This window comes from Paraburkholderia sp. WC7.3g (genome assembly GCF_050436345.1).
Taxonomy (GTDB): domain Bacteria; phylum Pseudomonadota; class Gammaproteobacteria; order Burkholderiales; family Burkholderiaceae; genus Paraburkholderia; species Paraburkholderia podalyriae.
Window position 1 is genome coordinate 2061737 of sequence record NZ_JBNDMA010000002.1, and the last position, 230686, is coordinate 2292422.

Annotated in this window: 201 protein-coding genes, 4 tRNA genes and 14 pseudogenes (2 of these 219 cut by a window edge); 144 read left to right on the plus strand and 75 right to left on the minus strand. The window is 62.0% G+C overall.

Translation table 11 applies throughout. From position 1 onward, the window contains the following. Positions 1–75 carry the start of an MFS transporter gene (locus tag OKW43_RS20885; protein ID WP_429449530.1) on the minus strand. 1563 nt of this gene lie to the left of the window's left edge, so 75 of the gene's 1638 nt are visible here — the first part of the coding sequence; the start codon lies at positions 73–75; the stop codon falls past the left edge of the window. Positions 76–136: 61 nt separating this feature from the next. After that, positions 137–1549: a DHA2 family efflux MFS transporter permease subunit gene (locus OKW43_RS20890; protein ID WP_429449532.1), complete on the minus strand. Its 1413-nt coding sequence runs from the start codon at positions 1547–1549 to the stop codon at positions 137–139. A gap of 528 nt (positions 1550–2077) precedes the next feature. Between OKW43_RS20890 and OKW43_RS20895 the strand changes: the two genes are divergently transcribed. The 4 genes from OKW43_RS20895 (at position 2078) to OKW43_RS20910 (ending at position 5125) form a co-directional block, all read left to right on the plus strand. Further along, positions 2078–2767 carry a molybdopterin cofactor-binding domain-containing protein gene (locus OKW43_RS20895; protein ID WP_429449534.1) on the plus strand — a complete coding sequence of 230 codons (690 nt, stop codon included), beginning with the start codon at positions 2078–2080 and terminating at the stop codon, positions 2765–2767. A 14-nt stretch (positions 2768–2781) separates the two neighbouring features. Further along, a complete protein-coding gene (locus tag OKW43_RS20900) occupies positions 2782–3663 on the plus strand; it encodes an NAD(P)-dependent oxidoreductase (protein WP_429449536.1) in 882 nt (293 codons plus the stop codon). 39 nt (positions 3664–3702) lie between these two features. Continuing rightward, positions 3703–4161 carry an SRPBCC domain-containing protein gene (locus tag OKW43_RS20905; protein WP_429451743.1) on the plus strand — a complete coding sequence of 153 codons (459 nt, stop codon included), beginning with the start codon at positions 3703–3705 and terminating at the stop codon, positions 4159–4161. A gap of 85 nt (positions 4162–4246) precedes the next feature. Then, a complete protein-coding gene (locus OKW43_RS20910; RefSeq protein ID WP_429449539.1) occupies positions 4247–5125 on the plus strand; it encodes an SDR family NAD(P)-dependent oxidoreductase in 879 nt (292 codons plus the stop codon). Positions 5126–5415: 290 nt separating this feature from the next. Here OKW43_RS20910 and OKW43_RS20915 read toward each other — a convergent pair whose 3' ends face one another. The 4 genes from OKW43_RS20915 to OKW43_RS20930 form a co-directional block, all read right to left on the minus strand. Further along, complete coding sequence (locus tag OKW43_RS20915; protein WP_429449541.1) at positions 5416–6885, minus strand: efflux transporter outer membrane subunit; 1470 nt, start codon at positions 6883–6885, stop codon at positions 5416–5418. After that, the gene (locus tag OKW43_RS20920) at positions 6878–8065 is read right to left on the minus strand and encodes an efflux RND transporter periplasmic adaptor subunit (RefSeq protein WP_429449543.1); all 1188 of its coding nucleotides are present in this window, start codon (positions 8063–8065) and stop codon (positions 6878–6880) included. The genes OKW43_RS20915 and OKW43_RS20920 overlap by 8 nt, the downstream gene beginning before the upstream one ends. Beyond that, positions 8055–11246, minus strand: a complete 3192-nt coding sequence (locus OKW43_RS20925) for an efflux RND transporter permease subunit (protein ID WP_429449546.1) — start codon at positions 11244–11246, stop codon at positions 8055–8057. The genes OKW43_RS20920 and OKW43_RS20925 overlap by 11 nt, the downstream gene beginning before the upstream one ends. A 568-nt stretch (positions 11247–11814) precedes the next feature. Further along, positions 11815–12135 (minus strand): DUF4148 domain-containing protein, encoded by a 321-nt coding sequence (locus tag OKW43_RS20930; RefSeq protein ID WP_429449548.1) that lies wholly within the window; start codon positions 12133–12135, stop codon positions 11815–11817. Positions 12136–12307: 172 nt separating this feature from the next. On the opposite strand from OKW43_RS20930, the gene OKW43_RS20935 reads away from it, so the two are divergent. Both OKW43_RS20935 and OKW43_RS20940 read left to right on the plus strand, forming a co-directional pair. Continuing rightward, entirely contained in the window at positions 12308–12658 is a 351-nt protein-coding gene (locus tag OKW43_RS20935; protein WP_429449550.1) for a putative quinol monooxygenase, read from the plus strand. A gap of 25 nt (positions 12659–12683) precedes the next feature. Further along, positions 12684–13475 (plus strand): TetR/AcrR family transcriptional regulator, encoded by a 792-nt coding sequence (locus tag OKW43_RS20940; RefSeq protein WP_429449552.1) that lies wholly within the window; start codon positions 12684–12686, stop codon positions 13473–13475. A gap of 311 nt (positions 13476–13786) precedes the next feature. Here OKW43_RS20940 and OKW43_RS20945 read toward each other — a convergent pair whose 3' ends face one another. Beyond that, on the minus strand, positions 13787–14065 hold the full coding sequence (locus OKW43_RS20945; protein ID WP_246529952.1) for a hypothetical protein: 279 nt from the start codon (positions 14063–14065) through the stop codon (positions 13787–13789). Here OKW43_RS20945 and OKW43_RS20950 point away from each other — a divergent pair. The 17 genes from OKW43_RS20950 (at position 13952) to OKW43_RS21030 (ending at position 37634) form a co-directional block, all read left to right on the plus strand. Continuing rightward, on the plus strand, positions 13952–15535 hold the full coding sequence (locus tag OKW43_RS20950; protein ID WP_246529940.1) for a methyl-accepting chemotaxis protein: 1584 nt from the start codon (positions 13952–13954) through the stop codon (positions 15533–15535). The two genes, OKW43_RS20945 and OKW43_RS20950, sit on opposite strands and share 114 nt — an antisense overlap. 87 nt (positions 15536–15622) lie before the next feature. Then, positions 15623–16630 (plus strand): low-specificity L-threonine aldolase, encoded by a 1008-nt coding sequence (gene ltaE / locus OKW43_RS20955; protein ID WP_429449554.1) that lies wholly within the window; start codon positions 15623–15625, stop codon positions 16628–16630. A 98-nt stretch (positions 16631–16728) separates the two neighbouring features. Next, the gene (locus OKW43_RS20960) at positions 16729–17475 is read left to right on the plus strand and encodes a GntR family transcriptional regulator (RefSeq protein ID WP_429449556.1); all 747 of its coding nucleotides are present in this window, start codon (positions 16729–16731) and stop codon (positions 17473–17475) included. A 167-nt stretch (positions 17476–17642) separates the two neighbouring features. After that, complete coding sequence (locus OKW43_RS20965; RefSeq protein ID WP_429449558.1) at positions 17643–19211, plus strand: gamma-glutamyltransferase family protein; 1569 nt, start codon at positions 17643–17645, stop codon at positions 19209–19211. A gap of 110 nt (positions 19212–19321) precedes the next feature. Continuing rightward, positions 19322–20611, plus strand: coding sequence for an oxalate/formate MFS antiporter (oxlT, locus tag OKW43_RS20970; RefSeq protein ID WP_429449560.1), 1290 nt, complete (start codon positions 19322–19324; stop codon positions 20609–20611). A gap of 344 nt (positions 20612–20955) precedes the next feature. After that, complete coding sequence (locus OKW43_RS20975) at positions 20956–21924, plus strand: oxidoreductase (protein ID WP_429449562.1); 969 nt, start codon at positions 20956–20958, stop codon at positions 21922–21924. 65 nt (positions 21925–21989) lie between these two features. Beyond that, positions 21990–22661 carry a heavy metal response regulator transcription factor gene (locus OKW43_RS20980; protein ID WP_429449565.1) on the plus strand — a complete coding sequence of 224 codons (672 nt, stop codon included), beginning with the start codon at positions 21990–21992 and terminating at the stop codon, positions 22659–22661. Beyond that, complete coding sequence (locus OKW43_RS20985) at positions 22658–24046, plus strand: heavy metal sensor histidine kinase (protein WP_429449567.1); 1389 nt, start codon at positions 22658–22660, stop codon at positions 24044–24046. The genes OKW43_RS20980 and OKW43_RS20985 overlap by 4 nt, the downstream gene beginning before the upstream one ends. A gap of 188 nt (positions 24047–24234) precedes the next feature. Further along, positions 24235–25518 carry an efflux RND transporter periplasmic adaptor subunit gene (locus OKW43_RS20990; protein ID WP_429449569.1) on the plus strand — a complete coding sequence of 428 codons (1284 nt, stop codon included), beginning with the start codon at positions 24235–24237 and terminating at the stop codon, positions 25516–25518. A gap of 16 nt (positions 25519–25534) precedes the next feature. Next, positions 25535–28630, plus strand: coding sequence for an efflux RND transporter permease subunit (locus OKW43_RS20995; protein WP_429449571.1), 3096 nt, complete (start codon positions 25535–25537; stop codon positions 28628–28630). A 17-nt stretch (positions 28631–28647) separates the two neighbouring features. Next, entirely contained in the window at positions 28648–30144 is a 1497-nt protein-coding gene (locus tag OKW43_RS21000) for an efflux transporter outer membrane subunit (RefSeq protein WP_429449573.1), read from the plus strand. Positions 30145–30168: 24 nt separating this feature from the next. Beyond that, on the plus strand, positions 30169–30405 hold the full coding sequence (locus OKW43_RS21005; RefSeq protein ID WP_429449575.1) for a hypothetical protein: 237 nt from the start codon (positions 30169–30171) through the stop codon (positions 30403–30405). Between the two features lie 240 nt (positions 30406–30645). Then, a complete protein-coding gene (locus OKW43_RS21010; RefSeq protein WP_429449577.1) occupies positions 30646–31572 on the plus strand; it encodes an ABC transporter substrate-binding protein in 927 nt (308 codons plus the stop codon). Continuing rightward, the gene (locus OKW43_RS21015) at positions 31572–33182 is read left to right on the plus strand and encodes an amino acid ABC transporter permease/ATP-binding protein (RefSeq protein ID WP_429449579.1); all 1611 of its coding nucleotides are present in this window, start codon (positions 31572–31574) and stop codon (positions 33180–33182) included. The genes OKW43_RS21010 and OKW43_RS21015 overlap by 1 nt, the downstream gene beginning before the upstream one ends. Positions 33183–33246: 64 nt before the next feature. Next, entirely contained in the window at positions 33247–34497 is a 1251-nt protein-coding gene (locus tag OKW43_RS21020) for an acetamidase/formamidase family protein (RefSeq protein WP_184022577.1), read from the plus strand. Between the two features lie 271 nt (positions 34498–34768). Next, entirely contained in the window at positions 34769–37150 is a 2382-nt protein-coding gene (locus OKW43_RS21025) for an acetamidase/formamidase family protein (RefSeq protein WP_429449581.1), read from the plus strand. A gap of 82 nt (positions 37151–37232) precedes the next feature. Next, positions 37233–37634 (plus strand): RidA family protein, encoded by a 402-nt coding sequence (locus tag OKW43_RS21030; RefSeq protein ID WP_429449583.1) that lies wholly within the window; start codon positions 37233–37235, stop codon positions 37632–37634. 47 nt (positions 37635–37681) lie between these two features. On the opposite strand, the gene OKW43_RS21035 is transcribed toward OKW43_RS21030, so the two are convergent. Continuing rightward, positions 37682–38446 carry a DeoR/GlpR family DNA-binding transcription regulator gene (locus OKW43_RS21035; RefSeq protein WP_429449585.1) on the minus strand — a complete coding sequence of 255 codons (765 nt, stop codon included), beginning with the start codon at positions 38444–38446 and terminating at the stop codon, positions 37682–37684. A gap of 334 nt (positions 38447–38780) precedes the next feature. Here OKW43_RS21035 and OKW43_RS21040 point away from each other — a divergent pair, with 334 nt between their 5' ends. From OKW43_RS21040 to OKW43_RS21075, 8 genes and pseudogenes are all read left to right on the plus strand, one after another. Continuing rightward, positions 38781–39773, plus strand: a complete 993-nt coding sequence (locus OKW43_RS21040) for a 2-keto-3-deoxygluconate permease (protein ID WP_026226515.1) — start codon at positions 38781–38783, stop codon at positions 39771–39773. Between the two features lie 2 nt (positions 39774–39775). Continuing rightward, complete coding sequence (locus OKW43_RS21045; RefSeq protein ID WP_429449587.1) at positions 39776–41113, plus strand: four-carbon acid sugar kinase family protein; 1338 nt, start codon at positions 39776–39778, stop codon at positions 41111–41113. Next, entirely contained in the window at positions 41110–42111 is a 1002-nt protein-coding gene (gene pdxA / locus OKW43_RS21050) for a 4-hydroxythreonine-4-phosphate dehydrogenase PdxA (protein WP_429449589.1), read from the plus strand. The genes OKW43_RS21045 and pdxA overlap by 4 nt, the downstream gene beginning before the upstream one ends. A 21-nt stretch (positions 42112–42132) precedes the next feature. Beyond that, the gene (locus tag OKW43_RS21055; RefSeq protein WP_429449591.1) at positions 42133–42729 is read left to right on the plus strand and encodes a TetR/AcrR family transcriptional regulator; all 597 of its coding nucleotides are present in this window, start codon (positions 42133–42135) and stop codon (positions 42727–42729) included. Between the two features lie 106 nt (positions 42730–42835). After that, positions 42836–43990 carry an alcohol dehydrogenase gene (yqhD, locus tag OKW43_RS21060; RefSeq protein WP_429449593.1) on the plus strand — a complete coding sequence of 385 codons (1155 nt, stop codon included), beginning with the start codon at positions 42836–42838 and terminating at the stop codon, positions 43988–43990. A 41-nt stretch (positions 43991–44031) separates the two neighbouring features. After that, entirely contained in the window at positions 44032–44937 is a 906-nt protein-coding gene (locus OKW43_RS21065) for an NAD(P)-dependent oxidoreductase (RefSeq protein WP_187632703.1), read from the plus strand. Positions 44938–45191: 254 nt separating this feature from the next. Next, a pseudogene (locus OKW43_RS21070) lies at positions 45192–45323 on the plus strand (TetR/AcrR family transcriptional regulator); the annotation flags it as partial. Positions 45324–45426: 103 nt separating this feature from the next. Continuing rightward, on the plus strand, positions 45427–45525 hold the full coding sequence (locus tag OKW43_RS21075) for a hypothetical protein (RefSeq protein WP_429449596.1): 99 nt from the start codon (positions 45427–45429) through the stop codon (positions 45523–45525). 12 nt (positions 45526–45537) lie between these two features. Here OKW43_RS21075 and OKW43_RS21080 read toward each other — a convergent pair whose 3' ends face one another. The 4 genes from OKW43_RS21080 to OKW43_RS21095 form a co-directional block, all read right to left on the minus strand. Then, entirely contained in the window at positions 45538–45924 is a 387-nt protein-coding gene (locus OKW43_RS21080; protein WP_429449598.1) for a nuclear transport factor 2 family protein, read from the minus strand. Positions 45925–46035: 111 nt separating this feature from the next. Beyond that, positions 46036–47382 (minus strand): MFS transporter, encoded by a 1347-nt coding sequence (locus OKW43_RS21085; protein WP_429449600.1) that lies wholly within the window; start codon positions 47380–47382, stop codon positions 46036–46038. Between the two features lie 96 nt (positions 47383–47478). Continuing rightward, positions 47479–49002, minus strand: coding sequence for a bifunctional 3-(3-hydroxy-phenyl)propionate/3-hydroxycinnamic acid hydroxylase (locus OKW43_RS21090; protein WP_429449602.1), 1524 nt, complete (start codon positions 49000–49002; stop codon positions 47479–47481). Between the two features lie 58 nt (positions 49003–49060). After that, positions 49061–49909 carry a fumarylacetoacetate hydrolase family protein gene (locus OKW43_RS21095; protein WP_187632700.1) on the minus strand — a complete coding sequence of 283 codons (849 nt, stop codon included), beginning with the start codon at positions 49907–49909 and terminating at the stop codon, positions 49061–49063. A 146-nt stretch (positions 49910–50055) separates the two neighbouring features. On the opposite strand from OKW43_RS21095, the gene OKW43_RS21100 reads away from it, so the two are divergent. Together OKW43_RS21100 and OKW43_RS21105 are read left to right on the plus strand one after the other, a co-directional pair. After that, entirely contained in the window at positions 50056–50622 is a 567-nt protein-coding gene (locus OKW43_RS21100) for a VOC family protein (RefSeq protein ID WP_187632699.1), read from the plus strand. A 43-nt stretch (positions 50623–50665) separates the two neighbouring features. Then, positions 50666–51478, plus strand: a complete 813-nt coding sequence (locus OKW43_RS21105) for an IclR family transcriptional regulator (RefSeq protein WP_187632698.1) — start codon at positions 50666–50668, stop codon at positions 51476–51478. Between the two features lie 21 nt (positions 51479–51499). Here the strand turns inward: OKW43_RS21105 and OKW43_RS21110 are convergent, their stop codons facing one another. Next, entirely contained in the window at positions 51500–52432 is a 933-nt protein-coding gene (locus OKW43_RS21110; RefSeq protein ID WP_429449605.1) for a helix-turn-helix domain-containing protein, read from the minus strand. 95 nt (positions 52433–52527) lie between these two features. Here OKW43_RS21110 and OKW43_RS21115 point away from each other — a divergent pair, with 95 nt between their 5' ends. After that, positions 52528–53775 (plus strand): DUF1479 domain-containing protein, encoded by a 1248-nt coding sequence (locus tag OKW43_RS21115; protein WP_429449606.1) that lies wholly within the window; start codon positions 52528–52530, stop codon positions 53773–53775. A 137-nt stretch (positions 53776–53912) separates the two neighbouring features. Here OKW43_RS21115 and OKW43_RS21120 read toward each other — a convergent pair whose 3' ends face one another. Beyond that, the gene (locus tag OKW43_RS21120) at positions 53913–54998 is read right to left on the minus strand and encodes a LacI family DNA-binding transcriptional regulator (RefSeq protein WP_429449608.1); all 1086 of its coding nucleotides are present in this window, start codon (positions 54996–54998) and stop codon (positions 53913–53915) included. Between the two features lie 117 nt (positions 54999–55115). Between OKW43_RS21120 and OKW43_RS21125 the strand changes: the two genes are divergently transcribed. The 17 genes from OKW43_RS21125 to OKW43_RS21205 all read left to right on the plus strand — a co-directional run bounded on the left by OKW43_RS21125 (position 55116) and on the right by OKW43_RS21205 (position 74958). Continuing rightward, positions 55116–56135, plus strand: coding sequence for a Gfo/Idh/MocA family protein (locus OKW43_RS21125; protein WP_429449611.1), 1020 nt, complete (start codon positions 55116–55118; stop codon positions 56133–56135). 45 nt (positions 56136–56180) lie between these two features. Continuing rightward, entirely contained in the window at positions 56181–57752 is a 1572-nt protein-coding gene (locus OKW43_RS21130; RefSeq protein ID WP_429451745.1) for an acyl CoA:acetate/3-ketoacid CoA transferase, read from the plus strand. Then, positions 57745–58527 carry an enoyl-CoA hydratase/isomerase family protein gene (locus OKW43_RS21135; RefSeq protein WP_187632693.1) on the plus strand — a complete coding sequence of 261 codons (783 nt, stop codon included), beginning with the start codon at positions 57745–57747 and terminating at the stop codon, positions 58525–58527. Before OKW43_RS21130 ends, OKW43_RS21135 begins: the two co-directional genes overlap by 8 nt. A gap of 16 nt (positions 58528–58543) precedes the next feature. Further along, positions 58544–60070 (plus strand): aldehyde dehydrogenase family protein, encoded by a 1527-nt coding sequence (locus OKW43_RS21140; protein ID WP_429451747.1) that lies wholly within the window; start codon positions 58544–58546, stop codon positions 60068–60070. A gap of 92 nt (positions 60071–60162) precedes the next feature. Next, a complete protein-coding gene (locus OKW43_RS21145) occupies positions 60163–61335 on the plus strand; it encodes an ABC transporter substrate-binding protein (protein WP_429449613.1) in 1173 nt (390 codons plus the stop codon). Positions 61336–61503: 168 nt separating this feature from the next. Next, positions 61504–62472: a carbohydrate ABC transporter permease gene (locus tag OKW43_RS21150; protein ID WP_187632690.1), complete on the plus strand. Its 969-nt coding sequence runs from the start codon at positions 61504–61506 to the stop codon at positions 62470–62472. 54 nt (positions 62473–62526) lie between these two features. Beyond that, positions 62527–63384, plus strand: a complete 858-nt coding sequence (locus OKW43_RS21155) for a carbohydrate ABC transporter permease (protein WP_376776311.1) — start codon at positions 62527–62529, stop codon at positions 63382–63384. Positions 63385–63388: 4 nt separating this feature from the next. Next, the gene (locus OKW43_RS21160) at positions 63389–64495 is read left to right on the plus strand and encodes an ABC transporter ATP-binding protein (RefSeq protein ID WP_429449616.1); all 1107 of its coding nucleotides are present in this window, start codon (positions 63389–63391) and stop codon (positions 64493–64495) included. Next, on the plus strand, positions 64495–66048 hold the full coding sequence (locus OKW43_RS21165; protein WP_187632687.1) for an FAD-dependent oxidoreductase: 1554 nt from the start codon (positions 64495–64497) through the stop codon (positions 66046–66048). Before OKW43_RS21160 ends, OKW43_RS21165 begins: the two co-directional genes overlap by 1 nt. After that, complete coding sequence (locus OKW43_RS21170) at positions 66041–66820, plus strand: 3-ketoacyl-ACP reductase (RefSeq protein WP_187632686.1); 780 nt, start codon at positions 66041–66043, stop codon at positions 66818–66820. The genes OKW43_RS21165 and OKW43_RS21170 overlap by 8 nt, the downstream gene beginning before the upstream one ends. An 11-nt stretch (positions 66821–66831) precedes the next feature. After that, positions 66832–68514: a GMC family oxidoreductase gene (locus OKW43_RS21175; protein ID WP_429449618.1), complete on the plus strand. Its 1683-nt coding sequence runs from the start codon at positions 66832–66834 to the stop codon at positions 68512–68514. Between the two features lie 9 nt (positions 68515–68523). Continuing rightward, positions 68524–69696, plus strand: coding sequence for a dihydrodipicolinate synthase family protein (locus OKW43_RS21180; protein WP_429449620.1), 1173 nt, complete (start codon positions 68524–68526; stop codon positions 69694–69696). Positions 69697–69743: 47 nt separating this feature from the next. Continuing rightward, positions 69744–70271 (plus strand): heme-degrading domain-containing protein, encoded by a 528-nt coding sequence (locus tag OKW43_RS21185; RefSeq protein ID WP_429449622.1) that lies wholly within the window; start codon positions 69744–69746, stop codon positions 70269–70271. A gap of 50 nt (positions 70272–70321) precedes the next feature. Continuing rightward, positions 70322–71653, plus strand: a complete 1332-nt coding sequence (locus OKW43_RS21190; RefSeq protein WP_187632682.1) for an MFS transporter — start codon at positions 70322–70324, stop codon at positions 71651–71653. Positions 71654–73025: 1372 nt separating this feature from the next. After that, positions 73026–73490, plus strand: a complete 465-nt coding sequence (locus OKW43_RS21195; RefSeq protein WP_429444526.1) for a hypothetical protein — start codon at positions 73026–73028, stop codon at positions 73488–73490. Positions 73491–73499: 9 nt separating this feature from the next. Then, positions 73500–74192 carry a protein mobD gene (locus OKW43_RS21200; RefSeq protein WP_429444524.1) on the plus strand — a complete coding sequence of 231 codons (693 nt, stop codon included), beginning with the start codon at positions 73500–73502 and terminating at the stop codon, positions 74190–74192. Next, the gene (locus tag OKW43_RS21205) at positions 74185–74958 is read left to right on the plus strand and encodes a hypothetical protein (protein WP_429444522.1); all 774 of its coding nucleotides are present in this window, start codon (positions 74185–74187) and stop codon (positions 74956–74958) included. The genes OKW43_RS21200 and OKW43_RS21205 overlap by 8 nt, the downstream gene beginning before the upstream one ends. Here the strand turns inward: OKW43_RS21205 and OKW43_RS21210 are convergent. The 3 genes from OKW43_RS21210 to OKW43_RS21220 all read right to left on the minus strand — a co-directional run bounded on the left by OKW43_RS21210 (position 74859) and on the right by OKW43_RS21220 (position 77903). Beyond that, on the minus strand, positions 74859–75104 hold the full coding sequence (locus tag OKW43_RS21210; RefSeq protein WP_429449624.1) for a hypothetical protein: 246 nt from the start codon (positions 75102–75104) through the stop codon (positions 74859–74861). The genes OKW43_RS21205 and OKW43_RS21210 overlap by 100 nt on opposite strands. An 85-nt stretch (positions 75105–75189) precedes the next feature. Then, positions 75190–77100: a chromosome partitioning protein ParB gene (locus OKW43_RS21215; RefSeq protein WP_429449626.1), complete on the minus strand. Its 1911-nt coding sequence runs from the start codon at positions 77098–77100 to the stop codon at positions 75190–75192. Continuing rightward, on the minus strand, positions 77037–77903 hold the full coding sequence (locus tag OKW43_RS21220; protein WP_187632676.1) for a DUF932 domain-containing protein: 867 nt from the start codon (positions 77901–77903) through the stop codon (positions 77037–77039). The genes OKW43_RS21215 and OKW43_RS21220 overlap by 64 nt, the downstream gene beginning before the upstream one ends. 508 nt (positions 77904–78411) lie before the next feature. Between OKW43_RS21220 and OKW43_RS21225 the strand changes: the two are divergent. The 8 genes and pseudogenes from OKW43_RS21225 to OKW43_RS21260 all read left to right on the plus strand — a co-directional run. Then, positions 78412–78722 (plus strand): annotated as a pseudogene (locus OKW43_RS21225) (IS66 family transposase); the annotation flags it as partial. Positions 78723–79008: 286 nt separating this feature from the next. Then, positions 79009–79917 carry a transcriptional regulator GcvA gene (gcvA, locus tag OKW43_RS21230; RefSeq protein WP_429449628.1) on the plus strand — a complete coding sequence of 303 codons (909 nt, stop codon included), beginning with the start codon at positions 79009–79011 and terminating at the stop codon, positions 79915–79917. 287 nt (positions 79918–80204) lie between these two features. Next, positions 80205–82703, plus strand: coding sequence for a CoA transferase (locus OKW43_RS21235; protein ID WP_429449630.1), 2499 nt, complete (start codon positions 80205–80207; stop codon positions 82701–82703). Positions 82704–83080: 377 nt separating this feature from the next. Continuing rightward, positions 83081–84172, plus strand: coding sequence for an ABC transporter ATP-binding protein (locus OKW43_RS21240; protein WP_187632674.1), 1092 nt, complete (start codon positions 83081–83083; stop codon positions 84170–84172). 39 nt (positions 84173–84211) lie between these two features. Further along, positions 84212–85249, plus strand: a complete 1038-nt coding sequence (locus OKW43_RS21245) for a polyamine ABC transporter substrate-binding protein (protein ID WP_429449632.1) — start codon at positions 84212–84214, stop codon at positions 85247–85249. A 52-nt stretch (positions 85250–85301) separates the two neighbouring features. Beyond that, positions 85302–86564 (plus strand): ABC transporter permease, encoded by a 1263-nt coding sequence (locus tag OKW43_RS21250; protein ID WP_429449634.1) that lies wholly within the window; start codon positions 85302–85304, stop codon positions 86562–86564. A 4-nt stretch (positions 86565–86568) separates the two neighbouring features. Continuing rightward, positions 86569–87408, plus strand: a complete 840-nt coding sequence (locus OKW43_RS21255; protein WP_184040168.1) for an ABC transporter permease — start codon at positions 86569–86571, stop codon at positions 87406–87408. Between the two features lie 212 nt (positions 87409–87620). Next, positions 87621–88562 carry an MDR family oxidoreductase gene (locus OKW43_RS21260; protein WP_281393909.1) on the plus strand — a complete coding sequence of 314 codons (942 nt, stop codon included), beginning with the start codon at positions 87621–87623 and terminating at the stop codon, positions 88560–88562. Between the two features lie 113 nt (positions 88563–88675). On the opposite strand, the gene OKW43_RS21265 is transcribed toward OKW43_RS21260, so the two are convergent. The 3 genes and pseudogenes from OKW43_RS21265 to OKW43_RS21275 form a co-directional block, all read right to left on the minus strand. Next, positions 88676–90187, minus strand: coding sequence for a CoA-acylating methylmalonate-semialdehyde dehydrogenase (locus OKW43_RS21265; RefSeq protein WP_187632933.1), 1512 nt, complete (start codon positions 90185–90187; stop codon positions 88676–88678). Positions 90188–90342: 155 nt separating this feature from the next. Beyond that, positions 90343–91500, minus strand: coding sequence for an iron-containing alcohol dehydrogenase (locus OKW43_RS21270; protein WP_429449637.1), 1158 nt, complete (start codon positions 91498–91500; stop codon positions 90343–90345). A gap of 872 nt (positions 91501–92372) precedes the next feature. Then, a pseudogene (locus OKW43_RS21275) lies at positions 92373–92663 on the minus strand (IS1634 family transposase); the annotation flags it as partial. A gap of 61 nt (positions 92664–92724) precedes the next feature. Between OKW43_RS21275 and OKW43_RS21280 the strand changes: the two are divergent. Both OKW43_RS21280 and OKW43_RS21285 read left to right on the plus strand, forming a co-directional pair. Continuing rightward, a pseudogene (locus OKW43_RS21280) lies at positions 92725–93103 on the plus strand (transposase); the annotation flags it as partial. Between the two features lie 572 nt (positions 93104–93675). After that, positions 93676–94548: a tyrosine-type recombinase/integrase gene (locus OKW43_RS21285; protein ID WP_429449639.1), complete on the plus strand. Its 873-nt coding sequence runs from the start codon at positions 93676–93678 to the stop codon at positions 94546–94548. Between the two features lie 83 nt (positions 94549–94631). Here OKW43_RS21285 and OKW43_RS21290 read toward each other — a convergent pair. Together OKW43_RS21290 and OKW43_RS21295 are read right to left on the minus strand one after the other, a co-directional pair. Next, a pseudogene (locus OKW43_RS21290) lies at positions 94632–95171 on the minus strand (tyrosine-type recombinase/integrase); the annotation flags it as partial. A gap of 155 nt (positions 95172–95326) precedes the next feature. Further along, a tRNA-Leu gene (locus OKW43_RS21295) sits at positions 95327–95413 on the minus strand. 910 nt (positions 95414–96323) lie between these two features. Here OKW43_RS21295 and OKW43_RS21300 point away from each other — a divergent pair. After that, positions 96324–97097, plus strand: a complete 774-nt coding sequence (locus OKW43_RS21300; protein ID WP_429449641.1) for an MFS transporter — start codon at positions 96324–96326, stop codon at positions 97095–97097. A 151-nt stretch (positions 97098–97248) separates the two neighbouring features. On the opposite strand, the pseudogene OKW43_RS21305 reads toward OKW43_RS21300, so the two are convergent. From OKW43_RS21305 to OKW43_RS21315, 3 genes and pseudogenes are all read right to left on the minus strand, one after another. Next, a pseudogene (locus OKW43_RS21305) lies at positions 97249–97687 on the minus strand (prephenate dehydrogenase); the annotation flags it as partial. 49 nt (positions 97688–97736) lie between these two features. After that, entirely contained in the window at positions 97737–98876 is a 1140-nt protein-coding gene (locus tag OKW43_RS21310) for an acyl-CoA dehydrogenase family protein (RefSeq protein ID WP_429449643.1), read from the minus strand. Between the two features lie 47 nt (positions 98877–98923). After that, positions 98924–100051, minus strand: a complete 1128-nt coding sequence (locus OKW43_RS21315) for an acyl-CoA dehydrogenase family protein (RefSeq protein ID WP_281394093.1) — start codon at positions 100049–100051, stop codon at positions 98924–98926. Positions 100052–100224: 173 nt separating this feature from the next. Here OKW43_RS21315 and OKW43_RS21320 point away from each other — a divergent pair, with 173 nt between their 5' ends. The 8 genes from OKW43_RS21320 (at position 100225) to OKW43_RS21355 (ending at position 110374) form a co-directional block, all read left to right on the plus strand. Then, positions 100225–101025 carry an IclR family transcriptional regulator gene (locus OKW43_RS21320; RefSeq protein ID WP_187639218.1) on the plus strand — a complete coding sequence of 267 codons (801 nt, stop codon included), beginning with the start codon at positions 100225–100227 and terminating at the stop codon, positions 101023–101025. 172 nt (positions 101026–101197) lie between these two features. Beyond that, positions 101198–101977: an enoyl-CoA hydratase/isomerase family protein gene (locus OKW43_RS21325; RefSeq protein ID WP_187639219.1), complete on the plus strand. Its 780-nt coding sequence runs from the start codon at positions 101198–101200 to the stop codon at positions 101975–101977. A 2-nt stretch (positions 101978–101979) separates the two neighbouring features. After that, positions 101980–104115 carry an acetate--CoA ligase family protein gene (locus OKW43_RS21330; RefSeq protein WP_429449646.1) on the plus strand — a complete coding sequence of 712 codons (2136 nt, stop codon included), beginning with the start codon at positions 101980–101982 and terminating at the stop codon, positions 104113–104115. Positions 104116–104292: 177 nt separating this feature from the next. Continuing rightward, entirely contained in the window at positions 104293–105732 is a 1440-nt protein-coding gene (locus tag OKW43_RS21335) for an NAD-dependent succinate-semialdehyde dehydrogenase (RefSeq protein ID WP_429449648.1), read from the plus strand. 11 nt (positions 105733–105743) lie between these two features. After that, positions 105744–106601 (plus strand): oxidoreductase, encoded by an 858-nt coding sequence (locus OKW43_RS21340; RefSeq protein WP_187639222.1) that lies wholly within the window; start codon positions 105744–105746, stop codon positions 106599–106601. A gap of 82 nt (positions 106602–106683) precedes the next feature. Further along, entirely contained in the window at positions 106684–108030 is a 1347-nt protein-coding gene (locus tag OKW43_RS21345; RefSeq protein WP_429449651.1) for a hypothetical protein, read from the plus strand. A gap of 3 nt (positions 108031–108033) precedes the next feature. Further along, positions 108034–109404 carry an acyl-CoA reductase gene (locus OKW43_RS21350; protein WP_429449653.1) on the plus strand — a complete coding sequence of 457 codons (1371 nt, stop codon included), beginning with the start codon at positions 108034–108036 and terminating at the stop codon, positions 109402–109404. A 151-nt stretch (positions 109405–109555) separates the two neighbouring features. Next, complete coding sequence (locus tag OKW43_RS21355) at positions 109556–110374, plus strand: enoyl-CoA hydratase-related protein (protein ID WP_222945891.1); 819 nt, start codon at positions 109556–109558, stop codon at positions 110372–110374. A gap of 87 nt (positions 110375–110461) precedes the next feature. Here the strand turns inward: OKW43_RS21355 and OKW43_RS21360 are convergent. The 3 genes and pseudogenes from OKW43_RS21360 to OKW43_RS21370 form a co-directional block, all read right to left on the minus strand. Continuing rightward, positions 110462–110608 (minus strand): annotated as a pseudogene (locus tag OKW43_RS21360) (IS6 family transposase); the annotation flags it as partial. Positions 110609–110748: 140 nt separating this feature from the next. After that, positions 110749–111006: a hypothetical protein gene (locus OKW43_RS21365; RefSeq protein WP_429449655.1), complete on the minus strand. Its 258-nt coding sequence runs from the start codon at positions 111004–111006 to the stop codon at positions 110749–110751. Positions 111007–111052: 46 nt separating this feature from the next. Further along, complete coding sequence (locus OKW43_RS21370; RefSeq protein ID WP_246530484.1) at positions 111053–111322, minus strand: hypothetical protein; 270 nt, start codon at positions 111320–111322, stop codon at positions 111053–111055. Positions 111323–111781: 459 nt separating this feature from the next. Between OKW43_RS21370 and OKW43_RS21375 the strand changes: the two genes are divergently transcribed. The 5 genes and pseudogenes from OKW43_RS21375 (at position 111782) to OKW43_RS21395 (ending at position 116064) form a co-directional block, all read left to right on the plus strand. Next, positions 111782–112888 (plus strand): phosphotransferase family protein, encoded by a 1107-nt coding sequence (locus OKW43_RS21375; protein ID WP_429449657.1) that lies wholly within the window; start codon positions 111782–111784, stop codon positions 112886–112888. Positions 112889–112957: 69 nt separating this feature from the next. Next, positions 112958–114055 carry a phosphotransferase gene (locus tag OKW43_RS21380; RefSeq protein ID WP_429449659.1) on the plus strand — a complete coding sequence of 366 codons (1098 nt, stop codon included), beginning with the start codon at positions 112958–112960 and terminating at the stop codon, positions 114053–114055. 109 nt (positions 114056–114164) lie between these two features. Next, the gene (locus OKW43_RS21385; RefSeq protein ID WP_429449661.1) at positions 114165–114509 is read left to right on the plus strand and encodes a hypothetical protein; all 345 of its coding nucleotides are present in this window, start codon (positions 114165–114167) and stop codon (positions 114507–114509) included. An 11-nt stretch (positions 114510–114520) separates the two neighbouring features. Further along, positions 114521–115276, plus strand: coding sequence for a tyrosine-protein phosphatase (locus OKW43_RS21390; protein ID WP_429449664.1), 756 nt, complete (start codon positions 114521–114523; stop codon positions 115274–115276). A 149-nt stretch (positions 115277–115425) separates the two neighbouring features. After that, a pseudogene (locus OKW43_RS21395) lies at positions 115426–116064 on the plus strand (IS6 family transposase). Between the two features lie 253 nt (positions 116065–116317). Here OKW43_RS21395 and OKW43_RS21400 read toward each other — a convergent pair. Continuing rightward, positions 116318–117541, minus strand: a complete 1224-nt coding sequence (locus OKW43_RS21400) for an ISL3 family transposase (RefSeq protein ID WP_133665288.1) — start codon at positions 117539–117541, stop codon at positions 116318–116320. Between the two features lie 155 nt (positions 117542–117696). Between OKW43_RS21400 and OKW43_RS21405 the strand changes: the two are divergent. Both OKW43_RS21405 and OKW43_RS21410 read left to right on the plus strand, forming a co-directional pair. Beyond that, a pseudogene (locus OKW43_RS21405) lies at positions 117697–117965 on the plus strand (DDE-type integrase/transposase/recombinase); the annotation flags it as partial. A 223-nt stretch (positions 117966–118188) separates the two neighbouring features. Further along, positions 118189–119166: an NAD(P)H-dependent flavin oxidoreductase gene (locus tag OKW43_RS21410; protein WP_187639321.1), complete on the plus strand. Its 978-nt coding sequence runs from the start codon at positions 118189–118191 to the stop codon at positions 119164–119166. Positions 119167–119243: 77 nt separating this feature from the next. Here the strand turns inward: OKW43_RS21410 and OKW43_RS21415 are convergent. The 5 genes and pseudogenes from OKW43_RS21415 to OKW43_RS21435 all read right to left on the minus strand — a co-directional run bounded on the left by OKW43_RS21415 (position 119244) and on the right by OKW43_RS21435 (position 125397). Then, positions 119244–120772: pseudogene (locus tag OKW43_RS21415) on the minus strand (MBL fold metallo-hydrolase). 27 nt (positions 120773–120799) lie between these two features. Next, complete coding sequence (locus tag OKW43_RS21420; protein WP_429449667.1) at positions 120800–121150, minus strand: hypothetical protein; 351 nt, start codon at positions 121148–121150, stop codon at positions 120800–120802. Further along, positions 121063–121630 (minus strand): annotated as a pseudogene (locus tag OKW43_RS21425) (hypothetical protein). Before OKW43_RS21425 ends, OKW43_RS21420 begins: the two are co-directional and overlap by 88 nt. A 187-nt stretch (positions 121631–121817) precedes the next feature. Continuing rightward, positions 121818–122855 carry a spirocyclase AveC family protein gene (locus OKW43_RS21430; RefSeq protein WP_187639320.1) on the minus strand — a complete coding sequence of 346 codons (1038 nt, stop codon included), beginning with the start codon at positions 122853–122855 and terminating at the stop codon, positions 121818–121820. A 157-nt stretch (positions 122856–123012) separates the two neighbouring features. Continuing rightward, positions 123013–125397: a 2Fe-2S iron-sulfur cluster-binding protein gene (locus OKW43_RS21435; protein WP_429449669.1), complete on the minus strand. Its 2385-nt coding sequence runs from the start codon at positions 125395–125397 to the stop codon at positions 123013–123015. A 268-nt stretch (positions 125398–125665) separates the two neighbouring features. On the opposite strand from OKW43_RS21435, the gene OKW43_RS21440 reads away from it, so the two are divergent. Next, positions 125666–126316, plus strand: coding sequence for a TetR/AcrR family transcriptional regulator (locus tag OKW43_RS21440; RefSeq protein ID WP_429449671.1), 651 nt, complete (start codon positions 125666–125668; stop codon positions 126314–126316). 161 nt (positions 126317–126477) lie between these two features. Here OKW43_RS21440 and OKW43_RS21445 read toward each other — a convergent pair. Continuing rightward, a pseudogene (locus tag OKW43_RS21445) lies at positions 126478–126909 on the minus strand (SDR family oxidoreductase); the annotation flags it as partial. 57 nt (positions 126910–126966) lie between these two features. On the opposite strand from OKW43_RS21445, the gene OKW43_RS21450 reads away from it, so the two are divergent. The 4 genes from OKW43_RS21450 to OKW43_RS21465 all read left to right on the plus strand — a co-directional run bounded on the left by OKW43_RS21450 (position 126967) and on the right by OKW43_RS21465 (position 130225). Beyond that, entirely contained in the window at positions 126967–127269 is a 303-nt protein-coding gene (locus OKW43_RS21450; protein WP_429449673.1) for a UTRA domain-containing protein, read from the plus strand. Positions 127270–128391: 1122 nt separating this feature from the next. After that, positions 128392–128856, plus strand: coding sequence for a hypothetical protein (locus OKW43_RS21455; protein WP_429449675.1), 465 nt, complete (start codon positions 128392–128394; stop codon positions 128854–128856). 9 nt (positions 128857–128865) lie between these two features. After that, complete coding sequence (locus OKW43_RS21460; RefSeq protein WP_429449677.1) at positions 128866–129558, plus strand: protein mobD; 693 nt, start codon at positions 128866–128868, stop codon at positions 129556–129558. Next, complete coding sequence (locus OKW43_RS21465) at positions 129551–130225, plus strand: hypothetical protein (RefSeq protein ID WP_429449679.1); 675 nt, start codon at positions 129551–129553, stop codon at positions 130223–130225. Before OKW43_RS21460 ends, OKW43_RS21465 begins: the two co-directional genes overlap by 8 nt. 44 nt (positions 130226–130269) lie before the next feature. Here OKW43_RS21465 and OKW43_RS21470 read toward each other — a convergent pair whose 3' ends face one another. Both OKW43_RS21470 and OKW43_RS21475 read right to left on the minus strand, forming a co-directional pair. After that, positions 130270–132417, minus strand: a complete 2148-nt coding sequence (locus tag OKW43_RS21470; protein WP_429449681.1) for a ParB/RepB/Spo0J family partition protein — start codon at positions 132415–132417, stop codon at positions 130270–130272. Positions 132418–132543: 126 nt separating this feature from the next. Beyond that, positions 132544–133377 (minus strand): DUF932 domain-containing protein, encoded by an 834-nt coding sequence (locus OKW43_RS21475; protein WP_429451750.1) that lies wholly within the window; start codon positions 133375–133377, stop codon positions 132544–132546. 575 nt (positions 133378–133952) lie between these two features. Here OKW43_RS21475 and OKW43_RS21480 point away from each other — a divergent pair. Further along, a complete protein-coding gene (locus OKW43_RS21480) occupies positions 133953–134123 on the plus strand; it encodes a hypothetical protein (RefSeq protein WP_429449683.1) in 171 nt (56 codons plus the stop codon). Between the two features lie 176 nt (positions 134124–134299). Here the strand turns inward: OKW43_RS21480 and istB are convergent, their stop codons facing one another. Both istB and istA read right to left on the minus strand, forming a co-directional pair. Beyond that, positions 134300–135100 carry an IS21-like element helper ATPase IstB gene (gene istB, locus OKW43_RS21485; protein WP_429449685.1) on the minus strand — a complete coding sequence of 267 codons (801 nt, stop codon included), beginning with the start codon at positions 135098–135100 and terminating at the stop codon, positions 134300–134302. Continuing rightward, complete coding sequence (istA, locus tag OKW43_RS21490; RefSeq protein WP_187639264.1) at positions 135093–136616, minus strand: IS21 family transposase; 1524 nt, start codon at positions 136614–136616, stop codon at positions 135093–135095. Before istA ends, istB begins: the two co-directional genes overlap by 8 nt. A gap of 368 nt (positions 136617–136984) precedes the next feature. On the opposite strand from istA, the gene OKW43_RS21495 reads away from it, so the two are divergent. Beyond that, positions 136985–137305 carry a hypothetical protein gene (locus tag OKW43_RS21495; protein WP_429449687.1) on the plus strand — a complete coding sequence of 107 codons (321 nt, stop codon included), beginning with the start codon at positions 136985–136987 and terminating at the stop codon, positions 137303–137305. A 1047-nt stretch (positions 137306–138352) separates the two neighbouring features. On the opposite strand, the gene OKW43_RS21500 is transcribed toward OKW43_RS21495, so the two are convergent. Then, positions 138353–138952: a lytic transglycosylase domain-containing protein gene (locus OKW43_RS21500; protein WP_429449689.1), complete on the minus strand. Its 600-nt coding sequence runs from the start codon at positions 138950–138952 to the stop codon at positions 138353–138355. Between the two features lie 1173 nt (positions 138953–140125). Between OKW43_RS21500 and OKW43_RS21505 the strand changes: the two genes are divergently transcribed. The 33 genes and pseudogenes from OKW43_RS21505 (at position 140126) to OKW43_RS21665 (ending at position 174260) form a co-directional block, all read left to right on the plus strand. Next, positions 140126–140323, plus strand: coding sequence for a hypothetical protein (locus tag OKW43_RS21505; RefSeq protein ID WP_429449691.1), 198 nt, complete (start codon positions 140126–140128; stop codon positions 140321–140323). 78 nt (positions 140324–140401) lie between these two features. Beyond that, complete coding sequence (locus OKW43_RS21510; RefSeq protein ID WP_429449693.1) at positions 140402–141235, plus strand: phytanoyl-CoA dioxygenase family protein; 834 nt, start codon at positions 140402–140404, stop codon at positions 141233–141235. A 17-nt stretch (positions 141236–141252) separates the two neighbouring features. Beyond that, positions 141253–141666, plus strand: a complete 414-nt coding sequence (locus OKW43_RS21515) for a RidA family protein (RefSeq protein ID WP_429449695.1) — start codon at positions 141253–141255, stop codon at positions 141664–141666. 76 nt (positions 141667–141742) lie between these two features. Then, on the plus strand, positions 141743–143107 hold the full coding sequence (locus tag OKW43_RS21520) for a DUF1329 domain-containing protein (RefSeq protein ID WP_429451752.1): 1365 nt from the start codon (positions 141743–141745) through the stop codon (positions 143105–143107). Positions 143108–143185: 78 nt separating this feature from the next. Next, positions 143186–145018 (plus strand): DUF1302 domain-containing protein, encoded by a 1833-nt coding sequence (locus OKW43_RS21525; RefSeq protein ID WP_429449697.1) that lies wholly within the window; start codon positions 143186–143188, stop codon positions 145016–145018. Between the two features lie 64 nt (positions 145019–145082). Further along, positions 145083–147443, plus strand: coding sequence for an efflux RND transporter permease subunit (locus OKW43_RS21530; RefSeq protein ID WP_429449699.1), 2361 nt, complete (start codon positions 145083–145085; stop codon positions 147441–147443). A 17-nt stretch (positions 147444–147460) separates the two neighbouring features. Next, positions 147461–148426, plus strand: coding sequence for a WD40/YVTN/BNR-like repeat-containing protein (locus OKW43_RS21535; RefSeq protein ID WP_429449701.1), 966 nt, complete (start codon positions 147461–147463; stop codon positions 148424–148426). An 88-nt stretch (positions 148427–148514) separates the two neighbouring features. Further along, entirely contained in the window at positions 148515–149993 is a 1479-nt protein-coding gene (locus tag OKW43_RS21540; protein WP_429449703.1) for a flavin monoamine oxidase family protein, read from the plus strand. Further along, complete coding sequence (locus tag OKW43_RS21545) at positions 149994–150674, plus strand: c-type cytochrome (protein ID WP_429449705.1); 681 nt, start codon at positions 149994–149996, stop codon at positions 150672–150674. Positions 150675–150860: 186 nt separating this feature from the next. Continuing rightward, entirely contained in the window at positions 150861–151994 is a 1134-nt protein-coding gene (locus tag OKW43_RS21550) for a saccharopine dehydrogenase family protein (protein ID WP_429449707.1), read from the plus strand. Positions 151995–152039: 45 nt separating this feature from the next. Next, the gene (locus OKW43_RS21555; RefSeq protein WP_429449709.1) at positions 152040–153593 is read left to right on the plus strand and encodes a class I adenylate-forming enzyme family protein; all 1554 of its coding nucleotides are present in this window, start codon (positions 152040–152042) and stop codon (positions 153591–153593) included. 25 nt (positions 153594–153618) lie between these two features. Next, a complete protein-coding gene (locus tag OKW43_RS21560; RefSeq protein ID WP_429449711.1) occupies positions 153619–154860 on the plus strand; it encodes a thiolase family protein in 1242 nt (413 codons plus the stop codon). A gap of 178 nt (positions 154861–155038) precedes the next feature. Next, a complete protein-coding gene (locus OKW43_RS21565; RefSeq protein WP_429451753.1) occupies positions 155039–156382 on the plus strand; it encodes an NAD(P)/FAD-dependent oxidoreductase in 1344 nt (447 codons plus the stop codon). A gap of 257 nt (positions 156383–156639) precedes the next feature. Further along, positions 156640–157326: a TetR/AcrR family transcriptional regulator gene (locus OKW43_RS21570; RefSeq protein ID WP_429451755.1), complete on the plus strand. Its 687-nt coding sequence runs from the start codon at positions 156640–156642 to the stop codon at positions 157324–157326. 197 nt (positions 157327–157523) lie between these two features. After that, a complete protein-coding gene (locus tag OKW43_RS21575) occupies positions 157524–158813 on the plus strand; it encodes an acyl-CoA dehydrogenase family protein (RefSeq protein ID WP_429449713.1) in 1290 nt (429 codons plus the stop codon). 277 nt (positions 158814–159090) lie between these two features. Beyond that, positions 159091–160575 (plus strand): FAD-dependent oxidoreductase, encoded by a 1485-nt coding sequence (locus OKW43_RS21580; RefSeq protein ID WP_429449716.1) that lies wholly within the window; start codon positions 159091–159093, stop codon positions 160573–160575. 10 nt (positions 160576–160585) lie between these two features. Then, the gene (locus tag OKW43_RS21585; protein ID WP_187637574.1) at positions 160586–161242 is read left to right on the plus strand and encodes a c-type cytochrome; all 657 of its coding nucleotides are present in this window, start codon (positions 160586–160588) and stop codon (positions 161240–161242) included. Positions 161243–161276: 34 nt separating this feature from the next. After that, on the plus strand, positions 161277–161954 hold the full coding sequence (locus tag OKW43_RS21590; protein ID WP_429449718.1) for a hypothetical protein: 678 nt from the start codon (positions 161277–161279) through the stop codon (positions 161952–161954). Between the two features lie 84 nt (positions 161955–162038). After that, positions 162039–162770 (plus strand): hypothetical protein, encoded by a 732-nt coding sequence (locus tag OKW43_RS21595; RefSeq protein ID WP_429449720.1) that lies wholly within the window; start codon positions 162039–162041, stop codon positions 162768–162770. A 36-nt stretch (positions 162771–162806) separates the two neighbouring features. After that, the gene (locus OKW43_RS21600; RefSeq protein WP_187637577.1) at positions 162807–163103 is read left to right on the plus strand and encodes an EthD family reductase; all 297 of its coding nucleotides are present in this window, start codon (positions 162807–162809) and stop codon (positions 163101–163103) included. 138 nt (positions 163104–163241) lie between these two features. Then, positions 163242–164837, plus strand: coding sequence for a Re/Si-specific NAD(P)(+) transhydrogenase subunit alpha (locus OKW43_RS21605; protein ID WP_429449723.1), 1596 nt, complete (start codon positions 163242–163244; stop codon positions 164835–164837). A gap of 13 nt (positions 164838–164850) precedes the next feature. Beyond that, positions 164851–166262 (plus strand): annotated as a pseudogene (gene pntB, locus OKW43_RS21610) (Re/Si-specific NAD(P)(+) transhydrogenase subunit beta). Between the two features lie 110 nt (positions 166263–166372). Beyond that, a pseudogene (locus OKW43_RS21615) lies at positions 166373–166670 on the plus strand (high-potential iron-sulfur protein). A 200-nt stretch (positions 166671–166870) separates the two neighbouring features. After that, positions 166871–167215 (plus strand): MCP four helix bundle domain-containing protein, encoded by a 345-nt coding sequence (locus OKW43_RS21620; protein WP_281394055.1) that lies wholly within the window; start codon positions 166871–166873, stop codon positions 167213–167215. Positions 167216–167498: 283 nt separating this feature from the next. Further along, complete coding sequence (locus tag OKW43_RS21625) at positions 167499–167900, plus strand: HAMP domain-containing protein (protein ID WP_429451757.1); 402 nt, start codon at positions 167499–167501, stop codon at positions 167898–167900. Next, complete coding sequence (locus OKW43_RS21630; RefSeq protein ID WP_429449725.1) at positions 167825–168439, plus strand: methyl-accepting chemotaxis protein; 615 nt, start codon at positions 167825–167827, stop codon at positions 168437–168439. The genes OKW43_RS21625 and OKW43_RS21630 overlap by 76 nt, the downstream gene beginning before the upstream one ends. A gap of 93 nt (positions 168440–168532) precedes the next feature. Then, a complete protein-coding gene (locus tag OKW43_RS21635) occupies positions 168533–169474 on the plus strand; it encodes a LysR family transcriptional regulator (RefSeq protein WP_429449727.1) in 942 nt (313 codons plus the stop codon). Between the two features lie 57 nt (positions 169475–169531). After that, positions 169532–170206, plus strand: a complete 675-nt coding sequence (locus tag OKW43_RS21640) for a histidine phosphatase family protein (RefSeq protein WP_429449729.1) — start codon at positions 169532–169534, stop codon at positions 170204–170206. A gap of 22 nt (positions 170207–170228) precedes the next feature. After that, complete coding sequence (locus tag OKW43_RS21645) at positions 170229–171248, plus strand: phosphotransferase (protein ID WP_429449731.1); 1020 nt, start codon at positions 170229–170231, stop codon at positions 171246–171248. 46 nt (positions 171249–171294) lie between these two features. Beyond that, a complete protein-coding gene (locus tag OKW43_RS21650) occupies positions 171295–172059 on the plus strand; it encodes an SDR family oxidoreductase (RefSeq protein ID WP_187637587.1) in 765 nt (254 codons plus the stop codon). A 67-nt stretch (positions 172060–172126) separates the two neighbouring features. Further along, positions 172127–173371, plus strand: a complete 1245-nt coding sequence (locus tag OKW43_RS21655) for an acyl-CoA dehydrogenase family protein (protein ID WP_429449733.1) — start codon at positions 172127–172129, stop codon at positions 173369–173371. 86 nt (positions 173372–173457) lie between these two features. Next, positions 173458–173916 (plus strand): hypothetical protein, encoded by a 459-nt coding sequence (locus OKW43_RS21660; RefSeq protein WP_429449735.1) that lies wholly within the window; start codon positions 173458–173460, stop codon positions 173914–173916. Next, positions 173874–174260, plus strand: coding sequence for a hypothetical protein (locus tag OKW43_RS21665; RefSeq protein ID WP_429449737.1), 387 nt, complete (start codon positions 173874–173876; stop codon positions 174258–174260). Before OKW43_RS21660 ends, OKW43_RS21665 begins: the two co-directional genes overlap by 43 nt. 571 nt (positions 174261–174831) lie before the next feature. Here the strand turns inward: OKW43_RS21665 and OKW43_RS21670 are convergent. Both OKW43_RS21670 and OKW43_RS21675 read right to left on the minus strand, forming a co-directional pair. After that, a complete protein-coding gene (locus OKW43_RS21670; RefSeq protein WP_429449739.1) occupies positions 174832–176058 on the minus strand; it encodes a tyrosine-type recombinase/integrase in 1227 nt (408 codons plus the stop codon). A gap of 155 nt (positions 176059–176213) precedes the next feature. Further along, positions 176214–176300, minus strand: a tRNA-Leu gene (locus OKW43_RS21675). A gap of 405 nt (positions 176301–176705) precedes the next feature. Here OKW43_RS21675 and rnr point away from each other — a divergent pair. From rnr to OKW43_RS21700, 5 genes are all read left to right on the plus strand, one after another. Beyond that, positions 176706–179198, plus strand: coding sequence for a ribonuclease R (gene rnr / locus OKW43_RS21680; protein ID WP_429449741.1), 2493 nt, complete (start codon positions 176706–176708; stop codon positions 179196–179198). A gap of 132 nt (positions 179199–179330) precedes the next feature. Continuing rightward, positions 179331–180083, plus strand: coding sequence for a 23S rRNA (guanosine(2251)-2'-O)-methyltransferase RlmB (gene rlmB / locus OKW43_RS21685; protein WP_187636317.1), 753 nt, complete (start codon positions 179331–179333; stop codon positions 180081–180083). Positions 180084–180272: 189 nt separating this feature from the next. After that, positions 180273–180968: a ribose-5-phosphate isomerase RpiA gene (gene rpiA, locus OKW43_RS21690; protein WP_187636318.1), complete on the plus strand. Its 696-nt coding sequence runs from the start codon at positions 180273–180275 to the stop codon at positions 180966–180968. A gap of 351 nt (positions 180969–181319) precedes the next feature. Beyond that, positions 181320–182549, plus strand: a complete 1230-nt coding sequence (locus OKW43_RS21695; RefSeq protein ID WP_187636319.1) for a glycosyltransferase family 4 protein — start codon at positions 181320–181322, stop codon at positions 182547–182549. A 496-nt stretch (positions 182550–183045) separates the two neighbouring features. Next, a complete protein-coding gene (locus OKW43_RS21700; RefSeq protein ID WP_187636320.1) occupies positions 183046–183468 on the plus strand; it encodes a helix-turn-helix domain-containing protein in 423 nt (140 codons plus the stop codon). Between the two features lie 166 nt (positions 183469–183634). Here OKW43_RS21700 and OKW43_RS21705 read toward each other — a convergent pair whose 3' ends face one another. Both OKW43_RS21705 and OKW43_RS21710 read right to left on the minus strand, forming a co-directional pair. Further along, positions 183635–185020 carry an undecaprenyl-phosphate glucose phosphotransferase gene (locus OKW43_RS21705; RefSeq protein WP_429449745.1) on the minus strand — a complete coding sequence of 462 codons (1386 nt, stop codon included), beginning with the start codon at positions 185018–185020 and terminating at the stop codon, positions 183635–183637. Between the two features lie 36 nt (positions 185021–185056). Beyond that, complete coding sequence (locus tag OKW43_RS21710) at positions 185057–185791, minus strand: Crp/Fnr family transcriptional regulator (RefSeq protein WP_187636322.1); 735 nt, start codon at positions 185789–185791, stop codon at positions 185057–185059. A 226-nt stretch (positions 185792–186017) separates the two neighbouring features. Here OKW43_RS21710 and OKW43_RS21715 point away from each other — a divergent pair, with 226 nt between their 5' ends. Next, the gene (locus OKW43_RS21715) at positions 186018–186254 is read left to right on the plus strand and encodes a hypothetical protein (protein ID WP_429449747.1); all 237 of its coding nucleotides are present in this window, start codon (positions 186018–186020) and stop codon (positions 186252–186254) included. Between the two features lie 164 nt (positions 186255–186418). On the opposite strand, the gene OKW43_RS21720 is transcribed toward OKW43_RS21715, so the two are convergent. Genes OKW43_RS21720 through OKW43_RS21740 form a run of 5 tightly spaced genes read right to left on the minus strand, consistent with a single transcriptional unit; the run spans position 186419 to position 192823 of the window. Further along, positions 186419–189073: a glycosyl hydrolase 2 galactose-binding domain-containing protein gene (locus tag OKW43_RS21720; protein WP_429449749.1), complete on the minus strand. Its 2655-nt coding sequence runs from the start codon at positions 189071–189073 to the stop codon at positions 186419–186421. A gap of 50 nt (positions 189074–189123) precedes the next feature. After that, a complete protein-coding gene (locus tag OKW43_RS21725) occupies positions 189124–190197 on the minus strand; it encodes a DUF1839 family protein (RefSeq protein ID WP_187636324.1) in 1074 nt (357 codons plus the stop codon). Further along, positions 190194–191267 carry an amino acid--[acyl-carrier-protein] ligase gene (locus tag OKW43_RS21730; RefSeq protein ID WP_187636325.1) on the minus strand — a complete coding sequence of 358 codons (1074 nt, stop codon included), beginning with the start codon at positions 191265–191267 and terminating at the stop codon, positions 190194–190196. The genes OKW43_RS21725 and OKW43_RS21730 overlap by 4 nt, the downstream gene beginning before the upstream one ends. Next, positions 191268–192575: an acyl-CoA dehydrogenase family protein gene (locus OKW43_RS21735; RefSeq protein WP_429449752.1), complete on the minus strand. Its 1308-nt coding sequence runs from the start codon at positions 192573–192575 to the stop codon at positions 191268–191270. Further along, positions 192572–192823 carry an acyl carrier protein gene (locus tag OKW43_RS21740; protein ID WP_187636327.1) on the minus strand — a complete coding sequence of 84 codons (252 nt, stop codon included), beginning with the start codon at positions 192821–192823 and terminating at the stop codon, positions 192572–192574. Before OKW43_RS21740 ends, OKW43_RS21735 begins: the two co-directional genes overlap by 4 nt. Before the next feature lie 373 nt (positions 192824–193196). On the opposite strand from OKW43_RS21740, the gene OKW43_RS21745 reads away from it, so the two are divergent. Then, positions 193197–193730 (plus strand): GNAT family N-acetyltransferase, encoded by a 534-nt coding sequence (locus OKW43_RS21745; protein WP_187636328.1) that lies wholly within the window; start codon positions 193197–193199, stop codon positions 193728–193730. An 18-nt stretch (positions 193731–193748) separates the two neighbouring features. On the opposite strand, the gene OKW43_RS21750 is transcribed toward OKW43_RS21745, so the two are convergent. After that, on the minus strand, positions 193749–195218 hold the full coding sequence (locus OKW43_RS21750; RefSeq protein WP_429449755.1) for an oligosaccharide flippase family protein: 1470 nt from the start codon (positions 195216–195218) through the stop codon (positions 193749–193751). A 319-nt stretch (positions 195219–195537) separates the two neighbouring features. Between OKW43_RS21750 and OKW43_RS21755 the strand changes: the two genes are divergently transcribed. The 4 genes from OKW43_RS21755 to OKW43_RS21770 all read left to right on the plus strand — a co-directional run bounded on the left by OKW43_RS21755 (position 195538) and on the right by OKW43_RS21770 (position 200709). Next, positions 195538–197397, plus strand: a complete 1860-nt coding sequence (locus OKW43_RS21755; protein ID WP_429449757.1) for an alpha/beta fold hydrolase — start codon at positions 195538–195540, stop codon at positions 197395–197397. A 14-nt stretch (positions 197398–197411) separates the two neighbouring features. Then, the gene (locus tag OKW43_RS21760; RefSeq protein WP_429449759.1) at positions 197412–198548 is read left to right on the plus strand and encodes a sugar phosphate nucleotidyltransferase; all 1137 of its coding nucleotides are present in this window, start codon (positions 197412–197414) and stop codon (positions 198546–198548) included. 292 nt (positions 198549–198840) lie between these two features. Then, positions 198841–199560 carry a FadR/GntR family transcriptional regulator gene (locus OKW43_RS21765; RefSeq protein ID WP_187636332.1) on the plus strand — a complete coding sequence of 240 codons (720 nt, stop codon included), beginning with the start codon at positions 198841–198843 and terminating at the stop codon, positions 199558–199560. A 102-nt stretch (positions 199561–199662) separates the two neighbouring features. Beyond that, positions 199663–200709, plus strand: coding sequence for a Gfo/Idh/MocA family protein (locus OKW43_RS21770; RefSeq protein ID WP_222945678.1), 1047 nt, complete (start codon positions 199663–199665; stop codon positions 200707–200709). Positions 200710–200743: 34 nt separating this feature from the next. Here OKW43_RS21770 and OKW43_RS21775 read toward each other — a convergent pair whose 3' ends face one another. The 7 genes from OKW43_RS21775 to OKW43_RS21805 form a co-directional block, all read right to left on the minus strand. Continuing rightward, entirely contained in the window at positions 200744–201403 is a 660-nt protein-coding gene (locus OKW43_RS21775) for an amino acid ABC transporter permease (RefSeq protein ID WP_429449762.1), read from the minus strand. A gap of 184 nt (positions 201404–201587) precedes the next feature. After that, positions 201588–202382 carry a cystine ABC transporter substrate-binding protein gene (locus tag OKW43_RS21780; protein WP_187636334.1) on the minus strand — a complete coding sequence of 265 codons (795 nt, stop codon included), beginning with the start codon at positions 202380–202382 and terminating at the stop codon, positions 201588–201590. A gap of 111 nt (positions 202383–202493) precedes the next feature. Next, complete coding sequence (locus OKW43_RS21785) at positions 202494–203516, minus strand: quinone-dependent dihydroorotate dehydrogenase (protein ID WP_187636335.1); 1023 nt, start codon at positions 203514–203516, stop codon at positions 202494–202496. Positions 203517–203627: 111 nt separating this feature from the next. Beyond that, positions 203628–204464 (minus strand): arginyltransferase, encoded by an 837-nt coding sequence (locus OKW43_RS21790; RefSeq protein WP_187636336.1) that lies wholly within the window; start codon positions 204462–204464, stop codon positions 203628–203630. Positions 204465–204565: 101 nt separating this feature from the next. Continuing rightward, positions 204566–205303 carry a leucyl/phenylalanyl-tRNA--protein transferase gene (gene aat / locus OKW43_RS21795; protein ID WP_187636337.1) on the minus strand — a complete coding sequence of 246 codons (738 nt, stop codon included), beginning with the start codon at positions 205301–205303 and terminating at the stop codon, positions 204566–204568. 9 nt (positions 205304–205312) lie between these two features. Beyond that, positions 205313–205858: an NUDIX hydrolase gene (locus OKW43_RS21800; protein WP_035494591.1), complete on the minus strand. Its 546-nt coding sequence runs from the start codon at positions 205856–205858 to the stop codon at positions 205313–205315. Positions 205859–206044: 186 nt separating this feature from the next. Continuing rightward, positions 206045–206121, minus strand: a tRNA-Met gene (locus OKW43_RS21805). Positions 206122–206358: 237 nt separating this feature from the next. Between OKW43_RS21805 and OKW43_RS21810 the strand changes: the two genes are divergently transcribed. Further along, complete coding sequence (locus OKW43_RS21810) at positions 206359–206856, plus strand: heme-degrading domain-containing protein (RefSeq protein ID WP_187636338.1); 498 nt, start codon at positions 206359–206361, stop codon at positions 206854–206856. Positions 206857–206914: 58 nt separating this feature from the next. Here OKW43_RS21810 and OKW43_RS21815 read toward each other — a convergent pair whose 3' ends face one another. Further along, entirely contained in the window at positions 206915–207295 is a 381-nt protein-coding gene (locus tag OKW43_RS21815) for a hypothetical protein (RefSeq protein ID WP_187636339.1), read from the minus strand. 95 nt (positions 207296–207390) lie between these two features. Next, positions 207391–207582, minus strand: coding sequence for a hypothetical protein (locus OKW43_RS21820; RefSeq protein WP_429449766.1), 192 nt, complete (start codon positions 207580–207582; stop codon positions 207391–207393). Positions 207583–207866: 284 nt separating this feature from the next. Between OKW43_RS21820 and OKW43_RS21825 the strand changes: the two genes are divergently transcribed. Together OKW43_RS21825 and OKW43_RS21830 are read left to right on the plus strand one after the other, a co-directional pair. Beyond that, positions 207867–208154, plus strand: coding sequence for a hypothetical protein (locus tag OKW43_RS21825; protein WP_429449768.1), 288 nt, complete (start codon positions 207867–207869; stop codon positions 208152–208154). Between the two features lie 198 nt (positions 208155–208352). After that, complete coding sequence (locus OKW43_RS21830) at positions 208353–208637, plus strand: DUF1488 domain-containing protein (RefSeq protein ID WP_187636342.1); 285 nt, start codon at positions 208353–208355, stop codon at positions 208635–208637. Between the two features lie 34 nt (positions 208638–208671). Here the strand turns inward: OKW43_RS21830 and OKW43_RS21835 are convergent, their stop codons facing one another. Continuing rightward, a complete protein-coding gene (locus OKW43_RS21835) occupies positions 208672–209646 on the minus strand; it encodes an NAD-dependent epimerase/dehydratase family protein (protein WP_429449770.1) in 975 nt (324 codons plus the stop codon). Between the two features lie 146 nt (positions 209647–209792). Here OKW43_RS21835 and OKW43_RS21840 point away from each other — a divergent pair, with 146 nt between their 5' ends. After that, positions 209793–210554: a TetR/AcrR family transcriptional regulator gene (locus OKW43_RS21840; protein WP_187636344.1), complete on the plus strand. Its 762-nt coding sequence runs from the start codon at positions 209793–209795 to the stop codon at positions 210552–210554. Positions 210555–210598: 44 nt separating this feature from the next. Continuing rightward, the gene (locus OKW43_RS21845; RefSeq protein ID WP_187636345.1) at positions 210599–211747 is read left to right on the plus strand and encodes an enoyl-CoA hydratase/isomerase family protein; all 1149 of its coding nucleotides are present in this window, start codon (positions 210599–210601) and stop codon (positions 211745–211747) included. A 62-nt stretch (positions 211748–211809) separates the two neighbouring features. Here OKW43_RS21845 and OKW43_RS21850 read toward each other — a convergent pair whose 3' ends face one another. Beyond that, on the minus strand, positions 211810–212235 hold the full coding sequence (locus OKW43_RS21850; RefSeq protein WP_429449773.1) for a hypothetical protein: 426 nt from the start codon (positions 212233–212235) through the stop codon (positions 211810–211812). A 411-nt stretch (positions 212236–212646) separates the two neighbouring features. Between OKW43_RS21850 and ssuD the strand changes: the two genes are divergently transcribed. From ssuD to OKW43_RS21870, 4 genes are all read left to right on the plus strand, one after another. Then, positions 212647–213807 (plus strand): FMNH2-dependent alkanesulfonate monooxygenase, encoded by a 1161-nt coding sequence (gene ssuD, locus OKW43_RS21855; RefSeq protein WP_429449775.1) that lies wholly within the window; start codon positions 212647–212649, stop codon positions 213805–213807. A 65-nt stretch (positions 213808–213872) separates the two neighbouring features. Beyond that, entirely contained in the window at positions 213873–214721 is an 849-nt protein-coding gene (gene ssuC, locus OKW43_RS21860) for an aliphatic sulfonate ABC transporter permease SsuC (protein WP_429449777.1), read from the plus strand. Further along, positions 214718–215737, plus strand: a complete 1020-nt coding sequence (locus OKW43_RS21865) for an ATP-binding cassette domain-containing protein (RefSeq protein WP_429449779.1) — start codon at positions 214718–214720, stop codon at positions 215735–215737. The genes ssuC and OKW43_RS21865 overlap by 4 nt, the downstream gene beginning before the upstream one ends. A 50-nt stretch (positions 215738–215787) precedes the next feature. Continuing rightward, on the plus strand, positions 215788–216003 hold the full coding sequence (locus OKW43_RS21870) for a TOBE domain-containing protein (RefSeq protein ID WP_008922916.1): 216 nt from the start codon (positions 215788–215790) through the stop codon (positions 216001–216003). A gap of 35 nt (positions 216004–216038) precedes the next feature. On the opposite strand, the gene OKW43_RS21875 is transcribed toward OKW43_RS21870, so the two are convergent. After that, positions 216039–216299 (minus strand): hypothetical protein, encoded by a 261-nt coding sequence (locus tag OKW43_RS21875; RefSeq protein WP_187636349.1) that lies wholly within the window; start codon positions 216297–216299, stop codon positions 216039–216041. A gap of 253 nt (positions 216300–216552) precedes the next feature. Here OKW43_RS21875 and OKW43_RS21880 point away from each other — a divergent pair, with 253 nt between their 5' ends. Both OKW43_RS21880 and OKW43_RS21885 read left to right on the plus strand, forming a co-directional pair. Further along, complete coding sequence (locus OKW43_RS21880) at positions 216553–216750, plus strand: hypothetical protein (protein WP_013089281.1); 198 nt, start codon at positions 216553–216555, stop codon at positions 216748–216750. A gap of 147 nt (positions 216751–216897) precedes the next feature. Then, positions 216898–217140: a DUF6566 family protein gene (locus OKW43_RS21885; protein WP_187636350.1), complete on the plus strand. Its 243-nt coding sequence runs from the start codon at positions 216898–216900 to the stop codon at positions 217138–217140. A gap of 223 nt (positions 217141–217363) precedes the next feature. Here OKW43_RS21885 and OKW43_RS21890 read toward each other — a convergent pair whose 3' ends face one another. The 5 genes from OKW43_RS21890 to OKW43_RS21910 form a co-directional block, all read right to left on the minus strand. Next, entirely contained in the window at positions 217364–217633 is a 270-nt protein-coding gene (locus OKW43_RS21890; RefSeq protein WP_187636351.1) for a hypothetical protein, read from the minus strand. Between the two features lie 349 nt (positions 217634–217982). Further along, positions 217983–218058: transfer RNA gene (locus OKW43_RS21895), tRNA-His, on the minus strand. A gap of 89 nt (positions 218059–218147) precedes the next feature. Beyond that, complete coding sequence (gene dusA, locus OKW43_RS21900) at positions 218148–219149, minus strand: tRNA dihydrouridine(20/20a) synthase DusA (RefSeq protein WP_429449782.1); 1002 nt, start codon at positions 219147–219149, stop codon at positions 218148–218150. Positions 219150–219266: 117 nt separating this feature from the next. After that, positions 219267–219659 (minus strand): hypothetical protein, encoded by a 393-nt coding sequence (locus tag OKW43_RS21905; protein ID WP_429449784.1) that lies wholly within the window; start codon positions 219657–219659, stop codon positions 219267–219269. Positions 219660–220030: 371 nt separating this feature from the next. Further along, entirely contained in the window at positions 220031–220294 is a 264-nt protein-coding gene (locus tag OKW43_RS21910) for a hypothetical protein (RefSeq protein ID WP_429449786.1), read from the minus strand. Between the two features lie 37 nt (positions 220295–220331). Between OKW43_RS21910 and OKW43_RS21915 the strand changes: the two genes are divergently transcribed. Continuing rightward, positions 220332–221093, plus strand: coding sequence for a sulfotransferase family protein (locus OKW43_RS21915; protein ID WP_429451759.1), 762 nt, complete (start codon positions 220332–220334; stop codon positions 221091–221093). Here the strand turns inward: OKW43_RS21915 and OKW43_RS21920 are convergent. Together OKW43_RS21920 and OKW43_RS21925 are read right to left on the minus strand one after the other, a co-directional pair. Then, complete coding sequence (locus tag OKW43_RS21920; protein ID WP_187636355.1) at positions 221069–221314, minus strand: hypothetical protein; 246 nt, start codon at positions 221312–221314, stop codon at positions 221069–221071. The genes OKW43_RS21915 and OKW43_RS21920 overlap by 25 nt on opposite strands. A 247-nt stretch (positions 221315–221561) precedes the next feature. After that, the gene (locus tag OKW43_RS21925) at positions 221562–221789 is read right to left on the minus strand and encodes a DUF3820 family protein (protein WP_429449788.1); all 228 of its coding nucleotides are present in this window, start codon (positions 221787–221789) and stop codon (positions 221562–221564) included. 154 nt (positions 221790–221943) lie between these two features. On the opposite strand from OKW43_RS21925, the gene OKW43_RS21930 reads away from it, so the two are divergent. Continuing rightward, entirely contained in the window at positions 221944–222996 is a 1053-nt protein-coding gene (locus OKW43_RS21930) for an NADP(H)-dependent aldo-keto reductase (protein ID WP_429449790.1), read from the plus strand. A gap of 97 nt (positions 222997–223093) precedes the next feature. Here OKW43_RS21930 and OKW43_RS21935 read toward each other — a convergent pair whose 3' ends face one another. After that, positions 223094–224515 (minus strand): M20 family metallopeptidase, encoded by a 1422-nt coding sequence (locus OKW43_RS21935; protein WP_187636358.1) that lies wholly within the window; start codon positions 224513–224515, stop codon positions 223094–223096. A 251-nt stretch (positions 224516–224766) separates the two neighbouring features. Between OKW43_RS21935 and OKW43_RS21940 the strand changes: the two genes are divergently transcribed. After that, entirely contained in the window at positions 224767–225750 is a 984-nt protein-coding gene (locus tag OKW43_RS21940; RefSeq protein WP_429449793.1) for a LysR family transcriptional regulator, read from the plus strand. A 299-nt stretch (positions 225751–226049) separates the two neighbouring features. Beyond that, a complete protein-coding gene (locus OKW43_RS21945) occupies positions 226050–226472 on the plus strand; it encodes a hypothetical protein (RefSeq protein ID WP_013089291.1) in 423 nt (140 codons plus the stop codon). Positions 226473–226567: 95 nt separating this feature from the next. Here the strand turns inward: OKW43_RS21945 and OKW43_RS21950 are convergent, their stop codons facing one another. Both OKW43_RS21950 and nodI read right to left on the minus strand, forming a co-directional pair. After that, on the minus strand, positions 226568–227395 hold the full coding sequence (locus OKW43_RS21950) for an ABC transporter permease (RefSeq protein WP_187636360.1): 828 nt from the start codon (positions 227393–227395) through the stop codon (positions 226568–226570). A gap of 19 nt (positions 227396–227414) precedes the next feature. Beyond that, a complete protein-coding gene (gene nodI / locus OKW43_RS21955) occupies positions 227415–228329 on the minus strand; it encodes a nodulation factor ABC transporter ATP-binding protein NodI (protein ID WP_187636361.1) in 915 nt (304 codons plus the stop codon). Positions 228330–228762: 433 nt separating this feature from the next. On the opposite strand from nodI, the gene OKW43_RS21960 reads away from it, so the two are divergent. Beyond that, positions 228763–229230: a universal stress protein gene (locus OKW43_RS21960; RefSeq protein ID WP_187636362.1), complete on the plus strand. Its 468-nt coding sequence runs from the start codon at positions 228763–228765 to the stop codon at positions 229228–229230. Between the two features lie 117 nt (positions 229231–229347). Here OKW43_RS21960 and OKW43_RS21965 read toward each other — a convergent pair whose 3' ends face one another. The 3 genes from OKW43_RS21965 to lexA form a co-directional block, all read right to left on the minus strand. Beyond that, entirely contained in the window at positions 229348–229965 is a 618-nt protein-coding gene (locus OKW43_RS21965; protein ID WP_429449796.1) for a DUF2939 domain-containing protein, read from the minus strand. 119 nt (positions 229966–230084) lie between these two features. Further along, complete coding sequence (locus tag OKW43_RS21970; RefSeq protein WP_187636364.1) at positions 230085–230429, minus strand: hypothetical protein; 345 nt, start codon at positions 230427–230429, stop codon at positions 230085–230087. A gap of 102 nt (positions 230430–230531) precedes the next feature. Next, positions 230532–230686, minus strand: partial view of a transcriptional repressor LexA gene (lexA, locus tag OKW43_RS21975; protein ID WP_429449798.1) — the 3' portion only. 496 nt of this gene lie beyond the right edge of the window; 155 of the gene's 651 nt are visible here — the last part of the coding sequence; its start codon lies beyond the right edge, outside the window; the stop codon is at positions 230532–230534.

Sequence of the window (230686 nt, forward strand, 5' to 3'; positions counted from 1 at the left end):
GCTGTCCGCAACTGGCGCCGCGTGGGGCGAGGCGGCTTGTGAACTCGTAACTGGCGTACCCGGGTTATTCTGCACGGACTCTCTCTCTGTTTAATTTGGGCCAGTCGCCATTAACGCGCTCGATACAATTTCCGCACTACCGCGATGCGGCTCCCGTATGGCCGCTCACCTCGCAGCCGGCATCCGGTTCGAGGCCGATAAAGTACAGCACGGAGATCAGTACCAGCACCGCGACAAGCAGAAACGCGACCCGGAAATCAGCAAGCGTCAACTGCGCGTGGCCGCCATGTATCAGGACTGCAGCATGCAGCGCGATCGCACCGAATGCGATGCCGAGACCGATGGTCATCTGCTGGACCATGCTGAAAAACGTGCTCGCCGAACTCATCCGCGCCGGCGGCACGTCCGCGAATGCGAGCGTGTTGATGCTGGTGAACTGCATCGATCGGCATAGCCCGCCGACCAGCAGCACCAGCATGATCAGCGCGCGCGGCGTGTCCGGCGAGAGCAGGGCGCACAGCGCGATGGTGGCGGCGGTGAGCAGGCCATTGACGATCATTACCTTGCGAAAACCAAAGCGCTTGAGGATGGGCGTGGTGACGGTCTTCATGGCCAGATTGCCGGCCGCGTAAGCGAGCACCAGCAAGCCGGCGGCGAACGCGTTGAGTCCGAAACCGAGCTGGAAGAACAGCGGCAACAGGAAGGGCGAAACGCTGACCGAGACCACATACAACGAACCGCCATCGAGGGTTGCGCGAAACGTCGGGATTCGCCACGGCGCGAGATCGATCAGCGGGTGTTCGGCACGCCGGAAATGCCGTACCGCGAAGGCTGCGGCGAGCACGCCACCGGTCAGCGCCGCGGCCGCGATGTGCCAGTCGCCATGCAGTTGCCCGACGAGTTCCATGCCGTACATGAGGCAGGTTAGCGCGACTCCGCTAAGCACGAATCCGGGCACATCGAACGGACGACGGCTGGATTCGCGGTGGTTCGGAATGAACGTGGCGGTCAGCGCCAGGCCCAGCAGGCCGATCGGTACGTTCAGCAGAAAGATCCAGCGCCAGCTGAAATAGGTCGAGATAAAGCCGCCCAACGCTGGACCCAACACCGGTGCGGCCAACCCGGGCCAGGTAATGTAGGCGATCGAGCGCATCAGGTGACGCTTGTCCGTGCTGCGCAGCACGGCGAGCCGGCCGACCGGCACCATCATTGCACCGCCGAGTCCCTGCAGGATCCGCGCGACCGTGAATTCGACGAGACCGTTGCTGAGCCCGCAAAGTATCGACGCGCCGGTGAACACGACGATGGCGCTACCGAACACGGAGCGTTGCCCAAAGCGATCCGCCACCCAGCCGCTGATCGGGATGAAGACCGCGAGCGCGAGCAGATAGGCGGTCATGCCGATACTCAGCCTCACTGGCGTGACGCCGAACGTGGCGGCCATGTGGGGCAGCGCTGTCGCAATCACCGTAGCGTCCAGGTTCTCCATGAAATAGGCGCTGGCGACGATCAACGCGATGATGACCGATTGACGGCTTGACAAGGACATGAGCGGAGAACCGAAACGGGTTGAGTGAAAGACCCGCAAACGCCCTGGCGCGGGGAGTGCCAATGCCGGCAGTCATAGATGAGGCGCTCGCTTCGCGATGGCACTGAGATAGTGCACGGCTAAAACCGGGAGCATGGCGACACCGGTTCATGCCGGCGGACGATGTACTCTATCAAATCGTAAGTCGTCATGTGAAGACATATTTTAAAAAACAACAAAACATCATAGTGGCACCTTCATATACACGGCCTGCGCATTAGACCGACAATGATCCTCTCAATTGGAGGTGTAGTCGTCAATTGACGAGTTAATTTGTCGGCGATATCCTCGTTTCCGAGGCGATGGCTGAAGCGGTAGCTATCCCGCCGGGTGAACAGCGCCGCGCACGCGGCTGGAGCGAATCATGAGCAGCGTCAAGCGAATCGGCAATGGCCGTCGTCGAGTGCCTCGGTTATCGGCGGGCGGGGGCTGTCGCGGGTTGCCTGTCATCGCCCGGAATCGCAGCCCGAGTGCGCACGCGCAACGCGCATGAAACCCACCGCATTTTCGTATCACCGGCCGAGCACGCTTGACGACGCGCTGTCGCTTCTTGCTCTTCACGGTTTTGACGCCAAGCTGATCGCCGGAGGACAAAGCCTCGCGCCGATGATGAATATGCGCTTCGCGCAACCGGCCCGCCGTGCGTATCTGGATCCCACCGCGTTGCCGCAAGGTTTGACGCCGGGCCTCGAATTTCACCTGACTTACGATCCGCCGGCCATGACTTATTCGAATGCGGCTCATGGATGCGAGATCAAGGTGGACGTCTTGACCGGCGCATTCCGCATCGCGCGTTACGTCATCGCCGAAGACTGCGGCACGCTGCTCAATTCCACCGTGGTGGAAGGGCAGCAGCATGGCGCCGTGGCGATGGGACTGTCGGGCGCGCTGTTCGAGCACATGCGTTACGACGACTCAGGACAGAACGTGACCGGATCACTCGCCGACTACCTGATCGCCACTTCGACTGAATTGCCCAACCTCGAGATCATCCCGCTGCATACGTCTGGCAAGTCGACGGCGGCCGGCATCAAGGGGATGGCCGAAGGCGGGGTGATGGGAGCGATCGGCGCATTGACCAACGCGGTCAACGACGCGCTTGCGCCATTTGGCGTCGTTGCCGGCCGTCATCCACTGACTCCCATGCTATTGCGCGACTTGCTGCGCGACAAACTCTGAACGGACCAACCATCATGAATCAATCTACAGGCAAACCCGCGATTGGCTTTATCGGCCTTGGCATCATGGGTTTCTCTATGGCCTCGCGGCTCGCCGCCGCCGGCTATCCGCTGCATGTCTATAACCGTACGCGTGCGAAGGCTGAGCCGCTCATCGAAGCCGGCGCGAACTGGCAAGCGACCCCGCGGGCGCTCGCCGAAGTATCGGACGTCGTGTTCACGATTGTCGGCACACCCGAGGACGTCCGCGCACTCTATCTCGACGACGACGGTCTGATCGCGCATGCCCGGCGCGATGCGGTGCTGGTCGACATGACGACGTCGAGTCCAAAACTGGCCGAAGAGTTGGCCGCGCACGCCGCTCAGCGCGGGGTGCACATGCTGGATGCGCCGGTATCGGGCGGCGACATCGGTGCGCGCGAAGGGCGCCTGTCGATCATGGTCGGCGGCGCAAGCGCTGTGCTCGCACGCGTGGAACCGATGTTGCGCTGCCTCGGCACCAACATCGTCCTGCAAGGCGGCCCGGGTGCGGGTCAGCACACGAAGCTGTGCAATCAGATCGTCATTGCGTCGACGATGATGGGCGTGTGCGAAGGGCTCGCCTATGCGCACAGCGCCGGGCTGGATGCCGACACCGTATTGAGCGCGATTGGCGGGGGCGCGGCGGGTGGATTCCAGCTGAACAACCTGGGGCCGCGCATTGCCAAGGGCGATTTTGCACCCGGTTTCTTCATCGAGCATTTCATCAAGGACCTGCGGATTGCGCACGAGGAAGCAGGAAGCATGGGACGTGAATTGCCGGGTCTGGAACTGGTGCGCGTGATGTATCACGAGATGGCCGAGCGGGGCTACGCGCGCAACGGCACGCAGGCGCTGTTCAAACTCTACGAGCGCTGAGCGGCGGAGATGAAACTGACAGATCGAACCATCCTGCCCATGCCCCCTGAAGCCGCATGGCGTGCATTGAACGACCCCGTCGTACTCGAAGCATGTCTGCCCGGTTGCAAAGCGCTGAAGAGGCTCGACGACCTGCATTTCGAATCGACCGTGCAGATTCGCGTCGGCCCGATGTCGGCGACGCGTTCTGACGGCGCCGTGCTGTGGCAGAGTACCGATCGAAACAGAGGGAATCATGCTGGTAGAAATGCGTACGTATCAGATAACGGCAGGAAAGGCAGGCGAGTTCCTGGACATCTACGAGCGCGAAGGGCTCGGAATCATCAGTCAGTACGCCCGCCTCAAGGGTTGCTGGACGGAGGACTCAGGCGGGCCGCGCAGCGCGCGAAACTCGCAGCCGATCCACGCTGGCAAGCTTTCACGCCGCGCATCCTGCCGTATCTCGTCCATCAGGAGTCGGTGTTTCTGTCGCCAGTGCCGTTTTGCCCGATGGACTGAGGTGGGTGACGAATTTCCCGGCCGCGCGACCTGTCGAGCACGTGCGGTTTGGCGGTCCGCTTGTGAGGTGGCGGGCTGACTTTTTATGACGAATCAGAAAGGACTATCGATGACACACTTTACTTTCACTCCCGGAGCCGTCGCCGTCGTGACAGGCGGCGCTGCCGGCATTGGACTCGCTGCTGCGAAGCGGTTCGCGCAGCTTGGGCTTCGCGTGTGCATTGCGGATCTGGGTGAGGACCGCCTTGCGCACGCGAAGCAGGCGATTGCCAGCGTGGCTGCTGAAGGCGCGAAGGATGTACTGGCCGTCGAGACGGACGTCAGCCGCCTTGAAGACCTGATCCGCCTCGAAGCAGCGGTTCGGGATCGCTTCGGCGGCACGGATATCCTCATGAACAATGCGGGGATTCAACCGGGTAGCTCCATGTTCGGGGCGGCCGCTAACTGGGAGCGGGTGCTTGACGTCAACCTATGGGGTGTCATCCGTGGCACTCAGACCTTCGTGCCCGCGATGATCGCGCGCGCACGCCCGGGCCTCGTCATTAACACCGGTTCGAAGCAGGGCATCACGACACCGCCCGGCGACCCGGCTTATAACGTCTCCAAGGCCGGCCTGAAGGCGTTTACCGAAGCACTGCAGCACGAGTTGCGCAATACGCCAGGCTGCCGGATCAGCGCGCATTTGCTGATCCCAGGCTTTGTGTTCACGGAGCTTGCCGCTCGAGGTCGTACCGAGAAGCCGGCCGCCGCCTGGACGCCCGAGCAGACTGTCGATTTCATGCTTGAGCGACTGGATGCGGGCGATTTCTACATTCTGTGCCCCGACAACGATGTGCCTCGCTCCCTCGACGAGCGACGCATCCTTTGGGCTGCGGGAGACATTGTGGAGAATCGCCCGGCGCTGTCGCGCTGGCATCCGGATTACGCGCAGGCGTTCGCAGCGTATATCCGGAAGAACGACTGACGGCCGCCCCGGCGAAAGAGAGATCGTCGCCGGCGACATCGCCAATCCGAACGGCCTTTGTTTCTCGCCGGATGAAAGCCGCCTCTATATTGTCGAGTCCGGATCCGCGCCAACCCGCATCCGGGTGTACGACGACGAAAAGGCGGCCGGTACGCGCTCTCTGGGCCGGCGGGAAACGCCGCTGAAACACCAGCGTCGCTTTCTGCCGTGCGTCGTCACGCGGGACGAGAAATTTACGGGAACAGCGTGCGCAACCGGGTCACCCCCCCGGTTGCGCCCTGTGCAGGCCTTCAATTTGCGCCGTGTGCCATCGTTGTCGCGACCAGTGCCGGCGTGGCAGTCACTTGGGCGAGTTCATCGCTCGACCATCCGCCGCCCAGTGCATGCAGCAGTTGCACGTTGGCATTTAGCTGGCGTGTCTGGATATCGAGCACGCTGCGCCGTGCTTCGAGTGCGACGGTCTGCGCCTGCACGACATCGAGATAACCTACAGTACCTTGGCGATATTGGCGCAGCGCCAGATCTACCGAGTATTGCGCGGCATTCGCGGCATCCTTTTGCTCGCCAAGCGCGGTGCCGAGATACGACAGCAGCGAAAGGTTGTCCTCGACCTGCTGGAATGCCGACAGAACCACGCTGCGGTAGCGGTCTCCGGCTTCCTCGGTTGCCGCCTTCGCGCCGTCGAGCTGCGCACGACGGTAACCGCCGTCGAAGACGTATTGCACGAGCTGCGGGCCAATCGCCCAGAACAGATTGGGCGCGCTAACCAGTCCAGCATAGGCGGCGCTTTGCACACCACCCTGTAAGCTCAGCGTGATGTCCGGGAAATAGGCCGCGCGCGCGACACCAATCTTTGCGTTGGCCTCGGCAACCCGGCGTTCCGCTGCTGCGACGTCGGGGCGACGTTGCAGCAGCGTCGAGGGCAGGCCGGTCGGAATCGCCGGCAACGCGATGGCGGCGGTCTGCTGCGGCAGGCTAAATTCGGACGCGGACGTGCCCACCAGCACGGCAATCGCGTGTTCGATGAGCGCTCGTTGCGCGAGATTCTGCGACAACTGGGACTTCGCCGACGACAATTGCGTTTGAGCCCGCGAAACGTCGAGGCCCGCCACGATGCCGCTGTCATGCAGCGTCTGCGTGAGTTGCAGCGCTTTCGCATACGCCATGACCGTCTCGTTCAGCAGCTCGGTCTGCCGGTCGAGGCCCCGCAAACCGATGTAATTGTCCGCGAGTGCCACTTGCAGGCTGAGTTTCACGGAAGCCAGATCGGCTTTGGTCGCCTGAGCCTCATCCTTGCCGGCCACCACGGAGTCACGCACGCGGCCCCACAGGTCGAGGTCGTAATTGACTTCGGCGCCGAGCGTGACGGAGTTGTAGTCGTTCGGGCCGCCCACGCGCAACGGCCGGTTGTCGGACTGGCGAACGCGCTGCGGCACCGCGCTTGCGCTGATGGTCGGATACAGTCCCGACGCGACCTGCGCGACGAAAGCCTGCGCTTGCGCATAGTGCGCGTAGGCGGCGTGCAGATCGGTGTTGTTGGCCAGCAGACGCGCTTCGAGATCGTCGAGTTGCGCGTCGCCATATATTTTCCACCAGCCGTTACGGTCTATGCGGTCGGCGGGCTGAGCGGCCGTCCAGGGACCAACGGTTTTGTATTGTGCCGCTACCGGCGCCGAAGGCACCTGATATTGCGGTGCGAGCGAGCAGGCGGAGAGCGCCAGAACGCCCGTTAAAAGCGCGACCCGTCCAGGCTTAACCATGTGCGGCCGCCTTCCTGTCAGTGGCCGGCGCAACCTGCACGCTGTCGCCGTCGGCGAGTCCGTCGGGCGGCGTATCGATCACGCGATCGCTGGCGGCGAGTCCCGAGCCGATCTCCACCGAATCGCCCAGATCACGGTCGATCTTCACCTGCTTGAACAGCACGTGACCGTTCGCACCGAGCGTGGCGACCACGACGCCGCGGCTATCGAACACGAGCGCGCTAGCCGGCACTCGAAGTGAATCGGCCGACTCGGGCAACGTGAATTTCAGGCTGGCGAAACCGCCCGGCAGCAGCTTGCCGTTGGCATTGTCGACCAGCAATTGCACGAGCGTCGTCCCCGAACTCGAATTGACGGAGTCTGCCGCTGCAATCACGCGCGCGGTGAACTGCTGGTCGGCGTACTCGGGAACGGTCAAGGTCGCGGTCGTGCCATCGTGGATCGCCGGAGCGTAGTTCTGCGGTACCTGAACATAAACACGCAACTGCTTAACCTCGGACACCGCGAACAGCTCCTGGCCGACGCCGCCGCTACCGGCGTTCACCAGCGCGCCAACGTCGGTGTCGCGCGCGGTCACCACGCCGTCGAACGGCGCGACGATCCGCGCGAAGGCCTTTGTCGCGACGAGGCGATCGACGTTGGCCTTCGCGGCCGCCACGATCGCCTCCTTCGCGGTGTAATCAGCCGTGCGTTGGTCGACGTCCTGCTGGGCGACGGAATCGGTGCCTCTTAGCGCCTCCCAGCGCTTCGCCGTCGTACCCGCTACGACGGCATTCGCCTGCGCACTCTGCAGATCGGCGCGTGCCTGAAGGAGCTGCTGATCAAGCTCGGGTGTTTCGATTTCGGCGAGCACCTGACCCGCCTTGACCGGCGCGCCAATATCGACGTTCCATGATTTCAGGTAGCCGCTGACCTGCGCGAAAATTGGCGCCCGTGTAAACGCTTCGAGCCGGCCGGGCAGTTGCAGTGAAGGGCCGTTGGGATCGCGCATGGGCTGGATCAGATTGACTGTCGGTACGGCCTGAGCCTCCGTCCAGGTTTTCAGCTTGCGGGCGTCGACAGCCCGCAGCGCGACACCGCCAACGACGATGCCTAAGGCGATCAGCAGGCCGATCACGCCCGCGATCCGGAGCGGACGGCGCGGCGGCGTGTGAGTGGGAAAAGTGGATTCAGACGACATAGGCAGGACCTTCCGGGGCGGATGCTGGGGTCGCCGCGCGCCCGGGGCGCGCGTGAACGATACAGAAGATGACGGGGACCAGGAACAGCGAAGCCGTGGTGGCAAACATCAAACCGCCGATCACCGCGCGGCCGAGCGGCGCGTTTTGCTCACCGCCTTCGCCGAGGGCGAGCGCCATCGGCGCCATGCCGATGATCATCGATAGCGCGGTCATGAGCACCGGGCGAAAGCGCGTAAAGCCCGCTTCGAGTGCCGCCTTGAACGGATCGCCATGGACGGCAAGACGTTCGCGGCAGAAGCTGACGACCAGAATCGAATTGGCGGTCGCCACCCCCATGCACATGATCGCGCCAGTGAGTGCGGGTACGGAGAGCGTCGTGTGCGTCGCGAACAGCATCCAGACGATGCCCGCCAACGCCGCCGGCAATGCGCTCACAATCACGAACGGATCGGCCCACGACTGGAAATTGACGACGATCAGCAGATAGATCAGCACCACTGCGCCAAGCAGGCCGAACAACATGCCGGCAAAGGCGCTGTTCATCGTCTGCACCTGACCCAGCAGCGCGACGCTCGAGCCCTTCGGCAAGGTGCTGGCGTTCTGGTGCATGATGCGCTGGATATCGGCCGACACCGCGCCGAGATCGCGGTCCTGGGTGGTCGCGAAGATCTCGACCATGGGCTGGATGTTGTATTGGCTGACGACTTCGTTGCTGGTGGAGCGCTCGACCGTTGCCAGACCGCCGAGGATCTGGGCGGTGCCTCCGCCGCTGGCGGTGATCGGCAGATTTTGCAATGCTGCCAGTGAATCGAGACGGTATTGCGGCGTTTGCATCACGATCGGATACGACACGCCGTTCGCATTGTTCAGCCAGTACGTGGGCGCCACCTGGCTCGAACCCGCGAGGTTCACCACCATGCTGTTGGTCACGTCGCGCTCGGTGATGCCGAGCAACTGTGCACGCGTGCGGTCGACATCGACGTTGAAGGTGGGATTGCCGTGCGACTGCGCGATCCGTGCATCGACCACGCCGGGCACGTCGCGGACCGCGCGCAGCAGACGGTCTGCATACGCGTAGTTGGCGTTCAGGTTGTTGCCGCGGATCTGCAGGTCGATCGGCGCCGGCGAGCCGAAGTTAAGGATCTGGCCGATGATATCCGCCGGTGGGAAAGAGAACGTGACCCCCGGGAATTCCCGCGGCAATCTTTCACGCATCATGCGGACATACCCGTCGGTCGGACGATGCCCTTCGTTCAGTGCAATCTGGATGTCGCCGTCCTGCGAACCGACCGTCCCGGTGTTGTTGTAAGCGGTATTGATGCCGCTGACCGGCAGCCCCATATTGTCGACCACCGTGCCGAGGTCGGACGGCGGGATGATCCGGCGGATCGCGCCTTCGACATTCGCGAATATCTGCGCGGTCTTTTCGACGCGCACCCCGACTGGTGCGCGCACATGCATCAGGATCTGCCCGGCATCGACCGCCGGGAAGAAGTCGCGGCCGAGCAAGGGCGCGAGGGCGAACGAGAGCGCGACGAAGCCGAGGAAGCAACTGACGAACGGACGCCGATGGTTCAGCGCGAGTTCGAGTAACCCGCGATACACGCCACGCACCTTTTCAAAGCGTGCTTCGAAGCCGCGCTGGAAGCGTCCGAGCGGACCCGGACGGCGCGTCTCATCGGCGTGCTCACCCTGCGCATGCGGTTTCAGCAGGTATTTGGCCATTGTCGGCACGAGGGTTCTCGACAGGATGAACGACGAGATCATCGCGAAAATGACGGCCTCCGCCATCGGCACGAACAGGAAGCGCGCCACGCCGTTCAGGAAGAACATCGGCACGAACACGATGCAGATGCACAGCAGGGAAACGAACGCGGGCGTGACGATCTGCGCGGCGCCATCGAGGATAGCGGTCTCCACCTCCTTGCCGTGCTCGAGGTGCCAGTTGATGTTCTCGATCGTCACGGTCGCATCGTCGACAAGAATCCCCACCGCTAACGCGAGACCGCCGAGCGTCATGATGTTCAAGGTTTCGCCTAATGCGGAGAGCGTGGCGATCGAGCCGAGGATGGCCAGTGGGATCGAGGTTGCGATGATGATCGTCGAACGCCAGCTGCCGAGGAACAGCAGAATCATCAGGCTGGTGAGCACGGCCGCGATCACGCCTTCACGTGCCACACCGGTGATGGCTGCGCGCACGAAGATCGACTGGTCGCCGATCGGTTCGACATTCAGGTTATCGGGCCACGACGCCTTCCCGTTGGCGATTTGCTGTTTGATGCCGGAGATGATCCCGAGCGTCGAAACCGAGCCGTTCTTGAGTACCGACATCAGCACCGAGCGCCGGCCGTTCACATGGACGATATTGGTTTGCGGCGGACTGCCGTCGCGAACATTCGCAATGTCACGAATAGTGACCGTCGTGCCATTGGCGGCCTTGACCGGTAGATCGCCCAGGGCCTTGATCTCCGAGGGCGCATTGTTCAGTTGCAGCGTGTATTCGTAGTCGCCGATCTTTTCCGTGCCGACCGGCGTGATCAGGTTCTGACCCGCCAGCGCATTGGCGACGTCCTGCGCGGATAAACCGCGCGCCTGCAGTGCCGCAGGATCAATGTCGATCTGCACCTGGCGCGTCTTGCCGCCGAACGGGTAGGGAACCGACGCACCGGCGACAGTCGTGAGCATGGGACGCACCGCATTCAGACCGAGGTCGCCCAGCCTCTGCTCGGACAGTCCCTTGCCCGATAGCGCCAACTGGATGATTGGCACGGTCGACGCGTTGTAATTGAGGATCAGCGGCGGCGTAGTGCCCGCGGGCAACTGCCGCAACTGAGTTTGCGCGACCGCGGTCACTTGCGCGTTCGCCGTGCTGATATTCACGCCCGGCTGGAAGAAGATCTTGACGATCCCGAAACCAGCGACCGATTCTGCCTCGATGTGTTCGACATCGTTCACGGTGGTAGTCAGCGTGCGTTCGAACGGCGACGTGATCCGGCCGACCATCTGGTCGGGCGGCAGCCCCGTGTATTGCCACACCACGCTGATTACCGGGATTCTGATATCGGGGAAAATGTCGGTGGGCGTCTTCATCGCCGACAGTGGCCCGATGATGAGAATGAAGATTGCCAGAACGACGAAAGTGTAGGGTCGTCGGAGCGCGATACGAACTAGACCGAGCATGAAAATTCCAGGGCTTGGGGGAAACGCAAGAGCACCTTGCAAAGATCTGGCGCAAGAAGATGTTGGCAACGAGGATGATTGCTTTGTGACCTATGTCGGGTGTTCCCAAACGCAACCAAAGTGCGAATGTACACAACGCTCTGGATTCCTGCAGACGGAGAAATAGCATCCCGGCAACGTTTGAATGCCAGGCGAGTCAATTTCTTTCTGCCTGCGCATATCGGGAAAACCTTGTCGATGCTGGATGGAATGATGCTCGGCAAGATTCAGACGGAGGCGAACTAGCGTAATTTCCAGCGAAGACTAAAGCGTTAGAGATTTTTATTACCAATTGTTTGAGAGGCCATCAAGGGTCCTCGTCACGAATGACATGCGAAGGTGTGAAGAGGAATGCTGACAGCGTGCCTTCAAAGCGTTGAGCCGCGGCAACGCGGGGTTCAAATCGGGCTTCGCCAGGGCGGTGACAAAACAGACGAGCGCGGTGCGTCCAACGACCGGCGGCAGCCGTTGCGCAAGTCACGCGATGCGGCCCCGGACCCGGGGCCGGATTCAGTGCAGATCGACACCATCAGTGACCAAAGTAGATCGAGTGAGTCCCTGTGGTCGTCGACGGCGCACCCGACTGCGAGGAGCCGTTCATCGACACTCCGCCGACCGCCGTGCTGCTCGGCGTCGTGGCATCCTGCGCATGAATACGTGCCTCCGCAGCCTGAACATCGGTGGGATAGTGCAAATCCTTGAGGCCCGGGCGATACCCCGCCTGTTCCATTTGCACCAGGTCGGCGTGCACTTCGGCACGCGTCAGCGGGGCAGTGGAGTCCTGTGCAAAAGAGATCGCGGGGACGACGAGTGCGTTGGCAACCAACGCTGCATAGATCAGAGTCTTCATGGTGAATTACCTGTAAAGTTAAATATAGTCAGTTTCACACGCGATGAACGGAGCCTCGGGTGTCGCCGCGCCACCGCTGCAAGGGTGAGTAAACCTGTATTGTCCGCAGATGGCGTGACGCGAGGCTGACCTCTGCATTACGCCGCTGTCATGTTCAGATAGGCAGGAGCGCATGCGGCGATCGGCGCCAAAACAGGAAAGGAGAAATACCCAGATGATCCATGTCATTGCCACAATCACCGCCCAGCCCGGTCGACGCGAAGCCGTGTTGGCACTTTTCAACCAGAACCGTCCAGCGGTGTTGGCCGAAGAGGGGTGCATCAGCTACGAGGCCGTCATCGACGTACCGGAGTTCGGGACGCCTCAGACACCGCTCGGCAAAGATACGTTCGCTGTCATCGAGCGCTGGCAGAGCGCTGAAGCGTTGAGGGCGCATGGGGCCTCGACGCATATGGCCGAATATGGACGCAATACGCGCCCGTTGCTCGTGAGCCGCGTCATCAACGTGCTTCAGGCTTGCTAAAGAGAGCGTTCCTGGCGGACCGCCATTGGCAGCGGGACTGCCGCCCACGCCCGGGTGTATACTTTTATCAAAACGTAAATCGTCAGTTGATGACATCAGCGATAATCCGACAGCGCAGGGAGTTATGAAGAACAAAGGGACTATCGAGAAGCCGAACCGTGGAACCGGCGCCGAGCGCGTCGCGCTCAAGCGGCCGATGAAAAAAGCGCCACAGCGTTTGCCGCGCGCAGAGCGTCAGGCGCGCGTGCTGGAGAAGGCCGCGGAGTATTTCGCGGAGCATGGTCTGGGCGCGCAGACCCGCGCCATCGCGGAAGCCTGCGGCGTATCGCAACGCTTGTTATATAGCCTGTTCCCGAGCAAGGCCGCTTTGATTGACGAAGTCTACAAGCGGGAAGTCGTCGGAATCTTCGACGCAATCTGGTTTGTTCAGTTGCAAGACCGAAGTGTGCCGATTGAAAGCCGACTCAACCGCTTCTATCGAGAATACTATGACACACTCCTGACGCGCCGCTGGCTGAGGCTTTTCCTTTACTCGTCGCTCGAGGGCCTGCAGACGGCGCCGGCCTATACGAACGCGATCGTCAGCCATGCGCTCGAAATCATCGTCACTGAGACCGCGCATGAACTGGGTCTACGCATGCCTGTCGACCCGGCCCAACTGGGCGAAGTGGGTTGGCTGTTGCATGGCGCCGTGTCTCATCTGGCGATTCGCCGCCGCATCTATTCGAACGAAAACAGCACGCCCGCCGAAGCGGTGATTGCCATGCACGTGCGCGCCTTCCTGACGAGCCTGCCGAGCCTGCTGCCTGCGCTATAACGCATTGCGAGTCGGCGCAGGGCGGTTCGCCGGTGTTATCGCTGCGACCGTCTGCGTCGTCTTCAGCGCAAATCGTCAAGCGACGATATAATCCTGAGAAATTGGGCGTATTGCCGCGCAGGCGCTCTAGGGTTGCTCATTGTGTCCGCGCCGTCTCCCGTTCGAGCTGTGTTTGGCTTGCGCATGGCGGCTGCGTCATAACTGTTCGCAATCGTCGCCATGAGGCAAACCAATTTCCCGAACGGCCTGCGCCTCGGCACAATGCCATCGCGCATCCTGGTGGCGTTTCGGTCGATATGTCAGGCCGCGAGTCATTGCGCGCTGTCCGCGGCCGCCGTCTTTGAAACAGCCGAGACACGCGCAACAAATAATGCATCTCTGACGAAAAAGGTGAATCCATGAGGACTACGGCGGGTTTGCGTGTCCACACCCAGTTGGTTGCCGGCTTCGGCATTGTCCTCGTCGCTCTCGTTGCGCTGACGGTCATCGCCATCACGCGCGTCGAGTCGGTGCGGCAACGACTCGATCAGATCATCGACGTGAACGGCGTCAAAGAACGGTACGCCATCAACTTTCGCGGTAGCGTCCATGACCGGTCAATCGCCGTGCGCGATGTCACTCTCGTATCGCATGATGAGCTGCCGGCCGTCGTCGCGCATATCCGGCAACTCGCGGCGGATTATGACGAGGCGGCAAAGCCGCTTGCCGCCGTCTACGCGCAGCGCACCGACATCAGCCCAGCCGAGCGCGTTATCTATTCGCGCGTGATCGATGCGGGCAACAAGGCCACGCCGTTTATCGACGAGGTGATTGCACGGCAAACCTCCGGCGACACCGAAGGGGCGCGCACCCTGCTGCTCCAGCAAGCGCGCCCCGCGCTGGTCGAGTGGCTCGCGGCAATCAACCAGTTGATCGACTTTCAGGAAGTGCTGAACCGGCAGGGCGGTGCCGAAGCACGTCAGATAAGCGTCGATTTCCGCTGGATGATGCTTGCGCTAACCGGACTTGCGTGCGTGATCGGTGTTGGCGTTGCGGTGCTTGTCGTGCGCAACATCGGCCGCTCGCTCGGCGCGGAGCCGCGTGAGCTGATCGCGTTCGCCGATGCGATCCGGCGCGGCGATCTTTCCCAGCGCGCCGGGTTGCGCACCGGCGATACGGGTAGCGTGATGGCGACTGTGGTGCGGATGAGAGAAGCGCTCGCGGACATCGTGGGACAGGTGCGCGTTGGCGCCGATGCAGTCGCCGGCATGAGCCACGCGATTGCCGCCGGCAATGCCGATCTTGGCGCGCGCACCGAGCTCCAGGCCAGCGCGCTCGAGCAGGCCACCGGCGCGCTCAAGGAGTTCGATGCTAGCGTGGCCACCAACACGGCGAACGCGGGACACGCGGACGAGCTTGCCAGGCACGCCTCGGAAACGGCTGGGCAAGGCGGCATGGCGGTCGGCCGGGTGGTGGAGACGATGCATGGGATAAGAGCGTCGTCGGCGCGCATCGCGGAGATCATCTCGGTCATCGACGGGATCGCGTTCCAGACCAACATCCTCGCGCTGAATGCGGCGGTCGAGGCCGCGCGTGCCGGTAGCCAGGGACGCGGTTTTGCCGTGGTGGCCGGCGAGGTCAGGCTGCTCGCGCAACGTAGCGCAGAAGCGGCGAAGGAGGTCCGGCAACTGATCGTGGCGAGCGACGCTCGCGTGAAAGACGGCGCCACTCAGGTCGATGACGCGGGCTCGACCATCTCCGCGGTCGTTGATTCGTCGGCGCGCGTCACGGGCATCATGAGCGAAATCCACGACGCGTGTCAGCAACAGACGCTTCATATCGGCGAAGTCCGGGAGATGATCGCGAGCCTGGAGCATGGCACGCAACAGAATGTTGCGCTGGTCCAGCAATCGGGTGCTGCCGCGGACGCTTTGAACAGGCAAGCGCAGACTCTGCTTGGCGCGGTCAATCTCTTTTCCGTCGACGTCGAACGCGATCCGGAGCTGAAATCGGCGGGCCCACAGCAGCGCGATGCAACTGCGCGCAACCCGGCGCTTTCGCTCACCAGCAGCTACTCGTGAGCGCAGGGCTGCATAGCACGATTTTCAATTCAATCCAGGTCGTCCGCGCTGCAGGCGCGATGCGCCCGCCACTCTGAGGAGCAGCACATGATCGATTTGCGCAGCGATACCGTGACCCGTCCGGACCAGCCGATGCTCGCCGCGATGTCAACCGCCGAGCTGGGCGACGATGTGTGGGGCGACGATCCGACTGTCCTGCGTCTGCAGGCCGTGCTCGCCGAACGCGCCGGCAAGGAAGCCGGCCTGTTCTTTCCGACTGGAACGCAATGCAATCTTGCGGCCTTGATGGCGCATTGCGCGCGTGGCGACGAATACATCGTCGGCCAACTGGCGCACACCTATAAATACGAAGGCGGCGGCGCGGCGGTGCTCGGCAGCATTCAGCCGCAGCCGCTGGAAAATGCCGTGGACGGCACCTTGCCGCTCGATAAGGTTGCGGCCGCCATCAAGCCGATCGATGATCATTTCGCACGCACGCGTCTGTTCGCGCTAGAGAACACGATTGGAGGCAAAGTGCTGCCCGCGGACTATGTGGCGCGTGCGGTCGAATTGGTTCGTCAGCGCGGGCTTGCGACGCACCTCGACGGGGCACGCCTGTTCAACGCCGCGGTGGCTTCGGGCCAATCGCTGGCGGCGCTGTGCGCGCCCTTCGATTCGGTGTCGATCTGCTTCTCCAAAGGACTGGGCGCGCCGGTCGGCTCGGTGCTGCTCGGCAGCCAGGCGCTGATCGGCGCCGCGCATCGCTGGCGCAAAGTGCTCGGCGGCGGCATGCGGCAATCGGGCGTGCTGGCGGCGGCGTGTCTGTACGCGCTGGATCACAACGTCGAGCGGCTCGCGGACGATCACGCCAACGCCCAGCTTCTTGCCGACGGTCTCGCGCAGATCGATCAGGTGACGGTGCAGTCACACGCGACCAACATGGTGTTCGCGCAGTTTCCGCAGCAACATTGCGCTCCGCTCGAAGCGTGGCTCAAGGAACGGGGCATTCTCACGCAGATGCTGTACGCGTCGCGTTTTGCGACACATAAGGACGTCTCGCGCGCGGACATCGATACGTTTCTGTCGGCTGTAAAGGCGTATTTCGCTCGCGGCTGATGTCCGCGCGATGCCGGTTTTTTCATTGCGTGTTGACACGGCGCGTTGGGGTCGGACAATAATCTCAGCCCCGACACTAGCCAACTCAGGTTCCAAGCGTGAACGACATCACCGGCATTTCCCCTTCGCGGGCTGATCATGTCTATGTCAGCGTACGCGAGGATATCTTCGATATGCGCCTGCTGCCCGGCGACCGCGTGACCGAAGGCAGCATCGCCGAGCGCTTCGGCGTGTCCCGCACGCCCGCGCGCGAGGCCTTGCAGCGCCTGCAAAGCGACGGCCTGATGCGCGGTTATGTGCGCGGCGGCTGGGAAGTCGTGCCGGTCGATTTCAAGCGCTTCGAAGACCTCTACGAAATGCGCAAGCTGATCGAAACCTTTGCGGTCGCGAAGCTTGCGGGTGCCGAAGGAGAGCTCTGCGAACGCGTCGCACGGATGCTCGGTCGGCTCGAACAAATCTGGAAGATTCCACCTGCTCATCGTCAGCGTGACGGCCGCGAGATGGTCGCGCTCGACGAAGCATTTCATCACGCCCTCGTGCAGGCGGCCGATAACGCCGAGCTGACCAATGCGATGCAGCGCGTGACCGATCGCATCCGGGTCGTGCGGCGGCTCGATCTCGTGTATGGCGACTGCATCGACGAAACCTACGACGAACATGGGGCGATCCTCGATGCGATCCGTGGTCGCGAAACGGATCGTAGCGTTGCGTTGATCGCACGCCATATCGAGGGTAGCCGCGCTGAAGTGCGCACCTTGACGGAGGAGCGCCTGCAACGCGCACGCACTGCAATGGGGCCGAATGCGATCCCTTATGCACCACCCAGGTTGCGCGGCACCAAGTAGCGGCATCGCCGTGAGCACCGAGTCGCGCAAAACCCTGCTCTGGCGCGCATGAACCGTCGGCTCGCGTGCTGGCATGCTTCTCGCATAAGTGACGGGTATGTATACAAGCAAAAGCCCCGTCAAATATGTCATCTAGTTTTTTGAATCCCACGCGCGGCGCGCGCGGTATGGCCGTCGCGCCTAACGCACTCGCGGCGCAGAGCGCGTTGGCCATCCTGCGGGACGGCGGCAACGCCGTCGAAGCCATGATTGCCGCTGCCGCGACAATCGCAGTCGTCTATCCGCATATGAACAGCATTGGCGGCGACGGCTTCTGGCTCATCTCGCGCCCCGGCGCGGAGCCGGTGGGCATCGAGGCCTGCGGCGCGGCCGCGCTCGCTGCGACGATCGACGCATACCGCTCCCGCGGATATACGACGATTCCGACGCGCGGCCCGCTGGCCGCGAACACTGTCGCGGGCACCGTGTCCGGGTGGCAGCTCGCGCACCGCTGGTCGAGGGACGCGCTCGGCGGCAAGCTGCCCGTCAAGCGTCTTCTCGAAGACGCCATTCACTACGCGAAGTCCGGCGTGCCGGTCACGCGCAGCCAGGCTCAATGTGTCGACAGCCGGCGCGCCGAACTGAGCGCGATCGCCGGTTTCGCGGACACCTTTCTGCATGACGGCCGCGCGCCGGCAGCGGGCGAACGCTTCGTCGCGCCACGTCTCGCCGCAACCTTGGAGCGCCTCGCCGAAGCAGGTCTCGACGACTTCTATCGCGGCGATCTCGCGCGCGGCATCGCGAGCGATCTTCAGTCCGCCGGCTCGCTGCTTGCGCTTGCCGATCTCGAACGGCACGAGGCGCGCTTACGCAAGCCGCTCGCACTGCAGCACTCGCTGGGCACGATCTACAACATGCCGCCGCCGACACAGGGTCTCGTGTCGCTGCTTATTCTCGGTATTCTCGACCGCGTGCTGACGAAAGACATGGACCCGCTCGGGCCCGAGTTCGTCCACGCGTGCGTCGAGGCAACCAAGCTGGCTTTCGCGATTCGCGACGCGCACGTCACCGATCCCGATCACATGTCGGTCGATCCCGCCACGCTGCTCGAACCGGCCGCACTCGACGCGATGGCCGCGCGCGTCTCGCCGACGCGAGCCGCGCCCTGGCCGGCCGGTCGCGGACCGGGCGACACCGTATGGCTAGGCGTGACGGATAGCGAGGGGGTGGCGGTCAGCTTCATCCAGAGCATTTATCACGAGTTCGGCAGCGGCATCGTCCTGCCGGGCTCCGGCATCAACTGGCAGAACCGCGGCTGCAGTTTTTCGCTCGACGAGCACGCGCTCAATCCGCTGATGCCGCGGCGCAGACCATTTCATACACTCAATCCGGCGCTGGCGCGCTTTGCCGACGGCCGCACGATGGTGTACGGCAACATGGGCGGAGACGGACAACCCCAATCGCAAAGCGCCGTGTTTTCACGCATCGCGAATTTCGGCTGGAATCCGCAGGCGGCGATCGACGCGCCTCGCTGGCTGCTCGGCCGTACATGGGGCCAATCGACCGACACGCTCAAGCTCGAACCACGCTTCGCCGCGCACACGGCGGCCGCGCTCAGCGCGTTCGGGCACGAGGTCGAGATGATGGCGCCTTACGACGAAGCGATGGGGCATGCCGGCGCAATCGTCCGGCATCCTGATGGATTAATCGAAGCGGGCTACGATCCGCGCAGTGACGGGGTCGCTGCGGGCTGGTAGACACCGCGCGCTTTTACCCAAACGACTTGCAGTTCCGGCCGTTCAGGCCCGGAGGACTGCGCACGTCTCGCGCATGCCGGCTGGCATGCGCTCAGGAATCGGAGAACACCATGAGTACACGCTTGCAACCGATGTCGCCGCACATCGAGAATGTCTCGACGCTCGCCACGCATACCCGCTGGGTTCAACTTGGGCTGGGTCTCGTCTGCATGATGGCGATCTCGAGTCCACAATACGTCTGGACGTTGATGACCAAACCGCTCGCCGCGAAACTGGGCATCGCATTGCCTGAACTGCAGGTGACGTTCTCGCTGCTGATCATTTTGCAGACGTTCTTTTCGCCGTTTCAAGGCAAGCTGATCGACCGCTTCGGTCCGCGCGCGCTGATTTCGGTCGGCACGGCGATGTCCGGCCTGAGCTGGGTGTTCGCATCGCAGGTCCAGAGTGCGCCGATGCTCTATCTGACCTATGGCGTGATCGGCGGCCTTGGCACGGGCATCGTGTATGTCGGCGTTGTCGGGCTGATGGTGCGCTGGTTCCCCGCGCAGCGCGGCTTCGCGGCGGGCGCCGTCGCCGCCGGCTATGGCATGGGCGCGATCGTCACGACGTTTCCGATCGCGGCGTCGTTGCAGGCGCGCGGTGTCGACGCGACGCTGTGGATGTTCGGCATCGCGTTCGCGGTGGTAGGGCTGCTCGCATCGCAGGGCTTGCGTGTGCCGCCCGCGCATGATGCCGCCGGCGCGAATGTGAATGAGGCCGGTTCGCCGGTGGCGAATCTGCGCCCGTCACAGACGCTCAGGACGCCGATCTTCTGGCTGATGTTCGCCATGATGACGATGATGTCGACCTCCGGTCTAATGGTCACGTCGCAAATGGCCACCTTCGCCGCCGATTTCGGCGTGACCAAAGTGCTCGTGTTCGGCATGGCGGCGCTTCCGCTTGCGTTGACGATCGACCGCTTCACGAACGGGCTCACGCGGCCGCTGTTCGGCTGGGTGTCCGACAAAGTCGGCCGCGAAAACACGATGTTCTTTGCGTTCGCCCTGGAAGGCGTCGCTATGGCGCTGTGGCTGTTCACGCGCGATAACGCGGTGCTGTTCGTGTTGCTCTCGGGCGTGGTGTTCTTCGGCTGGGGCGAAATCTTCTCGCTGTTCCCGGCGACGCTGACCGACACATTCGGCACGCGGCATGCCACGGAAAACTATGGCTGGCTCTACATTTCGCAGGGCATCGGCTCGATCCTGGGCGGCCCGCTGGCGGCGTTGATGCACCAGCACGCGGGTAGCTGGCTGCCGGTGTTCGGCGCGGCGATCACGCTTGACATCGTTACCGCATTGCTCGCGATTGCAGTGCTCAAGCCGATGCGCCGCCGTTTTCTTGCCGCACCACGCGGCGTTTGACGGCAACTGGCCGCTCGTTCGTTGTACGGCTAATTGCCAGGTGGCGCGCCTCTTTCATGGGCGCGCCGCGCGATTGGCCGCTCCGAAATGACTGAAACGTCATCCAGCAGCCATGTCGTGTTAACGACCGAATTCCGATAATGACAACCGGGATCATTCCAGTAAACTCGAGACTGACTGGGCGAGCGAACAGCAATCGATGCAGTACGCGAAGAGCAATTGATGTTGGCTCGAGTCTCTCCGCTGGGCGGCTCGCGGCATGATTGCCGCCGGATACGCTCCCGGATCGCCGCCGTGATAGTCTCGACCCCACGTATTCAATCTTCACGCCGCCCCGGACCAACATGCACACACGGTGGACCACCGACGACATTGCGCCGCAGACCGGCAAGCGAGTGCTCATCACGGGAGCGAATAGCGGTATCGGCTATCACGCCGCGCTGACGCTGATGCGCAAAGGGGCACGGGTCATCCTGGCATGCCGCGATAAACGACGCGCAGAAAAAGCTCTCGCCCGCCTGAAAGCCGAAGTTCCCGGAGCAAACGCGGAACTGGCGATTCTCGACCTCGCTTCCCTCGCGTCCGTCCGCTCGTTCGCGCAGAAAGAACTCGCGGAGCAACGCCGCATTGATATTCTGGTGAACAATGCAGGCGTCATGGCGCCGCCGAAACGTCTTGAGACCAACGACGGCTTCGAGCTGCAGTTCGGCACCAATATGCTTGGCCATTACGCACTCACGGCGCTGCTCATGCCCGCTCTCGAACTTGCCGCGGCTGAATCGCCTGACCGGCCGCGCATCGTGACGATCGCTTCCATCGCGCACAAGCAGGGGAGAATTGATTTCGACGATCTGCAGTCGGAGAAGCACTATTCGCCGATGCAGTCATATCGCCAGTCGAAGCTGGCGAACTTGATGTTCGCCTTCGAGCTCGACCGTCGACTGCGCGCGGCGAATTCCCGAGTCATGTCTGTAGCCGCCCACCCCGGGGTCGCGAACACCAATCTGTTTCGTTCCGGCGATCGTTCCGCGCTGTCACGTGCTGCTCGCAGCCTCGCTGGCCGGGTTATCGGCGTCGCGCTGAACAGCGAATCCGCCGGCGCGCTGCCGACGCTCTACGCGGCGACATCGCCCGACGTCGATGACGGCGGCTATTACGGTCCGCAAGGTTTCCTCGAGGCACGCGGGCGCAGAATCGGCGAAGCGAGTGTCGCGAAGCAGGCCATGGATGAATTGACCGCCCAGCGTTTGTGGCAGGTATGCGAATCGCTCACGCAGATTCGCTTTCATCTGCAGTCCGAGCGGACCGCGTGAGTTGGACGCAGGATGCCGCCGGATCTTTTTCGAATCGCGCTAATTGAACGACAGGTTGCAGCACCATGCGAATACTCATTATCGAGGACGAGCCGAAAATGGCCTCCTATCTCCGCAAGGGGCTCATGGAAGCGAGCTTCCAGGCGGATACCGCCCTTGATGGCAAAGAGGGCCTCTTCCTTGCGCTTAGTGAAGACTACGATCTGATTCTGCTTGACGTGATGCTGCCCGAACTCGACGGGCTCGAAGTCCTCAAGCGCATACGGGAGAAAAAACATACGCCGGTACAGTTGTTGACGGCTCGCGACACGGTCCAGGACAAAGTCGTCGGGCTCGAGTCCGGTGCGGACGACTACCTGTCCAAACCGTTCGCCTACGCCGAATTGCTGGCCCGGGTCCGTGCGCTGCTGCGAAGGCCGGCGCAGTCGTCGGTCACTGTTCTGTGTGTCTCCGACATGGAGATCGATCTGGTCAGGCGGCGCGTGCGGCGCGGCAATGTGCGCATCGAATTGACGGCTCAGGAGTTTGCACTATTGAAGTTGCTCACCGAGCGCCAGGGCGAAGTGCTGACCCGGGCTTTCGTGACTTCTCACGTGTGGGATATCAACTTCGACAGCGACACCAATATCGTGGACGTCGCGATCAAGCGTCTGCGAACGAAGATCGACAGCCCGTTCGAAAACAAGCTGCTGCATACGGTTCGCGGCATGGGCTACGTGCTGGAGGACAGGGCATGATTGGGGCCGGCGCGCCGTATTCACTGCTGAAGCGGCTCGCGCTCGCGTTTTCGATTCTTGCCATCCTGGTCCTTTCGCTCGCCGGCGGCCTTCTCTACCATACGCTCTCGCTGGAACTGCGACGCCGCGACGACAGCGAAATTGCCGAGAAGCTTCAGGAGTTCATGGAGCAGGCTCGCACATTGGGCAGCGCGGTATCGGTCGCGCAAAACGGTGCGGTATTTCAGGAGGCGCTGCTTTCACATCCCGCGGTGTCTTTCGCGATATCCGGCGGGGGTGGTGAACTGTTGGTGTACACGGGGGGGCGCGGGCAGCGTCTGGCATCCGGGCTCGGCAAAGACGCCGGGTCTGGTCCGTTCACCTGCAATCCGCCGATCGTCGGGCCTGCCCGCTGCGTTGTGGGGCGAGAAAAGCTGTCGTCCGGAGACACCATCCAGATCGTTCTCGCGCACGCGGCTCAAGAACGCCGCTCGGTGTTGCGCGCTTTTCAGGAGAACCTATTGCTCGTGCTCGTCGGCGGCTCACTGCTGATGGGCTCACTCGGTTATGCGATCGCGAAACGGGGTCTCGCGCCTGTGAAAACGATCGGTGCTCGCATTTCCAGCATCGAGGCACACAATCTGGACAATCGTCTGCAGATCGGCGGCGGCCCCGTCGAGCTTCACGACATTGCTGTCCCGGTCAATCGCATGCTCGACCGGCTCGAGCGCGCCTTCACGCGCCTTTCGCAGTTCTCGTCGGATTTGGCGCACGACATGCGCACGCCGCTCGCGAATATCATCAGTTCCTCGCAGATCACGCTGTCCAGGCCGCGCACGATCGAAGAGTACGAGACGCTCATCGATTCGAATATCGAGGAGTGCGAGCGACTGCAGCGCATGATCGAAACCATGCTGTTTCTCGCGAGGGCGGATCATGCCAGACAGCAACTCAAGCTAGGGTCGCTCGATTGTCAAAGCGAATTCGCCAAACTCACCGCATTTTTCGATGCCGTCGCGGAGAATAAGAGCGTTCGGTTCTTGATCGATGGGCCCGTGCAAGTGCGAGCCGATCCGACGCTGTTCAGGCGCGCCGTCAGCAACCTGCTATCCAATGCGTTGGAGCATGCCGGGACCGCGTCCGAAGTCGCGCTACGAGCGTTCCGCTCGGGAGAGTATGTGGCCGTGCAGGTCATGAATAACGGCGACAGCATTCCGCCCGAACATATCGATAAAATCTTCGAACGCTTTTATCGCGTCAATGCTGCCCGTGAGGGATCGGCGAAGAATACCGGCCTCGGTCTTGCGATCGTCAAAGCGATCATGGAATCGCACCGAGGCAAGGTCGAAGTGCTGAGCCGCGCAGGCAGCACGGTGTTTACGCTGTATTTTCCGGCTCTCGTCTAAAGCGCGGCGCGCCGCAGCCCGTTCTCCTCTTCTACCTCGCGCACGTCCCCAGCCTCAATGTCAAAAATGACATTTGGCCGCCATGTGTGTATCAGCCGCAGATTTCGATAATCGACACCAGGCGATCGAGGACATGAAGTCCTCGCTCTTCGAGCGTGTCAGATCAATTCGATTCTGCGAGGGACTCATTGAAAACCAAGTACCAGAGACGCCTGTATGCGTCCGTCGCCGGGGCCGGCTTGATCGTTCTGTGCGGCGCCTTCGCGATTCATTCGCGGACCACGCGGGCAACGGCCGAACCCGTAGCGGCTGAATCTGCCACGTCAGCGGCAGCGAGCAGTACGCCTACGGTTTCCAGCGCCGTCGACCTGGCGCCCGAGGCGCTTTCGAACCTGCATCTGCAGATCGCCGACGCGGCGCTTCGCCCAGGCGTGCGGATCATCACCGCGCCGGGCGTGATCGCCTTCAACGGCAAACAGCTGGCACAACTGAGTTCCCCATCCAGAGGTCGGATCGAGGCCGTCGACGTCGCGGTTGGCGACCACGTGCGTGCGGGGCAGCGACTTGCCGTGCTCGACGAGTTCGACCTCTCCGATGTGCGCAGCCAGCTCGCCAGCGCGCAAGCCGCGCTCGCCGATGCGACGGCCGCAGCCGACGCGGCACACGCCGCGCTCGCGCGCGGCACTGAGTTGGTCGACGCCGGCGGCATTGCGCAAAGCGAACTCGAGCGCCGTCGCGCGATGGCGGCCAATGCCGATGCCACGCTGCGCTCACGGCAAGCGGATCTGCAGAAATGGCGCGGCATGACACAACGATTGATGCCGATCGATGCCGCCGCGAAGGCAAACGGCGACCTGCGCACCTTTGCCGCATTGAGTCCGCGCGACTCGCTCGGCGCCGTGGTCGCGCCGTTCGACGGTGTCGTCACGGCGGTGAGTACGGCCGCCGGCAACATCGTCGATACGTCGCAGTCGCTCGTCACGGTGACGGATCTGTCGACCGTGTGGCTGCAAGTCAGCGTGCCGGAACACGACGCCGCTGCCGTGCACGCGGGTCAGACAGTCGCGGTGAACGTCGATGCCTATCCGAACCAGCCGTTCAACGGACGCGTCATCGACGTCGCCGATCAGGCCGATCCGAATACGGGCACGGTCACGGTGCGTTGCCAAGTGCCCAACCCCGGCGGGCTGCTGCGCGCCAACCTGTTCGCCACGGCAAATATCGCGGCGCCGCTCGGCCACGATTCCGTGCTGGTGCCCGATTCCGCATTACAGGACGTGAACGGGCAGACGGTCGTGTTCGTGCCTGCGGGGCAGGGGCACTTCCTCCCGCGCACGGTCCATACCGGCGTGGCCGAGAGCGGCATGACCGAGATCGTGAGCGGGGTCACGGCCGGAACGCCGGTGGTCGCCGACGGCAGCTACTGGCTGAAGGCTGCGCTGATGCAAACCACCATTCCCGACGAAGGCTGAACCGCGAGCGCAGGTCATGATTACGAAGATTGTCGATGCGGCGCTGAAGAATCGCGCCATGGTACTGATCCTGGTCGCCGTACTGATCGCCTTTGGGCTCGTCAGCATGCAGCGGCTGCCATTTGATGCGCAGCCCGATATCTCGCCAGTCCAGGTGCTCGTGACGACGCAAGCGCCGGGGCTCGCTCCGGTCGATATCGAACGCTCGATTACCGCGCCCGTGGAACTCGCCCTGCAAGGATTGCCCGGCATGCAGGCGCTGCGCTCCATTTCCCGTTATGGCCTGTCGGTCATCTACGTGCGCTTTGCCGACGGCTCGAACATCTATCAGGATCGCAATCTGATCGGCGAACGCCTGCAGACGGTGCAGCTTCCGCCCGGAACAAATCCGCCTCAGATGGGACCGCTGTCGGATGGCCTGAGCGAGATCTATCAATTTCAGGTGCGTGGCCACGGGCAATCGCTGATGACGCTGCGAACGCTGCTCGACTGGCAGATCGCGCCGAAATTCCGCGAAGTGGCGGGCGTGGTCGACGTCAACGTCAACGGCGGCGAACTGAAGACCTACGAAGTGCAGGTGGCGGACGACGCGCTCACGCGTTACGGCCTTTCGACCGCCGACATCTTCAATGCCGTGCAGATGAACAACGGCGCGGCCGGCGGCGCGACCATCGAGCACAACGGCGGGGAGGCCATCATTCGCGGCGAGGGGCTGCTTCGCAACGCGACGGACATCGGCAACATCGTGTTGCGCACCGAGCCGGATGGCACGCCGCTTTATGTTCGCAATGTTGCGCGCGTCGTCGAGGCGCCGATGCCCCGGCTTGGCGCGGTCACGCGCGACGGCCAAGGCGAAGCCGTTGTCGGCGTCGTTCTGATGGGACTCGGGCAGAACACGCGTGTCGTCGCGCAGCGGGTTCAGGACGCCGTCAAGGAAATCAACAAGACACTGCCGCCCGGCGTCGAAATCGCACCGTACTACAACCGCGCCGACCTGATGAACCGCGTGCTGCATACGGTTGCTCACAACATGGTCGAAGGCGCCGTGCTCGTGCTTGCCGTGCTGCTGCTGTTGCTCGGCAATGTGCGCGCCGGCCTGATCGTCGCGCTGGCGATTCCTTTGTCGATGCTGGCCGCGGCGATCGCCATGTACAGCGCGGGCATGTCCGGCAATCTCATGAGCCTGGGCGCCATCGATTTCGGCCTGCTCGTCGACGGCGCGGTGGTCATGATCGAGAACATCGTACGGCGGCGCGCGGAAGCACCGGCGCGGCCCATGCAGGCGGTCGTGCTCGAGGCATCCCGGGAAGTGGCGCGGCCCGTCACGTTTGCGGTCCTGATCATTACCGCCGTCTATCTGCCGATTCTCAGCCTCCAGGGCGTCGAGGGAAAGATGTTCCGCCCGATGGCGTTGACGGTCGTGTTCGCGCTCCTTGCGTCGCTCGTGATCACGTTGACCGTGATGCCCGTTCTCGCGAGCTTTCTGCTGCGCGGCAAGGTGGCCGAACACGAGAGCCGCATCATCCATTGGATGCGGCGGCGCTACGAGCCGGTGCTCACACGCGCGGCGCATCGTCCCGCGTTGACTATCGGGCTTGCCGTGATGCTGCTCGCGCTCGCGGGCGTTCTCGGCTCGCGCCTTGGTGCGGAATTCCTGCCACGTCTGGAAGAAGGGGCGCTCACGGTCACGACCACGAAGCTGCCCGGCATTTCCGTGCCGTCGGCGGTCGAGTCACAGACGATGGTCGAGCGAACGCTGATGCGCTTTCCCGAAGTTCAGTCGGCGGTCACGCTCGGGGGCAGTTCCGAGATTCCCACCGATCCGATGGGTGTCGAGCAAAGCGACACCTTCATCATGCTCAAGCCGAAATCGGAGTGGAAGACCGCGCAGACTCAGGAGGGACTGGTCGAAGCGTATTCGGATGCACTCAATCGCGCGGTTCCCGGCCTCACGCTCGATTGGGCCCAGCCGATCCAGATGCGCATGGACGACATGCTGGCGGGCGTGCAGGCGGATGTAGCCGTGATGATTCACGGCAACGACCTCGGCGCGTTGCACGATACCGCGCAGCGTATCGCGAGCGTGATCGCTCGCGTGCCGGGAGCCGCCGACGTGCAGGCGCAACAGACGGTCGGCCAGCCGTACTTGCGCATCATCGTGAACCGGGATGCGGTGGCGCGCTATGGCCTCAATGCGAGCCAGGTGCTCGACGTGGTGCAGGCGCTCGGAGGCCGCACCGTTGGCTCGATTTCGAATAACGATGGCCGCTTCGACATACGCGTTCGTCTGACGCCGCAAGACCGCACGGATGTGGCGCGAATCGGCGCGCTACGCGTAAGCAACGGCGTGGGCAAGGCCGTGCCGCTCGCCGAAGTCGCCGACATCCGGATGGAGCCCGGTCCTTCGACGATCGAGCGCGAACAGGGGCAGCGCGTGATCATGGTGCAGGCCAACGTGCGCGGCCGCGATCTCGCCGGGTTCGTGCTCGCTGCGCAACATGCCGTGGCCACGCAGGTCAAGCTTCCGCCCGGGTACAGCCTGTCCTGGAACGGCAGCTTCAAGAATCTGCAGGAAGCGATGTCGCGGCTGTATGTGGTCGTGCCCGTCGCCCTGGCGGTGATCTTCGTCCTGCTTTATCTGATGTTCGACAGCGTGAGCCTGGCGGCACTCATCTTCTTCAACGTGCCGTTTGCGGCAATCGGCGGGATCCTGGCGCTCTGGACACGCGGCCTGCCGTTCAGCATTTCGGCCGCCGTCGGCTTCATCGCGCTGTTCGGCATTGCGGTGTTGAACGGGGTCGTGCTGGTCAGCTACATCGTCGAGAAGCGGGCGAGCGGCCTTGGCGCTGTCGAGGCTGCGCGGCAGGCTGCCTTGACACGGCTGCGTCCCGTGCTGATGACGGCGACTGTCGCGAGCCTCGGCTTCCTGCCTATGGCCTTTTCCACGAGTTCCGGCGCGGAAGTGCAACGGCCGCTCGCCACGGTGGTGATCGGTGGACTGGTATCGGCCACGCTGCTGACCTTGCTGGTGCTGCCGTCCCTGTACCCGTGGTTCGACCGCCGCAAGCGCACGGTGCCGCAAGAGCAGACCGTACCGGAATACGCAGAATGACACATGGCGTTACTCACATGATCACCTTCAAACGTTCGACCAGCCTGTTGATACCGTTGCTGCTCGCGGGTTGCGCGGTCGGTCCCAACTTCACGCGGCCTGCCGCACCGGCTGGAGCCGGCTATACGCAAGCGCCGTTGCCTTCGAGGACCGCGGCGACGGCCGGCGCGGATGGGCCGGCGCAGGACTTCGTCGCCGGCGGCGATATACCCGGGCAATGGTGGACGCTGTTCCAATCCCCGCAGTTGAACCAGTTGATCGATCGCGCGTTCAGGCGTAGCCCGACGATCGACGCCGCACACGCCGCGCTCACCGGCGCGCGCGAAAACATGCTGGCGCAGGAGGGGGCGTTTTTCCCCAGCATCGGTCTCGATGCGTCGGGCAGCAGGAACGGGACCCCGACTGCGAGCCTCGCACCGGTCGCGGCGAACAATCAGCGCATCTATTCGCTCTACACGGGCGAGCTGACCGTTTCATATTCGCTCGACGCTTTTGGCCTGAACCGCCGGACCGTCGAATCGGCGGCCGCGCAAGCCGAGAATCAGCGCTTCGAACTCGAAGCGGCCTATCTGACGTTGAGCAGCAACGTGGTGCTCGCGGCGATCGACGAAGCGGCCTTGCGCGGTCAGCTTGCCGCGCAAGAAGAGATGATCAAGGCCGACACCGAACTCGCGGACATCGTCCGCCGCGAATACTCGCTCGGCGAGGCCGCACAGGCCGATCTGTTGCAACAGCAGGCCGTGCTCGCCCAGGCGCAAGCTGCATTGCCGCCGCTCGAAAAGCAACGGGCGCTGCAGCGCGATGCGCTGACTGCTCTGGTGGGAGGCTTTCCGAATGAAGACCTGGCGGTGCACTTCGATCTGGCGGACTTGCACCTGCCTGACAATCTTCCGGTGAGCTTGCCGTCCAGGCTCGTCGAGCAACGCCCGGATATTCGCGCCGCTGCCGCTGCTCTGCACGCGGCCTCCGCGCAAGTCGGCGTCGCCATCGCCAACCGGCTGCCGCAGATCTCACTGAGCGCCGCACTGGGCACCTCACCGAATGCTCTCGCCAACGCGTTCACACCGTACAACCAGTTCTTCAACGTGGTCGGCAAGGTCGCGCAGCCCATCTTTCAGGGCGGGGCGCTGCTGCACCGCCAGCGCGCCGCCCAGGCGGTCTACGAGCAGGCCGGGGCGCAGTACCGTCTGACGGTCATCAACGCGTTCCAGAACGTTGCCGATGTCTTGCAGAGTGTTCAAGCCGATGCAAAGACGCTGGAAGCGTCCGCGGCCGCCGAAGAGGCTGCATCGCGCAGCCTCGATATCGCTCGCCGGAAGCTGCAGACGGGGGAGATCGCTTACCTGTCCGTGCTGACGGCACAGCAAAGCTACGAAACGGCGCACGTCGCCGCGATCCAGGCGAGAGCTGCGAGGCTCGCGGACACGGCGGCGCTCTTTCAGGCCGTCGGCGGCGGCTGGTGGAACAGGCCGGACGCGCTGGTCTCGAGCGCGGCGCTAAAAGAAGCTCATTGAGTTGGACCACGCGACACATTCCTCATGATACGAACTCTCATTGGCCTGATCTTCGTCGCTCTGCTGAACGGCTGCGCCTATTCGTCGGAACAGGCTCACCGTGCGCCGCTTGCGCAGACTGCGACAACCCGGACCGTCGACTATGCGGGCCTGCCCTGCGGGAATCAGTATGTGCACGTCAAATCGCCGGCGTGCTACTTCCCGCGCGAAGCGCAAATACCTGCCGCCACGCTGCGGGCGGGGACGGTGTCATCGCATTGAGTACGACGCATTGCGCCCGGCAGTCGAAGCGTCTAGCTTGCCGGGTGCGCTGCCAACTCGACTGGCCGTGCGACAGCATCGACCCGCTCGCGGCGCTGATGAACTGCTTCGCGCCCGTGCAAGCATTTGGGCGCGCTGGAACAAGTCCACGGAATTTCGTTCACCTACCCTTGGTCTCGTGCGATGCAACGAGGCGTACATAGGGTGGGCCTTTGACATCTGCCGTTCAGGAGTATGGGGATGAACACAAATATTGTCGGTCATGGACGTGGCATGCCGCGCGCAGGCGGTTTTGGCCGCCGCTGGCGCGAGCTGCTTCTCGGCGCTGCCAGTCTGCTGGCGCTGCTGATGTCGGGTCACGCTCAAGCCGCCGCGCCGGTGCCCGCCGAGTGCGCCGCGTTGCAGGCGAAATACCCGCAATTCAAGGGCAAGACGCTGATCAACGCGATCAACCCGCACACGCCGGGTTACGAAGCGCTGGACCCGAACGATCCGACGAAATACATCGGCTTCGACATCGATCTCGGCGAGGCGATCGGCAATTGCCTCGGCTTCAAGATGGCGTACAAGCCTGTCGCGTTCTCGGCGCTGCTGGCGACGCTGCAAAGCGGTCAGGCTGACATTGTGATCTCCGATATCTATGCGACCGAGGAGCGCGCGAAGGCGGCGGACTTCATCACCTATTCGAAAGTGTTCGACGGCGTGCTGGTTGCGAAGGGCAATCCGAAGAAAATCAGCGGCATCAATCAGACGATGTGCGGCACGACTGCTGCGGAGAACACCGGTTACGTCGAAGTGCCGCTGATCCAGAAGCTCGCACCGGCTTGCAAGGCGGCGAACAAGCCGGAAGCCGCCGTGCAGCTGTACGACAACAACGCGAACGCAATCCAGGCGATTCTCTCGGGCCGCGCCGATACGTACATCAATGACGTCAATACGGTGGACCAGGCGGTCAAGGCGTATCCGGGCCAGCTCGAAAAGGCCAATGCGGTGACACTGCCGTATTCGATCGGTATCGGCGTACCTAAAACGAATCCGGCAATGCGCGCGGCGGTAATGGCGGCGCTCGTCGCGATCCAGAAGTCCGGCACCCAGACCGAGCTGCTGAACAAGTGGTCGCTTGGTGCTGAAAATCTCGAAACTCCCAAGCTGATTGCCTCGAACTGATGAATTTGTTTCTGCACTATGTCGGCCTGCCGTATCTGTTAAGCGGCATCGGCTTCACCATCGCAGTCACGCTCCTCGGGCTGGCAGGCGGTCTGATCGTAGGACTGGTGCTCGCGAGCATGCAACTGAGCAAGGTGGGGCCGCTTGCCGCCATCGCACGTGGCTACACGGTGATTTTTCGCGGAACGCCGCTGATCCTGCAACTCGTGTTCGCATACGACGCGCTGCCGCACATCGGTTTGAAGTTGAGCGCGATGGGCGCCGCGGGTCTCGCGCTTGCGGCGAACGAGGGGCCGTTCATCGCGGAAATCCTGCGCTCCGGCGTGCTCGGCGTCGAGCGTGGGCAAGTTCTTGCGGCGCAGGCGCTCGGCATGACGCCGACCGTGTTGCTGCGCCGTGTGATCGCGCCGCAGGCGATCCGCACCATGGTGCCGGCGCTCGGCAACGAATCGGTCAGCGCGTTGAAGAACTCGTCTCTGGCCTCCGTGATCGCGGTCGACGAACTGACCTTGCGCAGCACGCAACTCGCGTCGTCGACGTTTGATTTCTTCTCGATCTTCTTTGCGTCCGGGCTGATGTATCTCGTGCTGACCGGCTTGATTGCCGCGATCCAGCTATTCGCCGAAACCGCGCTCGATCTCGATCGCAGTCCGTCCGGACGCTTTGCGCGACTGCTGCCGTGGCGCCGGGCCGCGCTCGCCGCGGAGCCCTCCGCCGCAAGCGCGACGCTATCCGTCGGTGCGCAGCTCGACGCCGCGCCCGTGCCGGTTGCGCGCAAGGCCCATGTGGAGCGCGCAAGCCGCTACGAGCTATTGCAGACGCAGAAAGCGGCGGTGCAGGTGAAAGGGCTGAGCAAGCGTTACGGCAAGCAGACGGTACTCGACGGCTTCGACCTCACGGTCCGCTTCGGCGAGGTCATTGCGCTGCTCGGGCCGAGCGGATCAGGCAAAAGCACGCTGCTGCGCTGTATCAATCACCTGGAGCAGTGGGATGCCGGCGAAATCCGTATCGGCGGCAAGCGCATCGGTTTTCGGGTCGACGGTCAGCCAATGACACAAGGCGACCTCGCCAACGAGCGAGCGAGTGCCGGCGTCGGCATGGTGTTCCAGCATTTCAATCTATTCAGCCATCTGACGGCATGCGAGAACATCGCCGGGCCGCTGCACTGGGTACACGGAATGCCACCGGCCGACGCCGAGCGCCGCGCGCGCGAACTGCTCGAACGCGTCGGCCTCAGTCATCGCGCGGATGCGTTGCCGCGACATCTGTCGGGCGGCCAGCAGCAGCGCGTCGCGATTGCCCGCGCGCTGGCGCCGAATCCTCGCGTGCTGCTGCTCGACGAACCGACCTCCGCGCTCGACCCCGAACTCGTCGGCGAGGTACTCGACGTGATTCAGCGGCTCGTGGACGAAGGCGGCCTGACCATGATCATCTCCACGCACCAGTTGCGCTTTGCCGATCAGGTCGCCGATCGCGTCGTGTTCATGAGCGGCGGCGCGGTGGTCGAACAGGGACCCACGCATGAAGTGCTCACCCAGCCGCGCCATCCGTTGACAGCTCGATTCCTGAGCGTGATGGGCGCGGACGACCGGCTCGAAGTCGCGTCTTGACGGCGCACGCCATTCAGCTTCGCCCGGCCGTTCGTGCCGGGCGTCTTACGAGGTTCGAACAGATATGAAGCACCATACACTCCCGGTTTCGCCTGAAACGGTTCACTGGGGTTACTTCAGCAAACAGGTCGCGCCCGCGTTGACGCTGCGTTCCGGCGACCGCGTCACCATCGAGACGCTGACCCACCATGCGAACGACGACCACGAACGGATGGTCGCGGGCGACCCCGGCGCCGAAAGCATCTTTCAGTGGACCCGCGAGCACAAGGCCATGCCGCGCCGGGGCGCGGGGCCAACCGATGGACCGTTTACGCTCGGCTCGGGCGAAGGTGTCGGCGTGCATCTGCTGACCGGGCCGGTCGCGATCGAAGGGGCCGAGCCGGGCGACGTGCTCGAAGTGCGAATCCTCGACGTGCGCCCGCGGCCGAGCTGCAATGCGTGCTATCGCGGCCGTTGTTTCGGTTCGAATGTCGCCGCATCGTGGGGCTTTCATTACCACGATCTCATCGAGGAGCCGAAGCCCCGTGAAGTCGTGACGATCTTCGAGCTCGATACCTCGGGCGAGCCATTTGCGCGTGCGGTCTACAACTACGTGTGGACGCCGCAAACCGACCCGGACGGCGTGGTCCACGCGATGATCGATTACCCGGGCGTCAAGGTCGACCCTACGCTGGTGAACAAACGCGAGAACATCCTGCCGAACGTGAAGGTGCCGGCCAGGCTGCATTTCGGCACGATGGGGCTCGCGCCGGCGGAGCTCGACTATGTCAGTTCGATTCCGCCCAGCTACACCGGCGGCAATATCGACGATTGGCGCGTCGGAAAAGGTGCGCGGATGTATTACCCGGTCGCGGTCGAAGGCGCATTCTTTTCTGTCGGCGATCCTCATGCGGCGCAGGGTGACAGTGAACTTGGCGGTACGGCGATCGAAACCTCGCTCACCGGCGACTTCGAGTTCGTGCTGCACAAGAAGAATGACCTCGGCGGCACGATTCTCGAAGGCCTCACGCACCCGATGCTGGAAACCGACGACCAATGGTCGGTGTACGGATTCACTTTCGCCAACTACCTGGCGGAACTCGGCCCGGCCGGACAGACCGAGGTGGCACAGCACGCGAGCCTCGACAAGGCAATGCGCGACGCGTTCCGCAAGCTGCGCCGTTTCCTGATGACCGTGCACAGGCTAAGCGAGGATGAGGCCATTGCGCTGATGTCGGTCGCCGCGGATTTCGGCGTCACACAAGTGGTCGACGGCAATTGGGGTGTGCATGGATCAATTCGCAAGAACGTCTTTGTCGGCGGCGCCGGCCGCTGAGAGGTCCCGCTCGGGCCGCAGGCGATTCGTCGCGCGCGTGCGCGGACGTCCCGTATGCGTCAGATCGGTGCATAGGGGCGTTGCTGGTGCCTGCGCGCGCAATCATCGTGGTCGGGCGTGCACCGGCGCTCGGGGCGCCACGCCCTCGCGATGCACCCGACCCGCGTTGGTGCGGTTATTGCTTTTTTGGGCGGCCCGTACCGCTCGTCGAATCTGTCCTCGGGTAGCGGGCGTTGCGCTCGTGCGACGGGCGTCTGTTCTGGAGTCAACGTTGGAGTTGCTGCGCTTTACTACCGAGTCCTATTCGGAGGCCGAACGGCTTCGCGCGTGGGTTAAAGCGCTTGACACGATGGGGTGGCGTAGCGGTGCGATTGCTTCTGTGCGGGCGTTGCGTGGCACGATCGTCGCGCAGCGGTCGCCCGGCGGTTTCGATCTGGGCCTGCTGGCGTCGGTGGCGCAGACGCTCGAACCGAATGCTGCCGGTGGCGACGGCGTGCTGATTGTGCTGCACCTTGACGGTGTGGCGACGCTGCAGGCCAACAGCGGACGTCAGCCTCTGGCAGTGAACGACCTCATCTTTCTGCCGTCGGGCGAAGGCGCCTCGCTGCTCTTCGCGACCGATTTCCGCGCATTTGTCGCGCGTGTACCGCGCTCGGCGATCAGGGGGCGGCTGTTTGCATCGTCGATGAACGCCGGCCGGATCGCCGGAGATGCCGGTGTCGGGCATGTGTTTTCCGGTTTTCTTGCGTCGCTTGCGGAAGGCGTGGAGACGTTGTCCGCCAACGACCTGCGTCCGCTTGAGCTCGCACTGGTCGAGTTTCTGGTGGCGATTCTGTCCGTGCAACAGCGCGAAACGCCGATTAGCGGACTGACATCGTCACAGGCGGCCATCTTCTCGCGCGTGTGCCGCAGTATCGATGCGCAACTGGGCGACCCCAACATCAGTCTCACGCGTCTCGCCGCAGAGGAGCGCGTCTCGCAGCGCTACCTGCAAAAGCTGTTCGAAACTGCCGGCCAGAGCTTCTCCACGTATTTGCGGCTCAGCCGCCTTGAACGTTGCAGGGCTGAACTCGTCGATCCGCTCCACGAAAAGACGTCGATTTCGGATATCTGTTTTCGTTGGGGCTTCAACGATCCCGCGCATTTCAGCCGTGCGTTTCGCGAGCAGTACAAGACGTCGCCGCGCGCCTTCCGTCATGAAGCGAGCCTCGATCTGGCCCGGCAAGTGGTGCAGCGCATTTCGCGCGGATTGCCGCTCAACACGGATGCGCTGCTGGTTCCCGCGAAAGCGTCGTCGCGCGAAGCAACGCTCGACTCTGCCGGTGCGATCGTGGCCAGTCGCCCCGTCGACTCGCGAACCGGCTCGAGGCAGGCAATCGGCAGCCGGTCCGGCCGGCCGCGCCACCATCTGTTGCGTGCAACGGCCAACACGGTACATTGGGGCTATTTCTCACACGACCTGAAGCCGGTGCTCGAAGTCGACAGCGGCGATAGCGTGACGATCGAGACACTGACGCAGCATGCGTCGGACGACTGGGCACGTATGGTGGCCGGCGATCCAGGCGCTGAAAGCGTGTTCCACTGGACCGCCGAGCGCAAAAACGTGAACCGGCGCGGCGCCGGACCGATCGACGCATCGATCTACGGTCGAGGCGCAGGCGAAGGGTTTGGGGTGCATATCTGCACCGGCCCGATTGCGGTACGTGGCGCCGAGCCGGGCGACATACTGGAAGTCAGGATCCTCGAGGTGCATCCGCGGCGCTGCGCGAATCCGCAATTCAGCGGGCGGGCGTTCGGCAGCAATGCGGCCGCGTGGTGGGGTTTCCATTACCGTGAATTGTTGACCGAGCCTAAACCGCGCGAAGTCGTCACGATTTATGAACTCGACGCGGAGCCCCGGCCGGACCAGGGCACGCCCTTTGCGCGCGCGGTCTACAACTACCGCTGGACGCCGCAACGCGATCCGTTCGGCGTCGTGCATCCGACCATCGACTATCCGGGCGTTCCGGTCGATCATTCCACCGTTGAGGAAAATTATGGAATTCTCAAGGGCGTCAAGATTCCGGTGCGCCCGCATTTCGGTCTGATCGCGGTCGCGCCGCAACAGGACGGTCTCATCGACTCGATTCCGCCGTCCGCGTTCGGCGGCAACCTGGACAACTGGCGCGTCGCGCAGGGGGCGAGCGTCTATCTGCCAGTGGGTGTTCCCGGCGCATTGCTGTCGGTCGGGGATCCGCACGCATCGCAGGGCGATTCCGAGCTATGTGGGACGGCGATCGAATGCTCGCTGACCGGCGAGTTCCAACTGGTGTTGCACAAGAGAGCAACTCTGGCCGGCCAACCGTATGCGGATCTCACGTATCCGCTCGTCGAAACCGCCGACGAGTGGGTGCTGCATGGATTCAGTCATGCTAACTATCTGGCTGAATTCGGCACGCACGCGCAGAGCAAGGTCTACGAGAAGTCGACGCTGGATCTCGCGATGCGTGACGCGTTCATCAAGACGCGCCGCTTTCTGATGACGACCAAGGGCCTTACCGAAGACGAAGCAATCTCGTTGATGTCGGTCGCAGTCGACTTTGGTGTGACACAGGTTGTCGACGGCAACTGGGGTGTGCACGCGATCATCCGCAAAGCCTTGTTCGCGGAATAAATCATCTTGTCGTGCGTGCGCGATCGGTTTGCCGAAGCGGTGCCCGCACGATGCTTTCCTTGTTTCCACGGAGTTGTCGCAGATGGATGTATCTACAAAATTCTGGATGGTCGAGGGCGGCCCGACACCGGTAGGCCCTTTCTCACATGCAACCGAGCACGACGGCTGGGTGTTTCTCACAGGCCAGATGCCAACGTCGCCGCAGGACGACAACGCACCGCTTCCCGAAGGCGTGGCCGCCCAGACGACACGAGTGATGGACAATCTGATACTGGTGTTGAAAGGGATGGGTCTGGGCCTTGAACATGTCCTTTCGGCGCGGATTTTCCTGACCGAATTCAAACGGGATTACGCGACGATGAACGCGGTCTATGCAGCTTATGTTCCGACCGGGAGATTGCCGGCGCGGACCTGTATCGGCGTAACCGGATTGGCGCGTGACGCGCTCGTCGAAATTGACTTCATTGCTCGCAGGCCGAGTTGAACAGCGACTCGATGCAGCCGTTATACCTGGCAGTCAATGTGCCCATGCTACCGCGCCGTCTCGACGGTCACCTCGCCGTGCAACAGGAATGAGGTCATCTCAGGTGCGTCGCGACGGGCATCGGTCACGAGCGTCCACTCGCGTTCGAGCGGTGTCCAGTGTTGCTGGCTTGCGCGGTCCAGCTTGTGCGAGGTGACCAGCACGAAAAGTTGGGCAGCCTGCCTGATGACGCATTCCTTCAGGTAGGCCTGCTCCGCTGACGCCTCGCAGAGGCCTCGGTCAGCCACCACGCCGTCCGCGCCGAGAAATGCCTTGTCGACCGACAGGCGGCTCAGGGCAAGCTGCGCAAGCGGGCCGAGCGTGCTCATGCTGGTGGGACGCAGATCGCCGCCGATCAGCGTGACGGGCACTTCGCTCGCAGCGAGCGTGTTGACGGCCAACAGATTGTTGGTCACAACGTGAACCTCGCGACGGCCGGCGAGCAAACGTGCCATTGCCGCGGTGGTGGTGCCGCCGTCGAGAAAGATGGCGTCGCCATCCTGCACATGGCTGACGGCCACGCGCGCGATGGCCTCCTTTTGCTCGCGAAAACTCTCGCGGCGGCTATCGAGCGATTCCTCGGGTTCGTGAGTACCGAGCGAAGCGGCCGCGCCTCCGTAGGTGCGCACGATGCGCCGTTCGTCGGCGAGCGCGCGCAGGTCGCGGCGAACCGTCGCCTCGGACATGCCGAAGTGCTCGCACAACGCGCTGACAGCCGTCATGCCGGAGAGGACGGCCTGCAGCATTGCCTCGCGGCGGTTCGTAACTTTCATGGTGATGGTTTGCCTGGGTGGTGCGCCGTGTAAAGGCGTCGAATCGCGTAAGTGTAATCAAACGGGCTGGCGGGGCAATGGGGCGGGCAGGCAGGTGTGCGGCCGCGCGAATGTGCCCGCCTGCGGCTGCAGGCCTGCTGCGTTAAATTGACTGAATTGATTGAATCGATCAATTCAGGCGGGAAGCCCATCGCCCCAAAATTTTCAAAATGTCGGCTATAAAAAGGGTTATTCCAGAAATATTTGCGCGAAGCGGAGGGCGGGCGTACACTCATAAATGATTGAATCGATCATTAAGGTGATCATATCGATCACAAACAACCTTGAGACAACTATGGCCCAACTACCCATCAAGCGCGCAATCGAACGCGTACCCGGCGGAATGATGATCGTCCCGCTCCTGCTCGGCGCAGTCATCGCCACCTTTCTGCCGGGCATGCCGAAATTCTTCGGTTCCTTCACGAATGCGCTGTTTACGGGTGCGTTGCCTATCCTTGCTGTGTTCTACGTGTGCATGGGCTCGTCCATCGATATCAAGGCGACGCCCTATCTGCTGAAAAAGGGCGGCGCGCTGTTTGCCGCGAAGGTGGGGACGGCGATTGTCGTCGGTTTCGTGCTGGGCCATTTTCTTGGCGAGATGCCCGTCTCCTCCGGACTGTTCGCCGGAATGTCGACGCTCGCGGTGGTCGCCGCGATGAACGACACCAACGGCGGCCTCTACATGGCGTTGATGGGGCAATATGGCAAATCTGAAGACGTCGGCGCGTACACGATCATGTCGCTCGAATCCGGCCCGTTCCTCACCATGGTCACGCTCGGCGTGGCCGGGCTTTCGGCGTTTCCCTGGCAGACGCTGGTCGGCAGCGTCCTGCCGCTGGCGGCCGGCATGCTGCTGGGCAATCTCGACCGGGAAATGCGCGCCTTTCTTGGCCGCGCCGTGCCGGTCATGATTCCGTTCTTCGCGTTGGCGCTCGGTGCGAGCCTCGACCTGCACAAGGTATGGCAAGCGGGCCTGCTGGGCATCGGCCTCGGCATTGCCGTGGTGATCGTCACGGGCATTCCCCTTTACCTGACCGATCGGCTGACGGGCGGCACGGGTGTCGCTGGGGTGGCGGCCGCCAACACGGCGGGCAACGGCGCGGCGGTGCCGGCGCTGATCGCCGCGGCCAATCCGGTCTACGCTGAAGCCGCCAAAAGTGCGACGCTGCTGGTTGCCGCGTGCGTGGTCGTGACGGCCATCGTCTCGCCCATACTCACCGCGGCTGTCGCAAAGCGTGTCGCCACGCGCACGGAAGCGAGAGACTCGACCGTCGGAGCGACACGTTGAGCATGACTAAACTTGTGATCGTCGCCGACGACCTGTCCGGCGCCGCCGATTGCGCGATTGCCTTCGCCGCTGCTGGTCTGCGCACGGCGGTGAGCCTCACGGCGGCGCAGGCGACGCTGCACTCCGAAGTGATCGCGGTGGATACTGACACGCGCCGTATGTCGCCCGCTGACGCGGCACGTTGCACGGGCGCGGCGTGGCAGGTATACGGCGCGCCGGCCTGCCGGTTGTACAAAAAAATCGATTCCACCTTGCGCGGCAACTGGGCCGCCGAAGTCGCCGGCTTGCAGCCGCTCGCGGGGCTTGCCATTGTCGCGCCGGCTTACCCGGCAACCGGGCGTACTGTGTGTGACGGCCGGGTCTTCGTGCACGGCATTCCGCTCGAAGAGACCGAAACCTGGCAGCTCGAACACGCTGAACGTTCTGCCGATCTCGCGACGATGCTGGAGTCCGCGGGCCTCAACACGGCGCTGCTGAGGGTCGCGGCGCTGCGCGGCGATCGGCAGGCATTGCGCGAGACGATCGGCACAATGATGCGCGGCGGCATGCAGGCGCTGGTCGTCGATGCGCAAACCGATGCGGACCTCAGGGCGCTCGCCGAGGCCACGGCGTCGCTCGACGGCGCGTTCTTCTGGGTCGGCTCCGGCGGACTGGCTCGCGAGGTGGCTTTGGTGAGCGGCCAGTCCTCGCCCGCGCCGGACCAAAACGCGGCGCCGTCGCAGATGTACCGGCAGGACGGCGCGGTGCTGATTCTGGTCGGCAGCCTCTCGGCGGTCTCGGAGCAGCAATGCGCGATGCTGCGCGAGCGTGCGGGCATCGCCGAGATCGTGGTGCCGCCCGCCTTGCTGCGAGACGCCGAGCGGCATCCGCAATGGCCGGTCTGGCAGGCCCGCGTCGCCGCTCACCTTGGCGAACGCACCGATCTGCTGCTGCGAATCGGGCGCGACGAAGCGTTCAATCCGGCCGAAGGTGCGCATCTGTCGAAGGCGCTGGCGGCGCTCGTTGCGCCATCGTTTGCGCATCTCAGCGGACTGATCGCCACCGGCGGCGAAACTGCGCGCGCGATGCTGAGCGCGGTCGGTATCGCCAGTTTGCAATTGCTGTCGGAGATCGAGCCGGGCGTCGCGGTAGCGCGTCCGCATGGCCGCGAGCACCTCAGGATTGTCACCAAGGCCGGCGCATTCGGCAGCGCGCATGCGCTGTACGGCGCTTACCTTCATCTGAGGAGCGCGAGGACCGACTCCGCGCGCGGCGGGCCGGAAGTCAGCAGCCCGGCCGGCCCCTCCACACCCTCAACGGCTAGCAACACGAGCCCACGGAATTCAGCCAAAACACTATGAGCAACTACCTTCCTGTCATCGGCATCACGATGGGCGACGCAGCCGGCGTGGGTCCCGAGATCGTGGTCAAGAGCCTGACGCACGAGTCGGTCTATCAGCAGTGCCGCCCGCTTGTCATCGGCGATGCGGCACGCCTCGAACGCGCGAATGAGATTCTCGGCGGTAGCGCCACGGTGCGTCGAATCGAGAACGCGTCGGAGGCCCGCTATGAGTCGGGGACCATCGAGTGTATCGACCTCGCGCTGATTCCCGTCGACCTGCCATTTGGCAAGCTGTCGGCACTCGCGGGCGACGCCGCCTACCGTTACATTGCGCGCGCGGTCGAGCTGGCAAAAGCCGGCGAGATCGACGCGATCTGCACGGCGCCCTTGAACAAGGAGGCGCTTCACGCAGGCGGTCACAAGTATCCTGGCCACACCGAGATGCTCGCATATCTCACCGGCATCGACGAAGTCTCGATGATGCTCGTCGCGCCTAAATTGCGCGTGATTCACGTGACCACGCACATCGGCATCGTCGATGCGATTCGCAAGATCGAGCCGGGCCTCGTGCAGCGCACGATCGAACGCGGTCATGCGACGCTCGTGAAGGCCGGCATCGCGAATCCGCGCATCGCCGTGTGCGGCATCAATCCGCATGCGGGCGAGAACGGCCTGTTCGGTTACGGCGAGGAAGAAGAAAAGATCGTTCCCGCGGTGCAGCGTCTTCGCGAGCGAGGCTGGGACATTGAAGGTCCGTTGCCTGCCGACACGCTTTTCTTCCGCGCCGGACGCGGCGATTTCGACCTGGTGGTCGCGATGTATCACGATCAGGGTCACGGTCCGGTCAAAGTTCTTGGGCTGGAGGCGGGCGTCAATGTGACGGTCGGTCTGGATGTGATCCGCACCTCGGTCGATCACGGCACGGCGTTCGACATCGCCGGCAAGGGCATTGCCGATGAGCGCAGTCTCCTCGAAGCCTTGCGTCAGGGCGCCGAGCTCGCCACGCGGCGAGCCTGAGACGCGGCGATGGGAGCACCTGTGCGCAGAACCGCGGACTTTCACCAGAAGCTGCTGGAGGCCGGCGTCGCGCTGTTTGCCGAAACCGGCTATCACGGCACCGGCGTGAAGGACATCGTTGCGCGCGCCGGCGTGCCGAAGGGTTCGTTCTACAACTACTTCGACAGCAAGGAAGCGTTTGGCGCGGCGATCCTGCGTCACTACGCGGAGGAGCAGGCGGCAGAGTGGCAGCAGTATTCGATCGAAGTGGATGCGCCTGATCCGCTGCTCGCGCTACGCGGCATCTACGAGCGCATGGTGGCCGACTACGAGGCTTGTGAAGATCGTTGCGGATGCCTGTTAGGCAACTTTGCCGGCGAGATCGCGCAGTCGAGCGATCTGTGCCGTCGTGCGGCGCGCCTGACGGTCGACGAATGGCGCATGCGTTGTGCGGAGTACCTGCGCCGAGGACAGGAGTTCGGTTCGGTGCGCCGCGATCTTCCGGCTGAAGCAATGGCAGACCTTTTCTGGAACATGTGGGAAGGCAGCCTGTTGCGGATGAAGCTGCAGGACTCGGTCGAACCTTTGAAGGCCTGTGTGCATTCGATGTTCGATCTGTTTTTCAAGTCCCGGCAATAACAGTAAGCGAGGTCGGCGCGCCGGGCGGCGCGCAGTCGCTCTGCGGTGCGCGGTTTGTCCGCAGTTGAGACGACCGGTCATATCAATGCAGGAAAGCAAGGTCCCCATGCAAAACTTCATCTTCCACAATCCAACTCGCATTCTGTTCGGCGAAGGCCAGATCGCCGCACTCGACACCGAGGTCCCGACCAACGCGCGCGTGATGATCACGTGCGGCGGCGGCAGCATCAAGAGCAATGGCGTGCTCGCGCAAGTACAGGCAGCGCTCGGCGAGCGCTCCTATTTCGTGTTCAGCGGCATCGAGCCCAATCCCACCTACGAAACCTTGATGCAGGCGGTCGAGTTGGCACGTGAGCGCGACCTCGACTTTCTGCTCGCAGTCGGCGGCGGCTCGGTGATCGACGGCACGAAGTTCATCGCGGCCGCACTGAAGTTCGACGGCGAGCCGTGGGACATCCTCGCGAAACAGGTCGAAGTGCGCGACGCGATGCCGTTCGGCAGTGTGTTGACGTTGCCGGCCACGGGTTCCGAAATGAACAACGGCGGCGTGATCAGCCATCGCGCGAAAGGCGACAAGCTGCCGTTTCGCAGCGATGCAACCTATCCGCGATTTTCCGTGCTCGATCCGGTCACGACCTACTCGCTGCCGCCGCGGCAGATCGCCAACGGCGTCGTCGACGCATTCGTTCATGTCGTCGAGCAGTACCTGACCTATCCGGTCGATGCGAAAGTGCAGGACCGCTTTGCTGAAGGGCTGTTGATCACGTTGACCGAAGTGGGCCCGCAGGCGCTTGCCGAGCCGCACAACTATGCGGTGCGCGCCAACCTCATGTGGACCGCGACGCTCGCGCTCAACGGCCTGATCGGCGCAGGCGTGCCGCAGGACTGGGCGACTCACATGCTCGGCCACGAAATCACCGCGCTGCACGGGCTCGATCATGCGCAGACGCTCGCGATCGTGCTGCCGGCCATGCTGAGCGTGCGACGGCAACAGAAGCACGCCAAGCTGCTGCAATACGCGGAGCGCGTCTGGAACATTACCGAGGGTAGCGAGGACGAGCGCATCAGCGCGGCGATCACGGCAACCCGCGTGTTCTTCGAGCGCATGTCGCTCGGGACCCGGTTGCGCGACTATCAGATTGGCGGCAGCTCCATCGGCACGCTGATCAACAAGCTCGAAGAGCACGGGATGACGGCGTTGGGCGAGCACGGCGACGTGACGCTCGAAGTCAGCCGCCAGGTCTATCAACTTGCAGTCTGAGCGATCCCGTGTCCGCTTGACTGTTCTCCTGGATTATCACCATGAAGATTGGATTCGTAGGTCTTGGCTCGATGGGCGCCGCAATTGCGATGAACCTGGTCGAGTCGGGGCATGAGGTGCATGTTTTCAACCGCACGGCCGCGAGGGCGGAGCCTTTGCGCGCCGCTGGCGCACGGGTCGCCGCAAGCCCGGCGCACGCCGCGGAGTCGGCTGATGTCGTTTTCACGATGGTCGCCGACGATGCCGCGCATGCCGCCGTCACGTTCGGCGAGGCCGGTATTGCTAACGCGCTGCGACCGGGCGCGCTGCATATCTCGATGAGCACGATTAGCGTGGCGGCCGCGCAGGATCACGCGGCGCGCTACCGCGAAGCGGAACTCCCTTTCGTGTCCGCGCCGGTATTCGGACGGCCCGACGCCGCTGCGGCGCGCAAGCTCTTCATCATGGCCGCGGGCGAGGACACGCATCTCACCGTCGCGGTCCCGCTTCTCGAGCAACTCGGACAGTCGGTCGGCATCGTCGGCACGGATCCTTCGCAGGCGAACCTTGTGAAGCTGATCGGCAATTTCATGCTGTCCGCGATCATCGAGACTTTGGGCGAGGCCTGTGCGGTGGCCGGCAAGGCGGGCATCGACCCGATGCGCCTCGTCGAATTGCTGACGAGCGCGAACTTCAACGCGCCGCCGTACAAGATCTACGGCCCATTGATCGCGTCCCAGCAGTTCCAGCCGCCGGGTTTTTCGTTGCCGCTCGGCCAGAAGGACAACCGTCTGATGCTGGCGGCCGCCGAGGCGCTGGGTGTGCCGTTGCCGCTGGCGAGCCTCGTGCGCGACCGCTTCCTGACCTTGCGTTCGCAAGGGATGGGCGCCGCGCACGACTGGTCGGCGGTAGCGTTGTGTGCGTTGTCCGATGCGGGCATGAGCAAGCCGATCCACTTCCCGACCTAGCCGCCTCGCGACTGATTCGGCGGTCTTCACGCTGAGCCACACGATGACGAGCGCTGCCGCGGCCAGCCGCGGCCGCAGTAAGCCGTCCAGGGGCTACCATCCGAATCTTTGCCGGAGACTGTCTGCACTGAACGAGGATGTGAGGCCCACGGCGAAGATTGTCATGTCATCGGTGGCCTCAGCATGGCAATTTTCAGACGCCTCTCGGAAACGCGCCACAGCTGATCAGCTTCGGCAAGCACTACCTGACCGCGGTGCTCAAGCCGCAGCTGCTCGCGGTACGCCGTCTGTCCAATCATGAAGGCGGCCGCTCGCATGTGGGAGCGTTGTTTTACGAACGTGGACTGAAGGTCGGCTGGCAAATGGTGACTGAGTTCCTGCAGCAGTCCTGCGAGGCCGGCCAGTTGCGCAAGTGTGACCCGACCGTCGCGGCATCGCATTCTTCGGGCGCTGTGCCAGGCGGAGCTGGTGGAGCTTTGCCTTCTGGGCGTGCCAGCGGACACGACGCCGCGCAACGTCACGAAAGCCGTTCAAAGAGCGGTTGACGTGTTCCTGGCCGCGTATGGATGCGCACAGTCGCCGGGCTGATAGCGATTCGCGTCAGTCCGGCAAGCGCCCCGAATGGACGTGCCACAGCTTCCAGACAGCTTCGCGTTTGATCCAGATCTGCGTGACGAGCGCGCGAATCTCGACCTCGGATCCATCCACCCTGCGCACCAGTGACTGCTCAAGACGACCCGTCGTGATCACCATGTCTCGCAGAAACCTGTACGCGAGCGGCTGCGGACGCTTAATCTGCCGTGTCTCGATCTTCTCGGTGAGGAAAGTCAGATACTCCGACTTGCCATGAACGTAGCCGGATGAGTGAACGAACATCAACTCGTCGTCGAGAAGCGAGGCCAATGTCAGCATGTCCCCTGACACAGTGGCGTCGGAGCGTTGTTTTTCCGCTGCGTCGACGGCGGTTTGAGCGAACGCATGCTTCATCGTGATTCTCCTGCGGCTGTGGCATGCGCGTGGCCCGTCAGGAACGGCACCGGCTGCCTGTTGAGTTGTGTGTTCGCGGGCATCTTCCGCGCGGCGAATCGTTCGCCGCGGTCAACGCAATAATTCGCCGCTCAGTCGATTTCCCTGCGACATGGGTTCGGCCGCGAACCTTCCCATCGGCAATGCATAGCTTGCAAGCAGCGCGACCGCGGATGCGCCCATAACGTAGTAGGCTGGCGCTGCGAGGGAACCGGTCTGGCGAATCAGTAGAGTCGCCAGCAACGGCGCAAAGCCGCTGAAGACGACGACCGACAGGTTGTATGCAAGCGCGATTCCACTGAATCTGACCTGGACAGGAAATTGATCGGCGAGTACCGACGCCCAAGTCCCGCTTGCCAGTGAGAAAACCACGCCGGCGAGGACAAATAGCACGACCGGATCGACGGTATGGTTGACGAGCGCTTGATAGAACGGGTAGCTCAACACGATCAGTAGCGCCGCGGACGTGCGCAGGAGATACCGGCGCGGGATCTTGTCGCCGAGCCAGCCCGCAGCGAGCAGGCCGAAAGAGCTGACGATCAGATAAGCGTTCTGGGCAATCGCCGCAGTCCGGGGTGCGTAATGCAACTGCTGCACGAGATAAGCGGGCATATGGCCGTAGAGTATGCCGTTGACGCCGGCCATCACCGCGATCGTGAGCGCGCCCGCCGCAACGGCCTTGCCATGACGTCGCAGCGTCTCGCGAAACGGTTGTTTGACGACGGCTCCATGCATCTCCTTGAACTCGGGAGACTCATCCAGATTGCGGCGCATCCAGTAGGAGACGATTCCGCAAACCCCGCCGAACAGAAACGCGATCCGCCAGCCATACGCCGCCGCATCCGCAGCGGAGAGGTAAGTCTGGATGCCGAGGTTGACGAACGTAGCCAGCAACACACCCACGTTGACCGCGCAGATGATGATGCCTGCGGCAAGGCCCGCGCGATGCGGCGCCGCTTCCACCGCATAGGTGATGGCGCCGGGCATTTCTCCGCCGACGCAAAAACCCTGCAGCATGCGAAGCATGATCAACAGGATCGACGCGGTCATGCCCCAGCTCTGGTAGTTGGGCAGCAGCCCCAGACAGATGGTCGCGGTCGTAACCACAATGATCGAGCCAAGGAATACCGGACGCCGGCCATAACGGTCGCCCCAGCTACTGAGCACAATCCCGCCGAGCGGCCGGATCACGTACCCGATCGCAAGCACGGAGAAAGTCGCGAGCATGCTGATCAGCGACGACGCATTCGGGAAAAACTGGGCCGCGATGTTATGCGCAAAGAAGCCGTAGACGATGAAATCGTAAAACTCCAGCGAGCCGCCAAGGCTCGCGATGAGAATCATCTTCCACTGCGACCATGTCAGGCCGGGGGGCTGCGGGTGGTCGGCGCCGCCGACCGGATTACGGGTTGTCTCCATGACTCCTCCAGTGATTGTTGGCTTCTTTGTCCAATGATGGGTGTGCGTTGGTAACGATGTCTCTCGCGCTTCAACGCGTTTTGCGGGCTTACCAGGTCATGCGCTCTCTGTCTGCAGGCCAGGTAATGCGTGTTCAAGCAGACAGCACAAGGATTCCGCCTCCTGAGCGACGCCATACACATACCGGTCGGGACGTATAAGCACAGCTGAAGCGCCGGTTGAAGCTAACCACTCACGGACGGCAGCCCCTTCGCTGGCGACGATCTCGACGTCAGCCTGCGCGGCGCGACTAGAAATGTCGCTACATTCAGCGAGCAACTCCGGTAGCACGACGAGTGCAAAGCGATAGCCGACCACGTCGTCCAGCAGGCGTCCGTCCGCCAGACGGGGTTGGGGTGCGATTTGTCCAACAACGCCTGATGGTTCATCGAGACAGGCTCCCGGGCCGAGCTTCGGTTGCGGGGTGACGAAATTGCGAATCGCTGCGCTCATTTCGCTGTCGCGGCTGCTGGCAAGTTCCGGACGGGTCGTCCGAATCACGGACCCGAGCTGTACCGCTGTTTCGATAAATTCGCGCACGTGCGGCGAGCGCTCGGATTCGTAGGTATCGAGCAGGGTATCAGGCGCCTCTGCGCGGATGACGGCACCCAGCTTCCATGCGAGATTCGAAGCGTCGCGGATACCGGCCGCCATTCCCTGGCCCATGAAGGGCGGCGTCTGATGCGCTGCATCTCCGGCAAGCAGAAGTCGTCCACGGCGCCAGCCGTTGGCCACCACCGAGTGAAAGGTGTAGATGGCGGAACGTTCGAGGCGTGCGTCGGCCGGCGAAATCCAGCGAGCGAGCTTGCCCCACAGCCACTCATGAGAACCGAGTTGTGCCGCATCATCGCCGGGCATCACCATGATCTCCCAGCGGCGGCGATTGCCGGGGCCGCGCGTGTAGGTGGTCGGGCGCGCCGGGTCGCAGTATTGAATCGAGTAATCGCCGAGGTCGGGCCGAGGGGCGTCAAGCAATACGTCGACGACCACCCAACGTTCATGCGATTTCAGATCGGTGAGTTCAGTGCCCATGAAGCGCCGCGCAATCGAGCGCGCGCCGTCGCAGCCGACGACGTAACGGGCCGTGGCATGGCCGAGCCTGCCGCAACTCGTGTCTTCGAAGCGGAGCCGCACACCATTGCTCGTCTCGTCTAGCGCGAACACTTCGTGACGCAGGCGCACATCGACATTCGGCTGGCCGGCCAGGCGTTCACGTAACGCGTTCTCGAGATCGGGCTGATGAAACTTGTAACTCGCGCACCAGCCATGCGGCCCGATGCAAGTGGGGCGCTGCCAGTCGATCAGCAACGTGCCCTCGGCGTTCACGAATTTCATGCCGGGACCGACAAACAGCTTGGGAAGCAGTGAGTCCGCGATGCCGACGGTCTGGAACACGCGCATGCATTCGCCATCGAAGTGCACTGCGCGGGGTAGCGCGAAAATGTCCTTGTCTCGCTCCAGCACCAGCACCCGCAAGCCTTCGATTGCGAGCAGGTTGGCCAGCGTCGCTCCGGTGGGCCCGAGGCCGATGACTGCCACGTCGTAATCACACGCGTGCGTCGAAATGGTTTTATCTGACATGTCTGAGTCCGTCTGGAAGACGCCGGGCGCACGCACAGCGTGAGTCCGGCGCTGGGTGTTACTCGTCGGCGACCGGGTTGGACAGCACACCGATTCGATCTACCTCCACTTCCGTCACGTCGCCCGGCTTCATGAAGAGCGGCGGGTTGCGCTTCGCGCCGACGCCGCCGGGCGTGCCGGTCACGATCACATCTCCTGGAGCGAGCGGGGTGAAGGTCGACAGGTAGGCGATCTGTTTGGCGATGCCGTGGATCAGCATCTGCGTCGTCGCGCGTTGTACTTCCTGGCCGTTCAGGCGGGTGACGAGCGTCATCACCGCGTTGGGTTCGATCTCGTCGCTCGTCACCATCCACGGCCCGAACGCGCCGGTGCGATAAAAGTTTTTACCCGGCCCCCACTGGCTCGTATGGCGCTGCCAGTCCCGCACGGAGCCGTCGTTGTAACAGGCGTAGCCAGCGATGTGATTCCACGCGTCGGCTTCGGCAATGCGCCGTCCGCCGCGACCGATGACGACGGCAATTTCGCCCTCGTAGTCGAACTGCTGCGACTCCGGCGGACGCAGCATCGGCTGGCCATGGCCAACCTGCGAAGCCGGCACGCGCATGAAGATGACCGGCTGCTCGGTGGTCTCGCGATTGGTTTCCTTGACGTGCTCGGCATAGTTCAGCCCGATACAGAAGATCTGCCCGGGGTTCGTAATGACCGGCAACAGCGTGACTTCCGACAGCGGGTAGTCGCCCTGGGTACCTTCGGCCGCTTGGGCGGCCTCGCCGAATGCATCGGCGGCAATCAGCGCTTTCAGATCCGCATAGCGGCCGCCAAGACGCTTGCCGAGGTCGAATACGGTTGCGTCGCGAACGATGCCGAACGAGGGGCCTTGATGGGTAGAAAAGCTGGCGAGTTTCATTGATGCTCCGGTGGATAAAAAGTCGATGCGATCAGCGCTTCGATCCTTCAAAAAGTTGTGCATTTATCTTATTTTGAGAATAAACTAAATTTAACAAAGGACACAACGTCTTTTTTGTTAGGGTTTATCACTACGTGGAGACAAGCATGAACGGTATGAAGCAAGCGCGAGCGGGCCTGTCGCTGAGTCACATGGGTTTTTATGTGAGCGACATGGCACGGGTGGAGGACTTTTATTCCCGGGTGCTGGAGTTCACCGTGACGGATCGGGGGACGCTGCAGACGCCGCACGGCACTGTGCGACTCGTGTTCTTGAGCCGCGATCCCGCGGTGCATCACCAGATCGTGCTCGCGAGCGGCCGCCCCGAACACTTGACGTTCAATCCGATCAACCAGATTTCGTTCGAAGCGGACAGCCTTGCCACGCTGAGGCAGTTTTACCAGCGGTTCGTCGCGGAAGGCCTGGAGGAAATCAACCCCGTCACTCACGGCAATGCGATCTCGATCTATGCGCGCGATCCCGAAGGCAACCGCCTCGAGCTCTTCATCGACACGCCGTGGTATGTCGATCAGCCAATGCGGGTGCCTGTCGACTTCAACTTGCCCGATGCTGATCTGATCGCGGCCGTTGAACACCATGCGCGCGCGCTATCGGGGTTCAGGCCGCGCAGCGTCTGGCAGGCAGAAATGGCCGAGCGGATGGGGCTTGCATAAGCGCGGATATAATCCGTTCACACACGAGGAGCCCAGCACAGAGATGTCGAGCATCACGAGACTGTTATCCATACTCGAGCTGTTTTCGGAGGCGAAGCCGTTCCTGTCCGTCGAAGACGTTGCCACCGAACTCGACTGCTCGATTCCAACGGCTTACCGCTATGTGCGCGAGCTCGTGGACGCCGGCTTGCTCATCCGCTTTGCAGGCGGGGACTATGGTCTCGGCCCTCGCATCATCAAGCTTGATTACCATCTGCGCGTGTCGGATCCGCTGCTTGCGATCGGCCAGCCGATCATGCGCGAGTTGAGCGAACACTCGGGCTTCGATGTGGTGATGTCACGCTGGTACGGAAGCGAGCTCGTTGATACGCATCGCGAGACACACGACGCGCCGCTTGACCTCCGATACGGCCGGGGCCGTCCGCGGCCCCTGTTTCTCGGCGCCGCTCCAAAAGCGATCCTGTCCACGTTTCCGAAGGCCAAGCTGGCGGTTCTGTTCGATCAGTATGCCGAAGAGATCGCGCAAAGCGGCTTGGGGGCGACACTCGACGAGTTCCGCGCGTCGCTGCTCAAAATCCGACGCGCGGGCTTTTACCTGTCGAGGGACGAACTGGAAAACGGCGTTTCTGCACTGGCGTCGCCGCTGTTCACGGACGATTCGGGCGAAGCAGTCGGATCGCTTGCGGTGATCGTACCGACGCAGCGCCTCGAATTTGCGAATCTGGAACGGCTCGTAGAATCGATCCGGGAGGCAGCCGCGCGAACCTCCCAGCGCACGCGTGCGGTCATCGAAAGTAGGGGAATCGGAGCCGTCGCTTCATCGCACACGATATCGCGAGCCAAGCGCTCCGCTTAGTCACAAGCTGAAGGCCATTCATCAGCGGTCCAGGGATGGCGACCTCGCCTCCAGTGTCAACGGGGCATTCAGTTGATGTCGTGGCCGACCCGCAAACTCTTTCCGATAGGCTGCGGGAGTCGTCTTTTTTAGTGCGCGAAATTGACGGTTGAAATTGGCAACGTTGGGAAATCCCGAATGCGCCGCGATAACCGACACGGGCCATGAGGTGTCTGCGAGCATTCGACATGCGTGACCGATTCGCACACGGCTCACATACTTCCCGACACTTTCGCCGATATGTTGAACAAAATATCGATTGAGTGTGCGCTCTGAAAGGGTCGCGGCGGCGGCTAATTCCGCAAGTGTCAGCCGTTCGGCAAACCGTGCCTCGATAACTGCTAACGCCCGATTTATCCGCTCCGGCTCGTGGCCGGACGGCCGCCCGACGTTGCTCCGATCGAATGCGTTGGGGGACGCGAGTGGCCGTGCTTCCTCATCGGCCAATGTGCACAGGATGTCCAGCGCAACGCTGAGTCTCTCTCTGGGAGACACTGACAAAAGACCCTCGAGTCGGCTACGCACCGTTGCCCCGGCTTCCGCTCTGAACGCAAGGCCGCAGGCAGCGCGTCGCAGAAGCCGATGAAGTGCTTCGTACTCGGGGCAGCAATCTGCCAGTCGTCGCGCCCAGTCGCCTTCGAACCAGATGACGATAGCGACCTGCGGGGCGCTGTCGTCGATCGAACGGTTCGACGACCAGGTATGAGGCAAGTCCGGCGGGACGAGCACCAGGTCATCGCCCTCGTACCCGGCGATCGAGTCACCGATGTAGCGCTTGCCACGGCTATTCATCGTCAAGGTGAGTTCATATTCCGGGTGATGGTGCCATTCGAACGGAATACGCGGAAGCTTCCGGTGATAAACCCGCACGGAGCATCCGGCGCTCATCTCGACATGTTCGTATAGAGCCTTCATGGCTGGAATCGCAAAGAAGTTGACCTTATTGTATCACCCGTCCATCCTGGCCCAGGCTAAGCTTCAGTCATCAAAGAACACTAGGAGACGCCACCATGGAATCCCTTCACATCGACGATTTGCCGACCGCTATTCGGGCGGTTAAAAAGCTGTTGCGCGCCGGCCTTCCGAACTATAAGGAAGTATTCCAGGAGGTCGAAGCTGAAATTCAGCGCAAGGTCGCTACCATCGTGGAGCAGCGTGCCCGCGGTGACTCTGTCATTCCTGAAATCCAGTATGCGGATATCGCGGCTGACCGGGTGAGCGCCGCGCAGATCGCATCGATCAAGGATCGAGGGGCCTGCGTCGTCCGGGGGGTGTTCAGCCGCGAGCGCGCTGAAGGCTGGGACGCGCAGGTCGCTGAGTATGTCGAGTCCAATGACCTCGACGAAAAACTCGCGCATCGTGCAGAAGACAAGTACTTCGGCAACCTCGCTTCGAGCAAGCCCCAGATCTATGGCATTTACTGGTCGAAGCCTCAGGTCGAAGCGCGCCAGGCGCCCGAACTCACTCAGACGCGCGTCTTTCTGAACCGCCTCTGGAAACACGACAGCGAAGGGCGGGTTCATTTCGATCCGGACCGCGTTCCGGTATACGCGGACCGGCTGCGGCGTCGCCCCCCCGGCTCGGAGTCGCTCGGGCTGTCTGCTCATTGCGACGGTGGGTCAGTCGAACGTTGGCTTGACGACAATTTCCGGCGTGTTTATCGACACGTGTTTAGTGGCGACTGGCGCCGCTACGACGCGTTCGATGCCGCGTATCGCCCCGAGGCGAGAGAGATTCCGTCACCGACTGTCTGTTCGATGTTCCGTACTTTCCAGGGCTGGACAGCGCTCACTGCGCAAGGTCCGGGAGACGGCACGCTTCAGCTTGTGCCAATTGCCAACGCCATGGTGTATGTATTGTTGCGCGCGCTCCAGGATGACGTGCCAGACGACGACCTGTGCGGCGCATTACCTGGCCGCGCACTTTCGATCAAGCGGGAGTGGCATGGTCCGCTTCAACAAGCGTTGTCCTCCATTCCACTGATGCAGGCAGGGGACACCGTCTTCTGGCATAGCGACGTGATTCACGCGGTCGAAGATGCCCATCGTGGCAAGGGCTACAGCAACGTCATGTACATATCGGCTGCGCCAGCGTGTGCAAAGAACGACGCCTACCTTAAACGTCAACTGCCGACCTTTCTCAACGGAGATAGCCCGCCGGACTTTCCTGCGGACAATTTCGAAGTCGACTTTGTCGGACGTGCGGCGGAGGCAGACCTGACTGAACTCGGCAAGGACCAGATGGGCTTTACGCTGTGAAACGCCGTCGCTGGGGGCTGAAAGGCAATCCACCGATTCGTGGGCGGGTAGCCTGGTCGGTTCGGGGTTAGCCGACGGCCCGCCACGATCCGGCCAGCCCCTCTGGCTGACGCGCAATGCATCAAGGGGACAGAAGTCTATTGCCGCTGGCCTGCAACGCGACGTTCTGTGCGGGTGGGATCGATCGACAGAGGCGGGTGGCGCCCCGCGGAGCCCACGCTTGATTCCCTGACGACTAGCTGCGGAATGGCGAAGTACTGCACGGGTGGTTCTTTTCCGTCCGCCGCTGGATCGAGCCTGGCCAGCAGCGTCTCACTCGCGATCGTGCCGAGTTTGTCCGCTCCGGCGGAAAGAGTAGTGAGCGGCGGATTGGTATGTTCTGCCGCCACCACATTGTCACAGCCAACGACCGCGAGCGCCTTGCCCGCACGTTTGCCCATTCGGTCCAGCTCATGCAACACGCCAAACGCAACCTGATCGTTATAGCAAACCGCCGCTGTCGGACGAGGCCGCATCTCGAAGATGGAGCGGACTGCCTTGCGACCGCCCTCCGGAGTCAGTTCAACATCGATGATCCACTCGTCGGCGACAGTCAGGGCATGACTGGCCATCGCCGTGAGGTAGCCCTGCCTGCGCTGGTTCGCAACCGCATACCCCGTTCGATTGCCGGCGAATGCGATACGTGTGTGGCCCTGAGCAATCAGATGTTCCGTCGCGAGAGCGAATCCAAAGCTGTTGTCGACTCCGACCGTGTCGACATCCGTGCCCATCGGTCGCATGACAAGGACAAGTGGAATTCCCCAGGACTTGATCTCGTCCGGCAGTTGCTCAGGTGTTCCCAGCGCAGGAGACATGATCAGGCCGGCCACATTCTGCTCACGCATCGATTGCAGAACACGGGTTTGGGTCGCGACGTTTTCGGCAGTGTGCGCCATTAGCGTCGTGTATCCGGACTGCGCGAGTACCCGCTCGATGGCGACGAGCAACTCGACAAAGAAGGGGTTAGTCAGATCATTAATGACCATCCCGACGATGGTACTTCGGGTTCCGCGCAGATTTGCTGCGCCGCGGTTATAGACGTAGCCGAGGAGCTGTGCTGCCGCCCGAACTTTTTCGGCCGTCTCCGCCTTGATTTTTGGGCTCTGCTGGAGGACCAGCGAGACCGTCGACTTGGATACGCCCGCAGCCGCTGCAATGTCCTGAATCGTGGGAACTGTTTTCATGTTGCTTTGCACAATTGGAACGTTCCAAAAAGTATTTGACACGGTGAAATGAGTCTACTACAGTTTGTTGGAACGATCCAATAAACGCTGGTTGGAACGTTCCAATGGAGAGAGACAATGACTTCCAAGATTCGCTGGGCGCTAATCGGCGCCAGCACGATAGCCGACGAGTGGATGGTCAACGCGATCCGGTCGCAGCCGGACGGCACGATCGAAGCGGTCGTCAGCGGCAGCGCCGGGCGCGCCCGCGAGTTCGCCGACAAGCATCGGATTTCAAAGTCCGGCACGAACCTCGATGAGATCCTCGCCGATCGCGACATCGACGCGGTCTACATCAGCAGCACGAACGAAAAACACCTGCCTCAGGTACTGGCGGCTGCCGCTGCCGGCAAACACGTGCTCTGCGAAAAGCCGCTTGCGCTCTCAGAGGCTGATGCGAGCCAGATGATCGAGGCGTGCGCCGCCCACCAGGTTGTCCTTGGCACGAACCATCACCTGCGGTGCGCAGCGACACACCGCCGTCTGCGTGAACTCATCCTTTCCGGTGCAGTTGGCGCGCCGCTTTACGTGCGTGTCTTCCACGCGGTCTCCCTGCCTCCGCACCTCCGCGGCTGGCGAATCGAGCGCCCTGATGCGGGCGGCGGCGTCGTACTCGACATCTCCGTGCACGACGCCGACACCCTTCGCTTCATTCTGGATGCAGAACCCGTCGAAGTGAGCGCGATGACCTCGTCCGGAAGCATGGGTACACGCGGCCTCGCCGACGGCGTGATGGGAATCATCCGGTTCAGTAACGGCGTGCTTGCCCAGATTCACGACGCGTTCACCGTGCCGTACGCGCCGACCGGCCTCGAGGTCCACGGGACCGAAGGCTCGCTCATCGCACGCGACGTGATGACCCAGCGCGCCGTCGGGGAAATCGAGCTGCGCTCAGCAGCAGGTTTCGAAATCATCGAGGTCGTCCACCAGGACCTTTATGTCACCGCAGTCGCCCAGTTCCATCGCGCTGTTCTCCTCGGTGAGGATCCCGCTGCGACCGGCCGGGACGGATATCAGTCACTGGTTACCGCGCTTGCGCTTGAAGAGTCGGCTTCAACCGGTGCACACGTCGCCGTCCCGCAGCAGTTCGCGCGCTGAGTCAGTTTGAGGAGATCTATTGTGGGTTCCAGCAAAGTTATTTCGATGGCGACTGCCGCAGGCCTGATCAACGATGGTGACGTTGTGACCGTCAGTTCGTCGAGTGGCCTTGGCTGCCCCGACGCCATGCTGGCGGCGATCGGGACGCGCTTTGAAACCGAAGGCCATCCTCGAGCACTTTCGCTGCTGCATCCGATAGCAGCTGGCGACATGTATGGCGTCAAAGGCGTTGATCATCTGGCGAAGCACGGGCTTATCAAGTCGATCATCGCCGGTTCGTTTCCCAGCGGCCCATCGAGTCTACCGATGCCCGACATCTGGCGGATGGTCGTCGACAACGAAATCCGCGCATACAACCTCCCGAGCGGGGTGATGTTTGACATGCATCGGGACGCGGCTGCGAAGCGCCCTGGTGTCCTCACCAAGGTGGGGCTCGACACTTTCGTCGATCCGGACCGGCAGGGCGGCGCAATGAACAGTCTCTCGGAATCCGAGCCGATCGTGGACAAGGTCACGTTCGCGGGCGAGGAGTGGCTCTTCTTTCCGAATATCGTGCCGCGCGTCGCTATCGTGCGTGCCACCACAGCGGATGAGCGGGGCAACCTGTCTTACGAACACGAAGGCGCGCTGCTCGGCGGCCGCGACCAGGCGCTTGCAGTGCGTAACAACGGCGGCATTGTCATCGCACAGGTCAAGCGAGTCGTGAAGGCAGGGTCGCTCGGTACGCAGCAGGTGCATATTCCGTGCAACCTCGTTGACTACGTGGTCGTGGACCCCGAGCAGAAACAGACGACGCAGATCGAATACGACCCGGAGATCAGCGGCGAAATCAAGGTTCCGGACAGCGAATTTGCATTTGCCGACTGGAACGCGGAAAAGGTGATTGCCCGTCGCGCGGCGATGGAAATCGCGGACGGAGACGCGGTGAATCTCGGCTTCGGCATTTCGGCCAACGTTCCGCGCATTCTCCTTGAAGAAGGACTCAACGGCCGTGTGACGTGGGCCATCGAGCAGGGTGCGGTGGGCGGTATGCCGCTGCTCGGCTTCGCGTTCGGTTGCTCGGCAAACGCCGACGCGATCATGCCGTCGCCTTCGCAGTTCATCTACTTCCAGGGAGGCGGCTTCGATGTTTCGCTGCTGTCGTTCCTGCAGATCGACCGCAACGGCCACGTGAACGTATCGAAGCTGCCCAGCAAGCCGTACCTGACTGCCGGATGTGGCGGCTTCATCGACATTACGACGCACGCGAAGAAGCTCGTCTTCTCGGGATTTTTCACGGCCGGCGCGAAGCTGGAGGTCGGTCACGGACGGCTGACGATCCTTCAGGAAGGCAAATCGAAGAAGTTCATCGGCGACGTCGACCACGTCACGTTCAGCGGCCGCATGGCGCAGCAGCGTGGTCAGCAGGTGCTGTATGTGACTGAACGCTGTGTGTTGCAGCTTACGAAGCAAGGTCTTGAAGTGATCGAGGTGGCGCCCGGCATCGACCTGAACAGGGACGTGCTTGAGCAAGCGGACTTTCCTCTGATCGTTTCACCAGATCTGAAGACCATGAATGCCGCGATTTTCAGCGAATCGCCGTACGGCCTGCAACTCAGGGAGGCACGTCGTGGCTGATATCGATGGAATCCAGTTTGAGCGCAGCGGCGCAGTCGCTGTTGTCACGTTGAACCGCCCCGAGAAGCTCAATGCCTTGACCCCACCGATGCTGATGCGTCTGGAGGCGGTCGCCGCTGAGCTTGGTACGTGGACCGATGTGCGCGCCGTGGTCCTGACGGGTTCGGGAACGAAGGCTTTCTGCGTGGGTGCGGACATCAATGAATGGTCCGCGCTGACGCCACTTGATATGTGGCGTCAGTGGGTACCGCGCGGACACAGGATCTTTGATCGTTGGGCTGCGCTTCGCGTACCGGTCATCGCCGCAATCAATGGACACGCACTCGGAGGCGGGCTGGAGCTTGCCGCGGTGGCGGATATCCGGATTGCGGACCCTGCCGCGACCTTCGCGCTCCCGGAGGCGGGTATAGCGACATGTCCGGGTTGGTCGGGCACACAACGGCTCGTCTCGGTCATTGGGGCGAGCAAGGTGAAGATGCTCGCGCTCACCGGCAGACGTATCGACGCCGCGCGCGCTCACGAGATTGGCCTGATCGACGAGCTTGCGTCAGCGGGCGGTGCATTGAACGCCGCGCTGGAGATGGCCGAACAGATCGCACGTCTTGCGCCCGTGTCGGTGCAACTGACCAAGCAACTGGTGAACGCGGCAAATGGCGAGGGTGCTGCGGCCACTCTCGAGGCGATGGCGGGTGCATTGGCGGCAACCACCGCGGATGCGCGTGAGGGAATGCTGAGCTTTCGCGAAAAGCGGCCGGCGAACTTTGAGGGTAACTGACATGACGACTGCAAACATGAATCCGGAACTGGCGCCCTTGCTTGTGGCGTCTCATAAGACTGACTTCGAGGTGTATCACGGTCGCCTCTACATCGACGGGCAGTGGCGCGAGGCGGGTGGCGGCGAACGTGTCGAGCGGCTCAGTCCGGCTCACGGCGAGGTGGTCAGCACCTATGCCGTGGCGACGCCCGAGGACGTCGACGCGGCAATCGATGCGGCCCATCGTGCATTTCACCACGGCCCCTGGCCGAAGATGAAGGGAGCGGAGCGTGCCCGCGTGCTGCTGGCGATCGCGGATGGCATCCAGGCCCAGATTGAGCGTCTTGCGCTGATCGAATCGCTGGAGAACGGCAAGCCACTCACCCAGGCGCGCGCGGAGGTCGCCGGTTGCGCCGATCTGTGGCAGTACGCCGCGAGCCTCGCCCGCACCACCAGCGGTGACGCCTACAACACCTTGGGCGAGGACATGCTTGGACTGGTGTTGCGTCAGCCGATCGGGGTGGTCGGCATCATCACGCCATGGAATTTTCCGCTGTGGATTCTGTGCCAGAAACTGCCATTCGCCATGGCGGCAGGCTGCACATGCGTGATCAAGCCTAGCGAACTGACGTCCGGCACGACCGTCATGTTGATGGAGATCCTTGAAAAGGCAGGCGTGCCAGCCGGGGTCGCGAATGTCGTAACGGGCAAGGGCTCGCGCGTCGGTCAGCCTCTCGCCGAGAGTCCGCGGGTCGACATGCTCTCGTTCACGGGTTCGACCCATGTGGGGTCGATGCTCGCCGGGGTGGCCTCGAAGAAACTCAAGAAAGTCGCCCTGGAACTGGGCGGCAAGAATCCTCAGATCGTTTTCCCGGACTGCGACTGGGATGCAATGGTCGACGCGGTCGTGTTCGGCGTGTACTTCAACGCTGGCGAATGCTGCAACAGCGGTAGCCGGGTTCTCGTGCATGAGTCCATCGTGGAGCGGTTTGCCGCTGCTGTTATCGAGCGTGCCCGCGAAGTGCCTGTCGGCGACCCGCTTCATCCCGATGCGAAGGTCGGCGCGATCGTCAGCGAACAGCAAATGAACGACATCCTTGGCCATATCGAGACCGGTGTCTCGGCAGGTGCGAAGGTGCGTCTTGGCGGCGGGCGTTACGCAAGCGCTAACGGCCTTTATCTGCAGCCGACCGTCCTGACCGATGTCACCGCAGACATGGGTGTCGCAAGAGAGGAAATTTTCGGCCCTGTCTTGAGCGTCATTGCTTTCCGCGATCTGGATCATGCCATCGAAATCGCAAACGACACGGCGTACGGCTTGTCAGCCGCGGTGTGGAGCAGCGATATCGATACCTGCCTGAAGGTCGCACGCGGTGTCGACGCAGGGACGATCTGGGTGAACACCTTCCTCGACGGCTATCCGGAACTTCCGTTTGGCGGATTCAAGGCGAGCGGCGTCGGCCGCGAACTCGGCAAGCAGGCGGTCGAGGACTATACGGAGACGAAGACGATTCAACTGCATATCGGAGAACGCAAGAACCTCTGGCTGCCGGCAAAGAAATAGCAGGCAGGAAATAAGCCTCGGGCGGAAGAGTCCGCCGGGAAAAAGACTGAAAACCCTCTCCATCAGAGAGAGCAACCCATCTGGAGTGAGACATGTTGAGGAAGACACTTTTTGCACTCGTGGCAGCCATCGTCGTCAGTGGCAGTAGCGCGGTATCGGCGGCCGACACCAAATCCGTCGAAGTGATGCACTGGTGGACCTCGGGCGGCGAAGCCCGTGCGCTGGAGGTATTAAAAGACGGTTTGAAGCAGCGCGGATACGCCTGGAAAGACGCGCCGATTGCAGGGGGCGGCGGCGAAGCAGCGCGCACGGTGCTGAAAGCTCGCGTTGCATCCGGCAATCCGCCTGAGGCCATCCAGATGCTCGGTTTTACCATTCCTGAATACGCGTCGCAGGATTTTCTGACCAACCTCGATTCGATCGCTGCAAAGGAAGGATGGGACAAGCTCGTGCCCGGTCCGATTCAACGTTTCTCGAAGGTGGATGGTCATTGGGTAGCGGTGCCGGTCGACGTTCACCGGACCAACTGGATCTGGGCGAACAAGCAGATCTTTGATCAGCTGCATCTGACTCCGCCGCAGACGTTCGACCAGCTGGTTGCCGATGCCGGCGTGATTCGCAAGGCTGGCTACACGCCGCTCGCCCACGGCGGGCAGCCGTGGCAGGAAGCGACGATTTTCGATAGCGCCGTCATGTCGGCCGGCGGCCCGAAATTCTATACCCAGGCGCTCGTCAATCTCGATCCTGCCGCGCTCGGTTCAAAGACGATGGAAAAGGCATTTGACCAGTTGCGCGCGCTGCGCGGTATGGTCGATCCGAATTTCCCGGGTCGTGACTGGAACTTGGCAACATCGATGGTCATCAACGGCAAGGCCGCGATGCAGATCATGGGCGACTGGGCGAAGGGTGAGTTCGTGAACGCCGGCAAGAAGGCCAATGTCGACTACCTGTGCTTCCAGTATCCCGGCACCCAGGGCGACTTCATCTTCAATACTGACCAGTTTGCGACGTTCAAAAAGAGCGATGCCAGCGTGCCTGGTGAAAATGCGTTCGCGTCGACCGTGATGGACAAGGGCGTGCAGGCGAAATTCAATCAGATCAAGGGAGCGATTCCGGCGCGTCTCGATGTGCCTTCCGATGGGTTCGACGAGTGCGGCCAGAAATCGATGGCTGATCTTCGCTCCGCGCTGAAGAGCAGCACGATGGTGGGGCAGCTTCGCGCACGGACACGCAATGCCCGATGGGCCGAAGAACGCGGTCTATGACGTCGTCACGCATTTCTTCAACACCAACGAGTCATCTGCCGATGCGGTGAAACAGCTGGTCGACGCTGTCAACAACGCCAAGTAGGCCGTACACCGTCTTAGAACTCACGGGGGCGATCCAGCGTGCCCCTGCGAAGACCCGATGCTCCCGAAGTCGAGGTGGTTGCCATGCACACTACACACCGGACCGTCCATACCTCGTCACGAGGTACTACGGACGAATCCCAGCTTCACGACAAACGCCGGTCAAGCCTGAGAAACCGGTTCGAGCAGGTATTGCCAAAGCTCGTGTTGTCGCCCACGTTGATTACGACGCTGATCTTCGTCTACGGTTTTATCGTCTGGACCACGGTCCTGTCGTTCACGCGCTCACGCGCGTTTGCCAATCTGCACTGGGGCGGCCTGATGCAGTATGGACGTGTCTGGGCACATCCGCGCTGGCACGTTGCGGTCACCAACCTGGGAATCTATGCATCGCTGTATGTCGTCCTGTGCATGGGGATCGGGCTGGGCCTCGCCATTCTTCTCGACCAGCGCATCAGGGCGGAAGGCGGTCTGCGCGCGATCTTTCTTTATCCGATGGCGATCTCTTTCATCGTAACGGGCACAGCCTGGAAATGGATACTGAATCCCGGTCTCGGGCTGACGAAGCTTTTCCACGACTGGGGTTGGACCGGTTTCAGGTTCGACTGGATCATCGATGATCGAATGGCCATTTACACCGTGGTCATCGCCGCGGTGTGGCAGGCGTCCGGCTTCGTCATGGCGATGTTCCTCGCAGGCTTGCGGGGTATCGATCAGGATATGGTCAAGGCCGCGTCGATCGATGGGGCAAGAATGCCGGCTATCTATCGACGCATCATCATCCCGCAACTGCGGCCGGCTTTCGTTTCCGCGTTCGTCATCCTCGTTCACCTCGCAGTCAAGAGCTATGAACTGGTGGTGGCCTTGACAGGCGCAGGTCCCGGCTATTCGACGGAGTTGCCCTCGACGTTCATGTACTCATTCACCTTCACGCGAAACGAGTTGGGAATGGGAGCCGCGAGTGCGGTCATGATGCTGTGCACGGTCGCGGCGATCATGGTCCCGTATCTCTATTCAGAGCTTCGTCCGCGCAGCGGCAGCGGCTCGCATTAGTCCAGTCAGGAGATCGTCATGTTGAAAAAAGGCTGGGACTCGCCGCAAATGGTGATGGGTAAGCATAACTACGTATCAAGGATTGTGATCTATGGACTGCTGGCGCTTTTTGCGGTCGTCTATCTGATCCCGCTCGCGGTAATGATGCTGACGTCGTTCAAACCTCTTTCGGAGGTGTACAGCGGAAACATTCTCGCGTTGCCACGTGCGTGGACACTGGAGCCGTGGCTTAAAGCCTGGGGGGAAGCGTGCGTTGGCCTCGATTGTTCCGGCGTGAAGGGGTTTTTTTGGAACTCGACGCGGATGGTCATTTCCGCCGTTGCGATTTCTACCTTCCTTGGCGCGCTCAACGGTTACGTGCTGACCAAATGGAGATTCAAGGGCGACAACATCCTGTTTGGGCTCGTTCTGTTCGGATGCTTCATCCCCTTCCAGATCGTGCTCATTCCGATGGCTACCTTCCTCGGGAAAATCGGGCTGGCCCAGTCCATTACGGGTCTCGTGTTCGTGCACATTGTCTACGGTCTGTGCTTTACGACTTTGTACTTCCGTAACTTCTACGTCGCGTTTCCCGATGAACTGGTGAAGGCCGCGATGATCGATGGCGCGCGCTTCTTCAGGATCTTCCTGCGCATCCTGTTGCCGTGTTCCGGCGCCATCATCACTGTAACGGTGATCTGGCAGTTCACCAATATCTGGAACGACTTCCTCTTCGGTGCTTCATTTACGACGGGAAGCACGGCGCCTATTACGGTCGCACTGAACAACATCGTGAATACGTCGACGGGCGTGCGTGAGTACAACGTTCAGATGGCAGCCGCCGTGATTACCGCGCTGCCCACTCTTCTGGTCTATGTGATCGGCGGCCGCTATTTCGTGCGCGGCATGATGGCCGGTTCGGTAAAGGGGTAAGGAAATGGCTTCTCTGCATATTTCAAATGTCCGCAAGGCCTACGGCCCGACGGAAATCCTGAAGAACATCAACATCGATGTGACCGATGGCGATTTCCTTGTACTTGTCGGGCCGTCCGGTTGCGGAAAATCGACCCTGCTGTCGCTGATCGCGGGACTCGACACTATCTCCGGTGGGGAGATCCGGATCGACAACGACCGTGTGAACGACCTGCATCCCAGCGAGCGGGATATCGCGATGGTCTTTCAGAGCTACGCGCTTTATCCGAACATGACGGTCGGCCAGAACATCAGCTTCGGTCTCGAGATGCGCAAAGTGTCGAAAGTGGAGAGGGATAAGGCCGTCGCGGACGCTGCAAGACTGCTTCAGATCGAGCACCTGATCAAGCGCCGCCCGGGCCAACTCTCGGGCGGTCAACGGCAGCGTGTCGCCATGGGACGGGCGCTTGTGCGGGACCCGAAAATCTTCCTGTTCGACGAACCGCTATCCAACCTTGACGCAAAACTGCGCGTTGACATGCGCACCGAAATCAAGAAGCTGCATCAACGGCTCGGCGCGACCATCGTGTACGTGACTCACGATCAGATCGAAGCGATGACACTCGCGACCCGGATTGCGGTGATGAAGGGGGGCGTGATCCAGCAGTTCGGCACGCCAGCCGAGATCTACAGTACGCCGGCCAATACCTTTGTCGCGACGTTTATGGGCTCGCCGTCGATGAACCTCATTCCGGCAGTGCTCACAACCCGGAACGACACACTCGTTCTGACGATGGGCGAGGGCAGTGCAGCGGTCAGCCTTGATCTGCCGGACCAGCCCGCCGCGGTCGCGCGATACGCTGGCAAGAAGGTGATCGCCGGCCTTCGGCCAGAAGCGATCGGTGTGGAATCCTCGCGGGTCCCGGATGCGGTGCGCGAGGTAGCGGTGAAGGTGCTGGTCATGGAGCCCACGGGACCGGACACGCTGGCGGCGCTTGAAATGGGAGGGGTCGAAGTCGCGGCCCGATTGGGCGCCGACATTCCGCATAGCCCGGGCGAGCACTGCAACCTGCGGGTCGATCTGTCGAAGCTGGTCCTCTTCGATGCGCAAACGGAAGAAAGGATAGCGTGATGCATGCCGATGTCGTCATCATTGGTTCGGGCGTCGGCGGCAGCGCGATTGCCCTGCAGCTGGCCGGTACGGGTGCTAGTGTCATTGTGATCGAGCGGGGCGACAATCTTCCCCGCGAACTGCAGAACTGGGACGCGGAAGCCGTATTCGGCCAGCTCCGGTATCGCACGCGCGACACTTGGCTCAACGGCGCTGGCGAGCGCTATCGTCCCGGCCAGTATTACTTTGTCGGCGGACATACGAAGTTCTTCGGCGCCGCCATGTTCCGGCTGCGTGAAGCCGACTTCGAAGAGCTCGCGCACGAGGAGGGTGTGTCGCCAGCGTGGCCCGTCGCGTACCGGGACCTCGAAAAATACTATGACCTGGCCGAGGAGCTCTTCGGCGTAAGAGGGTCCGCAGGTCAGGATCCTACCGAGCCTCCGAGATCCGCCAATTATCGTCACGGACCGATACCTGACGAACCCGTGATTGGCCAGCTCCGGGAGAAGCTTCGGCAGCAGGGCCTGCATCCGTTCTTCATGCCGGCTTCGGTCAATTTTGGCGACGGCGGTACCTGCGTGCGCTGCGGCACATGTGACGCCTTTCCTTGTCGCATTGACGCAAAAGGAGACGCCGAGATGTGCCTGTTGCGCCCCGCGCTGAAACAAGGAGGCGTGTCGCTGCTGACGGGCGCACGCGCGACACGACTTGTGACCGACCCGACAGGGCGAAGAATTTCGAGCCTCGAAGTTCAGACGCGGGACGGTTCGCTTACGGTCACTGGCGACACGTTTGTGCTGTCGGCAGGCGCGATCAATAGTGCTGTTCTGTTACTCGCCTCGGCTAACGACAAATTTCCGAACGGGCTTGCGAACACGTCCGGAGCGGTCGGGCGGTACTACATGAACCATAACTGCACCGCGATTCTGGCAATCGACCCGAGGACGGTCAACGACACCCGTTTTCCGAAGACGCTTTCAGTCAACGACTTCTACTTTGGCGGCGTGCATGACCGGTGGCCGCTGGGCAATCTGCAAATGCTGGGAAAGATCCGCGAACCGATGCTTCGTGGCGCGCTTCCGTACGTGCCGAGGAAGCTTCTGGAATACGTCAGCCGTCACAGTGTCGATCTTTACGCGATGTCGGAAGACTTGCCGAGCGCAGATAGTCGCGTAGAGCTAACGTCGTCCGGTGACATCCGGCTTACGTGGAATCGCACCAACCTAAAACCGCATGAACGTTTTGTTCGAAAAGTGAAGCGTCTGCTCAAGGACGCGGGCTATCCGCTGGTGGTCAGCAGACGCTTTGGCGAGGACACGCCGTCCCATCAATGTGGGACGGTCCGGTTCGGCAATGACGCTGGCGCCGCGCCGCTCGATCCGTTCTGCAAGGCGTATGACCACCAGAACCTGTACGTCGTTGATGCGAGCTTTTTCCCATCGTCTGCTGCGGTCAATCCAGCACTGACAGTGGCAGCGCAGGCTCTACGGGTCGGCGAACACCTTCGTTCGGAGCTGACGCGCAGCCGCACGGCTAGCGGAGACCACGCTTTTGACGGAGGCCGACATGCTTGATGACGCAATGCAACCTCTCGCAGCGCTCGTCACGGGCGGCCGCCGCGGAATCGGGCGCGCGATCGCTGTGGAACTCGCGTCGCGCGGCTACGACGTGGCCATTACCGACGTCGTCGATGACGAAGATACCGCTCTGACGCTAAGGGCGATTGAGGACCAGGGACGGCGGTCTCTCTTTGTCCAGGCGAATTTGCAGGACGTAGCGTCACACACGCGAGTGCTCGAACGGGTGCTGGCGTGGTGCGGCGATCTGGATTGCCTGGTGAACAACGCGGGAATCGGCTCGCCCGCGCGTGGTGATCTGCTGGATGTGACTCCCGAGGCGTTCGACACCGTGCTTGGAGTGAATCTGCGCGGAACCTTCTTCATGACTCAGGCGGTTGCTCGCCATATGTTGAGCGCAGAGCCAGATCGCCCGCGCGCGATTATCACGGTCTCGTCGGTATCAGCCACGATGGCGTCACCTGAGAGGGCCGAGTATTGCCTCTCGAAGTCCGCTTTGCCGATGATGACAAAACTGTTCGCACTACGGCTTGCTCATGCAGGCATCCCGGTTTTTGAGGTGCGGCCGGGGATTATCCGGACGCCGATGACCGAAGCGGTTGCGCAGAAGTATGAAGCGCGTTTCAAGGAAGGGCTCGTTCCCATGAACCGTTGGGGCGAGGCCGACGATGTCGCGAAGGCGGTCGGCCAGCTTGCGGGCGGTGCGTTGCAGTTTGCCACAGGCAGCGTGCTCCAGGTTGATGGTGGCCTCTCCATTTCTGCCTTTTGAAGGTGAGCAGCATGAAGACCGATAGCTACGACTACATCATTACGGGCGGAGGGTCGGCCGGTTGCGTACTGGCGAATCGCCTGAGCGCCGATCCTTCCGTGACGGTTTTGCTGCTTGAGGCTGGCGGCGGCGACCGGAACCCGCTTTTCCACATGCCCGCTGGTTTCGCGAAGATGACCAAAGGCATCGGTTCATGGGGCTGGCATACCGTGCCCCAAAAGCATCTGAAGGACCGTGTCTTGCGCTTCACACAAGCGAAGGTCATCGGTGGCGGCTCGTCGATCAACGCGCAGATCTATACGCGCGGCGTGCCGGCGGACTACGACGAATGGGAGAGCATGAGTGGCGCAACGGGCTGGAGTTACCGCGATGTACTGCCTTATTTCAAACGATCGGAGAACAATCAGCGCTTCGCAAATGAATACCATGCGTACGGTGGTCCGCTAGGCGTGTCAAACCCGATCAGTCCTCTGCCGATCTGCGAAGCGTTCTTCCAGGCGGGTCAGGAGATGGGCATGCCTTTCAACGCCGACTTCAACGGCGCTCAACAGGAGGGGCTCGGCTACTATCAGCTGACGCAGTTCAACGCGCGGCGCGCATCGGCATCCGTCGGGTTCCTTGACCCGATCCTCGGACGGCCTAACCTCTCGGTCAGGTTACAGGCACAGGCGCTACGCGTGATCGTCGAAGGAGGACGCGCAGTCGGCGTAGAACTGGTCAGTGGAACCGACCGCTCGCCAGTTGTCGTGCGAGCGAGGCGCGAAGTGATCGTGTCTTCCGGGGCCATTGGATCCCCTAAGCTGCTAATGCAATCAGGCATCGGCCCGGCTGATCATTTGAGGTCAACGGGTGTACCCGTCGTGCATGACATGCCGGGCATCGGCTCAAATCTGCAGGACCATCTCGACCTGTTTGTCATCGCTGAATGTACTGGCGATCATACGTACGACAAGTACAACAAACTCCAGCATGCAGCGTGGGCAGGCCTGCAGTACCTGCTCCTGAAGAAGGGCCCGGTTGCTTCGAGCCTGTTCGAGACGGGCGGCTTCTGGTATGCGGACGGAATCGCTGCGACACACGCCCGGTCGCCCGACATCCAGTTCCATCTCGGCCTGGGTTCAGGAATCGAAGCGGGCATGGCGAAACTTCGCCATGGCGGCGTCACCTTGAATACCGCATATCTTCGGCCCAAATCGCGCGGCAGCGTACGTCTGGCAAGTGCCGATCCTGCGACAGCGCCGCTGATCGACCCGAACTACTGGTCGGAGCCGGAAGACCGCCATGCAGCGCTCAAGGGCCTGCGCCTTGCGCGCGAGTTAATGAATCAGCCCGCGTTGAAGCGTTTTGTGCAGACGGAAGTCCTGCCCGGTCCGCGTGTCAACACGGACGACGAGTTGTTTGATTATGCGTGTGCCAATGCCAAGACCGACCACCATCCGGTCGGTACGTGCAGGATGGGGCGCCCTGAGGACGAACATAGCGTAGTCACACCTGACCTGCGAGTGATTGGCATTGACGGACTTCGCGTTGTCGATGCCTCCGTGATGCCGCTCATTCCGTCTTGTAACACCAATGCACCGACCATCATGGTCGCGGAGAAGGCAGCCGATCATATCCTCGGCCGCATCCCGGCGCCAAACGCTGTGCGTGCCAAACGAGGTGCGAACGAGATCCCGACATCGACCGCCTTCTGAGAGATAGCCATGAAAATCCTTCTGCCAACCCGTAATGGCGAATTGAATCCGTATACGTTGAAGACCTTGGAGGAGAACATCACGCTGGAGTCGAAATGTGAGTTCAATCGCGTGGCATACGCTGCAGCGCATGTCGTGGTTGATCCCGCGCTGGGCTATGAGCCGTGGTCGGACGCGCCGGCGATCGATTGGGACAGGACGCTCGCGTTTCGGACCTATCTGTACGGCCTCGGTTTCAAGGTTGCCGAAGCCATGGACACCGCGCAAAGAGGCATGGGTCTGGGCTGGAAGACGGCATCCGAACTCATTCGCCGAAGCATCGCGCACGCGAGAACTATCCCAGGAGCGGATCTAGCCTGCGGTGCTGGCACCGATCATCTCGACGACCGGCAGCGGCATAGCCTGTCGGATGTGGTCCAGGCGTACAAGGAGCAATTCGAAGTCGTGGAAGCGTCCGGTGGCCGGGCCATCATGATGGCGAGTCGTGCATTGTGCGCCGCAGCCCGATCGCCTGATGACTACAAGAAGGTGTATGACGCTGTACTTGCCGAGAGTCGCAACAAGGTCGTGCTTCACTGGCTGGGCGAAGCATTCGACGCTTCGCTCGCAGGATACTGGGGCAGTGGTGACGTTCGCGCCGCAATGGCAACTGTACTCGACATCATCCGCCTGCATTCTGGCAAGATCGAAGGCATCAAGATTTCGTTGCTGAACGCCGAATACGAGTGCGAGCTTCGCGCCCAGTTGCCGGACGGCGTGCGGATGTATACCGGTGACGATTTCAACTACGGCGATCTGATCGCAGGTGACAGCACGGGCATATCGCACGCGTTACTGGGCATATTTGATCCGATTGCACCAGTCGCGGCGAAAGCGCTGGGCCAGTTGGCCAGAAACGATATCGCGGCCTACCACAACACGATGCGACCCACGGTGGCGCTGTCGCGTGAGCTCTTCAGTTCGCCGACACAGTACTACAAGGCGGGGGTTGTCTTCCTCGCGTGGCTGAACGGACATCAGGACCATTTCTCGATGGCCGGCGGCATGGAGTCGGCGCGGTCGGTGCTGCATTTCGCCGAAGTGTTCCGGAAAGCGGACGCCTCTGGCGTGTTGATCAGGCCCGAACTCGCCACGCAGCGAATGAAAGCCTTCTTGCAGGTGCGGGCAGGAATCATCCAATGAACTGGATCGCAATGGCTGCGGACCGGATTGCGCGGTGAGAGGGTGAGATGCCGAGTAGAGCCTTGTGTTTGAAAGATGAGACATTCGATCAACAGGCGATGCGAACGATGTTGCCTGCTTTCAACGCGGAAGTCGCGCGCAAGCTTGGAGAGATCGTTGTGAATATCGCCTCCCGTCGCAGCCTTCCTGTCGCCGTGAGTGTGGTTCATCCGCGCAGTGCGCTCTTCTATTGCGCGCTGGAAGGAAGCTGTGCAGACAACGGCCAATGGATTCGCCGCAAGGAGAATACTGTCTTCCACTTCGGAAGGAGTTCTCTTGAGGTGGGCCTGATGTTCGCGCACGAGGGGTGGTCGCTGCCATCGCATGGGTTGTCCGGGCAGGATTACACGCTATTCGGCGGGGGCGTACCTCTTCGCGTGGCCAATGTGGGTGTCGTCGGCGCCATGTCAGTGTCCGGACTGGATCACGTTAAGGATCATGAACTGGTCATCGAAGCTTTGTGCTGGCACCTCGGAATTCCGCATATAGATTGCGTGCTGTCATATCCACGCCCCGCCCCGCATGCAATCGAGTGAGCCAACGCAGGCTTGACTGTTGAGAGAAAAACTGTAAAGGAGACGCCCTTATGAAAACTGACACGATGGGCTTGGTGGCTGCCGGCCCGCATGCCGCGCAGACAAGCGGTATGGCGGATCTTCGCCGTGTGATCGCGGCGAGCACAGCCGGTAGTGCAATGGAATGGTACGACTTCAGCATTTACGGTACGGCATCCGCATTGATTTTTGCTGACCTGTTTTTCCCTGGGCTAAGCAAGGCGGCCGGGCTCCTTGCCATCTTTGGCGCGTATGCGGCGGGCTTCTTCGCACGTCCCTTTGGAGGATTATTCTTCGGATGGCTGGGCGACAAACTGGGACGGAAAGTCGTACTTGTTGCTACGGTTCTGCTGATGGGCGGATCAACGTTTTTTATCGGGTTGTTGCCGACGTATGCAACAGCGGGCGTATGGTCAACCGTGCTGCTTGTGGCACTACGGCTGCTTCAGGGGTTTGGCGCGGGAGCGGAGCAGGCGGGCGCTTCACTAATCGTGTCGGAGTTTGCGCCGCCAGCCCGGCGCGGCTTCTACGCAGCCCTGCCATTCGCCGGCTGCATTCTTGGAATATTGCTTGCTGGCGCGATGTTCACACTCGTACAGCGCTTGCCGAAGGATGAGTTCATGTTGTACGGCTGGCGGATTCCCTTCCTGTTTAGTGCTCTGGTGGTGTTCGCCGGCATCATTATCCGGATGCGGGTGAAAGAGAGTCCCGTGTTCCAGGAAATCCGCCGATCTGGCCAGGTAAGCGAACGTCCGGTGAGGGACTTGCTTTCCGAGTCGCCTCGAACGCTGCTCGTCGCATTCGGGCTACGCGTTGGGGAGAATGGTTCATCCTATCTGTACCAGGTGTTCGCCCTCAGTTATCTCACGAAGATACTGCTTGTTGACAAGTCGATTGGAACGCTCGGGATTACGGTTGCAGCAGGCTTGGCGATTGTGACGATTCCGCTGATGGGCTGGTTGTCGGATCGGTTTGGACGTCGCTTGATGTACCGGCTTGCGGCGCTGTTCACCTGTGCCTGGGCCTTTCCCGCCTTCTGGCTGTTCGAGACAAAGGATCCGTTGTTGATCATCGTAAGTATGGCTCTGGCGATAGGCGTTGGCGTTTTCGGGATGTACGGTATCCAGGGAGCGTACTTTCCGGAGTTGTTCAGCGCGCGTTTCCGCTATACAGGTGTTGCCGTGAGCAAGGAGTTCGCTGCCGTCGCGTCGGGTGGCGTGGCACCCTTCATTGCCGCTGCATTGATTGGCTGGTCACACGGTGCCTATTGGCCGATAGCGCTGTATGTCATGGTTCTGGCGGGCATCACGTTCGTTGCGACATTTTTTGCACCGGAAACGCGCGGGGTCGATCTGAACAGCTAGTGTTCTGCTGTTGTGCTGCAGGTCGACACACGTCGGGAGTTGCAAGGAGAACGTTAAGGACGTCCGCTCAGGACTCGGCGCCTCCGCTCACAGTTCTGTCTCGCATATGAAGCGCCAGAGCGCGACCGTCTTTCTCGCTGGCGATGAACGTTTTATATCCTGGAACCGGCGGTAGTGTCGCCCAGTCGCCGCCAGCGTTCGAACAGTTGTCTCGCTTGGTAGCGTCACTGACGCGCCGGCGGGAGCCGGTACGGCGTCTGCGCGTGATCAGGACAAAGCGCTTGCAACATCTGGTACGCGAATCTACCTAAAGCCATCCGCAATTTGCAAAAACGAGCTTTGTGATCGTTCGGACGCAATTCGGTGGGCTCACATGGGAACTTTACGTGCGAGCACTGCGTTGGATCCGGAAGTTGGTTGCTTGGTCGCCGCCTGTGTGATTTTACATAAAAGAAATTAAGCAAAATTTTTTGACTTGTAGCGGCTATATCCTATTGTCGTGTTTTGTGTGGGCTCAGTGTTGGGCATTCAGTTCAGTGCGTCGGCGACGCATGCAACTGCGACGAGCACTATGACGACCCGGAAGCGGCGCGGATGAAACTCTGGAATTCGAGCGTTGGCCCCCTGGCGCCCAAAACCGGCGCAAGCCTATCCTGCCATCCCTCGTTTCAATGTCCGTTTTTATCTCCCGGCTAAGCGCTTTCAGCGAGGTTGGCCGGGAATTTCCGTAAGGTGGCCAGATGCGTCCGCGGGATGCACCCCCTGAATTCGCTGTTCTTCCTTTGCTCGACCGCACACCGTATCTCATGGTGCGGGATGTCGATTGAACGAGTCTGCATACTGGGCAGGCGGATTTCGGCGTAGTGATCCGGTCCACTGCCGCTACCCGAATGTCAGATGTCTGCGAGGGCCGCGGCTGGAGTCGGTGATCGCACGCGCTGAATCGGCAACGTCGATTCAGCTTCGGGCGGCTGTTGATCTCCTAAAATCTCGCCGGTCTTTCCCAAAGATATGCAGGCAGGGCTATCGGGAGTTCGTAGAGTAAGGGATATAGTCTGCGAGACTATCGTGTCTCTATCGGCTCGCAGTTCCATTGTGTGAATCCTGATGGCCAGAACGATTCAGCCCGTTGCCTGTGATCGTTCTGCGCCTGCGCCGTCGTGAAGTTTGCCCGGAATCCCTTCGCTATGTCTTTCCGGACATCGGCCCGGTCCGTTGCTCGTGCCAGACGTGTCCAAAATATTTCTTTTATTCCAACGCGATCCATCTGATTCCATGATGTTCCGATAGCAAAAATCCGGCCAAAAACAGGTGTTGACGAGGTCTTCCCGAGTGAACAAGATGGGATAAAGAGAGCACGACGGAGCGAGCCATGCCAGTTGCGAAAAGCTATACCCGGGCGCAATGGGATGAGCTTGTCCGCGCTCTGGAATCACTGCCGGTCAAGCCAGAGGCCGAGCAGCGCGTCTCTATTACCGATGCGATGAAAGAGATGCGTCTGGTAATCGGTGCGGTGAGGAAGAAGGGATATACGCTGGAAGAAATCGTTGAACATGCACGGAAGAAGGGCGTTGATTTTAGCGTTGGCTCTGTCAAGTACGCGTTATACCCATCGAAGAAAGACAAACCAGCTCGACAGTCTGCAAAGGAATCGGCACGAGACAATGCCGCGCCATCGCCTCGTACGAAGAAGGTAAGCAAGGACGATGTACCGCGCGCGGAGGCTGTCAGAGAAAATCCAAAGCAGCATGCGGGAGAGATTGTCAGTAGGCCGGGAAGCATGGTGATGCGTGACGCGTTCTCATTCGAGATCAGGCCTGACACCGAGAACCTTTAGAGGATTCAAATGGACATGACGACTTACCCCATCTATCTCGTTGGTGGCAGCAAGGGCGGCGTAGGCAAGAGTTTTGTTGCGCTCGCGCTGGCCGATTATCTGCTACGGCGGGATATTCATGCGGCGCTTGTGGAAACGGATACCTCCAACCCAGACGTGATGAAAGCAGTCCAGGATGATATGCGCTGCATTGCCTATAACCTGGACGATGCAGACGGCTGGATCGGCCTTGTCAATTTCTGCGACGAGCAACGAGACGCAGCGATCGTTGTCAACACGGCGGCGCGGAGCCAGACGGGTGTTGAGCAGTTCGGGGCGACACTGGCCGGCGCGCTTGGCGAGCTTCGGCGCCGGCTTGTTGTCCTGTGGGTGATCAACCGGCAACGCGACAGCCTTGAATTGTTGAGCGCTTTCAACGAGACGTTCCCGGACGCGGTGATGAACGTCGTACGCAATGGCTCCTTCGGTCCGGCGGACAAGTTCACGCTGTATCAGGGGTCGCAGCTTCGCCGTTCCATCGAATCGCGCGGTCACTCACTGGATTTTCCTGATCTTGCGGATCGGGTCGCGGACGAGCTTCGCAGTCAGCGCATGTCGATTCGCAAGGCAGCGGAGACGATGCATATCGGTGAACGGGTCGAGCTATTGCGTTGGCGTTCGTTGTGCGATGCCATGTTCGCCAAGGTAACGGTCGATGGATAGCAGGCAGGGCAGGCCGGTGGACGAGCTCGCCTGTCTGTTTCTCGACGTCGCGGGCGAATTGCCCGACGATGCCAGTGTGCTGCGAATGCGTCGGGTATCGAGTGCGCTCAACCTCCGCGACAACGATGCGCTGTGGTCTGTGCTGGTCATGCTCGAGCACTACGGGCGACTCTACGAGGCCATGCCGGAGCGCATCCGGCAGGCAGGCGCGGGCAGTCTGGATGTCGTGCGGACGGAGGCGCGGGCAGCGACGGATGCGTTGATGACGCAGCATCGTGACGCGCTCGCGCGCTGCAAGGCCACGATTGAACTGGCCGGGCAGATGATCGATGAACATGAGGCGCGCTACCGGGCCGCGCTTGCGGCGCTGAACGATGAGGCGCTGGCTACACTCACGCAGCGGGCGGCGAATCACATTGCCCGCGTTGCCGGTAACCGGCTCGTGGGGGCGACGGCTGTCGCCGTACGTGACCAACAGAAACGGATCGATACGACGCTCACGTCATTCGAGCGCGTCGCCCTACGGCGGCTCGTGCGGGCGTGCTATGGGCTGGTCGTCGGCGGACTGATTGTGATGCTGCTGGCCGCGGGCGCAGGCGGGCTGGCCGGATGGTGGGCTGGCGTCCATTGGATACGGGCAGACGGCTCGCCGTCTGCCAGCATGGGTTATACCTCGTCGGTGTCACCCTCCATGAATTCAGCGGCGTGGCGGAGCACGTCTGCAGCCGCGTCGTTTTGTTCGAAGGCGATCATCGGTGCCCGGTAGCCTTCATCTTCGGCGCGGGCGAGGGCCATCTCGTAGTGCTTGCCTTCGTTGTATTGCAGATCGGTGGCTTCAACGAAAGTCAGGGAGAGGTCGGGCGAGCCTTCGGCATTGATGGTGAGCACGGCCATGCGGATGCGGTTGGTCATGATGTGTTCCACCGGTTCAAGTCTGGCAGGCGGCGCATTCGGGCTTGCCGCCTGCCTCGTCCCGTTGCCGGGGCGAAAGGTGAAATCACGCTACGAGGGGGCCGGATTGCGCGCTGTTCATGCTGTCCGAAGTCGGGTACGGCCACGACGTCAGCGGGCTACTGGCGACAGGGGCGGCTTCTGCGCCGGCGGGCGTATCGTTGACGTGTTCCGTGCCGTTACCGGCATCCGGCTCAGCATCGACGTCTTCGTCTTCCGGTGTGTCGTCCGCGCCGTTGCCGGTATCGCCCGCATCGGCGCCGTCTTCATCCTCGTCACGGTTTTCCCGTGACGGCGTGGCCGGGGCTTCGCGATCGGTGAGTATTTCCGGGAGCCATGCCACCTTTGCGAGCCGAAGCTCGGCGGCGGCTGCCGCGTCGGTCTTCTTCATCTTGTTGAGGTCGGTGGCGGCTTTCGGTGACACGGCAGCGGAGACAACGTCCGCGATGCGTGCCTTGCTGACGTGATCGAAATACGTCGCACGCGTCGGCGTCCAGTACCGGGTCATGTCGAGGTTCAGCGCACCCGCAAGCGTGTTGATCGCATGCGGTTTTTCCTCGCCCGCGATGCCGTCGAGCAGGGTGCCGGTGCAGAATGCAAGCAGGTCGAGCAGCGTCGTGACGGGGTCCTGTTCGATCAGCCACGGCAGCAGGTCCGCTCGTCTGGCAGGCAGTTCATCGATCCAGCGCGTCCGCTGCGTCTCGATGGCGTTCCACGCGGGGCTGGCGGGCAGGTCGTCGGCCGCGCGCAGCAGACTGTCGTGGTTGTTCTCGCCGGACAGTGTGAGATAGCTGGGCGCAGACGTGTGCCCGAAGTGCTCGGGCAGTGCCTTCGGGGTCAGGTAGTGCAGCAGGGCGACGAGCGCCATGGCGGGCTGGGCGACCAGTTCCGCGTGGACGGCAGCGGTACGGTGCGCCGTCAGCCGCTGGCAGAGCTTCGCGCTGTGGACGGGTTTGATCTTCGGAGCCTTGGTGGACGGCGCGTCCGGGCCTTCGGCTGCGGCGATGCCGGTGACGGTTGCCCCTGCCGCGTCCAGTGCCGCGCTGTTCTCGCGCCGCACGAGGCCGCGCTCGATGACGAACTCACCCTGCGGCCCGACAAACACGAATGCGCCCGTCTCGGCCATCTGATGCGTGTCCCATGCGAGCGCTCGGTTTTCGAGTGCGATGAGCATCGCATTGACCCGCTCAATTTCGTCGTTGAGCCGGTCGGCTTCCTCATAGGCGCTTTCGTCGTCCTCCGCCAGTGCTTCGATTTTTTCGGCGAGTTCGTCCTGCTGCGCGGTGAGGGCGTCCATTTCGCGCTGCTCGTCCTCGGTGTACGGGCGCTGCACCGGGCGCAACCTGCCGTGGCGGTTCAGTTCGACAAAATCGCGTTCGATGAGCGTTTCCGTCCAGCCCCATCCCTCGGCGCGCACTTCGGCGGCAGCAGCGTCGAGCTTCTGCACCAGTTCGGCGTCGGCGATGTAGCCCGAGTTTTCGTCGTCGCTGAACGGATCGCGGCGAATGTAGCCGCCCGCTGCTTCATAGGCGGCGAGGCCGACGAATCGGACGAGGCGGCTGCGGCTCGCATCGATTTCGGCGCGCGTGATCGCCTGTCGCAGGTAGTTCGGCTGGCGCTGCCACTCGTTCGCGTCGGACCAGATGTGTTCCTGCGTTTCGTGGTCGTCTGCGAGGGCGAGTGCGGCAAGCTGTTCGAGCGTGATCGCGTCCTCGCGCAGCTTGGCGAGCAGCTTGGGCGATACGTTGGCGAGCTTCATGCGCCGCTTGACCGTGAGCGGCGAGGCGGAGAAAAGCGCCGCGATGTAATCGACGCTATGCCCTTCCTCGGCCAGCATCCGGTATGCGCGCAGCACGTCGAACGGGTCGAGTGCTTCGCGTTCGCTGTTCTCGATCAGCGAAATGGCGAGGGCTTCGCCTTCGCTGACGATTCGCACCGGCACCGGATAATCGGCCACGATATGCTTCTGTTCGAACAGCAGGTCGAGCGCGGCTTCCCGGCGCTGGCCCGCGCAGACGCCATGGCGCGCCCGCTGCGAGAGCGCCCGTGCAGGCCGCCTTTGGTGAGGTTTTCCTGCACCCGGTTAAAGACCGTCCAGAGATCGTCGTGGCGATCTTCGAAACGGCGCGGCACCAGTAGCTGACTTTCGATGACCGGGGCGGCTGCCTCGGCGTCGGTCGGGTCGTAGCGCAGGGCGAGGGCGGAGCGGGCGAACGCATGCTGTTCGTCGAGGTTCAGTTCGACGGCTCGCATACCTTCCTTCTGCTCGCGGATCAGGTCGAAGCCGTCGAGCACATCGAACGCGCCGTTAATCACGTTCTGTACGACGTTGCCTTTGTGCGGTACGCGAATATCGGCGATGTTCTCGCCCGCGACCATGCCGTTCTGACAGACAAAGCGGAACGTGCCTGCGAGCATCTGGTAGCTGCTGGTGCCGTCATGAGAATTCAGCAGCACGATCTCATCGGCTTCCTCGCCAGTGATCTGATCAGCATGGCGAAGCCGCAGCATGTGCTTCGTGAATTCGGGCTTGCCCTGATCGCGCACGCGGGTCTGGCAGATCATGAACGGTTGGAAGCCTTCGTTCCGAAGACCGCGCAGGACGTCGATGGTCGGAATATAGGTATAACGTTCCGAACGGCTTTCGTGCTTGCCATCAGCGAAGATGGACGGGGCGACGCGCCGGATCTGATCGTCTGAAAGCGGCGAGTCAGCGCGCAGCATCGGGGAGCCGTAATGGAAAGAGGAAGCGAGTTGCATGGCAGTCTCCACAAGTCAAGGTTGAGGACCTGAACCTGGCGATGGAATGTGGTTTGCCGTTGCGGCTGGACACGTTCCGGTGGAACTCGGGGTTGGCTTTGCTGCCGCCTGGCTCCCTGGTTCCCGCCCGTGCGACTCGAGGAGCCGATAGCGGGCAGGCGTCAAGGAAAAAGGCGAGGGAGGGGTGCGGGCAACACGGTCCCTCGCCCCTTGATGCGTGGCCGCTATCGGCTACGGTCGCGGGTCAAGGGCGGGGAGCTGGGAGCCGGGTGCATGCCGTGCCTCGGGTTGACCGGGCAGGGTTTGGCGCAGGACCCGCGGCGATGTGATTGATCGTGATACCGAAATAGACAGTGGGGTATGGCCGTGCCGCGGCTTGGTGACCGAGACGGGATTGAACGAGGCACGCGGCCCGGTTCATACTGCGACAGCTCGCTGTCTTCAATCATCCCTGCAGTCCATCTGCCGTCGTTAGGGGCGCCGCAGGATCTGCGGCTGTTCAAGAGACTCACCGGGTAGAAAGGGCATCCATCCTCAAACGCATCTCGCCAGCTTCAGGGGATCCTGCAAGCGGACGCTTAAGCGGGCTTCGACGAGCTGTTTCGCGATGGCTCGATACGTGAGGCGGCATGCCATGCCCACGCAAGGAGAAAGTTCTACGACATCCATGTGCGAACGCCGTCCGACACGACGCAAAAGGCGCTCGAATATATTGGCGGTCTCTATGACATCGAGGCATCCATTCGCGGCAAGCCTGCGGCCGAACGGCTGCGAATACGCCAGGAGAAAGCCAGACCCCTGCTTCAAATCTACGAAGCCTGAGGACTGACTCGAGCGTACCGTCTTCGCAATACAGTGTCAGTGCGCTCCACTGGGTTAAGCGAGTAGTTGATCGCCTTGGCCGTATCGTACTTCGACGACAGGCTTGTCATTTCAGAGTGTTCGAAATTCCGCGCTAACATATGTTCGATTGCCCAATTGGAGTGAGCACGCACTCGTCGACGCCTAGGAACGCCGCAGCGTCCGCGGGTCTAGTGGATCCTGAGTTGCCGCAACACCCAACTAATCCACGAAGTCGGACAGCTTTAGTCAAACGGCCTGCAGAATGAGAAAACGATTACCTCCGCTTAACTGGTTGCGCGCATTTGAATCCTCTGCCCGGCATCTCAGTTTCACCCATGCGGCGACAGAGTTGAGCCTGACCCAGGCGGCGGTAAGCCAACAGGTGAAGGGACTCGAGTCGCAGTTGGGGGCAGTCCTCTTTAAGCGCTTGCCAAGAGGACTCGAGCTCACTGAGGCCGGGCTAGCCTATTTGCCGGTTGTCCACGAGGCCGTAGAGCGACTGGCGGCCGCAACTGAAGAGATCTTCGGGCAAGGTCACGGCAGAGTCCTTACCGTTCGGGTCAGCCTGGTGTTTTTTACCCATTGGCTGGCAATGCGCTTACCCGACTTTCGTGAACGCCACCCCGAGGTCAATCTGCGTATCACCAGCAACATATGGGGGGGCGATTCGAGCGTGACCGACGTCGAAGCCGATATGGAAATCCGCTATGGACATGGAGAATGGACGGGACTCAAGGCCGAGCGGCTGACCTGGGATACGTTGCTGCCGGTCTGCGCCCCATTCTTGCCCTCCGAACAGGCGCCACTGGCTACTCCGAAGGATCTCCGTCACCACGAACTACTCCACGTCCTGGGCTACGAGGAGGGCTGGGGATACTGGTTGAAGAAAGCAGGCGCGGGACAGGTCGACTCTTCGAAGGGAATGCAGTTCGATACCTTGATCTCTGCTTTGAGAATGGCCGAGCTTGGTCAAGGGGTGGCCTTGGCGCGCTCGTCGCTGGTCGAGTCGATGCTGGACACCGGGCAACTGATAGCGCCTTTCAAATCCCGGCTTACGACCAGTGAAGCTTTCTACCTGGTCTATTCTCCGCACAGCATCGTCAACCCTGATGCCGCGGCGTTTGTGGCCTGGTTGAGTGCGAAGGCCCAGGAGGGGCGTGCGCGGAACTGATCAGGCAGGTTGACATCGCACGTCCATTTCGCCGGGCTGCCAGTGATCGACTGGCCATTTTCCTGCGCGTTCACTCCAGCGGCCTGAGCCATAAATAAAACAACCCCATCCTCGTTTTTTTTATTGCTTTACCGGCTCCCCGTTGTATCCGACAGTGATCCCGAGTTCGTCGCCAAGGCCACTCGCCTCACATTCGAAATGCGGTTGATTGGTGCTGGCGGCGACCCACCACAATGATGACCTGCGTTTCGGAAGATCTGCAGGTCCTGGAGATGAGTCGGTGAGCCATGGGAAAGCATAATCAACTGCCTTTTAGCGGCGTGAAAGTCATCGACTTTGGCCAGTACATCGCCGGCCCGGCCGTGGCGATGATCCTGGCGGATCTCGGCGCCACCGTCATTCACATCGATCCCCCTGCCGGGCCGCTTTGGGACAGCCCGGCCAATGCCGTACTGAACCGCAACAAGTATTGCTTGCAGCTTGACCTGAAGTCCGCGCAGGGGCTCGAGGCGGCCATGGCATTCATCGCGCGTGCCGATATCGTGATCGAGAACTTCCGGCCGGATGTCATGACCCGGTTGGGCCTGGACTTTGCCGAGCTGCGTCGTCAAAGGCCCGAGCTCATTACGCTGTCCATCCCTGGCTTCGCCAGCAACGACCAGTTGCGTCGTCACTGGCGCGCCCTCGAGCCGATTATTGCGTCGGCCTCCGGGGTATTCACCGATATGGGTCAGAACCGCGTACTGATGGGGATAAACCCGAGCTTTTCGCCGCTGCCGCTAGCATCGTCCTACGGCACCATGCTGGCTGTCTCCGCGGTGGCACTCGCTCTGCAAGCGCGGGAGCGCACGGGAGTGGGTGATCAAATCGAGGTACCTCTGGCCGCGGCGGTGATGGAGGGGCTGTCTTACAACTCGATCAAGATCGAAGGTTATCCCGAACGCTACAAGACCTTGCGTGAAAAGGAAATTGAGCGGCGGCGGTCGGAAAATCTTCCGATGAACCTCAGCTACGAAGAACTGCAAGAATATCTCGATCCCTTTTACCGCACGTACGAGTGCGCGGACGGTCGCAAGTTCTATGCGGTATGCCCGTCACACCGCTCGCACGCCAGGCGTTGCCTTCAGGCGATGGGGTTGTACGAGGAAATGCTATCTGCCGGGCTGCCGACAGTGAGCGACCCATACCTTCCTCTCTGTCAGTGGGAGGGGGATGCCTCACTCGGTGTCTACCCGTTGCCTGACCATTGGGCCCGGCGCATTTCGGCACGCATGAAGGAGGTGTTCCTGACCAAGACAGCGACCGAGTGGGAAAAAATTTTCGGCGAAGGCCGTTTTCCCGGGGCACCCCACCTCTCGACTCAGGAGTGGTTGCACGACGAGCACGCCAACGCCGCTGGTCTGGTGGTCGATGTCGACGACCACCAGTACGGCAACATGAAACAGCCTGGCGCGATCGCCTGGCTGGAAGACAGTGCCGAACTGATGCTCTCACCCGACGCACGCCGCACGGTGAGTCTCAAAGAAGCCCTGGCCATCCTGGATGAGTGCGCGCCCACGGCACTGCCGCCCCCATCCGAACAGCATGTTGGCGGCTGGCTTGACGGTGTGCGTGTCCTCGATCTGACCAATGTCATCGCGGGTCCGCATTCGACCTCCTACCTCGGCCGGTTCGGCGCCGACGTTATCAAGCTCGACCCCGTAACGCCCAACTATGATCCCTGGAACACAGTGGTCTTTGGCATGTCTTCGGGCCGCGGCAAGCAAAGCGTCCTGGTCGACCTGAACCACCCTGACGGACGCGAGGTGTTTAACCAATTGGTTCGTTCGGTTGATGTGATCGTGATGAATGCACCGGATCGTCAACTGGCACCTTTGGGTCTTGACGAAGCCAATCTCCAGGCCGTCAACCCTGGCGTGATCTTCTGTCAACTGGATTGCTTTGGGGGACCGCGTCGCGGCCCGCGGACCGATTATCTCGGTTACGACGACTTGATCCAGGCCGGCACCGGCATCATGCTGCGCTTCGGCGGCGGCATGGCAACGCCAGAGGAACACGCTCACGTCGGAACCATTGACGTGAATTGCGGGTTCGCTGCAGCGCTCGGCGTTGCCGCCGCTTTATATCGCAAAGCCAGAACCGGCCAGATCAGCCGTGCCCGGACCTCCTTGGCATCGCTCGGCAACCTGGTGCAGATTCCCTTCTGCTACGACTACCCAGGGCGGGCCCCGTTCGATGAGCCTTCCGGCCGTAGCGCCCAGGGCTTTGGCAACCTGTCACGCTTCTTTCGGGCCGCGGATGACTGGTTGTATGTGGACGCCAGCGCAAAGGAACTGGACAAGCTAGACGCCGTAGAGGGGCTGACGGGCATCCGCGGCGCGGCGGATCCCGCAGCGTTTCTCAGCTCCGCGCTCGCCACGGCCTCAGCCGAAATCTGGCAGACGCGGTTGCAAGCGGCCAATGTGGCGGCAGCCGTTCCGGACAATATCGACAACTTGCGCGAACGCTACAGCCGCCCTGCAGACAATCGTCCGGGCATCGATAACGGCAGCTATTCCTTCAGTGTGTATGCCGAGCATCCGAGTGGACGACGCGTCACCCAACTCGATCCTTTTGCGATTCGCCCTCACGTTGCTCCGATCTGCGCACTGGCGCCAGCACAAAAGTTTGGTGCCTCGTCCCGAGGGGTTTTGCGCAAGATGGGCTACAGCGATACCCAGATTGCGACGTTGATTGCGCGAGGGGCGGTCGGCGAAAGCTGGTGCGAAGAGTACTTGCCCAGCTGAACACGTCACCGTTGCGGGCAAGCCGGAACAAATCGCGACCGTTCCGCTGATGTGTGGACGCGGCCGATAGCAGCAAGCACCCGAGAAGAAAAAAGGCTGTAGCGAAGGGGTGTTCGAATATTTATAAGATTGGAGACGAAGATGCATGTACGACACCACACGCTCGCGGGTACCGAAAACACCCGGCGAGGCGCAGGAATCGTTATCGAGAACCTCAACCGAGCGACGCAGCACATGGCGCGAAGACGCCCATGGCGAGGCACGGGGAAGGAGGTGCCCTGTGCGCCTCCCTGTCGCCGCAGCCGAGCTGCAGACACAGCGCTACCGCCTGCGCTGCCAGGTGCCTTCCGCACCGAGAGACATTGAGGGTAACGATCATGCAAAACCAGGGCAACACATTTGTGAGCTTCCGCCATGTTCGGAAGACATACGACGGAGAAACACTCGTCGTCAAAGACCTGAATCTCGACATCCAGAAGGGGGAGTTTCTCACTTTGCTCGGTCCGTCCGGCTCGGGAAAGACCACCTGTCTCATGATGCTCGCCGGGTTTGAATACCCAACCGATGGAGAAATCTGGCTGGACGGTCAGTTGCTCAATCGTATTCCGCCGCATAAACGCGACATCGGAATGGTATTTCAGAACTATGCACTCTTCCCACACCTGACCGTCGGACAGAACCTCGAGTATCCCCTCAAGGTTCGCAAGATGCCGCCAGACGAGCGGGCCGCGCGCGTCAAGCGGGCGCTCGAGATGGTCCACATGGAAAAGCTGGGTAAGCGAATGCCAGGTCAGCTATCAGGCGGTCAACAACAGCGAGTGGCGCTTGCGCGTGCGTTGGTGTTCAACCCAAAGCTTGTGCTGATGGACGAACCGCTTGGCGCGCTGGACAAACAGTTGCGCGAGCACATGCAGATAGAACTCAAGGCATTGCACGAATCCCTTGGCCTGACCTTTGTGTACGTCACACACGATCAAGGTGAGGCGCTCACGATGTCAGATCGAGTAGCGGTCTTTGATCAGGGGGTGATTCAACAGCTCGACCAGGTCGACTCGCTCTACGAATCGCCGACGAATCTGTTTGTAGCCAACTTCATTGGTGACAGTAACCGGGTGGAAGGCACCGTCGTAAGCCGGGATGGTAATTATTGCGAGTTGCGCATTGCAGACGGTACGACCGTACGTGCGCTGAATGTTGCCGGGCTCAATGTCGGTAGCCACGCCACAGGGGTGATCCGTCCCGAGCGGCTCTCGATTGGACGGCAATCCGAACAGCAGCGCAATGTCATCAACAGCGAAACGCTTGGGATGATCTACTTCGGCGATCACGTCCGGCTACGCTGCCGCTGCCCCGGAGAAACAGAGTGTTTCGTGAAGGTTCCGCTCGGGCAGGACGGGGCGGCCCATGTCCAACCGGGAAATCGAATCGCGTTGTCGTTTCATGAAGATCATCTGAGAGTTTTCAATTGACCACGCGTAGCGAAATCACCTTGTGCCAAGGAGAACGAAATGAGGTTCTTTAGAAATACGGTCGGCGTGGCTGCCATGATGTGTTGTTCCGCTTTCGCATTGGCGGACGGCCTTACGACGGTCAATTACGGTGGCGCCGTGGGGAACGCCGAGAAGGCTGCATGGGTTGAACCGTTCTCGAAAGCGAGCGGTATTCCGACGAATGCGATTGAGTACACGGGCGAAATGGCCAAAGTCAAAGCGATGGTCGACGCCAAAGATGTCACGTGGGATGTCGTTGAAGTCGAGTCGGCAGACATCGGACGCGGCTGTCAGGACGGACTCTTCGAGAAGCTCGACTGGTCGAAGATCGCGAAAAAGGGTGATCTGTTGCCTGGATCGGTGACTCCCTGCGCTGCCGGCACATTCGTGTGGTCGACCGTGCTGGCCTACAACCCGACGCTGACGAAGGGCACGCCACAGGGCTGGAAGGATTTTTGGGACGTCAAGAAATTTCCTGGCAAGCGTGGCATGAAGAAGGAGGCGCGTTATAACCTCGAATTCGCACTGATGGCAGATGGCGTTCCGGCGAAAGACGTGTACACCGTGCTGGGCACGGAGGCTGGCGTCAATCGGGCGTTCAAGAAGATGGACGAACTCAAGCCACACATTCAGTGGTGGGAGGCTGGCGCACAGCCGCCGCAGTTCCTGGTCGCCGGTGACGTTTCGATGTCCACCGCGTATAACGGCCGCATCGACGCCGCAATGCGGGCAGGGAACAAGAACCTGGGTATCTCGTGGGACCAAAGCGTCTATGAGCTGGACTTCTTCGTGATTCCGAAGGGCTCAAAAAATAAGGATGCAGCCGAGAAGTACCTTGCCTACGTGCTCGAACCTCAGGCTCAAGCTACGTTCGCGCAGCACATCCCGTACGGACCAACCAACAAGGGCGCTTTAAAGTTGCTTGATGCAACCACTCTTGCAAACCTGCCTAACTCGCCGAAGAACGGCAAAGACGCTATCCCCAACGACGTAGAGTTCTGGACCGACCACGGCGACGCGCTGGAACAGCGTTTCACCGCGTGGGCAGCGAAATAACGCGAATCGCGTACCCATCGCTCGAACGCATGGGTACGCGAAGGAGAGAGACATGAGCGCGGTAACTACTCAGCAGCAGGATTGGCATTTGCGTGAGCTCAAGCGATCGCTTAGGAACGTGAATTTACGTAAGCAAATGGCGGCGCTGGCGCTGGTCGCTCCTCTTGCTATTTTCATTTTTCTGGTATTCGTGATGCCCGTTGCATCCATGATTTCGCGGTCGATTCAGAGTCCGGAAGTCGTTGACGCGTTGCCAGACACGACGGCGGCGCTGCGAAACTGGGATCGGAAATCGGCGGTTCCGGATGACGCCTTTCGCGGGCTGATGCTGGATATCGAGCGCAACGGCGGGAACAACAGTTCGGGTACCGCTGCCGGTCGACTGAACGGGCAGAAGGAGGGTTTCCGTTCTTTGTTTTACAAGACTTCGAGCGCACTTCCGTTCGGCGACAATGATTCAGCGCTGCCTGCGCAAGAGGTTCGACAAAAGCTGATCGAAATCGACAGGCGTTGGGAAGATCCCGGTTACTGGCAGGCAATCGCTAAAGATTCATCCCGATACACAAGCCAGTATCTCCTCGCGACGATGGACTACCGTCGCAATTCTGCCGGTGACATCGTTCCGGTTGATCCAGGCGCCTCGGCATATCAGGAGGTATTCAAGCGAACGTTCGTGATTAGCGGCCTGGTAACGCTCGCCGCGCTGCTCCTCGGCTACCCCCTGGCATACTGGATCTCCAGTCTGCCGGCGGGTAAGGCAAATCTGCTGATGATTCTGGTGCTCCTTCCCTTCTGGACTTCGATCCTTGTGCGGATCTCCGCCTGGATCGTCATCCTTCAAGGATCCGGCCTCGTCAACAAGGCGTTGCTGTCGCTGGACCTGATATCGTCTCCATTGACACTGCTGTTCAACCGGACGGGGGTGCTGGTCTCGATGACTCATATCCTCCTGCCGTTCATGATCCTGCCGCTGTACAGCGTCATGAAATCCGTGCCAGCCAGCTATACGAAGGCAGCGATCTCGCTGGGTAGTCACCCGTTCGGCGCGTTCTGGAAGGTCTACTTTCCGCAAACGCTGCCGGGAGTCGGCGCCGGCGGACTGCTGGTATTCATCACGGCGTTGGGCTACTACATCACTCCCGCATTGCTGGGCGGAGCCGGCGACCAGATGGTGAGCTACTACATCGCGTATTTCACGAATGTGGCCTTGAACTGGGGGATGGCGTGCGCACTGGGAGCGGTTCTGCTTCTCGTGACGTTGATTCTCTTCGGTGTTTATCGAAAGATCGTCGGCAACGAACTGAAGGTAGGTTAGGACCATGAAAACGACCGTATCGCGTTTTGCACCTTATACATCGGCTCCCGAGATCGCGTGGCACTACTTTTTGCGATCGACCAATGTCATGATCCTGCTGTTTCTGGTCTTGCCGATACTGGTGATCATCCCGCTTTCTTTCACGGACAATACATTCCTGGTCTATCCGATACACAAGTTCTCGTTCAAGTGGTACCACAATCTGTTTACGTCCATTGACTGGCTTCGTGCCGGAAAAAACAGCTTCATCGTAACCCCGCTTGCCACGATCCTGGCCACTGTCCTCGGGACGTTGGCCGCGTTAGGCCTCAACAAGGCGACGTTCAAAGGCAAGGGCGCGCTGATCGGCATTTTGATCTCGCCGATGATCGTGCCGGTGATCGTCACTGCCGTCGGGATGTATCTGTTCTTTGCGAAGTGGGGGTTAGCCGGGTCGTACCTTGGTCTGATTTTGGGTCATACCGCTATCGCTGCTCCATTCGTGGTGGTCACTGTCAACGCCACCCTTGCCGGGTTCAACCAGAATTACGTGCGCGCGAGCCTGAGCCTCGGTGCGTCGCCCGTCACGACGTTCTTCTCCGTCACCCTGCCCATCATTGCGCCGGGCGTTATTTCTGGAGCCCTGTTTGCATTCGCCACGTCCCTCGATGATGTCGTCATCACGATGTTCATCGCGGGTCCGACACAAGGTACATTGCCGTTGCAGATGTTCATCGGCCTCCGGGAAAACATTACTCCGACGATTGCTGCCCTTGCGACAATTCTGATTGTATTTTCCAGCCTGCTTCTGGTGACGATGGAGTGGCTGAGGTCCAGAAGCGCGGCGCGACAGATAGCGACGTGACATTGCTTGCCGTGGCACCTGTCGCCTTATGCCCGTGGAAACCGTCGGGCATGGCGTAGTGGTACATCCTTGAATGGTTTATGGTGTCCGGATGTACCATTTCGCCTTGCCTGCCCGCCTGCGTTCACCGTCAGAGAGGACAAGCATGGCTTTTTCAGCCCTTTATCTGCAGCAGAATGACAGCGGTTTTTCGGCCGGGGTTACCAGCCTCGATGACCGAACCCCTCGACGAGCATCCCCTCGCAGCCGGCGAAGTGCTCATTCGTATCGCGCACTCGACGCTTAACTACAAGGACGCGCTAGCGGTCACGAACCGCGGTCCGGTCGTACGCGCCTGGCCAATGGTCGCGGGTATCGATGGCGCCGGTGAGGTGGTGACATCGACAGATTCTCGCTGGAAAGCGGGCGATATTGTCCTCGTCAACGGATGGGGCCTCGGCGAAACACACTGGGGGTACCTCGCAGAGAAAGCCCGCCTGAAGGCCGACTGGCTGATTGCGGTACCGCGGGGACTATCAACGGCCGAAAGCATGGCAATCGGGACGGCCGGCTACACGGCGATGCTATCCTGCCTTGCGCTGGAACAGGCCGGTGTCAAGCCGGCCGACGGTGAAGTGCTAGTGACCGGCGCGAGTGGCGGTGTGGGCAGCGTGGCAATCGCGCTATTGAGCAGTTGGGGATTTACGGTCGTGGCGTCGACGGGCAAGCCGGAGCAGGCGCATTTTCTGAAGCGTATCGGCGCCGCCGATGTGGTCGATCGGGACACGCTGTCGGCAGCCGGCAAGCCGTTGCAGAAAGAACGCTGGGCGGCGGTTGTGGATTCTGTCGGCTCGCATACGCTTGCCAACGCATGCGCACAGACGAAATATGGCGGCGTCGTGACGGCGTGTGGTCTCGCGCAAGGCACGGAGTTCCCGGCGAACGTTGCGCCGTTCATTCTGCGCGGTATCAAACTGCTGGGCATCGACTCGGTCATGTGTCCGATCGCTCATCGTCAGACAGCGTGGAATCGGCTCGCTGCGGATCTGGATCGAGCAAAGCTCGCCGAACTCACGCACCGAATAGCGTTGCACGACGTGCCGGAGGCAGCCGTGCAAAGGATGGATGGAAAGCTGAGGGGTCGAACGGTTGTCGACATTTGCCGCAGCGCATGATGTTGGGCGCTTCCGTTCGGATTTGAAGGCCTGCGACTTCAGGACCGGTGGTGTGCTCTCCCGTGCCGGGATGTGACAGCACGGGAGCAGCAGCGGGTTTTGCAGTGGAAAGACTACCTCGCCGTCGGCATCGCGAATTCTGCACCTTGCTCGATACTCTCCGGCCAGCGTTGCATGATTGACTTCTGACGCGTATAGAACCGGACGCCTTCCTCGCCATACGCGTGCGTGTCACCGAACAAGCTACGCTTCCAGCCGCCAAATCCGTGCCACGCCATCGGTACCGGGATCGGTACGTTGATGCCAACCATTCCAACCTCAATTCTCCGGCCGAACTCGCGCGCGATGTGTCCGTCGCGAGTGTAACAGGCGACGCCATTGCCGAATTCGTGCGCGTTGACCAGGTCGACGGCCTCTGTAAAGTCCTTCGCACGGACGCAGGACAGCACCGGTCCGAAGATTTCCTCTTGATAGATTCGCATCTCGGGCGTGACGTGGTCGAACAACGTGGCACCGGTAAAAAAGCCTTCCTCGTGTCCCGGAACTTTGAGGCCACGTCCATCGACAACCAGCGACGCGCCTTCTTCGACGCCAATCGCGATGTAGTTTTCAATGCGTTCCAGCGCCTGACGTGTGACGATCGGCCCCATCTCGGCGTCGGGCTCCGTGCCGTTCTTTACTACTACGGAGCGTGCTCGATCAGCGAGCCGCGGAATCAGCTTGTCCGCAACGTCGCCTACGAGGACTGCGACCGAGATCGCCATGCACCGTTCCCCCGCGGAGCCGTAGCCTGCGCCGACCAAAGCGTCGACGGCTTGATCAATGTCAGCGTCGGGCATCACAACCATGTGATTCTTCGCTCCGCCAAGCGCCTGGATCCGTTTTCCGTGCTTTGCCCCCGTCTCGTAGATGTAGTTGGCAATCGGCGTCGAACCGACGAAACTGATCGCTTTTACGTCAGGATGCTCGAGTAGCGCATCCACGACTACCTTGTCCCCCTGCACGACGTTGAACACTCCGTCAGGCAACCCGGCTTCCTGCAGCAGGCGGGCCATGTAGAGCGACGCTGAGGGATCACGCTCGCTGGGCTTCAGAATGAACGCATTGCCTGCGGCAATCGCAATCGGAAACATCCAGCAAGGAACCATGCACGGAAAGTTGAAAGGCGTGATTCCCGCGACAACGCCGAGTGGTTGCCGGGTCGTCCAGTTGTCGATGTCGGTCGACACCTGTTCCGTATGGTCACCCTTCAGCAATTGCGGAATGCCGCAGGCAAACTCGATCACATCGATGCCCCGTGCCACTTCGCCTTGCGCATCGCTGAACACTTTTCCGTGCTCGGCGGTCATGATCGCTGCCAGTTCGTCCTTGTGCTGGTTCATCAGTTCGAGAAAGCGGCGCATGACGCGCGCGCGACGGATGGGTGGCGTATTACTCCATCCCTGGAACGCCTGTTTCCCCGACGCTACGGCGGCACTTACGTCGGACGCATCGCCGAGGTGCAGCATGCGTGCCGGAGAACCGGTCGCGGGGTTGAATATCGGCTGCTTTCGAGTGCCTGTGCCTGGCACGCGGCGACCGTTGATGAAGTGAACCACGTCTGCGTCGTCGTTGAAGGGCTGCATTTCATACTCCTTGCTGGGATCGGAACAGGCTCTAAGGGCCACAAAAATGGGCGATGGGAATAGGGTTCTGCTTCCCGATGCCAAGAGTTGTTGTCGCATCTGAATGACCTTCACTTCGATAGATCAGATGCGGTTTTTTTGAGGTGGGAATTTGCTTACCAGAGACCGCGGTAGAGCTCGACCATTTCCTCGACCGAGGGCACGCGTGGGTTATTGCCAGGCGAGCCTGAGGCCAGAGCCTGCCGTGCCATGGTCGGCATTAAGCTGAAGAAGCGCTCGCGGTCGATACCAAATTGTTCGGGCGTCGGCACCTGAAGGTCATCGTTGATCGACCGCAATTCAGCGAGCAACCTGGCGTTGGCGGCCTGCGTACTGTCCTGCCTGTCGGCCACGCCTATGGCACGAGCGCAATCAGCGTAGCGTTCATCCGCCGCCGGGATCGAGAACGCGGTCACACTGGGCAGCAGCATGGCGTTGGACAGCCCATGGGGAACGTGGAAAAGGGCGCCGATCGGTCGACTCATGCCGTGTACCAGCGCCACGGACGCAGCGGAAAATGCCACACCGGCGAGCGTCGAACCGAGCATCAGGGCTTCGCGGGCGGCTGTATCCTGGCCGGATCGATAGGCTTTACGCAGATTGGGGCCAATCAAGCGCATGGCCGCCAAGGCCTGACTGTCGCTGTACAGGTTGGCTTTCTGGCTAACGTAGGCCTCGATCGCGTGGGTCAGCGCATCAATACCCGTATCGGCGGTGACGCGCGGCGGCAGGCTGAGGGTAAGGTTATAGTCAACCAAGGCTGCCACGGGCATGAAACCGATGCCCACACAAAGCATTTTTTCGTCGTTCTGCTCGTCAGTGATGATCGTGAAACGGGTCACTTCCGAGCCGGTTCCCGCAGTGGTGGGCACCGCGACAATGGGCAACCCAACCTCGGTAACAATGCGCGGAAATTTGTAGTCGCGCATTTCTCCACCATGCTTGGCAAGAATGCCAATCGCCTTGGCGCTGTCGATCGGACTGCCGCCGCCCAGTGCAATGATGCTGTCGTAGTCTCCTGCGCGAGCCTTCTCCACGCCGGCTCGAATCGAGTCAACCGTGGGCTCGGGGACCGTATCAGCGAAAATTTCGGCTGTCCTGCCATTGGCGGCGAGATCCTCCTGAATGCGCCCGGCATAGCCCAGCTGCACCATCATCTTGTCGGTGATGATCAAGGGGCGACTGCAGCCGAGAGTCGCCAGAACCGTGGAAACTGTCTCGCTGGCGTTGGCGCCGACCTGAAGGATGCGCGGCAAAATCACTTGGTTAGACATATCGAATCCAGTATTAATGTCGGTTAAATATAAAAAGCTATCCGGGATCTAATCATTAATTGAAGTCTTCGTCTCGATGCCTTGTCTTTTTGATAATTTAGATAATAAAGCATCGATATCTTTGATATTGGGAATGGTGAAACTTGCCGGAGCGGTATGGTTTTCGGTGTTCCTTAATTCCCAGTTAGGCATCACCTGTTCGAGAGGTCCCTGCAGCCGTGCATCGCGATGACGCAATAAATCCCGCGTCATTAATAGAGATAGCAGCAAGGTGATATGACCATGGCCGGGCCGGCCGTGTGTTGGCCGAAGTGAATGGCCCCTGACTTCGTAAGCCGGTAGTTGATTAAGCTTCTGTCCATATGACTCATCGACTCGTCTCCCGGACCCGCAGATTTTCTGCAATGCAGGTCATCATTGTCATAGGTAGCCGTCAGCACTGATCAATCGCGTTTCGGCTGCAAGCTGCCGTGGCGGCGCGCTGAGGTTACTGTCGGGTAGAACGAGGAGCGGGTAAAGCAATAAAAAAGACGATAATGGGTTCGCTTTACTTATGGCTTTGGCCGTCGGGGGCGAGGTGGAAGGCTATTTCTGCCCATCCCCCGAAATCTGAAATCCTCCGAAAACCGCTGCCAGGCTTGGCTTTGAGGGGTGTACTGCAGCAAAAATAGCCGACCGGTTTATTCTCCACATCGGGAATCGAACTCCCGCAAGGCGTATTGCAAGTCGAGGTCACGACTGCTGTTCTTGCCATCCTTCGGTCCGGGCTGCTCGTCGAGGGATTGCTTTAGCCCGAACTTTGACCAGGCCGCCAAGACAAGCTGTTGATTTTTCGCTGTTATGCGTGCGCGGGCGGGACGGTTACTGGGTACAGGATTCACTTTCAGAAGGCGGAACGCCTGTTCCTCAATGGGTGTGGGCCGGGTCGGCATGATGATCCTGGCGTCCGGATTGCGGGGCGTGTGGCAGACGTTGTACGTGAGCGTGGCCAGGTCATCGAGCAAGGTGCGGAAGCTATGGACCGGCAACCCATCCTCCGTGCGCCTGGTGGCGTCCTTGGCTTTCGCCTGTTCCGAACGCTGAGCCCTGGACACGGGTGAAGGCCGCGCCGCACGCGCCTGCTCGACGTATTCATCGTCAAAGAGCATCGGCTTTAGCCATCTCCAACCAGCGTAGACAGCGTCAAGCAGCATGGTCGGTCGTGATAATTGTCGCCGCCCACAGCGGCTCATCGCGCTCGACGACCGCAGCCTGACCTTCCGCTGGAAGGACTATCGTGCCAGCGGCCGCACACGCCAGAAGACCATGACGCTTGAGCCACAGGAATTCATGCGGCGCTTCCTGCTGCATGTGCTGCCTGGCGGCTTCCACCGCATCCGTTACTGTGGCCTGCTCGCCAACCCGGTGCGGCGGCAGAACCTGGCGACGATACGCACGCTGCTGCACGCTCCGACAATCATTGAGGCCAGCGAAGACGTGTCACCACACGCCACGGCACCGACCTTCGTATGCCCGGCACTGCGGCGCACCGATGGTCATCATCGATATCCTGCTGCGCAGCCAGCCGATTCGCGCGCCGCCTGGGGTCAGAGGTAATGCATGAACCTGAATGATCCGGGATGTTCAATCCAACTGTCGGCTCTTCGGCAACGAGCGCCAACAGGAGACGTTTGCGTGCATGGCACCAGGCAGACGTTGCCGCCTTTGCAAGATCAGACAAACGCGCTGTGCGACGGCATCGGGACCGCATCGGCATCAACCCAGCCTCAGCTTCAACCCATCATCGCGTGATCCCGTGGGTCAGGGCATCACTTCAATCCCCATAGCCGCCTCGGTACACTCCGCGGTTTCCTCCCTCGAGCGTTGTCCAACGCCTGCCCGCATGCGTCGTCATGTACTCACACGGCAGCAGACAAGGGCAGGCGTCGAACAACGTGTGAGTTCGCTGATGCGGGAAGCTGACGTCCGGCTGCTCGATGTCGCGACCGTCAGCAATCCCCACATTGCTGACGTAGAGCCGAGCCCGCCCCAATGTCGGCTCTGGCCGAGAGGACTAAACCGCTCGCGCGGTAGGGGGCTACGGCCCGACTCTGGCGGCGAATGGGAGGCGAGTGGCGCCGGTGCTTATGTTGGTGGTTGAGGCAATCCGCCTCGTCCTCCAGCAGGAGTCCCATCATGACCTCCTCCGATCCGGGCATCAGCCCGCTGCGCCGCCGTATGCTTGAGGACTTGCGCATGCGCAAGTTCGCACCCAAGACCCAGGCCGCCTATCTGCGTGCCGTACGTCAGTTCGCCCGATACCTCGGGCGTTTACCCGATACCGCCACTGTCGAGGACCTCCGGGACTACCAGTTGCATCTGGTCGATCACGGCGCGTCGCCGGTGTCGCTGAACGCCGCGATCAGCGCTCTGAAGTTCTTCTTCGAAGTCACGCTCGGCCGGCCTGAGCTGATGGCGCGGATGCAGCCGGTACGCGTGCCTCGCACGCTCCCGGTTGTGCTCAGCCCCGAGGAGGTGCGTCGGCTCATCGCGGCAGCCGGAAACCTCAAGCATCAGACCGCGCTGTCGGTCGCCTATGGCGCCGGGCTGCGTGCGAGCGAAGTGGTCGCGCTCAGGGTCAGCGACATCGACAGCCAGCGCATGACCCTGCGCATCGAGCAGGGCAAGGGCCGCCGTGACCGCTACGCGATGCTCTCGCCGGTCCTGCTCGAACGTCTGCGCGTCTGGTGGCGCGTTGCCCGTGCCCAGGGCTGCATGCTCGATGGCGGGTGGCTCTTTCCGGGCCTCGATCCGATCGACCCGCTCAGCACGCGGCAACTGACCCGCGCCATCCATGCGGCCGCCGAGACCGCAAACATCGACAAGCGCGTATGCCACTCGCCCGCGTCAAGATCGATTTCGTCCCACGGTGCAGTCGCCACTACTCCGGGACGTAGGCCAGTGAGCATGGTCAGCTTTAGAGCTGCCCTCGTGATTGGCGACTGGTATGTATTGATGGCCTGCACGAGCGGGACGATTTCGGTGGGCTTCGTAATCGCCGGTATGTGACCTTTCTCGTGTCGCGGGATGACGCCGCGCAGCGACAACGGAATACCGTCCTCTCTCAGGCTATGGTGGATCGCGTAGGTTACGATGCCGCCGACGTATTGGCGCGCCTTGGTTGCGAGGTTGGGGGCATGCGCCGCTATTGCTTCCAACACCGGCTTGACTTCCGATGTAGCGAGCGTCGAGATGGGCTTGTTGCGTAGTGGCGGGATCAGGTATTGCCGAACTACGAATTCCGCTTTGCGATAGGTCTCGTCGGCCCACTCCTTCCGTTTGAAGGCGAGCCAATTCTCGGCGACGAGGTGGAACGCCCCTTCGGCGACCCGTTTGCGTGCGGCAGATTCCGCCCTGCGGTGCTCGACGGGATCAGTACCCTCTCGTACGAGGCTCCGAGCGATCACGGCAGACTTGCGCGCGTCGACGAGCGCAACCTCAGGGTAGGGGCCGAGGCTGAGAAAGTTTTCCTTCCCAGTGCCCGGGCGGCGATAGCGGAGCAGCCAAGTCTTGCTCCCGTCCGGCCAGACGCGCAGAGCGAGCCCATTCCCGTCGGTGAGCAGATAGGGGCGCTCGCGCGGTTTGGCGACGCGAAAGACCACCTCGGACTTCGGTTCGACGCGTTTAGGCATGACCCGGCAACTCGATTCCGCGTATACGCAAGTGTATACGCAAAAATCGTCGATGCCACCGGAACTTGACGGTCGTCCGCGGAAACAAAAAACCCCGTAAGACCATGATCTTACGGGGTTTCTCGGACTACATCGGCTTACGCCGGAACTACTGATGGTGCCCAGGAGAGGACTCGAACCTCCACGGTGTTGCCACCGCTAGGACCTGAACCTAGTGCGTCTACCAATTCCGCCACCTGGGCACGTCTTCAAACTAGACCGCTAGTTTAGCAAGATGATTAAGTTTGTCAATTCCTGCTTCAAACAAACCTGCTTGTCTCATCCGCCCGGTTGAACGCGCAGCGAAGTGATGCAATCGCTACCGAGCCACCGTCCTGCTCATCCGGCAATCGACAAAACAATGATCTCGACTACCAAGGCCCTACACAAAAAGAAAGCCGCCCGAAGGCGGCTCTACTTTCGAATCTGGTGCCAAGAGAGGACTCGAATATGAAGTTCAAGTGTTTGATTTTAAATTAAAAAAATAGTTTATTTATGGCATATATACGCACTTGTATACGCAAAAATGTTGGATCCCACAGGACGCTATTCCGTGCCGGATGGTTCCGCACGCCGCGACGGCGAACAGACTCTTCAGCTCGGGGAGATTTGTTCCTTTCATGGGGTGCAGGTGGTCGGAGGTTCAAATCCTCTCGCCCCGACCAATAGATATAAGGCTCTCATGGCTTCGGCTCTGAGAGCCTTTTTCGTTTGGGGCGATTTTGCCCCCACGTTTGCCCCCACAGGACGGACGGCTCTCGCGGGAACAAAGCGGAATTTTGGGTCGCGTCGAGGGGCCGGCCGCGTTCGCTGCTCACGAGATTGAGACTCGTATATCAATGCGCGAACTGTGCTCGCGACAACCTGTTTACTGGTAACGCAGTCACATTTCTGACGGCTCGGGGGCTGCCAGCGGTCCAACTGTAGGGCGGCGGAGCAGCAGTTCATTCGCTTAGGAAAACCAGGAATGCGCGTTGGATACTAGTACGGCCTATCGATAACAGCCTGAGGGAATCTCTATGAGGACACTGCAAGGTGGTGGATCGCTGCTCAGATCGAAACATCGATTAGGCTCCTATAGGTTTATCACTCCGCACGTTTGCGGTGACCAGCATGGCGATGAGCGCAGACGCGTTTCGCACGTGGGGCTGGCGCATTCCATTTTTGTTTAGTACCGTCCTGTTGCTACTGGGTCTCTATATCCGACTCCGGATGAACGAAACGCCGGTGTTCGCCAAAGAGCTACGACTGCGTGGCGCGTCCCGCTTCCCGGTACTCGACGCGATTGCCAGTCAGCCACGCGACATGCCTTTGAGTTGTATGGTCGCCGTTCGTGCATTTACGATGCTCTACCTTGTCGTGACGTATGTCTTGAATTACGGCGCAAGTGAATTGAGGCTCGGGTACACCACAGTGACGCTCGTATCCGTGGCCAGCGGCATCATTATGTTACTCGGAGTCTTGGTGACGTCGAGGTTATCGGACCGCATTGGCAGACGGGCTACACTTATCGGTGCAAATGGGCTGGCGACCTTGTGGGCGGTGCTTCTGTTCCCCGTGTTGCACGCGGGTACGTTCGCGGCGTATGCGGTGGCTGTCGTTGTGACGATGTTCATCGCTGGCTTCATTTTTGGCCCGATCGGCTCGTACATGTCCGAACTTTTTGATACGCGCTATCGATATACCGCAGTAGGCCTTTGCTATAACGCGTCTGGCATTCTTGGCGGTGCCGTACCTCCTCTCATTGCCGGTCCAATCATTTCGGCGTACGGCACAATCGTCTTCGGCACGGTGCTAGCGATTATGTGTTTCTTCTGTCTTTGCTGTTGCATAGCCCTCCCGGAGACGAAGCACCGAGCGCTCGACGTTAATATGGAAACGAAGTAGCACGGCTGACTTGACGCATCGTCCGTAAGCGGCCGGGCAACTCACCTGGAGTTCCGTTGACGCGCTTGGGAGTATCGTGTCCACCTAACGATGGTTCTGATGTGATGGACGACTCCCGCCGTCTAGCGGGAGTCGTCCATCACATCAGAACCGCAGAAATATGGTCATGCCGTTCGGGAGTCAGTTCATGAATGAAGGCCCCGCAACGTTTCCAAGCGGCGGCCACCAGCCCGACGTCCCGCGGCGCGTTCTCCGGCAACGCTGTCAGTACAACTTTCTTGCCAACATAAAGGTCGGAAAGCGCGGCGTCCGGTCCATGCTGTTCACGGCCGGCGATCGGATGGCCAGGCACGAACTGTGCATTCTTTGCGCCGAGAGCCTTGCGGGCGGCTGCGACCACGTCGGTCTTGGTGCTGCCGACATCGGTAAGCACCGTGCCGGGCTGCACATGCGGCGCGATCGCGCGTTCAACAGAAGTGGTGCAGCGTCCAACCCCCGACGATCTGCCCGGCCCCACCTGCTTTCTTTAGCGCCAGCGCGAATGAACCGCCGATCAACCCAACTCCGAAAATGGCGACTTTCTTGAACATGGGGATTTCAAGTGATGAGTTGGTCATTCCATCGGCCGTATGCTTGTCCTCAAGCAGCCTGCAGGAATTTGCCGATAACACTGCGTAGGATTTCACGCGTGCCGCCATAGATCGAGAACGATGGCGAGGCTAACATCACGTAGCGGAAGACCTGCTGGAACTGCTCGTCCTCAATGTCCTCCAGCGCGAAAACATCGCGCGCCATGTCAGGGATGGACTGTTCGAACACCGAGCCCAGGTCCTTGACGATGGAGGCCACGGCGCCCACGTCGCGCTTCTCTTGCAGGGCATGCGCGACTGCGAAGGACATGCGGCGCAACGTGGCCAGGTGGGCCGAGAGCTTGCCGATTGCAACCGCTGCATGGTCGCTGGGCGCAGGTCCAGCGATGCGTACCAGCTCGCGCAACAGCACCTGGGCAGTGAGGAAGCGTTCGGGGCCGCTGCGCTCGAAGGAAAGCTCGCTCATCACCTGCTTCCACCCATTGCCCTCGCTGCCCACCAAGGCCTCGTCGGGCAGGAAGCAGTCGGTGAAGACCACCTCGTTGAAGTGCAGCTCGCCGGCCATGTTTATGATGGGGCGTACCGAGATGCCGGGTAGCGAAAGGTCAACCAGAAACTGGCTCATGCCGGCGTGGCGGTCTTCCTCCACTGGTCGAGTGCGACACAGCATAATCATGTAGTGCTTCTGGTGTGCGCCTGAGGTCCAGATCTTGGTGCCGTTAACGATCCAGCCTCCTTCGGTTCGAACCGCGCGGGTGCGAATATTAGCCAGGTCGGAGCCCGCATCGGGCTCGCTCATGCCGATGCAGAAGAAGATCTCTCCGCGGGCCACGCGCGGCAGGATGGCCCGGCGCTGCGCCTCGGTGCCATAACGCAGCAGGAGCTGCCCGCTCTGCCGATCGCCGGTCCAGTGCGCGTTCACGGGTGCGCCGGCGGCGACCATCTCCTCGAGCATGACATAACGCTCTAGCATGCTGCGCTCCTGGCCCCCATATTCTTTCGGCCAAGTCATGCCCACCCAGCCGCGCGCCGCAACCTTGCGGCTGAAATCAGCGTCGAAGGCGTGCCAGGAGCGAGCGCGTTCGTGCACGGGGATCTTGCTCAGATTCTGGTCGAGGAAGGCGCGTACCTCGCTGCGCAGCGTATCAAGGGCCGCCGAACGCGTCGGCAAATCAAAAGAAAAAGTCATAATTCTGTCCTGGTGTGTTGTTGGGGCATGCCATGGATCAGGAAAAATTACAGTTGCGCCACCTGCGTGACGAAGGGCCAGAGCGCATCAGCGCCCTGCGCCGCGATACGCTGGCCGATTAATTTCGCCCAGTAGCGCTCGTGGCCGCATTCGTCGCGCCAAGCCCACAAACGCCGTGTATATAGATGCAACTGGTGCTCATAGGTAAACCCCATTGCGCCGTGCACCTGGTGCGCCAGGCGAGCAGCCAGGTCGACGGCGTCGCCGGCGCGGATTTTGGCCAGGGCCACCGCATTTGTCAGGTCGGCATCCGGTTGCGAGAGGGCGTCCAGCGCCATGTCGGCGGCGACAATGGCAGCGGCAGACTGGCCGGCGACGATGGCCAGATTCTGCTGCACCGCCGGCAGTTTGTTGAGCGGCTTGCCAAACTGGATGCGTTCGGAGGCGTAACGCACGGCGAGATCGCGCACGCGCTCCAGTGCACCGGCGAGCTGCTGGCCACGCAGCAGGGCACCTAACACAACGGCGGGCGAGGCGTGGTCGATACGCGGCGCGCTGGCGGGCCAGGGACGCACTGCAGCGTCGTCCAGGCGCAAGGCTTGGAAGGTGAGCTCGCCGCGCGGTTCTCCCGCGAGGTTGCGTCGCGTGCGCATGTGAGCATGATCCAGAGGAAGACACAGCACCTGGAGGCCCTCATCGCTGGGAAGCAGCAGCATCAGGGCGCGCGTCTGTTCTGCCCAGGGCAGGTTGCGCAGCGTGCCGTCGAGCTGCCAAAAACCTTGATCAGCGCTCGGCCGGCTCAGGCACAGCGCGGCGCTGGGGGGTGAGCCTGTCGCGAAGGCAAGCGGGCCTTCCGGCACCTCGAAACCCGCCACGTGCAGACACCAGGCAGCCAGAATCGTCTCGCCTAGCGGCGCCGGCACGGCATGGCGTGCGGCCACGCGCACCAACCGCATTGCATCGGCGAGGTCAAACTCGGAGCCGCCAGCCGCGGCTGGCAGCACCGCCCGAGTGAAGCCGAGATCTTCCAGGCTCTGCCAAAGGGCAGCCGGCCATTCACCCTGCTCTGCACGGGTAATCACTTCCTGGGTGCAGAGGTCGGCAAAGGCGCGTTCGGCGGCGTCGAGCAGCATACCGCGCTCTTCAGTGTGGCTGTCATAGGGATGCGAGGCCATGAGGGCAGGTTGTCGTGTCATGAGGACAGGTCGTATAAGTGTGCGGATTTAATCGGAGCTTTCAAACGCGAATCAGGATTCGTTCGGGGCAATTTTAGCAATCCTCGTTGTTCATATGTACGAACGCGATTCCAAATGAGGTACGCTATCAGAGTCTAACTATGAGTTCCAATATGTCAACACCAACACCTTCCGACACGGGGCATCGCACGGCCGGCCGCGTACTCGATATCCTCGAAGTCGTTGCCGCCTCGGGGCGCGGCCTGGCCTTGCATGAACTTAGTGCCTTGCTGAAAGCACCTAAAAGCAGTCTGCTGCCATTGCTGCGCACCCTGCACCAGCGCGGCTATCTGACCCACGATGACAGTGGGGTGTACCACCTGGGTGTGCAGTTACTGAGCCTGCGCAATCAAGCGCGGGGCGAGCTCGATCTGCGTGAAGTGTCGCGCAGCGAACTGCAAGGTCTCTCCCGAGAGACAGGCGAAGCAACACTGCTTGCCACACTGTCCGACGACCATACGGCTATCCTTTACATCGACAAGATGGAGAGCGTGCACCGCATCCGCTTCGCCGCCGGGATTGGGGAGCGCCGCCCCTTGCACTCCACTTCAAGCGGCAGAGTGCTGCTGGCCTTCATGCCCGACTCCGAACGTGATGCGGTGATCAAGGCCATCAAGCTGGAACGCTACACCGAAGAAACCCTTATCACCGAGTTAGCGCTGCGCGCCGAATTGGAGCGGGTGCGGGCCCAGGGGTATTGCATCAACATTGACCAGGCGACCGTGGGCCGCTGCGCTATCGCAGCCCCGGTGTTCGATTGCGACGGCCAGGCCGTGGCGGCCATCGTGCTCGGCGCGCCCAAGGAGCGGGCCCTGCAGCACCTCGACCAGTGGGTGGCAGAAGTGTGTCGTGCGGCCGGCACCGTGTCGGGCCGCCTCGGCCACCGGCCAGAGGCTGATCCCGTCAGATATTAAGCAGCAGCCTCCCGGTCACCATTCCTAACACTCAGCAATGCGGAGCCGCTCGACCGGTTTATCGGTCGGGGCGGAGGATTTGACGCATCGCGTGTTGACCACATTAATATCGCGTATTTATAATTACGAACATCGTTCCGATATAGGAACTTCGCTTCCAGTTACTGAATCCATGGATACACGAGCCCCCACTCTGCTGTATGAGGTCGATGCCGACGGTGTCGCGCTGCTTACGCTCAACCGCCCTGACAAGCGCAATGCCTTCGACACCGCAATGATTGAAGCCTGGCATCAGCGTCTGCTCGAGTTTGCCACTGACGAACGGGCTCGCGTACTGGTGCTCACAGGAGCAGGGAAGGCATTCTGCGCCGGCGGCGACAACAGTGCGATGGAGCAACGCGCGAGCCAGAACGGATGGCAGCGCAAGGAATACCTGATGCAGGTGGTCCACCAGATCCATCATGCGATGCTGCGCATCGACAAGCCGGTGATCGCCGCGATCAATGGCAGCGCACGGGGTGCCGGACTGGACATGGCACTCATGTGTGACCTGCGCCTGATGGCCGCCTCGGCTACCGTAGGCGAAACCTATATCGACATCGGCCTGGTGGCCGGTAATGGTGGCGCGTGGTTGCTGCCACGTATCGTCGGTGTGCAGCGCGCGCTGGAACTGTTGTGGACCGGTCGGTTGATCGAAGCCCAGGAAGCGCAGGCCATCGGCCTGGTGCTGCGTTCGCTGCCAGACGAGCAACTATTGCCGGAAGCGATGGATCTGGCACGGCGCCTGGCAGCACGTCCCGGCAACGCAGTACGCATGTTCAAGCGTAGCGTCTACCAGGGACTGGAGCTCAGTCTTGGCGCGCACTTGGACATGGTCTCCTCTCACATGTCTGTGTTGCGCGACTCGGACGAATATCGCCAACTGATGACCCTAACCCAAAAGAAAGCCTGAACATGGGCACTCACCCGGTTTCCTCGCTGACTCCGCTGCTGGCGCCACGCGCCATCGCCATCCTCGGTGCCTCCGAGGACTTCCGCAAGCTCAATGGCATTCCACTGAAGGCCTTGCTGGACAAGGGCTACCGCGGCGCGATCTATCCAGTCAACCCCAAGTACACCGAAATAGCTGGCCTGCGCTGCTACCCCACAGTAGAAGATATCCCCGGCGAGGTCGACCTCGCGATCGTCACGGTTGCGCATAACCGCGTGATCGAGAACATTCGCGCGCTGGGTCGCAAAGGCGTGCGCGCGGCAGTGGTATTCAGTTCCGGCTTCGCTGAGGTGGGCGAGGAAGGCGCAATGCGCCAGCGTGAACTGCAGCAAGCCGCGCGCGAGGCCGGGGTGCGCTTACTGGGGCCGAATTGCTTGGGGCTGGTCAACACTTTCGACAACGTAATGGCCTCCTTCGCCCAGTTCGCGCTCGGTCCTACCCCGGGCGGCCCAATCGCCTTGGTCACGCAGTCCGGAGCGCTTGGCACAGCAACCGTGGGGGTAGGCAAGGCACGGGGCCTGCATGTGGGCTACCTCGTGACCACAGGCAACGAGTCCGATGTGGGTTTCGTCGAAATAATGAGAGAGGTCATCGCCGATCCGCGTATCAGCGTGGGCGCCGGCTTCATCGAGGGCGTGCGCGACGGCACTGGCTTGGTGGCCCTGGGTCAGCAATCGTTGGACTTGAGCAAACCCTTGGTGCTGACCAAGCTTGGCCGTACCGATGCTGGCGCCAAGGCTGTGGCATCACACACCGGCTCGCTGGCCGGTGCAGAAAACGTGTTCGATGGTGTGGCGCGCCAGTTTGGCATCGTGCGTGCGCGCAGCGACGAGCAATTGCTGGATTACACCAATGCGTTTGCCTACGCCTGTTCGGATGGCGCGTTGCCGCAGGGGCCGCGCGTCGGCATTCTCACCCGTTCCGGCGGCGCCGGCGCGCTGATGGCAGACCATGCCTTCGAGCAAGGCCTGCGCATTCCCGACTTGAGCGCAGAAACCGCCGCAGCGCTCAAGGGCATCCTGCCAGAGTTCGGTTCGGTGGCGAACCCGGTGGACGTCACCGCCGTGGGCATGTTCAACCCGGGCGTGATCTGCGATGCCTTCGAGCGGGTGCTCAACGATCCCAATGTCGACGTGGGCATCGCGTGGATGGGTTCGACTCGCGAAGTGGACTTCATGGTACAAGCCTTCGCCGATCTGCGTGCCCGCGCCAAGAAGCCTTTCGTGCTGGCTTGGACCGGAGCCTCCGAGGCCGCGGTGCAGGGCCTCGCGGCAGCGCAGGTAGCAGTCTTTCGCGGCCCCGAGCCGGCGGTCGCTGCCGTCGCTGCCCTCGTGCGCTACGCCGGGATGCGCCGCCATTGGGACACCGACAGAGCCCAACGCCGCATCGCAGCGGGTCAGGTCGAGGTCGTGCGCGCCGGTTTGTCGCTGCCCACCGCCGCCGGCGCAGTGGACACCGTGATCGCCGCTGGACTGCTGGCGGCCCAGGGCATCGAGATCGCCCCTCTGGCTTTGGCCACTAACGCTGACGAGGCGGTCGACGCGGCTGAGCGCCTGGGCTACCCGGTCGTGCTAAAGATCGAGTCGCAGCAGATCCTGCACAAGACAGAGGCTCAGGGCGTGGTGCTGTCGCTGCGCGACGCGGCCTCGGTGCGCGAAGCTTTCGAGCATGTGGTCGCCAACGCGCGCCGCTACGACGCCGAAGCCCGGATTGATGGTGTCGTGGTGCAGAAGATGATCGGCCACAGCGATGCGGTGGAGATGGTGGTCGGCCTCAATCAGGATCCGGTTTTTGGCCCGGTGGTGATGGTCGGTATGGGCGGGATCTTCATCGAAGTGCTAAAGGACGTTTCACTGCGGCGGGCGCCCGTCACAGAGGCGGAAGCCGGCCGCATGATCGAGGATCTGCGCGCCCGCGTAGTGCTTAACGGTGTCCGAGGCAAGGCACTGGTGGATCGCGAAGCACTGTGCCGCTTCATCGCGGCTGTCTCCCGCTTCGGTGCGGCGGCCGGACCCCGCCTGGGCGAATTGGATCTCAACCCTGTGCTTGTCACGCCCGAGGGTGTGACGGCGTTGGACGTTTTGCTCACGCTGCGCTGAGCCGTTTCAGCCCCGCTTTGGTCGTGCCGGGCGAAGCGAAGCCGGAAGGGCGGGGCGAAGATCCAGTTTCATCTGGATCGCCAACTGTGTAAGTCGAAGAAACCGGGAAACGACAGATCGTATGAACACTTATAACTTCGCGTGATCGGTCTGAACCGATTCCCTTCAGGAGACCCCATGACATTGGCCTACCCTGCACCACGTTTATACATTGACGGCGAGTGGACGCTTGCCAGCGACGGCCGCACCCGGCCTGTAATTAACCCAGCGGACGACAGCGTGCTGGGCGCCTTGCCGATAGCTAGCGACGCTGACATCGACCGGGCGCTTGCCTCGGCCCAAAACGGCTTCGAGGCGTGGCGTGCGGTGCCGCCTATCAAGCGCGCCGAGATCATCAACCGGGCAGCACAGTTGCTGCGCGAGCGCTGCGACGAAATCACGTGCATCGCTTGCCTGGAGGAGGGGCAGCCCTTCGAGGAGGGCAAGAGTTATGTGATGCGCGCGGCTGAAATTCTGGAATGGGATGCTGCCGAGGGGCGCCGTGTCTACGGTCGCATCGTACCTTCCGAGCCCGGCCTGCGCCTGATGGTCACACGTGAGCCCATCGGCGTGGTCGCCGCGTTCACTCCCTGGAACGCACCAGTGTTCACACCCTGCCGCAAGATCGGCAGTGTGCTCGCCGCGGGCTGCTCGCTCATCTTGAAGGCGGCCGAGGAGACGCCGGCCAGCACCGCCGCGGTGGTACGGTGTTTCGTCGATGCTGGGGTGCCGCCGGGCGTTGTCACGCTGTTGTACGGCGATCCGGCGCAGATCTCCACGCGCCTGATCGCCTCGCCCGTCGTGCGCCTTGTGACGCTGACCGGCTCGATCCACGTGGGCAAGCACCTTGCCCAGCTTGCTGCGGCGGAGATGAAGCCTAGCGTGATGGAACTGGGCGGCCATGCGCCAGTGATCGTCTGCGAGGACGCGAACGTTGAGGATGCTGCACGCAAGCTGGCCTTCGTGAAGTATCGCAACGCCGGCCAGGCCTGTCTGTGCCCAACGCGCTTTTGGGTGGCAGACGCGGTCTATGATCGTTTTCTCGCTACCTTTACTACCGAGGTGAGCAAGCTGAAGGTCGGCAGTTCCTTTGAGCCGGGTGTGACGATGGGCCCGCTGGCAAATGCCAAACGCCTCTCCGCGATGCAGGAACTGGTAGGCGACGCCGTAGCCCAGGGCGCCCGTGTAGTGGCGGGCGGCGAGCGCATTGGTGATCGCGGCTGCTTCTTCCAGCCCACGGTACTGGCCGACGTGCCCGACGCCGCCCGTATCCTGCGTGAGGAGCCTTTCGGTCCGCTGGCAGTTATTAATCGCTACACCGATCTGGAAGACGTCATTGGCCGCGCCAATGCGCTGCCCTATGGCTTGGCTGGCTATGTGTTCACGCGTTCGGCCAACACTGCGGAGATGCTGTCGCGCCGCCTTGAGTGCGGCACCGTGGGCATCAACCATCTCACTGTCTCAACCTCCGGTATTCCCTTCGGGGGTATTAAGGACAGCGGCTACGGTCGCGAGGGTGGCGCTGAGGGCGTTGAGAGCTACACCGTCGTCAAAACAGTCTCGCATCTGTTCATCTGAAGGAATCCACCATGAATGACAGGAAAACCTGGTTCATCACTGGCTGCGACAAGGGTATGGGCTACGCCTTCGCCGAAGTGATTCTCGCCGATGGCGACCGCGTGGTCGTCACCGCCCGCGACGTGGCCAACATCAAGCCCCTGCTGGACCAATACCCGCAGACCGCCTTTGGGTACACCCTGGACATCACTAATGCCGCCCGTATCCGCGAAGTCGTGGCCGATGCCGAGCGCGCCACCGGTGGCGTGGACGTCGTGGTCAACAACGCCGGCTACGGCGTCCTCGGCCCGGCAGAGACAACCACGCCCGAAGAGTACCGCCCCATGTTCGAGGTGAACTTCTTCGGCATGGCTGAGGTCACCCGTGCCTTCCTGCCCTACATGCGCCAGCGTACGCGCGGCCACATCATGAATACCTCCTCCAGCGGCGGCTTCGCCGCCTCGCCGGGCTTTGGCTTCTACGCCGCTAGCAAGTTTGCGGTGGAAGGTTTTTCCGAATCGGTTTCCCTCGACGTGGCGGCGCTCGGCATCAAGGTCACTATTCTCGAACCTGGCTCGTTCCGCACCGATTTCGCCGGCGGCTCCCTGGTCAAACCAAAGGCGGAAATCGGCGACTACGCCAAGACCGCCGTCAGCTCCACGCTTGACCGCATGACCGCCCGCCATGGAACCCAGCCCAACGATCCGCGCCGCCTCGCCAAAGTGCTGATCAAGCTCGCCCGCATGGAGAACCCGCCACTGCGCATGCCACTGGGCCAGGATGCCATCGACCGGCTGCGGCAGAAGCTGGACTCGGTGAGCGCTGAATTTGACAAATACGAAGACCTCTGCCTCGCCGTCGCCTTCGACTCCGATTGCAAGCTCGACTGAAGCCCGGCTTCAGCCCGCCTCCATTCCTATTGGGAAATAACGTATGGCGGCGCAAGCTGCCACCATACAACGAGGAGATCCAATGACCACCGCAAGACAACAGCTGCTCGACATGGTCGTCCAGAAGGACGGCTTCGATCAGCCCCACCCAAAAATTTTCCCGCTGCAGTTGGAAGCGGCGCAGGAATATTTCTCTATGCGACGGCAGCAGGTATCGGTGCTGGACAAGCGCGCCAAGGAAATGGGAGTCGAGTCTATCAATGGTATCGAAGACATTGCCAAGGTGCTGTTCGCCCACACGAACTATAAGTCCTATCCGCAAGCCTTCATGGAAAAGGGCCAGTGGAAGCACATGACGCGCTGGCTGCAGACCCTCTCCGTAGAATCGCTGTCCAATGTGGAACTGGAAGGCGTGGCCAACGTCGACGAGTGGCTGGACCGCCTTTGGGCTGCCGGCCACTTGGCCAACACGACTAGCGGCACTTCGGGCAAGGTGTCGGTACTCAACCGCACCGCACGCGACCTGGCGTTCTATGAGCGCTGCTACACCCATGCGACGGCATGGCCCACACCGCTGAAGCCTGAACAGACGAGGCACTTCTTCATGATGGGGCCGCGTCGCGGTCCCTATATGTTCATGATTGCCGCTAATACCGCCGCCGAATTGTTCGCTCGCCCCGATTCGTGTCACTTCCTCAGCGACGAACCCATGCGCCTGGTGGATGTTACACGCATGGCTAGTTTGCGCCGCGCCATCGCCGATGGTAGCGCCACCCCCAAAGACATTGCCGGCTTCGAGCAGGCTAACAAACAGCAGGCCGAGCGCAACAAAGCGCGTTTCGACGAAATGGTGGAAATGATCATCGCATTGCGGCATGAACCGCTCTATATTACTGGCCCCTGGTTACAGATATGGCGAGTGATGGAAAGGGCACGGGAAATGGGCGTCAAAGACGGTGAGTTCCATCCCGAGACGGTCATTTCCAGTGGAGGCGGCCTCAAGGGCGTGGAGTTGGTCCCAAACTGGTACGAAGAGCTGTTCAAGTTCTTCGGCAACGTGCGGCGTATGGAGGGATTCGGCATGTCCGAGATGTCCTTCAGCTATCCAAAGTGCGAAGCCGGCAACTATCATCAGGCTCCCTGGATTATGCCGGTTCTGTTCGACGGCAGCGGCGTGAATCTGGTGGATACCAGCAGCGGAGAAGCCACTGGGCGTTTCAGTTTCCTTGATATGGGCCAGGAAGGTCGCTGGGGCGGCATGATCAGCAGCGATAAGGTAACCATGAACTTCTCCGGCAACTGTCCCTGCGGTCGCCATAGCGCCTACATGAAACCGGAGATCAGCCGCTTCCATAATGTCGGTGAGGAAGACAAGATCGGGTGCGCCGGAACCATCGATTCCTATGTCCGCAGTTCACTGCAGGCCTAAACCATGAAAGTTTCAGTTTCCCACTTCATCAAGGGCGACATCGTCACCGGTAGTGCTATGGAATACGGCCCGGCCCATGCACGCTTCGCTACTCCGAATCTGGATCTCGACACTCTCACCTGGCCGCGCACTGAACCGGGCCCTGCATTTGACGTGCCGCTGGCCGAAATCAAGGACCTGCTGGTCGCCACTGGCGAGCGTCTGACAAAAGATCCAAGCGGCTTGCTCGCCGAAGCTTGCGAACAACTGAAAAGGGTTAGCACACTCGACGCGGGTGTTCTGGAGCGAGCCTACGCCACCCTCGGCTTTGCCTTCACCCGTGGGGGTTTCGACGCCCAAATCGAACAGGAGCTGGGCGGCCCTGAGGTGCTGGACGGCTGGAAGGAAATTGTCTCCGGCACCGGGCAGATCGGCCGCATACGGGCCTTCTCGCCACGTCTGGTGCACATCCTTGCGGGCAATGCCCCCGGCGTGGCTGCTCTCTCGATTGTTCGCGGCGCACTGACCAAAAGCGTAAATCTGCTGAAGCTGCCTTCCAATGATCTTTTTTCCGCCACTGCCATTTTGCGCACAATGGCCGAGGTGGCTCCGAGGCATCCGGTGGTACGCTCCTTCTCGGCAGTCTACTGGCGCGGCGGCGACGAGAGGGTGGAAAGCATGCTGTTCAGGCCTCAGTTTTTTGACAAGCTGGTGGCCTGGGGTGGCGAAAGCGCCCTGAGAAGCGCGAAAAACTACATCGGTCCTGGCTTTGAGCTGGTGGCTTTCGACCCCAAGACATCCATCTCCATGATCGGCCGCGAAGCTTTCATCTCCAGTACGGTTTTGAACGAAGTCGCAGTGGCCGGTGCCACCGATGCCACTCCCTTTAATCAGCAAGCTTGCGTATCCAGCCGCATCCAGTATATCGAAGGCAGCGTGGAGGAAATTGACCGTTACTGCGAACTACTGCAGCAGCAGCTCGGCGTTGAACGTCCGACCTGTTCCGTCGTCGGTCCGGAAGTCCCTTCTGAATTACGTGAGCAGATCGAGGTGCTGGCTGACTTCGAGCCCGACTACCGGGTCTGGGGAAAGTTCGACGGAAAAGGCTTGGTCATTCGTTCCCACGAACCTGTGGACTTCTACCCTGATGGCAAGATCGTCAACGTAGTAGTCGTTCGTTCCCTGAAGGAAGCAATCCGATATGTCAATGTCGCCACCCAAACCGTGGGCGTCTATCCACCTGAACGCAAGGCAGAGGTACGCGACCTGCTCGCTTCCGCCGGCGTGCAGCGCGTAGTCACATTAGGAAAGGCCCTCGGCCCTGGACCGGGCTTCGCCCACGATGGATTCTATCCCTTGCATCGCTTCGTGCGCTGGGTGAATGACGAGGATTGAGCGCCTGTCAGCCGGATGTGCCACGGGCAACGGAGGCTCACTACGGCGAGGAGCGCCTGCCGCAGATGGGCGATGGCGAAGGACGCTTCCTCGCCTTGGAGGGGCGACCAAGGAGACGACCATTTTCGGCGTCTCCAACATCGACTATGCCATGGGCAAAATCTTAAAGAACGAACTCAAGGGAATTCATATGAGCGAACCGGAGGTCATTCGCAAACTCGACGGCCACGTACTGATCCTTACCCTTAACCGTCCGGAACGCCTTAACGCGTGGACCTATGACCTGGGTGATCTCTATTTCGACCTGCTGGACAAGGCCGATGCCGACCCAGAGGTGCGCGCCATCCTGGTCACCGGTGCCGGGCGCGGCTTCTGTTCCGGCATGGATGCGGAAGTGCTGGCTCAGTCTGCGAGCGGCGCCAAACGCATGCCCAGCAAAGGTCGCCGCATGACCCACGCCATGAGCATCAGAAAGCCCATCGTCGGCGCCATCAATGGCGCGTGTGCAGGCTTCGGCCTGATTCAGGCGCTGCACTTCGACGTGCGCTTTGCAGCCCGTAGCGCAGTATTCACTTGCGCGTTCACCCGCCGAGGCCTCAATGCAGAATACGGTTCCTCCTGGCTGCTGCCGCGCCTGATTGGCCACGGCCGCGCGATGGACTTGATCCTCTCCGGACGCAAGTTTGATGCCGCTGAAGCCGAGCGCATTGGGCTGGTGAACCGTATTTGCGACGATGGCGAACTGATGTCCGCCGCCCTTGCCTATGCCCAGGAGTTAGCCACCTGGTGCTCCCCCATCGCCATGGCCGACGCCAAGCTCCAGGTCAACTCCGATTGGGACGTGTCCCTGAACGACGCCGAAGATCGGGCCAAGGCACTTGGCCATCAACCAGGCCATCGGCAGGACTTCGCTGAAGGCGTGAAGAGCTTCGTAGAAAAACGCGCACCAAATTTCATTCCCCTTGGATAGGCACGGCAGCGGGCTTTGTCGCGGTAAGGCTCAAAGAGCGACCGGAATCGACATGCGAAGTACTGCTTATATTGCGAGGTTGTAGAATTAATCCGTGGCGGACGGATGGGTTCCGCGAGCACACTTCATCTGCCCTTTGGCGATCATGTGCATAATCTCAATGCCGGCCAGCAGGATCCGGGCACAGCGGAAGGTCTTGAACCCCAGCATGGGCCGCGTTCGTCGCTTGACCGCGAAAATAGCCGGATTGAACAACGGCTTGCGGCCTAGTCTGGGGTTCTTTCTTTTACGCTCATTCGGGTTGATGTTGGGCACCATGCCGCGATTGAAAATGGCCTTGCGGTTGCGCCGGCAGCCGTACACGCCATCCAGGCTTACGACGCTTCCCCGCAGCTCGAGCCCGACCGCGCGTGGACGATGCGCGTGAGCCGCGGCAGCGCTTCTCGCAACAGCGGCGATTCATTGCGATTGCCCGGCGCACTGACAAACGGCGCGATCACGTTGCAATTGCGGTCGCACAGGGCGACGACTTTGCAGCCCTTGACCTTCTTGTGGCCGCTGAAGCCGAGGTTGTCGCCTCCCTTCTTCGCCGCGCTCGTGGTGCCATCACCATGGATGATGCGCGTGTCCAAGCGATCGTCGCAGTGAAGCCTGAACACCGACGCCTCGAAAATGGCATCAAAGCATCCGTCCGATTGCCAGCGCCGGAAGGCGCGATAGATCTGTGTAATGGATCTCATGATGGCCGTGCCGATCCTTCTCGATGGGCAACTCCTTCCACTGGCAGCCGAGATAGAGCGCCTTTAGGATGTAGTTGAAAATCGCATGCGCGCTGAGCTTTCGCGCCGGTCCGCGACGACCCTTGCTCAGATGTGGCCAGACAAAATGCTCGAACTCTTCAACGTTTAATTTCGTTGGAATCCCTTGCCACGACTGGCCTTCGGCCATTTCGACCTTCAAAGCATCGGGATTCTAGCCGATTCGTGTCAGGCTGCTGGAATCCCAAGCCCGGTGGGCCTTTCAACCGATTCCGCCAGCTGCAAAAAACACGCAACCAGTTGGACGCATGCGGCCCATCTCGATCGTCGAGGATGTCAGCACCGGATCGTCAAACATCAACGTACTTTCGCTGCCGAGTTCCGCGGTCCGACGAAGTGGCCTCAAACCGAAGCTCTGACGAGTTATCCACTGGATTTCTGCCAAAAAAGTATCTGCGTTCGAATGCAACTATATGCACGTCATTCAAAAAACGCAACGTTTTTCGTCGTGTGGTTTTCCCCATATTGTCAACGTTGGACTCGGCGCGCGACGATGCGGCGACATGTCCTTAGACAATGCGGTCTATTTTCAATGCTGTAGGCGGTCGCGTGCCGGGGCGCTACAAGATAAATACATTCAGGAAACCAAATGGAATGCGAAGGCCATGTCAAGTCGTCGCCGTTACCGGTCGACGTAAGCGAAGTGACTGCGCAATGGCTGACGCGGGCACTCCAGACCTGTTGCGAGGGTGTCGAGATCGCGTCGCTGAAACTGGTGGACGTCATCTACGGAACAGCAACGAAGCTTCGTGTTCACCTCGAATACAACGCGCGTGGAAATGAAGCCGGCTTGCCGCGGTCTCTGATCGTCAAGGGCGGTTTTGTCCCCGAATATCGACATCTGAATGCGTATATCTACGAGTACGAGGCGCGCTTTTTCGAGGAGGTGCAGCCTGAATTGCCGGTGCACGTTCCTCGCGCGTTCTTCTCGGCGACCGACCATTCGAATGGGCAATCGATTGTCATTCTGGAAGATCTTGCGGAACGCGACGTGACGTTCTGCCGTGTACAGAACACCTTGTCGTACGCGCAGGCTGCCGCAAACCTCGACGCCCAAGCCCGAATTCACGCGCAATACTGGGGTGCGCCCGCGCTCGCTGCAGGCGGTAAGCTTGCCTGGCTGGCGGAACAGGACCCATTGCCGGAGGGGGAGGCCGGCACCTATCACTGGGGGCAACTAAAAGCAGATGTATTCGCCCACTACACCCAGTTGCCGCGAGGGGCGGCGATTCCCAGACAGTTCCATGACCGTGGCTGGATGGAGCGAGCGCTGCTGAATCTGCGTTCGTTCGATCGGCTGGGCCCGATGACGTTTTTACACGGCGATGTGCACTTGGGAAATCTGTATTTCGAGCGCGATGGCACGCCGGGTTTTCTCGATTGGCAATCGTATCGGCGCGGACCATGGGCGCACGATTTCACATACTTTCTCGTGTCCGCACTTGATATCGCCGATCGTCCGAAATGGGAACGCTCGCTGCTTACACACTACCTCGAGCGACTCGCCGCATATGGGGTTGCGACACCGCCGTCCTTCGACGAAGCATGGGATGCGTATCGACGGCATCTCGTGTACGGGCTGTACTTCTGGCTGGTGAATCCCGTTGAATGGCAGGCCGAGATCAATAACTGCGCGGTTGTACCTCGCTTCGCGATGGCCGCTCTCGACCACGACGTGTTCGAGTTGATGGGCTAGAGACTGAAAATTCTAAAAGGGGGGTAAACCTTGTCCGCGCTAATTGTTGCAAGCGACATGAGACTGCCGGTGTCGGTCGATGAAATTTCCGCGAAGTGGCTGACGGCGGCGCTTCAGTTTCGCTATCCCGGTGTCGAGGTCATCCGCTTGATATGCGAGGACGTCTTGTCGGGAACCTCGACGAAGGTGCGTGTTCTGCTTGAGTACAACGGTACGGGAAACGACCTCGGTCTGCCTGCGCGGATGATCGTCAAGGGGGGATTCGAAGAGCACAGCCCGTTGATGAGAGATATGTACCATAACGAGATGCGTTTCTATCGCGACGTACTGCCATTCATCGATATGAACACGCCTCGGTGCTTCTATGCGGGCACCGATCCTTCTGGCTGGCAATCGATCGTCGTGATGGAGGATCTGCGAGCGAGCGGAGTCACGTTTTGTCACGCACAGCGTTCAGCAGGCTATGACGACGTCGCCGCGCGGCTTGTCGCGATGGCGCGTTATCACGCTCAAACGTGGGACAGTCCGGAATTCGCCGAAACCGGGCGATACGGTTGGGTCGGGGAGCGTTTCTCGGGGTGGTCGCTCGACTACATGCGTCGCTATCTTGTGCCTGAAGTATGGCGGCACTATGTTGAACTACCCCGTGGAGCGGCGGTTAGTCGGCTTCTTCACGACCGTGATTGGATGGAGGCGGCGCTAACGCACCTTGGCGAGTCGCATCAAGGCAAGCCGGTGTGTCTGATTCACGGTGACACGCACCTAGGTAATCTTTACGTGACCGCAGACGGAAAGCCGGGGTTCTTCGATGCGCAGGTCAGCCGTGCGCCGTGGAGTCTCGAAGTTTCCTGCCATATCTGCTCGGCGCTCGATATTGCCGACCGGCGCAAGTGGGAGCGCCCATTGCTTGCGCATTACCTGGCCCATCTTGCCGCAAACGGCGTCGAAACTCCTGCGTTCGACGTGGCGAGGGAGGACTACCGGCGAGACCTGGTCTACGGCTACTTCATCTTTGCCATAAACGAGACGCGCTTTCAAACTGAGGCAGTGAACACAGCTTACGCTGCGCGTTTCGGGGCGGCTTGCTCGACCACGGAACGGTCTCGCCAGCGCATTGATGTTCGGCTGACGGGTTCAATACAGATCCGACTGGTGCTCAGGCAATAATGGAACTACTAGTTGCATTATTGCCTGGCGGGGCTTAAGCTAAATCTCCAATCCACGGGTGGAACGGTCGACCGCGCGAACGAACTGCGGCGAACAGTAAGGAGACGAGATGAACGCGACATTGGATGCTGGCGTACTGCCGGCAATGCAGGAACTCCACGTATCGAACGAGATTCTTGACGATCGCACGGCCCTCCAGGCGGCGTGGGACCGCGATGGGTACTGGTTCTTCCGGGACGTGCTCGACACCAAAGCAGTTGGCCGGTTGCGCAGAGTATTTCTCGATGAGCTTTCGCAACTTGGCGTGATTGCCCCAGACGATCCCGTTGCTCGATACAACGGCAAGAGCCTCGACGACTTTCCATTTCGTATGGAGTCGCTCGCGTCGCGCAAGACGTCGAAACTTGCATTTGAATGGCACGCTGGTATTGGTCGGGATGATCGGAAAATATGAGTACCAATCTTGTGCTCGACGGAGCGCCGAACTTCCGTCATTTGGGCGGAATGCCCACGCGGGACGGTCGTCGCATCCGCAGCGGCCGCATCTTCCGTTCGGGCAGCCTTTCAGCGCTGACCGTGCGCGACCTCGACATCGTCGCGAAACTGGGGATTCGCCTGATTTGCGATCTGCGCAGCGATGGGGAGCGCAAAGCGGCGCCGAACCGGTGGCTCCACGACCAAGGCGTGGAGGAGATGCACATCGACATCAGTGCCGATCTGCGTGCGGGGGACACGACACTACTCGAAATCCTGAAGCGCGAACCGAACCCGGAGGGCGCGCGTCGCATGATGCTGCAGACTTACCGGAATTTGCCCGCGGCGTTTGCCCGGCCACTGCGGGGACTGTTTGCACGGCTTGCCGATGGCGACTGTTTGCCGGTGATTTTTCATTGCACGGCAGGCAAGGACCGAACCGGCTTTCTGGCGGCGATCGTCCTCCATGCGCTGGGAGTCTCGCGCGAGACGATCTATCGCGAGTACCTGGGAGGGGCTTGTAGGGAACAGCTGCGTGAATCCGCTGTGCGGGCGATGACGATCCACTTCGGCGGCATGGTCGATGCGTCGATCATCGATGTGGTCGCCGGTGTCGAGGAGCGCTACCTGGATGAGGCGTTCTCTGCGATGGCAGCAAGCCACGGCTCGGTCGATCGTTATCTCGAAGAAACAGCCGGGCTTGACCGGTCGCAACTATGCCGGTTACGGGATACCTTGCTGGAATGAACGGAACGTCCGATCTTGAAACGATGCGAGGAGCAGGCGCCGTATCGGGAGGTGGTATTGAACGGCATGCGAGGGTGTAAAAAGTTTGGTTCTGTCGCACCAACGCGTTCGGCTATGATGGCGGAACAACCTGAACGACCGATAGCCTGATGACGACCGTAAATCCAGCGGTGGCCCGAGTGCTCAAACGCCTGCATTATCCGCTCGATGTGATCCTAACGTGCGTGCGCTGGTACGTGGCGTATCCGTTGAGTCTGCGGCATCTCGAAGAAATGATGGCTGAGCGCGGCATTTCGGTCGATCACTCGACCGTACACCGCTGGACCATCAAGCTGCTACCGGTGCTTGAGAAGGCATTTCGCCGTCGCAAACGTCCCGTTGGCGAGAGCCGACGTATGGACGAGACATACATCAAGGTCAAAGGACAATGGAAGTACTTATGCCGCGCCGTGGACAAGGCAGGCAGCACAATCGATTTCCTGCTGCGAGCCCATCCTGACAAGGCTGCCCACAGCGCCATTTCGAGAAATCGATCGCCCGGAACGGCGAACCCGAAAGCGTAACGCTCGACATGAGCGGGGGCGGATGCGGCCGCCCTCGAAGCCATCAATGCCGGACGTGAAAAGCAGATCAAAATCCGCCAGAACAAATATCTGAACAACATCATCGAGCAGGATCACCGGGCAATCAAGCGCCGCACGCGGCCGATGCCGGGTTTCAAGTCTTTCCGCTGCGCGCAGATTCTGCTCGCCGGCATGGAGACGATGCACATGATCGCCAAGGGTTAAATGGAAGACTGCACTATCGGCCAGACTCAGGCCGACCGTTTCTATTCATTGGCTGCATAAGCATTCCTCATCATGTAGACATTCTTTGGGCTGCAAACCTTATCGCGATACTACCCGATTTCCTGCTGCGGGCCCGTCGTGACAAGGCGGCAGCCCAGCGCTACTTCGAAAGGTCAATCGGCCAGAACGGCGAGCCAGAAACCGTGACGGTCGATATGAGTGGCTATTTCAAAAGTGGAGTGGGTAATGCGGCTCACGAGGCATGTGGATTGAAGGCCGAGAAGTCGAGCTTGCCTGCGATCAGGAACAGCACGGTCCGCATGGTTTTGAAGCTGGCGTATCCGCGCGCCTTGCGCTTGGCAGCTTGAAACAAGCCGTTGATCGCTTCAATGAAACCATTGGTCTGGCGCGTCTGGGCCCACGCGACGATGCCGTCGAAATGACGAAGAATCATGCGTGCGACGTCCTTCATGAGCTCGACCTTGGAACGCATGACGTTGCTACACCACCGGCGCAACATCTTGGAGACTACATGGATTTGCTTGCGATCGAGTATCTCGCGCAGCTGCTCGCGGTACATCCAGGCACGGGCGGTGCGGTTGGTGGTGTACTGGCTGATCAGCGCTTCGAGATCGGTCAGTTGCGCGAGATTCAGCTTGTCAGCATCTTTGAGCAGCGACCAGCGCATGCCCTTCAGTGCAGGATCAGCCTTCTGCTGCTCGCGGCGCACACCATCGAGTGCTTTGGACGCGTGCGCCACCACATGAAACTTGTCGAACGTCACACGTGCATCGGGCAGATGCTCGTCCACGCCCTTGATGAAGGCGGGGGACATGTCGATGCTGACCGATTTGATCTGCGCAGGCGATGCGTTGTGTTGCTCCAGGTGATGGGCAAAGCGTTCGACGACGCCTGCATCCTTGCCTGGCGTGACGAAGACCACGCGCCTGCCATCCATGTCAGCGACGAGCGAGACATAGTCGTGGCCACGTCGGCACGAGGTTTCGTCAATGGCCACCGCAGTGACTTCGGACAAGTCAGTGGCGGCCACGGCCATATCCACGTACCGATCACATATGGCCTTCACGCGATGCCACGACAGGTTCACCAGACGAGCCACAGCCGCAAATGTCATCTCCCGGCACAACGTCAGCACGAGCGCTTCAAACAGCAGCGTAAAGCCATCCAGCTTACCCATCCAGTCAGGCTCCACGAGCCGCACCGAGCCGTCCGGCAAGCGCACACGCGGCACCCGTACCTCCAGATAACAGTCAAACTGGAAGAAATTGAGGTGGCGCAGCCGTTTGATGACCGTGTCGTGCACCGGGTGTTCGCCCGGCACCCCGGGGTAGGCAAACCGGCTGCCCGCGACAAAGTCCACGGCAATCGTCAGTTCCGTGCTGAAATCGACGCCTTGCACATACCACGGCGCGTTGATTCCCAGGGCCGCCTCAAAGAGTTGGGTTTGGTTCGTCATTGTTCGCATTGTCTTGCAGGGCTGGTTGCAGCATTCTGCCGCAACCAGCCCTATGCCAGCTTACTTGCGCCACGCGCGTCAAGTGTTCGCTTCGCCGGGCTGACGCCCGCACTTGACCCGGCAACCACCCACTCGAGATTCGAAAGAAGCATATGAGTGGGGCCTATCCGGCTGCGCTGCAGGCCCTGAATGCTGAGCGCGAAACGCCTATCCGGATCCGCCAGAACAAGTATCTGAACAACCTGATTGAACAGGACCATCGAGCGATCAAGCGTCGCACGCGACCCATGCTCGGGCTCAAGAATTTTCGCTGCGCCCGCATTCTTCTGGGCGGCATCGAGATCATGCATACGATCAAGAAAGGGCAGATGAAAAGCGCAGAAAAAACTGTCTTTCTGGTGCCCAGCAGTTCTACTCGCTTGCCAACTTAAGCAGTACTAGGCATTGCGCTGTCGCTCATCTCAATTCCCTTATCGCGACAAAACTTCCTCATTCGGGTGTGCAACACAGTTGTGTCGGCAACATGAATAAAATGTATATAATTGCACGGTGTTCGCAAATAAAAACGAGTGGCACCCGTCGTACTCGACGCTGAGCGGGCCGTACGCTGAAGAATCAGGTTGCACTTACATCACAGGGAACAGCACATGAAGACGCGCATTACAGAGTTGCTGGGGATTCGATACCCGATCGTTCAAGGCGGCATGATGTGGGTGGGCCGCGCGGAACTGGCCGCTGCAGTCTCGAATGCCGGTGCGCTCGGCACCATCACCGCGCTCACGCAGCCCACGCCCGAGGCACTGCGCAACGAGATCGCCCGGGTTCGATCAATGACGGATGAGCCGTTCGCTGTGAACCTGACCATTCTCCCGACGATCAAGCCGGTGCCGTACGACGAGTACGTGCAGGCGATCATAGAGAACGGCGTGAGGATCATCGAAACGGCGGGGCGCAATCCGGAGCCGCATATGCCGGCGTTCAAGGCTGCGGGAATCAAGGTCATTCACAAGTGCACGTCGGTGCGTCATGCGCTGAAAGCAGAGGCGTTGGGTTGCGACGCCGTCAGCGTGGACGGCTTTGAATGCGCCGGCCATCCGGGCGAGGACGATGTGCCGAACCTGATCCTGTTGCCGGCGGCAGCGTCGAAGCTGCGCATCCCGATGCTTGCGTCGGGTGGCATTGCCGATGCCCGCGGGATGGTCGCTGCGCTCGCGCTTGGCGCGGATGGGATCAATATGGGTACGCGTTTCATGGCCACGCGGGAGGCGCCGATTCACGAGAACGTCAAGCGCCGGCTCGTCGAGCATGATGAGCGCAATACCGCGTTGATCTTTCGCACGCTGAAGAACACGTCGCGTATTTTCAGGAATTCGGTAGCGGAGCAAGTGTTGGAGCTCGAGCAGAAAGAGGGTGCAACGTTCGCGGACCTCAAGCCGCTCGTCAGCGGTGAACGCGGCAAGCGTATGTACGAAACGGGCGATACCGAAGACGGAACCTTCCCGGCTGGCCTCGCAATCGGGCTTATCGAGGATATTCCTAGCTGCGGGGAACTCGTGAGCAGGATGGTCATTGAGGCGCGCGCGCTCATTCGTGGCCGGCTGGCAGCGCTCGTGGAAGAGAGTTGAGTCCGCAGCAAGACAGCAGTCCAATATAGGGTTGTCCGCGCCCGGGATCGAACAGGCGCGGGCAGCGGATGCATGCGTTAGGGGCGCGAACAGGCCTGTGAGGTATGACGTTGTTCGTCGAGCCGTTCGAGGTGAGCGAGCAGCGAGCGCGACGCGGCGGGCCAGAGCCTTTCGGGAACGTCATCGTAAGCAACACGCAGCCAGTCTTCGAGCGAGCCGTTCGGCAGCGCCTTCACCTCCTCGGCGATCTTCGCTTCACGGGCGAGACGGTGGGCCTTGAGGCGGGCGATCTGGTCACGCGCGGTCGAGCACGTACCCATGCGCCGGCAGAATGAAGTCGATTTCGCGTTCGCTGCAAAGCGCGTCCAATCGGTCCACAGACGTCAGATACGCAGTCACATTGCCGTCCGGCGGATCGATGATCGATGTGCTGCCATTCAGAATGTGATCGCCGCTGAATAGCAGTCTGTCCTCAAAAAGGGCGAGGCACACGTGGTTGCTTGCGTGCCCCGGCGTCGAGACGACCAGCAATCGATGCGTGTGGGCATCGTCCGCGAGCACCAGCAATTCGCCGTCACGCAATTCACGATCGGGGACGAAATGGCTGCTTGCCCGGGCGAGCGGTCCGGACGGCACGCCGAGAATTGGCGGCTTGTGCGCGCACATGGCCTGCAGTGGCCGTGCTCCAGGCGCGTGATCCACGTGCGAGTGCGTGCAGACGATCATGCGAATGTCGCCACCGGTTGCCGCGAAAAGACGTTGAAGGTGCGCGCGCTCGCTGGCCCCGGATCGATCACGATGAAGCCGGCCGTCGCGGTGCCGACAACATAGCTATTGGTGCCCGGACCCGTCATCATGCCGCCGTTCGCCGTGGTCACGCGCATTACGTTTCTGAGCAGTGGGACGGCTTCGGTCGTTCGCCAGTCGAGAGCGTGTAGCACCTGGTCGTCAGGACAGACGAGGCGCAGTTCCCCGTATGGGGGATCACCTTCCATGCAGCGCACGACCGCGCCTGCCTTCAGGCCGCCGCGCGGACAGCTGCGCCACAGTGAGCTTTCGCTTGCACACGCCGCGAACAGCGCTTCGACCGAGTCGAACGAGCGCAGGCGTTCCAGCGTGCGCACGGTCGGGAAGATCATCGAGAAATCGCCTGCGGCGTGGCGCTCGAGCGCCGCCGACGGCGAGTGTTAGCAGCATTCTGCGTGCAATGTGCTGCGATCGCCGCGTGACGGTCGAGTCTCGCGATATCGCGAGACTCGACGAAGGTGGCGTCACGTCGTCGTGCGAGCAGCACGCCGAGTTCCTCGAACGTCTCCCGGATCGCGGCGACGGCCTAAACTGTTTGAATATCGTCTTGCGCGACGCGCCGTGGTACGCCTTCGGCGATTTGTGTATCGGACGGATCGATCGCTCCGCCTGGAAAGACGAGGGCGCCTGGCGCGAAGCTCGCTTGCGCCGAACGCCGTGTCATCAGCACTTCAATGGCGGGCGATCCTTCGTGGTGCGTGTCGCGCAGCAACAGCATCGTTGCTGCGGGGCGGGGCGAAACCGGTTGTCGTTGCGGGTGGAGCAGTTGTGCGGGGCGTACTACGTCACTCCCTCTGATTGAATGATTGAGCGCTACAGGCGGCCCCTAAACGCGCTCGAAGATGGCCGCGATGCCCTGGCCTCTGCCGATACACATCGTCACGAGCGCATAACGGCCGCCGCGACGGTGCAATTCGTGAATGGCTTTCACCGCAATGACAGCACCAGTTGCGCCAATCGGATGGCCGAGCGAGATGCCCGATCCATTCGGGTTGACTTTGGCGCTGTCGATTTCTAGCTCCTTCGCTACGGCGCAAGCCTGCGCTGCGAAGGCTTCGTTCGCTTCGATCACATCGAGATCCGCCACGGTCAGGCCCGCGCGCTGCAGCGCCTTGCGCGTTGCCGGTCCGGGCCAATGCCCATGTACTGCGGATCGACGCCCGCGTGAGCCCAGCAAACGAGCCGTGCCAGCGGACGAAGGCCGCGTTGTTCGGCGGCGCGGCGCGTCATCAGCAAGAGTGCCGCAGCGCCGTCATTGAGACCGGACGCGTTGCCTGCCGTGACCGTGCCGTCTTTCTGGAACGCTGAGATCCGCGGCGGTCGTACCGGGCAGCACATGCTCGTCGGTGTCGAACACCGTCTCGCCCTTCTTCGTATGCAGTGCCACGGGCACGATCTGCTCGCTGAACCTGCCGTCCTGAATAGCTCGGCCGGCGCGCTGATGGGATTCGACAGCGAGCTGGTCCTGGTCGTCACGAAAACGTGCGCGGTTCGGTAGATAGGTAAGTGGAGGCAGCCGATTTCCATTACACCGTGACACCTGAGCGAACGGTGCGGGTCTCACAGTGCGCCTTGAGCCATTCCCTTGGCCCGCAATCTTCAGCGACTTTAACGAAAGATCGAGATGCCTTAACGTATCTTTATTCACTAAAGGCATTCAAAGTATCGGGTTGGTTGTGCGTGACGGTCAAGATGCCGCCGTCACGCGAGAGCGAGAGCGTCCTTTCAGCCTGAATATTGGCGGCTCCTCCTGTTCGCAATAGAGAATCTGGCGAGACCGACTAATGCGAGGGAGAAGCCTGTGATACTGCCCTGATCTCGGCTGATTGCTGCAGTCCAGAATGTCACTTTCTCGTTTGCGTTTGGATCGGGACTCCAGGAGCGGGGCATGGGTAGCCGGACGTGCCGCCGCAGATCCCGTTATCCAGATAGCTGGGCAATTTGGGGCGCTCGTCGATATAGAACGACACCCAAATCAGCAGGATGGCATAAATGAGTAGAGTTATATTTACGTAACCGCTTACCGCGAGGCCACGCGCAATCTCGCGAGCGCATCCCGACGAGACGCGATCGGCGCCGCGTTCGAAGAACATTCGGCCCTCCTTATCCGTAAAATAGAAAGCCGCTGCGCTGAATGTAATGACAACGCCGTAAATGATCGCCTCGTAGAGCGGAAATTGCTCCGGCGTTCCTGGGAAGATACTCCACGCTCGGATTACTCCGACGTAAGCGAAGACGCCAAGGTAGCAGAGGACTGCTTCGTTGACTAGATCGTTAAGGATCACAGCCGCGGCACAAACCAGAGTGAGTTGCACACCGTTCAGCGACGGCCATTTTCCCTTGACCCACCGCATCACGCCGACGCCGAACATTACCATCGCCGGGACCAACGCCACATACATGGACGGCTGCATTGCCAAAGGCTCGGGCATCAGATGGTCGTTGGGGCTGATCCATCCGGGAATAAAGCTTCCCCAGGATCCGACGTTCACCATATGCGAGTTAAAGACAAACTGCGGGCGCACGTAGCCGATGATCAGATCTTGCCATGTCATCGCTACCCACCCGATTTGAATGAGGTTGAATGCAGAAAACTCCCGCTTCTTTATCAGCGTATAGGCAATATGCAAGAATCCCCACACTACCGAAATACCAAAGACCACTTGCACGACAAGAATAGCAATCGATGTGCGGAGCGGCATTGGATCCGGGCCAGGCGGTGTTGGTGCCAGTTTGCCGGACATCAGCCATGACCCAATCACGTAGATCTGCAACACCCAGAATGCAGCACCGACGAGCGCCCACCATACAATCGGCCGTGCCTGCGTGGTCTGCGCGACCGTTTCTTCGGGCGCAAACGCTCGTATGTCCATTTTGTTCATGACTTGGTTCTCCTAATTTATGTGATTACATTGCCACATTGAACTGAAGCGACTGGCATCACTTCAACCAGAATGCACTTCCAGGATACGGCAGCCTATGATTGAACAAATTGCGTGCAACTCGTGGTCCGCAGATCCCGGCCAACACTTACGTCGCTCACAGATTCAGCACAAGCGTTGACGTCTTCGCACGTGAGCAACAGGGCAGGAACAGTCGTCCCTGCGCTTGCTCACGGGAATCGAGGAAACTGTCGCGATGATCCGGGTCACCCGAGACGATAGTGGTGACACAGGTACCGCATACGCCTGTCTCGCATGATGTTGGGATTGCGCAACCAGCTTCGTTCAGCACTGCAAGGGCGGATCGATCCGCCGGGACCTCGAGCGTGCGCCCGCTCTTTGCCAGTGTGATTGTGAAAGAGCGATTTCTCCGAAAATCGGGCTGCCCTGCGGAAAATCTTTCGACATGTACACAGGTTTCCGGCCACCCCTGAGCGGTTGCCGTGGCTAGCGCCGCATCGATAAAGCCGCCAGGTCCGCAAATGTAGAGGTGCCGAGCCGTTGCCTCCTTTATCAATTGGCTCAAATCTATTCGCTCCGCGCTCGGAGTATCGTCGCTATGAACGAATACGGAGCGTGCGTACGGCGCAGTCGCTAGCCGTTCGCGGAACGGCAATCTCGCCGCATTTCGTACGAATATGTGCAGAGCGAACGGCGTGCCCACCGCATGCAGCTTCTCGGCCATCGCGAGCAGCGGTGTCATGCCAATCCCACCGGCGAGCAACAGTGCGGAGGCTTCCGGATCTGTAAGCGGGAACATTTGCTTTGGGCCGCGCCATGAAATCGTGTCACCTTCTTGGAGGTCGTCGCATAGCATTCTGGAGCCGCCTCGGCTCTCCACCTCGCGCTGTGCACAAATCAAGAAACGACCGTCATCCTCAGGGGCATTGCAAAGTGAATATTGGCGAGTGAGAGTTCCCAGTCTGATGTCGATATGGGCGCCGGGGTCGAACGCTGGAAGCGCCTCGTTATCTTCGTGCTGCAACAGGAAGCTGAAGACGCCGTCCGCTTCCTTGCGCTTTCGCACGATCCGGGCGCTCCTCCACTCTGGCGTAGAGTTCGGCTCGCTGGACTCGGCCGCCGGATGACGAATCGACCGCTGGGTATAGTCAAACGCAGGCATTGGCGAGGTACGGTCCTTGGCGCCGGGACCGGGCCGAAACGCATGGGCCAGAACGCGAGCGGTGACGCTGAGGGTGCCTAGCACAGCGGGATCGTCGAGCAGGTGCATCACCCGCATCAACTTGATGTAGAGATCTAGATGCTTCTGCGCCGCCTCGGCAAACCGATCGAAGAACCAGTTCTGCGCTGCAAAGAAGCGGGGGCGTTTTCCGTCCGCAGATGGGAAACGCAAATCGTATCCGCATGAAAGCTGCGAGGCGATGTCCTGCACTTTCTCCGAGTAACGATAATAAAGTCGTCCCAAATTGGGATGATCCAGGCCTTCGCGCCCAATTACGGCCTCGAGCGACCGTGCTGCGAGCACAGCGGAGGTCATGCCTTGACCGTGGACGGGATTGAAAACGCAGCCGACATCTCCGACGGAGATATAACCCTTCGGTAAGCCTTCCCAGCGCGAGAACCACCGTCGCCGATTTACAAAGCCTTTAAATGCATATATTGGCGATATGGGCTCAGCGAGACTCGTCATCTCATGCAACAACGGAGTGCGCAAGCCGTGGCGAAGCAGCTCATTGAAACCGGCCGTGTCAGTCGGCGGATATTGACGCTCGTAGCCCCAGGTGGTGACGAGCCAGCGACCGCCCTCCACCGGAGCCAGCGATCCTCCCATCGGATTGTCGAGGCTCGATGCCGAATAGGCGGCCTTCCACCACCACCCGGCGGGAAGTTCCGAAGGAGCTGCGTACCAGCGACTGCTGTAGCCGCAATGAGCATCTACGATCGTTTCTTCTGGTGCGCCATTTCCAAGGGCTTCCAACCACGCGACTGATTTCGACGCTCGACCGCTCGCGTCTACGACCAAATCAGCCTCGATCATCCGCTCAGACCCATCGTCGCGGCTGCGAACATTCACGCCCAAGACCCGTCTGGCATTTGCGTCATGCAGAAGGCCAATGACCTCTTGACCAAAAAGGATCTCGATGTTCGCGATCTGCTCTGTTGCGAGCGTGCGAAGCGAGTTCTCTAGAAGCGTGCGACTTTGGAATAGAGTCTCCACGCCAGGCTGGCGTTTCATCCAACCCGTCGGACCAAAAAATGCGAAGTCCATTCCGGGATTTACTAAATGGGCGCCGCCACCGAGGAGGCGCTCACTGAAGCCCGGAAATAGAGCATCCAGTTCTACCCGGCCTCGCCCAAGAAGTGCGTGCTGATGCTGGCTCTGGGGTGCCCCCATGCGGTGCGGCTGCCCCGAATCAAGCGTATCGCGTTCTACGACTGTAATCCGGCCAACGTGCTGAGCCAGAACCTTCGCTGCGGATACGCCGGCGATACTTGCCCCAATGATGATGACGTGCTGCATGCTCCTCCCTCGCTCGGGTTTTTTGGAAGGATACTACCCAGTTTCCTTTTTGAACAGATATTCGAATATTATTCGTAAATGCGATCTCATGCGGAGTACGATGGAACCTTCGAATCGCGTTGGGCTATGTGCGAGTTCAAAATTGGGCCGTCAAGTAGAGTGGCCCGTTCGCATCCTTAACCACGGAAATCTAACCGTTGCTATGCTTTCAGTTCCGTCCAAAAACGCCAGATTGCAGAGATCCATACCAAGCATGGCGGCGACCGAAATGACCAACTTGATTCAACCGCCCCCACCGGCCGAACTGTGCTCCACGAGACAGGCCCGCACACGCCAGCGCCTGCTTTCCGCTGCTGCCGCCGAATTCCAGGAGTCGGGGTTTGATCGCGCCACGATGGACGGAGTGATCAGGCGCGCAGGCGCGAGCAAGCGTACGCTCTACCGGCATTTCATCGACAAACAAGCCCTGTACGAGGCCGTGATTTTGAGTATGGCTTCGATCGTCGAGGATCCGTTACCAGACCTTCGGCATGATCCCCGCGAACTGGAGGCGAAATTAGTCGATGCAGCGTTGTGGATCAACGCGATTTGCCAAAACCCAATGCGTCGATCGATCATCCGGAACGTGATTGCAGAAGAGCCGCGATTCCCGCATATGGCGCGGGTCACTCAGGAAATCGGCTTCCTGCGCGAAGGTGGCACGTTTGGACCGCTTGTATTGTTCTTCGACCACCTGATCGCCCAAGGCGAAATCTGGTTCGACGATGGCGTGGATGCAACCGCGATGTTCGCGAGCCTTGCTTACGGAGGCGTACGCTTTCTGCTGCTTCCGACGGAATCGCTAACAGCCAGTAAGCATTGGGCGCAACTTGTGGTACGGCTCTTTTTGTCTGGCGCCAAGAAGTCATCTGTCAACTAGATGGATGGCCAACAGCCGCATGCCGCTCCATTTCGGAATGCGGATATTGCCGAACGGTTGCGATCGGCAATGGATTATTCGATAGTGCATTGCCAAGTGGCTGACCACCGCATTGCTCGCGCCGCGCCCGCTTCGTCGGGCGCGGGCCTGGCAGGGATCGCTTACACTGGATCCAAAGGCGTGAGCGCCATCGAAGGGACGTTCGGGAAGAACCTGGATTCGAATGCCGGCATCACCTGTTCGGCAATCGCTTCAGGCGTCCAGCCGCCGTCGCGATGCAGAGAGCGGATCATGCGGATCTGGTTGAAGAAGTAGATCTCGTTGGCTCGCAAACCGAAGATCTGGCCCGAAACTTTGGCGGTTTTGTCAGAGGCGATACAGACCGCGAGCGGCGCAATCTTGCGCGATTCCATGCGCTTGAGGATCTCGACGCGCGCTTTTTGTTCCGGCGTTTCCGACGGGATCGAGGCCGTCATTGCGGTCCACGCCCACGGTGCGATGCAGTTGGATCGCACATTGAATTTCGCCATGTCGAGGGCAATCGACTTCGACAGACCGACCACACCCATCTTGGCGGCCGAATAGTTGGCCTGCCGTTAGGTCTGCGGATCGACGGCGACAGAAAGAGTCCGCCCATCGGCTGGACTGATGTGTATATCGATTCCGCTTACACCGACATCCCGGACGCGGTCCGGGCGCAGCCGGACACGTTGATCAGTTCGTTTTTCGAAGCGCGCTACGGGCGCTGCATCGCGGAGATCCAGCAGGACGTGCGCGGCGCATTGATATTGGATGAAATGGCAAAGAGGCTGAAAGTGGATGCGGGTACAGCGGCGCTTGAGATCGTGCGTCGTTATCTCGACTCGGCGGGCGAGACGTTCGAGGTATCGATCAGTGTTCACCCGGCGGAGCGGTTCTCGGTGTCAATGCGGCTAAAGCGCTCGGAGGTGTGATCGGCAATCGCCTTTCGACGCAATGGCGCGCGGATCGCAATGGCTGTTCGCGCGGTATGTTCGACGCGCCAGCGGGCGGCGGCCCCAGTGACCCCGTTCGACTGTGGACTTGCGGCAATCCGCGGCAAGATCGTGAAGCCTTGGCCGGCGCGCGCGGACGCTTCTCCGCGTTAATGCGTTCGTTTCAACGACGACCTTTACCTTTAGACGGGCTCGGCGTTTGACGAATTACCAGTCATGAGGATGATGATTTGTAGCGGCAACATGAGATTGTCGTGTTCCGTGTAGGCCCAGTGTTGGACATCCAGTTCAGTGCGTCGGCGACGAATACGACGCGCACGACCACCATGACGATGCGGAGGCAGCGCGGACGACCCTCTGGAATTCAAGCGTTGGCCCCTTGGGCGCCCAAAACCGGCGCAAGCCTATCCTGCCATCCCTCGTTTTTATGTTCTTGAATTTTCCGCTCGCAAATCCCGTGAGCGAGGTTGACCGTGGCTGCGCAGATAGATGAACTCCTACCGCAAGAAAACGTGTTCGCTCGCACAAGAAAATGAAACACCGTGCGCGGCAAGCTGAACCAGCATGGTAGAAAAGAACGGCGTATCGCGTGGACAGGTCTTCGTGCCCAAGCAAATAGTTGACCTGACCGAAACGTAATGTTGGGCGTCTTGGTGCAACATACGAAAGCATGGCTACCGGACATCGCGCAGAAAAATTTCCGATACCGTGCGGATTCCTCAGCGAGAATGCCACCGCTCACGTAAGTTAAGCGAGATGACTCCGGCAGGTCGCGTGGTAAAAGTCATGCCGTCCGGAAACGTAGTATCAAGTCTGGCGGTTGTCTGGCGCACCATGAAGCTGGATGGATTCCACATGCTGTCGGGTGCCAACGCAAAAAGCCGTCGATCACTCAACTAAAAATCTGATCTTGTCGTGATCCGCGTGCGAGCACATTTCAGTACGTCACCGGTATGCTAGGGCGCAAAAAAAGTTTTTGTTCTGGCAAATTCCTAGTCGTTCCAGCACGTTCCATTGCCTCTATTAGCGCCTGTTTTCAGGGGTTGACGCGCGTTATTCCCCTTAGCAAGATGGCATGAAGGCAGCGTGCAGGAGCGAATCATGCCGATGGTGAAGAGCTTTACCCAGGCGCAATGGGACGCTGCCGCACGCCGTCTCGATGCGCTGCCGGAGAAGCCCGCGCATGAGCATCGTGTCAATGTTCGCGATGCCATGAAATCAATACGATCTCAAATCATTGACGCACAGAAGAAGGGCTATACGCAGGAAGAAATCGTCCAGCAGATAGCGCGGGACGGCGTGGAAATCAGTGCGGCCACGTTGCGATATGCAATGCAGCGTGCAGCGAAAGAGGACGGGTCTGCACAGACTGAAAGGCGCGTCACGACAAATACTGGTGCGGCATTGCCTCGCGCGAAGAAAGTCAGTCAGGCGAAGTCATCGCAGACAGGCGATGCACGCACCGGATCACAAAGCAAGAGGGATGGGGGAATAACCAGGCCGGAATCCACGCCGGTAAAAGGCTTCCTCGGATTTCCGATCAGGCCGGATACCGAAAACCTGTAGAGGAATGAAATGGCAACGGAAAACCACCCCATCTATATGGTCGGCGGCAGCAAAGGCGGTGTCGGCAAGAGCTTCGTGACACTGGCGCTGGTCGATTATCTCCGTCGTTCGGACGTTCACGTCGTACTGGTGGAGACGGACACGTCCAATCCCGATGTCATGAAGGCTGTCCATGACGAGGTCGAATGCGCGTCGTGCGATCTGGACGAGGCCGGAGGCTGGATTGATTTCGTCAATTTCTGCGATACGCACCGCGATGCGACGGTCATCGTCAACACGGCGGCTCGTAGTCAGACAGGTGTTGCGCAATATGGCGGAACACTTGCCGGTACGCTGGATGAGCTGGCGCGGCGTCTCGTTGTGTTGTGGGTCATCAACCGGCAGCGGGACAGCCTCGAACTGCTGATGGAATTTGGCGAGACGTTCCCGCATGCGCTTACGCACGTTGTACGCAATGGGTACTTTGGTACGCCAGACAAGTTCACGCTGTACCGCGATTCGAAACTTCGCAAGGCTGTAGAGGCGCAGGGCCGGTCACTGGATTTTCCCGATCTCGCTGACCGGGTGGCGGACGAACTTCGCAGCCAGCGTCTGTCGATCCGCAGGGCGGCCGAAACAATGCATATCGGCGAGCGGGCGGAACTGCTGCGCTGGCGCGCCCTATATAGCGACATGTTCGCCCGGGTGACAGCCGATGCGTAACCGGCGGGCGAAGCCGTCTGATGCACTCGCCCGCCTGTTTCTCGATGTCGCGGGCGAAGTGCCAGATGATACGAGCCTGCTGCGCATGCGCCGTATCTCAGGTACGATGAATCTGCGCGATAACGATGCACTATGGTCGATGATCGCCGTGCTCGAATACTACGCTCGACTTTACGAGGCGATGCCGGATCGTATCCGCAAGGCTGGAGATCGTGGGTTGGATGCCGTGCGCCAAGAGGCCGAGGAGGCGACCGATGTCCTGATGCGCCAGCATCGTGACGCGCTCGCGCGCTGCAAGGCGACGATCCAGTTGGCCGAGAGCATGATCCGGGAACACGAAGCGAGATACCAGGCGGCGCTGGCAGAACTCAATGCGGTATCGATCACTTCGCTCGCTGAACGGATGGCGAACCGGGTTGCAAGCGTTGCCGGGAACAGGTTCGTCGGTGCGACAGCGGTGGCGGCGCGGGAACAGCGGGCGCGGATGGACGAGGCAGCGAACCTGTTTGAGCGGGCGATGGAGTCTGCGGCCAGACAGGCGCAGGGGAGTATCGAGGTATCCGGGCGGCGTCTGACGCGCAGACTAGGCTACCTGTTGTCTGTCGTGATCGGTCTGTTTGCGGTGCTGGTTGCCGTTGCATTCTGGGCCGGTGAACACGTCCGCTAAAACTACTCCCCACCTGCGTTTGGGCACAGGCAGGGAGTGGTCAGTTACGCGGTGTGCTGTGCGGTTTCCGCGTTCGCCATGCTGGCTGAGGTCGGGTAGGGCCACGCCCCGACATTTTCCTCGACCAATTCCGCATCAGGCTGTGCCTCTACTTCCTCGGCGCTCGCTTCGTCCTCGTCCGTCTCATCGTTCGACATGCTGTGTACGCCGAGCGCGCAGACAGGCGGTACTTCCCGGTCGGTGAGGATTTCCGGGAGCCAGTCGGACTTTGCCAGCCGCATTTCGGCAGTGGCCGAGGCGTTCCCCTTCTTCATCTTGCTGAGGTCGAGGGCGACCTTGGGCGAAACCGCCTGCATGGCCACGTCCACGATACGCGACTTGCTGACGTGATCGAAATACGTTGCGCGCGTCGGCGTCCAGTACCGGGTCATGTCGAGGTGCAGCGCATTGCTCAGGGCATTGATTGCGTGCGGCCCTTCCGTGCCGATGACCCCGTCGAGCACGGTGCCGGTACAGAACGCGAGCAAGTCGAGCAGCGTCGTGCCGGCGTCTTGTCCGGTCAACCACGGCAGCAGGTCGGCCAGATTGCGGGGAAGGGCCGCGAGCCACTGCTGGCGCTGCGCGTCGATGACGCCCCATGCGGTACTGGTAGACAGGTCATCGGCGGCTTTCAGCAACGTATCGTGGTTGCTGGTGGGGTTAAGCTCCAGATAGTCCCGGCTTGGCCCGACGCCGTACCGCTCGGGGAAGGCGACCGGCAGGAGCCGGAACAGTAGTGCGGCGAGTGCGACGGACGGCTGCGCGATCAGTTCCGCGTGGATAGCTGCGGTTCGATGGGCGGTCAGGCGCTGGCAGAGCTTCGCGCTGTGAACCGGTTTCGGTTTCCGATTGGCCTCCTTGAGCGCGGCGACAGCCTGCCCGACAGTGGTTGCCTCCATATCGTGCGCGGCGTCGCTGTCGACGCGGATCAGCCCGCGTTCGATGATCAGGCTACCCTGCGGGTCGAGAATGACGAACGCACCCGCTTCGGCCATTTGCTGTGCGTCCCATGTCAGGGTGCGCGTTTCGAGTGCCTGAATCGCAGCGGTGACGATGTTCAATTCGACCTCGATCCGTTCGCCTTCCTCGTAGGCATTTTCATCGTCCTCCGCAAGGGCGTCGTACCGCTCCGCGAGTTCGTCCTGCCGCGCCGTCAACGTATCTATCTCGCGCTGCTCGTCCCCGGTATACGGACGGTTGATTGGATCGAGCCTGTCGTAGCGGTTCAGTTCGAGCACGTCACGCTCGATGCGCGTCTCGGTCCAGTTCCACCCTTCGGCGCGGACTTCCCCCGCCACGGCTTCGAGCTTGTCGCCAGCGAGACGCTGCAGCAGTTCCACGTCGGCAATGAATCCGGCATTCTCGTCGTCGCTGAACAGGTCGCGGCGGACATGGCCGCCCGCTGCCTCATAGGCGGTGAGACCGACAAAACGCACGAGGCGGCTGCGGCTTGCGTCGATTTCTGCGCGCGTGATCGCCTGCCGCAGATAATTCGGCTGTCGCTGCCACTCGTTCGCTTCCGACCAGATCAGTTCCTGCGTTTCGTGGTCGTCGGCAAGGGCGAGCGCGGCCAACTGGTCGAGCGTGATGCCGTCCTCGCGCAGCAGGGCAAGCAGCTTAGGCGATACGTTGGCGAGCTTCATGCGCCGCTTGACGGTGAGGGGCGAGGCGGAGAACAGCACGGCGATATAGTCGACGCTGCGGCCTTCCTCGGCCAGCATCCGGTACGAGCGCAGCACGTCGAATGGATCGAGTCCTTCACGTTCGCTGTTCTCGATCAGCGAAATGGCGAGGGCCTCGCCTTCGCTGACGATCCGTACCGGCACCGGATAGTCGGTGGCGATGTGCTTCTGTTCGTACAGGAGGTCGAGCGCGGCTTCGCGACGCTGACCGGCACAGACCCCATACCGGCGCTGCTTGCCGCGCGTCCCCTTCATTTCGTGGACGACGAGATTCTGCAGCAGTCCCTTTGCGCGGATGTTGGCGGCGAGGCCCGGGATTCCCGACAGGGGCGTCGTGCGCGCATTCAGCGGCGAGCGGCGCAGGCTGGAATACGGGACGGTGACGACGGGTTGCTCGTTGCCGAAGGTGGTTTCGAGTATGCCAGTCGTTTCGGCGGTGTCTGCCGTGACGGTTTCGACTTGGGCGTGCATGATTGACTCCAGAAAAATAGAAGATTCCGGGTCGGGGTGCTACCGTATTCCGTCAGGACGTGACCCGGACAGCGTTCCTGATGGAATGAGGTGGCAGGGCGGCGAACAGCGCCGCCCCCCGAGCGCTTACGCCTTCATCTGGCGCATGGCGTCAGCGAGCATCCACAGCGCGCGGTTGAGCTTCACGTTTTGGTCGATGCCGGTGATCGGGCGAGTAGACATCGCACGCCCGCTGCGCGAGCGTCCGTGCAAGCCGCCCTTGGTGAGGTTTTCCTGAACCCGGTTGAAGACCGTCCAGAGGTCATCGCGACGATCCTCGAACCGGCGCGGTGCGAGTAGCTGGCTTTCCGTGACTGGGGCCGAGGCCTCGGTGTCGGTCGGGTCGTAGCGCAACGCAAGTGCGGAGCGGGCGAACGCCTGCTGTTCGTCGCGGTTCAGCTCGACGGCACGCATGCCGTCCTTCTGCTCGCGGATCAGATCGAAGCCTTCGAGCACGTCGAATGCGCCGTTGATGACGTTTTGGACGATGTTGCCCTTGTGGGGCACGCGGATGTCCCTGATGTTGTCACCTGCCACCATGCCGTTCTGGCAGACGAAGCGCAGCACGCCCGCGAGCATCTGGTAGCTGCTCGTGCCGTCGTGCGAGTTCAGCAGAACGATTTCGTTGGCTTCGTCACCGATGATCTGGTCAGCGTGGCGGAGCCGGAGCATGTGTTTCGTGTACTCGCGCTTGCCTTCGTCGCGCACGCGTGTCTGGCAGACCATGAACGGCTGGAAACCTTCATTGCGCAGGCCGCGCAGCACGTCGATGGTCGGAATGTAGGTGTAGCGTTTCGAGCGGCTTTCGTGCTTGCCGTCTGCGAAGATGGACGGGGCAACGCGATGGATCTGGTCATCCGACAGGGGCGAGTCAGCGCGAAGCATCGGGGAGCCGTAACGGAAAGAGGAAGCGAGTTGCATGACAATCTCCACAGCAAGAGGGTTGAATGACGGGCTGTGGGGGGCTTGCCGCTTGCGTGCGAAACCTTCCCGGTGGAACTCGGGGTCGCCTTCTGCTCTTGCCTGGCGCCCGGGCTCCTGCCCGCGCGGCCCAAGGAGTCGAAGGCGGGGTGGTGTCAAGGAATAAGGCGAGGGATGGTGCGGGCAACACGGTCCCTCGCCCCTTGACGCCGCCCCGCCTTCGACTACGGTCGCGGGACAGGGCAGGAAACCGGTTGCCGGGCAGATGCCTGAGCACGAGTTCGACCGGGAGGGCAGCGAAGCCTCGGTTATTCACAGTTTTTGGGGGCAACGCTGTGAATAACTTGCTGGACAGAACAGCAAGTTATTGATGAATATCGGGTTTCCCTGCGAGCATGGCCGCAAGTGCGAAATGAGTCAGGCTTTGGCCATCTGACGAGGGAGGCATCCCTTTCTCGGGAGCGCGGTGGACGGCCAGAAGGCAAGCGCCCCGTACCCACAGGGACTTCTCCTATTCACCTCAGGAGATCAGGCGTTTCGTGCGGCCCCGACCCAATGTTCCGCACGAGATCGATGTGGAGGAGGCTGCACGTATCTGGCAAGTCAATGAGGAAACGTTCGCGAGGCGGCTCAAAATTGTTGAACGCATCGCTGGCATCGCCGCGACCAACACGCATTGGTATCAGGAACTGCCTTATGGGCAACGCGCGGAGACGGTCTACCTGTCCGCGCCGAATGAATTTTAAGCCACCGCGCCGACCGGGCTTTGAGCCGGGGTGGAGACCGGTCCGAAGCAGGACCGGTTGTGGATAAGTGTATGGGTTTGCGGAGTGCTTGTCCTCCTTTGTGTGAGGATGTATTGCGCAGTGGAAGCTGCGAAGGGCGTAGCCCGTAGCGGCTTCCACTGCGCGGCAAGCGACGATCAGGCTGATTCGTTCGCGCCCGCACCGTCGGCTCTGCGCACTGCTTCACGCGAGCGGATACGCTTCTTTGCACTGGCGCTGCTATGGCGGAAACGGTAGCTTTCGTTGCCGGTTTCCACGATGTGGCAGTGATGCGTCAACCGGTCCAGCAATGCCGTGGTCATCTTCGCGTCACCGAACACACTGGACCATTCGGCGAAGTCCAGATTCGTTGTGACCGCTACGCTCGTATGCTCGTACAGACGACTCAGCAGGTGGAATAGCAACGCCCCGCCGGCCTGGCTGAAGGGCAGATATCCGAGTTCGTCCAGAATGACCAGGTCGAGGCGCAGCAGGCTCGCCGCGATCCTCCCGGCGCGTCCCTGCGCCTTCTCCTGCTCCAGTGCGTTGGCCAGATCCACGGTCGAGTAGAAGCGCACCCGTTTGCCGTGGTGCATGATGCCGGACACGCCGATGGCGGTCGCCAGATGCGTCTTGCCCGAGCCCGGGCCGCCGACCAGAACCAGGTTGTGCGCGCCTTCGGTGAACGTCATGCCGGCCAGTTGCGTGACGAGCTGGCGGTCGACCGGCGAGCCATCGAAGTCGAAGCCGGCGATGTCGCGATGCACCGGGAACTTCGCCGCGTTCATCTGGTGGCTGACCGAACGCACGGCCCGATCCGCGACCTCGGCCTGCAACAGCCGTTCGAGCAGCCATTGCGAAGACGCCGCCTCGACATTCACCTGTTCGAGCAGTTCGGCCCAGCCGGCAGCCATGCCGTGCAGCCGCAAGTGTTTAAGTTCGACGATCAGATCACGCATGACCGGCCTCCGGCTGTTGCAGCGCCGGGCGCAGCCCGTCGTAGCGCGATGTGTCGGCCAACGGCGGTGTCGTCAGTTGCAGCGCAGTATCGATCTTCGGCGGCATCTGCACGCTGCGCATGCGCGACAGCACGTTCACCACATGCTCCACGCTCACGCGCCCGGAGGGCGGCGCCTGCTCCAATGCGAGTTCGACTGCAACCACTATGGCATCCAGACCGCTTTCCGGGACCAGTGCCAGAACCTTCGCCATTACCCGGTCACCACCTGGCTCGCGTAGTAACGCCCGACGCAGGCGTTGCAGCGGCTCGGGCATATCCTGGAACGGCGCACCGTTGCGCAGCGCGCCAGGCTTGCGCTGGATCAGCGGGATATAGTGCTGCCACTCGTATCGCACCAGTCCTTCGTCGGCCAGTCGATCGTGTTCGGCCACCACGGCGTCGTCGCCCACCACCACAACACGACCAGGATAGAGCCGCGTGCTAAGCATCTGGCCTGCGAATTCGCATGGCACGGAGTAGCGATTGCGGCCAATCACCACCAGGCAGGTCGACGAGACTCGTGCCGCACGCTCAACATAACCGTCGAACGGTGTCGGCATCGGCATCAGATGGGCGCGCTCCTGCTCGAACACGTCGGCGACGCTCAGGTCACGATAGTCCGGGTGCTTCACCTGATCCCACAACGACCGGCACCGCGTCGCCAGCCATGCATTCAGATCAGCGAAACTGCCGAAGCGTTGCGCCCGCGCCTCAATCCAGATGCGTAGACGGCTGTCCTGCACGTTCTTCTCGACGACGCCTTTCTCCCAGCCACTGGCGACGTTACAGAAGTCCGGATCGAACAGATAATGCGAGCACATTACAGCGAAACGCGGATTGACCGTGCGACCCTTGCCTTTGTGAACCTTGTCTACGGCCGTTTTCATATTGTCGTAGATGCCCCGGCGGGCCACTCCGCCGAAAGCGGCGAACGAGCGCGTATGGGCATCGAACAGCATCTCGTGCCCCTGGCTCGGATAGGCAACCAGCCAGAACGCCCGCGACGCACACAGCTTCATGTGCGACACCTGCAGCTTGCGGTAAATGCCGCCGACAACCAGTCCTTCCTCGGACCAGTCAAACTGGAATGCCTCGCCCAGCTCGAATCGCAACGGCACAAACGCCGACTTCAAAGCCGCCTTGCCTTCACTTTGCCGCCAGGCCCGGATGAAATCGGTGACCCGCGAGTAACAGCCGTCGTAGCCGCCGCCCTTGATCTCCTGGAACAGCATCCAGGCGGTGCGCCGCTCCTTCTTCGGTCGCCGCGCGTCGACACTGAGCGCCTGCACCAGCACCTCATGAAACGGCGTTAACCGGGTCGGCTGCGAGCGCCGCTGATACTTCGGCTCCTCCTGAACATCCATGTTCAGATATTTACTAATCGTGTTGCGCGACAGGCTTGTGAGACGCGCTATCTCGCGTACCGACTTGTTCTGGCGGTGGAACATCCGCCGCACCTTGCCAATCATCGTCATCGGGATCATCCCCAAACACCCTGCCAGAAAAACTAGCAGGATAGGTTGATTGCCCGGCTCAGTTTTCAGTCGGCGCGATCCCTACATGTGGCTGAATTTTCGGTCGGCGTAAACAGGTCTACCGCCATGCCGAGTACCTGCAGGGACAATATGGTGTTCCCGGTGCGCTCTATGAGCTGACGGGCGACAAGCGGCGACCACCATCCCCGGATGCGAGCGCCTGGCGACGCGTCAAGCATAAACGTCCGCGCGTGGGACCGCGTCCCGAAGACGTTGGCTATCTCGCGAAGGTCTCCTTTGGCCGGCATTGGAGCGCCGTGACCGAATCATGGCGATGCCCCGCCTGCGACCGGACGAAACTTGAGACAGTGCGTAAATCCAACAAGGGCGATTGGACCTTTCTGTTATCGGATCGTTCCTTCTACGCGCCCGGCGAACGGTACGGCAGCAAGCGAGCCGTGGTCTGCGGCGACTGCGGCCGATTGGCGTCCGATCTTGGAAAGGAGGCGTGTCTGGTCGCCGAAGCCGCCACAGAAAGTAACTATGCGCAGTTCCTATCGGTTTCGGAAATAGCGCTTGTTGTCCTTCCGCAACCTCATGCCAGGCATAACGTCAAGAACGACGTGGCCGACGATCTTGTGATGGACCTCGTCGAACGGATCACACTGCTTGAGCAGCAAGACGACTAGCGATATCGTCGACCTCAACTTCTCTATTGGGCAAAATGACCTCGACAATTTAGTCGAGCGGACGCCGGTGATTATCCAATGCTGGCTGCCGAAAGCCGTCAAGTGCCGCCCTGTAATGTCGGTATCGGTGGCGGTATTCCCATTACTCAAGTCTGTGGTAGCTCCGTCTCGACGAGGTTTCAGCGTTAGATTGACAATCGAGTGGGAGTGACGGGGACTATCGACTACTATCGCCTGCTATCGGGGACTATCGGAAAATCCGGCAAAGCCGCGCTGTGCGCGGCTTTTGCCCGTTTTCAGATTCGCCATCTATCGGCTGCAGCCGCCAATTTCTGACGGTGTTCTTGACGGTATTTCGAAAAACCATTCGTCAGGAAATCCGTATACCGTCAGATGCACAAGCGCGACCTGACGGTATTTTTTCGCTGAGATCCTTACTGGGTGGGCGTTGCGCGGTTCTGGTTGACGGTGACGGTATACGCAAAGGCAAAACTAGCGCTAGCGCCCGTGCTGACCGATACGAAGCTCGGGAACCTTAAGTCCAGGACAGGCTGTACAAAGTCTTTGACCCAGACAGCCTGTACGCTGTTGTCAATCCCGGCGGAGTCGTCACGTTCAGGCTCGACCACCTCCGCTGAGACCCTTCGCGCACCAGCATCACGGCCTCGACCTCGACCACCATCCCGTGCGGGAACGATCCCAGGCCAAAGGCGGAGCTCGCGTGGCGGCCGGCTTCGTCGAAAAGCAGCCGTGATGACTTCAGAGAAGCCATTGATCACCTTCGGATGATGGCGGAATCCTGATGCGGCATGGACCATACCGAGGACCTTTAGCACGCCCTCAACGCGATCCAGGTCGCGAGGCCCAGCTTGACGGTCGCGAGCATCTGCAAAGCCACGTAGGGGGCAGCTTCATAACCCGCCGACAATCCGGCGACACTACCGAATGAATCAGGAGGGCGACTTGGCTTCGCGCGCAATTTGGTTTTGAGCTCGGTGCGTACTATCGCTTCTTGAGTTTCTCAACCGAATCCAAACAAGGCCGCGACTATAAACCGAATTCCGCTTTCATCATGCTCAAGCGATCGACTACCCGTCGTGTATAGCCCTTGGCGCCCCCGCTATAGCGATATAACGCGTCCTCGAGGTTTCCACCTGACGCTCTTATATATTCTCGCAGAATTGCGGACCCGATGCGGACGTTCGTGCGTGCGTCGGTCAAATCGGACGTGCGAAGGGCGCGGTCTCTGTGTTGAGATGGTAGCACTTGCATGAGTCCCTTGGCGCCAACCACACTTACCGCAAATCGGTCGAAACTAGATTCGACCGCGATCACTGCAAGCAATAACAACGGTGAGATTGTGTAGCGCCTCGCCGCGATTAGCACCGCGTGACCGATTTCCAAGGCGTCGTGCAATCCTATATGGAAGCGGGCACTTACAACAGCTGCGATCTCCTCTGCAGAGGGCGCTTCCTCTGGCGGCACGTCGACAGTTTGCGTGGACGTCGGCCTAGCCGGCGCAACAGCGCCATAACACTGTCCCGTTAGCGAGTAGAAAACCACAATCGACGCGAGGACAATATCGCGGAGGCGGTGAGCACTAGTGCGTAACCACCCAATCGAATCTTCGCTGAGGTTCGTGAACACGGTCTATGTTCCTCAATATCAAGTGGTCACGAGCGGTTCAAGCGGTGCTTCCCCAAGAACAGCCTGACGACGGCAATTAAAAGCGATAAGGTAAAAATCAAAGGATTCCGTACTGTCCAATTCAGTGGTCAAAGTGGAAACAATCTGCCCAGCGACGACCGCTGCGTAAGCATCAGAGTCGCCAATCCAAGCGCTTGGGCGCCAAATCAATTCGAGCGGCGCGCGTTTCGCTGGCAACCGACTCGCGAACGCTGTTGGCAATGCGCTGCAGTGCCTTTAGGAACCCGGAATAATTGTCAAACCGCGAGATCAATTGCTGAAAATTACAGGCGCAGCCCTTTTGAGAAATTGACAGCCATATTCGCTTCAGTTTTGATCGGTTCAATTTCTCATTGACGAGATGGCGCGTTTTCACCTCATGTGCCCGCAGTACGGGTGGAAGTGCAATACGCAAACGTCACAGTATGCAAACCTGACTAAAGTCTACAGTCCGACGGTAAACGTTCTTGTTCAGCCACGGCACGAACGTGTATTCGTCGTATGCATTGCTGCCCATATAGATCCAATTGCTGAGAATGCCGGACATCACGATCTCCCACTTTTTCCGCCGCTGAGGGGCGCCGCACCGGCTTCGCGACAAAAGCCGCTCCAAGCCACGTTTCCACGCCTTCCGATGCCAAGGCGCCGGGTTGCTAACTCGATCGACTGCAGCACGTCGCTGCCAAAAGGGAAGACCACACGCAAAAGGGCATTGCAGATATTCCCGAAGATCTTTCAAGTAGTACACAAAGACTAAGATAGGTATGTTTACCAAATAAAGCAAGGGAAATTTCGGCGGCGTATCCGTTGCCTTCCGTCCGTGAAGGGCGCCCTCGTTCGGTCAAGATGCTTGCAGATGCCGCAACCACGTTCCGCGACTAACCGTGGGGTCGGCAGGCTGGTGTGTAACCCTGTGAAGACGGGGAATACCCCGTCATTTACTCCTTCTTAATTTTTCATTATGACCTAATTTAGGCAGCATTTTCTACAAAGTCGCTACGGGGGAGCGAACGGCGAGGACACCGCCGTCTGGCCATAAGTCTTCTTGGCTAGCAGCAACTGGCACGGTGGCGGCAGTTCTTCGGCTGGGGTATAGAAACCCCTGGACCCATGGCCTGCTGCTTCTTCGAAGACATGGGCTACAAGACCCAACAACGCCAATCCGTTCGCGAAGGGCGCCCGGACGACCTGGTCGGACAGATGTCGTTCAGCGGACTGTTCGCGGATCTGTTGGCCTCAGACCACGCCTGGTACTTCGCCATTGCCACCGATTTGCACACACAGGGAATTCCCTCTCTTTTTTCTTTTTTCGGTTTTTGTATCATGACCTAACTTTAGTAGCATTTTCTACTAGGCGCCGCGGGAAGCGATTGCAACCAAGCCGCCGATTGATGATTCAGGATTTCAGCCATGGATGAAGCCACGCGCAAGGCGTTCGCCGAGGACGGTGCCGTTCTGGTCAAAGGTCTTCTCAGCGAGCAGCAGTTGGCGCGGTGCCGGCAGGTCTTCGACTGGGGCATAGAGAACCCCGGGCCCATGGCCTGCAGCCTGTTCGAAGGCACGGTGCACAAGACGCACAACGACAACGCCAATCCGTTTGCAAAGGAGCGTCTGGACGAGCTGGCTGGCGAACTGTCGTTCGGCCGACTGTTCGCGGACCTGTGGGGCTCGAATCACGTCTGGTATTTCGCGGAGGAACTGTTCCTCAAAAGCGGAGGCAGGAGCGGTCGCTCGCCGTGGCATCAGGACACTTCCTACCTGCCATGGGAGGGCATGCACTTCAGCAATGCCTGGATCAGTTTCGAGGCCGTACCTAAACAGAATGCGCTCGAGATTGTGTGCGGCTCGCATCGAGGCCCGCGTCACGACGGCACGACCTTTCAAAACGCTGAAGATCCGACTGATCCTCTGCATGGCAGCGATATCTGGCCGCGCCTGCCGAATATCGAAGCTGAGCGCCGCGTCGACCCGACTGCCTACGACATCATTTCGTGGGCGACTGAGCCCGGCGACGTCCTGCTGCTGCATCCCGGCGTGCTGCACGGCGGCGGCGCGGTGGACTCCGCATTTCCGGATCGCCACACGCTCGTGCTGCGCTTCTTCGGCGACGACGCGGTTTTCAGTCCGCTTCCACAACCGAGTGTCTCAGGCTTCACACCGGCGGGCGTCTTGTTCCTCGACGAGCTTGCCGGGTTAAGAGAAGGCGATCCGTTTCGCGCGCCGTGTTTCCGTCAACTCGTCTGATCATAGGAACCCACATCATGACAACCTCCACCAGGCGGCAATCGATCGTTCCGCCGCCGTTCCAGTCGTTCTACGACGCCTACCATTTTTCGCCCGCGACCCGCGTCGGGGACACGATCTGGGTCTCCGGCCAGGTTGGCATCGGACCGGATATGAAAGCCGGTGAGGGCATGCAGGCGCAGGCCCGCATTGCCTTCGAGTCCCTGAAAGCCGTGCTCGAGACGGCGGGCGGGACCCTTGCCGATGTTGTGGAACTGACGACCTTCCACACGGACCTGCGCGGCGAGATCGAGGCCTTTTCGGCGGTGAAGGACGCGTACTTCCCGACGCGCTATCCGTCGTGGACGGCGGTTGGCGTAACACAGCTGGCGCTTGCCGAGTTGTGTATGGAGATTCGGGCGGTGGCCGTGGCCGGGTGCGGCGAGGGCTGAGCAGTTCGGTTCAAAGACATTCAGTTTGAATCAAACGATATGTACTGGGAATGAAAGTGGTATGGGACGGAGAGTCATGATGAGAAAGCACACAATCGGAGCCGTATCTGCAATCACGGCGGCGTTATTGTTCATGGCCGGAGTGGCCGCTGCCGACGACCTCACGCCAGTCGGCGGCGAGCGCGCGGCGAGCAAGGACGGGCTCGTCCCGGCGTTTGCCGGCAGGGAAGCCACGCCCGCAGGCTGGGAATGGGGCAAGGTTCGCGGCGACTTCTGGACGCACAAGAACGAAAAACCCCTGTACACGATCGATGCGTCGAACGTCGACAAATACGCCGACAAATTGGCGCCGGGGCAGTTCCAGCTCATCAAGCAGTTGAAGGGCTACCGCATGGACGTCTATCCGTCCCATCGCGAATGCCAGTTGCCGGATTTCGCCGAGCAGAATTCGAAGGCCAATCTCATGACGGCGAAACTCGCTTCGGATGGCGAGACGGTGCAGGCCGCAGTGCTCCCCGGGGTAGCCTTCCCGGAGCCGAAGAACGGCGCCGAAGCGATCCTCAACTACGAGACGCGTTATCGCGGCGAGGGTATCGAGTGGTCGCCGGTCGTCACGTCCATTTCCCCGCGCCCCGGCAACGGTGACTGGATCGACGCAATCGGTCCGCAGGCGTTCTATTTCCCGGCGGGCAAGGAGGGCAAGACCACACCGCAGGACGTCGACCAGTTCAACCTGGGCGCCTATTTCTCGGTCGATTCACCCGCGGCGCTGGCCGGTCAGGCCTTCGTGCAGCGCCAGTACTTCGACAAGGACTCGGAAACGTACTACTACTTTCCTGGCCAACGCCGCGTGAGGCGCATGCCGGCCTATACGCACGATGCGCCGCTGATCGGTTTCGAAAATCAGTATCTGATCGACGAATCCAACATGTTCAATGGCTCCATTGACCGGTTTAACTGGAAGCTCGTGGGCAAGAAGGAAATAATCGTCCCGTATGACGATTTCGGCATGTACGGCTTTAAAGACAAGCTGCACGACGTCGCCACGCCCAACGGCATTTCGTCCGATCATCGTCGTTACGAGGTACACCGCGTCTGGGTAGTGGAGGCAACGCTTAAGCCATCGGCCCGCCACGTCGCTTCAAAAAAGGTCTTCTATCTGGATGAGGACAGCTGGCTCGCGCTCGTGGGCGAGGACTATGACGCTCAGGGCAAGCTTTGGAAGATGCGCGAGAGCTACCCGATCCCGGTATGGGAGCTGGGCGGCGCCTGCGATAACGAGCCGATGGTGCAGTACGACCTCAACAATGGACGCTACGTCTTTGACGCCTCGTCGATCGGCCAGGGCAAGGACGTCCGCTGGTACCAGCAGGCCAACGATCCTCGTTTCAAGACCGACTTCTACTCGGCCGAATCCCTGCGGTCGGTGAGCGAGCGCTGAAGTTCGGCAAACCACAAAAGGGGGCCGGGGCGCATCGATGAGGCGCGCCGGCAATGAGATTGGCTGCAGGGGAGAATCATGAAAACGAAGACGATAGGAAGGACTGCTACGGTCTCGCTGGCGATCGCCGGTGCGGCTGCTACCTCCAGCGCGTATGGGTACGAGTTTTCGACCGGGATCAACGATCTTACCGGATCGTGGGTGACCAACCTCACGGCAGGCGCTGGCATCCGCACCAAAAACCCGAGCTGCTCGCTCACGGGTGACCCGAACGCGTTTGACTGTGGAGCAGCCGCAAATGTGAACCAGTGGGGCGTTGGCGACAACGGCAACCTGAACTATCGCAAGGGTCAACCTTTCAGCACCTACATCAGCGCAACGAGCGAGCTGCTCTTCAAGATGCCGAGCGAGGGACTCAAGTTCATGATCCGTGGCACGGGCATGTACGACTTTCTTGCCGGTGATACGAACAGAACGCCGCTATCGAGCACCGCGTCGGCGCAGGTCGTTTATGACGTGCAGTTGCTCGATCTATGGGGTGAGAAGGATTTTACGATCGGCGGCAACGCCGCGCATGTGCGGCTCGGCAATCAGGTGATCAACTGGGGAGAAAGCATCTTCGCGATGGGTGGCGTGAACGCCACCAATTCGCTGGATGTCCAGAAGCTGCTGATTCCCGGCTCGCAACTCAAGCAGGCGCTCTTGCCCGCGCCCATGATCAGCTTCGCCGCCGATCTTTCTCATGGATTCAGTACGGAGGATTACTACCAATTTCAGTGGAACGGCAACCGCTATCCGCCGGTCGGTTCCTACTGGTCGGTGTCCAATAGCCTCGGCCGCGGGACGGAGCCATATACGGTCAGCACCAACAACCTCAACGTGGCCGGCCCGAGCGCCGGCACGATCGCCGGGCCTGCCAGCGGCAACCAGAATACGCTCAACGGTATCTACACGGGTCTCGTCAACGGCGCTTTCGCCGGGCCGCCGTACAACGTGATCGGCCTTCCGGTCGAGTGGCAGGCGCCATCAAAGTACAAGCCCCAGTTCGGCGTGAAGTTCAACTATTCGCCGCGGTCGTTCGACGCAAACTTCGCGATCTACTACCTGAACTATACCGACAAGTCGCCGGTGCTTTCGTCGCTGGCCAACGGGACATTGCAGTGGTCGTATCTGCAGAACCGTCAGCTTTTTGGAGCAAGCGCAAACTTCGGGCTTGGCCCCTGGGCGATCGGCACGGAGCTTTCGTACCGGCCTCATGACGCCGTAGCGCTGTCAAGCTGTTATGGCGCGGGTGGACCGCTCGACCTGAATACCAACGGCGTGGCAGGCGTCGACTGCCAGCAATGGGCCGATAAAAAGAGATTCCAGTACGACATCAACGGCATTCTCGCGCTCACACGCAGCGAATATCCGTTTCTCAAACTGGTCGGCGCAGACGCTGCGGCGCTCACCTGGGAACTCACGTGGATCTACTACCCGGGTCTAGGCTCGAATGGCGTTACGCGCACGGTCAACGGGCAGAGCGTCACGCAGGTGCCGATGGCGGGATATTTCCCATGGCTGAACAACAACTCGAACCTGGGCTATCCGATCGCTATGGGACAGGGAACGTCGAGCTCGGTGGGCGCCACGGTGGACTTCAACTGGACCTATGACGGTTCTCTGATTCATGGCTGGCAGGTGACGCCGGGCATTACTTTTGCCGATGGCCTGTACGGCTATACCCCGACACTGAGTGCGAACTACATGCAGGGGGCGAAGTCGTTGAACCTCTACGTGCTGTTCAACCAGAACCCCACGGTGTGGCAGGCGGGAATCAACTACACGCTGTTCTGGGGAGGGCACAACACGGTCGGACAGCCTTATGCGGACCGAAACTTCGTCGGGATGTTCGTCACCCGCAACTTCTGACGATTCATCAGCTAGAAGGCGATCCCGCGCGCGGAGTCGTCGATACACCTGAAGGGATAATGCCGTGTTAAATCGCCTCGTAAAAACGCTGGAACGGGTCTTCTTCGGTTACCGTGCGGCGGTGCTCGTGAGCATCGTCGTGTTCACCGCCGTCATGGCCTTTTTCGCGGTGCAATTGCGCATGGATGCCGGCTTCGAGAAGCAGATGCCGATCGGCCACGAATACATCCAGACCTTCCAGAAGTACCGCTCCGATCTGCTCGGCGCGAACCGGATCACCGTGGTCGTGCGCGCCCGCAAGGGCCCGATCTGGACGAAGGACGGGCTCACGCGTCTGTATCGGGTGACCCAGGCGGTGACGTACCTGCCGAGCGTGGACCGCATTGGCGTGCAGTCACTGTGGACGCCGAATGCCTATGTGAACGAGATCACCGACGAGGGCTTCCGTGCCGAGCCGATCATCTCCGGAACAATCACGCCTGAGCAGCTCACGCCGGACGTCGTCGCGAAGATCCGCCGCGCGACCACACTCGGCGGCTATGTCGGCACGCTCGTTTCGCACAACGAAGACAGCGCCATGATTACGGCGGAGCTCAACGAGCGCGACCGCAACGGCAAGGTTCTCGACTACGTAGCGTTCAACCACCTGCTCGAAGCACAGATCCGCAAGCCGTTCGAAGACGCGGGCTATGAAATCCAGATCATCGGTTTTGCCAAGCAGATTGGCGATATCGCCGATGGCGCGACCGCCGTGCTCGGCTTCTGCGGCATTGCACTGCTGCTGACTGCGCTCGCGGTCTACTGGTACTGCCATTCGGTGCGTTTTACGGTGCTGCTGATCTCGTGCTCACTCACGTCGCTCGTCTGGCAGTTCGGCACGCTCAAGCTGCTGGGCTTCGGACTGGACCCGCTCGCGGTGCTGGTGCCATTCCTCGTCTTTGCGATTGGCGTCTCGCACGGCGTGCAGCAGGTCAACTTCATCGTGCGCGAGATCGCTCACGGTAACAGCTCGTTCGATGCGGCCCGGCACAGCTTCAGCGGTCTGCTGATTCCGGGCGTGCTGGCACTTGTCACCGCATTCGTGTCGTTCATCACGCTGCTGCTGATTCCGATTCCGATGGTGCGGGAACTGGCCATCACGGCCTCGCTCGGTGTCGCATACAAGATCGTGACGAACCTCGTGCTGCTGCCGGTCGCGGCGTCGTGCTTCAACTTCACGAAGCGCTATGCGGATAGCGCGCTCAAGCGCAGCGAGCGGCGCTCGGAGTGGCTGCGCGGGCTCGCGCGCATCACCCAGCCGCGCTACGCGGGTGGCACCGTGGCATTGACGCTGGTGGTATTCGCACTCGCCGCGTGGCAAAGCCGCGACCGCGTGATCGGCACGCTGCAGCCGGGCGCACCCGAGTTGCGTGCGGACGCGCGTTTCAACCGTGACGCCGCATCGATTGCTTCGAGCTACGACATCGGCCTCGACTGGCTCACGGTCGCGATCGAGTCGACGCAGAAAGGCTGCGATAACCCGGCAGTCGGCCTGTACGAGGACGACCTCACGAGTGCGATGCGCACCGAGCCCGGCGTGGTGTCGGCACAGTCGTACTCGGCGATGCTGCGGCGCTACAACCAGGGCTACAACGAGGACTATCCGAAGATGAATGTCGTGCCGATCGACCCGGAGAACTACGGCTCGGTTTCGGTGGACGTGGGCCGGGTGAAGGGTTTCATGAAGGCGGATTGCAGCATGATGGCGGTGCATCTGTTCCTCACCGACCACAAGGCTACGACGATCAGCCGGATTCTGGATGACGTGAAGGCGTATCGCGCAACGCATTCATTCCCCGGCATCACCGTGCGTCTCGCGGCCGGCAATGCGGGCGTACTCGCCGCAACCAACGAGGAGGTGGCTGCAAGCGAGTTGCCGATGATGCTTTACGTGTACGCGGCGATCCTGGTCCTCGTGTTCCTCGCCTATCGCGACTGGCGCGCGATGCTGGCGTGCTGCCTGCCGCTCTCGGTGGCGACTTTCATCGGCTACTGGTTCATGAAGGAACTGCAGATCGGGCTCACGGTGGCCACGCTTCCTGTGATGGTGCTGGCCGTGGGCATTGGCGTTGATTACGCGTTCTATATCTACAACCGGCTGCAGGTGCATCTGGCGGGCGGCCAGAACATCGTCAAGGCGGTGCAGCACGCGATGCTCGAAGTGGGCGTGGCGACGATTTTCACGGCGATCACGCTGGCGATCGGGGTGGCGACGTGGAGCTTCTCGGCGCTGAAGTTCCAGGCTGACATGGGCAAGCTGCTGGCGTTCATGTTCCTCGTGAACCTGCTGATGGCGATGACGGCACTGCCCGCACTCGCCTCGGTGCTGGAACGGTGGTTCCCGAGGCGCAAACCGGCCCGTGCGCCCGGACTCTTCAGTCATTGAACATGGGAGACGCAGTCATGATCAAGATGCTTATCGCCTGTGCCGCGCTGTGCGCGAGTGCGGCAGTCTGGGCCCTGCCGCCGGGAACCGTTGCGGACTGGGCGGCCAAACCCGCGCACGCGTGGAGCGCGCCGGCGCACATGATGTTGATGGACGCGGCGCGTGCAGGTAAGCGCATCGTGGCGGTGGGCGAGCACGGCGTGATCGTTCTATCGGATGACGAAGGAAAGACGTGGCGCCAGGTCCGGCAGGCGCCGGTCTCGGCCACGCTTTCGGCGGTGACGTTCATCGATGCGCAGCGCGGCTGGGCGGTCGGCCAGTGGGGCGTGATTCTCGCGACCACCGATGGCGGCGAAACGTGGGAGAGACAGCGCATGAACCTCTCGGTGGACCAGCCGCTGTTCTCGGTTCTGTTCACGAGCGAGAGGGACGGCCTGGCGGTAGGCCTGTGGTCGCTGATGCTGGCCACACACGATGGCGGCAAGACGTGGGCCAAAGTGACCGTGCCGAAGCCGCCAGGCGGCACGAGGGCGGACCGCAACCTGTACCACATCTTCGCGGACCGTCAGGGCGCGCTTTTTATCGATTCGGAACAAGGCATGGTGCTGAAGTCCACGGACGGTGGCGCGAACTGGAGTTATCTGGCGACGGGCGGCAAGGGCACGCTGTGGACGGGCGTGGCGCTACCCGACGGGCGGATCGTGGTGGGCGGCCTGCTGGGCAGCCTGTACCAGAGCAGCGACGGCGGAGCGACGTGGGCGGCGCTCGACTCGGGCACGAAGAGTTCGATCACCGATCTCGTGGCGACTCGAAACGGATTGATGGGCGTCGGGCTCGATGGCCTTGTGTTCCGGCAACGCGAGGGCAGCACGTCGTTCGAAGTTCAGCAGCGCGACGATCGCGCGACGCTCACCGCAGCAGTGATCGATGACGCCGGCAAACCGGTGTTGATTTCGCAGGACGGGGTGCTGGCGGCACGTTGAGAAACGCCAGTCGCTACCTTGTCAGAACGTTCTCCTTAGGTGCAGAGAAGAAAGGGGAGAAATAATGAAACTGAATTGGGCATCAAGCATGGATCGGAAAAATAAGCCGGATGCACAGACCCGGCGTCAGCTGCTACGCGTTACGGCGTTGGGCGCGGCGTCACTTGCGGCCGGCGGCATGTCGCTGGCGCAGGCCGCCGTAACCATGCCCATCAACGGCGACATTCTGGACGTCGCGATCATCGGCGCGGGTCTAGCAGGACTGACCGCGGGTCGCGACCTCAAACAGGCCGGATGTGATTCGTTCGTCGTGCTCGAGGCACGCAACCGCGTCGGTGGGCGCACCTATAACCATGACCTCGGACAAGGCGTCGTTTCCGAAGCCGGAGGGCAGTGGATCGGTCCCGGCCAGACGGCGATCTTCGATCTGGCACGTCAACTCGAGATCGATACGTTTCCGAGCTGGTACACCGGCAAGACCGTGGTGATGGCGGAAGGCGCCACGATGGCCCAGGACTTTCATGGCGGGACTGGCGGCGACGACACGATCGGGAACCGGCTTGCCGAACTGTCGCGCGGTGTGCCGTCCGGCGCGCCATGGAAGGCGCCGCATCTGGCGGAACTGGACCAGCTCTCCTACGGCGAGTGGCTCCTGCAGCAGGGCGTGAAATACGAGGACGGGTATTTCCTCGCGCTAGCCGCGAAGCTGACCACGGGCGGTGCGCCGGCGCAGTTGGGGCTGCTGCATTACTTATCGATGATCAACAGTGCAAGCTGCAACTACACGCAGCTCGAAGCGTTCAAGGGGGGCGCGCAGGAAACACGCATCGTCGGCGGCTCGCAGCGTCTGAGCATCAAGATGGCCGAGCAACTGGGCGACAAGGTCAGGCTGTCCTCGCCGGTGCGCAGGATCGCGGGCTGGGATCACGATGTCGTTGAGCTTCACACCGATCAGGGCGTCCTCAAGGCGCGTCGTGTGATCGTTGCGATGAATCCGGCCCTGTGCAATCAGGTAGTTTTCGATCCGCCGTTGCCCGGCGGACGGGCGCAACTCCAGCAGAACTGGCCCACGAATGCCCCCATGCGCAAGACGGTCCACGTCTACGACAAGCCGTTCTGGCGTGACGCCGGATACTGCGGAACGATCTTCCAGGTCGGCGGCCCGGTCTTCATGGCCTACGACAACTCGCCACCCGATGCGTCGCTGGGCGTGATCGCCGCATTCGTTGCACCGGGGATGTTGCCGGACGATTCGGTGATGGCCGAAAAGACCCTGTCGGCCACTTTTGCCAAGGCATTCGGGGACCGCGCGCTGCATCCGACGCAGTTCCACGACTACGACTGGGGCCGGGTCGATCGCTGGACCCTGCATTGCATCAACCCGATGCCGCCGGGCTTCTGGACGAAGTGGGGCAAGTATCTGCATCCCGAAGTGGGGCGTCTGATCTGGTCAGGGACCGAAACCGCGGACATCTGGGCCGGCGCGATGGACGGTGCAGTGCGTTCGGGCCACCGCGCTGCCTTGCGGGCGCTGGCCGGTTTCACTCGACGCGGCGAGGTGGCGTGAATGAGACGCACATGGATCGTGAGCACAGCCGTCGTGCTGGCAGGCGTAGTGAGCGTGGGAGCGCTCTACGGACGCGATTGCCTCGACGGCATGCAGTTTGAGAAAGCGATGAGCGAGGTCGACAAGACGGAGGTGGCCAACGGCGGCCCCTGGCCGCAACGTCAGGAGACCTGCTACTTCTGCCACGGTGCGCACGGGCAATCCGTCAACGCCTGGTATCCGGCGCTGGCCGGGCAGCCAGAGGCTTATCTCGTCGCCCAGTTGCACGCGTTTGCCGGTGGGCAGCGACCCGACCCCTACATGGGTGCGATTGCGAGGGAGCTTACGGACGGGCAGATCAAAGCACTGGCTGCCTATTTCTCGCGGCAGACGTCGGCCCAAAACGAAGCGGTGCACGGCCAGCCGGCGCTCGAAAAGCGCGGCATGGAACTCGTGTCGGCGAAAAACTGCCAGGCCTGCCACGGGGCAGCGTTCATGGGCCGGGAACAGGTGCCGCAGCTGGCCGGCCAGGGCGAAGCCTATCTCGCGAAGCAGCTTGCTGCGTTCAAGACGGGCGAACGTCGTGACCCGAGCGGCGCAATGAACGGGATGGCCGCTACATTGTCCGGCGAAGACATCCATGCGGTGGCCAGCTACCTTGCGGGCCTGACGCCGGGAGGCAGCAGCGCAGGCATGCAATAGCCGTTATGGCATAGAGCGACAGGAGCCGGGAACAGGCAGGAAATAACCTGCTCTTTTTAAATCTACGTATTTTGTAATATGACCTATATTTTGTATTGTGTTCTATAAAATAGGAGCGCATTATCGCGGCAAGCCCGGCATCAAGCCGACGCAAACATTCCACCAATCAGGTTTCAGGAGGCAAGTATGGCGAAGCATCCCGTCGTCGTTTATGGCGCAAGCGGTTACACCGGCATGTTGATCATGGACTGGCTCATCGACCAGGACATTCCCTTTACGGCGGTTGCGCGCAATGCGAAGCGCACGCAGGACATGATGGCGCAGCGGGTCGTGCGCCTCGAATCGGCGAACTACGAAATCATCGAGGCCGACCACAATGTTGATGCGCTCGTGAATGCATTTCGAGGTGCGAAGGTCGTGTGCACCACCGTAGGGCCGTTCTTCGATTTCGGGCTGGTTGCGGTAGAGGCGGCACTCAAGGCAGGGTGTCACTACCTCGACACCACCGGCGAGCAACACTTCATCCGCCAGGCGCGCGATCAATTTGGCGAGTTGTACCGTCAGGCTGGTCTGCTGTTGTCGCCGTCGAACGCGTACATGTACACGTTCGCGGAAATTGCCGCCGAGCTGGCACTCGAGACGCCGGGTGTCGACGCGCTGGAGACGGCGACCTTGACGCGCGGCCCGCGCGGTGCCGGCGCCGGTGTGAGCGTCGGTTCCACGGCGACCATCTTCGGAGGCTACCGCCAGGAGTCGTGCTATCTGTGGGAAAAGGAGCTGGTGCCGCATGACAAGCACGCTTCATTCAACGTTGCCTCCCCCGATTTCCTTCAGCCCGTGTTCGCGCTCCCTTGGGGTGGCACGTCGCTGCCGGTGTACTTCGAGCACGATCCGCGCGTGCGCAGCTGCATTTCTTGCGTCGGCTTCTACGACAACAACGCGATGCAGATGGTGCATGCGCTCGGACAGAAGTGGGATGCCGAGTACGCGAACCTGCCCCGCGAGCACCAGGATGCGGTGCTCAAGCAGCTCGTCGATTCCACCACGCCGGCCATGCCGCCGCGCGAGCGCACCTCGCTTCATCGCACTGTCGACTTCGCGATCGGTCGCGGCCAGCTTGCAGCGGTGCGTGCAACCCTGCACGGCATCACGCCGTACATCTCCACTGGCGCCATTCATGCGGCCGGTGCCATCAAGCTGCTTGACGGCGAGACCGCCAGGGTGGGCTTCGCTTCAGGTTCGAAGGCATTCGGGCATCGCTATCTGCTCGGGTTCCTCGAGCTGCGTGGGCTGGCGCGCGCAACGATCGCGCAGCTGTAAGCGCCGCGCGTGCAGATTCCGGAATGACTCAGGGAAACATGGGACATGGCAATCATTGACTTCTTCGACCGCGGTTGGCGCATCAACCCCAACGGCGTCGCCTACATTCAGGACGAGCGTAGCTATTCGTTCAGTGAGGTTCACACACTGTCGTGCCGCATCGCCAACGGCCTGCTCGCAGCCGGCTTCGAAAAAGAAGCGAAGGCGGCGGTCTGGGCCGACAACGACGTCACGGCATGGACCTGCACGCTGGGGCTGTGGCGTGCCGGGGTGGTATGGATCCCCGTGAACGGACGCAGCGCACCGCGGGAGAATCAGTACCTGCTCGACGCATTCGATTGCGAAGCGCTTTTCTTTCATCAGGCGTTCGCACCGGCGATCGAAGCGTTGCGTCCCAGCCTGCCCAGAGTCAGGCTCTGGGTCTGTATCGATGCCGATCTGCCGTGGGCGCCGTCGCTCGAGATATGGAGCGCGGCGCAACCCGCGACCGAACCGCGCGTCGATTACGACATGGACGACATCGTGACCCTTTCGGGCACAGGCGGGACGACCGGCTTGCCCAAGGGCGTGATGAACACGCATCGCACGTTTCAGACTTACTTCGCGCAGTTCATGATGGCGTATCCGTATGGTGTTGAGCGCCCGGTGAATCTCGCCGCCGCGCCCATGACGCATACCGCAGGGATGCTGTCGTTGCCGTGCACCGCCCGCGGCGGTACGGTGGTCGTGCTGCCGAAGCCGGATCCGGCGCTTCTGCTCGCGGCGATCGCGAAGCATCGGGTCACGGAGTTCTTCCTGCCACCGACGGTCATCTATCGCCTGCTCGATATCCCGGGCATCGAGAGCCAGGATTTTTCGTCGCTCAAATGCTTCCTGTATGGCGCGGCACCGATGTCGGTGGAGAAGCTCAAGCGCGCGATCGAGGTGTTCGGTCCGGTCATGGCGGGCGGCTATGGCCAGACGGAAGCCCCGGCGTCCATCTCCTATCTCACGCCTGCCGAGCACTTCGTCGACGGCAAGCTTGGGCTGGACAGCCGGCTCTCGTCGGTCGGCAGGCCCAACCCGCTGATCCGCGTCGAAATCATGAACGACCGCGGTGAGATCGTGCCGCAAGGCGAGACGGGAGAAATCTGCGTACGCGGCGACCTCGTCATGAAGGGCTACTACAAGGCGCCGGAGAAGACCGCGGAAACGATTGTGGACGGCTGGCTGCACACGGGCGACGTCGGGCATCTTGACCCGGAAGGGTATCTGCACATCACTGATCGTAAGAAGGACATGATCATCAGCGGTGGCTTCAACGTCTATCCGAGCGAAGTCGAGCAAGTGATCTGGGCGCATCCGGCGGTGCAGGATTGCGCGGTGATCGGCGTGCCCGACGAAAAGTGGGGCGAAGCCGTGAAGGCGGTAGTGGAGCTCAACGCGGGTCATAGCGTCAGTGCCGAAGAGCTCGTGGCGTTGTGCAAGGAGAAGCTCGGCTCGGTCAAGTCACCGAAGAGCGTGGACTTCATCGGCGCGTTGCCGCGCAGCCCGGCCGGCAAGGTGCTGAAAAAGGATCTGCGCGAGCAGTACTGGCAGGGAGAAACCCGCCGCATCTGAGTCAGCCACGCTGGGATAAAACACCATGAGCGACATTTACATTGCCGGCATTGCGATGACCGTGTTCGGCCGGCATTTCGAACGCAGCGTCGACGATCTCGCGGGCGAAGCACTCCGCGGAGCGTTGAAGGATGCGGGTTGCGGAGCCGAGGCGATCGGCGCGGCTTTCTATGCAGGCATCACCAGCGGGCCGTTGCAAGGCCAACTGTCGATTCCGGGTCAGGTCGTCTTCAGCAAGATCGGCATTGAAGGCATCCCGGTCTACAACGTCGAAAACGCCTGCGCATCCGGCAGCACCGCTGTGCATCTCGCGGTACAGGCATTGAGGTCGGGTGCCTGCGATGTTGCGCTGGCGCTCGGTGCGGAGAAGATGAACGTCCCGGACAAGGCGAAGTCATTCGCCCTGTTCGAGGCGGGTTGGGACGTGACGCGCGTCGATGAGAACTTCGCCAGCCTGTTGAAGCTCGGCGAAGGCGTCGAGCCGCCGCCCGGTTCCGAGTCGGATCGCCCCTATAGCCGCTTCATGTCGGTCTATGCCGCGCTGTGCCGGTATCACATGAAGACCTACGGCACCACGCAGCGCCAGATCGCCGCCGTGTCTTCGAAGAACCATCTGCATTCGGTGCACAACCCGTATTCGCAGTTCCGCCAGGCTTTCACGATCGACGAGGTGCTCGCGGCGCCGCCCATCACGTATCCGATCACGCTGCCCATGTGTGCGCCCGTTTCGGACGGCGCTGCTGCGGCGATCCTGTGCACGGGGGAGGGCTTGAGACGCATCGGCGCGGACCGTAGCCGATGCATCCGGGTCGCGGCCAGCGTGGTGCGCAGCTTCACGCATCGTCGCGTCAACGAGACGCAGAAGAACATCGGCCGCCTCGCGGCGCTGCAGGCCTACGAGCAGGCGAGTCTCGGTCCCGATGACATCGATGTCGCCGAGGTGCACGACGCGTCGGCGATGGGCGAAATCATCCAGGCCGAAAACCTCCAACTGGTTCCACCCGGTCAGGGCGGTCCGGCTGCCGAGCGCGGCGAGTTCACGCTGGGCGGGCGCATTCCCATCAACACGTCGGGCGGACTCGAATCGAAGGGACATCCATTGGGTGCGACGGGGATCGGTCAGCTTTACGAACTGGTGACCCAACTGCGCGGTGAAGCGGGGGCGCGTCAGGTACCCGGCGCGCGTCACGCGATTCAGGAAAATGGCGGTGGATTTCAAGGCATCGAAGAGGCGGCGCTTGCCGTCCACATTCTGAGCAAGTCTTGACGGAGCAGGTATGGACGAGATGACGGAAACCCAGGCAGAGCGGCAAGACGACTCGCGCTCCGGGGTGAATCGCCGCACTTTCCTCAAGGGCGCGGCTGCTGCTGCCGTGGTGGTGCCAGCAGTGGCGGCCACGCAATGCTCACGTGTCGATTCTGCTGGACCCGTTGTGGAGGGCAGAATGTCTGCGGACATGGAGAAGTACCGCGCGCTAGGCGGCTGGGTCGAAAGGCCAGACGATATGCAACCCGAACTCGTAGGCGACGTGAGCGCGGATGTAGTCATCGTCGGCGCCGGTTTTGCTGGACTTTCGGCGGCGCTGGAGCTGGTCAGCCATGGAGCGAAAGTGGTCGTGCTCGAGCGTGAGTTCGCCGGATTTGGCGCGAGCGGACGCAACGCGGGCTATCTGGCCGGCGCGCTCGCGCTCGAATACGATCTGTTTCTCAAGAGCATCGGCCATGAGAAAGGGAAGGCGATCGTCCGCTACTACGAGGACGCCGTCCCCTTCGTGGAGGGCAAGCTCGAAGAGTACGAGATCGACTGTGACTACAACCAGACGGGCATCATCCGCGCGGGGATCGATCCCGCCCAGGAGGAGAAGGTACGCGAGGACATGCGAACCGGCGCCGAACTGGGCTTTCGCTCGGACTTTCTCGATCAGGGCGAGATGCGTGCACGCGGCATTCCGCCGGCGTTTCTGTTCGGCAACTACGTGCCGCGCGGTGGCACGCTCCACCCCGGCAAGTACGTGATGGGGCTCCGGCGCGCGGCTCTGCGGGCTGGGGTTAAGCTCTACGAGAATACGCCGCTGCTGTCTTACACGGAGGGGCCGGTCATCAAGGTGCAAACCCCTCGAGGCAGTGCGAGCGCCCCGGTGCTGATGCTGGCCACCAACGCCTACACCCCGCAGCTCGGCCTCCTTGCAGACAAGGTCGTACCGTTGCGGGTCTCGGCCATCGAGACCGAGCCGCTTTCCGATGCGCAGCGCAAGACCTTGGGCTGGCCGCGGCGCGAAGGCATCGTGACGGCACACTGGACCATGGAAAGCCACCGCCTGACCGTCAACAACACGCTCGTTGTGACGACGAAGCGAATCCATTATCCATACGGCTCCAAAACGCCGAACGTGCCGGACTACGAGTCGTATCGCGAGCTGCGCACGGCGCTGCATGACCGCTTTCCGACACTCAAAGGCATTGCGTTGCGGGCCTGCTGGAGCGGCTATATCAGTTTGGCCAATGACGCGTTGCCCGTTGTAGGGGCGACAGGGGCGCACCGGAACATCTTCTACAGCGCGGGGTGCTCCGGACATGGCGTGGCCGCTCAATCCATGGTCGGAAACATGATTGCCGGGCGGATTCGCGGCACCGACAATCCGCTCCTTTCCGCGCTGGATCACAAGACGCCATCGACGCTTCCAGAGCCCCTGCGATGGTGCGTGATCAACGGGACGCTGGGCGTCGTGGACGCGCTCGACGACCGCGTGAACGACAAGGCGCGCGCAGCGCAGGCGCAGCGGGCGTAATGTGCATAGCGCCACGAAATGCATACAGAGATCATGCTTCGACGGGGTGCGATTGAGGTGTTGGGCAAGTGACTCGATGGTTGGCCACGGTGAACGAACGTGATAACAGGCGGGGACAAACGCTGCGTCACGCGCCCTCCATGTGGATGGATGTTCAGCCTGGCGTAAGGTATAGTCATGTTTACCTAGAGAACGGTTCGTGTGACCGCATTGCTTCGCTTCGGCGAGGGGGCATACTTCACTCAGGACGGAAAGCGATGACAGTGCCAAAAGAACCAAGCACCCGTAAGCGGCGCACGTCGAGCGCGGCAGCCTCCGCGGGAACCGCCCCCGACGGCCTGCGTTCCCAGGGTCTACGTACGCGCAACGCGATTATTCGTGTGGCAAGGAAGCTCCTGCTCGAGAGTGGTCCCATGGACTTCTCGCTGCGCGCCGTCGCCCTCAAAGCGGGAATCAGTGTGAGCAACCTGCAGTATTACTTCCCGACGCGGCCTGCCGTCCTGCGGGCGGTCATGGCGCCCATCATCGACACGTATCTCGATACGCTGAAACAGGCGCTTCAGAGCAACGTTTCGCCGCGTGCGACGCTCGACGCTATTTTCGATCAGTCGGTGAAAGACGCGAAGGACTCGAAGAACATCGCGCTGTGGTGGCATTTCTTTTCGTTTGCGTCTACCGACCCGGAGTGCGGACAGTTGCGCGACGAATGGTACGACACCTTGACGACCGAACTTGCCACGCTCATTCGCGCGGCGAATCCGGAGCGTGGGGCGGCCGAGAGTGCCCACATTGCCGTGCTGCTCATTTCGATGGCGGACGGCATGACAATGCATCTGGGCACTCCGCGCGCCAAGCGCGCGTACATGCGAGGGTTCGAAGCGAAGTTTCTTCAGATCGCGCATGAGCTGGTGTGGGGAAAGACGGTGGACGCCGAGGCGGCTTAGGGCCGCTCACGCCGGTACAGGCACTGGCAGCCGCAGCGCCGTGCCAGTGAAGAAAGAGGACAGGGGAATACCCTGTCTTTTTTTTTCATCTCGTGTTTTGTATTGTTACCTATGTTTGGTATGTTGATCTATTAATGAAGTGATCGGGTTGCCGGGCAGTCCGGTCGACATGCGTCCAGGAAAGGAGGAGTACCGAAATGATTCGACTGCACAAGTCCGTAGGGTTGCCGCTGGCAGGATTGACCGGTTTCGAAACGCCGATGAGCGAAGAGGAGCGTGCGATCCAGGACACGGTTCACCGTTTCGCACGCGACGTACTGAAGCCCGTCGGCCGCGAACTCGACCGCATGACGCCGGAAGAAGTGATCGCGCCCGGTTCGCCGTACTGGGCGGCCATGATGGAAAGCGCGAAACTCGGCCTCGATCCGCAGCTTCTCGCGCAGCTTCCTCCGGACATGGCGGTGCGGATTGAATCATTGATCGGCGAAGAACTCGGCTGGGGTGATGCCGGGATTGCCATCTCGATCGGTGTCGCGCCCGCACCTTTGATGATGGCGCAGTCGGTCGGTAATCAGGAACTGATTGACATGTGCACGGGCAAGATTGGTTGCTGGATGAACACGCAGCCCGACCGTGGCACCGATGCCGCGATTCTCTACCGCGACGAGATCGGCGCGGGCGGCAAGCAACCGGTGGGTAACCTCACGGCGAAGGTAGGCGCGGACGAAATCGTCATCAACGGGCAGAGTTCGGCGTGGATCTCTAACGGCTCGGTCGCGCAGGTGGCGCTCGCGTACATGGCGGCGGACTATGGCGATGGCTTCTATGGCACCGGCGAACATGGCTCGTTTACCAATGGCGTGGGCATGATCATTCCACTCGATCTGCCGGGTATCTCGCGCGGCAAGTCGCTCGACAAGATTGGCCAGCGCTCGCTGCCGCAGGGCGAGATCTACTTCGACAACGTGAAGGTGCCCAAGCGCTTCGCCATTGCGTTGCAGGACGAATATCTCGGCAATCTGGCCTCGACCTGGTCGTTCGCAGGCACACACATGTGCCAGGTGTTCGTGGGGGTGGCGCGCGCGGCGTTCGAACTCGCACTGGCGTATTGTCACGAGCGCAAGCAAGGTGGAGCGTTGTTGATCGACCACCAGATGACGCAACTGCGCGTTGGCGAGATGCTGCGCCGGCTGGAGATGGCGCGTGCGATCGCGCGGCGCAGCCTCGCTTTCTCGCGTCTGTCTCCGAAGAGCCATCCCTATGCGACGGCCCAGGCAAAGGTAAGCGTGACCGAAGAGGCGATGAAGATCACGCACGAGGCGTTCCAGCTATTTGGCGGCAACGGCACTACCCGCGAATTTGCGATCGAGAAACTGTTCCGCGACGTGCGATCCGCACTGATCGAAGATGGCGAGAACTACCACCTCACGTTGCGTCTGGGCGTGCTGGCAGGAAAGCTCTATCAGAACGGGTGGACGAAGGAGTAACCACGCCTTCGGCGCCGAAGAATCGGTTGGGCGTTGGAGTTCGATGGCATTCGGATCGGGTTATCAGTTAGCAGCTGGTGTGGGGGGAGTGCCGTCAATCTGGGTTCGCTGAAGCGACAGATCTCGCGGTTCCCGGTCGAGGCGCGCAAGTGATTATCAAAGGGGTGCGAAGGAGTTGCGCGGCAAGGTGAATCGACCAGATATGGAGACTCGCCTCTGACCGGGCAGTCGCGGTGACCGCGCGGAGCGGAGCTCTCATCACGTAGACAGAGTCAATATGGCAAAAAAATCTTCCCCAGACAGCGCTACAAACCCGCAGCGCAGGCGATGGCTCAAATATGCCGGTGCCTCGGCTGCCGCGGGCACGCTCGCCATGGGTGCGCAGCAGTCGTATGCCGCAATCACCAAGGCCGCGCCAGGCGAGGACGGCATTCTCGACGTCGCCATCATCGGCGCGGGACTGGCCGGACTGACCGCCGCGCGCGACCTGCGTCAGGCGGGCTGCGAGTCCTTTCTCGTGCTGGAAGCCCGGGACCGCGTGGGTGGGCGAACGCTCAACTACAACATCCCCGTCGGATACGTTTCGGAAGTCGGCGGGCAATGGATCGGGCCCGGCCAGACCGCCGTCGCGGATCTCGCGCGCGAGCTGGGCGTCGGGACCTTTCCGACCTACTACGACGGGAACACGGTCATTCTGGGCGGAGACGGTCGCGTGGCAGTCGATCTGAAGGGCACGTTCGGCACCGACGAGTCGGTCGGGGCAAAGCTCAGCAGGCTCTCGCGCGACGTGCCTTGTGGCGCACCATGGACGTCCCCGAAGGCCGGTGAACTGGACAAGCTCTCGGTTGGTGATTGGCTGGAAAAGCAGAATATCAAGCCTGAAGACCAGGTTGCGTGGAATGGCAGCATCACCCTTTCGGGCGGCGCGGCGCCGGCGAAGATGGGGCTGCTGCATTTCCTTTCGATGGTCAATTCGGCGGATTGCGATTACTCGCAGCTCGATTCGATCAGGCACAGTGCCCAGGAAACCCGCTTCATCGGCGGCTCGCAAATCCTCAGCATCAAGATGGCCCAGCAACTTGACGACAAGGTGCGCATGTCCTCTCCGGTTCGCCAGATTTCCGGTTGGGATGGCGATGTCGTCACCGTGCATACCGACCATGGCGAAGTGCGGGCACGGACCGTCATCATGGCCATCCATCCGGCTTTGTGTCATCGGGTGCAGTTCGATCCGCCCCTGCCCGAAAAGCGCGCGGCCCTGCAGCGAGCCTGGCCCGCGCATTCTCCTGCACGGAAGACGGCGATGGTCTATCGCCGCCCGTTCTGGCGTGACAAGGGCATGAACGGCAGCATTTTCCAGTTCAATGGCCCAATCCTCTGGGCCTATGACAACTCCCCGCCCGGCGCAGAGATCGGAGTCGTCAACGCATTCGTCGAGAATGCGATGGTCCCGTCGGATCGGGACGCGGCAATGGCCATGCATAAGCAGTTCTACGCGCAGGCATGGGGCGACGAAGCGCTGTCTCCCATCGCCTACCACGATCAGGACTGGGGCCGGGCCGATCCGTGGACGATTACCTGCGTTTCCGCGATTCCGCCGGGATTCTGGAGCGCCCACGGCGAAGCGCTGCGCCCCTCGTGCGGCAAGCTGATCTGGTCGGGGACGGAGACTGCGAATATCTGGGCCGGCTACATGGATGGTGCCGTGCGTTCTGGCCATCATGGCGCGCTTCAGGCGCTGAATGCCCTGCGTCGGGCGTAGGAAGGCGACGATGAAAAAAATTCTATTGATTGGCATTCCTTTGGTTGTCGTCCTGTTGCTGGCTATTTTCGGTTCCGATCTGCTGGGTCTTTATCGCCTTCAGAGCTATATCACGACGTCGACCACGGCTTACCTGGCCGACGGCGGCGCCTGGCCGCATATGACCGATGTCTGCATGGGCTGCCATGGGGTCAAAGGCAATTCGCTCGATCAGGGGTATCCGAGCCTGGCGGGGCAGCCAGCGCCTTACCTTGAAGCCCAGCTCCACAGTTTCGCGAGTGAGGCGCGGCGCAATCCGAACATGGGGCCTCTCGCGATGACGATGAGCGATCCGCAGATCAAATCGCTCGCTGAATATTTTGCCGCCGTGGCCCCTGCCGCGAATCGCTACTTCAAGCCGGATGCTCAACTGCGCGAGCAGGGGCAGCGCCTGGTCGCCACGGGCAACTGTGTCGCATGTCACGGTGCCCAATTGACGGGCCACGACCAGTTTCCGCGTCTGGCTGGTCAGGGATATGACTATCTGCTCGCGCAGTTCGACGAGTTCGCTTCCGGAATCCGCAGCGAACCCACTGGCGTCATGAAGAACCTTGCAACAGGTTTTTCGCCCGAAGACCGCAAGGCCATCGCCACCTATCTGGCAAGCCTCGACCCGAAGAAAGATTGACCAATCAGATGCAACCGGAGTTAGGAGTTTAGTCATGGACCTCAGAACCTTAGTTCTTATGCTATCCAGTGCTGTGCTGGCATTGAGTTCGTTTTTTTACGGCTGGAAGATCGTCAGGAAACGAAACTATCTTCTCGGGCTGGAGATGTGGATCGTCGGTACCTCGGCCACGAACGCCATCGGATTTTTTGCTACTGGCAATGCGGTTTCCTATGAGATAGCACACTTCTTTGACGCGTTTTCTCGTGGGTTCGGCATGCCTATTATCGCCGTCGCGGGCTTGATGGCGATTACGCATGGCTACAGGCCATCAATTCGCCAGGACGTCGTGGTATTCGTCGCTTCCTTTGCGCTCACATTCGTCCTCGTTGGGGCGGATTTCATCTCCGGAGTTTTGCCCTACTTCTATCTGGCGATGTGGATCTGGCTGTCGATATATCTCGCTTATTTCGTCAAGCGATTACTGGACATCGGCGCGATGCTCGAGGCGTTGGGAGTGGCAGTGGCGCTGGCGACATCGCTCGCGATTGCCGGCATTTACGACTTCTACAAGATCCCTGGAGAGGAAACCAACGTCGTGCTCAATTTCTTCACGCTTGCGCTGTGCACGTGGGCCTACTTCATGCCAGCGATCTATTACGGCTATTGCGCCTTGGAGCGGGTCCAAAGCCGGAGTATGGCGTCAAATAACCCCATTCCTTATGGCAATTGAGCAAAAGCCCCCGCTGTTGCCGCGGTCCGATGCGACCGGAAGTCCAACGCGGGCAACGCTGAACGTTTCTCCTGGAGAATTGTGATGAATCAGACCTCGCGCAGGGTAATGCGCTTCACTGCCTGGAGTGCCATCATCGGCGGCTTGCTGGCATACGCGAATGTTGGATTGTCCGTGGCGGTGACGGGCTCGGATGCGGATATGGTGCTGCACGGTGCATCGATGCTGGCATTGCCACCGGACACCCGCGACCTGTTCCGCTGGAGTATGGCTGCCGATGTGTTTGGCTTCTACCTGCCTTTCCTGCCCATCGGTGGATACTTTGTGCACGCATTTCGCGAGGAACTGGGCGCACTCGGCGACATGGTGGCGATGGCCGTCGTGCTGTATGTCATGGTGGGCGTGACCGGCGCGGTCATGCAGTTTGCAATCCTTCACCCGCTGGCACATCTCTATGCGGGCGGCGACGATGCCACGAGAAACGCCGCGTCGGCGGTATGGACGGGGATAGCCAATGGGACGCAAAACGGTCTCTGGTGGATTGAGGGTCCCCTCGTGCTCTTCTGGACGCCGATTGCCGGCAACGTGCTCAAAAGAGCGGGGTGGAAGGGGTCGATCCTGCTGAAGATCGTCGGCGGGGCTTTCGGGGTCTTCTTCCTGTTCGGTTTTTTTCCGGATCTCGACGCGCTTTCGAATGCGAGCGAGATGGTCGTCGTGCTGGTTCTACCGTTGTGGATGTTGTTGTTCGGCTGGCAGTTGCTGCGCCGCGCACGAACGCTACCGGCACGCTTGCAGGGCGCTGGCGTGACCACCTGAGCCCACTCTCACATACATCTCGACACGGAATTGAATATGGCTACCCTGATCGTGAGCTACCCGAGCGCAGAAGGCGGGACGTTTGACCGCGAGTATTACCTTTCGACCCATGCTCCGCTTGTCCGCTCGGCGTGGAGTGAGTTTGGTCTGCAATCGGCCGAGGTTCTGTTTCCATCATCAAAGCTGCAACCTTTCGCATGCATAGCGATATTGCGTTTCAGCGATCGCGTCGGGATCGATGACGCCCTTTCCTCCGCGAAGGCCGCCGAGGTGATCGGCGACGTGAAGAACTTCACCAATACCACGCCGACGATTTTCTGCGCGGACGACTGACCGATTGCGCGGCCTGACTGATTTCGCCCGTGCCGCCAGACCTGCTTTGCATTACTGCGCCTTCTGTTGCCGCAGGGGGGGCGACTCGCTCACCCTTCTTAGGGGGGCCGATACCAATGTGAACAATCAACTTGCCCTATGACTTTACTGATTGGAATTCCCCAGGAGACAGCCACCGGGGAGCGGCGTGTAACGACGGTGCCCGAGGTGGTCGAGAAACTGATCAAGCTGGGGTTCGCAGTTGCCGTGCAAAGCGGTGCAGGAGCCGCCGCGAACTTTGACGATGAAGCCTACCGTGCGGCCGGTGCCGAAGTCGTCGCAACGGCCGCCGAACTTTGGGCCCGCAGTGACATCGTTTTCAAGGTGCGCCCCCCGAGCAGCGAAGAAGTGTCCCTGATGCGCGATGGCGGCACGCTGATCGGCTTCGTGTGGCCGGCCCAGAACCCCGAACTGATGCAGCAACTGGCCGCGAAGAGCGCCACCGTGCTGGCGATCGATTCGCTGCCGCGCACGCTGTCACGTGCGCAGAAGATGGACGCGCTCACCTCGATGGCCGGCATCAGCGGCTACCGGGCGGTGATCGAGGCAGCCCATGCGTTCGGCCGCTTCCTGAATGGTCAGGTCACCGCCGCCGGCAAGGTCCCGCCTGCCAGGGTCTTCATCGCCGGCGCCGGCGTGGCAGGCCTGGCTGCAATCGGCACCGCGGCCAGTCTCGGCGCGATCGTGCGCGCCAACGACACGCGCGCCGAGGTGGCCGACCAGGTCAAGTCCCTGGGTGGCGAATTCGTCAAGGTGGACTACGACGAAGGCTCGGGCGGCGGCGGCTACGCCAAGGTCATGAGCGAGGGCTTCCAGCAGGCGCAGCGCGCGATGTACGCGCAGCAGGCGAAGGACGCGGACATCATCATCACGACCGCGCTGATTCCCGGCAAGCCGGCTCCGAAGCTCATCACGGCCGGGATGGTGCAGTCGATGACGCCGGGCAGCGTGATCGTGGACATGGCCGCGGAGCAGGGCGGCAACTGCGAGCTGACCGTGCCCGGCGAGGCGGTGGTGCGCCACGGCGTGACCATCGTCGGCTATACCGATCTTGCGTCGCGTCTGGCGAGGCAGTCGTCCACGTTGTATGCAAACAATCTGCTGCGCGTGGTCGAAGAGTTGTGCAAGACGAAGGACGGCACGATCAATGTCGACTTCGATGACGACGCCATTCGTGGCCTTACGGTCATCAAGGAAGGCAACACTACCTGGCCGCCGCCGCCGATCAGGCAGCCGGCCGCCGCAACCGCGCCTCAATCGGCCGCGCCGGCGGTGGCGGGGGTCAAGCCCAAAGGCCATGGCCACGGCACCGGCGAGCCGATGTCGGCCAGGACGCTCGCCATCGTCTTCGGCCTCGGCGCACTGGCGTTCCTGCTGGTCGGCCAATTTGCGCCGGCCGCGTTCCTGTCGCACTTCACGGTGTTCGTGCTGGCCTGCTTCATCGGCTACATGGTGATCTGGAACGTCACGCCGGCGCTGCATACGCCGCTGATGAGCGTGACCAACGCGATCTCTTCGATCATCGCGATCGGTGCGCTGGTGCAGGTCGCGCCGCCGTTAGGCGAGGCCGCGGTGGGCGACCGGCCATCAGGGCTGATCCTTGGCCTGGCCGTGGGCGCGCTGGCACTCACGGCCGTCAACATGTTCGGCGGCTTCGCGGTGACGCGACGCATGCTCGCGATGTTCCGCAAATAATGGAACGACAATAATGACTTCCAACCTGACTACCGTTTCCTACATCGGCGCGGCCATCCTCTTCATCCTCAGCCTCGGCGGGCTGGCCAATCCCGAGACCGCGCGCCGTGGCAACCTGCTCGGCATGATCGGCATGGTCATCGCCGTGCTGGCAACCATCCTCGGTCCGCGCGTGTCGGCTGCGGGCATTCCGTACGTCGTCGCTGCGCTGGTGGTCGGCGGCGCCGTGGGCCTCATCGCCGCAAAGAAGGTACAGATGACGCAGATGCCCGAACTGGTTGCGCTGATGCACAGCCTGGTCGGCCTCGCGGCTTGCCTCGTCGGCTTTGCCAGCTACATCGACACCTCCGTGCAGTTCACCGGCGCCGAAAAGGCCATCCACGAAGTCGAAATCTACGTCGGCATCCTGATCGGCGCGGTGACCTTCGCGGGCTCGGTCATTGCGTTCGGCAAACTGTCGGGCAGGATCGGCGGCAAGCCGCTGCTGCTGCCGGCGCGCCATTGGCTCAATCTGGCCGCGTTGCTCGCGGTGATCGTGTCCGGCCGCGCGTTCCTGCATGCGGAGACGATTCAGGACGGCATGACGGCGCTCGTCGTGATGACGGTGCTCTCGCTGCTGTTCGGCGTGCACATGGTGATGGCAATCGGCGGTGCAGACATGCCCGTGGTGGTGTCGATGCTCAACAGCTACTCGGGCTGGGCCGCCGCGGCAACCGGTTTCATGCTCAGCAACGACCTGCTGATCGTGATCGGCGCGCTGGTGGGCTCGTCGGGCGCAATTCTGTCCTACATCATGTGCCGTGCGATGAACCGCAACTTCATCAGCGTGATCGCTGGCGGCTTCGGTACCGGTAGCGGCGCGTCCGCGGCTGCGGGTGGCGGGGCGGAGCCGGCCGGCGAGGTGGTGGCGGTGAGCTCCGCCGAAACCGCCGAGCTGCTGCGCGACGCGAAGAGCGTGATCATCGTGCCCGGCTACGGCATGGCCGTCGCGCAAGCCCAGCACACGGTGTACGAACTCACCACTCTGCTGCGCGAAAAGGGCGTCGATGTGCGCTTCGCGATCCACCCGGTCGCTGGCCGGATGCCGGGCCACATGAACGTGCTGCTGGCCGAAGCGAAGGTGCCCTACAACATCGTGATGGAGATGGACGAGATCAACGCCGACTTCGCCGAGGGGACGTTTCGATGGTCATCGGCGCGAACGACATCGTGAACCCGGCGGCGCAGGAGGATCCCGCGAGCCCGATCGCCGGCATGCCGGTGCTGGAGGTCTGGAAGGCCAGGACGTCGATCGTAATGAAGCGCAGCATGGCCTCGGGCTATGCCGGCGTAGACAACCCGCTCTTCTACAAAGACAACAATCGCATGCTGTTCGGCGATGCGAAGACGATGTTGGGTGAGATTTTTGGTGCGCTGAAAGTCTGAACGCAGCGATGTGCGCTTCCCGGCGCAAATCCACGCAACTTTGTCTACCCATAATTTGCTGTTATCCCTGTGCCCTATTGGCATGCCATTTCGAATGAAGGAGCATTTGCATGAGGAAGTCGCGCCGCACTTTTATGACCATTACCGCAGGTATTGCTTCTGGACTAGCGCTGTCTCGCATTGCTTTTGCCGATGAGGCCATGGTGTCGGAAGCCGACTCGACGTCGCTCGCGCTCGGTTACAGGATCGACGCGGCGAACGTCGACAAGACGAAGTATGCAAAGTACGCAGCGGGTCAGGTCTGTCGAAACTGCGCCTTCTATCAATGCGTTCGCTCCGTGCCCGATTTTCGGCGGCAAGCAGGTGGCGGCCAAGGGCTGGTGTAGTGCCTATAACAAAAAGGTCTGATCGCGCACAGGCTGCTCGAACACGAAAGACGTGCGCATGCAGCGCATCGTTGCGCGCCCCGGGCGCACAACCGATCGGCGCCGGCAAGCCGGGCTCACGCCAAATGGCATGGAAGCCGTCGGCTGATTTAACAGATAGCCAGGATATATGTTGACAGGGCGGTAACACCGTAAGGCTTCCTCAATTGATGGATGTGTCTAATGAGGGCGTTCACAGGTACGATCCGGTTAAAGATCATGCTGGCGCTAAGCGTTTGCGTCGCGCTCATGGCGTCCATAGGTCTGATGGGGCTTCGCGGTCTCGCGAGGCTCAGCGCGGATATGGGCAGCATGTACTCGGTGAGCACGGTTCCAATCGAAGATCTTGCCGCTGTACAGGCAGCCGCTCTGAAGGTTCGCCTTCAGATGCGTTATATCCAGGCGCTGCATGACGAGGACAAGGCTGCCGAGCTCGTTGCAAGCATCGGCGAAGAGCAGCACAAGCTCGATCGGGCCTGGCACGACTATTACCCAGCAAAATCGCCACGCCCGATGAGCGTCGGGTAGCCGATCGCGTGGCGAAGGAACTGGCGGTGTTTCGACGCAGTCGGACGACATTGTTTCGGTGCTGCGCGCCGGAAATCTGGAAATGGCGGCGTTCACGATCGATGAACTCACAGAGACCGGCGATGCGGTGTCCGACGCGATCGGCCGCGACGTTGCGTTGAGCGCGATGTAGGCACGGCAGTTGGCTGGACGGGGCAACGCCACGTTCAACGCATTGCGGTGGAAGGTGCTTGGCGCAATCGGCCTGGGTATTGCAGCGGCATCCGCCGCGTCCGCGTGGCTGGTGTGGGCGATTACGAGTCCGTTGAAGGCCGCACTTGGAGTAGCCCGGCGAATTGCCGAGGGTCGGCTGGGTGACGCCGAGGGGATACGCTTGCGCGGTGAGTTTGGGCAGTTGCTCCGGGCGCTCCGGGCGATGGCCGGACATCTCGCAAGAACCGTTCAGACGATCAAGGTTTCAAGCGACGCGATTCTGAATGCATCCAGCCAGATAGCCGACGGTAATACCGACCTCTCAGCAGGCGCGAGGCGGCAAGCCGCGTCACTTGAGGAAACGGCGGCAAGCATGGATGAACTCATCCTCTCTCGGTTCGCCGCAATTGGGATCATGTGCGCCTGGCAGCGGAGTTTGCCAACGCGACGTCGCTCGCGACCGATACCAGCATGGCCGCGGTCGAGCAGATGAGAGGCACGATGGACAACATCTCAGCCAGCTCGGCGAAGATCGTGGAAATTACCGCGCTCATCGAAGAAATCGCTCTGCAGACTAACATTCTTGCGCTGAATGCGGCTGTCGAGGCTGCGCGCGCAGGTGAGCATGGGCGGGGGTTCGCGGTGGTCGCCGGAGAAGTTCGTAGCCTCGCGCAGCGCGCAGCCATCGCAGCGAAGGAGATCAAGGCTCTGGTCCGGACCTCCGCCGAGGCGATTTCCGGGGGGGCCGTGCATGCTGACCGCGTCGTGCAGGCCATGGTGGACGTTCGGGGAGCGATCCAGCGCGTGGTCGAGATCAACGACAATATTTTCGACGCTTCAGAAGAACAGCGCGGGGGAATCGGGCAGGTCAACGAGGCCGTGATCCGTATGGACCAGGTCATTCGCAAGAACGCGGCGGTAGTTCAACAAGCGGCAGAAGCGGCGGCCTCGCAAAAAGAGGAGGTGGGCGCCCAGCGGCGCGCCATTGCCGTATTCGAGGTCCATTCGCAAACGCACGCGTCATCGTCCTGATTCACCTCCGAGGACGTTCCCAGCAGGTCCGGCGAATGGGCTGGCTCATGCCCTCGATTGACGGCATTGCGATGGGCCGGTTAGGCTCGCGACATGCGCCCATCAAAAGTCGATCTGAATCTCTTCGTCGTGTTCGAAGCCGTCTATCGAACGCGCAACCTCACGCGCGCGGCGGAATTGCTGTTCATCACGCAGCCCGCCGTCAGCAACGCGCTCGCGCGCATGCGCAAGGCATTCGACGATCCGCTGTTCGTGAGCACACCGGCCGGCATGGTCCCCACGCCCGTTTCCGAGAACATCATTGGCCGCGTGCGTGAGGCGCTGCAGCTACTCGATTCGAGCACGCATGCCGGCGAGCGTTTCGATCCGGCCTCGTCGCAACGGACCTTCCGGCTCAGCATGAACGACCTGACCGAGGCGATGCTGCTGCCGGCACTGCAGGAGGTGCTGCAGCACCTCGCGCCGGGCATCCGCATCGAGAGCTACTTCACAACGCGGCGCGACGTTCCCGAAGCGCTCGCGAGCGGCGCGGTCCATCTTGCGATCGACGCGCCCCTCATCGACGATCCGTACCTGGAACAGGAGCCGATGGGCCGTGACCGTTACGCCTGCATGCTGCGCCGTGATCATCCATTCACGAAGAAGAAGCTCACGAGAGACGACTACTTGCGCTTCGGCCATATCCACGTGTCCAGTCGCAGGCAGGGGCCAGGCCTCGTCGATACGGAACTCAACAAGCTGGGGCTCAGGCGCGCTATCCAGACGCGCGTCCAACATTATCTCGTTGCGCCCTTGATCGCGATGCGCACCGATCTCGCCTTGACTGCGCCACTCATGCTGCTCAAGCGCTATGACGCGCGCATCGTCGCGCTGCCTTTCGACCTCCCAGATCTAGAGACGCATGGCTACTGGCACCGCAGCGTCGCCGCGGACCCGGCGCATCGCTGGCTGCGCGAGCAGATTGGCCGTCTCATGCGCAAGCAGCGGCAGTCGGGGGGTGTCACCAATCGTTATGGTGAGGCATCACGAGAATAAATTTCCTGAATGTCATGCACCCCGGTATCGTTTCAGTCATGTTCAGACGAGGTTGGCATGGCGGAACTCTATCTGGTGCGGCATGGGCAAGCGTCTTTCGGCGCTAAAAACTATGACGAGCTTTCATCTTCGGGCTTCGCCCAGTCGCGCTGGCTAGGCGAATACTTCGCGCAGTCGGACCTGAGCTTTGATCGCGTCGTGACCGGCACGATGCGGCGGCACGCTCAAACCGCAGACGCCTTGCTCACCGCGATGGGCGGCCAGCCAGTAGAGATCGCGCAGGACGCCGGTTTGAACGAGTACGATTTTCACGCGCTGTTTTCCGCGCTGGGAGAAAGCGGTCCGGCGTCGGGTCCCTTGGCCGACAGGTCGATGAAGCACTTCTACGAGAGACTCAAGCAGGCCTTGCAGCTTTGGTCCGAAGATAAACTGCCCAGGCGCGTTCCTGAGACCTGGGGAGAGTTCCAGGCGCGTGTAGAGCACGCGCGTCTCGCCATTCAGCGTTCGGGCGCCAAGCGCGTTCTGGTGGTGAGTTCGGGCGGCCCGATCGCCGTCTTCACCCAGCAGATCCTGAACGCACCTGCGTCCGCGGCCATCGCGCTCAACATGCAGATCCGCAACAGTAGTGTGAGCCAGTACGTCTTCAACGACAGCGCGATGTCGCTGGTCACCTTTAACGCCTTGCCACATCTCGAACAGGTCGAGAGGCGCGAACTCGTTACCTATGGCTGATTCGAATCCGGATTCCCGCGCCATGATGAATGCAAGTGTTCAGTTCGATGTCGTTGCCCTCACGCGCTATCTGACCGCACATGTTCCTGCCTTTCAGGGACCCGCGTCCGTCGAGAAGTTCGACGGCGGACAGTCGAACCCCACGTTTCTCCTCGAAGCGCAAAGCGGCCGCTATGTACTCCGGCGTCAGCCGCCGGGCGAACTGCTCAAGTCCGCCCACGCCGTGGACCGCGAATTTCGCGTGTTAAGTGCGCTCAGCAGCACGCCGGTTCCTGTGCCGCGGGTCCTGCACCTTTGCGAGGACCGCGAAGTGATCGGCAGCATGTTCTACGTGATGAGCTTCGAGGAGGGCGAAATCTACTGGGACCCGTCCTTGCCCGCGTTGCACGTGAACGAGCGCGGCGCCGTCTACGACGCGCTGATCGCCACGATGGCCGCTCTGCACGATGTGGATGTCGAGGCCGTTCGTCTTGCCGACTATGGCCGCGCGGGCAACTACTTCTCGCGCCAGATCGACGTGTGGACCAAACAGTATCGCGCGGCGCAGACCGAAGACCTCGACGCCATGGAAGCGCTGATCGACTGGTTGCCGGCGCATTGTCCAGCCGAAGCGGGGAAGTCTTCGCTCGTGCACGGCGACTTTCGCATCGACAACCTGATTTTTCATCGCGGAACGCCGCGGGTTCGCGCGGTGCTCGACTGGGAACTCTCCACGCTCGGCAATCCGCTCGCCGACCTCGCGTACTTCTGCATGTGTCTGCGGCTTCCGCCCCAAGGCCATATCGTCGGTCTCGCGGGGCTGGACCGGGCTGCGCTTGGCGTGCCGGACGAGGCCGCGATCGTCGAGCGGTATTGCCGGCTGCGGGGCATCGGGCCGATCGAGAACTGGAATTTTTACCTCGCGTTCAGCTTCTTCCGGCTTGCCGCCATTGCGCAGGGCGTGAAGAAGCGTGCGCTTGGCGGCAATGCGTCGAACGAGAAGGCACGCCAGGTAGGCGAAATGGCCGGTTCGCTCGCGCAGATGGGCGTCGACCTAACTTGACGCCTGGCGTTTGACGCATGCACGTGGATATATCGAGGAGACAGCTGTGAGTACCAATTTATTCGATTTGCACGGCAAGATTGCATTGGTCACGGGAGCGAGCCGTGGCATTGGCGAAGAGATCGCGAAGCTGCTCGCAGAGCAAGGCGCACATGTGATCGTATCAAGCCGGAAGCTCGAGGACTGCGAGACGGTGGCGCGCTTGATCAAGGAGGCGGGCGGCAGCGCCGAGGCGTACCCGTGCCACGTGGGGCGTCTCGACGACATTCAAGGCGTTTTTCAGCACATCCGCTCGCGGCATGGCCGGCTGGACATCCTCGTGAACAACGCGGCGGCGAATCCGTATTTCGGCCACATTCTCGATACCGATCTCGCGTCGTTCGAAAAGACGGTGGAGGTCAATCTGCGTGGCTACTTCTTCATGTCGGTCGAAGCGGGCAAGCTGATGCGCGAACACGGCGGCGGGGCGATCGTCAACACGGCTTCTGTCAATGCGCTGCAGCCTGGCGACAAGCAGGGCATCTATTCGATCACCAAGGCCGCCGTGGTCAATATGACGCGCGCGTTCGCCAAGGAATGTGGCCCGTGCGGCATTCGCGTGAATGCGTTGCTGCCAGGCCTCACCAAGACCAAATTTGCCGGCGCCCTGTTCGAGGACCAGGCCATCTACGAAGCGTGGATGACGAAGATTCCGCTGCGCCGCCATGCAGAGCCGCGCGAGATGGCCGGCACGGTGCTGTATCTCGTCTCCGATGCAGCGAGCTACACCAACGGCGAGTGCATCGTCGTTGATGGCGGACTGACGATCTGATCAAGAGAACGGCGCAGCATCGACGCTCGCGCCGCGCGACATTCACAAGGATTCAAGGAATAGCAAAATGGACTTTGCCTATAGCCCGAAAGTCGAAGCGCTGTGCGCGCAGGTGCGTGCGTTCATGGACACGCAAATCGTGCCGCGCATCCACCAATGGCACGAAGAAGTGAGCGCAGGACAATACCCTGTTTCCTTCATGGACGACTTGAAGGAGAGGGCCCGTGCGGAGGGCCTCTGGAACCTGTTCTTGCCGCATCTGCGCGAGGACGAGCCGGGCACGCGGCTGACCAACCTCGAGTACGCCCCACTTGCCGAGATCATGGGGCGTGTTTCCTGGGCTTCCGAAGTATTCAATTGCAATGCGCCGGATACGGGCAACATGGAACTGCTCCATATGTTCGCCACGCCTGCGCAACGAAAGAGGTGGCTCGATCCGCTGCTCGACGGCAAGATCCGCTCGGCGTTTGCAATGACCGAACCCGCGGTGGCCTCTTCGGACGCGACCAATATCACCACGTCCGTTCGTCTCGATGGCGACGAATACGTGATCGATGGCCGCAAGTGGTTCATCACGAACGCAGCGCACCCGAATTGCCAGCTGTTTATCGTCATGGGGAAAACGAACCTGGATGCGCCCGCGCATCGTCAGCAAAGCATGATTCTCGTGCCGCGCGACACGCCGGGTGTGAAGGTCATCCGCAATATCACCGTGGTCAATCACACGTCGCCCGAAGGCCACTGCGAGATCGAATTCAGGGACGTGCGCGTACCGCGCTCGAATCTTCTGGGCGAAGAGGGCAGCGGCTTTGCGCTCGCCCAGGCGCGTCTTGGCCCGGGGCGCATTCACCACTGCATGCGCTCGATTGGCGCTGCCGAGCTGGCGCTCGAGTTGATGATCGAACGTGCGCAGGCGCGCACGGCGTTCGGCAAGAAGCTATATGAGCACGGCAGTGTTGCGGAGTGGATCGCGAAGTCGCGCATCGAAATAGATCAGGCTCGTCTCCTCGTGCTGAAGGCCGCGTGGATGATCGACACCGTGGGCGCCAAGGAGGCGCGCAAGGAAATCTCGATGATCAAGGCACTCGTGCCTAGCGTGCACACCGCCGTGTGTGAACGGGCGATACAGGCCTTCGGCGCCATGGGCCTGAGCCCCGACACGCCGCTGGCGGACAGCTGGACCTGGGGGCGCGCATTGCGCTTCGCCGATGGCCCGGACGAGGTGCATCTCCAGAGCATTGCGCGCATGGAGATCAAGGCGCGGCCCTATGCGCCGGGCCATAAGAATCCATACCTGACGCTCGCGGTGTAGGGCATGGCAGCGGGTTGACGACGCGAAGAACTTGCGCGTATCGTCGTGCAAGCCACTCGCCACAGCGATCTGGAGGCCACCTGGAAATGCCTATCAATGTCGCCAACTGTCGTACCCTCCCGACCACGGTGTCGACCGGCAACTTCAACGGCGGGGCGTTCGTACCACTGGTCAACGGCTTGCATCGCCACTACACGGCGGCGAACTGCCGGGTCAACCTGAATCCGGCGATGAATGTCGGCGTCGGCATTGCGGGCCTCACGAGCCTGAATCCGCAGGCCGCGCCCACCGGTGACACCTATTTCCTGCCATTCGCGACCGACGAAATCACTTCGATGGTGCTCCCGCCGCCCGGCGGCGCAGGCGCGCCGCAGTCGTTTCTGACGACGAACCTGTCTGGCTGCATGGTCTACGTCGACAGCGTGCACGGCGTACCGGGGTCCATTGTCGTCTACCACGCGAACAACCAGTCCAATGCGCCGGGGGCGGTCACTTGGGCGGCTTGCAGCCGACGCTGGAACTGCCGGCTTGCACCGCTTACCTGAATAACCTGTACAACACCGCGCGCGGCCACCTTGCGGCGGCTCCGCTCGGGCTGAACCTGCTGCCGCTCGGCAACGTGGCCAAGCCGGCCTACAACGCCGGCGCGATGGCCGAGATCAACCGCAAGCTCGGGCAGTCGCGCACGAACGTCGAGTTCACCGGCGGCACCATCGTGTTCGGCCACGTGAACGGAGCACACTGGGAACTCTTCTGGGCGACCTACGGCAGTTGTGAATATGACCGCCCGGCCTATGCGCCCAAAGCCTGGTTCGGGCACGACCACCGCAATCCGACGGCCAGTACCAATCCTAACTACCGGGTGCTCGGGTCCGCGCAGTTCGTCTAGCCAGAGACCGGGCGGAAAAGCACGCGAAGCGCAACTCACGCTCGTCGAGCGAAACGCTGCATTTCACACCGCCCGCAGCTGCCTCACCAATAGCGGTCTCATTCAGTCGAAATTCGGCTAAGCGACGTGCCTAGGTCCACAATTGCTCCACGAGTGCAGCGTTAGTGTTCTCCGTAATTTGACGCAAATTAATTCGGCAACATTTTGCTACGGGAAGTGCTGGACCAGTAGCAAACATTCCGGCAGCCGGAAGGCGCGGGCAATTTTTTTCAGTGCGCCTGCGGTGACGGTATACCTGACGGTATCACCTGCATTTGCGTCAAGAAGATCCTTTAAGTTCAACGATATATGGCGGCAAAAGATAATAGAGTGGGAATTGCGGGCCTCGGCTCCGTTTCGGTAAATGGCCGGGGCCAGCCGGGTGCGAACTTCGAGACATTTGAGAAACGCGAGAAGATGGCCATGACGCCACCGAGTCAGCCATGGCGCCGCCGATGTTCTGCAAGTTAGGGCTCGTCGATGTTTCGCTGATGACCTCACATCCCGGGAGCTTGTTTTTTTATAAGCAATTTCAGTTTGCCGCGCCCCATGGCGGTGTTGTTCTACATAGTCCGTCGATGTAGTCCGCCCACTCTTGCATCACGTGGCGACGGTCATCGTCAAAGGTTGTTCTGTCGTAGGCCTTCTGTACGTCACCTCGTTTCGCGTGTGCGAGTTGCGCTTCGAGAACATCGATGTCGATGCCAAGCCGCTCCCTGCCAACGGTTCGCAGCATACCGCGGAACCCATGAGTTGCATGTTTTCCTTGGAACCCCATGTCGCGCAAAGCCTTGCTTAACGCGTCTCGGTGCAAATGCGGCGTCTTCTGGCGGGCGGGCGACGGAAACACATAGTGCCCGCGGCCTGTGAGCGACTGCAATTCGCCGAGCAACGCAACAGCCTGTTTAGGTAACGGCACGATGTGGTCGTGGTGCATCTTCATCCGGCTGGCGGGGATATGCCACTCGCCCGCGTCAAGATCGATTTCGTCCCACGGTGCAGTCGCTACTACTCCGGGACGTAGGCCGGTGAGCATGGTCAGCTTTAGAGCTGCCCTCGTGATTGGCGACTGGTATGTATTGATGGCCTGCACGAGCGGGACGATTTCGGTGGGCTTCGTAATCGCCGGTATGTGACCTTTCTCGTGTCGCGGGATGACGCCGCGCAGCGACAACGGAATACCGTCCTCTCTCAGGCTATGGTGGATCGCGTAGGTTACGATGCCGCCGACGTATTGGCGCGCCTTGGTTGCGAGGTTGGGGGCATGCGCCGCTATTGCTTCCAACACCGGCTTGACTTCCGATGTAGCGAGCGTCGAGATGGGCTTGTCGCGTAGTGGCGGGATCAGGTATTGCCGAACTACGAATTCCGCTTTGCGATAGGTCTCGTCGGCCCACTCCTGCCGTTTGAAGGCGAGCCAATTCTCGGCGACGAGGTGGAACGCCCCTTCGGCGACCCGTTTGCGTGCGGCAGATTCCGCCCTGCGGTGCTCGACGGGATCAGTACCGTCTCGTACGAGGCTCCGAGCGATCACGGCAGACTTGCGCGCGTCGACGAGCGCAACCTCAGGGTAGGGGCCGAGGCTGAGGAAGTTTTCCTTTCCAGTGCCCGGGCGGCGATAGCGGAGCAGCCAAGTCTTGCTCCCGTCCGGCCAGACGCGCAGAGCGAGCCCATTCCCGTCGGTGAGCAGATAGGGGCGCTCGCGCGGTTTGGCGACGCGAAAGACCACCTCGGACTTCGGTTCGACGCGTTTAGGCATGACCCGGCACCTCGATTCCGCGTATACGCAAGTGTATACGCAAAAATCGTCGATGCCACCGGAACTCGACAGTCGTCCGCGGAAACAAAAAACCCCGTAAGACCGTGATCTTACGGGGTTTCTCGGACTACTGCGGCTTACGCCGGAATGTCTGATGGTGCCCAAGAGAGGACTCGAACCTCCACAGTGTTGCCACCGCTAGGACCTGAACCTAGTGCGTCTACCAATTTCGCCACCTGGGCAGGTGATGAACAGCAAAGACCGCCATTATAGCGACAGGTTCAGACGTGTCAAGCGATTCGCCAAACACAGTCGAAGCTCGCGGCGAGCCGCCGCACTACGCGTCCGGACGACCGCCGCAGGCCCGCCAGGCGCCCGACACGGGTGTTAGAATGCCTCGCAGTACTTCATTGACGCGATGCACATCCGGTGTCACGAGCGAGTGTCGACATGCGATCACCCAGACGCGCGTCGGCTTGGCGTTGAATCAGCTGGACAGCGGCAGTTTCCGGTGCAAATCGCAGTAGAGCAGCAAGCAGCAGGTGCAATGACCGAGGCAGCGCAGCCGCCCTGCAAATACAGTCGAGCGCGACTGCGCGCATTACGCAAACGCCTTCCAGGCCGGACCACATCGCCGACCGACGTCCATGCAACGAGAAAAAATCATCGACAAGCCCTTGAGCAAATTTCCGTATCCGATTCCAAGCCGCGAAGAAATCCTCGGCGTGCTGCGCACGAGTGAAACGCCGCTTGCCGCGAACGACATCGCCGAAGCCCTGTCGATCAAGCGCCAGGAGCGCGAAGGATTTTTCAAGCGTCTCGGCGCGATGGAGCGCGACGGCCAGATCCGGCTCGATCAGCGCAATCTCTATCAATTGACGCATCCGTCGAACTTCGTCGCGGGTCGCGTGCAGGGGCATCGCGACGGCTACGGCTTCCTGATTCGCGACGACGGCCAGGACGACCTGTTCCTGCCCAATGGCGAGATGCAGAAAGTCATGCACAACGACCGCGTGCTCGCGCGCATCGTCGGCTATGACCGGCGGGGGCGGCCGGAAGGGCACATCGTCGAGGTCACTGACCGCGCGAACAAGCGTGTGATCGGTCGTCTGCTCAACGAAAACGGCGCGCTGATCGTCGCGCCCGAAGACAAGCGCATCGGCCACGACATCCTGATCACGCAGAACACCCGCAAGGCGAAGGTCGGCCAGGTCGTGGTGGTCGAGCTGACCGATTTCCCGAGCCGGCATTCGCAGCCGCTCGGCCGCGTGGTCGAAGTGCTCGGCGATATCGACGACCCCGGCATGGAAATCGAAATCGCGGTGCGCAAGTACGGCGTGCCGCACGAATTCAGCGAGGCGGCGCTCGGCGAAGCGGCCAAGCTGCCCGACGAAGTGCGCCCGGCCGACATCCGCCATCGCGTCGATCTGCGCGACGTGCCGCTCGTCACGATCGACGGCGAGGACGCGCGCGACTTCGACGACGCCGTCTATTGCGAGCCCGTGAAAGTCGGCCGCGGCGATGGTTTCCGCCTGATCGTCGCGATCGCGGACGTGTCGCATTACGTGCATCCGCAAGGCGGGATCGACACCGACGCGATCGAGCGCAGCACGTCGGTCTATTTCCCGCGCCGTGTGATCCCGATGCTGCCGGAAAAGCTGTCGAACGGACTGTGCTCGCTGAATCCGCAAGTCGACCGGTGCGTGCTCGTGTGTGACCTGATCGTCACCGCGCGCGGCGACGTGAAGGCGTATCAGTTCTATCCGGGCGTCATGCATTCGGCCGCGCGGCTCACCTACACCGAAGTCGCCGCGGTGCTGAAAAACACCAAGGGCCCGGAAGCGATCCGCCGCGCCGCGTTGCTGCCGCAACTGCAAAATCTGTATGGCGTCTACAAGGCGCTGTTCGCGGCGCGCCAGAAGCGCGGCGCGATCGACTTCGATACGACGGAAACGTATATCGTCTGCAACGCGCAGGGCAAGATCGAGCAGATCGTGCCACGCACGCGTAACGACGCGCACAAGCTGATCGAGGAATGCATGCTGGCCGCGAACGTGTGTGCGGCGGATTTCCTGAAGCGCAACAAGCATCCGGGCCTGTTCCGCGTACACGCGGGCCCGAGCGCGGAAAAGCTCGAGAACCTGCGCACGTTCCTGCGCGGCATGGGCCTGACGCTCGGCGGCGGCGACACACCGCACGCGAGCGACTACGCCGCACTGATGGCACAGATCCGCGACCGGCCCGACGCCTCGATGCTGCAGACGATGCTGCTGCGCTCGATGCAGCAGGCGGTCTACAGCCCCGACAACATCGGCCACTTTGGTCTCGCCTACGAGGCCTACGCGCACTTCACGAGCCCGATTCGCCGTTATCCCGACCTGCTCACGCATCGTGCGATCTACGCGATTCTGCAGGGCCGTAAATATCAGCCGCAGCCGTCGCATGGCGTCGAGCTCAATACCGCGCTGTCGCCGCGCGCCCGCGCGATGCAGCAAGCCGATGAGGAAAAGCGCGGCGCCCGCGCGCGCGGGAACAACGTGGCGATCTGGGAAGAGCTCGGGCTGCACTGCTCGGCGAACGAGCGCCGCGCGGACGAAGCATCGCGCGACGTCGAAGCGTGGCTCAAATGCTATTTCATGCGCGACAAGCTCGGCGAAGAGTATGGCGGCATGGTCAACGGCGTCACGTCGTTCGGCATTTTCGTGCAGCTCGATTCGCTGTTCATCGAAGGTCTGGTGCATGTGACCGAACTCGGTTCCGACTACTTCCAGTACGACGAGATCAAGAACGAACTGCGCGGCGAGCGCACCGGCATTCGCTATCGGCTGTCGGATCGCGTGCGGGTGCAGGTGAGCCGCGTCGACCTCGACGCGCGCAAGATCGACTTCCGACTCGTGCGCGATACGCCGATCAAGCCGCCCGCGGCACGCGGCATCGCGGCGGACAAGGGTGATGGCAGCGGCCCGCGCCTGCGCGCGTTGCCGTCGGCGGAAAGCGGCCCGTCTGTACAGGGTCCGCGGCGCAACAAGGCCGCCCCCGCGCAGAGCGCGGCGGTCAAGGAGGCGCGCGCGGCGCGCGCGGCGAAGAAGCACGGTGTCGCGACCAAGGCGGCGCCGAAGCAGGCACGCAAGAAGCGCTGAGATTGTCACAGCGCCGGGACCGCGCGCAGCGGGCACTTGAACGGGTGCCGGTTGCGCGCGGTCTGCCTTTTGGTTTCATATTCATCACAGTGGCGCGCGCCGAACGCGCGCCCAATCAAAGGTTGTTCAGTCATGGCACGTCATAAGGTTTTATATGGTTTCCACGCAGTGACCGCGCGTATTCGGCACGATGCGTCGACTGTCGAGGATGTCTATTACGACGCGACGCGTAAGGACCGTCGTATGACCGAATTCCTGCATGCCGCGAAGGACGCGGGCGTGCGTCTGATCGCAGCCGACGAAACGCGTCTGTGGGGCCTCGCGCGCACCGAACGTCATCAGGGCGTGGTCGCGCGCGCGGGCGATCTGCCGCTCGCGCAGAACCTCGCCGAACTGCTCGACGGCATCAGCGGTTCGCCGCTGATTCTCGTGCTCGATGGTGTGACCGATCCGCACAACCTCGGCGCCTGCCTGCGCGTCGCCGATGCGGCCGGCGCGCACGCGGTGATCGCGCCGCGCGATCGTGCGGTGGGACTGAACGCGACCGCGGCGAAGGTTGCGAGCGGCGCGGCCGACACGGTGCCGTACATCACCGTCACGAATCTGGCGCGCGCGCTGCGCGAGCTCAAGGATGCTGGCGTGTGGGTGGTCGGCACGGCCGACGACGCGGGGAAGAGCGTCTACGAAACGGAGCTCGACGGGCCCGTGGCGCTCGTGATGGGCGCCGAAGGCGAGGGCATGCGGCGTCTGACGCGCGAAACTTGCGATGTGGTCATGAACATTCCGATGGCCGGGACGGTGGAGAGTTTGAATGTGTCCGTGGCGAGCGGGGTGTGTTTGTTCGAGGCTGTGCGGCAAAGGTCGGTGAAGAATCCTGAATCCTGATTGAGATGGGCCCCGAACAGCCCGTGGAACTCAGGGTACGAATTTTCGTCGATCATTTCACCAGGTACGATGTAAGTAATACGGCATTCCGTTGCTAGCGCGCTCCACGGCAAGCGGCTGGCCTCCGTCGAGCCTTCCCCGCGCCGCTCCGGTAAACTAGTGGTTTTTCACGCTTCTCCCGTCTCTCCCATGACCCAAGACGAACTCAAACAACTGGTCGGCCAGGCCGCCGCCGACTACGTGAACGCCAACGTGCCGCAAGGCTCGGTGATCGGCGTCGGCACGGGCTCCACCGCGAACTGCTTCATCGACGCGCTGGCCGCCACCAAATCCCGCTATCGCGGCGCGGTGTCGAGTTCGCTCGCCACCACCGCGCGCCTGCAATCGCACGGCTTCAAGGTGCTCGATTTGAATGAGATCGACTCGCTGCCGGTCTACGTCGATGGCGCCGACGAAATCGATCACAGCGGCGCGATGATCAAGGGCGGCGGCGGCGCGCTGACGCGCGAGAAGATCGTCGCGTCGGTGTCCGACGTGGTCGTCTGCATCGCGGATGCGAGCAAGGTCGTCGAGACGCTCGGCAATTTCCCGCTGCCGATCGAAATCGTGCCGATGGCGCGCACCGCGATCGGCCGCCGCGTGACGGCGCTCGGCGGCGTGCCCGTCGTGCGCGTGACGAAAGAGGGCGTGCCGTTCATCACCGACAACGGCAACGAGATCATCGACGCGAAGGGCTTGAGCATCAGCGACCCGCGCACGCTCGAGGCGCATATCAACGCATGGCCTGGCGTCGTCACGGTCGGCCTGTTCGCGGGTCGCGGCGCGAATCTGTGCCTGCTCGGCACGGACACCGGCGTGCAAACGATCACGTACGACCAGAACTAGTCGGATGCATCTCTGTTCGCTCTGACGCGTGTGAGCCGTTCCAACGGCTCACACGCGTTTTTTATTGCGGCCGTGTCGCGCGGTCTCGCCGATTCCGCCCGCCACGGCGGCATTCGCCCGTACCCGGCAAGAAACGACTGGCACCGTGCGCAGACAATTCAGCGCTGACGCCGCCGCACGACTTCGCCGCGCACGGTGCAGTGCCCGTGGTTTCGCAGGGGCGAACGGACTCTCTGAACGACTCGCGTACTGTCGCACGTCGAATGTGGGCACGCGCACGCACAGCCAGCAGCGTGGCACATACACTCTTCTCTGAGGCCAGGTGGCGTATTGCGACAGATAGGACGGAATATGAAAGTGGCGATCGTGCACGATTGGCTGGTCGCTCCCGGCGGCGCCGAGAAAGTGCTTGAGCAGATCATCGAGTGCTTTCCCGACGCCGATGTTTTCAGCGTCGTCGATTTTCTGGAAGATCGCAAGCCGCTTGCCGGCAAGCCGGTCACCACGTCGTTCATTCAACGTCTGCCGTTTGCGCGCACTCGCTATCGCGCCTATTTGCCCTTGATGCCGCTTGCCGTGGAACGGTTCGATCTGTCGAGTTACGACCTGGTCATCACCAGTTCTTGCGCGGTCGCGAAGGGCGTGCTGGTCGGTCCTGATCAGACGCACATCAGTTACGTGCATTCGCTGATGCGGTATGCGTGGGATCTGCAGCATCAGTATCTGCGCGAAGCGAATCTGCTGCGCGGGCCGAAGTCGTGGGCCGCGCGCGTGTTGCTGCATTATCTGCGCGGCTGGGATGCGCAGTCCACGAATGGTGTCGATCGTCTGATCGCGAATTCACAATCGGTCGCGCGGCGCATGATGAAAACCTATCGGCGTGATGCCGCGGTGATTCCGCCGCCGGTCGATGTGAACGAATTCGAACTGCGCACCGAGAAAGACGATTTCTATCTGACCGTGTCGCGGATGGTGCCGCGCAAACGCATCGATCTGATCGTCGAGACGTTCAACGCGACCCCGCAGCGCAGACTGATCGTGATCGGCGAAGGGCCACAGATGGCGGCGCTTCGCGGGAAGGCCGGGCCGAACGTGACGATCCTTGGCTATCAGCCGTTCGGCATACTGAAGGACCATCTGGCGCGCGCGCGAGCCTTCGTGTGCGCGGCCGAGGAAGATTTCGGCATCGTGCCGCTCGAAGCGCAAGCCTGCGGCACGCCGGTCATTGCGTTCGGCAAGGGCGGGGCGCTCGAAACGGTGGTGCCGGTCGGCGACCCGCATCCGACCGGCGTCTTCTTCGCGCGCCAGACGGCCGTGTCGATGCTCGACGCGATCGACCGCTTCGAGCGGCTGAGCGCGTACATCACGCCAGCGGCATGTCGGGCGAACGCCGAGCGGTTTTCGGCTGCGGTATTCCGGCGCGCGTTCATGGCCGAGGTCACGCGCACGATCGCGGCGGGCGCTCAGGGTCTGCCGGCGATGGAACGCGGGGAGCAGGTGGAGCGGGCGGAGCCCGATCTCGCGATCCGGGAATTCGGCATGACCAGCGGCACTACGCCGAAAAGCAGGTGGAGGCACTGAGGTGAGAGTCTTTCGCTGTCCTCGCCTCGTGGGGTGTTCGATAGGAGGGCAAGAAGTTTTCGTCGTCATGCAGTGACTTCGCAACGGGCAGTAACGAGCCGTTCTGACCAACATGTGTCCGGGCGGCTATTGGTGTGGGCGCGTGCGTTGCGCGCTTTGTACCGGCTGCGCGTATCGCGTATCGCGCGATGCGCGCCGCCTGTGCAAGGCCAGCTGCGGCGCGCCATTGTCAAGCAGGCAGGGTTGGACTTCAAAAAACGACATCGGGGTGCGCGCCACGCGCTACGAGCGTGATATTCGCTGGCGCGGCATGCCTCGCGTGGCCATAACGACCTGAAGCAGACGTTCGCTCTCGTGACCGCTGAATTGCCTCACTGCGAAGTTCGCCGTGCGGGCAACCCGGCGTGCCACGGCGATTCACTACAACAGGCAGTCGTCATTCGCGCGTCATCGATTAACGTGCGGACGGCTTTTGGACGAGGACGAATTTAAACACATGAATGCCGATCGCCTTCCGGGACCCTTTCCCGACATCTCCGCAACCTGGGCTGCGCTGAAGAGCCAGTTGCCGATCACGCCGATTCGCACCGAAGAGGATTATCACCAGATGGTGCGCGTCGCAAATTCGCTGTCCGATCATCTAAGTGGCAACGACAGCGATCCGCTCGCCGATCTGCACGCGATCGTGACGGAACTGATCGGTCACTGGCAAGCGCGCAATCTGACGATTCCAAAAGCGGAGCCACGTGAGGTGCTGCGCCATCTGCTGACCGCGCATGGGCTCAAGCAGAAGGATCTGGCCGGCATCGCGTCGCCGACCGTGGTCAGCGATATTCTCGCGGGGCGCCGCGCGATCAGCAAGAAGGTCGCCAAGGCGCTCGCGGTGCGGTTTCAGACCGACGTCAGCGCGTTCCTGTAGAAGCGGCATCGCGCGCGGCGGACCCGTTCATGACGGGGTCCTGCGCGGCCGCTCATTTTGCGTCAACGACGGTGGCTGTCGATCGGGCTGCCGGAGTCGGCATTTCTATTTGCAGCGACGTGTGCAAGGTGTTCTTCTTCGGGTTCGGCTTGCCCTGATGGCATGCTCAGAACGCGTTGCGCCCGACGAAGCCCTTGAAAATCGTGATGAAGACGATCTTCATGTCGAACCAGAACGACCAGTTCTGGATATAGAAGAGATCGAACTTCACGCGCGCTTCCATCTTCTCGACCTTGGTGGTCGCGCCGCGATAGCCGTTGACCTGCGCCCAGCCGGTGATGCCGGGCTTGATGCGGTAACGGTGCATGTAGCCGTACACCTGGTCCTTGTACAGGTCGTCGTGTTCGACCGCATGAGGACGCGGACCCACCACCGACATTTGACCGAGCAGCACGTTCAGAAACTGCGGCAGTTCGTCGACACTCGTGCGGCGCATGAAGCTGCCCAGCTTCGTCACGCGCGAGTCGTTGCGGGTCGCCTGCGTGATCTGGCCGTGCTCTTCCTGGTGGACGGTCATCGAGCGGAACTTGTAGATGCCGAACGGCTGGCCGTCGACGCCCTTGCGGATCTGCCGGAAAAACACCGGCCCCGGCGAAGTGAGCTTGATGCCGATAGCGAGTACGACGAACACCGGCGCGAGCGCGACCAGCGCGAGCGCGGCGAACAGGCGGTCGAACATCAGCTTGGGCCACATTTGCGGCGGCGAGAACGGCGTCGCGCTCAGATTCAGCGTCGGCAAACCGACGACATCGACGATAGCATGATTGAACAGCGACAGACCGCGCACATCAGGAATGAAGCGCAGATTGATGAAGTCGTGTCTGAACGTGCGCGTGAAGCGGTAGATCGTGTGTTCCTCGGAAGGCGGCAACGCGAGCCACACTTCGTTCACGCGTTCATCGCGCACCTTCGTCGCGAACGCCTCCAGATCGGTCAGCACGGGTAGGCGGGTCAGGCGCGCGCCATACGCGTCGTGGCCTTGCACGCTGGTGTCGAACACGCACACCGGTTTGAAGCCGGCTTGCGGCGCATGCTCGAGATGCGCGAGCAGCGTGCGCGCAAAACCCGGTGCGCCGACGATCGCGACGGTGCGCGCGTTCATGCCGCGGCGACGCACGAAGCGCAGCACCACGTGGATGATGCAGCGGGTCGCGATGATCAGCGCCCCGGAGATCAGCGTCGAGTAACCGAGCCACAGGCGCGACACCGCATCCATCCGATGCAGCGTGAACGCGAGCAGGAGCGCGGTCGCGACCACCACGAGCCACGCCGCGGCGATTCTCGCGAGCACCGGCGCGAGCGCCTTGCCGCGCCAGGTCTCATAGACCCCGAAGCCCGGAAACAGCAACAGAACCAGTACACATTTGAACGCGATCAGAAGGCGCTCGGTATCGGCCAACGCGATTGGCGCGGAGAAGCGCATCCAGTGGGCGAGCAGACCGCCCGCAATCACGAAGAGTGCGTCGAGACATCGAGCAGTAATCCTGAACATTGGCAAATCGAACCCGGTCATCGAGCGCCGTGCCGCTTATTCGACGGTCTCGGCCTGGCGCAGTCGCGGCAGCAGACGATCGAATTCGCGCTTCACGAGACCGTAGCATTCGCACGCGCGGGCTTCGAGGCCCTTGCGGTCGAGCACCTTGATATGACCGCGGCTATGATGAATCAGGCCTTCGTCGTGCAGCTTGCCGGCCGCTTCGGTGATGCCTTCGCGGCGCACGCCGAGCATGTCGGCGATCAGCTGCTGCGTGACGGTCAGATCGTTCGATGCCACGCGGTCCACTTCGATCAGCAGCCAGCGGCACAGCTGCTTGTTGAGCGCGTGATGGCGATTGCACGCGGCGGTCTGTGCGACCTGGGTCAGAAGAGCGTGCATATACAGCAGCATCAGGCGGCGCAAAAAGTCGGAGCGCGCGAACTGTTGCTTGAGCGCCTGCGCGCTCATCCGGTAGGCGAAGCCAGCGCATTGCACCTGCACACGGTTGGGCATGGTTTCGCCGCCCGTGAGAACCGGCACGCCGGTCATGCCTTCGCGGCCGACCGCGGCGATCTCGACGGAGCTGCCGTCTTCCATCGTCGAGAGCATCGAGACGATCGCGGTGGTGGGGAAGTACACGTGATGGATCCGTTGACCCGAGTCGCACAGCAGTTGCTCGGTGCGCAGATGAACCAGTTCGAGATGGGGTGCTAGCGCTTGCCATTCGTGCGACGGCAATGCGCCCAGCAGATGGTTACCGTGCAGATCGGATTGAAGTGTCAACATGATCGGTCCTCTCATGAAAGTCGCGCTTCGCGTGACTCTCTCCGTTTCTTTGATCCGATGCTGCATCCTCGGAACTGGTTGCCTCGCGACCAGTTGGGATGAACAGCGTCGGCCCCGTTTTAGGCCTGTCTGCCGCCGCCTCTGTTGTTGCGCTCGTGTGCGGTAGCACTCTGTTGCGCTTGGGTAATAGCGAGGACCGTGCCAACGTTAGGGAGAAGGCGTACTGGTGCGGCGCAGCGAAGAAACCCTTAGCGCGTCGCGAGGCGAAAAGCGGCTTTTTGTTTCAATTCTGTACACCGTCGCCGGATGGGGAATGCATCGTATGAAAGCTTTGGCTTTCGGGGAATCCCTTGATAGCTCGGGCCTCACGGGCAAAAACAGTCTGGCTGTCGAAGCTGTCTCAGATTTGAACCTGGCGCCGCATGCACGTTTTGAAGCACTCCTCGTGCAATGGCGAAAATGATTCAGAAGTGTTAAATGGAATACGTACGTTGTCGCACGCAACGCCTTTCAGATGCGCGAACAGTCGCGTTCGAGCCGACAGTGAGTGCTCCCGGCAGACAGTTCGAGACGTGCGAAGCGAGCTTTGACGGGCTTCGCGGGCATGCAACTAGTTCGGAATGACGACTAGCCGTAGAAGATGGCGGATAGCGCATTGATCGCGCGGACTTCGCCTTGGGGTGCCGCGCATGTTTCATCAACTATAAAGGCGACGTTTGATGCAGTTGCAACGACTTCTTGCGGCGTCGCCGCGAAAGCGGTCGGCCGCAGCGGTTCGAGCGCAAGAAGCGGCACGATGCAGCGCCGGTTGGGCGCGAGATGGAACCAGTCGCGCGCCGCGCGGTAGTGCGGATCAATGATATGAACGAAGCGCGCAAAGCGCTTCGCCTCGATCGCGAGTTGCCAGCCGTTGCCGTCGCCGCTACGTTCGACCTCGACCGTCATACCGAGGTCATCGCGCGCATGCACGCTACGCTCGGGCAGATGGAACGCTTCAGACACGATCTCGCCGCTCGCGGCATCGTATAGCGTTGCAATCGTGACATCGTGCGCGCGCGGACCGAAGCGGTACGCATGCGTGAAATCGAAGAACTGGCCCAGATGGGCGGCCGCGCTGATGCGTTGCAGGCTGCGCGGGGCAAGCGTCAGCGCGCGGCGCGCGGACGTCACCTTGACGCTGCCGTCGCGCAGACAGACCAGTTCGAGGTCGCCGCTAAACGTTTGCGCGCGCTCATTGATCAAATGAATGTCGAGGCCGTTCAGGCCTTCGTCGGTGAGCGTGACCTGCAATGGCTGCAGTGTCTGCGCGAAGCCGTGTAGCGCGCTTTTTGGCCGTCCAGTCACGTCGATCATGCCCCAGCCTGCGCCCGCGCGCAGATCCTGCAACTGCCACACGAGGCCGCCGCCGCACGCTGAGCCCGCGCGCCGCCATTCGGCGAAGACGTCGCCGATCAACTCGACGACCACCGCGCGCGACAGATCCAGATAACGCGCCGGGTCTTCATAGCGCAAGCGTGCCGGCTCGACGCCATAGAGCGTCTGCACATAATGGTCGCGCACGTCGTCGAAATCCCAGCCTGCGCCGGCGTCGCGCGGCACGGCGGCTTTCCAGCGCGGATCGTGCGTATGGATCGTGCCGAGCGCATCGTGCAGCGTCGCGTCGTCGGGGACGTTGGCGAACGCCAGACATTCGGCGGCGAAGCGGACCTGTGCGCGGCGCACGTCGGCGAGCGGGCGCTGATATGCGCCGACGCCGTAGTAATGCGTGACGCCCTCGTTAGTCGAAAATGGCCACGGTCCGCCCGATGGCGAATTGCTGACATAGGGGACGTCAGCGCGCTCGCGCGCGACGAGCGCGGGCAACAGCTCGGTAAACAACGGTTGCGCCCGCCGTGCCGCGGGCAGTCCGAACATCGCGGCCTGCTGGTCGACCTCGCTGCCGCCGCACAGCACCGCGAGCGACGCGAAGCGACGCGTGCGAGTCAGGAACTGGCTCGCTTCGCGTTCGATCAGTTCGCTGAACGCGGCATCGTTTGGATAGTCGAAATTCGCCAACGCGAAGTCCTGCCAGATCAGCAGGCCGTACTCGTCGGCGAGCGCATAGAACAGATCGGACTCATAGAGCATCGTGCCGCCAACGCGCAGCATGTTCATGCCCGCGGCGCGCGCAAGCTCGAACGTATGGCGCAATTGCGCCTCGGTGCCCGCGAGCGTGACGAGATCGGCGCTGGTCCAGCATGCGCCGCGGCAGAACACGGGCACTTCATTCACGCGCAGTGCGAAGTCCCCGCCATCGGCGCCACGGTCCACGTCGATCCGACGAAAGCCGATCGAGCCCAGAGAATGAGACATCGCGTCGCCGTCGGCGAGTTGCAACGTTAGAGGATATAAAGTGGGCTCTCCGTGCGTATGCGGCCACCAGCGTTTCGCGTGGGGCACGCGCACGTTGCCGGCGAGTGTATAGGCATCGCGCCATTGCAAGGACGAAACATGGTCGCCGCAAGACAGTGTCGCGCGGCTGACGGCGAGGTCGTGCGGGTGCACGAAACGTAACGTCAACGAAACAACCCCATCCTCGCGCTCGAGCCGGCTGCTCAGATCAATCGTGTCGAAGGCGTGCGGCGCGTCGCCGAGCATCTCGACCGGACGCCACGGCCCGACCGCCTGAATCGACGGACACCAACCGGGCATATGGCCGAGCAGCGTGGTGCGCACGTTGCGAAGCGTCGGTGGCGACACGAGCCGCGGCCGCCAGCGTGCGCGCGAGCGTTTGGCCGCCAACGCTGGCGTCAGCGAGCGAAAGTACAGCACGAGCGTTGCGCGGCCATTCAGCTCGATGTCCAGATCATGGGCGATGAACATCGATTCGGAATCGAGCCGCTTCGCATCGTCGAGCCACACTTGCGCGAGCGTCGCGAGTCCATGAAAACGCAAGCGGCGCCGCCCCGTGCCGATCAGCGTGACGCGATACCAGTGATCGTTGAACGCGAGCTGGGGCGGGTGATCGACGTCGAGCATTCCCGCGCCGCGCCGTGCGCTCGCGACGGTGCCGGGCACCTGCGCGGCGAGCCAGCCTTGCGCTGGCAGATCGGCTGGCGACTGATAGGCATGCGGCGGGGTGCTCAGACATGCCCAGCCGGTGTCGAGCCGTTGCGGCCATAGCGAGGGCGCGAAGATCGCAGTGCTTGCCTCGTGCGCTTGCGTGATCGCGCCAGCCGCGCGCGGACGGCCGGCGGCGCCCTCGTCAGCCGCCGGATCGAGTGTCGATACATCCACGGTCAATTCCCGGAAAAGCCGCGCGGCAGATGCGCGCGTATCAACGCATCAACGCTTTAGCGCACCAGAGCGGCTAGCGGCGGCAGCGTTTTTTCATAAGCGCTTTCGAGCACATCGAAGCAGTCTTCGCAGCTATCGCGACGGCCGCGCGCGATCGCGCGAATGAGCCGGAATTGCATCACCATCGACTCCGACGCGATGCGTTGCGCGGCGGCCGGTATCGTCGGCGGGATCTCGAAGCCCTGTGCGAACAGCCACTGCAGATACTTCGACAGGAACTCGAAGTTCGCGCCGAGCTGCCGCATCAGATTGAACGAGTACAGATGGAAGTACGCCTCGTCGCGATCGAACAGCGTGTCGAGATGCGCGGGAAACGCGGCACGCCATTGCGATATCGGATTGGTCAACGGGCGCCGTTCCAGGTGCGCGCACAGCAGTTCCGCCGACGCCTCCGCGAGCGCGGTGCCTTCAAGCGCGGGCCGCGCCTGCTTGGCGAACTCGACATAGGGAAACAGCAGATCGGGCTGCGCGGTGAAATGCGGCAGCTTGCGAAACACGCCATCGTAGTCGTCGCCCTCGAGCCGGTGATAGCCGGTGTTGTGGAAATAGCCGAGGCGGCGCGCGGCGGTGTCGACGAAGTCGATGCCGATCGTAGTCTTCGGATGCTCACTGCGATACGAGGTCGCGCGCGTATCGGGCAGGTAGTAGCCGTCCACTTCGACGAGTACGGTGTGTCCGCGCAGCGTCTGCGCGAGCACGCGTTGTTCGAGCGAGTCGTAGATCGCGAGCTCTTGCACCTGGATGCCATACAGGCGTCCGAGATCTTCGAGCGGAAACTTGAAGAACGTGAACTGATCGCCTTCGAAATCCTGCGTGACCGTAAACGCGAGCGCCGCGCGCGGATCGAGCCCGAAGCCGTGCAGCAGCTCGATCCACAGATCGACATAGCAGTTGGTCTCCTGCCACACGCGGTCGCCCTGATGCAGCGCGTGCGCTACATGCTCGCGCAACTGCGTGCCGGCGCGGGGCGCCGCGCCGGTCTGCTGGTCGATCGGCAGATCGCCCGCGCGTCGCGACAGGGACGGGTTGGCGAGCGCGCCGTCAAGCGCCGGGGTCGGCGATGGGGTCATGCGCGCTCCCCGGCGACGGCTGCCGTTGGCGTCGATTGCGCCGCCTGCAACGCATCCGCGACGCGGGTGTCGGTATCGCCCCACAGCAGCGCGCGCACGTCGTCGGGCCACGCGTTGACGTCGAGCCCATGATGACGGAACAGCGCGAGCGTGATGCGTTCCATGCCGAAGCCGACGCAGCCCGTATGCGCGGTCGCGCCGTCTTCGGAGGCGATCTTCCAGATCGCGCCGAAGTGGTCCATGTGATAGTTGAACGACAGGCAGGCCGTCTTGCCGCGCGGATCGGCGACCGCGATCAGCAACTCGAACTTGAGCGCCTGCGAGCGCTGGCTATCGGCGACGATCTTGCCGCCGCGGCCGAAGAACGGATCGTTCGCGAGATCGACTTCGACCGGCAAGCGCAGCAGCTTCACGAGCAGCGAGCCGCGCTCGATCCACATCTGGCGGAACGCCATCACCTGCTCGGGGCTGCCGAGGCGCACGTACTCCCGTTGGCGGAACATCTGCATGCGCCCCGGATCGAGCGACGGCTCATGGCGGAAACAGTACGACAGCACGTCGACCGTGCGGCCGCCGGCGGGCAGGGGGCCGCGCCGCGCCATCACCGGATAGATCGGATAGCAGGCGGCCGGCGTCAGCACGACGCGCGTCGGTTTCTGTTGCGCGAGCCATGCGTCGCTGCGATCGTCGTTGCTGTCGGCCATCGCATCGTCGAGCGCGCGCAGCAGACGGTGGTGGCCCATGTCGTTGCCGCAAAACGAATGGATGGTGCCCGCGAGATTTGGAAAGCTCTTCAGGTACTCGCTATCTTCGAAGTCGGTGCGGCGCATCGCGGGCGGAAAACGCAATACTTCGGGAAGCTGATCTTTTCCCAGCTGCGTAATCGCCGCGTTCAGACGGTCGATCACGTCCTCGAAAATCTGGCTGCGGCCATACAGCCCGTTTTCACCGGTATCGATCAGCAGGCCGGCGGCCAGCATCTCGTCGCGCAGCGTGAGCGACGGCCCCAAGTCAGCGGTGGCGGCCGCGGCGACAGCGGCGCGAGCGGCGGTATCGGTCATCAGCTTCATTCAGGGTCTCCCCGGCGCGGCAGGACGTTGTGCGAGCAGCAGACTCGCGATGTTCTGCGCGATCCGGTCGTTATTGATCATCAGCGGCGCCGAGTGCAGGTCGCGCAGATGGCGGCCGACGCTATAGGGCGTGCCGTTCTTGTAGCCCGCCATGCCGCAGATCATCAGCACCTGCTGAACGACCTGTAGCGCGGTGGCCGAGATGCTGGTCTTCAGCGTGTTCATGTCCGACGCGAAACCGAGCATCGCCGCGAGCGGGGCGTCCGCGGGCGTCGCGCCATTGCGTGCCTGATGCGCGGCGCGCGCGGCGTCTAGCGCGACCGACAGACGCGCCTGCATCATCTGCAGCAGGCCGACCGCTTCAGCGAGCCGCAGGCCCGCCGGCGGCATCGTGCCGGGCTTCGCGCGCGCCTGCGCGCGGAAGAACGCCTTGGCGCGATTGACCGCGTCGATCGCGATGCCGGTCCACACCGACGCCCACAGCGTGTGCGACACGGGCAGCATGGTCTGATCGGCGATGTCGGCGAACGGTGTCGCGAGGATCTGCTCGGCCAGTCCCGTCGCGACGAGCCGGAAACCCTCGCTGCAGGTGCCGCGCATGCCCATCGCGTCCCAGTCGCCGCGCCGCTCGAGCTGCGTATCGGCGCGCAGCGCGACGATCAGCAACTGGTCGGACGCGGCCGCGTCGGCGGTGCGTCGCGCGGTCACGAGAATGCCGTCGGCGTGCGCGCCGTACGAGATCGTCGGGGCGAGCTTTTCGATCCGGAAGCGCGCACCATCGAGCTCGACTGAACACGCGCTCGTGCGCATATTGCCGCCGATCGTCTCTTCCGACGTCGCCGACGCGAGCAGCCATTGCTGCTCGGCCAGCTGCGCGAGCAGGCGCGCTTGCCAGGCCGAAGCGCCGCGATGCGAGTCGATGCACGCGACCTGGATCTGATGCATCGCATAGATCATTGCCGTCGATGCGCAGCCCTGCGCGAGCGTTTCGCAGATCGCGCCGATCTCGGCAAGCGACAGGCCTGCGCCACCGTAAGCGGTCGGCACCATCGCCGACAGCAAACGCTCGCCCTTGAGCGCGTCGAACGCCTCGACTGGGAAGCGCGCCTCGCGGTCCACGGCATCCGCATGCTGCGCGGCGATCGCCGCGCAACGATGCGCTGCAGCACGCCATTCGGGACCGGTCGCGAGCGCGGTCAGCGCCACGGTGGCAGCGGGCTGGCCATCGCCGGTCGGTGCGTCGGTAGTCGTATTCGCGGCCGCTCCGGAGGCCGCCGCGGCGGCCTGATCCAGCAGCGAAGCACTCATGCTGCCGCCTTGGCCTGCTGCAACTCGGTCATCGCGGCGGCCATCGAGTCGATGCTCGAGAACAGCCGGCGCGTCAACATACGGTCAGGTATTTCGACGTTGAATTCGTCTTCCATGGCAAGCATCAGATGCACGGTCGCGAGCGATGAGAGTCCGGCAGCATAGAGGTCGGCGTCGTCGGCAAGGCTATCCACCGGAACGTCCAGGCGTGCGGATTCGGAAAGGATGCGTCTCAATGCAGTCTTCATGCAGTGTTCCCCCTTATGGTCAAAAGGTCTGCCGATGGGTGCCGCGATCGAACGATCGTCGGCGCCTGGTTTTCGTATGTAAGGTACTGGCGGTGAGATGACCGCGGCGCGCGTGTGCGCGATGTTGCAGTGCCGTGATGCAGGTGGATGTCTGTCAAGCCGTCTGCGATAACGGGCGCACTGGGTGAGTGCTGCGCTTCATTGACTCGTATTTAAGAATTGTCAAGCCCGAGCGTCAGTGCGATGGCGCACGGAAGCACATCTTTCGCGCACGTACCGTGTAACCCATGATGAGGGACCGTGATGGATCGACCTGCCGTCACGCGCGGCAAGCATCGCCGGTTCCGTCGAAATCTTGTCCACCGGGGGCGTGATGAATTGGAAAACGCTGGAGTTCGATCAGCTATCCGCACGTGAGTTGTATGTCGTGCTGCGTGCGCGCAGCGCGGTATTCGTCGTCGAGCAGTCGCATGTGTGTCTCGACCCGGACGGCCGCGACGAGCAGGCCTTGCATGTTTTCGCGGTCGAGGACATGGCGCGGCCGATGCCGGTGCTCGCCTATGCGCGGGTGCAGCCCGGCGATTCCGAAGATCCGGAAGTCACGATCGACAAGGTGCTGACGAGCCCGCTGCGGCGCGGCGATGGTACCGCCGAAATGCTGATCGAGCGCGTGCTCGAAGCGGCCGTCGAACGCTGGCCGGGCCGCGCCACGCGCGTGAGCGCACCGCTTGACTTGCGCGGGTTCTACGAGCAGTTCGGTTTTCGTAAGACGGAGGGGCCGTACCTCGAACACGGCGTGCCGTTCATCGGTCTCACGCGTCAGTTGCGCGGCGCTGCGGCGCGCTTCGGTTCACGGCGCCGCGAACGCGGCGACGCATCGTTCGTCGATACGTTCGAGCTGTTGTGATGCCGCGCGCGCCGCGGCTCAGCCTCGCGCCCGTCCGGACGACGGCACGACACGCAGCCAGAGCCTGTAAAGCGCGACGCGCAGCTCGCTCGATCCATGCAGCGACATGCCGAAGTTCGCTGCGCTCAACACGAGCGCGACGACGATCGCCGGCAGCAATGCGCTGATCGAGTCCGCTAGCGCAAGCGCGACCAGCAGAAACGTCAGATGCGCGAGCAGGTTGCGCACGATCGTCCACGCATGCAGCCGTGAAAACGCGAGCAACACTGAATAATCCAATAGCGCTTTCAGCACGACGACGACCGCCGCGCCCATGATCCCGAACGAGTGGATGCCGCACCACAACGCGCCGGTGAAGAACGGCAACTGCAGCCAGCTGACGCTCGCCACCGCCGCCGGATGAGTCTGCGCCTGCAACAGGCTGCCGAGGATGCTCGACTGGCCGCTCAGCCACACGCCGAGGATCAGCACGCTGGCGACCGGCGTCGAGGCAGCGAGCTGCGCTCCGAGCCACAGCAGCAGGAACGGCTTCAGCGCGAACAGCGCGACGATCACGCACGGTGTAAAAGCCCCGTTGAGAAACGCGAGCGCGTGGTGCGCGAGCGCGTCCGCATCCTCGCGCGACGCCGCCGACAGCCGCGGAAACAGGGTTCGCACGATCGCGAGCGGCAGCAGGTTCAATCGATTGATCAGGTTTTGCGGCGTCGCGTAGTAGGTGACGAAGCGCGCGCCGAGCAGCCCGCCGACGAACACGCGGTCGAGCGTCGACGCGATCATGTTGGCGCCGGAAAACATCAGCAGCCAGCGGCCGTAGCGGAACAGCCCGAGCATCAGGTGCCATTGCGGCATGCGCATCCGGCGAATGCCGAGCGCGCGAATCGCGGCCACGCCGAGCAACAGACCCGCGACGAGACGCGCGATCACGGCGGCCGGAATCACGATCGCGAGCGACGGCGAAAAGCAGAAGATCGCCGCGATCGGCAGCAACTGGAATAGCGCGGTGCCGAGCGTCTGGTTGATGTTGTAGCTCCGGAAGCACTCGACGCCGGTGATCGCGCCCGCGAACACCCAGGTGACGTTCGCGATCGGCACGGCGACCGCGATCCACGGCAGGCTCGCCATCACTTCATGCTGGAACGTCGGCTCGATTTTTACGCCGTAGGTGATGTAGACGATGGTGCTGGCATAAATCAGTGCGCCGCCGATGATGCCGGTGCCGAGATTCATAAACCACGCGCTCCAGAAAATCGGTTCGATCGAATCGTCGTTGGCCGCGCGAGCCTTGGCGATCTGGTTTTCCGTCGCGAGACTGGTGCCCAGATCGAGGACGCTGAAGTAGCCGATCAGCGCCCACACCAGATTGATCACCCCATAACGCTCGGCACCCAGCAGATGAATGTAGGTGGGCACGGTCACGAGGGAAACGAAGGTCGGCGCGACGGCTCCGGCAAAGTTGATAACGATGTTCCTGACGATGCTTCTTTCCATGTTCCATTGTCCGGCCGTTGAGGGGCGAGCCTATCGTGTGATTTTTTCGTCGGCGCTGTCGCTGGACAGCGGCCCCTTCGCGCGGACTCGGGCGGCGGCATCAATGCGTCGCAGGTCTTGCATCTTGCCCCCAGGTGCCGCGTGACTGTGTGGGTGGCCGTACAGATAGCCGCGATCAGGCGGGGGTTAAATGTCAAAGGTCATCGGGTAGCGCGGTGGTTGGCCGCGAGGAGTCCAGACCAACGTGGCGGGGCGCACATAATGGCTAGAGCGATTTTGTTGTAATTGCCTGAAAGAAAGATCCCGTAAGGAGCGGACTGTGAGACCGATCGTCTTCGACGGCAAATTCGGCTGGTTGCATTCAGCCCACGGCCCGGATGGCGTTGTGATGTGTTCCCCGTTTGGCTACGACTCGCTGTGCACGTATCGCGGCATGCGCCGGCTCGCCGAGCACCTCGCCGCGCGCGGCATGCCGGTGTTGCGCTTCGACTACCCGGCGACCGGTGATTCAGCCGGCGATCCGAACGACCTCGGCCTGTGGCGCGCATGGATCGACAGCGTCCAACAGGCGGTCGCGCTACTGCGCGCAGCGACCGGCGTCGAGCGTGTCAGCCTGTGCGGTCTGCGTCTTGGCGCCATGCTGGCCGCGCTTGCCGCGCAGGAACTCGGCGATGTGCACGGTCTCGTGCTGATGTCGCCGGTGCTGTCGGGCAAGACTTACCAGCGCGAATTGCGCGCGCATTACCGGCAGTGGCTGAAGTTGCCCGAGGCGATGGATTGCGTGGCCGAGCCCGATACCGGGGAGTTCATCGAAGCCTATGGTTTCCGGATGTATCGCGACACGCTCGACAGCCTGCGCACGGTCGATTTATCGCGAGACACGACGCGGCCCGCGGCGCGCGTGCTGCTGCTGGATTCGCTCGACCCCGCGCGGGTCGATGCGCTCGCCGCGCATTACACGGAACATGGCGTCGACGTGGAGCGTCAGTCGTTCGACGAATACGGCCGCTTCATGATGGAGGCACTTCAGAGCGAGATACCACACGCCGCGTTCGAATCGATCGAGAACTGGCTCGTGGCGGGTGGTGCGCGGCCTCGAAGCACGGCGAGCGTGCCCCAGCGAGGCGAAGAGCCGGCGGGCGGCCATTATGTCTCGCCGGGCCTGCACGAAACGCCGGTGTGGCTGAACGACGGCAAGGTGTTCGGCATCTACTGCCTGCCCGACGGCGCCGCGGCGGCAAGCGCGCCGGCGGTGCTGCTGCTCAATACAGGCGCGGTATCGCGGATCGGCAATGGGCGCTTCGGCGTGCATTTCGCGCGGCGCCTCGCGCGCCTGGGCATCGCGTCGCTGCGCATCGACGTCGGCGGTGTCGGCGACAGCATGCCGTCGTGCGACACGCTGAGTCTCGACGCGCTGTACTCGCAGTCGAGCGCCGCCGATGCCGCGTGCGCATCGCGCTGGCTCGCCGCGCGCGGTCATGCGGGCGCGCTGCTGCTTGGCATCTGCTCGGGCGCGTACACCGGCCTGCATGCTGCGACGCGCGAACCGGCGGTGGTGGGCGCGGTGATCGTCAACGTGCAGAAGTTCAGATGGCATAACGTCTGCGACGAACACGGCAAGCCGATGATTCCGGTGTCCGCGTTCGGTTCGACGCGCAACTACATGCGCTCGATGAAGCGGCCGGGCAAATGGCTGCGCGTGCTCAAGGGCGATACGGGCGGCTGGGGCATCGTGCGCGAGCTGGTGGTGCGCCAGCTCGCACGGACCGGCGAAACGCTGGCGGACCGGATCGAGCAGCTGTGCGGCCTCGAGTTCGGCGCGCGTGACGAGCGGCACCTGTTCACCAACCTCGATGAGCGAGGCGTCGACACGCACCTGGTATTCGGTGTGCTCGACGAAGGCGTCGAGGAGCTCGAGCGCTACTTCGGCGCGCGCGGCGCGCGGCTCGCGCGCTTCATGCGCATTCACGTGGCCTTCTGCAAGCACACGGATCACGCGATCCTGTCGTCGGTGGCGCAGCAAAACATCATGTCCTACGTCGAGAACGTCTATCGCGACGGCTTCACGAAGCTGCGTCTGCCCGACAGCGCGACGCTCGACGTTGAGCTGCACAGGACGCACCCGGAGCATGAAGAACACCGCGGCGCGGGTGCGTTGCGTCCGTTCGGAGAAGCATAGGGAGCGCGCGCGAAATGAACCGCATCGTTGAGCCGGGTAATCCGCTCGCGCCGCAGGCCGGGACCGCCGCCGCGCTGCACGAACTGACCGTGCAACCGGTGATTCTCGCCGGCGGCTGCGGTACGACGCTGTGGCCGCTGTCGCGCGAACGCAATCGGAAGCAGCCGATCGGGCTGATGGGCGATCAATCGTTGCTCGAAGCGACGCTGCGCCGGCTCGACGACGCATTCGACCCGGCCGCGCATGACGCGGCGCGCGCCACGCCGCCCGCCGTGCCGCTGGTGGTTTGCACCGAGGAACTGCGGCTGCCGACGCTCGAGCGCGTCGAGCTGTACCGCAAGCCGGTGCGCATGCTGCTCGAACCGGTGGCGCGCAACACCGCGCCGGCGCTGAGCGTCGCGGCGCTCGCCGCGCGCGCGTCGGCCGCGGCCGGCGACGATCCGATCCTCGTCGCGCTTTCCGCCGATCATCTGGTCGCCGATCACGCAGCGTTCGGCGCGGCGCTCAACGAGGCGCTCACGCACGCGTCGCGCGGCGCGATCGTCACGCTCGGCGTGCCGCCGCAGCGCGCGGCGACCGGCTACGGCTATATCCGCACGGCCGCGGCGTTGGGCAAGCGGGGCGCGCGGGCGATCGAGCGCTTCGTCGAAAAGCCCGATGCCGAACTGGCCGAGCGTTACTTCGCGTCGGGCGAATACTGGTGGAACAGCGGCATGTTCGTGGTGCGCGCGTCGGTGTGGCTCGACGCGATCGGCCTGTGCCGTCCGCTGATCGCCGCGGCCTGCAAGGACGCATTCGCGGGCGCCAGCGTCGACGACACCGGCGCGTTGCATGTCGCGCGCGACGCGTTCGCCGCGTGTCCGTCCGACTCGGTCGATTCCGCGGGTGATGCAGCACATCGGCACCGACGCGCGTCTCGTCGGCGTGACGGTGCCGCTCGACGCGGGCTGGTCGAACGTCGGCGCGTGGGACTCGGTGTGGGATGCGTCGACCAACCCGTCGACGTTCATTCCGCTCGGCGTCACGCATCTGCTCGACAGTCCTGGCAAGACGCCGCTGTAAATCATCGAGGTGCAGTCGGGCGGTTATCCCGGCGAAGACGACACCGTGCGTTTCGACGATTTCGTTCGCTGGAACACGCAGGCGTCTGACCGCGTCCGCGCAAATCAGACAATTTCATCTCACCAACGTGCGAATGCGCACGAATTAAACCCCACAACGCAGGCACGCTTTGACGGGCGAGCTTTGTGCCTGGCGAAACAGATCGCGTTACACGAAAGAAACAAATCTTCAGAGGGATAACCCTGTCAGGAAGTGTCCCACTGGCGCATCGGTTTCGAAGCTAGCAACGTATCGGAAAACGATCCTATTTGCATAACAACGATACGTACGGGCCCTTCATTAACAGGCCACGCGGGGTCAACACCGCTTCGGGGATATGTCATGGAACACGCAAACAAGGATCGCTCGCTAGTGAGCAAAGTCATGGACGGGCTCGTCAGCGGCATCGTCGAGGAGAAGTACGGCGCGATACTGCCGCCGCAGGATGTGCTGTCGAAGGAATTCGACGTGAGCCGCACCGTGATGCGCGAGGCGCTGTCGATGCTGCTCGCGCGCGACATGCTCGACGTGCGGCCGAAGATCGGCACGCGCATCCGGCCGATGAGCGACTGGCGCATGATCGACGAGGACGTCGTCAACTGGCGTTTTCGCGCGAAGCCCGATCCGATGTTTCTGCGTGACGTCATCGAGTTTCGCATGCTGATCGAACCGCGCGCGTCGGCGCAGGCGGCGGCGCGCGGCAATGCCGCGGACGTCGCGGCGATTCGCGAGGCGTTCGAGGCGTTTCGCGTGATCCGTCCGGCCGAAGCCGGCTATCAGGAAGCCGACGAGCTGTTCCATACGCGTGTCGTGATCGCGAGCGGCAATCAGTTCTTCAAGCAGATGGCGGCGATCATTCGCGGCGCGCTGTCGACCGTCAATCCGATCGTGCACGACCGGGAAGGGCTGTGGGAGACTGCGATCGCATCACATCAGCGCGTCGTCGAGGCGATCGAGCGGCGTGATCCGAAAGAGGCCGAGATCGCTGCGCTCGCGATGATCGATTACTCCGCCGAGGACCTCGGCGGCCGGTTTTCCGCCGAGCCGCCTGCGCGGGTGTGAATGCGGGTGTAAGTGCGGCGGTGAGCACGGGCTGAGCGTATCGGTGAGCGTCATCGGCGACAATAGCGGCTGTTTCGAACCGCATGGACCCTTGCACACACGATGACAGATACCACAGCGGCAGCGCACGCTGCCACCGCCGGCCCGAGCCATCAGGCAGCGCAGCACCCCACTTCATCGCGCGAGATCCGCTGGGGGATCGTCGGCACCGGCCGGATTGCGCGCCGCTTCGCGCAAGGGCTCGCCTACGTGCCGCGGACGCGTCTCGCCGCGCTGTGGTCGCGTCGCGTGGAACCGGCGCGGGCGTTCGCCGACGAATTCGGCGGCGCCGTGTGCGGCAGTTTCGACGCGCTGCTCGCGAGCGGCATCGACGCGCTCTACATCGCGACGCTGCAGGACAGCCACGCCGACTACGCGATCGCCGCCATGCAAGCCGGGCTGCACGTGCTGTGCGAAAAGCCCGCGTGCATCAATGGTCCGCAGCTCGAGCGCGTGCTCGAAGCCGCGCGCGCTTCTCAACGGCTCTTCATGGAAGCGATGAAGCCGCCGTTCTATCCGCTCTATACCCGCTTGCGCGAGCACCTCGCGGCCGAGCCGATCGGCGAGGTCGGCCTCGTGCGCGCGGGCTGCTCGGTGCCGGGTGTGCCGGACGATCATCCGTCGCTGTCGTTCGAGCATGCGGGCGGCGCGTTGCTCGATATCGGCATCTACGAGATGTTTCTCGCGGTGGACTGGCTCGGCGCGCCGCGCGACGTGCAGACCTTCGGCCGGCTTGGCGCGACCGGCGTCGATACGTTCGCGAGTCTGAACAGCCAGCATGAGCGCGGCGGGATCGCGCAGCTATTCTGCGGGCTCGATCTGCATGGCAAGGGCGATGCGCTGCTGATGGCCAAAGGCGGCCACGTGACGCTGCATGAGCCGTGGTGGAATCCGTCGCGCGCGACGATCCGTTACGCGGATGGCCGCGTAGTCGAACTCGACGAGCCGTTCGAAGGCGGTGGTTTGAACTACGAGACCGCGCACTTTTGCGAGCTGATTCGCGCGGGTGTGCTGGAGAGTCCGCTGATGCCGCACGATACGTCGCGACAGATGATCGCGATGGCCGACGCGGCGCGCGCAGCGCTCGGACTCAGGTTCGCCGCAGAATGAGCCGCTGCGGTGAACCACAACGCGCGGGCGGCGCTCAGTGCCGCGTCGGCAGCGACAGACGCCGTTCGTACCAGCGCTGCGCCCACTCGAGCACCTGGCACAGCACCCAGTACACGGCCGCGGCAGCAAGATAAAGCGGCAGCGGCTGATAGGTCGACGCGATCATTTCCTGCGCGCTGCGCAGCAACTCGGTCACCGTGATCACGGACACGAGCGAGGTGTCCTTGATCAGGCTGATCAGGCTGTTTGACAGACTCGGCACCGCGATGCGCAGCGCCTGCGGCGCGATCACGTAGCGCAGCGTCTGACGCCGCGACAGCCCGAGGCTGTACGAGGCGAGCCACTGGCCCTGGTGGATGCCCAGAATCGCGCCGCGCATGCTCTCGGACAAATACGCGGCGACGTTCGCCGACAGCGCGATCACGCCGGCCGGCGTCGGATCGAGCGATATGCCGAAGCTCGGCAGACCGTAATAAATCACGAAGATCTGCACGAGCAGCGGCGTGCCGCGCATCACGCTCACATAGACTCGCGCAATCCAGTTCAGCGGACGGCTGTGGCTGATGCCCATCAGTGCGAGCACGGCGCCGCCGATCAGGCCGAAGATCATCGACAGGATCGCGAACTTGATCGTCAGCAGCGCGCCTTGTGCGAGCACCGGCAGCGATTGGAGCAGCAGGGATGCGATGGACATGGGCAGTGTTCTTATTGGCGCACAAAGCGCACATCATAAACTTTGGCGCGCATTAAGGCGCGGGTCGCTCGATGCGGCTTGGGGTATACGCGACGCGCGGTTCGGGTCCTGGGCCTCGCGCTGCGCCAAAAACGCGAAGGGCGGCATCGAGCACGATGCCGCCCTTCGTTTGACTCCACGCGCGCTACTTGATCGGCTTGCTGACGTCGATGCCGAACCACTTATCTGAGATCTTCGTGAAGGTGCCGTCCGCTTCGAGCTGGGTCATCGCGTCGTCGATCGCCTGCGCGAACTTCGGGTTGCCCTTCCTGAACGGAATGCCCGACGGGTTGCCCGGACCGACGTTCGCGCCGGTGCGCAGCGGCAGGTTCGAGTTCTTCAGCAGGTACGCGAGCATCAGCCGGTCGTTCAACGCCGCGTCGAGCCGGCCGGCGGCCAGATCACGCAAGTATTCGGGTGCGCCCGGGTAGGTCTTCACGTCGATGCCCGGCACTGCTTTCGCCATGTCCATGTAGTTCGTGCCGAGACCGACGCCGAGCTTCTTGCCCTTCAGGTCTTCGAGCGAGTTGAACTGGCGCGTGTCGTTCTTGCGCTGGATCAGCTGTGCGGCCGAGTACGTGTACGGCTGCGAGAAGTCGAGCGTTTGCTTGCGCGCGTCGGTGATGCCGACCTGGTTGACGATCACGTCGAACTTGCCCGCCTGCAGACCGGCGATGATGCCGCTCCACTCGGTCGTGACGAACTCCGGCTTCACGCCGAGTTTGGCCGCGACCGCCTTGGCGATGTCGACGTCATAGCCGATCAGCTCGCCCGACGGCGCTTTCGAGTTGAACGGCGGGAAGGTCCCTTCGAGACCGATGCGCAGCGTGTCGCGTTGCTTGACCTGGTCGAGCAGGTCTTCCGCGTGCGCGGCAACGGCGGTCAACGACGCGCCGATCAGCGCGGTGGCGAGGAGCTTTTTCAGCAGGCCAAATTTCATCGTGTTCCTTTTCGTACGTCTGACGTTTTGACGGTCAAGAGCATAGCAAGCGAGACTATCGCAATCTAAATACCGTTTGTTTATGTCTATATACGCCGGCGGCGCGGATACTTAGCGCAATGCCTGCGCGCATTCGGCGACGAGCGCCGGACCGCGGTAGATGAAACCAGTATAAAGCTGCACTAGCGACGCGCCGGCCGCGAGCTTCGCGCGCGCGTCGTCGCCCGAGAAAATGCCGCCGACGCCGATGATCGGCACCGCCTCGCCGACTTCGGTGCGCAGCTTGCGGATCACCGCGTTCGACGCGTCGAACACCGGCTTGCCCGACAGGCCCCCCGCTTCGTCGCCGTGCTGCATGCCGGTGACGGCGGTGCGCGACAGCGTCGTGTTGGTCGCGATCACGCCGTCGAATTGGTGGCGCAGCAAGGTGTCGGCGATCGACTTGATCTGCTCGTCGTCGAGGTCCGGCGCGATCTTCAGCGTGAGCGGCACGAGCTTGCCGTGCAGATCGGCGAGCCGTTGCTGCTTGTCCTTCAGCGCGGCGAGCAGCGCGTCGAGTTCGTCGGCGCCTTGCAGCTGGCGCAGGTTTTTCGTGTTCGGCGACGAGATGTTGACCGTCACGTAGCTTGCGAACGGATACACGCGCTCCAGGCAGTACAGGTAGTCTTCAGCGGCGCGCTCGATCGGCGTGTCGGCGTTCTTGCCGATGTTCAGACCGAGAATGCCGCGATAGCGCGCGGCCTGGACGTTCTTCACGAACTGATCGACGCCGGCGTTATTGAAGCCCATCCGGTTGATCACCGCGTTCGCCTGCGGCAGCCGGAACATGCGCGGGCGCGGATTGCCCGGCTGCGCGCGAGGCGTCACAGTGCCCACTTCGATGAAGCCGAAACCGAGCGCCGCCAGACCGTCGATGCATGCGCCGTCCTTGTCTAGACCCGCCGCGAGTCCGACCGGGTTGCGGAACGTGAGGCCCATCACGGTACGCGGCGCATCCGGCACGCGCGCCGCGAGCGCGCCGGCGAGGCCGGTGCGGCCGGCGGCGCCGAGCATGCGCAAGGTCAGATGATGAGCGTCTTCCGCGTCCATGCGAAAGAGTTGGGCGCGAACGAGCGGATAAAGGGAACTGAGCACGGGATGAAGCCGGACGGCCGGAAAATGGTAACCCGCTATTTTACCGGCTTTGGGCTCTGATGAGACCGGTAGGGCGTTGCTGGCGACGACCGCGACTCGACGATGCGTCGACTACGGCCTGAGCGGCCCGCGTCGCCCATGCATCGCGAAATCGACCGGCGGCAGCTCGATGCTGGCCGGATCGAGCACGCGCCACGCGCCGTCGATCAAGCCTTCTAGCGGCCGGAAATTCGCCTTATAGGCCATTTTCGGGCTTTCGCGAATCCAGTAGCCGAGATACACGTACGGCAGGTTCAGGCTGCGCGCCTGCTCGATCTGCCAGCAGATGTTGTAGGTGCCGAAGCTCGCGTGCGGCAGGCTCGGCTCGAAGAACGTGTACACCGACGACAACCCGTCGCCGAGGATATCGATCATGCTGATCATGCGCAACGCGCCTTGCGCATCGGGGCGCCCATCTTCGGGCCGCAGCGTCGCCGGCTCGCGAAACTCGACGAGCCGCGAGTTGATCCGGCTTTGCAGCAGGAATTGCTCGTACTGGTCGCGGCTGTCGCGATCCATGCCGCCGCCCGCGTGGCGCGCCGACTGGTAGCGCATATACAGCGCGTAATGCTCCTCGTCGTAGTGCAGCGGCGCGACGGTCGCAATCAGGTCGCCGTGCTTTCTCCATACACGACGCTGCGTGCGGTTCGGCTGAAAACGCTCGACCGGCACGCGCACCGGCACGCACGCGCGGCAGCCGTCGCAATACGGGCGGTAAGTGAACACGCCCGAGCGCCGGAAGCCTGCCTTGACGAGCTCCGTGTAGACGTCCGAATTGATCAGGTGACTGGGCGTGGCGACCTGCGAGCGCGCGATGCGGCCGTCCAGGTAACTGCAGGGATAGGGCGCCGTTGCATAAAATTGCAGCGCGGAAAGCGGAGAAAGAGGCAGCTCATTGGGATGAGTCACGTTGGCAGCTCTCGAAGCGTCTCTGGTAATGCAAACCCGGCGCGCCCGGCGGTTGATGCCGCCATTCGATGGGCGGCGGACCGGATTCGGCCTGATTTTTCCTACGCCGCCCGCGCGAGGACGTCGAGCAGGGCGGTCTTGTCGAAGCGCCACGGGATGGCCGGTGCGCCGACAGACGCGCGAACATGCGCGACGAACGCCTTGCGCGCTATCTCGCGGCCGCCGAGCGACGCCAGATGCGACGTGTTCTGCTGGCAGTCTATCATTTCTATTTCGTGACGTCGCAAGTGGCCGACCAGCGCGGCCAGCGCCATTTTCGAGCCGTCGGTGACGTCGGTATACATTGATTCGCCGAAGAACATCCGGCCGAGCGACACGCCATACAAACCCCCGACACGCTTGTCCTCGAACCAGGTTTCGATGCTGTGCGCGTCGCCCAGGCGGTGCAGCGACGAATAGGCTTCGACGACCTCGGCGGTGATCCACGTGCCGCGTTGGCCGCGGCGCGGCGCCTGTGCGCACGCGCGCATCACGGCGGCGAAATCTTGATCGACGCGGATTTCCCACGCGTCTTCGCGCAACACGCGCTTGAGGGTCTTGCGCAGCGATGGTGACAGTTTGAACTCGGCGGGGCGCAGGATCATGCGCGGATCGGGGCTCCACCACAACACTGGCTGGCCGTCCGAATACCACGGGAAAATGCCGCGCCGGTAAGCGTCGATGAGGCGCGACGGCAGCAGATCGCCGCTCGCCGCGAGCAGACCGGGTGCGCCGCTCGCGGCGCCGAGCGCGCGCTCGACGGGCGGAAACGGATCGTCAGCTCCGAGCCAGGGAACCATGCGCGCCGCTCAACCTTCGCGCAGGGAGCGGAAGATGTCGCCGGTATGCAGGCCGAAACTGCCGGCCGCCCGGTCGGCGAAAAAAAAGCGCAGCGTCTGGCCAACGGTCGGAAACGCGATCTCGTCCCACGGAATCTCGTGCTCCTCGAAGAGCTTCACTTCGAGGCTTTCCTCGCCGGCGGCGACGTCGAGATCGAGCAGCCGCGCCATGTAGAACAGGTGCACCTGGTGCACGTGCGGCACGTTCAGCAGCGAAAACAGGTTCTGCACCTCGACGCGCGCGCCGGCTTCCTCGAGCGTTTCGCGCGAGGCGGCTTCGGCCGTCGTTTCTCCCATTTCCATGAAGCCGGCGGGCAGCGTCCAGTAACCGTAGCGCGGCTCGATGGCGCGACGGCACAGCAGCACTTTGTCGTCCCACACCGGAACGGTGCCGACCACGTTACGCGGATTCTGATAATGCACGGTGCCGCAACTGCCGCATACGAAGCGCTCGCGATTGTCGCCCGGCGGAATGCTCAGACTGACGCCGTGGCCGCAGACAGAACAGAATTTCATTGGAAAGGGGACGAGAAAGGGTGATAGGAGTTTATCACCGGGGCGGGGGATTACTGAGGCACCGGCGGCGCGACAAGACGAGGCCAGTTCGGATTGCCGGGTTGCGGCCGGGTTGCGGTATGCCAGGCCACAAAAACAAAAAAGGGTTACACGCCAATGCGTTGTAACCCTTCAATGATTTCGTTTTGGTTGCGGGGGTAGGATTTGAACCTACGACCTTCGGGTTATGAGCCCGACGAGCTGCCAGACTGCTCCACCCCGCGTCCGTCGAAGAAAAAATTATAGACCAGCCAGACAGCCAGCGCAATAGCCATGTAAGGATTGGCTTCATTGCGCTTTGCCCGCCCGCGCGACGTCACTTCTCGACAAAGCTTCGGAAAGCCGCGCGCGGACGCTGCGCTAGAAGACGCTGCGCTAGAATTCTAAACCTCCGCGCGGCTCGCCCGATCGTCACGACGGCGGCCCCTTCGACTCTGATCCTCCGACCCGTTCTGAACCTCATGGATATCGCTCACGATCTGCAGATCATCGCCATTCAGGAAAAGACCCTCGTGTTTCCCCGCTTCGATGCCGACCGCGCGTGGCAAGTCGGCGCATATCTGCACGAGGTCGCGAAAGCGCGCGGCATTGCCGCCGCGATCGACGTGCGCACGTTCGGCCAGCCGCTGTTCTTCAGCCTGCTCGACGGCGCGACGCCCGACAACGTCGACTGGGCGCGCCGCAAGGGCAACACCGTCGCGCATTTTCGCCGCAGCTCGTACGCGATCGGTCTGAAAATGCAGCTCGCGGGCGCAACGCTCGTCGACAAGCACGGCCTGCCGGCCACCGAGTACGCATCGCACGGCGGCGCGTTCCCGCTGACGGTGGCAGGCGCGGGTGTGATCGGTTCGATCACGGTGTCCGGTCTGCCGCAGCGCGCCGATCATGAACTCGTGGTCGAAGCGCTGTGCGCGCATCTGGGTCACGACTACGGCAAGCTCGCGCTCGCGAAGAGCTGACGCGATGCGTGTGCTCCCGTATGCGCTGCTCGTCATTGCCGGCAGCAACGAAATCGGCTTACTTGCAGCGCACGATCATCGAGCGGTTTTTCACATTGGCGGACACCACGTTCGTGACGCTGCCGCCGGCGGTGCCGCCTTCGTCGTTATCTTTCGACACGATGTCGTAGCCGGTTGCGCCGCAGGCCTTACCGGCTTGCACGTAGCACGAGGCCCAGCTCGAGCCGGCGTCGGCGCCGCTGCAGTTGACCGCGAAGCCGGTCTGGCCATTCGGCAGATTGATCAGCGTGGTCGTGTTCGACGACGCGCAGCCGCCCAGTCCCGCGGCGAGCAGCAGCGCGGCGGCCGACAGCGACGCGCGACGCACGAGGGCAAGCGCGGCGCTGGATCGAAGGCGGGGGAATCGGCCGGCGCGCCGCGGTTGCGTCGTGAATTGCATCGTGTTGTGTCCTTTCATTCAGATAGAGGGAGAGGGGTCTGCCGGGCTGGCGCGGCCGTGGTCGGCTGTTGCGGAACGCGATGGCGGGCCACGGGTCAGGTCGCTTTGACCTTGATGCCCGCCGCACTGACGAGCCGCCGGGCTTCCGCGCCTTCTTCAGTGGCCGCGTCTTCCCAGATGCTGATCGCTTTCGAGATGTCGATGCCGTGACTTTCGGCGTACTCAAACCAGTGGTTCGTCGCATCCGGCTCGGGCAGTTCGTGATTCTGCAGAAAATATTTTCCCATATTGTGCTCGCTGGGCTCGAAATGACGTCGTAACAGGTACCAATGCGACAGCATGGAGCATGCCGGTCTGGACGCTTCGACCGGTGCGCGCGGCCGAACTGCGGCGCGGTTCCACAGCGGTGCGAGGGCGCGTCGCGCGGCAGAACTTATCGCGCTGCGACGCGCCTTATCATGATGGGGCGGCCGGCCCGCACTCCCGGGACAGCGGCGCGCCGCATGCTGAAGCATCAAGGCGGCGCCGTTGCGACTGGCGCCAACTCTCCAACCGTAAGTGGAGGACGAAGATGGCTGAACGGGTCAGTGGCCCTTATCGCGGCTATTACATCAGCGCCGCCGCGCGCCTCGTGCCAGGGGGCAGCACGTCGGGAACCTCGGGCGACGCGCACGCCAAAGCGGATGGTACTTACGTCGGCTCGGTCAGCCTCGCCGAACTCGGCCCGGACGATCCGCATCGGATGGAAACGCTGCTGGAACTCGGCGACCGGCAACGGTTCGGCAGCGAAGAAGAGGCGCTCGCGTTCGTCGAACGGGCGGCGCGCGAGTATGTCGACCGATTGCTGGACGGGCAGTGAGCGCGTCGGCGAATCCCCCGCAAAGGGCCGGCCGAAGCGCTCGCGAGAGCAGCGCGCGTTGGCCGCGATCAGGCGTCCGCGCGCGCTGGACCGTGATCCGGCGGCGCGAGTACCATAGCGGGACCCGCGAGGATCGGTGGTACGCAGCGGCCTTTCGCGCGGGTTACGTTCCCGCCGCCACCTTCTGACGAAGCGACCATGGAAATCCGTTTTCTCGCAGACGCGCCGGCTTACCGCGACTCGAACCTGACCGTCGTCTTTTCCGCCCTGGTGGACGGTGAACCGGTGCCGTGCGCGATCTCGGTGGAAGCGCTCGAGGATCATTTCGGCGCTTACAGCGAAGACCTCGAAGGCTGGCTGCGCGCGTTCGATGCGGGGCGCCCATGCATCGAGGCCGTCGCGCGCGAGCATTTGCAGATCAGCAACGGCACGCCCGTGCTGCTCAAGAGTGGCCACTTTCCGCCGGGGCGGGTGGCAGTGTGACTTCCTCTCACCCACGCATTGCCACAGCTTGCCGCTAATTCACCCCGCGTGCCGGCACTGTCTCGCGCGCCGCTTCGAAGCACCGCCGGATCCCTTCCTGATATGACGTTTTGCCGAGCGGCCCGATCAAATTCGCCAGCGCCGTATCATCGAGCACGACCGGCTCCGTCATCAGATAGTTCATCTCGACGAGTTCGCGCATCAGCGGATCGAACAGCCCGAGCACGCGCAGCATGCCCTTGCCGGCCACCATCAGCTTCGGCTTGCGGCCCGCGAGCGCGTACGCCTCGCGCGCCACCTCGCGCTGCGTGATCGTGCCGGCGCCCGCGAGATGCCACCATCGTCCGTAGGCCTCGGGCGTGCGCATCAGTCGTTCGACCACTGGACCGAGATCCGGCAGATAGATGAATTCATGCGGTACGTCGATGGGACCCAGCACCTGCGCGCGCCTGGCCGTAGCGGCGCCGACGAAGACACCGTGCAACAGACTGCGCTCAACCCCCGGTCCGTAGAAATCGGGCAGTCGCAAGACCAGCGTTTGGAGACCTTTGTGGCCATGCGCGGCTAGTACCCGCTTTTCCTGTTCGAGCCGCATACGACCCTTGAACGTGTGCGGCTCGCGCGGATGGTCTTCGCGGATCGGGTTGCCGCGCGCGCGGCCATACGGATACACGGTGCCGATCAGAATCAAGCGTTCGACGCTCGCCGCCGTCACGCCGGCCAGCGTTTTCTCCATCAACGGCGGGTGTTGCGCGAACTGGTGGTACGGCACGCCGACGAGGTAGATCACGGTCTGCAGACCGGCGGCCGCGGCGCAGACCGAGGCGGGGTCGTCGGGGTTCCAGGTGACGATTTCCGCGTGCGGGTCGTCACCGAAGGTGGGTTGCAGCGCCTCGCGGGAGCGGCCGACCACCCGATAGTCGCAGCCCGCCGCGCCAAGCGCCGCCGCGATGCTTTGCCCCGCCGCGCCCGCGGCACCGAATAAACCGACCTTTCCCGTGGCTTGCATGACGACTCCCTGACTGGGCGGCGCGACGCCACCGCGTGATTTGATGACTGCGGAATTTGACAGATGAAAACTTACTGAACATCGTTCATTAAACGGTGTTCAGTTTAATTTGACTTTTCAGTTTGTCAACCTGAAAATTGCGAATCATGGGAATCGCCGAACGAAAAAACCGCCAGAAACAGGCGCTGCGCGAACGCATCCTCGATGCCGCGCGGCGCATCGTCGTGCGCGAGGGTTTTGCCGCGCTGTCGATGCGCAAGATCGCCGACGCGATCGAATATTCGCCCGCCACGTTGTATCTGCATTTCGAGAGTCGCGATGACATCGCGCGGGCCATGTGCGCGGAAGGTTACGCGCAGTTGCTCGCGACGTTCGTGCCGCTCGTGCAAATCGCCGATCCCGTCGAGCGGCTGAAGGCGCTCGGGCGCGCGTACGTCGCGTTCGGCGTCGAGCATCCGGAAACGTATCGGCTGATTTTCATGGAGGATCCGAGCTATACGGGCGCGGCGCTGGGGCGCGCGCCTGGCGTTGGCAAAGACGACGACTCCGGCGACGCCGCGCTGCAGATCATGATCGCTGCGCTCGACGAGTTGCGAGTATCGGGGCGTGTATCGGCGTCGGTCGCATCGATGGACCCGACTGTCTGGGCCGAGGCGTTGTGGGCGAGTCTGCATGGCATTGTCGCGCTGAATCTCACGTGCCCGGTGTTTCCGAGTGCGCCGCTCGACACGCTGGTCGGCGTGACGCTCGACGCGTGGCTCGGCGAGCCGCAGGCCGTACGGGCTGGCGCTTCGACCAGCGCCGCCGTCCGCGGCAAAAAAACCGCCGCTCGGCACCATCGCTCCTCCGCCGGCTCCGCGGACACGGCCCCCGAGCCTGCCGCCAAACGCAAAGCGGCAGGGCCGTGATAACGTTCAGTTCCACGTCATCCAGCGCCGCCGCGCAGCTCTCCATGTCCACCTCCGCCTCGCCCGCCGTTAGCGACGAAATCGCGACCCACGTAGCCAACCGCATCGGTTTCATCGAACTGGAGCGGCCGAAAGCGCTGAACGCGCTGTCGACCGGCATGATCCGCGCGATCCATGCGGCGCTCGACCAGTGGCGCGAGGACCCCGAGGTGCTCGCCGTCGTGGTGCGCAGCCAGCACGCGCGCGCGTTCTGCGCGGGCGGCGACATCCGCTTCATGTACGAGGCGGCGCAACGCGGCGACCAGCAGGCGCGCGACACGTTTTTCAGCGAGGAATACCGCCTCAATCACGCGATCTTCGTGTACCCGAAGCCGTATATCGCGTTGATGAACGGCATTGTGATGGGCGGCGGCATGGGCATTTCGCAGGGCGCGCATCGCACCGGCGGCCTGCGCCTCGTCACCCAATCGACGAAGATGGCGATGCCTGAAACGCGCATCGGCCTGTTTCCCGACGTCGGCGCGAGCTGGTTTCTCGCGCGCACGCCGGGCGCGATCGGCCGCTATCTGGCGGTAACCGGCGACACGCTCGGCGCGGCCGACGCACTGTACGCGGGCCTCGCCGATGCCTACATCGACGACGCGGCGTTGCCCGCGCTCATCGATACGTTGCGCCGCGAACGGTTCGAGCGCGGCGCGGATGTGCTCGCGTGCGTCAAGCGCGAGACGCTCGCGTATGAGGTCGCGCCGCGTCCCGAGGACAGCGTGCTGGCGAAGGCGCGGACGTTGATCGACCGGCATTTCGCGCTGCCCGACGTGGTTCGGATACTCGCGTCGCTCGAACAGGAACGCGAGCGCGGCGGCGACGCCGCGGAGTGGGCCGAACAGACGATCGCGGTGCTGCGCGAGCGCTCGCCGCTGTCGATGGCGGTCTCGCTCGAAGTGGTCACGCGCGCGGAAGGGTCGATGGCCGACGTGCTGCGCGTCGATCTCGATCTGACGCGCTCGAGCTTCCTGCTCGGCGATACGGTGGAAGGCATACGCGCGCGCCTCATCGACAAGGACAATGCGCCGCGTTGGCGTTTCGCGCGCATCGAGGACGTCGAGCGTGCCTACGTGGAGAAGATGTTCGAGAGCCCGTGGCCGGCCAACGAGCATCCGCTGGCCGCTCTCTCGGGGGAGAACGCGCGCTGAACGCGCGGCCTGTCGATCCCGCGCGCGAATCTACGCGTTGCGCGAATTCCCGCGCGACGCGCTTACTCCTCTGCCTCGCTCGCCATGAACGCGCGCATGAATACGAGCGCGCCCCAACCCCACATCGCATTCGCCGCGAAGCCGACGGCGAGGCGCGGCAGCATGTTGCCGCTCGGCCAGATGCCGCGCAGCGGATCGACGACGAACACGCTAGCCGCCGTCAGCACGATGCCGCCGAACACGAACGCCGGTACCCACGGCGCGTGCCGGTGCGGCGCGACGCGCAGCAGCCAGGCCATCAGCACGGCCCAGCACGCGCTCCAGATTGCGTTCGCGATGAACTCAGGCAGGCCGAGCGGCAGAAACGGCGCGGTCGCAAAACCGCTTGGATCGATCATGCCGGCGGCGTGCATCAGCGCCAGCGTCGATTCGCGAAAGAACAGGGAAGCCAGAAAACCGGCGACGAACGGCAGAATAATTTTTTGCATGCATTGCACCGGCAACGTACAGGGCGACGCGAATCGCAAGACCTGTACCGGGTGATTGGAAACGAGCGCCATTATATCGACCGGGGTAGGACCGGCCGGGGCCGCGTGTATAAAGCGCAACAACCGTATGCGGGAGCGCCGGGCTAATCACGAAAGTGGAAATCCTAAGCTCAAAAAAATCGTTCAAAAGCCGTGGACCGCTCCATAGACTGTTCCCTCATACAGACGGCGCGGGTGTCGCCGTCATCCGTTGAATCGAGCGCATCACGCGCACGTTGATGGCCTGAGTCCATCGTCCGTTTTTCAATCCTTTGACACGTCGCAGCGCCTTGCCGGTTGCCGGCTCGATGCGCGTGGCCGGCGCTCGCGCGCACCGTTTTCATTCCGTCAAGCACAGGCAGGAGCAACCACATGAATGTGTTCTGGTTCATTCCGACTCACGGCGACAGCCGTTATCTCGGTACGTCCCAAGGCGCACGCGCAGCCGATTACGATTACTTCCGGCAGATCGCCGTCGCCGCCGATACGCTCGGCTACGAGGGCGTGCTGCTGCCGACCGGCCGCTCGTGCGAGGACGCCTGGGTCGTCGCGTCGAGCCTGATTGCCGCGACGCAGCGGCTGAAGTTCCTCGTCGCGATTCGCCCGGGGCTGTCGTCGCCGGGGCTCGCCGCGCGCATGGCGGCGACGTTCGACCGGCTGTCGAACGGGCGTCTGTTGATCAACGTGGTGACGGGTGGCGACGCGGCTGAATTGGCGGGCGACGGCGTGTTCGTCGATCACGACGGGCGCTACGAAATCACCGACGAATTCCTGCATATCTGGCGCAAGCTGCTCGCGGCGTCGCACAGCAACGAAGCGATCGATTTCGACGGCGAGCATCTGCAGTCGAAGGGCGGCAAGGCGCTGTATCCGCCGGTGCAGAACCCGCATCCGCCGCTGTGGTTCGGCGGCTCGTCAGCGGCCGCGCACGATATCGCGGCCGAGCACATCGACACCTATCTGACGTGGGGCGAGCCGCCCGAAGCGGTCGCGAAGAAAATCGCCGACATTCGCGCACGCGCCGCGGCGCGCGGCCGGCAGATCCGCTTCGGCATCCGTCTGCACGTGATCGTGCGCGAGACCGAGGACGAAGCGTGGGCCGCGGCCGACAAGCTGATCAGCAAGCTCGACGACGACACGGTCGCGCGTGCGCAGGCCTCGTTCGCGAAGATGGATTCGGAAGGGCAGCGCCGCATGGCCGCGCTGCACGGCGGCAAGCGCGGCGGGCGTGAGCAGCTCGAAGTCTATCCGAACCTGTGGGCGGGTGTCGGGCTCGTGCGCGGCGGCGCGGGCACCGCGCTGGTCGGCAGTCCGCGGCAGGTGGCCGCGCGCATGAAGGAGTACGCGGCGCTCGGCGTCGAGACCTTCATCCTGTCGGGCTATCCCCACCTGGAGGAATCCTATCGTTTCGCCGAACTCGTTTTCCCGCTGCTGCCGCAACGAACGACCAGGCTCGCCAATGGGCCGCTGTCGGGGCCGTTCGGGGAAATCGTCGGAACCAGCTATCTGCCGACGGCGGCGAGCGCAAGCTGAGTGCACGCGAAGCGTGGGTTGCGCGGCACACGCGCGACGATCGACAGGCATGGAGAAAAGCCAACATGAGTGACACTACTTTGAGCGCGGCAACGGGGGCAACTCCGCAGCCCGCGCATGCGACGCGCGCTGCCGCGCTGCGCCGCTTCGGCGCGCACTTTCTGCCGTGGCTGGCGCCGATCGCGATCCTGCTCGCGTGGGAAATCGCCGCGCGCAGCGGCGCGCTGTCGACGCGCGTGCTGCCCGAGCCACTCGCGGTCGTGAAGGCCGCATGGTCGCTGATCCAGTCCGGTGAAATGTGTGCCGACGTGAAGGTCAGCACATGGCGCGCGGTGTCGGGCTTCGCGATCGGCGGGGGCATCGGTCTCGTGCTCGGACTCGCGACGGGTCTCTTCAAACCCGCGGAAATCGTGCTCGACTCGACGGTGCAGATGATCCGCAACATCCCCGCGCTCGCGATGATCCCGCTCGTGATCCTGTGGTTCGGCATCGAGGAAGAAGCGAAAGTGTTCCTCGTCGCGCTCGGGGTGTTTTTCCCGGTCTACGTGAACACGTTCCACGGCATCCGGTCGGTCGATGCGAACCTGATCGAGATGGCGCGCAGCTACGGCGTCAACGGTTTCTTGCTGTACCGCCATGTGATTCTGCCGGGCGCGCTGCCGTCGATTCTGGTCGGCGTGCGCTTCGCGTTCGGTCTGATGTGGGTCACGCTGATCGTCGCCGAGACCATTTCCGCGCAATCGGGCATCGGCTACATGACGATGAACGCGCGCGAATTCCTGCAAACCGATGTGGTGGTGGTCGGCATTCTGCTGTACGCGGCGCTCGGCAAACTCGCGGACATGCTCGCGAAGAGCCTCGAGCGTGTGTCGCTGCGCTGGCATCCCGCCTATCAGCAAGGAGCAAAAGCATGAATGCAACGACGCTATCGACGACATTCGGCGGCATCGCCGGCAGCGATCTCGAGGCCGAACTCGCGCAGCCGCGGCGCGCGGATCGCGACACGACCGATGCTGCGGAGGTTGAACGGGACGGGACGGCCGCGACGCATCGCGGCTTGCAACCCGGCTTGCAACCCGCTACCTCGCTGGCGCGCAGCGACGCAAGCCGCGCCAGCGACTACGCCGTGCGATTGCGCGGCGTCGGCAAACGCTATGGCGAGCGCGAGGTGCTGTCGGGCTTCGATCTGTCGATCGAGCGAGGCAGCTTCGTCGCGATCGTCGGCCGTAGCGGCTGCGGCAAGTCGACCTTGCTGCGGCTCGTCGCGGGCCTCGAAGAAGCCAGCTCGGGCGTGCTCGAAAAACGCGCCGGCAACGGCGGTCCGCTCGATACCCGCATCATGTTTCAGGACGCGCGTCTGCTGCCGTGGAAAAGCGTGCTGCAAAACGTAATACTCGGCCTCGGGCGCGGCGCGCGCGACGATGCGCGCGCGGTGCTCGCCGAAGTCGGCCTCCTCGAACGTGCGAACGACTGGCCCGCGCAACTATCGGGTGGGCAGCGGCAGCGTGTCGCGCTCGCGCGGGCGCTCGTGCATCGTCCGCAATTGCTGTTGCTCGACGAGCCGCTCGGCGCGCTCGATGCGTTGACGCGCATCGAAATGCATACGCTGATCGAAAGACTGTGGCGCGAGCATCGCTTCACCGCGCTACTCGTCACGCACGACGTGCACGAAGCCGTCGCGCTGGGTGACCGGATTCTGCTGATCGAGGAGGGCAGCATCGCGCTCGATCAGCCGGTCGCGCTCGCGCGTCCGCGCGCGCGAGCGTCGGCGGGCTTCGCCGCGCTCGAAGACCGCGTGCTGCAACGGGTGCTGAAAAACGCGCCGAACGACGACACGCAGGCGCATCGCGCGTATGAGCCGTTTGACCCGTACGGCTTGCCCGAACCCGGCCGTCTCACGCGACCGACCGACGTGCGCTGGGCCGTCTGAGTTTTCAACCGATCCGTTCCTTTACAACTGCTTCTGTGGAGTTTTCTGAAATGAGCATTTCCGCCATCAATGTGCGCAATCAGTTCAAAGGCAAGGTCAAGGAGATCATCCGCGGTTCGGTGGTGTCCGAAGTCGACGTGGAGACGCCGTTCGGCATCGTCACGTCGGTGATCACGACGCGCTCGGTCGACGAACTCGAACTGAAAGTCGGCTCGGAGGTGGTCGCGCTCGTGAAGTCGACGGAGGTGTCGATCGCGCGGCTCTGAAGACGCTCAACCGATGTGAGCAACGCGCACGCGGGTTACTTCGCGTTTGCGCCGCTCGCGGGCGGCTCGTGCGACATGCGGTCGTTGGTCGGCTTGGACGGCCGCTTGATCGGCATGTTGTCCGGGTTGCTCGAACCGCCGGCGCCTGATGCCGCCTCGGGCGGTTTGACCATCGGCGCATGACTGTCGGGCGGCGCGCTGGCCGCCGTTTGCGCGACGGCGCTCGCGCCGCTCGCGAGCAGCGCCGCCAGCGCGGTGCCAGTGGCCGTCCGCGTGGTCCATTTGCCTCGCTTCATGTCGTTCTCCTTCAATCTCGCGTGCCGTCGGTAGGCTCGCGGCTGTGTGCATAATCTACTGGTAGCAGGCCGTGTTCCGGGGCCGTTGCTGGCGCGCTGAATCGTGCTGCTGCCCGTGCGCTCACTCCGCACGCCGTCTGCAGACGCCAATTGCCAGGCTCGACGCTCGAGGCACCGGGCTCTTCAGGCGCGCACATCTGCATCCGCCGATGAAACTTGCTACGATGAATTGAGCATTCCGACGGAGACGGCCATGTCGAAGTCCTTGAGTCCCGAAGCGGTCGAAGCGTTGCGGCGTCTGAACGATGTCGGCGTCGGACAGACGGCGCCCGAAGTCGCGCAGTCCGTCGCGGCGGAGTTACTGGCGTGCGACCTCGTTGCCGAAGCGGGCAGCGGTGGGGTCGAAATCAACTGCAACGGCCGGCAGTATCTTTCCGGCGATTGCAACTGATCCGCCGAGCGGCGGCCGGCCGCATGGCCGGTCCGCAGAGCGGGACGGCGCGTCGCGGGTGAGTCGCGAGCTGGTGATTGGCCATCGCGACACCCGCTTGACGCGCGTGTTCGGTTGCCCGCGAACAGCGAAACCACGGAGGCGAGCATGGAGCCGAAAGGCGTCGATATGGGCGACTACCAGGCGCGCTATGGCGACTACGACATCGAGGTGGCTGTCGAACAGGTACTGACCGGCGTCAAGGCGCATTTCCGGGTGCTGCGCGGCGATTCGACGGTGGTCGACTGGCAGCTCGTGCATATCGATAGCCTATGGTCCACCGAGCATGCGGCCGCGGACGCTGGCTTTCGCGCGGCGCGCGAATTGATCGATGCGGGGCTGGCGAGTTAGAGGCGCGTAGGCGCGTCGCGACGGGAAGGGATGCCTGCGAGGCTGGCGCAACGACTCGGCGGGCGCGCGGTAGAAGCACTGCGAACCATTGGCTGCGCGCAAAGCGTGTCGGGTACGACAGCCGACGTAAACGCGACTGGGCGCCGGCATCGATACTGCGTGCGCGGCGCCCAGATTGATCGCGGCCCTTAGAGGCAGCGGATATGGCGGTACTGCTGGCGGCTTAGTGGCCGAAGAACACCGATTGCGGGCCCGAAGTGGGTTCGCTGCGCGTGCCCGATTGCGTCGACACGCTATTCACGCCACCGTATGCATTCGATTGCGAGTTGGCGCGTTCAGCGGCGACGGTCTGCTCGTTCTGGCCTTGTTGCGAAGCCGGCGCGCCAACCGACGGACGATAGTACGGTGCCGGACCGTAGCCGCTTGCGAAAGCGGGAGCGGCGATGGAGGCAGAAGCGGCAACCAGCAGAGCGGCGATGAACTTGGTCTTCATAGTAGGACTCCGATAACGTTTCGACTGCGTTTCAGGAAGATGTTGCAGGAGCCGGTGAATCAGGTGTCTGCAACGTCGATGAGAGGCAGTGTATACCCCTACTATCGAAAATTTGTGCCGATAATCTGAAATTACTATTCCCGAGGGGGAAACAATCGTTCAGAGCCAGGCGTGGCAAGGCAGACCGATGATCCCGCCCTGTTGACCAAGCGGTTTTTGAATACGATCAGGAGCGCGGAAAGGGGTCGTGGGTGCAGTAAAGCGCCCCGAGATTATTGAAACGCAGAAGGCCGCCGTCAAAACAAAAACGGCGTTGTGATTGCTCACAACGCCGTTTGCTTGAATTCTCTGGGGTGGCTGATGGGACTCGAACCCACGACGACAGGAATCACAATCCTGGACTCTACCAACTGAGCTACAGCCACCACTAACATCTGCTCGACTTGCTCTAAAAAGCAGTCTCGCCGACGAAGAAACGAGATTATAGAGACTAGATTATCGCTTGCCTAGTCCTTTATTCAGAAATATCGGCGGGCTCGCGCAGATGCTGTCTTGCTTCGCCGAAGATCGTCAGATCGCGTGCCGCAAGCCGCTTGCTGTCGGACAAGACTCGACGCCAACCACGCGCACCCGCTTCGCCGCGGTACAGGCCGAGCGCATGACGCGTGATCGCGCCGAGATAGGTGCCGAGCGCCATTTCCTTCGCGCAATACTCGATCAGTTTCGCTTCGACCTCGTCGCGTGTCAGCGGCACCTGCGCAGACCCATAGAAGCGCGCGTCGACATCGGCGAGCACGTAGGGATTGTGATAGGCCTCGCGCCCGAGCATCACGCCGTCGACGTGCTGAAGATGGGTGTCGACTTCGTCGAGCGTCTTGATGCCGCCATTGATGATGATCTCCAACTGCGGAAAATCGCGCTTCAACTGATACGCGTAGTCGTACTTGAGCGGCGGAATCTCGCGGTTTTCCTTCGGGCTGAGGCCCTTCAGGATCGCGTTTCGCGCATGAACGATAAAGACCTCGCAGCCGGCTTCCGCGATCGTGCCGACGAAATCTCGGACGAAGCCGTACTCGTCGACCGCGTCGACGCCGATACGGTGCTTGACCGTGACCGGCACCGCTACGACGTCGCGCATCGCCTTCACGCAATCGGCGACGAGTTGCGACTCATTCATCAGGCACGCGCCGAACGCGCCGCGTTGCACGCGCTCGGACGGGCAGCCGCAATTCAGGTTGATTTCGTCATAGCCCCATCGTTCGCCGAGCTTGGCCGCACGCGCGAGATCGTCGGGCTCGCTGCCGCCGAGTTGCAGCGCGACCGGCGCTTCGTCGGGCGTGAACGCGAGGTGACGCGGCACGTCGCCGTGCAGCAGCGCACCGGTCGTCACCATTTCCGTGTAAAGCCACGTATGGCGCGAAATCATCCGATGCAACGAGCGGCAATGCCGATCCGTCCAGTCCATCATTGGCGCGACCGAGACGCGGCGGGGGCTGGGAGTGTGAGGTAAAGACATGGGACTGCCAGGCGGCTTGAATCAAAACACGAATTTTACCGCAAGGCCAGAAAGCGCCGAGCGCGCGCGAGCGGTATCACTGTCGTGACGGAGACTGGGCACTGATTCGTCCACGCCTCAATGTCCGTGGCCCCCCCTCCCGCCACCAGTGCTCCACGAGCTGCCGCCGCCGTGCATGCCGCCGTATCCGCCGCCATGCCATCCGCCGTTCCCGCCATGCCATCCGCCGTTCCCGCCATGCCATCCGCCGTTCCCGCCGTGCCAACCACTGCCATGCCATCCGCCGCGCCCGTGCCAATACCCGTGTCCGTAATAGCAGCAGGGCCCGCCGAAACCCCCGTAGATACCAACCGAGCCGTACACCGGTCCGTAGTAAGGCGGTCCATACGCGTACGGATAGTAGGGCTGGCCATACGCATAGTCGTATCCCGCTGGCGGCGCGACGACGCATCCGGTGATGCTCGCTGCCGCGGCCGCGAGCAGCGTCATCGATGCAATGAGCCTGGTCACGATCTTCTCCTTCACATAAATCTCAGAAAGACCGCGCGCAACGGAGTTCAGCCGCATTTGTGTCCGGGCGTTACTGGCATCGGCGCGGCTGTGCGCGCTCGACCCTTGCCAACCTTCCCGCGTATTACCAAACGGCGCCGCGGTAACAGTTCGTTAACGATCCGAAACGCTACTGAAGGGCACGGTTGCTAAGTTCCGTCGGACGATTCGTCCCGAGTGGGAAGCGATGCGCATGCCGGCGTGGAAATCCGCGCTTCAGGTCGACGAAAACAAGCAATCCCTTCGCCCGCGACGACGCGGCCCGCCCGCCGTTGCGTCAGTCTTTCGCCAATCCTGACCAGCGATCCACCGCCGTCAATGAAGCCCGACTCTCATCCGAACACCGCCGAGCAATGGCGCGCCGAAGGCGACGCCTGTATCGCGCGCGGCGATGTCGAAGCCGCACTGCGATGTTTCGAATCCGCGTGCACGCTAGAGCCCGCCGACCCGCGTGCCGCCGCAAGCGTGTCGGTATCCAACAGATCCGGCAAGCGCGCGAACAGTCCAAGCGATTCCGCCTCCTTGTAGCGCATGCCCTCGCGATAGAGACCGTTGCCTTTGGGCAGATGATCGAACGAGGCTTCGTCGCGGCCCACGCCCGGTATCGGCGATCCGTCGACGGCGCCGATTTTTATAGTAGGTATGCCGCGTTCCGGCTCGACCTTGATCGAGCAGATTCTCGCGAATCATCCGCGCGTGTTCGGCGCGGGAGAACGCACCGAATTCGGTGAGGCACTGGTCCAATGCATTCGCCGTGACGTGAGCGATCCATTGCGGATCAACATCGAGTCGCTACAGCAAGCGGGCGCGGCGCAGTGGAGCGCGCTCGGCGCAGACTACCTGCGGCGCATGAAGCGCGTGGTCGCGCAAGCCGATGGACCGCTCGCGCACCCTACCGATCCCTTCAACTTCATCAACGTCGGTCTGATCCATCTCGCGCTGCCGAATGCCCGCATCATCCATAGCCGCCGTTCGCCATTGCAGACCTGTCTGTCGATTTTCTCGCGCATTTTTCACGACGTGCCGTTCGGCTACGATCTCGGCGAGCTGGGCCGTTATTACTGCGCGTACGATGCGTTGATGGCGCACTGGCGGCGCATTCTTCCCGCGGGCGTGATGATCGAGATCGGGTACGAGGAGCTGGTGGACAATTTCGACGCGAACGTGCGTCGCATGCTCGCGCATTGCGGGCTCGAGTGGGACGAACGTTGCCTCGCGTTTCACGAGATGACGCGGCCGGTGAGCACCGCGAGTTCAGCGCAGGTGCGCCGACCGCTGTATCGAACCTCGTTGCGGCGCTGGCAACCGCGACGCGAATTGCTCGAACCGCTATGGGACGGTCTCGGACCGGAACTGGCGGCGGCCGACGCTCAGCGCGCGAGCCCCGACACGTGATGCAGCCATGGATACACGCCGGCGATAAACGCCGCGTAGAGCGCGGCCATCGAAACGCCGGCGGCCGTGCCCCAGATGTCGCGCGAGGCCGGGCCCTGGCGAAAGTGCACGGGCAGTCCGACCACGAGGTAGCCGATCACGAAGAACAGGATGACCGCGCGCACCGGCGACAGATCGTGGCCGACAAATTCGAGCAGCGCGGACAGATTGAATTGAGACATGGACCTGCGGGCGATCGCGAAGGCGGGGGATCGCACGGCGCCGGAACACATTGAAACGGTTCAACGAACGACGACTGCTCCGCTTCACTTTCGACGTTTCATAGCGCGACGATCTATGCCGATTAAAGGCCACGCAAACGCGATGCGCAAGAAAAATCCGGTATGAATTTGTGCCGGCCGACATTGCTTGCAGCTTGCCTGCGGCGCGACTTTCAGCCGGCTTGGCAACGCTTTCACGACGTCGGTTTCAACGCTCCTCGGGCTTCGATTTGCGCAGCGGGTCGAGCAGCGGTTTCAAACCGTTGTGATCGATTTCGTGCATCAACGCCAGCAAACGCCCGATCTCACCGGGTGGAAAGCCCTGGCTCGCGAACCAGTTCAGATAGTGGCCGGGCAGGTCGGCCATCACGCGGCCTTTATATTTCCCGTAGGGCATCACGCGCGTGACCAGCAATTCGAGGTGTTCGTGATTCATGGCAACGAAGTCGAGATGAAGCGCGCATCCAGAGCGCGAAGCGCCACGCAGCGCAATGCAGCGCATGAGCCCCGCATTCTAGCCCTGCTGCAGGTATCGCGCCGGCGTGATAACGTCTGCGCTTTCCGATAATCTCTTCAACAGGACAAATTAGATGGAATACCGCAGACTCGGCGACTCCGACGTACAGGTTAGCCTGATTGGTCTCGGCACGATGACGTGGGGCGAGCAGAACACCGAGCAGGAAGCGCACGCGCAGATCGACTACGCGCTCGATCACGGCGTGAACCTGATCGACACCGCTGAAATGTATCCGGTGCCGCCGCGCGCCGAAACGCAAGGGTCGACGGAGCGCTACATCGGCACCTGGCTCGCGCAGCACAAGAGCGCGCGCGAGAAGATCGTGCTCGCCACCAAGATCGCGGGACCCGCGCGTCAGCCGCACAATCCGCGTCATATTCGCGGCGAGGGCAATCAGTTCGACCGCAAGAATCTGACCGAGGCGCTCAACGACAGCCTCAAGCGTCTGCAAACCGACTACGTCGATCTGTATCAGCTGCACTGGCCGGATCGCAGCACGATGACGTTCGGCCGCCCATCGTATCCGTGGGTCGACGACGCGTACACGGTGCCGATCGAGGAAACGCTGACGGTGCTCGCCGAATTCGTGAAGGCGGGCAAGGTGCGCCATATCGGCGTGTCGAACGAAACGCCGTGGGGCGTCGCGCAGTTTCTGCGCGCGGCAGAAAAGCTCGGTTTGCCGCGCATCGTCAGCATCCAGAATCCGTACAGCCTGTTGAACCGCACGTACGAAGTCGGTCTGTCCGAGTACGCGCATCGCGACAACATCGGTTTGCTCGCTTATTCGCCGCTTGCGTTCGGCTGGCTGTCGGGCAAGTACGAAGGCGGCGCGCGACCGGCCGGCGCGCGCATCACGCTGTTCGAGCGCTTCCAGCGCTACAGCAAGCCGCAAGCCGTGCAGGCGACCACGCGTTACGTCGAACTCGCGAAGCGCCACGGCCTGTCGCCCGCGCAATTCGCGCTCGCGTTCGTCAATAGCCGGCCGTTCGTGACCAGCAATCTGATCGGCGCGACGTCGCTCGAGCAGTTGAAGGAAAACATCGCCAGCGCGGACGTGAAGCTGTCGGCGCAAGTGCTCGCCGAAATCGACAGGCTGCACGAACTGCAGCCGAATCCGGCGCCGTGACGTCGATGTAACTGCGATGCTCGCTTGCCGTGGTGGCCCCGGTCGTTTAACGGTGCGGCCGCGGCAAGCGCATCGAATCAATCGGCTACAGCCGAACTCAACCCGCGGCCTTTGCGGTACCCACCCCGCGCTTCGCCGCAAGCGGCGAATTCTCGCCGAGATCCCAGAACAGTCCCGCCATCATCTGCAGGCCCTCGCGCACCACCGGGCTCAGAAGATGCTCGTTCGGCGCATGCTGCGAGCAGGCCGGATACGAATGCGGCACCCAGATCGTCGGCAGACCGAGCGTATCGGCGAATATCTCGTTCGGCAGCGTGCCGCCGAGATTCGGCAGCAACGCGGTCTTCTTGCCGGTGGTTGCTTCGAGCGACGCGGTCGCCCACGTGACCCACGGATCGTCGGGATCGAGCCGCGTGGCGGGCGCACCACGTTCGACGTCGATCTCGACCAGCTGAAAACCGTGTGCATCGAGATGCGCGCGCAGATGCTTGCCGAGGTTTTCCCAATCGGTGCCGACCACGAAGCGCAACTGGCAGACCGCGAACGCCGAAGGTGGAATCGCGTTGACCGGGTTCTCCGGATTGCCCGCCTTGAGGGCCAGCACTTCGAAGCTGTTCCAGCCGAATACGCGCTCGGGCGCGGAAAGACCCGGCTCGCCCCAGTTGTCGTCGACGGTGGGGTCGCCCGGACCGCCGCCCACCGCAATATCGGCAAGCGCGTGACGTACGGCTTCGGGGATCGGCGGCGGACGCAGGCCCTCGACCGCGATAACCCCGCGCGCATTGACGAGACTCGCGAGCGCATTGGCAAGCACCGTCGCCGGATTGCGCAGCAGTCCGCCCCAGTTGCCTGAATGATGCGCGCCGTCGCGCAGGTTCAGCGACAGCCTGAAATTGACCGCGCCGCGCGAGCCGAGAAACACGGTCGGACGATGCGCGGCCAGACGCGGGCCGTCGGAGGCGATCAGCACGTCCGCGGCGAGTTCGTCGCGATGCGCATGGCAGATCGCGTCGAGCCCGGGAGAGCCGGTTTCCTCGCCCATCTCGATCAGCAGCTTCGTGTTGAAGCCGAGTTTGCCATCGCGCGCGGCGAGCGTGCTCGCGAGCGCGGCGAGGTTGATCGAGTGCTGGCCTTTATTGTCGGCGGTGCCGCGACCGAACCAGCGCTCGCCTTCGACGCTCACCGCCCACGGCGTCAGCGGCGCGCGCCACTGGCTGTCGTAGCCGCGCACGACGTCGCCGTGGCCGTAGATCAGGACGGTCGGTAGCTGATCGCCTTCGTGACGGTTGGCGATCAGGAACGGCCCGAAGCCATCGACCGGGTTATCGACGATACGCGTGCCGAAGCCGAGGCGCTCTGCTTCGGGCGCGATTTCGTCGGTCAGATAGGACAGCAGCAGCGCGCCGCGATCGCGCTCCTGGCTTTCGGTGCGAAAACCGACGCGGCGGTTCAGATCGGCGAGAAAAGCGCCGGATTCGAAGTGCCGGGTGGCAAGCTCGATGGCCCGGTTGCGGCTCATGTCGATGTCTCCAATGCGGGGATGGGTGAGTAGGGCAGAGGACCGCGAGGCTCGGTGGCTCGACGCGCGGCGCGGCGTGCGAGGCAATCGCCCGCGATGTCATTGCGACCGATTCTAGAAGCGCGTCATTTTTGTCACAATGATCATGTTTCGAAGCTTGCATTGCCGGAAAAGCAAAGCGGCATGCGTCGGCTCGGACCGCGGCACTCACCCACGGCATCGTTGCAACTGACTCTATCGAGGCGTCCCGGATGGCACGTTCACTGCATGGCATTGCGTTGCGTTATTTCGTCGAGGTCGCGCGCAGCGGTTCGCTGAGCGACGCGTCCGAACGGCTGCACGTCGCGGTATCGGCGATCAGCCGGCAGATCGTGCGGCTCGAAGGCGAACTCGGCGCGACGCTGTTCGAGCGGCGCCCGCGCGGCATGGCGCTGTCCGAGGCCGGCGAGCGGCTCCTCGCGTACGCCCAACGCAGTCTGCTCGAAGCCGAGCACGTGATGAAGGAAATCGGCGGTCTCGCCACTCTGCACGGCAGCCGGATCAAGATCGCGACCGCCGAGGGCTTCGCTGCCGACTTCATGCCCGCAGCCATCGCGGATTTCCGCGCCGAGCATCCCGGCACCGATTTCACGCTGACCGTGATGTCGCCGGCCGACGCGACCCGCCACGTGCGCGACGGTGACGTCGATATTGCGTTGTCGTTCAGCCTCGCGCCGGAGAAGGGCGTCAAGGTCGAGCACACCGAACGCGCGCCCGTGTTCGTGCTGCTGCGCACCGATCATCCGCTCGCGGCGCGCGCGAGAGTGTCGCTCGCCGAGGTGAGCCGTTATCCGCTCGCGCTGTCGGAGGCTGGCACCACGATTCGTCAATTGATCGACATTACGTGCGCGCTCGAAGGCATCCTGCTCGAGCCGGATCTCATCTGCAACAACAGTGGCGCGATCTATCGCTATGCGCAGAAGTCCGGTGCGATCATGTTCACGGGGCTGCTGTCGGTGCGCGACCGCTATGCCGGCGACGGCTTCCTCGTGATTCCGCTGACCGATCCGCAGATGCGCCAGCGCAGCATCCAGGTGCAGACGATGGCCGGACGCGAGTTGCCGCCGTCGGTGCGCGCGTTTCGCGATCATCTGATCGCGCGGATCGCTGACGCGCAGCCGGCCGGGGCGCAGGCGTCGAAACTGGCCCGGGGCCGCGGCAAGCGGACACCGCGGCGCCCGCGAACCGATGCATGAAATGCGACACATGCAACGCGCTAAGCGGCAAATGTTCTCCCAGAATCCGAATCACGACCTAAACTGTGGTGGACAGCAAGGACGGCCTTGAGATAACGAGCCTGATGTTTCCTGATGTTTCCTGACGTTTCGCGCAGCAATCAGGCGCAACGTAGAACAATGACAGTCGAACCGCGGACATGCCGCCCAGGCGCGATGCTGCAACGCACACAAGCGGCACCAGATGGACCCAAAAATAAGCGCGGCGCGCCGTCCCAATGGCGGGTCGCCCACAACAGAGCGATAGGACCCATACATCCATGGCGCAACAGAAAACCAATCCAAAACTTGAGCAGGCGCTCACGCGCGGTGATCTGGCGATCCGTCAGGCAAATTCGGCGAGAGCGACCGCGTTGTTGCGGGCGCTCGCCAAGATGATCGTCGATGCGTCGGCAACCATCGGCGTGGAGGCTTTCACGCTGATTCACGACGGCGACAAGATCTACGATCCCGCCGATGGTCTGTGGCCGCAGGCGCTGCTGATCTCGCTCGACGGCCCGGTCGAGGACGCCGATCCCGACGAATTGCGCACGGTGCGGCTGATCGCGGATGATCCGGCCACCGTGTTCCGGGTCGAATGGCAGCGCGCCGACGGCAAGATCGGGCGTCACGAGGGCGGCCCGTTCGCGACGGTCGCGTTCATCTCCGACGTCGACATTCCGTGGACCGATGACGAGGACTAACCGCGCGCGCCGATAGCAGGCACGCATAGCGACGACTGACGCGGCACCGCCTCGCTCGGGTGCATGCACGATGTGCCGCCCCGCGCGTGAGTTTTTTACTTCATCATCCGGCGCCGAAACAGGATCGCCGACACGATAAACCCGCCGATCGCATAAGCGGCCAGCACGCTCAGATGCAGCGCGGCGTGCTCCATCGGCCGGCCGAGCATCGCCGGGCGCATCAGATCGACCGCATTGGCGAGCGGCAGAGCCGCGGTCACGGCTTGCGCGGCGCCGGGCAGTTGCGAGATCGGAAAGAACACGCCGGAGAGCAGCAGCATCGGCGTGAGGACGAGCGTCTGATAGAACATGAAAAAGTCGTATGACGGCGCGAGCGCCGTCACGATCATCGCGAGGCTCGCGAACGCGAGTCCGGCCAGCACGATGATCGGCAGCGCGAGCAGCATCGACGGAAAACTCGCGTAGCCGAGCGCGCCCGCCACCAGCATGATCGCCGCACCCGACAACACCGATTTGCTCGCGGCCCACACCACCTCGCCGAGCACGATATCGCCGAGCGAGAGCGGCGTATGCATGATCGCTTCCCACGTGCGCTGTACGTGCATGCGCGAAAAGCCCGAATACATCGACTCGAAACTCGCCGACATCATCACGCTCGACGGCACGGTGCCCGCCGCGAGGAACGAGATATACGACACGCCGTCGACGTGCCCGACCATCAGCCCGAGCCCGAGGCCGAGACCGAACAGATAGATCATCGGATCGGCGAGGTTGCCGAACATCGACGCGAGCGCGAGCTTCTTCCACACCAGATAGTTGCGGCGCCACACCGCGGCCCAGTTCGTGGCGTTGGCGGGGAACGCGCCGAACGGCTGCTGTGCCGATGGCGTGCCGTCGTGGGTTTCGTAAGTGCGTGCGTCCATCAGTTGTCTCGTTGCGTAATCAGTCCTGCATCTCGCGTCCCGTGAGCCGCAAAAATACGTCCTCGAGATTCGCTGGCCGATGCAGATAGCGCAAATCAGCGCGCTGCTTGAGCCGCATATGCACGGGCTGCGCGTCGTTCACGTAACAGAACAGTGTCTCACCGCTGATCTCGGTGCGCTCGGCGAGCGGCGCGAGTTCTTCGCGCAGCGCAAACGGATCGGGACCGTAGATCTCGATCACGTCGCAGCCGATCTCGGATTCGATCAACTCGCGCGGCGCGCCTTCGGCGATCTTGCGTCCTTCCTCGATCACGCACAGTCGATGACAAAGCCGTTCGGCTTCTTCCATGAAGTGCGTGGTCAGCAGGATGGTTTTGCCGCGCGCGAGCAGCGAGCGCAGCCGCTCCCAGATCAGATGGCGTGCTTGCGGATCGAGACCGGTGGTCGGCTCGTCCATGATCAGCACGTCGGGATCGTTGATCAGCGCACGCGCGAGCGTGAGGCGCCGCTTCATGCCACCCGATAGTTCGCTCACGCGCGCGTCGGCCTTGTTCTCGAGGCGTGCGAATTCGAGCAGACCGGGCACCGCCGCGCGACACTGCGCAGCGGTGAGACCGAAGTAGCGGCCGAAGACGAGCAGATTTTCGCGCACCGTGAAATCGGGATCGAGATTGTCGAACTGCGGCACCACGCCGACGCGCGAGCGCGCGATGCGCGCGCGGCCCGGGATCGGCTCGCCGCATAGGCGGATCGCGCCGGCGTCGGGCGCCGCGATGCCGAGCAGCATGCGCAGTGTCGTGGTCTTGCCGGCACCATTGGGGCCGAGCAGCCCGAAGCATTCGCCGGCGTTCACATGAAACGACAAGCCGTCGACGACCGTTTTTTCGCCGTAGCTTTTCCTGACCTGATGGAATTCGATGGGGGCGGCGGGCATGGGTCGGGCGAGGCTCCTGAAGAAGACACAACGTACTCGCAAGACACACAACATACCTGCGACGCCCGCATTGTGCACGCGAAGCGGCTTATTCCAGGGTTTCGGTTCGCTAATGCGGGCGGCCCTCCGGGAACGGGTAATGCATGCGGCAGGTTGCGGTGTATTGAGCCGGCTGGCACCGCCCGGCGCCACTGTTTACCGTTTGACGCTACCGGCACGCGAAACGGCCCGCTGCGAGCGGCCGCAACGTTCGCGTACGAAGTTTTGCGTTGCGGCATCCGTGGGCAAACGCTGCATCGAATTGCCCAACGCTTGTGCGGACGTGCTCAGCATGCACCGACTATGCACTTAGCGTTTTCCATCCCTTGCAAGCCGATTTGCGGCGCACCATGATTGAATCAGACAGCGCTTTCCGCGCGAATGGAGAAACCTGATGGCGAGCTACCAGAAAATCCTGCTGTGCTACGACGGCTCGCGCGAAGGCCGCAAAGCCCTGCGTTGCGGTGCCGATCTGGCGCTGGAGCTGAAGGCGGAAACGCACCTACTGTCGGTCGTCGACATGCGTTCGAGCATTGCGCAAAGCGCGGGCTTGTTGACGGACGTAGCCTGCGGCAGCTTCGAAAAAACGGCCCGCGAGATTCTGCAGGAGGGGGTGAACTGGCTGACCGAGCGCGGCGTAAGCGCACAAGGGCATTTCGCGTTCGGTCATCCGATCGACGAGATCGCCAACCTTGCCAACGAATTGCAGGTCGATCTCGTGGTGGTCGGCCATCGCTGCCGGACCGGTCTGTCGCGTTGGTGGATGGGGGCGGGCAACACGCCGCTGCTCGACAGGGTGACGTGCAGCATCCTGGTGGCGTGCTCGTCCGGGCAGGACCAGCAGCAGGCGGCTGCGGCGTAATACGCTAGTTAGCGGCGCGAAGCCATTCGCGCCGTCTTGTAGCCCAGACGTGAACATCCCCGTCACGTGGCTGGCCTCGACGACCAGCCACGCATTCCTTCCGGCCAGGCTTCAACCTCACTCGTTCAGGTTGATCGCGGCGAGCTTCCATGTGACCAGACCTTCGCGACGGAAGATCGCCGAGTAGTTCGCGTTGCCTTCGCCACGCCGGTACGTGATAACAAATTCGTTGAGACTACGATAGCCGGCCGTGCTTTGACGCCCCGGTGGCGGCGCACTTGCCTGATTGGTGGTGTTGCCCGCGGCTGGTGCGGCCGGCGCTTCGCCGCTCGCGGCTGGCGGCGCGGACGGTTGCTCGCCCGGCATGCCGCGTGGCGGCATGCCGTTCAGCAGCGCCGCGACGCCGTCGGGTGTTGCATAGGCATCGACGAGCGGGCCGATCAACGTCACGCCGATCACCGCGCCAATCGTGGCCAGCTTGTTGCCGGCGTCCGCTTCGAGCCGGCGTGTCAGCATGGCGCCCACCTGCTGCTTCAGGCTATCGCGTAGCGCGGGAAAGTCCACGTACTGATTGACGGTTTGCACGTCTCGCGCATCTGCCGCGCGTTTGAGATTGTTCACCGCGATATACGGTGACGCATAGATAAACCCCAGCGCGCCAATCACGATCACCACGATCAGCGTGATCAGCAGCGGCCGGGTGGCGCTGCCCTGTATGCGTTTCGGAAATGTCATCGAATGGGACTCCACGTTAGTGATCATCTAACGTCGACCACGGCGAGGTCGAAACGATCCCATCCGACGCGAAACTCTGAACTTCAGAAGTGGGTATCGCATGCGTGCCCAGGATTCGCTCAGGCTTCGAACACCGCGCCGTGCACGTTGGCTTCGTCGGCGATGCAACGATCGATCATACGGCATACGGCGTCGACCGTGCCGACCATGATCAGTCGCGACGATCCATGGTAGACCCGCACCGGTGCGCGACGCGCGGGCTCGGCGATGTTCAGCGCCGAATTCAGCGACACGCGAGCGAACGCCGGCAACGACGACGGCAGACCGGAAGCATCGGCAGGCACGTCGAACAGCGACGGCGTGCGCGCCGCGGGCGCCTCGGTCAGCGCGCAGGGCGTGAGCTTGCGCAGATGGCGCAGACGGCCGAACTGGCGAAAAGGCAGCAGGCGGGCAAGGCGTTCCATGAGTCTCTCCTGGCGATACAGCGTAGATGCGGGCGTAAATGCGGGCGTAAATGCGGCTTGGGTTGGACAAGCCGGCGCAAGCGTTGCTGCGACAGCGAAAGATCAGAACTCGCTTGGGCGAATGAGCCCGACCGCGATCCCTTCGAGCGCGAAATCGGCGCTGCCGCTTTCCACGAAGATGTTGTCGTAATCGGGGTTTTCGGCGATCAGCTCGATGCCGTTCGGCCGGCGCTTCAGACGCTTGACCGTCACGTCGT

What these genes read in the sequence shown, in the direction of transcription:
- OKW43_RS21525 (WP_429449697.1), top strand. Translation starts at nt 143,186, where the DNA reads ATGAAAACGAAGACGATAGGAAGGACTGCTACGGTCTCGCTGGCGATC.
- OKW43_RS21735 (WP_429449752.1), bottom strand. Translation starts at nt 192,575, where the DNA reads ATGAGTGCTTCGCTGCTGGATCAGGCCGCCGCGGCGGCCTCCGGAGCG.
- OKW43_RS20995 (WP_429449571.1), top strand. Translation starts at nt 25,535, where the DNA reads ATGATTACGAAGATTGTCGATGCGGCGCTGAAGAATCGCGCCATGGTA.
- OKW43_RS21660 (WP_429449735.1), top strand. Translation starts at nt 173,458, where the DNA reads ATGCCTATCAATGTCGCCAACTGTCGTACCCTCCCGACCACGGTGTCG.
- ssuC (WP_429449777.1), top strand. Translation starts at nt 213,873, where the DNA reads ATGAGTGACACTACTTTGAGCGCGGCAACGGGGGCAACTCCGCAGCCC.
- OKW43_RS21890 (WP_187636351.1), bottom strand. Translation starts at nt 217,633, where the DNA reads ATGAAGACCAAGTTCATCGCCGCTCTGCTGGTTGCCGCTTCTGCCTCC.
- OKW43_RS20980 (WP_429449565.1), top strand. Translation starts at nt 21,990, where the DNA reads ATGCGAATACTCATTATCGAGGACGAGCCGAAAATGGCCTCCTATCTC.
- OKW43_RS21555 (WP_429449709.1), top strand. Translation starts at nt 152,040, where the DNA reads ATGGCAATCATTGACTTCTTCGACCGCGGTTGGCGCATCAACCCCAAC.
- OKW43_RS20935 (WP_429449550.1), top strand. Translation starts at nt 12,308, where the DNA reads ATGCGGCGATCGGCGCCAAAACAGGAAAGGAGAAATACCCAGATGATC.
- OKW43_RS21520 (WP_429451752.1), top strand. Translation starts at nt 141,743, where the DNA reads ATGATGAGAAAGCACACAATCGGAGCCGTATCTGCAATCACGGCGGCG.
- OKW43_RS21505 (WP_429449691.1), top strand. Translation starts at nt 140,126, where the DNA reads ATGGGCTACAAGACCCAACAACGCCAATCCGTTCGCGAAGGGCGCCCG.
- OKW43_RS21440 (WP_429449671.1), top strand. Translation starts at nt 125,666, where the DNA reads ATGACCAACTTGATTCAACCGCCCCCACCGGCCGAACTGTGCTCCACG.
- OKW43_RS21645 (WP_429449731.1), top strand. Translation starts at nt 170,229, where the DNA reads ATGATGAATGCAAGTGTTCAGTTCGATGTCGTTGCCCTCACGCGCTAT.
- OKW43_RS21760 (WP_429449759.1), top strand. Translation starts at nt 197,412, where the DNA reads ATGAACCGCATCGTTGAGCCGGGTAATCCGCTCGCGCCGCAGGCCGGG.
- OKW43_RS21410 (WP_187639321.1), top strand. Translation starts at nt 118,189, where the DNA reads ATGAAGACGCGCATTACAGAGTTGCTGGGGATTCGATACCCGATCGTT.
- OKW43_RS21400 (WP_133665288.1), bottom strand. Translation starts at nt 117,541, where the DNA reads ATGACGAACCAAACCCAACTCTTTGAGGCGGCCCTGGGAATCAACGCG.
- OKW43_RS21545 (WP_429449705.1), top strand. Translation starts at nt 149,994, where the DNA reads ATGAGACGCACATGGATCGTGAGCACAGCCGTCGTGCTGGCAGGCGTA.
- OKW43_RS21535 (WP_429449701.1), top strand. Translation starts at nt 147,461, where the DNA reads ATGATCAAGATGCTTATCGCCTGTGCCGCGCTGTGCGCGAGTGCGGCA.
- OKW43_RS21140 (WP_429451747.1), top strand. Translation starts at nt 58,544, where the DNA reads ATGAATCCGGAACTGGCGCCCTTGCTTGTGGCGTCTCATAAGACTGAC.
- istA (WP_187639264.1), bottom strand. Translation starts at nt 136,616, where the DNA reads ATGACGATGATTGGCAAGGTGCGGCGGATGTTCCACCGCCAGAACAAG.
- OKW43_RS20905 (WP_429451743.1), top strand. Translation starts at nt 3,703, where the DNA reads ATGCCCCCTGAAGCCGCATGGCGTGCATTGAACGACCCCGTCGTACTC.
- OKW43_RS21310 (WP_429449643.1), bottom strand. Translation starts at nt 98,876, where the DNA reads ATGACTTTTTCTTTTGATTTGCCGACGCGTTCGGCGGCCCTTGATACG.
- OKW43_RS20945 (WP_246529952.1), bottom strand. Translation starts at nt 14,065, where the DNA reads ATGGACGCTACCGCGAAAGTTGATGGCGTACCGTTCTTTGACGCCGTT.
- OKW43_RS21030 (WP_429449583.1), top strand. Translation starts at nt 37,233, where the DNA reads ATGGATGTATCTACAAAATTCTGGATGGTCGAGGGCGGCCCGACACCG.
- OKW43_RS21110 (WP_429449605.1), bottom strand. Translation starts at nt 52,432, where the DNA reads ATGAAGGCTCTATACGAACATGTCGAGATGAGCGCCGGATGCTCCGTG.
- OKW43_RS21550 (WP_429449707.1), top strand. Translation starts at nt 150,861, where the DNA reads ATGGCGAAGCATCCCGTCGTCGTTTATGGCGCAAGCGGTTACACCGGC.
- OKW43_RS21635 (WP_429449727.1), top strand. Translation starts at nt 168,533, where the DNA reads ATGCGCCCATCAAAAGTCGATCTGAATCTCTTCGTCGTGTTCGAAGCC.
- OKW43_RS21145 (WP_429449613.1), top strand. Translation starts at nt 60,163, where the DNA reads ATGTTGAGGAAGACACTTTTTGCACTCGTGGCAGCCATCGTCGTCAGT.
- OKW43_RS21105 (WP_187632698.1), top strand. Translation starts at nt 50,666, where the DNA reads ATGTCGAGCATCACGAGACTGTTATCCATACTCGAGCTGTTTTCGGAG.
- OKW43_RS20925 (WP_429449546.1), bottom strand. Translation starts at nt 11,246, where the DNA reads ATGCTCGGTCTAGTTCGTATCGCGCTCCGACGACCCTACACTTTCGTC.
- OKW43_RS21385 (WP_429449661.1), top strand. Translation starts at nt 114,165, where the DNA reads ATGAACGCGACATTGGATGCTGGCGTACTGCCGGCAATGCAGGAACTC.
- OKW43_RS21190 (WP_187632682.1), top strand. Translation starts at nt 70,322, where the DNA reads ATGAAAACTGACACGATGGGCTTGGTGGCTGCCGGCCCGCATGCCGCG.
- OKW43_RS21155 (WP_376776311.1), top strand. Translation starts at nt 62,527, where the DNA reads ATGGGTAAGCATAACTACGTATCAAGGATTGTGATCTATGGACTGCTG.
- OKW43_RS21080 (WP_429449598.1), bottom strand. Translation starts at nt 45,924, where the DNA reads ATGAAGCATGCGTTCGCTCAAACCGCCGTCGACGCAGCGGAAAAACAA.
- OKW43_RS21725 (WP_187636324.1), bottom strand. Translation starts at nt 190,197, where the DNA reads ATGACCCCATCGCCGACCCCGGCGCTTGACGGCGCGCTCGCCAACCCG.
- OKW43_RS20915 (WP_429449541.1), bottom strand. Translation starts at nt 6,885, where the DNA reads ATGGTTAAGCCTGGACGGGTCGCGCTTTTAACGGGCGTTCTGGCGCTC.
- OKW43_RS20985 (WP_429449567.1), top strand. Translation starts at nt 22,658, where the DNA reads ATGATTGGGGCCGGCGCGCCGTATTCACTGCTGAAGCGGCTCGCGCTC.
- OKW43_RS21455 (WP_429449675.1), top strand. Translation starts at nt 128,392, where the DNA reads ATGCCGATGGTGAAGAGCTTTACCCAGGCGCAATGGGACGCTGCCGCA.
- OKW43_RS21150 (WP_187632690.1), top strand. Translation starts at nt 61,504, where the DNA reads ATGCACACTACACACCGGACCGTCCATACCTCGTCACGAGGTACTACG.
- OKW43_RS21160 (WP_429449616.1), top strand. Translation starts at nt 63,389, where the DNA reads ATGGCTTCTCTGCATATTTCAAATGTCCGCAAGGCCTACGGCCCGACG.
- OKW43_RS21570 (WP_429451755.1), top strand. Translation starts at nt 156,640, where the DNA reads ATGACAGTGCCAAAAGAACCAAGCACCCGTAAGCGGCGCACGTCGAGC.
- OKW43_RS21260 (WP_281393909.1), top strand. Translation starts at nt 87,621, where the DNA reads ATGACCGAACCCCTCGACGAGCATCCCCTCGCAGCCGGCGAAGTGCTC.
- OKW43_RS21600 (WP_187637577.1), top strand. Translation starts at nt 162,807, where the DNA reads ATGGCTACCCTGATCGTGAGCTACCCGAGCGCAGAAGGCGGGACGTTT.
- OKW43_RS21465 (WP_429449679.1), top strand. Translation starts at nt 129,551, where the DNA reads ATGCGTAACCGGCGGGCGAAGCCGTCTGATGCACTCGCCCGCCTGTTT.
- OKW43_RS21800 (WP_035494591.1), bottom strand. Translation starts at nt 205,858, where the DNA reads ATGAAATTCTGTTCTGTCTGCGGCCACGGCGTCAGTCTGAGCATTCCG.
- OKW43_RS21005 (WP_429449575.1), top strand. Translation starts at nt 30,169, where the DNA reads ATGATACGAACTCTCATTGGCCTGATCTTCGTCGCTCTGCTGAACGGC.
- OKW43_RS21045 (WP_429449587.1), top strand. Translation starts at nt 39,776, where the DNA reads ATGACTAAACTTGTGATCGTCGCCGACGACCTGTCCGGCGCCGCCGAT.
- ssuD (WP_429449775.1), top strand. Translation starts at nt 212,647, where the DNA reads ATGAATGTGTTCTGGTTCATTCCGACTCACGGCGACAGCCGTTATCTC.
- OKW43_RS21370 (WP_246530484.1), bottom strand. Translation starts at nt 111,322, where the DNA reads ATGGCCGAAGGCCAGTCGTGGCAAGGGATTCCAACGAAATTAAACGTT.
- OKW43_RS21745 (WP_187636328.1), top strand. Translation starts at nt 193,197, where the DNA reads ATGAATTGGAAAACGCTGGAGTTCGATCAGCTATCCGCACGTGAGTTG.
- OKW43_RS21825 (WP_429449768.1), top strand. Translation starts at nt 207,867, where the DNA reads ATGGCTGAACGGGTCAGTGGCCCTTATCGCGGCTATTACATCAGCGCC.
- OKW43_RS21815 (WP_187636339.1), bottom strand. Translation starts at nt 207,295, where the DNA reads ATGCAATTCACGACGCAACCGCGGCGCGCCGGCCGATTCCCCCGCCTT.
- OKW43_RS21780 (WP_187636334.1), bottom strand. Translation starts at nt 202,382, where the DNA reads ATGAAATTTGGCCTGCTGAAAAAGCTCCTCGCCACCGCGCTGATCGGC.
- OKW43_RS21095 (WP_187632700.1), bottom strand. Translation starts at nt 49,909, where the DNA reads ATGAAACTCGCCAGCTTTTCTACCCATCAAGGCCCCTCGTTCGGCATC.
- OKW43_RS21830 (WP_187636342.1), top strand. Translation starts at nt 208,353, where the DNA reads ATGGAAATCCGTTTTCTCGCAGACGCGCCGGCTTACCGCGACTCGAAC.
- OKW43_RS21950 (WP_187636360.1), bottom strand. Translation starts at nt 227,395, where the DNA reads ATGGACGCACGCACTTACGAAACCCACGACGGCACGCCATCGGCACAG.
- OKW43_RS21210 (WP_429449624.1), bottom strand. Translation starts at nt 75,104, where the DNA reads ATGACCAACCGCATCCGCATGGCCGTGCTCACCATCAATGCCGAAGGC.
- OKW43_RS21655 (WP_429449733.1), top strand. Translation starts at nt 172,127, where the DNA reads ATGGACTTTGCCTATAGCCCGAAAGTCGAAGCGCTGTGCGCGCAGGTG.
- OKW43_RS21125 (WP_429449611.1), top strand. Translation starts at nt 55,116, where the DNA reads ATGACTTCCAAGATTCGCTGGGCGCTAATCGGCGCCAGCACGATAGCC.
- OKW43_RS21885 (WP_187636350.1), top strand. Translation starts at nt 216,898, where the DNA reads ATGGAGCCGAAAGGCGTCGATATGGGCGACTACCAGGCGCGCTATGGC.
- OKW43_RS21350 (WP_429449653.1), top strand. Translation starts at nt 108,034, where the DNA reads ATGAAAGTTTCAGTTTCCCACTTCATCAAGGGCGACATCGTCACCGGT.
- OKW43_RS21565 (WP_429451753.1), top strand. Translation starts at nt 155,039, where the DNA reads ATGTCTGCGGACATGGAGAAGTACCGCGCGCTAGGCGGCTGGGTCGAA.
- OKW43_RS21170 (WP_187632686.1), top strand. Translation starts at nt 66,041, where the DNA reads ATGCTTGATGACGCAATGCAACCTCTCGCAGCGCTCGTCACGGGCGGC.
- OKW43_RS21835 (WP_429449770.1), bottom strand. Translation starts at nt 209,646, where the DNA reads ATGCAAGCCACGGGAAAGGTCGGTTTATTCGGTGCCGCGGGCGCGGCG.
- OKW43_RS21065 (WP_187632703.1), top strand. Translation starts at nt 44,032, where the DNA reads ATGAAGATTGGATTCGTAGGTCTTGGCTCGATGGGCGCCGCAATTGCG.
- OKW43_RS21185 (WP_429449622.1), top strand. Translation starts at nt 69,744, where the DNA reads ATGCCGAGTAGAGCCTTGTGTTTGAAAGATGAGACATTCGATCAACAG.
- OKW43_RS21330 (WP_429449646.1), top strand. Translation starts at nt 101,980, where the DNA reads ATGGGCACTCACCCGGTTTCCTCGCTGACTCCGCTGCTGGCGCCACGC.
- OKW43_RS21775 (WP_429449762.1), bottom strand. Translation starts at nt 201,403, where the DNA reads ATGTCCATCGCATCCCTGCTGCTCCAATCGCTGCCGGTGCTCGCACAA.
- OKW43_RS21325 (WP_187639219.1), top strand. Translation starts at nt 101,198, where the DNA reads ATGGATACACGAGCCCCCACTCTGCTGTATGAGGTCGATGCCGACGGT.
- OKW43_RS21710 (WP_187636322.1), bottom strand. Translation starts at nt 185,791, where the DNA reads ATGTTGACACTTCAATCCGATCTGCACGGTAACCATCTGCTGGGCGCA.
- OKW43_RS21940 (WP_429449793.1), top strand. Translation starts at nt 224,767, where the DNA reads ATGGCACGTTCACTGCATGGCATTGCGTTGCGTTATTTCGTCGAGGTC.
- OKW43_RS21850 (WP_429449773.1), bottom strand. Translation starts at nt 212,235, where the DNA reads ATGCAAAAAATTATTCTGCCGTTCGTCGCCGGTTTTCTGGCTTCCCTG.
- OKW43_RS21605 (WP_429449723.1), top strand. Translation starts at nt 163,242, where the DNA reads ATGACTTTACTGATTGGAATTCCCCAGGAGACAGCCACCGGGGAGCGG.
- OKW43_RS21540 (WP_429449703.1), top strand. Translation starts at nt 148,515, where the DNA reads ATGGATCGGAAAAATAAGCCGGATGCACAGACCCGGCGTCAGCTGCTA.
- aat (WP_187636337.1), bottom strand. Translation starts at nt 205,303, where the DNA reads ATGGTTCCCTGGCTCGGAGCTGACGATCCGTTTCCGCCCGTCGAGCGC.
- OKW43_RS21010 (WP_429449577.1), top strand. Translation starts at nt 30,646, where the DNA reads ATGAACACAAATATTGTCGGTCATGGACGTGGCATGCCGCGCGCAGGC.
- OKW43_RS21865 (WP_429449779.1), top strand. Translation starts at nt 214,718, where the DNA reads ATGAATGCAACGACGCTATCGACGACATTCGGCGGCATCGCCGGCAGC.
- OKW43_RS21840 (WP_187636344.1), top strand. Translation starts at nt 209,793, where the DNA reads ATGGGAATCGCCGAACGAAAAAACCGCCAGAAACAGGCGCTGCGCGAA.
- OKW43_RS21245 (WP_429449632.1), top strand. Translation starts at nt 84,212, where the DNA reads ATGAGGTTCTTTAGAAATACGGTCGGCGTGGCTGCCATGATGTGTTGT.
- OKW43_RS21195 (WP_429444526.1), top strand. Translation starts at nt 73,026, where the DNA reads ATGCCAGTTGCGAAAAGCTATACCCGGGCGCAATGGGATGAGCTTGTC.
- OKW43_RS21750 (WP_429449755.1), bottom strand. Translation starts at nt 195,218, where the DNA reads ATGGAAAGAAGCATCGTCAGGAACATCGTTATCAACTTTGCCGGAGCC.
- OKW43_RS21730 (WP_187636325.1), bottom strand. Translation starts at nt 191,267, where the DNA reads ATGAAGCTGATGACCGATACCGCCGCTCGCGCCGCTGTCGCCGCGGCC.
- OKW43_RS21115 (WP_429449606.1), top strand. Translation starts at nt 52,528, where the DNA reads ATGGAATCCCTTCACATCGACGATTTGCCGACCGCTATTCGGGCGGTT.
- OKW43_RS21945 (WP_013089291.1), top strand. Translation starts at nt 226,050, where the DNA reads ATGGCGCAACAGAAAACCAATCCAAAACTTGAGCAGGCGCTCACGCGC.
- OKW43_RS21220 (WP_187632676.1), bottom strand. Translation starts at nt 77,903, where the DNA reads ATGCAACTCGCTTCCTCTTTCCATTACGGCTCCCCGATGCTGCGCGCT.
- OKW43_RS21320 (WP_187639218.1), top strand. Translation starts at nt 100,225, where the DNA reads ATGTCAACACCAACACCTTCCGACACGGGGCATCGCACGGCCGGCCGC.
- OKW43_RS21205 (WP_429444522.1), top strand. Translation starts at nt 74,185, where the DNA reads ATGGATAGCAGGCAGGGCAGGCCGGTGGACGAGCTCGCCTGTCTGTTT.
- OKW43_RS21700 (WP_187636320.1), top strand. Translation starts at nt 183,046, where the DNA reads ATGAATGCCGATCGCCTTCCGGGACCCTTTCCCGACATCTCCGCAACC.
- OKW43_RS21920 (WP_187636355.1), bottom strand. Translation starts at nt 221,314, where the DNA reads ATGTCTCAATTCAATCTGTCCGCGCTGCTCGAATTTGTCGGCCACGAT.
- OKW43_RS21040 (WP_026226515.1), top strand. Translation starts at nt 38,781, where the DNA reads ATGGCCCAACTACCCATCAAGCGCGCAATCGAACGCGTACCCGGCGGA.
- OKW43_RS21315 (WP_281394093.1), bottom strand. Translation starts at nt 100,051, where the DNA reads ATGGCCTCGCATCCCTATGACAGCCACACTGAAGAGCGCGGTATGCTG.
- OKW43_RS21510 (WP_429449693.1), top strand. Translation starts at nt 140,402, where the DNA reads ATGGATGAAGCCACGCGCAAGGCGTTCGCCGAGGACGGTGCCGTTCTG.
- OKW43_RS21250 (WP_429449634.1), top strand. Translation starts at nt 85,302, where the DNA reads ATGAGCGCGGTAACTACTCAGCAGCAGGATTGGCATTTGCGTGAGCTC.
- OKW43_RS20895 (WP_429449534.1), top strand. Translation starts at nt 2,078, where the DNA reads ATGAAACCCACCGCATTTTCGTATCACCGGCCGAGCACGCTTGACGAC.
- OKW43_RS21200 (WP_429444524.1), top strand. Translation starts at nt 73,500, where the DNA reads ATGGACATGACGACTTACCCCATCTATCTCGTTGGTGGCAGCAAGGGC.
- OKW43_RS21960 (WP_187636362.1), top strand. Translation starts at nt 228,763, where the DNA reads ATGGCGAGCTACCAGAAAATCCTGCTGTGCTACGACGGCTCGCGCGAA.
- OKW43_RS21035 (WP_429449585.1), bottom strand. Translation starts at nt 38,446, where the DNA reads ATGAAAGTTACGAACCGCCGCGAGGCAATGCTGCAGGCCGTCCTCTCC.
- OKW43_RS20900 (WP_429449536.1), top strand. Translation starts at nt 2,782, where the DNA reads ATGAATCAATCTACAGGCAAACCCGCGATTGGCTTTATCGGCCTTGGC.
- OKW43_RS21020 (WP_184022577.1), top strand. Translation starts at nt 33,247, where the DNA reads ATGAAGCACCATACACTCCCGGTTTCGCCTGAAACGGTTCACTGGGGT.
- OKW43_RS21640 (WP_429449729.1), top strand. Translation starts at nt 169,532, where the DNA reads ATGGCGGAACTCTATCTGGTGCGGCATGGGCAAGCGTCTTTCGGCGCT.
- OKW43_RS20910 (WP_429449539.1), top strand. Translation starts at nt 4,247, where the DNA reads ATGACGAATCAGAAAGGACTATCGATGACACACTTTACTTTCACTCCC.
- OKW43_RS21255 (WP_184040168.1), top strand. Translation starts at nt 86,569, where the DNA reads ATGAAAACGACCGTATCGCGTTTTGCACCTTATACATCGGCTCCCGAG.
- OKW43_RS21810 (WP_187636338.1), top strand. Translation starts at nt 206,359, where the DNA reads ATGGATATCGCTCACGATCTGCAGATCATCGCCATTCAGGAAAAGACC.
- OKW43_RS20920 (WP_429449543.1), bottom strand. Translation starts at nt 8,065, where the DNA reads ATGTCGTCTGAATCCACTTTTCCCACTCACACGCCGCCGCGCCGTCCG.
- OKW43_RS21470 (WP_429449681.1), bottom strand. Translation starts at nt 132,417, where the DNA reads ATGCACGCCCAAGTCGAAACCGTCACGGCAGACACCGCCGAAACGACT.
- OKW43_RS21375 (WP_429449657.1), top strand. Translation starts at nt 111,782, where the DNA reads ATGGAATGCGAAGGCCATGTCAAGTCGTCGCCGTTACCGGTCGACGTA.
- OKW43_RS21935 (WP_187636358.1), bottom strand. Translation starts at nt 224,515, where the DNA reads ATGAGCCGCAACCGGGCCATCGAGCTTGCCACCCGGCACTTCGAATCC.
- OKW43_RS21120 (WP_429449608.1), bottom strand. Translation starts at nt 54,998, where the DNA reads ATGAAAACAGTTCCCACGATTCAGGACATTGCAGCGGCTGCGGGCGTA.
- OKW43_RS21765 (WP_187636332.1), top strand. Translation starts at nt 198,841, where the DNA reads ATGGAACACGCAAACAAGGATCGCTCGCTAGTGAGCAAAGTCATGGAC.
- yqhD (WP_429449593.1), top strand. Translation starts at nt 42,836, where the DNA reads ATGCAAAACTTCATCTTCCACAATCCAACTCGCATTCTGTTCGGCGAA.
- OKW43_RS21235 (WP_429449630.1), top strand. Translation starts at nt 80,205, where the DNA reads ATGGGAAAGCATAATCAACTGCCTTTTAGCGGCGTGAAAGTCATCGAC.
- OKW43_RS21705 (WP_429449745.1), bottom strand. Translation starts at nt 185,020, where the DNA reads ATGTTCAGGATTACTGCTCGATGTCTCGACGCACTCTTCGTGATTGCG.
- OKW43_RS21090 (WP_429449602.1), bottom strand. Translation starts at nt 49,002, where the DNA reads ATGTCAGATAAAACCATTTCGACGCACGCGTGTGATTACGACGTGGCA.
- OKW43_RS21590 (WP_429449718.1), top strand. Translation starts at nt 161,277, where the DNA reads ATGGACCTCAGAACCTTAGTTCTTATGCTATCCAGTGCTGTGCTGGCA.
- OKW43_RS21285 (WP_429449639.1), top strand. Translation starts at nt 93,676, where the DNA reads ATGACCTCCTCCGATCCGGGCATCAGCCCGCTGCGCCGCCGTATGCTT.
- OKW43_RS21585 (WP_187637574.1), top strand. Translation starts at nt 160,586, where the DNA reads ATGAAAAAAATTCTATTGATTGGCATTCCTTTGGTTGTCGTCCTGTTG.
- ltaE (WP_429449554.1), top strand. Translation starts at nt 15,623, where the DNA reads ATGATCGATTTGCGCAGCGATACCGTGACCCGTCCGGACCAGCCGATG.
- OKW43_RS20890 (WP_429449532.1), bottom strand. Translation starts at nt 1,549, where the DNA reads ATGTCCTTGTCAAGCCGTCAATCGGTCATCATCGCGTTGATCGTCGCC.
- OKW43_RS21740 (WP_187636327.1), bottom strand. Translation starts at nt 192,823, where the DNA reads ATGAAGACTGCATTGAGACGCATCCTTTCCGAATCCGCACGCCTGGAC.
- OKW43_RS21335 (WP_429449648.1), top strand. Translation starts at nt 104,293, where the DNA reads ATGACATTGGCCTACCCTGCACCACGTTTATACATTGACGGCGAGTGG.
- OKW43_RS21265 (WP_187632933.1), bottom strand. Translation starts at nt 90,187, where the DNA reads ATGCAGCCCTTCAACGACGACGCAGACGTGGTTCACTTCATCAACGGT.
- OKW43_RS20930 (WP_429449548.1), bottom strand. Translation starts at nt 12,135, where the DNA reads ATGAAGACTCTGATCTATGCAGCGTTGGTTGCCAACGCACTCGTCGTC.
- OKW43_RS21240 (WP_187632674.1), top strand. Translation starts at nt 83,081, where the DNA reads ATGCAAAACCAGGGCAACACATTTGTGAGCTTCCGCCATGTTCGGAAG.
- OKW43_RS21175 (WP_429449618.1), top strand. Translation starts at nt 66,832, where the DNA reads ATGAAGACCGATAGCTACGACTACATCATTACGGGCGGAGGGTCGGCC.
- OKW43_RS21180 (WP_429449620.1), top strand. Translation starts at nt 68,524, where the DNA reads ATGAAAATCCTTCTGCCAACCCGTAATGGCGAATTGAATCCGTATACG.
- dusA (WP_429449782.1), bottom strand. Translation starts at nt 219,149, where the DNA reads ATGTCTTTACCTCACACTCCCAGCCCCCGCCGCGTCTCGGTCGCGCCA.
- oxlT (WP_429449560.1), top strand. Translation starts at nt 19,322, where the DNA reads ATGAGTACACGCTTGCAACCGATGTCGCCGCACATCGAGAATGTCTCG.
- OKW43_RS21695 (WP_187636319.1), top strand. Translation starts at nt 181,320, where the DNA reads ATGAAAGTGGCGATCGTGCACGATTGGCTGGTCGCTCCCGGCGGCGCC.
- rlmB (WP_187636317.1), top strand. Translation starts at nt 179,331, where the DNA reads ATGGCACGTCATAAGGTTTTATATGGTTTCCACGCAGTGACCGCGCGT.
- OKW43_RS21300 (WP_429449641.1), top strand. Translation starts at nt 96,324, where the DNA reads ATGGCGATGAGCGCAGACGCGTTTCGCACGTGGGGCTGGCGCATTCCA.
- OKW43_RS21000 (WP_429449573.1), top strand. Translation starts at nt 28,648, where the DNA reads ATGATCACCTTCAAACGTTCGACCAGCCTGTTGATACCGTTGCTGCTC.
- OKW43_RS21925 (WP_429449788.1), bottom strand. Translation starts at nt 221,789, where the DNA reads ATGAATCACGAACACCTCGAATTGCTGGTCACGCGCGTGATGCCCTAC.
- OKW43_RS21770 (WP_222945678.1), top strand. Translation starts at nt 199,663, where the DNA reads ATGACAGATACCACAGCGGCAGCGCACGCTGCCACCGCCGGCCCGAGC.
- OKW43_RS21015 (WP_429449579.1), top strand. Translation starts at nt 31,572, where the DNA reads ATGAATTTGTTTCTGCACTATGTCGGCCTGCCGTATCTGTTAAGCGGC.
- nodI (WP_187636361.1), bottom strand. Translation starts at nt 228,329, where the DNA reads ATGCCCGCCGCCCCCATCGAATTCCATCAGGTCAGGAAAAGCTACGGC.
- gcvA (WP_429449628.1), top strand. Translation starts at nt 79,009, where the DNA reads ATGAGAAAACGATTACCTCCGCTTAACTGGTTGCGCGCATTTGAATCC.
- OKW43_RS21460 (WP_429449677.1), top strand. Translation starts at nt 128,866, where the DNA reads ATGGCAACGGAAAACCACCCCATCTATATGGTCGGCGGCAGCAAAGGC.
- OKW43_RS21880 (WP_013089281.1), top strand. Translation starts at nt 216,553, where the DNA reads ATGTCGAAGTCCTTGAGTCCCGAAGCGGTCGAAGCGTTGCGGCGTCTG.
- OKW43_RS21435 (WP_429449669.1), bottom strand. Translation starts at nt 125,397, where the DNA reads ATGCAGCACGTCATCATCATTGGGGCAAGTATCGCCGGCGTATCCGCA.
- OKW43_RS21575 (WP_429449713.1), top strand. Translation starts at nt 157,524, where the DNA reads ATGATTCGACTGCACAAGTCCGTAGGGTTGCCGCTGGCAGGATTGACC.
- OKW43_RS21270 (WP_429449637.1), bottom strand. Translation starts at nt 91,500, where the DNA reads ATGTCTAACCAAGTGATTTTGCCGCGCATCCTTCAGGTCGGCGCCAAC.
- OKW43_RS21085 (WP_429449600.1), bottom strand. Translation starts at nt 47,382, where the DNA reads ATGGAGACAACCCGTAATCCGGTCGGCGGCGCCGACCACCCGCAGCCC.
- OKW43_RS21130 (WP_429451745.1), top strand. Translation starts at nt 56,181, where the DNA reads ATGGCGACTGCCGCAGGCCTGATCAACGATGGTGACGTTGTGACCGTC.
- OKW43_RS21430 (WP_187639320.1), bottom strand. Translation starts at nt 122,855, where the DNA reads ATGAACAAAATGGACATACGAGCGTTTGCGCCCGAAGAAACGGTCGCG.
- OKW43_RS21475 (WP_429451750.1), bottom strand. Translation starts at nt 133,377, where the DNA reads ATGCAACTCGCTTCCTCTTTCCGTTACGGCTCCCCGATGCTTCGCGCT.
- OKW43_RS21580 (WP_429449716.1), top strand. Translation starts at nt 159,091, where the DNA reads ATGGCAAAAAAATCTTCCCCAGACAGCGCTACAAACCCGCAGCGCAGG.
- rnr (WP_429449741.1), top strand. Translation starts at nt 176,706, where the DNA reads ATGCAACGAGAAAAAATCATCGACAAGCCCTTGAGCAAATTTCCGTAT.
- OKW43_RS21965 (WP_429449796.1), bottom strand. Translation starts at nt 229,965, where the DNA reads ATGACATTTCCGAAACGCATACAGGGCAGCGCCACCCGGCCGCTGCTG.
- OKW43_RS21875 (WP_187636349.1), bottom strand. Translation starts at nt 216,299, where the DNA reads ATGAAGCGAGGCAAATGGACCACGCGGACGGCCACTGGCACCGCGCTG.
- OKW43_RS21345 (WP_429449651.1), top strand. Translation starts at nt 106,684, where the DNA reads ATGACCACCGCAAGACAACAGCTGCTCGACATGGTCGTCCAGAAGGAC.
- OKW43_RS21595 (WP_429449720.1), top strand. Translation starts at nt 162,039, where the DNA reads ATGAATCAGACCTCGCGCAGGGTAATGCGCTTCACTGCCTGGAGTGCC.
- OKW43_RS21970 (WP_187636364.1), bottom strand. Translation starts at nt 230,429, where the DNA reads ATGGAACGCCTTGCCCGCCTGCTGCCTTTTCGCCAGTTCGGCCGTCTG.
- OKW43_RS21930 (WP_429449790.1), top strand. Translation starts at nt 221,944, where the DNA reads ATGGAATACCGCAGACTCGGCGACTCCGACGTACAGGTTAGCCTGATT.
- OKW43_RS21100 (WP_187632699.1), top strand. Translation starts at nt 50,056, where the DNA reads ATGAACGGTATGAAGCAAGCGCGAGCGGGCCTGTCGCTGAGTCACATG.
- OKW43_RS21820 (WP_429449766.1), bottom strand. Translation starts at nt 207,582, where the DNA reads ATGGGAAAATATTTTCTGCAGAATCACGAACTGCCCGAGCCGGATGCG.
- OKW43_RS21355 (WP_222945891.1), top strand. Translation starts at nt 109,556, where the DNA reads ATGGGCAAAATCTTAAAGAACGAACTCAAGGGAATTCATATGAGCGAA.
- OKW43_RS21670 (WP_429449739.1), bottom strand. Translation starts at nt 176,058, where the DNA reads ATGCCTAAACGCGTCGAACCGAAGTCCGAGGTGGTCTTTCGCGTCGCC.
- OKW43_RS21165 (WP_187632687.1), top strand. Translation starts at nt 64,495, where the DNA reads ATGCATGCCGATGTCGTCATCATTGGTTCGGGCGTCGGCGGCAGCGCG.
- OKW43_RS21340 (WP_187639222.1), top strand. Translation starts at nt 105,744, where the DNA reads ATGAATGACAGGAAAACCTGGTTCATCACTGGCTGCGACAAGGGTATG.
- OKW43_RS20965 (WP_429449558.1), top strand. Translation starts at nt 17,643, where the DNA reads ATGGCCGTCGCGCCTAACGCACTCGCGGCGCAGAGCGCGTTGGCCATC.
- istB (WP_429449685.1), bottom strand. Translation starts at nt 135,100, where the DNA reads ATGCGTGATCTGATCGTCGAACTTAAACACTTGCGGCTGCACGGCATG.
- OKW43_RS20975 (WP_429449562.1), top strand. Translation starts at nt 20,956, where the DNA reads ATGCACACACGGTGGACCACCGACGACATTGCGCCGCAGACCGGCAAG.
- OKW43_RS21620 (WP_281394055.1), top strand. Translation starts at nt 166,871, where the DNA reads ATGAGGGCGTTCACAGGTACGATCCGGTTAAAGATCATGCTGGCGCTA.
- OKW43_RS21870 (WP_008922916.1), top strand. Translation starts at nt 215,788, where the DNA reads ATGAGCATTTCCGCCATCAATGTGCGCAATCAGTTCAAAGGCAAGGTC.
- OKW43_RS21845 (WP_187636345.1), top strand. Translation starts at nt 210,599, where the DNA reads ATGTCCACCTCCGCCTCGCCCGCCGTTAGCGACGAAATCGCGACCCAC.
- rpiA (WP_187636318.1), top strand. Translation starts at nt 180,273, where the DNA reads ATGACCCAAGACGAACTCAAACAACTGGTCGGCCAGGCCGCCGCCGAC.
- OKW43_RS21515 (WP_429449695.1), top strand. Translation starts at nt 141,253, where the DNA reads ATGACAACCTCCACCAGGCGGCAATCGATCGTTCCGCCGCCGTTCCAG.
- pdxA (WP_429449589.1), top strand. Translation starts at nt 41,110, where the DNA reads ATGAGCAACTACCTTCCTGTCATCGGCATCACGATGGGCGACGCAGCC.
- OKW43_RS21560 (WP_429449711.1), top strand. Translation starts at nt 153,619, where the DNA reads ATGAGCGACATTTACATTGCCGGCATTGCGATGACCGTGTTCGGCCGG.